The organism is Chryseobacterium salviniae (assembly GCF_035819015.1).
Lineage (GTDB): Bacteria > Bacteroidota > Bacteroidia > Flavobacteriales > Weeksellaceae > Chryseobacterium > Chryseobacterium salviniae.
Genome location: NZ_JAYLAA010000037.1, coordinates 57,672 through 268,584, shown reverse-complemented (window position 1 = coordinate 268,584; position 210,913 = coordinate 57,672). Strand labels below are relative to the sequence as shown.

Annotated in this window: 224 protein-coding genes, 2 tRNA genes and 1 riboswitch (1 of these 227 running past the window's edge); of the genes, 113 read left to right on the top strand and 113 right to left on the bottom strand. The window is 36.4% G+C overall.

What is annotated here, in order from left to right:
* Positions 1-991 precede the first annotated feature (991 nt).
* On the top strand, positions 992-2,320 hold the full coding sequence (locus SOP96_RS10060; RefSeq protein ID WP_326320849.1) for a hydroxymethylglutaryl-CoA synthase family protein: 1,329 nt from the start codon (positions 992-994) through the stop codon (positions 2,318-2,320).
* A 139-nt stretch (positions 2,321-2,459) separates the two neighbouring features.
* Here the strand turns inward: SOP96_RS10060 and SOP96_RS10055 are convergent, their stop codons facing one another.
* The gene (locus tag SOP96_RS10055; RefSeq protein WP_326320848.1) at positions 2,460-3,659 is read right to left on the bottom strand and encodes a dicarboxylate/amino acid:cation symporter; all 1,200 of its coding nucleotides are present in this window, start codon (positions 3,657-3,659) and stop codon (positions 2,460-2,462) included.
* Between the two features lie 93 nt (positions 3,660-3,752).
* On the opposite strand from SOP96_RS10055, the gene SOP96_RS10050 reads away from it, so the two are divergent.
* The 3 genes from SOP96_RS10050 (at position 3,753) to SOP96_RS10040 (ending at position 5,622) form a co-directional block, all read left to right on the top strand.
* On the top strand, positions 3,753-4,670 hold the full coding sequence (locus SOP96_RS10050) for a J domain-containing protein (protein WP_326320847.1): 918 nt from the start codon (positions 3,753-3,755) through the stop codon (positions 4,668-4,670).
* Positions 4,671-4,673: 3 nt separating this feature from the next.
* The gene (locus SOP96_RS10045) at positions 4,674-4,982 is read left to right on the top strand and encodes a chaperone modulator CbpM (protein ID WP_326320846.1); all 309 of its coding nucleotides are present in this window, start codon (positions 4,674-4,676) and stop codon (positions 4,980-4,982) included.
* Between the two features lie 112 nt (positions 4,983-5,094).
* Positions 5,095-5,622 carry a hypothetical protein gene (locus SOP96_RS10040; protein ID WP_326320845.1) on the top strand — a complete coding sequence of 176 codons (528 nt, stop codon included), beginning with the start codon at positions 5,095-5,097 and terminating at the stop codon, positions 5,620-5,622.
* An 88-nt stretch (positions 5,623-5,710) separates the two neighbouring features.
* Here the strand turns inward: SOP96_RS10040 and SOP96_RS10035 are convergent, their stop codons facing one another.
* Positions 5,711-6,694: a PLP-dependent cysteine synthase family protein gene (locus SOP96_RS10035; protein WP_326320844.1), complete on the bottom strand. Its 984-nt coding sequence runs from the start codon at positions 6,692-6,694 to the stop codon at positions 5,711-5,713.
* Between the two features lie 118 nt (positions 6,695-6,812).
* Positions 6,813-8,042: an ABC transporter permease gene (locus tag SOP96_RS10030; protein ID WP_326320843.1), complete on the bottom strand. Its 1,230-nt coding sequence runs from the start codon at positions 8,040-8,042 to the stop codon at positions 6,813-6,815.
* 4 nt (positions 8,043-8,046) lie between these two features.
* Here SOP96_RS10030 and SOP96_RS10025 point away from each other — a divergent pair, with 4 nt between their 5' ends.
* Positions 8,047-9,258, top strand: a complete 1,212-nt coding sequence (locus SOP96_RS10025) for an exo-beta-N-acetylmuramidase NamZ family protein (RefSeq protein WP_326320842.1) — start codon at positions 8,047-8,049, stop codon at positions 9,256-9,258.
* Between the two features lie 64 nt (positions 9,259-9,322).
* Here the strand turns inward: SOP96_RS10025 and SOP96_RS10020 are convergent, their stop codons facing one another.
* The 3 genes from SOP96_RS10020 to SOP96_RS10010 are packed head-to-tail and all read right to left on the bottom strand — an operon-like array spanning position 9,323 to position 11,346.
* Complete coding sequence (locus tag SOP96_RS10020) at positions 9,323-9,529, bottom strand: hypothetical protein (protein WP_326320841.1); 207 nt, start codon at positions 9,527-9,529, stop codon at positions 9,323-9,325.
* Between the two features lie 6 nt (positions 9,530-9,535).
* Entirely contained in the window at positions 9,536-10,159 is a 624-nt protein-coding gene (locus tag SOP96_RS10015; protein WP_326320840.1) for a DUF3575 domain-containing protein, read from the bottom strand.
* 5 nt (positions 10,160-10,164) lie between these two features.
* The gene (locus SOP96_RS10010; RefSeq protein ID WP_326320839.1) at positions 10,165-11,346 is read right to left on the bottom strand and encodes a thioredoxin family protein; all 1,182 of its coding nucleotides are present in this window, start codon (positions 11,344-11,346) and stop codon (positions 10,165-10,167) included.
* A 512-nt stretch (positions 11,347-11,858) separates the two neighbouring features.
* Here SOP96_RS10010 and SOP96_RS10005 point away from each other — a divergent pair.
* The 6 genes from SOP96_RS10005 to SOP96_RS09980 are packed head-to-tail and all read left to right on the top strand — an operon-like array spanning position 11,859 to position 18,486.
* On the top strand, positions 11,859-12,473 hold the full coding sequence (locus SOP96_RS10005; protein WP_326320838.1) for a hypothetical protein: 615 nt from the start codon (positions 11,859-11,861) through the stop codon (positions 12,471-12,473).
* Positions 12,474-12,475: 2 nt separating this feature from the next.
* A complete protein-coding gene (locus SOP96_RS10000) occupies positions 12,476-13,084 on the top strand; it encodes an outer membrane beta-barrel protein (protein WP_326320837.1) in 609 nt (202 codons plus the stop codon).
* 5 nt (positions 13,085-13,089) lie between these two features.
* A complete protein-coding gene (locus SOP96_RS09995) occupies positions 13,090-13,491 on the top strand; it encodes a hypothetical protein (protein WP_326320836.1) in 402 nt (133 codons plus the stop codon).
* A 9-nt stretch (positions 13,492-13,500) separates the two neighbouring features.
* Positions 13,501-13,905, top strand: a complete 405-nt coding sequence (locus SOP96_RS09990; protein ID WP_326320835.1) for a T9SS type A sorting domain-containing protein — start codon at positions 13,501-13,503, stop codon at positions 13,903-13,905.
* A 10-nt stretch (positions 13,906-13,915) separates the two neighbouring features.
* On the top strand, positions 13,916-17,920 hold the full coding sequence (locus SOP96_RS09985; protein ID WP_326320834.1) for a hypothetical protein: 4,005 nt from the start codon (positions 13,916-13,918) through the stop codon (positions 17,918-17,920).
* Positions 17,921-17,973: 53 nt separating this feature from the next.
* A complete protein-coding gene (locus SOP96_RS09980) occupies positions 17,974-18,486 on the top strand; it encodes a DinB family protein (protein WP_326320833.1) in 513 nt (170 codons plus the stop codon).
* 136 nt (positions 18,487-18,622) lie between these two features.
* On the opposite strand, the gene SOP96_RS09975 is transcribed toward SOP96_RS09980, so the two are convergent.
* The 11 genes from SOP96_RS09975 to SOP96_RS09925 all read right to left on the bottom strand — a co-directional run bounded on the left by SOP96_RS09975 (position 18,623) and on the right by SOP96_RS09925 (position 29,691).
* A complete protein-coding gene (locus SOP96_RS09975) occupies positions 18,623-19,483 on the bottom strand; it encodes an SDR family oxidoreductase (protein WP_326320832.1) in 861 nt (286 codons plus the stop codon).
* Positions 19,484-19,905: 422 nt separating this feature from the next.
* Positions 19,906-20,229, bottom strand: coding sequence for a hypothetical protein (locus tag SOP96_RS09970; protein WP_326320831.1), 324 nt, complete (start codon positions 20,227-20,229; stop codon positions 19,906-19,908).
* 21 nt (positions 20,230-20,250) lie between these two features.
* Complete coding sequence (herA, locus tag SOP96_RS09965; RefSeq protein ID WP_326320830.1) at positions 20,251-22,029, bottom strand: anti-phage-associated helicase HerA; 1,779 nt, start codon at positions 22,027-22,029, stop codon at positions 20,251-20,253.
* A complete protein-coding gene (locus tag SOP96_RS09960) occupies positions 22,029-23,246 on the bottom strand; it encodes a DUF4297 family anti-phage-associated protein (protein ID WP_326320829.1) in 1,218 nt (405 codons plus the stop codon). The genes herA and SOP96_RS09960 overlap by 1 nt, the downstream gene beginning before the upstream one ends.
* Before the next feature lie 105 nt (positions 23,247-23,351).
* On the bottom strand, positions 23,352-23,732 hold the full coding sequence (locus SOP96_RS09955; protein WP_326320828.1) for a hypothetical protein: 381 nt from the start codon (positions 23,730-23,732) through the stop codon (positions 23,352-23,354).
* Positions 23,733-23,758: 26 nt separating this feature from the next.
* On the bottom strand, positions 23,759-24,820 hold the full coding sequence (locus tag SOP96_RS09950) for a hypothetical protein (protein ID WP_326320827.1): 1,062 nt from the start codon (positions 24,818-24,820) through the stop codon (positions 23,759-23,761).
* Positions 24,817-25,350 (bottom strand): hypothetical protein, encoded by a 534-nt coding sequence (locus tag SOP96_RS09945; RefSeq protein WP_326320826.1) that lies wholly within the window; start codon positions 25,348-25,350, stop codon positions 24,817-24,819. Before SOP96_RS09945 ends, SOP96_RS09950 begins: the two co-directional genes overlap by 4 nt.
* The gene (locus SOP96_RS09940; RefSeq protein ID WP_326320825.1) at positions 25,351-26,562 is read right to left on the bottom strand and encodes an RHS repeat-associated core domain-containing protein; all 1,212 of its coding nucleotides are present in this window, start codon (positions 26,560-26,562) and stop codon (positions 25,351-25,353) included.
* 39 nt (positions 26,563-26,601) lie between these two features.
* A complete protein-coding gene (locus SOP96_RS09935) occupies positions 26,602-28,071 on the bottom strand; it encodes a hypothetical protein (RefSeq protein ID WP_326320824.1) in 1,470 nt (489 codons plus the stop codon).
* Positions 28,072-28,239: 168 nt separating this feature from the next.
* Complete coding sequence (locus SOP96_RS09930; RefSeq protein ID WP_326320823.1) at positions 28,240-29,121, bottom strand: hypothetical protein; 882 nt, start codon at positions 29,119-29,121, stop codon at positions 28,240-28,242.
* A 66-nt stretch (positions 29,122-29,187) separates the two neighbouring features.
* Positions 29,188-29,691, bottom strand: coding sequence for a hypothetical protein (locus SOP96_RS09925; protein ID WP_326320822.1), 504 nt, complete (start codon positions 29,689-29,691; stop codon positions 29,188-29,190).
* A gap of 120 nt (positions 29,692-29,811) precedes the next feature.
* On the opposite strand from SOP96_RS09925, the gene SOP96_RS09920 reads away from it, so the two are divergent.
* Complete coding sequence (locus SOP96_RS09920; protein WP_326320821.1) at positions 29,812-30,075, top strand: helix-turn-helix domain-containing protein; 264 nt, start codon at positions 29,812-29,814, stop codon at positions 30,073-30,075.
* A 141-nt stretch (positions 30,076-30,216) separates the two neighbouring features.
* Here SOP96_RS09920 and SOP96_RS09915 read toward each other — a convergent pair whose 3' ends face one another.
* The 9 genes from SOP96_RS09915 to SOP96_RS09875 all read right to left on the bottom strand — a co-directional run bounded on the left by SOP96_RS09915 (position 30,217) and on the right by SOP96_RS09875 (position 42,368).
* Complete coding sequence (locus SOP96_RS09915; protein ID WP_326320820.1) at positions 30,217-30,834, bottom strand: hypothetical protein; 618 nt, start codon at positions 30,832-30,834, stop codon at positions 30,217-30,219.
* A gap of 918 nt (positions 30,835-31,752) precedes the next feature.
* On the bottom strand, positions 31,753-32,049 hold the full coding sequence (locus tag SOP96_RS09910) for a hypothetical protein (protein ID WP_326320819.1): 297 nt from the start codon (positions 32,047-32,049) through the stop codon (positions 31,753-31,755).
* A 107-nt stretch (positions 32,050-32,156) separates the two neighbouring features.
* Positions 32,157-33,404: a site-specific integrase gene (locus SOP96_RS09905; RefSeq protein ID WP_326320818.1), complete on the bottom strand. Its 1,248-nt coding sequence runs from the start codon at positions 33,402-33,404 to the stop codon at positions 32,157-32,159.
* A 142-nt stretch (positions 33,405-33,546) separates the two neighbouring features.
* Complete coding sequence (locus SOP96_RS09900; protein ID WP_326320817.1) at positions 33,547-34,557, bottom strand: hypothetical protein; 1,011 nt, start codon at positions 34,555-34,557, stop codon at positions 33,547-33,549.
* Between the two features lie 31 nt (positions 34,558-34,588).
* Positions 34,589-35,866, bottom strand: coding sequence for a DNA polymerase (locus tag SOP96_RS09895; RefSeq protein WP_326320816.1), 1,278 nt, complete (start codon positions 35,864-35,866; stop codon positions 34,589-34,591).
* 1 nt (position 35,867) lies between these two features.
* The gene (locus SOP96_RS09890) at positions 35,868-36,368 is read right to left on the bottom strand and encodes a ribonuclease H-like domain-containing protein (RefSeq protein ID WP_326320815.1); all 501 of its coding nucleotides are present in this window, start codon (positions 36,366-36,368) and stop codon (positions 35,868-35,870) included.
* Between the two features lie 18 nt (positions 36,369-36,386).
* Entirely contained in the window at positions 36,387-37,955 is a 1,569-nt protein-coding gene (locus tag SOP96_RS09885) for a primase-helicase family protein (protein WP_326320814.1), read from the bottom strand.
* A 406-nt stretch (positions 37,956-38,361) separates the two neighbouring features.
* Entirely contained in the window at positions 38,362-39,309 is a 948-nt protein-coding gene (locus SOP96_RS09880; RefSeq protein WP_326320813.1) for a hypothetical protein, read from the bottom strand.
* Positions 39,310-39,398: 89 nt separating this feature from the next.
* Complete coding sequence (locus tag SOP96_RS09875; protein WP_326320812.1) at positions 39,399-42,368, bottom strand: TOTE conflict system archaeo-eukaryotic primase domain-containing protein; 2,970 nt, start codon at positions 42,366-42,368, stop codon at positions 39,399-39,401.
* A 532-nt stretch (positions 42,369-42,900) separates the two neighbouring features.
* Between SOP96_RS09875 and SOP96_RS09870 the strand changes: the two genes are divergently transcribed.
* From SOP96_RS09870 to SOP96_RS09860, 3 genes are all read left to right on the top strand, one after another.
* Positions 42,901-44,196: a phage integrase SAM-like domain-containing protein gene (locus tag SOP96_RS09870; protein WP_326320811.1), complete on the top strand. Its 1,296-nt coding sequence runs from the start codon at positions 42,901-42,903 to the stop codon at positions 44,194-44,196.
* 751 nt (positions 44,197-44,947) lie between these two features.
* A complete protein-coding gene (locus SOP96_RS09865) occupies positions 44,948-45,247 on the top strand; it encodes a helix-turn-helix domain-containing protein (protein ID WP_326320810.1) in 300 nt (99 codons plus the stop codon).
* A gap of 162 nt (positions 45,248-45,409) precedes the next feature.
* Positions 45,410-46,306, top strand: coding sequence for a hypothetical protein (locus SOP96_RS09860; RefSeq protein ID WP_326320809.1), 897 nt, complete (start codon positions 45,410-45,412; stop codon positions 46,304-46,306).
* 168 nt (positions 46,307-46,474) lie between these two features.
* Here the strand turns inward: SOP96_RS09860 and SOP96_RS09855 are convergent, their stop codons facing one another.
* The 5 genes from SOP96_RS09855 to SOP96_RS09835 form a co-directional block, all read right to left on the bottom strand.
* Positions 46,475-47,041 carry a hypothetical protein gene (locus tag SOP96_RS09855; protein ID WP_326320808.1) on the bottom strand — a complete coding sequence of 189 codons (567 nt, stop codon included), beginning with the start codon at positions 47,039-47,041 and terminating at the stop codon, positions 46,475-46,477.
* A 5-nt stretch (positions 47,042-47,046) separates the two neighbouring features.
* Complete coding sequence (locus tag SOP96_RS09850; RefSeq protein WP_326320807.1) at positions 47,047-47,730, bottom strand: hypothetical protein; 684 nt, start codon at positions 47,728-47,730, stop codon at positions 47,047-47,049.
* Between the two features lie 11 nt (positions 47,731-47,741).
* A complete protein-coding gene (locus tag SOP96_RS09845) occupies positions 47,742-51,476 on the bottom strand; it encodes a DUF6443 domain-containing protein (RefSeq protein ID WP_326320806.1) in 3,735 nt (1,244 codons plus the stop codon).
* A gap of 335 nt (positions 51,477-51,811) precedes the next feature.
* A complete protein-coding gene (locus tag SOP96_RS09840) occupies positions 51,812-52,261 on the bottom strand; it encodes a hypothetical protein (RefSeq protein WP_326320805.1) in 450 nt (149 codons plus the stop codon).
* 366 nt (positions 52,262-52,627) lie between these two features.
* Complete coding sequence (locus SOP96_RS09835) at positions 52,628-53,071, bottom strand: hypothetical protein (protein WP_326320804.1); 444 nt, start codon at positions 53,069-53,071, stop codon at positions 52,628-52,630.
* Between the two features lie 957 nt (positions 53,072-54,028).
* Here SOP96_RS09835 and SOP96_RS09830 point away from each other — a divergent pair.
* Positions 54,029-54,559: an antirestriction protein ArdA gene (locus SOP96_RS09830; RefSeq protein WP_326320803.1), complete on the top strand. Its 531-nt coding sequence runs from the start codon at positions 54,029-54,031 to the stop codon at positions 54,557-54,559.
* Positions 54,560-54,734: 175 nt separating this feature from the next.
* On the opposite strand, the gene SOP96_RS09825 is transcribed toward SOP96_RS09830, so the two are convergent.
* From SOP96_RS09825 to SOP96_RS09810, 4 genes are all read right to left on the bottom strand, one after another.
* A tRNA-Phe gene (locus tag SOP96_RS09825) sits at positions 54,735-54,807 on the bottom strand.
* Between the two features lie 112 nt (positions 54,808-54,919).
* Positions 54,920-54,992, bottom strand: a tRNA-Phe gene (locus SOP96_RS09820).
* 97 nt (positions 54,993-55,089) lie between these two features.
* On the bottom strand, positions 55,090-56,931 hold the full coding sequence (locus tag SOP96_RS09815; RefSeq protein WP_326320802.1) for a lysophospholipid acyltransferase family protein: 1,842 nt from the start codon (positions 56,929-56,931) through the stop codon (positions 55,090-55,092).
* 22 nt (positions 56,932-56,953) lie between these two features.
* Positions 56,954-58,192 carry an aspartate kinase gene (locus SOP96_RS09810; protein WP_326320801.1) on the bottom strand — a complete coding sequence of 413 codons (1,239 nt, stop codon included), beginning with the start codon at positions 58,190-58,192 and terminating at the stop codon, positions 56,954-56,956.
* Between the two features lie 314 nt (positions 58,193-58,506).
* Between SOP96_RS09810 and fbp the strand changes: the two genes are divergently transcribed.
* Together fbp and SOP96_RS09800 are read left to right on the top strand one after the other, a co-directional pair.
* Entirely contained in the window at positions 58,507-59,523 is a 1,017-nt protein-coding gene (gene fbp / locus SOP96_RS09805) for a class 1 fructose-bisphosphatase (protein WP_066441236.1), read from the top strand.
* Positions 59,523-60,527 (top strand): o-succinylbenzoate synthase, encoded by a 1,005-nt coding sequence (locus tag SOP96_RS09800; protein WP_326320800.1) that lies wholly within the window; start codon positions 59,523-59,525, stop codon positions 60,525-60,527. The genes fbp and SOP96_RS09800 overlap by 1 nt, the downstream gene beginning before the upstream one ends.
* A 55-nt stretch (positions 60,528-60,582) precedes the next feature.
* Here SOP96_RS09800 and SOP96_RS09795 read toward each other — a convergent pair whose 3' ends face one another.
* Entirely contained in the window at positions 60,583-60,753 is a 171-nt protein-coding gene (locus SOP96_RS09795; RefSeq protein WP_326320799.1) for a hypothetical protein, read from the bottom strand.
* Between the two features lie 298 nt (positions 60,754-61,051).
* Between SOP96_RS09795 and SOP96_RS09790 the strand changes: the two genes are divergently transcribed.
* From SOP96_RS09790 to SOP96_RS09780, 3 genes are all read left to right on the top strand, one after another.
* Complete coding sequence (locus SOP96_RS09790) at positions 61,052-62,725, top strand: glutamine--tRNA ligase/YqeY domain fusion protein (RefSeq protein WP_326320798.1); 1,674 nt, start codon at positions 61,052-61,054, stop codon at positions 62,723-62,725.
* A gap of 152 nt (positions 62,726-62,877) precedes the next feature.
* Positions 62,878-64,104 carry an MFS transporter gene (locus SOP96_RS09785; protein WP_326320797.1) on the top strand — a complete coding sequence of 409 codons (1,227 nt, stop codon included), beginning with the start codon at positions 62,878-62,880 and terminating at the stop codon, positions 64,102-64,104.
* 1,068 nt (positions 64,105-65,172) lie between these two features.
* A complete protein-coding gene (locus SOP96_RS09780; RefSeq protein WP_326320796.1) occupies positions 65,173-67,203 on the top strand; it encodes a TonB-dependent receptor in 2,031 nt (676 codons plus the stop codon).
* Positions 67,204-67,263: 60 nt separating this feature from the next.
* Here the strand turns inward: SOP96_RS09780 and SOP96_RS09775 are convergent, their stop codons facing one another.
* Positions 67,264-68,226 (bottom strand): YpdA family putative bacillithiol disulfide reductase, encoded by a 963-nt coding sequence (locus tag SOP96_RS09775; protein ID WP_326320795.1) that lies wholly within the window; start codon positions 68,224-68,226, stop codon positions 67,264-67,266.
* A gap of 150 nt (positions 68,227-68,376) precedes the next feature.
* Between SOP96_RS09775 and SOP96_RS09770 the strand changes: the two genes are divergently transcribed.
* A complete protein-coding gene (locus SOP96_RS09770) occupies positions 68,377-69,021 on the top strand; it encodes a hypothetical protein (RefSeq protein ID WP_326320794.1) in 645 nt (214 codons plus the stop codon).
* Between the two features lie 183 nt (positions 69,022-69,204).
* Here SOP96_RS09770 and SOP96_RS09765 read toward each other — a convergent pair whose 3' ends face one another.
* The 7 genes from SOP96_RS09765 to SOP96_RS09735 form a co-directional block, all read right to left on the bottom strand.
* On the bottom strand, positions 69,205-70,515 hold the full coding sequence (locus SOP96_RS09765) for a glycosyltransferase family protein (protein ID WP_326320793.1): 1,311 nt from the start codon (positions 70,513-70,515) through the stop codon (positions 69,205-69,207).
* Positions 70,516-70,571: 56 nt separating this feature from the next.
* Positions 70,572-70,877: a GIY-YIG nuclease family protein gene (locus SOP96_RS09760; protein ID WP_326320792.1), complete on the bottom strand. Its 306-nt coding sequence runs from the start codon at positions 70,875-70,877 to the stop codon at positions 70,572-70,574.
* Between the two features lie 67 nt (positions 70,878-70,944).
* Positions 70,945-73,485, bottom strand: a complete 2,541-nt coding sequence (locus SOP96_RS09755) for a YfhO family protein (protein WP_326320791.1) — start codon at positions 73,483-73,485, stop codon at positions 70,945-70,947.
* A gap of 10 nt (positions 73,486-73,495) precedes the next feature.
* Entirely contained in the window at positions 73,496-73,735 is a 240-nt protein-coding gene (locus SOP96_RS09750) for a hypothetical protein (protein ID WP_326320790.1), read from the bottom strand.
* 86 nt (positions 73,736-73,821) lie between these two features.
* Complete coding sequence (locus SOP96_RS09745) at positions 73,822-74,874, bottom strand: DUF6263 family protein (RefSeq protein ID WP_326320789.1); 1,053 nt, start codon at positions 74,872-74,874, stop codon at positions 73,822-73,824.
* A gap of 35 nt (positions 74,875-74,909) precedes the next feature.
* Entirely contained in the window at positions 74,910-75,668 is a 759-nt protein-coding gene (gene rlmB, locus SOP96_RS09740; protein WP_326320788.1) for a 23S rRNA (guanosine(2251)-2'-O)-methyltransferase RlmB, read from the bottom strand.
* 94 nt (positions 75,669-75,762) lie between these two features.
* Positions 75,763-76,236 carry a DinB family protein gene (locus tag SOP96_RS09735; RefSeq protein WP_326320787.1) on the bottom strand — a complete coding sequence of 158 codons (474 nt, stop codon included), beginning with the start codon at positions 76,234-76,236 and terminating at the stop codon, positions 75,763-75,765.
* A 251-nt stretch (positions 76,237-76,487) separates the two neighbouring features.
* Between SOP96_RS09735 and SOP96_RS09730 the strand changes: the two genes are divergently transcribed.
* The 10 genes from SOP96_RS09730 to SOP96_RS09685 all read left to right on the top strand — a co-directional run bounded on the left by SOP96_RS09730 (position 76,488) and on the right by SOP96_RS09685 (position 85,294).
* Positions 76,488-77,492 carry an AAA family ATPase gene (locus SOP96_RS09730; protein ID WP_326320786.1) on the top strand — a complete coding sequence of 335 codons (1,005 nt, stop codon included), beginning with the start codon at positions 76,488-76,490 and terminating at the stop codon, positions 77,490-77,492.
* Positions 77,492-77,950 (top strand): GNAT family N-acetyltransferase, encoded by a 459-nt coding sequence (locus SOP96_RS09725; protein ID WP_326320785.1) that lies wholly within the window; start codon positions 77,492-77,494, stop codon positions 77,948-77,950. Before SOP96_RS09730 ends, SOP96_RS09725 begins: the two co-directional genes overlap by 1 nt.
* A gap of 103 nt (positions 77,951-78,053) precedes the next feature.
* The gene (locus tag SOP96_RS09720; RefSeq protein WP_326320784.1) at positions 78,054-78,917 is read left to right on the top strand and encodes a DUF58 domain-containing protein; all 864 of its coding nucleotides are present in this window, start codon (positions 78,054-78,056) and stop codon (positions 78,915-78,917) included.
* A gap of 67 nt (positions 78,918-78,984) precedes the next feature.
* Positions 78,985-79,881, top strand: coding sequence for a BatD family protein (locus SOP96_RS09715; protein ID WP_326320783.1), 897 nt, complete (start codon positions 78,985-78,987; stop codon positions 79,879-79,881).
* Positions 79,874-80,866, top strand: a complete 993-nt coding sequence (locus SOP96_RS09710) for a VWA domain-containing protein (RefSeq protein WP_326320782.1) — start codon at positions 79,874-79,876, stop codon at positions 80,864-80,866. The genes SOP96_RS09715 and SOP96_RS09710 overlap by 8 nt, the downstream gene beginning before the upstream one ends.
* Positions 80,866-81,873, top strand: coding sequence for a vWA domain-containing protein (locus SOP96_RS09705; RefSeq protein ID WP_326320781.1), 1,008 nt, complete (start codon positions 80,866-80,868; stop codon positions 81,871-81,873). The genes SOP96_RS09710 and SOP96_RS09705 overlap by 1 nt, the downstream gene beginning before the upstream one ends.
* A 92-nt stretch (positions 81,874-81,965) precedes the next feature.
* On the top strand, positions 81,966-82,706 hold the full coding sequence (locus tag SOP96_RS09700; protein WP_411911986.1) for a tetratricopeptide repeat protein: 741 nt from the start codon (positions 81,966-81,968) through the stop codon (positions 82,704-82,706).
* Positions 82,706-84,448 carry a BatD family protein gene (locus SOP96_RS09695; RefSeq protein ID WP_326320780.1) on the top strand — a complete coding sequence of 581 codons (1,743 nt, stop codon included), beginning with the start codon at positions 82,706-82,708 and terminating at the stop codon, positions 84,446-84,448. The genes SOP96_RS09700 and SOP96_RS09695 overlap by 1 nt, the downstream gene beginning before the upstream one ends.
* A 43-nt stretch (positions 84,449-84,491) precedes the next feature.
* Positions 84,492-85,094: a MarC family protein gene (locus SOP96_RS09690; protein ID WP_066441188.1), complete on the top strand. Its 603-nt coding sequence runs from the start codon at positions 84,492-84,494 to the stop codon at positions 85,092-85,094.
* Positions 85,095-85,099: 5 nt separating this feature from the next.
* Positions 85,100-85,294, top strand: coding sequence for a hypothetical protein (locus SOP96_RS09685; RefSeq protein WP_169229582.1), 195 nt, complete (start codon positions 85,100-85,102; stop codon positions 85,292-85,294).
* Between the two features lie 74 nt (positions 85,295-85,368).
* Here SOP96_RS09685 and SOP96_RS09680 read toward each other — a convergent pair whose 3' ends face one another.
* From SOP96_RS09680 to SOP96_RS09640, 9 genes are all read right to left on the bottom strand, one after another.
* Positions 85,369-86,340, bottom strand: a complete 972-nt coding sequence (locus SOP96_RS09680) for a chorismate-binding protein (RefSeq protein WP_326320779.1) — start codon at positions 86,338-86,340, stop codon at positions 85,369-85,371.
* A 20-nt stretch (positions 86,341-86,360) separates the two neighbouring features.
* Positions 86,361-87,257 carry a hypothetical protein gene (locus SOP96_RS09675; RefSeq protein ID WP_326320778.1) on the bottom strand — a complete coding sequence of 299 codons (897 nt, stop codon included), beginning with the start codon at positions 87,255-87,257 and terminating at the stop codon, positions 86,361-86,363.
* An 11-nt stretch (positions 87,258-87,268) separates the two neighbouring features.
* Positions 87,269-88,384, bottom strand: a complete 1,116-nt coding sequence (locus SOP96_RS09670) for an RNA polymerase sigma factor (protein WP_326320777.1) — start codon at positions 88,382-88,384, stop codon at positions 87,269-87,271.
* Positions 88,385-88,388: 4 nt separating this feature from the next.
* Positions 88,389-89,447 carry a hypothetical protein gene (locus tag SOP96_RS09665; RefSeq protein WP_326320776.1) on the bottom strand — a complete coding sequence of 353 codons (1,059 nt, stop codon included), beginning with the start codon at positions 89,445-89,447 and terminating at the stop codon, positions 88,389-88,391.
* Between the two features lie 99 nt (positions 89,448-89,546).
* A complete protein-coding gene (locus SOP96_RS09660; protein ID WP_326320854.1) occupies positions 89,547-89,975 on the bottom strand; it encodes a PaaI family thioesterase in 429 nt (142 codons plus the stop codon).
* Positions 89,976-90,089: 114 nt separating this feature from the next.
* Entirely contained in the window at positions 90,090-90,692 is a 603-nt protein-coding gene (locus SOP96_RS09655; protein ID WP_326320775.1) for a 1-acyl-sn-glycerol-3-phosphate acyltransferase, read from the bottom strand.
* 314 nt (positions 90,693-91,006) lie between these two features.
* A complete protein-coding gene (locus SOP96_RS09650) occupies positions 91,007-92,728 on the bottom strand; it encodes a PspC domain-containing protein (RefSeq protein WP_326320774.1) in 1,722 nt (573 codons plus the stop codon).
* An 11-nt stretch (positions 92,729-92,739) separates the two neighbouring features.
* Positions 92,740-93,069, bottom strand: coding sequence for a PadR family transcriptional regulator (locus SOP96_RS09645; RefSeq protein WP_029295092.1), 330 nt, complete (start codon positions 93,067-93,069; stop codon positions 92,740-92,742).
* A gap of 791 nt (positions 93,070-93,860) precedes the next feature.
* Complete coding sequence (locus SOP96_RS09640) at positions 93,861-94,556, bottom strand: S24 family peptidase (protein ID WP_326320773.1); 696 nt, start codon at positions 94,554-94,556, stop codon at positions 93,861-93,863.
* A gap of 104 nt (positions 94,557-94,660) precedes the next feature.
* On the opposite strand from SOP96_RS09640, the gene SOP96_RS09635 reads away from it, so the two are divergent.
* From SOP96_RS09635 to SOP96_RS09570, 14 genes are all read left to right on the top strand, one after another.
* The gene (locus SOP96_RS09635) at positions 94,661-94,855 is read left to right on the top strand and encodes a hypothetical protein (RefSeq protein WP_326320772.1); all 195 of its coding nucleotides are present in this window, start codon (positions 94,661-94,663) and stop codon (positions 94,853-94,855) included.
* A gap of 126 nt (positions 94,856-94,981) precedes the next feature.
* Positions 94,982-95,206, top strand: coding sequence for a hypothetical protein (locus SOP96_RS09630; protein WP_326320771.1), 225 nt, complete (start codon positions 94,982-94,984; stop codon positions 95,204-95,206).
* Positions 95,207-95,453: 247 nt separating this feature from the next.
* A complete protein-coding gene (locus SOP96_RS09625; protein ID WP_326320770.1) occupies positions 95,454-97,505 on the top strand; it encodes a hypothetical protein in 2,052 nt (683 codons plus the stop codon).
* Positions 97,495-98,442 (top strand): AAA family ATPase, encoded by a 948-nt coding sequence (locus SOP96_RS09620; protein WP_326320769.1) that lies wholly within the window; start codon positions 97,495-97,497, stop codon positions 98,440-98,442. The genes SOP96_RS09625 and SOP96_RS09620 overlap by 11 nt, the downstream gene beginning before the upstream one ends.
* Positions 98,439-99,056, top strand: a complete 618-nt coding sequence (locus SOP96_RS09615) for an ATP-binding protein (protein WP_326320768.1) — start codon at positions 98,439-98,441, stop codon at positions 99,054-99,056. The genes SOP96_RS09620 and SOP96_RS09615 overlap by 4 nt, the downstream gene beginning before the upstream one ends.
* A gap of 10 nt (positions 99,057-99,066) precedes the next feature.
* Positions 99,067-99,378 (top strand): hypothetical protein, encoded by a 312-nt coding sequence (locus SOP96_RS09610; RefSeq protein WP_326320767.1) that lies wholly within the window; start codon positions 99,067-99,069, stop codon positions 99,376-99,378.
* A 121-nt stretch (positions 99,379-99,499) separates the two neighbouring features.
* Entirely contained in the window at positions 99,500-99,739 is a 240-nt protein-coding gene (locus SOP96_RS09605; protein ID WP_326320766.1) for a hypothetical protein, read from the top strand.
* Between the two features lie 2 nt (positions 99,740-99,741).
* A complete protein-coding gene (locus SOP96_RS09600) occupies positions 99,742-100,404 on the top strand; it encodes a DUF3164 family protein (RefSeq protein ID WP_326320765.1) in 663 nt (220 codons plus the stop codon).
* A gap of 6 nt (positions 100,405-100,410) precedes the next feature.
* Complete coding sequence (locus SOP96_RS09595) at positions 100,411-101,055, top strand: hypothetical protein (RefSeq protein WP_326320764.1); 645 nt, start codon at positions 100,411-100,413, stop codon at positions 101,053-101,055.
* A 12-nt stretch (positions 101,056-101,067) separates the two neighbouring features.
* Positions 101,068-101,763, top strand: coding sequence for a DNA methyltransferase (locus SOP96_RS09590; protein ID WP_326320763.1), 696 nt, complete (start codon positions 101,068-101,070; stop codon positions 101,761-101,763).
* Entirely contained in the window at positions 101,764-102,225 is a 462-nt protein-coding gene (locus tag SOP96_RS09585) for a hypothetical protein (RefSeq protein WP_326320762.1), read from the top strand. It begins immediately after the preceding gene.
* 1 nt (position 102,226) lies between these two features.
* Complete coding sequence (locus tag SOP96_RS09580) at positions 102,227-103,225, top strand: nucleoid-associated protein (RefSeq protein ID WP_411911985.1); 999 nt, start codon at positions 102,227-102,229, stop codon at positions 103,223-103,225.
* Positions 103,226-103,318: 93 nt separating this feature from the next.
* Positions 103,319-103,795 (top strand): hypothetical protein, encoded by a 477-nt coding sequence (locus SOP96_RS09575; RefSeq protein ID WP_326320761.1) that lies wholly within the window; start codon positions 103,319-103,321, stop codon positions 103,793-103,795.
* A 2-nt stretch (positions 103,796-103,797) separates the two neighbouring features.
* On the top strand, positions 103,798-104,022 hold the full coding sequence (locus tag SOP96_RS09570; protein ID WP_326320760.1) for a hypothetical protein: 225 nt from the start codon (positions 103,798-103,800) through the stop codon (positions 104,020-104,022).
* Here SOP96_RS09570 and SOP96_RS09565 read toward each other — a convergent pair.
* The gene (locus SOP96_RS09565) at positions 104,019-104,399 is read right to left on the bottom strand and encodes a hypothetical protein (protein WP_326320759.1); all 381 of its coding nucleotides are present in this window, start codon (positions 104,397-104,399) and stop codon (positions 104,019-104,021) included. The genes SOP96_RS09570 and SOP96_RS09565 overlap by 4 nt on opposite strands.
* 34 nt (positions 104,400-104,433) lie before the next feature.
* On the opposite strand from SOP96_RS09565, the gene SOP96_RS09560 reads away from it, so the two are divergent.
* From SOP96_RS09560 to SOP96_RS09535, 6 genes are all read left to right on the top strand, one after another.
* Positions 104,434-104,784, top strand: a complete 351-nt coding sequence (locus SOP96_RS09560; RefSeq protein WP_326320758.1) for a conserved phage C-terminal domain-containing protein — start codon at positions 104,434-104,436, stop codon at positions 104,782-104,784.
* The gene (locus SOP96_RS09555; RefSeq protein ID WP_326320757.1) at positions 104,702-105,475 is read left to right on the top strand and encodes a hypothetical protein; all 774 of its coding nucleotides are present in this window, start codon (positions 104,702-104,704) and stop codon (positions 105,473-105,475) included. Before SOP96_RS09560 ends, SOP96_RS09555 begins: the two co-directional genes overlap by 83 nt.
* Positions 105,469-105,738 (top strand): hypothetical protein, encoded by a 270-nt coding sequence (locus SOP96_RS09550; protein ID WP_326320756.1) that lies wholly within the window; start codon positions 105,469-105,471, stop codon positions 105,736-105,738. Before SOP96_RS09555 ends, SOP96_RS09550 begins: the two co-directional genes overlap by 7 nt.
* Positions 105,739-106,404: 666 nt before the next feature.
* Positions 106,405-106,812, top strand: a complete 408-nt coding sequence (locus tag SOP96_RS09545) for a hypothetical protein (RefSeq protein WP_326320755.1) — start codon at positions 106,405-106,407, stop codon at positions 106,810-106,812.
* The gene (locus SOP96_RS09540) at positions 106,748-107,287 is read left to right on the top strand and encodes a hypothetical protein (protein WP_326320754.1); all 540 of its coding nucleotides are present in this window, start codon (positions 106,748-106,750) and stop codon (positions 107,285-107,287) included. The genes SOP96_RS09545 and SOP96_RS09540 overlap by 65 nt, the downstream gene beginning before the upstream one ends.
* A 23-nt stretch (positions 107,288-107,310) precedes the next feature.
* A complete protein-coding gene (locus tag SOP96_RS09535; RefSeq protein WP_326320753.1) occupies positions 107,311-107,502 on the top strand; it encodes a hypothetical protein in 192 nt (63 codons plus the stop codon).
* A gap of 34 nt (positions 107,503-107,536) precedes the next feature.
* On the opposite strand, the gene SOP96_RS09530 is transcribed toward SOP96_RS09535, so the two are convergent.
* The 9 genes from SOP96_RS09530 to SOP96_RS09490 all read right to left on the bottom strand — a co-directional run bounded on the left by SOP96_RS09530 (position 107,537) and on the right by SOP96_RS09490 (position 114,147).
* The gene (locus tag SOP96_RS09530; RefSeq protein WP_326320752.1) at positions 107,537-107,746 is read right to left on the bottom strand and encodes a hypothetical protein; all 210 of its coding nucleotides are present in this window, start codon (positions 107,744-107,746) and stop codon (positions 107,537-107,539) included.
* Complete coding sequence (locus tag SOP96_RS09525) at positions 107,743-109,068, bottom strand: phage head morphogenesis protein (RefSeq protein WP_326320751.1); 1,326 nt, start codon at positions 109,066-109,068, stop codon at positions 107,743-107,745. The genes SOP96_RS09530 and SOP96_RS09525 overlap by 4 nt, the downstream gene beginning before the upstream one ends.
* 74 nt (positions 109,069-109,142) lie before the next feature.
* A complete protein-coding gene (locus SOP96_RS09520) occupies positions 109,143-110,387 on the bottom strand; it encodes a phage portal protein family protein (RefSeq protein WP_326320750.1) in 1,245 nt (414 codons plus the stop codon).
* Between the two features lie 3 nt (positions 110,388-110,390).
* Positions 110,391-110,885, bottom strand: a complete 495-nt coding sequence (locus SOP96_RS09515; RefSeq protein ID WP_326320749.1) for a phage virion morphogenesis protein — start codon at positions 110,883-110,885, stop codon at positions 110,391-110,393.
* Entirely contained in the window at positions 110,875-111,303 is a 429-nt protein-coding gene (locus SOP96_RS09510; RefSeq protein ID WP_326320748.1) for a phage protein Gp36 family protein, read from the bottom strand. The genes SOP96_RS09515 and SOP96_RS09510 overlap by 11 nt, the downstream gene beginning before the upstream one ends.
* Positions 111,304-111,346: 43 nt before the next feature.
* A complete protein-coding gene (locus tag SOP96_RS09505) occupies positions 111,347-111,817 on the bottom strand; it encodes a hypothetical protein (RefSeq protein ID WP_326320747.1) in 471 nt (156 codons plus the stop codon).
* Positions 111,814-113,403, bottom strand: a complete 1,590-nt coding sequence (locus SOP96_RS09500; protein ID WP_326320746.1) for a hypothetical protein — start codon at positions 113,401-113,403, stop codon at positions 111,814-111,816. The genes SOP96_RS09505 and SOP96_RS09500 overlap by 4 nt, the downstream gene beginning before the upstream one ends.
* Positions 113,396-113,863 carry a terminase gpP N-terminus-related DNA-binding protein gene (locus SOP96_RS09495; protein ID WP_326320745.1) on the bottom strand — a complete coding sequence of 156 codons (468 nt, stop codon included), beginning with the start codon at positions 113,861-113,863 and terminating at the stop codon, positions 113,396-113,398. Before SOP96_RS09495 ends, SOP96_RS09500 begins: the two co-directional genes overlap by 8 nt.
* A complete protein-coding gene (locus tag SOP96_RS09490; RefSeq protein WP_326320744.1) occupies positions 113,863-114,147 on the bottom strand; it encodes an oxidase in 285 nt (94 codons plus the stop codon). The genes SOP96_RS09495 and SOP96_RS09490 overlap by 1 nt, the downstream gene beginning before the upstream one ends.
* A gap of 167 nt (positions 114,148-114,314) precedes the next feature.
* Here SOP96_RS09490 and SOP96_RS09485 point away from each other — a divergent pair, with 167 nt between their 5' ends.
* From SOP96_RS09485 to SOP96_RS09385, 21 genes are all read left to right on the top strand, one after another.
* Positions 114,315-115,307, top strand: a complete 993-nt coding sequence (locus SOP96_RS09485) for a hypothetical protein (RefSeq protein ID WP_326320743.1) — start codon at positions 114,315-114,317, stop codon at positions 115,305-115,307.
* A 30-nt stretch (positions 115,308-115,337) separates the two neighbouring features.
* A complete protein-coding gene (locus SOP96_RS09480; protein WP_326320742.1) occupies positions 115,338-116,360 on the top strand; it encodes a hypothetical protein in 1,023 nt (340 codons plus the stop codon).
* 17 nt (positions 116,361-116,377) lie between these two features.
* Entirely contained in the window at positions 116,378-116,737 is a 360-nt protein-coding gene (locus tag SOP96_RS09475; RefSeq protein ID WP_326320741.1) for a hypothetical protein, read from the top strand.
* Positions 116,724-117,134 (top strand): N-acetylmuramoyl-L-alanine amidase, encoded by a 411-nt coding sequence (locus tag SOP96_RS09470; protein WP_326320740.1) that lies wholly within the window; start codon positions 116,724-116,726, stop codon positions 117,132-117,134. Before SOP96_RS09475 ends, SOP96_RS09470 begins: the two co-directional genes overlap by 14 nt.
* Positions 117,121-117,606, top strand: coding sequence for a hypothetical protein (locus SOP96_RS09465; protein ID WP_326320739.1), 486 nt, complete (start codon positions 117,121-117,123; stop codon positions 117,604-117,606). Before SOP96_RS09470 ends, SOP96_RS09465 begins: the two co-directional genes overlap by 14 nt.
* A gap of 9 nt (positions 117,607-117,615) precedes the next feature.
* A complete protein-coding gene (locus SOP96_RS09460; RefSeq protein WP_326320738.1) occupies positions 117,616-118,785 on the top strand; it encodes a DUF2586 family protein in 1,170 nt (389 codons plus the stop codon).
* 3 nt (positions 118,786-118,788) lie between these two features.
* On the top strand, positions 118,789-119,205 hold the full coding sequence (locus SOP96_RS09455) for a hypothetical protein (protein WP_326320737.1): 417 nt from the start codon (positions 118,789-118,791) through the stop codon (positions 119,203-119,205).
* A gap of 84 nt (positions 119,206-119,289) precedes the next feature.
* Positions 119,290-119,850 (top strand): hypothetical protein, encoded by a 561-nt coding sequence (locus tag SOP96_RS09450; RefSeq protein ID WP_326320736.1) that lies wholly within the window; start codon positions 119,290-119,292, stop codon positions 119,848-119,850.
* A gap of 200 nt (positions 119,851-120,050) precedes the next feature.
* Positions 120,051-121,979 (top strand): hypothetical protein, encoded by a 1,929-nt coding sequence (locus SOP96_RS09445; protein WP_326320735.1) that lies wholly within the window; start codon positions 120,051-120,053, stop codon positions 121,977-121,979.
* Positions 121,979-122,572, top strand: a complete 594-nt coding sequence (locus tag SOP96_RS09440; RefSeq protein ID WP_326320734.1) for a DUF6046 domain-containing protein — start codon at positions 121,979-121,981, stop codon at positions 122,570-122,572. The genes SOP96_RS09445 and SOP96_RS09440 overlap by 1 nt, the downstream gene beginning before the upstream one ends.
* Positions 122,572-123,540: a late control protein gene (locus tag SOP96_RS09435; protein WP_326320733.1), complete on the top strand. Its 969-nt coding sequence runs from the start codon at positions 122,572-122,574 to the stop codon at positions 123,538-123,540. Before SOP96_RS09440 ends, SOP96_RS09435 begins: the two co-directional genes overlap by 1 nt.
* Positions 123,537-124,034 (top strand): hypothetical protein, encoded by a 498-nt coding sequence (locus SOP96_RS09430; RefSeq protein WP_326320732.1) that lies wholly within the window; start codon positions 123,537-123,539, stop codon positions 124,032-124,034. The genes SOP96_RS09435 and SOP96_RS09430 overlap by 4 nt, the downstream gene beginning before the upstream one ends.
* The gene (locus tag SOP96_RS09425; RefSeq protein ID WP_326320731.1) at positions 124,035-124,232 is read left to right on the top strand and encodes a hypothetical protein; all 198 of its coding nucleotides are present in this window, start codon (positions 124,035-124,037) and stop codon (positions 124,230-124,232) included. It begins immediately after the preceding gene.
* A complete protein-coding gene (locus tag SOP96_RS09420) occupies positions 124,229-124,528 on the top strand; it encodes a cell wall anchor protein (RefSeq protein ID WP_326320730.1) in 300 nt (99 codons plus the stop codon). The genes SOP96_RS09425 and SOP96_RS09420 overlap by 4 nt, the downstream gene beginning before the upstream one ends.
* Complete coding sequence (locus SOP96_RS09415) at positions 124,528-124,818, top strand: hypothetical protein (protein ID WP_326320729.1); 291 nt, start codon at positions 124,528-124,530, stop codon at positions 124,816-124,818. The genes SOP96_RS09420 and SOP96_RS09415 overlap by 1 nt, the downstream gene beginning before the upstream one ends.
* A gap of 1 nt (position 124,819) precedes the next feature.
* Positions 124,820-125,683, top strand: a complete 864-nt coding sequence (locus SOP96_RS09410) for a nucleotidyltransferase (protein WP_326320728.1) — start codon at positions 124,820-124,822, stop codon at positions 125,681-125,683.
* Positions 125,683-126,168, top strand: coding sequence for a hypothetical protein (locus SOP96_RS09405; RefSeq protein ID WP_326320727.1), 486 nt, complete (start codon positions 125,683-125,685; stop codon positions 126,166-126,168). The genes SOP96_RS09410 and SOP96_RS09405 overlap by 1 nt, the downstream gene beginning before the upstream one ends.
* Positions 126,169-126,185: 17 nt before the next feature.
* Positions 126,186-126,995 carry a hypothetical protein gene (locus SOP96_RS09400; protein WP_326320726.1) on the top strand — a complete coding sequence of 270 codons (810 nt, stop codon included), beginning with the start codon at positions 126,186-126,188 and terminating at the stop codon, positions 126,993-126,995.
* A 2-nt stretch (positions 126,996-126,997) separates the two neighbouring features.
* On the top strand, positions 126,998-129,013 hold the full coding sequence (locus SOP96_RS09395; RefSeq protein WP_326320725.1) for a hypothetical protein: 2,016 nt from the start codon (positions 126,998-127,000) through the stop codon (positions 129,011-129,013).
* Position 129,014: 1 nt separating this feature from the next.
* Complete coding sequence (locus SOP96_RS09390; protein ID WP_326320724.1) at positions 129,015-129,512, top strand: hypothetical protein; 498 nt, start codon at positions 129,015-129,017, stop codon at positions 129,510-129,512.
* Positions 129,509-129,865 (top strand): hypothetical protein, encoded by a 357-nt coding sequence (locus tag SOP96_RS09385; protein ID WP_326320723.1) that lies wholly within the window; start codon positions 129,509-129,511, stop codon positions 129,863-129,865. Before SOP96_RS09390 ends, SOP96_RS09385 begins: the two co-directional genes overlap by 4 nt.
* Positions 129,866-129,927: 62 nt before the next feature.
* On the opposite strand, the gene SOP96_RS09380 is transcribed toward SOP96_RS09385, so the two are convergent.
* Complete coding sequence (locus SOP96_RS09380) at positions 129,928-131,244, bottom strand: cytochrome P450 (protein WP_326320722.1); 1,317 nt, start codon at positions 131,242-131,244, stop codon at positions 129,928-129,930.
* A gap of 151 nt (positions 131,245-131,395) precedes the next feature.
* Here SOP96_RS09380 and SOP96_RS09375 point away from each other — a divergent pair, with 151 nt between their 5' ends.
* On the top strand, positions 131,396-131,986 hold the full coding sequence (locus SOP96_RS09375; RefSeq protein WP_326320721.1) for an HD domain-containing protein: 591 nt from the start codon (positions 131,396-131,398) through the stop codon (positions 131,984-131,986).
* 89 nt (positions 131,987-132,075) lie between these two features.
* Here the strand turns inward: SOP96_RS09375 and SOP96_RS09370 are convergent, their stop codons facing one another.
* From SOP96_RS09370 to SOP96_RS09355, 4 genes are all read right to left on the bottom strand, one after another.
* Positions 132,076-132,459, bottom strand: a complete 384-nt coding sequence (locus SOP96_RS09370; protein ID WP_029295099.1) for an acyl-CoA thioesterase — start codon at positions 132,457-132,459, stop codon at positions 132,076-132,078.
* A 106-nt stretch (positions 132,460-132,565) separates the two neighbouring features.
* Positions 132,566-132,741, bottom strand: a riboswitch (cobalamin riboswitch).
* Between the two features lie 41 nt (positions 132,742-132,782).
* A complete protein-coding gene (locus SOP96_RS09365) occupies positions 132,783-133,580 on the bottom strand; it encodes a hypothetical protein (RefSeq protein WP_326320720.1) in 798 nt (265 codons plus the stop codon).
* A gap of 97 nt (positions 133,581-133,677) precedes the next feature.
* Positions 133,678-134,019, bottom strand: a complete 342-nt coding sequence (locus SOP96_RS09360) for a YcxB family protein (protein WP_326320719.1) — start codon at positions 134,017-134,019, stop codon at positions 133,678-133,680.
* Between the two features lie 156 nt (positions 134,020-134,175).
* Positions 134,176-136,323 carry an endonuclease MutS2 gene (locus tag SOP96_RS09355; RefSeq protein WP_326320718.1) on the bottom strand — a complete coding sequence of 716 codons (2,148 nt, stop codon included), beginning with the start codon at positions 136,321-136,323 and terminating at the stop codon, positions 134,176-134,178.
* 110 nt (positions 136,324-136,433) lie between these two features.
* Between SOP96_RS09355 and SOP96_RS09350 the strand changes: the two genes are divergently transcribed.
* The 3 genes from SOP96_RS09350 to SOP96_RS09340 all read left to right on the top strand — a co-directional run bounded on the left by SOP96_RS09350 (position 136,434) and on the right by SOP96_RS09340 (position 138,180).
* A complete protein-coding gene (locus SOP96_RS09350; protein ID WP_326320717.1) occupies positions 136,434-136,937 on the top strand; it encodes a GNAT family N-acetyltransferase in 504 nt (167 codons plus the stop codon).
* Positions 136,938-137,004: 67 nt separating this feature from the next.
* On the top strand, positions 137,005-137,529 hold the full coding sequence (locus SOP96_RS09345) for a hypothetical protein (protein ID WP_326320716.1): 525 nt from the start codon (positions 137,005-137,007) through the stop codon (positions 137,527-137,529).
* A 9-nt stretch (positions 137,530-137,538) separates the two neighbouring features.
* Complete coding sequence (locus SOP96_RS09340) at positions 137,539-138,180, top strand: uracil-DNA glycosylase (protein ID WP_326320715.1); 642 nt, start codon at positions 137,539-137,541, stop codon at positions 138,178-138,180.
* Here the strand turns inward: SOP96_RS09340 and SOP96_RS09335 are convergent.
* The 3 genes from SOP96_RS09335 to SOP96_RS09325 form a co-directional block, all read right to left on the bottom strand.
* Positions 138,167-138,661, bottom strand: coding sequence for a hypothetical protein (locus tag SOP96_RS09335; RefSeq protein ID WP_326320714.1), 495 nt, complete (start codon positions 138,659-138,661; stop codon positions 138,167-138,169). The genes SOP96_RS09340 and SOP96_RS09335 overlap by 14 nt on opposite strands.
* Before the next feature lie 10 nt (positions 138,662-138,671).
* Positions 138,672-139,163: a DUF456 domain-containing protein gene (locus SOP96_RS09330; protein WP_326320713.1), complete on the bottom strand. Its 492-nt coding sequence runs from the start codon at positions 139,161-139,163 to the stop codon at positions 138,672-138,674.
* Between the two features lie 76 nt (positions 139,164-139,239).
* Positions 139,240-140,421 (bottom strand): hypothetical protein, encoded by a 1,182-nt coding sequence (locus tag SOP96_RS09325; protein ID WP_326320712.1) that lies wholly within the window; start codon positions 140,419-140,421, stop codon positions 139,240-139,242.
* Positions 140,422-140,679: 258 nt separating this feature from the next.
* On the opposite strand from SOP96_RS09325, the gene SOP96_RS09320 reads away from it, so the two are divergent.
* The 17 genes from SOP96_RS09320 to SOP96_RS09240 all read left to right on the top strand — a co-directional run bounded on the left by SOP96_RS09320 (position 140,680) and on the right by SOP96_RS09240 (position 155,940).
* Positions 140,680-141,939 carry a mechanosensitive ion channel family protein gene (locus SOP96_RS09320; protein ID WP_326320711.1) on the top strand — a complete coding sequence of 420 codons (1,260 nt, stop codon included), beginning with the start codon at positions 140,680-140,682 and terminating at the stop codon, positions 141,937-141,939.
* A gap of 196 nt (positions 141,940-142,135) precedes the next feature.
* Positions 142,136-142,855, top strand: coding sequence for a pyridoxine 5'-phosphate synthase (locus tag SOP96_RS09315; protein ID WP_326320710.1), 720 nt, complete (start codon positions 142,136-142,138; stop codon positions 142,853-142,855).
* A 13-nt stretch (positions 142,856-142,868) separates the two neighbouring features.
* Entirely contained in the window at positions 142,869-143,648 is a 780-nt protein-coding gene (locus SOP96_RS09310) for an alpha/beta fold hydrolase (RefSeq protein ID WP_326320709.1), read from the top strand.
* Positions 143,649-143,764: 116 nt separating this feature from the next.
* Positions 143,765-144,004 (top strand): microviridin/marinostatin family tricyclic proteinase inhibitor, encoded by a 240-nt coding sequence (locus tag SOP96_RS09305; protein WP_326320708.1) that lies wholly within the window; start codon positions 143,765-143,767, stop codon positions 144,002-144,004.
* 38 nt (positions 144,005-144,042) lie between these two features.
* A complete protein-coding gene (locus SOP96_RS09300) occupies positions 144,043-144,279 on the top strand; it encodes a microviridin/marinostatin family tricyclic proteinase inhibitor (protein ID WP_326320707.1) in 237 nt (78 codons plus the stop codon).
* 38 nt (positions 144,280-144,317) lie between these two features.
* Complete coding sequence (locus SOP96_RS09295) at positions 144,318-144,539, top strand: microviridin/marinostatin family tricyclic proteinase inhibitor (protein WP_326320706.1); 222 nt, start codon at positions 144,318-144,320, stop codon at positions 144,537-144,539.
* Between the two features lie 32 nt (positions 144,540-144,571).
* The gene (locus SOP96_RS09290) at positions 144,572-144,796 is read left to right on the top strand and encodes a microviridin/marinostatin family tricyclic proteinase inhibitor (protein ID WP_326320705.1); all 225 of its coding nucleotides are present in this window, start codon (positions 144,572-144,574) and stop codon (positions 144,794-144,796) included.
* Positions 144,797-144,883: 87 nt separating this feature from the next.
* Positions 144,884-145,840, top strand: a complete 957-nt coding sequence (locus tag SOP96_RS09285) for an MvdC/MvdD family ATP grasp protein (protein ID WP_326320704.1) — start codon at positions 144,884-144,886, stop codon at positions 145,838-145,840.
* Complete coding sequence (locus SOP96_RS09280) at positions 145,833-146,837, top strand: MvdD family ATP-grasp ribosomal peptide maturase (RefSeq protein ID WP_326320703.1); 1,005 nt, start codon at positions 145,833-145,835, stop codon at positions 146,835-146,837. The genes SOP96_RS09285 and SOP96_RS09280 overlap by 8 nt, the downstream gene beginning before the upstream one ends.
* A 206-nt stretch (positions 146,838-147,043) precedes the next feature.
* Positions 147,044-148,057 (top strand): NAD-dependent epimerase/dehydratase family protein, encoded by a 1,014-nt coding sequence (locus tag SOP96_RS09275; protein ID WP_326320702.1) that lies wholly within the window; start codon positions 147,044-147,046, stop codon positions 148,055-148,057.
* A complete protein-coding gene (locus tag SOP96_RS09270) occupies positions 148,054-149,823 on the top strand; it encodes an AMP-dependent synthetase/ligase (RefSeq protein WP_326320701.1) in 1,770 nt (589 codons plus the stop codon). Before SOP96_RS09275 ends, SOP96_RS09270 begins: the two co-directional genes overlap by 4 nt.
* 38 nt (positions 149,824-149,861) lie before the next feature.
* Positions 149,862-150,917: a diphosphomevalonate decarboxylase gene (locus SOP96_RS09265; RefSeq protein WP_326320700.1), complete on the top strand. Its 1,056-nt coding sequence runs from the start codon at positions 149,862-149,864 to the stop codon at positions 150,915-150,917.
* A gap of 202 nt (positions 150,918-151,119) precedes the next feature.
* Positions 151,120-151,677, top strand: a complete 558-nt coding sequence (gene gldD / locus SOP96_RS09260; protein WP_326320699.1) for a gliding motility lipoprotein GldD — start codon at positions 151,120-151,122, stop codon at positions 151,675-151,677.
* A gap of 27 nt (positions 151,678-151,704) precedes the next feature.
* Complete coding sequence (locus SOP96_RS09255) at positions 151,705-152,628, top strand: PfkB family carbohydrate kinase (protein WP_326320698.1); 924 nt, start codon at positions 151,705-151,707, stop codon at positions 152,626-152,628.
* 88 nt (positions 152,629-152,716) lie between these two features.
* Positions 152,717-154,087 (top strand): peptidylprolyl isomerase, encoded by a 1,371-nt coding sequence (locus SOP96_RS09250; RefSeq protein WP_326320697.1) that lies wholly within the window; start codon positions 152,717-152,719, stop codon positions 154,085-154,087.
* Between the two features lie 79 nt (positions 154,088-154,166).
* Entirely contained in the window at positions 154,167-155,156 is a 990-nt protein-coding gene (locus tag SOP96_RS09245) for an NAD(P)H-dependent flavin oxidoreductase (protein WP_326320696.1), read from the top strand.
* A gap of 10 nt (positions 155,157-155,166) precedes the next feature.
* A complete protein-coding gene (locus tag SOP96_RS09240; RefSeq protein WP_326320695.1) occupies positions 155,167-155,940 on the top strand; it encodes an alpha/beta fold hydrolase in 774 nt (257 codons plus the stop codon).
* Between the two features lie 126 nt (positions 155,941-156,066).
* Here SOP96_RS09240 and SOP96_RS09235 read toward each other — a convergent pair whose 3' ends face one another.
* Together SOP96_RS09235 and SOP96_RS09230 are read right to left on the bottom strand one after the other, a co-directional pair.
* The gene (locus SOP96_RS09235; RefSeq protein ID WP_326320694.1) at positions 156,067-156,693 is read right to left on the bottom strand and encodes an HD domain-containing protein; all 627 of its coding nucleotides are present in this window, start codon (positions 156,691-156,693) and stop codon (positions 156,067-156,069) included.
* 30 nt (positions 156,694-156,723) lie between these two features.
* A complete protein-coding gene (locus SOP96_RS09230) occupies positions 156,724-157,023 on the bottom strand; it encodes a rhodanese-like domain-containing protein (RefSeq protein WP_326320693.1) in 300 nt (99 codons plus the stop codon).
* Positions 157,024-157,141: 118 nt separating this feature from the next.
* Between SOP96_RS09230 and queG the strand changes: the two genes are divergently transcribed.
* From queG to SOP96_RS09205, 5 genes are all read left to right on the top strand, one after another.
* Positions 157,142-158,092 (top strand): tRNA epoxyqueuosine(34) reductase QueG, encoded by a 951-nt coding sequence (gene queG, locus SOP96_RS09225; RefSeq protein WP_326320692.1) that lies wholly within the window; start codon positions 157,142-157,144, stop codon positions 158,090-158,092.
* 337 nt (positions 158,093-158,429) lie between these two features.
* On the top strand, positions 158,430-159,110 hold the full coding sequence (locus SOP96_RS09220) for a TIGR02117 family protein (protein ID WP_326320852.1): 681 nt from the start codon (positions 158,430-158,432) through the stop codon (positions 159,108-159,110).
* Positions 159,065-159,763, top strand: a complete 699-nt coding sequence (locus SOP96_RS09215) for a murein L,D-transpeptidase catalytic domain-containing protein (protein WP_326320691.1) — start codon at positions 159,065-159,067, stop codon at positions 159,761-159,763. Before SOP96_RS09220 ends, SOP96_RS09215 begins: the two co-directional genes overlap by 46 nt.
* Positions 159,764-159,917: 154 nt before the next feature.
* A complete protein-coding gene (locus SOP96_RS09210) occupies positions 159,918-160,376 on the top strand; it encodes an SRPBCC family protein (RefSeq protein WP_326320690.1) in 459 nt (152 codons plus the stop codon).
* 9 nt (positions 160,377-160,385) lie between these two features.
* Complete coding sequence (locus SOP96_RS09205; RefSeq protein ID WP_326320689.1) at positions 160,386-161,687, top strand: cryptochrome/photolyase family protein; 1,302 nt, start codon at positions 160,386-160,388, stop codon at positions 161,685-161,687.
* A gap of 25 nt (positions 161,688-161,712) precedes the next feature.
* Here the strand turns inward: SOP96_RS09205 and SOP96_RS09200 are convergent, their stop codons facing one another.
* The 4 genes from SOP96_RS09200 to SOP96_RS09185 form a co-directional block, all read right to left on the bottom strand.
* Positions 161,713-162,174 (bottom strand): hypothetical protein, encoded by a 462-nt coding sequence (locus tag SOP96_RS09200; protein WP_326320688.1) that lies wholly within the window; start codon positions 162,172-162,174, stop codon positions 161,713-161,715.
* 335 nt (positions 162,175-162,509) lie between these two features.
* On the bottom strand, positions 162,510-162,704 hold the full coding sequence (locus tag SOP96_RS09195; protein ID WP_326320687.1) for a cold-shock protein: 195 nt from the start codon (positions 162,702-162,704) through the stop codon (positions 162,510-162,512).
* A gap of 246 nt (positions 162,705-162,950) precedes the next feature.
* Entirely contained in the window at positions 162,951-164,012 is a 1,062-nt protein-coding gene (locus tag SOP96_RS09190; protein ID WP_326320686.1) for a 3-oxoacyl-ACP synthase III family protein, read from the bottom strand.
* 430 nt (positions 164,013-164,442) lie between these two features.
* Positions 164,443-164,742, bottom strand: coding sequence for a helix-turn-helix transcriptional regulator (locus SOP96_RS09185; protein WP_326320685.1), 300 nt, complete (start codon positions 164,740-164,742; stop codon positions 164,443-164,445).
* A 156-nt stretch (positions 164,743-164,898) separates the two neighbouring features.
* Between SOP96_RS09185 and SOP96_RS09180 the strand changes: the two genes are divergently transcribed.
* The 8 genes from SOP96_RS09180 to SOP96_RS09145 all read left to right on the top strand — a co-directional run bounded on the left by SOP96_RS09180 (position 164,899) and on the right by SOP96_RS09145 (position 170,076).
* Positions 164,899-165,132, top strand: coding sequence for a hypothetical protein (locus SOP96_RS09180; protein ID WP_326320684.1), 234 nt, complete (start codon positions 164,899-164,901; stop codon positions 165,130-165,132).
* A 67-nt stretch (positions 165,133-165,199) separates the two neighbouring features.
* Positions 165,200-165,406, top strand: coding sequence for a hypothetical protein (locus SOP96_RS09175; protein ID WP_326320683.1), 207 nt, complete (start codon positions 165,200-165,202; stop codon positions 165,404-165,406).
* A 153-nt stretch (positions 165,407-165,559) separates the two neighbouring features.
* Entirely contained in the window at positions 165,560-165,961 is a 402-nt protein-coding gene (locus tag SOP96_RS09170; protein WP_326320682.1) for a hypothetical protein, read from the top strand.
* A gap of 61 nt (positions 165,962-166,022) precedes the next feature.
* A complete protein-coding gene (locus tag SOP96_RS09165) occupies positions 166,023-166,460 on the top strand; it encodes a thioredoxin family protein (RefSeq protein WP_326320681.1) in 438 nt (145 codons plus the stop codon).
* Between the two features lie 12 nt (positions 166,461-166,472).
* The gene (locus SOP96_RS09160) at positions 166,473-167,399 is read left to right on the top strand and encodes an FAD:protein FMN transferase (RefSeq protein WP_326320680.1); all 927 of its coding nucleotides are present in this window, start codon (positions 166,473-166,475) and stop codon (positions 167,397-167,399) included.
* Positions 167,396-167,794 carry a DUF4266 domain-containing protein gene (locus SOP96_RS20050; protein WP_459349244.1) on the top strand — a complete coding sequence of 133 codons (399 nt, stop codon included), beginning with the start codon at positions 167,396-167,398 and terminating at the stop codon, positions 167,792-167,794. Before SOP96_RS09160 ends, SOP96_RS20050 begins: the two co-directional genes overlap by 4 nt.
* A gap of 36 nt (positions 167,795-167,830) precedes the next feature.
* Positions 167,831-169,000: a DUF3570 domain-containing protein gene (locus tag SOP96_RS09150; RefSeq protein ID WP_326320679.1), complete on the top strand. Its 1,170-nt coding sequence runs from the start codon at positions 167,831-167,833 to the stop codon at positions 168,998-169,000.
* Between the two features lie 326 nt (positions 169,001-169,326).
* Complete coding sequence (locus tag SOP96_RS09145; RefSeq protein ID WP_326320678.1) at positions 169,327-170,076, top strand: ThiF family adenylyltransferase; 750 nt, start codon at positions 169,327-169,329, stop codon at positions 170,074-170,076.
* Between the two features lie 55 nt (positions 170,077-170,131).
* Here SOP96_RS09145 and SOP96_RS09140 read toward each other — a convergent pair whose 3' ends face one another.
* The 9 genes from SOP96_RS09140 to SOP96_RS09100 form a co-directional block, all read right to left on the bottom strand.
* Positions 170,132-171,226 carry a DUF7005 family protein gene (locus SOP96_RS09140; protein ID WP_326320677.1) on the bottom strand — a complete coding sequence of 365 codons (1,095 nt, stop codon included), beginning with the start codon at positions 171,224-171,226 and terminating at the stop codon, positions 170,132-170,134.
* A gap of 1 nt (position 171,227) precedes the next feature.
* The gene (locus SOP96_RS09135) at positions 171,228-174,140 is read right to left on the bottom strand and encodes an NHLP bacteriocin export ABC transporter permease/ATPase subunit (RefSeq protein ID WP_326320676.1); all 2,913 of its coding nucleotides are present in this window, start codon (positions 174,138-174,140) and stop codon (positions 171,228-171,230) included.
* 10 nt (positions 174,141-174,150) lie between these two features.
* The gene (locus tag SOP96_RS09130) at positions 174,151-176,337 is read right to left on the bottom strand and encodes an NHLP family bacteriocin export ABC transporter peptidase/permease/ATPase subunit (protein ID WP_326320675.1); all 2,187 of its coding nucleotides are present in this window, start codon (positions 176,335-176,337) and stop codon (positions 174,151-174,153) included.
* 13 nt (positions 176,338-176,350) lie between these two features.
* Positions 176,351-177,619 carry an NHLP bacteriocin system secretion protein gene (locus SOP96_RS09125; RefSeq protein ID WP_326320674.1) on the bottom strand — a complete coding sequence of 423 codons (1,269 nt, stop codon included), beginning with the start codon at positions 177,617-177,619 and terminating at the stop codon, positions 176,351-176,353.
* A gap of 22 nt (positions 177,620-177,641) precedes the next feature.
* Positions 177,642-179,213: a TolC family protein gene (locus SOP96_RS09120; RefSeq protein ID WP_326320673.1), complete on the bottom strand. Its 1,572-nt coding sequence runs from the start codon at positions 179,211-179,213 to the stop codon at positions 177,642-177,644.
* A 12-nt stretch (positions 179,214-179,225) separates the two neighbouring features.
* The gene (locus tag SOP96_RS09115; protein ID WP_326320672.1) at positions 179,226-179,747 is read right to left on the bottom strand and encodes a cyclic nucleotide-binding domain-containing protein; all 522 of its coding nucleotides are present in this window, start codon (positions 179,745-179,747) and stop codon (positions 179,226-179,228) included.
* Positions 179,748-179,861: 114 nt separating this feature from the next.
* Positions 179,862-180,152, bottom strand: a complete 291-nt coding sequence (locus SOP96_RS09110; protein ID WP_326320671.1) for an NHLP leader peptide family RiPP precursor — start codon at positions 180,150-180,152, stop codon at positions 179,862-179,864.
* A 47-nt stretch (positions 180,153-180,199) separates the two neighbouring features.
* On the bottom strand, positions 180,200-180,838 hold the full coding sequence (locus SOP96_RS09105) for a helix-turn-helix transcriptional regulator (protein WP_326320670.1): 639 nt from the start codon (positions 180,836-180,838) through the stop codon (positions 180,200-180,202).
* A 59-nt stretch (positions 180,839-180,897) separates the two neighbouring features.
* Positions 180,898-181,539: a hypothetical protein gene (locus SOP96_RS09100; protein WP_326320669.1), complete on the bottom strand. Its 642-nt coding sequence runs from the start codon at positions 181,537-181,539 to the stop codon at positions 180,898-180,900.
* Positions 181,540-181,770: 231 nt separating this feature from the next.
* Here SOP96_RS09100 and SOP96_RS09095 point away from each other — a divergent pair, with 231 nt between their 5' ends.
* On the top strand, positions 181,771-182,532 hold the full coding sequence (locus SOP96_RS09095; protein WP_326320668.1) for a response regulator transcription factor: 762 nt from the start codon (positions 181,771-181,773) through the stop codon (positions 182,530-182,532).
* 5 nt (positions 182,533-182,537) lie between these two features.
* Here SOP96_RS09095 and SOP96_RS09090 read toward each other — a convergent pair whose 3' ends face one another.
* The 18 genes from SOP96_RS09090 to SOP96_RS09005 form a co-directional block, all read right to left on the bottom strand.
* Positions 182,538-183,278 carry a DUF3667 domain-containing protein gene (locus SOP96_RS09090; protein WP_326320667.1) on the bottom strand — a complete coding sequence of 247 codons (741 nt, stop codon included), beginning with the start codon at positions 183,276-183,278 and terminating at the stop codon, positions 182,538-182,540.
* 120 nt (positions 183,279-183,398) lie between these two features.
* On the bottom strand, positions 183,399-184,568 hold the full coding sequence (locus tag SOP96_RS09085; RefSeq protein ID WP_326320666.1) for a glycosyltransferase family protein: 1,170 nt from the start codon (positions 184,566-184,568) through the stop codon (positions 183,399-183,401).
* A gap of 49 nt (positions 184,569-184,617) precedes the next feature.
* Positions 184,618-186,168, bottom strand: a complete 1,551-nt coding sequence (locus tag SOP96_RS09080) for a type 2 lanthipeptide synthetase LanM (RefSeq protein WP_326320665.1) — start codon at positions 186,166-186,168, stop codon at positions 184,618-184,620.
* 81 nt (positions 186,169-186,249) lie between these two features.
* Positions 186,250-186,444, bottom strand: a complete 195-nt coding sequence (locus SOP96_RS09075) for a hypothetical protein (protein WP_326320664.1) — start codon at positions 186,442-186,444, stop codon at positions 186,250-186,252.
* Positions 186,445-186,544: 100 nt separating this feature from the next.
* Positions 186,545-186,889: a hypothetical protein gene (locus tag SOP96_RS09070; protein WP_326320663.1), complete on the bottom strand. Its 345-nt coding sequence runs from the start codon at positions 186,887-186,889 to the stop codon at positions 186,545-186,547.
* A 30-nt stretch (positions 186,890-186,919) separates the two neighbouring features.
* Complete coding sequence (locus SOP96_RS09065; protein ID WP_326320662.1) at positions 186,920-187,249, bottom strand: class IIb bacteriocin, lactobin A/cerein 7B family; 330 nt, start codon at positions 187,247-187,249, stop codon at positions 186,920-186,922.
* 30 nt (positions 187,250-187,279) lie between these two features.
* Positions 187,280-187,642, bottom strand: a complete 363-nt coding sequence (locus SOP96_RS09060; protein WP_326320661.1) for an NHLP leader peptide family RiPP precursor — start codon at positions 187,640-187,642, stop codon at positions 187,280-187,282.
* 26 nt (positions 187,643-187,668) lie between these two features.
* Positions 187,669-188,016, bottom strand: a complete 348-nt coding sequence (locus SOP96_RS09055) for an NHLP leader peptide family RiPP precursor (RefSeq protein WP_326320660.1) — start codon at positions 188,014-188,016, stop codon at positions 187,669-187,671.
* Positions 188,017-188,047: 31 nt separating this feature from the next.
* Entirely contained in the window at positions 188,048-188,380 is a 333-nt protein-coding gene (locus SOP96_RS09050) for an NHLP leader peptide family RiPP precursor (RefSeq protein WP_326320659.1), read from the bottom strand.
* A 26-nt stretch (positions 188,381-188,406) separates the two neighbouring features.
* Positions 188,407-188,739 carry an NHLP leader peptide family RiPP precursor gene (locus SOP96_RS09045; RefSeq protein ID WP_326320658.1) on the bottom strand — a complete coding sequence of 111 codons (333 nt, stop codon included), beginning with the start codon at positions 188,737-188,739 and terminating at the stop codon, positions 188,407-188,409.
* A 93-nt stretch (positions 188,740-188,832) separates the two neighbouring features.
* Positions 188,833-190,830 (bottom strand): adenylate/guanylate cyclase domain-containing protein, encoded by a 1,998-nt coding sequence (locus tag SOP96_RS09040; protein ID WP_326320657.1) that lies wholly within the window; start codon positions 190,828-190,830, stop codon positions 188,833-188,835.
* 91 nt (positions 190,831-190,921) lie between these two features.
* Positions 190,922-191,260, bottom strand: a complete 339-nt coding sequence (locus SOP96_RS09035) for an NHLP leader peptide family RiPP precursor (RefSeq protein WP_326320656.1) — start codon at positions 191,258-191,260, stop codon at positions 190,922-190,924.
* A 278-nt stretch (positions 191,261-191,538) separates the two neighbouring features.
* On the bottom strand, positions 191,539-192,570 hold the full coding sequence (gene arsB / locus SOP96_RS09030; protein ID WP_326320655.1) for an ACR3 family arsenite efflux transporter: 1,032 nt from the start codon (positions 192,568-192,570) through the stop codon (positions 191,539-191,541).
* A 9-nt stretch (positions 192,571-192,579) separates the two neighbouring features.
* Complete coding sequence (locus SOP96_RS09025) at positions 192,580-193,071, bottom strand: GNAT family N-acetyltransferase (RefSeq protein WP_326320654.1); 492 nt, start codon at positions 193,069-193,071, stop codon at positions 192,580-192,582.
* Position 193,072: 1 nt separating this feature from the next.
* The gene (locus tag SOP96_RS09020) at positions 193,073-193,684 is read right to left on the bottom strand and encodes an arsenate-mycothiol transferase ArsC (protein ID WP_326320653.1); all 612 of its coding nucleotides are present in this window, start codon (positions 193,682-193,684) and stop codon (positions 193,073-193,075) included.
* A 27-nt stretch (positions 193,685-193,711) separates the two neighbouring features.
* Complete coding sequence (locus SOP96_RS09015) at positions 193,712-194,185, bottom strand: DUF6428 family protein (RefSeq protein WP_326320652.1); 474 nt, start codon at positions 194,183-194,185, stop codon at positions 193,712-193,714.
* A gap of 55 nt (positions 194,186-194,240) precedes the next feature.
* A complete protein-coding gene (locus tag SOP96_RS09010) occupies positions 194,241-194,567 on the bottom strand; it encodes an ArsR/SmtB family transcription factor (protein ID WP_326320651.1) in 327 nt (108 codons plus the stop codon).
* A 126-nt stretch (positions 194,568-194,693) separates the two neighbouring features.
* Positions 194,694-195,647, bottom strand: coding sequence for a beta-1,6-N-acetylglucosaminyltransferase (locus SOP96_RS09005; RefSeq protein WP_326320650.1), 954 nt, complete (start codon positions 195,645-195,647; stop codon positions 194,694-194,696).
* Between the two features lie 441 nt (positions 195,648-196,088).
* Here SOP96_RS09005 and SOP96_RS09000 point away from each other — a divergent pair, with 441 nt between their 5' ends.
* The 3 genes from SOP96_RS09000 to SOP96_RS08990 all read left to right on the top strand — a co-directional run bounded on the left by SOP96_RS09000 (position 196,089) and on the right by SOP96_RS08990 (position 197,738).
* Positions 196,089-196,883 (top strand): DEAD/DEAH box helicase, encoded by a 795-nt coding sequence (locus SOP96_RS09000; RefSeq protein WP_459349243.1) that lies wholly within the window; start codon positions 196,089-196,091, stop codon positions 196,881-196,883.
* Between the two features lie 62 nt (positions 196,884-196,945).
* Positions 196,946-197,140, top strand: a complete 195-nt coding sequence (locus tag SOP96_RS08995; RefSeq protein WP_326320649.1) for a cold-shock protein — start codon at positions 196,946-196,948, stop codon at positions 197,138-197,140.
* A gap of 139 nt (positions 197,141-197,279) precedes the next feature.
* Positions 197,280-197,738, top strand: coding sequence for a MaoC family dehydratase (locus SOP96_RS08990; RefSeq protein WP_326320648.1), 459 nt, complete (start codon positions 197,280-197,282; stop codon positions 197,736-197,738).
* 228 nt (positions 197,739-197,966) lie between these two features.
* Here SOP96_RS08990 and SOP96_RS08985 read toward each other — a convergent pair whose 3' ends face one another.
* Positions 197,967-198,272 (bottom strand): hypothetical protein, encoded by a 306-nt coding sequence (locus tag SOP96_RS08985; protein WP_326320647.1) that lies wholly within the window; start codon positions 198,270-198,272, stop codon positions 197,967-197,969.
* Between the two features lie 458 nt (positions 198,273-198,730).
* Between SOP96_RS08985 and SOP96_RS08980 the strand changes: the two genes are divergently transcribed.
* A complete protein-coding gene (locus SOP96_RS08980) occupies positions 198,731-199,291 on the top strand; it encodes a GNAT family N-acetyltransferase (protein ID WP_326320646.1) in 561 nt (186 codons plus the stop codon).
* A 40-nt stretch (positions 199,292-199,331) separates the two neighbouring features.
* Here the strand turns inward: SOP96_RS08980 and SOP96_RS08975 are convergent, their stop codons facing one another.
* From SOP96_RS08975 to SOP96_RS08945, 7 genes are all read right to left on the bottom strand, one after another.
* Positions 199,332-201,047 carry a hypothetical protein gene (locus SOP96_RS08975; RefSeq protein WP_326320645.1) on the bottom strand — a complete coding sequence of 572 codons (1,716 nt, stop codon included), beginning with the start codon at positions 201,045-201,047 and terminating at the stop codon, positions 199,332-199,334.
* 7 nt (positions 201,048-201,054) lie between these two features.
* The gene (locus SOP96_RS08970) at positions 201,055-201,531 is read right to left on the bottom strand and encodes a DUF5675 family protein (RefSeq protein WP_326320644.1); all 477 of its coding nucleotides are present in this window, start codon (positions 201,529-201,531) and stop codon (positions 201,055-201,057) included.
* 222 nt (positions 201,532-201,753) lie between these two features.
* Positions 201,754-203,781 carry an LVIVD repeat-containing protein gene (locus SOP96_RS08965; RefSeq protein ID WP_326320643.1) on the bottom strand — a complete coding sequence of 676 codons (2,028 nt, stop codon included), beginning with the start codon at positions 203,779-203,781 and terminating at the stop codon, positions 201,754-201,756.
* Between the two features lie 49 nt (positions 203,782-203,830).
* Positions 203,831-205,138 (bottom strand): glycosyltransferase family 2 protein, encoded by a 1,308-nt coding sequence (locus tag SOP96_RS08960; protein ID WP_326320642.1) that lies wholly within the window; start codon positions 205,136-205,138, stop codon positions 203,831-203,833.
* 8 nt (positions 205,139-205,146) lie between these two features.
* The gene (locus tag SOP96_RS08955) at positions 205,147-206,100 is read right to left on the bottom strand and encodes a TackOD1 domain-containing metal-binding protein (protein ID WP_326320641.1); all 954 of its coding nucleotides are present in this window, start codon (positions 206,098-206,100) and stop codon (positions 205,147-205,149) included.
* 3 nt (positions 206,101-206,103) lie between these two features.
* On the bottom strand, positions 206,104-207,144 hold the full coding sequence (locus SOP96_RS08950) for an HlyD family secretion protein (protein WP_326320640.1): 1,041 nt from the start codon (positions 207,142-207,144) through the stop codon (positions 206,104-206,106).
* Positions 207,145-207,147: 3 nt separating this feature from the next.
* Positions 207,148-209,136, bottom strand: a complete 1,989-nt coding sequence (locus tag SOP96_RS08945; protein ID WP_326320639.1) for a TolC family protein — start codon at positions 209,134-209,136, stop codon at positions 207,148-207,150.
* 443 nt (positions 209,137-209,579) lie between these two features.
* On the opposite strand from SOP96_RS08945, the gene SOP96_RS08940 reads away from it, so the two are divergent.
* Positions 209,580-210,251: a hypothetical protein gene (locus tag SOP96_RS08940; RefSeq protein ID WP_326320638.1), complete on the top strand. Its 672-nt coding sequence runs from the start codon at positions 209,580-209,582 to the stop codon at positions 210,249-210,251.
* A 54-nt stretch (positions 210,252-210,305) separates the two neighbouring features.
* On the opposite strand, the gene SOP96_RS08935 is transcribed toward SOP96_RS08940, so the two are convergent.
* Positions 210,306-210,913 carry the end of a hypothetical protein gene (locus tag SOP96_RS08935; protein ID WP_326320637.1) on the bottom strand. 772 nt of this gene lie beyond the right edge of the window, so the window shows 608 of its 1,380 coding nt (coding positions 773-1,380); the start codon falls outside the window, past its right edge — the gene reads right to left on this strand; its stop codon occupies positions 210,306-210,308.

Sequence of the window (210,913 nt, the reverse complement as noted above, 5' to 3'; positions counted from 1 at the left end):
GAAGTGCTTTTTGTTTGATGTTTCGGAAGATCGTACATTAAATGCATAAGCCAGAAATAATAATTGAGGCAAAGCGGTAAAACTGAGATTATGCATATCCTAAACCTAACAGGTTTTGAAAACCTGTTAGGTTTTTTGAATTTCAAAAAAGATGATTTGTTGTACAGCAATTTTACGGAAGTCTTTAAATTCCGGATCTACATTTAATGAATAAATTCTAGCCCGGATAGAAACGGCATCCTTTTTTCGGCGCGGCAGCGAAGCTGCCGCGCCGAAAACTGAAAAAATGAGCTCAAACAATTGCTGCAATCCGGGCTAAATAGGACTTTCTATTTAAATTCAGGGAATAACTGCACTTTGTTGTCCTTCTCAGATTTCAGCATACCAAACAGCAGCAAATAAAATATTTGCAGATCTGTGGGAGAAGAAAAAAACAGTTCAGAGGCTTCCGGCATGACTATCTTTACGAACTTTTTAGCATAAAAATCTGCGTAATCTGCGAAATCCGCGGGATATTTAAAACCACAGCTTTCTTAACTTCTTCATGTTAATAAATAAAAGAATCATATAAAACTACCTTTCATCCAAGCTAAATGGGACTTTCTCTATTTAAATTCATGAAATAACTCCACTTTGTCGTCCTTCTCAGATTTTAACATAAAACAAGCAGCGGAAAAAAATTGCTAATCAGTAGAAGAAGAAAAATCAATTAAATTAAATGCTTCTCGCATGAAAATCTTTACGAAATCTTTTTAGCATAAGATCTGCGTAATCTGCGAAATCCGCGGGATATTTTAAATAATAATTAGTTTAATTTCTTCATGCTAACAATTAAAAGAACCATATAAAACTACCGTACAGGCTGTATACAAATTTGTATCACGTTAATATTTCAATGAACTATTTTTCATAAACAATTTCTGAAAATTTCGCAAAAATCATAGATGATTAAACGTTTACATTTTTTAAATTCGTATAAAAATTAAAGAATATGACTTTTGGAATCGAGGCGGCAAGTTACCATGTACCTTCATTATATTTGGAAATTAAAGATTTAGCAGAAAAAAGAGGAATTGAACCTGCAAAACTGGAAAAAGGACTGGGTTTACACAAAATGGGGTTTCCCGATGTGCATGAAGACGCCGCAACATTGGCAGCAGAAGCGTTGTTGAAATTAATTAAAGATTACCACATTCATCCGAAAGACATTGCAAGAATTTACCTCGGAACAGAAAGTGCGCTTGATGCGGCAAAACCAACGGCAACCTACGCAATGCAGATGGTAGAAAAAGTGTTGGAAGAAGAGTTTGGAGAAAGATGTTTCAGAAACTGTGATGTGGTGGATCTTACTTTCGCCTGTATCGGGGCAGTAGATGCCCTTCATAACTCTCTTGATTTTGTAAGAGTAAATCCGGATAAAAAAGCCATTGTTATCGCAAGCGATTATGCAAAATATGAGCTGGCTTCTCCCGGAGAATATACACAGGGTGGTGGAGCAGTGGCCGTTTTAGTTTCTTCAAAGCCGGATCTCATTGAAATTGAAAATAATTGGGGAGTTGCTACAGAATCGGTTTTTGATTTCTTCAAACCGAGACGCCATTTTAAAAAAGAAAACCTCACCAACGCTCCCGGAAATTTCCCTGAAAAAATTGAAATTTTTACAGATGAACCGGTGTTCGACGGACAATATTCCAATCAATGTTACCAGGACAGAATCAGGGAAGCCTACAACCATTATAAAGAAATTACAGGGAAAAATAAACCTTATGAACACTGGAAATATTTAATTTTCCATCTTCCGTACGCATTTCACGGAAAAAGAGTTTTTACGGAAATTTACAGCCTCGAAAACGGATTATCCTACGAAACGCCTGAAGAGCAAAAGGCAGTTGCCAAATCAGATGAATATATTCAGTTTATTAATGACAAAATTGAAAAATCCCAACACGCATCTTCTGAAATAGGAAATATGTACACCGCTTCAATCTTTATGGCACTACTTTCTGCGTTACAGACTTCTTTTAATGAAAATGAAGAACTGGCAGGAGAAAAGATTGGATTTTTAGGATATGGAAGCGGCTCAAAATCAAAAGTTTTTGCAGGGAAAGTTTCAGAAAACTGGAAAAAAATCGTTTCAAAATGGAATATTTTTGAAGAACTAAAAAAAAGAACAGCCATCGACTTTGAAACCTATGAAAAGCTTCACAAAAAACAATTGGAAAATTCTGTTAATCAAAACTACAAAGGTTTCGGACTGAAATATATAGAACTGGAAAACCCTGTTTTAAATGGAGCAAGGTATTATCATTACCTGAAATAAAAAATGGAAAACTCACATTGGAGGTTATGGGAATAATAAAAATGTTATACTTAAAATCTACTGTAGATTTGGCAGATGTTTGGGCTTTATAATTATAGTAAAAGGGCGAAATATTCGTACGATTTGTGTTTCAGGAAAATCAGACTTTCACAAACCGGTTCACAAACATCGAAGCTACCAATTGCCCGACTGCATTCAGCACAGTTGCCAGAGGATCTACCAAAGTTCCGATTATCATCACGGCTGGAATTGCTTCCTGCGGTAATTTGTACACCGAAATCATCAGCATTTCCCCGATATACCCGCCGTTGGGAATGCCTCCAGCTACGATACTCACGAAAACCGTAATGCCTAAAGCTAAAAGAAGATTCATCGGATCAAAAAAATCTCTCCCGATAATCAGAAAAGCCACATAAATCTTAATGATTGACGACATGGAAGATCCGTTTTTATGAAGCGTCGTTCCGATAGGGATCACAATATTGAAAATCTGACTTGGGATTCCGATCTTTGCTGCTGCCTGTAAATTCGCAGGCATGGTCGCAAAGCTGCTGCAGGTGCTCAGTGCTGTTACAGACGGATAGATTCCGTTTTTCCAGAAATTTTTAACACCATTGATTCCTCCTGCCATAAAAGCATATATTGAAAAGAACAGCAGGAAATAAATGACTCCCGCAATATAATAAAGTCCGAGAGGCTTGGCATAAAACCCAAAAAGCTGAGGCCCCAATGTGGCTACCTGAAATGCAAAATAGGCGCCTAAACCAATGGGAGCTGCCTTCATAATCAACAACAAAAGCTCTTTCATGACTTCATATCCGGAAGCAATAAACATCCTGAAAGATTGTCCTTTTTCTCCTGCTTTTCTTGCTGAAAAACCTGTCATAAAAGCGAAAATAAGTAGGGCAAGCATATTCTGCCGTGAAAAAAGCTGTGTAAATTCACCCACCGTAAAAAAGCTCACAATCCTGTTTCCCCAGCTTTCTTCAGAAGCTACTTCTTCCACAAGTTCTTTACTCCCTGAAACTCCCGAAACCGGAAATAAATAGACGGCGAAGATGGTAAAAACAGCTGCTGTTAAAATAAAAAAAAGAAAGGTAAACGCCATAGTCACCATAATCTTTCCAAACTTTGACGCTTGTTCCAGCGAAGCAATGGAATTGGAAACAGCGAAAAAGACAAGCGGAACAACACTTACAAAAAGTAAATTCAGGAAAATATCTCCTAATGGTTTTATATAATTTACAATTTGGGGAGCAATAATTCCGATAATGCTTCCGGCAACAATTCCAAGAAGCAAAAGCAGGATTCCCGAGTAGTTTTTCAACACTTCTTTCATAGAGCGCTTTTTAATCAAAGATAGCTTTATTTTTAACACTTTATTGTATAAATTTCGTTTCTAAAATCCTTAAATTTGAGTAAAATCGTTTCTATGGCTTATATAGACTACTATAAAATTTTAGGCGTAGATAAAAACGCAAGTCAGGAAGATATCAAAAAAGCATATCGAAAGCTGGCAAGAAAACTGCACCCCGACCTAAATCCCAATGATAAGGAAGCGGAACGGAAATTCAAAGAGATCAATGAGGCCAATGAAGTGCTCAGCAGTCCTGAAAACCGCGCTAAGTACGATAAATATGGCGAAAACTGGAAACACGGCGAGGAATACGAAAAGGCACAACAGCAACAGCAAAGACAGTATCAAAGCTACGGCAATGATAACGGCGGCGGATTTTCCGGAGCAGATTTCGGGGAAGGAGAAGATTTTTCGGATTTTTTCCAGAGTATGTTCGGCGGTGGAGGAGGTTTCGGGAGAAGTTCGAGAGGGAGCGCGTCCGGAAAGTTTAAAGGACAGGATATTCATGCCGAGCTGAATCTAAGCTTAAAGGATGCTGCAACTACACATCAGCAGACTTTTGATATTAACGGGAAAAAGGTGAGAATCACTATTCCGGCTGGTGTTTACGACGGACAGCAGATTAAATTGAAAGGACACGGAAACCCAGGCTATAACGGCGGCCCGAACGGAGATTTGTATATTACCTTCAATATTCCGACCGATCCTGATTTTGAAAGAATAGGGGATGATTTAAAAACCAGAGTTTCCATCGATTTGTACACGGCTGTTTTAGGAGGAGATGTTAAAGTCAATACTCTGGCCGGAAGCGTCAATCTTAAAGTAAAGCCTGAAACCCAAAACGGAATGACCGTAAGGCTGAAAGGAAAAGGATTTCCTGTCTACAAAAAAGAAGGACAATTCGGAGACCTTTTTGTGACCTATGATGTGAAACTGCCTACCAATCTTACCGATAAGCAGAAGCAGCTTTTTGAACAACTAAAAAATTCTTAAGTCATGAATGAAAGAATATCACGGGAAGAACTCGTAAAAATATACAATATTGAAATCACTTTTTTTGATGAACTGGTAGATTCCGGGTTACTGAATATTCAGAAAGAGAATGAAATCCACTATCTGATGTATGAAGACCTGCCGTCTTTTGAAAGATTTGCCAACTGGCATTATGATCTGGAAATCAACCTTCCCGGGCTTGAAGTAATCCACGATATGCTCAGAAAAATGGAAGACCTGAAACAGATAAACCGTGAGCTGATGAATAAGCTTTCTGCCATCAGCAATAAATACGAAGAAGGGAGTTTTTGAGTGAGAGTGTTTTAGAGTATGAGGGTTTAGAGTTTTAGAGGGAGCGTTTGATGTCGATCTTTAAAATGATATTGATCAATGAAAAACTTATCTTTGCTGCAGAATTAATAATATGACTGAAGAGAAAGTAATTATCCTGAAGCCGAAAAGAAAGGATTTTGAAGAAATATATTTCAACGGGAACCAGGGAAGCCTGTTTTTTTCGCCTACTACAAGAGGAAAAACCGTAACCACAATTGTGATCGGTCTTATTTTGGTTATTTTATTTGTTTTCAAAGATGATTTCAGTAAGGAAAAATCCGGGATTTTGTATTTTGTAAGCTTCTTATTCCTGCTTTGCGCAGTTTTTTTATCGGTAAGTATTAATAAAGTTTCAAGATGGAAAAAGCAGGTAGCCCATTATTTAAATAAAATGGAAAACTGCAACATCTACGAGATCAGAATGGATGAAAATTTTTTCACCGTAAATATCGACGGCGATAAAGAGACCAGCGAATGGAAAGATTTTGAGTTTTTCGACAGCAACAATGATTTCATCAGCATCGAAGGGAAATACAGCTATATGTTCCCCAGAAAGTCAATGAACGAGAAAGATTACAGCTACTTAAAACAGATTTTAAAGAAGAATATTAAGGAATAAAAATTTGATCAGCAAATTTTACAAATCCAGATAAAATAAAAACTCAGAACAATTGCTCTGAGTTTTTTTTATGATTGATGGTGACTGATTACTCCAGCCAGCCCATTTCTTTCATCCATTCGTCGTTGTAGATTTTTCCTACATATCGTGAACCGTGGTCGTGAAGAAGCACTACAATTACATCATCTTTCGTGAACTGATCTTTCATCTGTATCAATGAAGCAATGGCACTTCCGGCGGAATATCCGCAGAAAATCCCTTCCTCTTTGGCTAATTTTCTTGCGTAAATGGCACCGTCTTTATCCGTTACTTTTTCAAAATGATCAATAACCGCCATATCATAGTTTTCAGGAAGAATGTCTTCACCAATTCCTTCGGTAATATAGCTGTAGGCATTTTCTAATTTGATTTGTCCTGTCTCATGGATTTCCTTTAAAATGGAACCGTAAGTATCTACACCGATAACTTTGATATTAGGATTTTTCTCTTTGAAGAATGTTCCGCAGCCGGTAATTGTGCCTCCAGTTCCTGCTCCCACTACGAAGTGCGTAAGCTTTCCTTCTGTCTGTTCCCAGATTTCAGGAGCGGTAGATTCGTAATGCGCTGCTCTGTTGGATAAATTATCGTATTGATTAACGTACCATCCGTTTTCCGTTTCCTTAGCAAGTCGCTTAGAAACAGAATAGTAAGAACGCGGATCCGTAGGTTTTACGTCGGTAGGGCAAACAATTACTTCAGCACCTACGGCACGCAGAATATCGCATTTTTCTTTAGATTGTTTTGAATTAGTTACAAAAATACATTTGTATCCTTTGATAATTGCTGCAAGAGCCAGCCCCATCCCTGTATTCCCGGAAGTTCCTTCAATGATAGTACCTCCCGGCTTCAGCCTTCCGTCTTTTTCTGCGTCTTCAATCATTTTCAGGGCCATTCTGTCTTTCACGGAATTTCCCGGATTGAACGTTTCCACCTTTGCCAAAACCAGTGCCTGAAAATCTTCACCCAAAACCTTATTTAGTTTTACAAGTGGTGTATTTCCTATAGTTTCGAGGATGTTGTTTGCGTATTTCATAAATGTTTTTTAAAGCATGGCAAAGATACAGCTTTAAATTTTATTCGCTGGATGATAGCGTCAATTACATGAATAAGTAAATTCATTCTCACCTTTTACTTTCACTTTTTACCAACTTTTAGTTATACTTTATCGCCTTCACAGGAGAAATTTTACTGATGAGATAGCTTGGAATAATTAACGCAAGACCGGAAATAATAAGGATTCCCACAGAGATAGAGATAATCATAAGCGGATTAAGATCTACAGGAACCGTGCTTACGTAATAGTTTTCAGGATTTAGTTTGATAATGCCGAAAATTTTCTGGATTAAAATCAGTCCCAATCCGATTACATTTCCATATAAAAGTCCGGGAACCATAATGATTAAAGTATAGTTGATAAATGTAGCCCTGATCTGGGAATTGCTGGCGCCAAGTGTTTTAAGAAGGCCGATGGAATTGGTTCTTTCGATAATCAGGATTAAAAGAACCATGATTATGTTGATAACCACAACAATCAGCATGATGATGATAATCAAAGCAATGTTGGTATCGAAAATACTGATCCAGTCGGTAATCTGCGGAAATTTCTCAGTTGCTTTTTCTGCGTAATTTTTATATCCGATCAGTTTTTCAATTTCAGGAAAATCAGCATCAGCATCATTTACATTTTTAAAGAAAATATCAATTCCGCCTGCTTCGTCAGGTTTCATATCCTGAATTTTACGAACATGGTTAATATCTCCGATAACGAACTGATCGTCAATCATTTTAATATCCGTTCTATAGATTCCCAGGACTTCAAATTTTCTATAGATAGGCTGTTGGTCGGCTTTTGAAAATACGGTAACGATGCTGTCCTTTACCTTCAGATGAAGGTCTTTTGCTGTTTTTTCAGAGATTACTACGCCATTGTTGTAGCCTTTTTCAGTGACCTGCGGAGTGGTTCCGGAGATCAGGAATTTCTTAAATCTCAGGCTGTCGAAATCCTTTCCGATTCCTTTGAAAATAATACCTGCAAAATTATGTTCATTCCGCATAATTCCTGTAATCATGGCGTATTTCTGAACACTTGCCACATCAGGGATTTCCTTTATTTTTTTTATATCAAGTCCCTGATTATCGAGTACGGATGTATTGTAGGAAGAGTTTGATCTTGTGGATCTTACGGTAATGTGGCCGCTGAAATCTGCCAGTCTTTCTTTAATAGCTTTTTTAGAACCGAATCCTGTGGATACGGTGATTAAAGAAACAATGATTCCCAATGCTACCGAAAGCCTTCCAATGAAGATGATAACCCGTGAGAGGTTATTTTTGTTATCTTTGGAGAACGCTATTTTTCTAGAGAAATATAAAGGAAATTTCAAGCTTATGAATTTAGATCTCAAAATTAAAAATTTACTTCTTATTTGCCTAATTTTTTTAGGAGTATTCCATCAATATCATTCTCAATCCAAACCTTTGGAAGGTTTTAAAACAGGAGCCGATCAGCCGGAGGTGTATTTGCCTTTGCTAAAGGGTAAAACAATAGGTGTGGTAACCAATCAGACCGGATTGATGAGCGACAGAACGCACGTTGTCGATTTTTTGGTGAAAAACGGAATTAAAATTAAATCTATTTTCGCTCCGGAACATGGCTTCAGAGGAGACGCAGATGCCGGTGAAAAGGTAAAAAACGGAGTTGATGTAAAAACAGGAATTCCTATCATTTCTCTTTATGGAAACAATAAAAAGCCGAAACCTGACCAATTAAAAGGGATCGATATTGTAGTTTTTGATATACAGGATGTTGGAGTGCGGTTCTATACTTATATTTCTACACTAACCTATCTGATGGAAGCCGGCGCAGAAAATAATGTTGAGGTAATGGTGCTTGATCGCCCGAATCCGCATGACGGATATATTGACGGCCCTGTCCTGAATAAAAAATGGACAAGTTTTGTGGGAATGCATGAAGTGCCCGTCGTTTATGGTCTCACGATCGGGGAGTACGGAAAAATGGTTAACGGGGAAAAATGGCTGGAAAAAGGAGCTCAGGCTAAATATACTTTAATTCCGATGAAAGATTATCATAAAAAATTAAGGTATCCGATGCTGGAGAAGCCTTCGCCTAATTTACCCAACGAAAAATCAGTCAACCTCTATCCAAGCCTTTGCTTTTTTGAAGGAACGCAGGTTTCCGTAGGACGGGGAACTGATCTTCCTTTCCAGATTTACGGATCTCCATGGACGAAAAGTCTGCCTTACCAATTTACACCGAAACCCAATTTTGGCGCCAAAGATCCTTTCCTGAACGGAAAACTTTGTTATGGTGAAAACCTTTCGGATTATCCGCAGGATTTAAGGGAACTCAACATAGAATGGGTTATCAAAACCTATCAAAACTATAAAAATCGGGAACTGGGCTTTTTCCTGAAGCCTTCATCCGGCAAAAATTTCTGGTTTGATACCTTAGCAGGAAATGATACGCTGAGAAAACAAATTATTGCCGGAAAATCCATCCATGAGATTAAAGCATCCTGGAAGCCAGGCCTGGAAAAGTTTGAGAAAATCAGAAAAAAATACGTAATCTACGAAGATTGATAGGGTAATGGGAAATCGTAATTTCAGCTTGAATTAAAAAAAATTCATAGTGGACCACTCACATTTAATCAAAATTCTGAGGTGGGGTTTTGTCGTCTTTGCCTTTATTCATAATCAATAAACCAAGAGACAAACCGATTACTCCCGCAGCACCGATCATTAAAGCTCTTTCCAGTTTATCTGCCTGATCATTGCCGAGGTAATTCATCAGAAAGAGAATGATGAAGGTGATTGCACAAAGAATGAGATGGTTTCTTCCGAATAGTTTCATTGGAATTTATTTTAGCTTATAAGAAATCATGACACCTCCTCTGTAAGGAAGTATTTCACCGCTTCTGTTGAATTTGTTATCTTTTCTGTCGTAGCGTTCCCCGGTGGTTCTGTCGTACCCTTTATAAAAATCCTGTGAAGTTCCAATAGTTCCATACAGATCAATATTCCATCTGTCGGAAACTTTGAACTGATATCCCAGCGTAACACCGAAAATTATCGAATAACCTTTCTGGTAAAGATTGGAACTTGTGAAGACTTCGCCATAATCATTATAATACGGTTCATCCGGCCAGTAATTCCATTTCTGTAAGGTAAAAGCTGATGTAGCAATATTGGCTCCCACATAAAAATGCCTGAACGCTTCATTAAAATAATATCTTCCTTCGGCTGATATCGAATAATACTGTAGCTCGTGACCGTCAAAAGATTTCCAGGGAGAGATGAGAACGTCGCCCTGTACGGTAAATTTTTTGCTGAGCTGATGTTCGAGGGCAAGGTTAACAATTCCGATAGGGATAAAAAGGGCATTGCCTTTTATATAAACACTTGTTTTATTGTTGTTTTCCTGCTCCTGGGCGTTTAAATTTATGATTCCAAAAAGAACAAGGAATGCTGCAAATAGTCTCATCTTCATTATTTCTTATTGATTTGTTGTAACAATGCATTTGCTAATGCAGAATCTTTCTGTGCCTGGGTAGCCATATTTCTTGATATTTCTGCGTAGGCTTTAGCCTGTTCTTTGTTTCCTGTTGATAAATACAGTTTCGCTAAAATGTAGGTGTTTTCGGAAGTTTCGCCGCGCATAACAGATTTTTCAGCCCATTCTACAGCTTTTTTCAGAGAGGCAGGATTGGTGATGTGTTCGGAAAATATCCATGCTGCTTTTAATAATTCATTAGGTTCAAAAGCTTCTGAATTTCTGTAATAAGCAAGTGCTGCTTTTTCATATTCCGGGAAATTTGCGTTTTGTTCGTAATAGCTTAATTTAACCTGGTTAAGCTTTACTTCCGCATCATGCTTTCCTACAAGAGGCTCAGCGGTTTTCATGAAATAATCTTCATTAATTCTTTTATTTTGCTTGTCGATAGACTGCTCAACAACTTTTCCCAATTTAATCTGATTATCGAATTCACGATAAGTTTCTTCAGGTAAAAATTTAATGATTTCTGATTTTCTTTCGGTGAATACGTTATAGTTTTTGTCCTCAGAAGATTTGAGGAAGTAGAGTAAAAGACCTACATCATCTTTTGTAAATTCGGATGTTTTTTCTTTGTTTTCAAAATATCTTTCTGAAGCTTTTTTAGCAAAATCAAAATCTGAAGAGGAATTGAGCTTCATAATATTGATCAGGAATTCAGGGTCTTTTTCCCCTTTTTCAAAACGTTCTTTTAAAGAGCTTTTTTTGTTGTTGGGTGAACTTATGCCCTGTGCCATGGTGAGAAACATACTTTCTTCCATGTATCCGTAATTTTGGGAAACAAGCTCTCCGTCGCCATTCAGGAAAAGATAAGTGGGATAAGAGCGTACACCGTATTTTGCAGCAATTTCTCTCCCTTCTCCTTTTTCCATATCAAATCTGGCATTCACAAAATTAGCATTAAAATAATCTCCAACTGATTTTTTGGTAAAAATATTTTTTTCCATCATCTTGCACGGACCGCACCAGGAAGTGTAGGCATCTATAAATACGATCTTGTTTTCTTTCTTTGCCTTTGAAATAAGATCTTTAAACGGCAGCTCCTGAAACTGAATGGCCTCCTGGGCAAATGCCATAATCACTGAAAATAAAAATAAAACGGAAACAATCTTCTTCATTTTTCAATAAAAATTTGAAAAGCGAATATACTTATTTTATGCTTACAATCATTTAGAAAACAAAAGTTATCAACAGTGTAGTTCTTGTTAAAAAGTGAAATGACATTTATTTTTCGTGCATTTTGTAAGATTTATCAGTAAGAATTTTTAAAGATAATATGGAAATTAATGTTATTCTTGATAATTGATAATGCAATATGTGTTAATTATCAGGAATTATCATTACTGTGTGAATATTAATTTAATTTAAATTTTTATTAATAATATGTAATGAAAAATTAACTTTTGTTGATTAATATTTAATAAAATGATTATAAATTTGCATATACTTAAAAAAACAAAAATGATGTTATCCTTATAGTTCTATATTCTAGATAGAAAAATTCTTCGTTGCAATTTCATTTTATAAATATACACATATGCGAAATTTAATTTTAGTTGCCTGTTTAGGGATTGGGACAAATTTTTTATTTTCTCAGCAAACTTTAGAGAAAAAAAATATTTATTTCCCGATGGATGAAAGACTTGTAGAAAGAAAAATGATTACTGATCCTATTGAAGATACTCTTCTGATGGACCGGTTTAGTAAGCTTCCTTTCTATAAAGTATCTTTTACAGAAAAGGATCTTCCTTATGCCAGTAAAGAGCATTATTATTTTCCAACAGATGAAATTTCTTTATCTGTTCCTGGTTTGGTTGATTATCAGACGGCTTATATTCCTGATATTTATTCAAATACAGAGAAAGTAAGCTACAATCGTACTACAAATTTGCTCGAGCTCACTATGCGTAATAAACATAATCTTGTTATTGGGGATTATGTAATGCTTGAGAACAAAGACGGCGTTAAGTTGGAATCCATGGTTGAAGCAATTCCCAATGAGTTTACCTTTTCTGTAAAAAATAACCTTCCTAAATCCTATTCTTATTTTGTAAGAGGTAAAAAAGTTCCGGATCTAAAGCACCTTGACAGGGATGAACTGATTATTCTAAATATGAGGGTCAGCCAGCTTTTAGAGCTCAACATGAAAGAATGGGCTAAAAGAACAGAATTGCTGGAAGAAAAAGTAGAATCTCTGGAAAAAGAGCTGCGAAGAATCACAAATACTTTAAATAAATTAAGATGATCATGAACCGTCTATTAACAACCTTATTATTACTATTGACTTCAATTTCCTTTTTCGGACAGGATTATAAACATGAAGTTGGTGTAAATGCTTACTATGAAAGGGTTAACCACACGTATTTAAAGTTTTCCGGATTACAAAAGCAGAATTTGTTATATAAAGGGGCTTTTTCTGTTCAGATAAGCTATAATTATCATATAGATCCTTTATTAAGCCTAAGGACGGGAGTGAGCTATAGTGAGAGAGGTTTCACCACCGAAAATACAGATTATTCTTCCAAATACATTCAAATACCTTTGCATTTAGGATTTGATGTGTATAAAAACAGATATATACAGTTAACTCCTTATGCGGGAGGCTATGCTGGTATCCCTTTAGAATCAAGTAAAACAATAAAGGATAATTTCTTCTCCATACCTGTTGACAGTAAAAAAGTAGATTTTGGAGTGGAAGCCGGAATCAATATCGGATTTAAGCTGAATGATGTTTATTCTGTAAGCCTGATCCCAAGAATGCAGATTGGGCTGTCCAATGTTTATCAGGAGTTTCATTATGAGAAAAGAGGAAATATAGCTTATTCAATTGGCTTAGGAATAATCAGAAAAATATAAAATCTATGAATATATTAAGAAGAATAAAGGTATTGGCATTAATCATTACCCTTGGTGTACTGATGAATTGCAACAGGGATGAAGATTCGGTGTTGCTGAAATTTTTAGGGGAATATACTGTTAATGACTCCTGTGGGTCTTCCACAACAGTTTATACCATGAAAATTAGTGAAAAAAATGAAAATCAGAACGAAGTTTATCTTGAAAACTTCGGGGGGTATGGTTCAACAATAAAGGCAACTGTGAGCAGCAATAATCCGGATAAATTAATTATTGATGATTATGCAGATAATTTATATGTTGTAGGAGAAGGTACCATTAATAATGAAAGAAACCAGATTGTCTTCACTTATGATACAAGTAATAACGGGACATCTATTAGCTGCAGTTCGGTTGCCAAAAAATAATACATTGCGATGAGAAAAAAATTATATTCGTTCGGTATTGTGCTGTTTTCCGGTATAATTCCCTTAAGCTTTGCACAATCACAAAGCGTCTACACAATCCAGGAAATGAGCGAAGAATCAGAAAATCTGGATATCAACACTTACAGGCTTTATCCTGAAAAAAAATCCGGCGACGAGCTTGCAGTGGTATTGTATCCCAATCCTGTAGATGATTTGCTGAACGTGAGAATATCTCGGTCTAAAGGAGACAAAATATCCTATAACCTTGTAGATATATCCGGAAAGTTAGTTGCGTCAAAAATCGAAGACACTTCCAATTTTAGCATCAATATGGTTAATCTTATTTCCGGAGTATATCTTCTTGTTATACAGGATGAAACATCTAAAAAAACATTTAAAGTAATAAAGAAATAAAAAAAAATAAATGATGAAATTATACAAATATGCTGTAGTATTACTATTCATTAGTGCAGCTCATAAAGTAAAAGCCCAGGAAAGGCCTTACAATAGCATGATCTTCAGATCTCAAATCTTCGATAATAGCCATCAGCCTGTTAAAAATGAAAAACTAAATATAGAAGTCGAGCTCTTTACCAAGGACAAAGTTTGGTATTCGGAAAAGCAGCAGATTAATACCAATAACGAAGGATATATTTTTATACCAGTAGGTAAAGGATCCTCAATAACCGGAAATTTCAGCGAAATTCCTTTCAGCAATCAGGAAATCAGTTTAAGGATAAAATATAAAGTATTAAACAGCAACGGTACCCCTACAGGAGAATATGTGCAGCTTCAGTCAACAGACTTGTATGCTGTTCCTTATGCTTTTCATGCACTTACGGCAGAATCTCTCACTGATAAAACAAATCCCGGGCAGGTATCAGGGAACAATGAACCGGATAACTCATCCTCAAATCAGGCATCCAAAGGAAACACCTGGTCTGTATATGGAAATAAATACATTGGTATGAGAGGAGGCTTTCTGGGTACGGTAGATAACTCGCCGTTAAACTTTAAAACCAATAACCAGACGAGAATCAATATTACACCGGATGGGAAAATCAACTTTTTAGGAGACATTAATCTGGGGAATACAAATACACTTACGGTTACCAACCTTACAACACAAAATATTACCGCCAACAATGCGTCGGTTACCAATTTAACTGCGCAAACGGGAGTGATAGAATCAACGGCACAATCAACAAATCCTGATACGGGAGCACTTATTGTAAAAGGAGGTGCAGGAATCAAGAAGAACCTTAATGTCGGCGAAAATCTTACCGTATATAACAGTACAAACCTGATGGGTACTGTTAAGGCTAATAGTACTGCCCAGTTTATGGAAAAAGCAGATTTTGAGAAACAGGTGAAAATAAATGATGCCTCAGAATCAAATATACTTAATGAAGGTTCCTTAGTAACTGCGGGTGGTGCTTCCGTTGCAAAAAATCTTAATGTTGGAGGAAATGTGAAATTGTCTGGAAACACTATAGTTAATCAGAATCTTGAAATAGGGCAAAACACTAAAATAAACGGTATTGAAAATGCGACTAACAAAGACCACGGAGCTTTAATCATTGAATCCGGAGGGCTTGGTGTTGAAAAGGATATTGTTGCTGGCGGAAACATTAAATCCAATACCAATATAATAGCAGATAATAACCTTACCGTAGCAAATACTGCCAATCTTAATACCCTTAACGTTGCAGGAAACAGTACAACCAATGGAATTACAAAAATAACAAACAACAGTTTTTCCACTACTCCCACAGAAGGTGCTTTAGTCGTGCAGGGAGGTGTAGGAATTGGCGAAAATCTTAATGTAGCCCAGAATGCCAAAATAACAGGAACACTTACAGCTACCAATTTGGCCGTTAATAACGCATTGCAAATTTCAGGAACAGCAGATGCAGTAGACCAAAATTCAGGAGCACTTATTGTAACCGACGGAGGTTTAGGAGTAGAAAAAAGCATCTATTCCGGAAAAAATATTACTGCAATTGAAAATATTACTGCCAACAAAAACCTTGCTTCATTACACAATACCAACGTAGGGCAAAATCTTTCTGTAGGAGCAAATACCACAACAAACACCTTAAATGTAAATGCCGCTTCCACTCTTGGAGGAATTACCACCATCACCAACGGAACAACTTCAACAAGCCCAGCCACAGGGGCATTAGTTGTAGCAGGAGGTCTGGGAGTAAATGAAAGCATTAATGCCGGACAAAACATTAATGCCGGCGGTAATCTTAATGTAGCACAAAATGCAAATATTAACGGAGCACTTACAGCGAGTAATCTCACCCTTACAAATGCTCTGCAAATCAATGGAACTGCAGATGCAGTAGACCAGAACTCAGGAGCGCTTATCGTAACAGATGGCGGATTGGGAGTTGAAAAAAGCATCTATTCCGGGAAAAATATTACTGCGGTTCAAGATATTACAGCCAATAAAAATCTTACTTCCTTACAGAATACCAACGTCGGGCAAAATCTTTCTGTAGGAGCAAATACCACAACAAACACTTTAAATGTAAATGCAGCTTCTACGCTTGGTGGGATTACCACTATTACCAACGGAACACTTTCAACAAGCCCTTCAACCGGAGCACTGGTTGTCGGTGGAGGTTTAGGAGTCAATGAAAACATTAATGTAGGGCAGAACCTGAATGTTACAAAAGACACCAATCTCAACGGGAACTTATACACCAGCAAGCTAAGCACATTTAATGACAATGCTACATTTAACAAGCAGGTGGAAATTAAAAGCACGGTGGATGAAGATAATAATAAGGCATTGGAAATAGACGGAGGCGCTATCGTAGGAAAAAGGCTCCACGTTAAATCTACCTTAAACCAGCCTTATGGAGATTTCACCAATGCTGCTTTGAAAGTCGACGGTGGAGCAATCATTAATGGAAATTTATCTGTATTAGGGAAAGTTTTTGCCCAAAATGCAACAGTGAATACGCTTACCCCATTATCGGTAGATACATATACATATTACAGCAACCCTTATCAACAGCCACTTTTAAATAATACCGGGTATGGGCCTGATAACCTCATTGATTCCTATGCCCTTAAAGTAAACGCCGTAGACCAGGGAATCGCTATTAAAGTAAACAAACATGCAGAAAGTAATTACGGAGCAGCACAAGGAGCAGAAAATTCCGTAGATGCTACTACAGGAAATAACTTTATTTCATTCTGGAACAGAGATGGAAAAATGGTTGGAAGAATAGAAGGGGAAAATCTTTCAGAACTCGTTAATAAGAATGATGAATATTTAAGAACAGCTGAAAAGAAGAGATTAGAAACGGAAAAAGCAGTGCTTTTGGGAGTTTTTAGAGGAATTGAAAATACTCTTCAGCTAATAGAAACAGAAAAATCTTCATTAACCGCGGCCACGTCTGCTGCGCTTACTGGTGGTGCGGCCATTGCACAAGCTGAAAAAGCACAAAAAGAAGCGAGCGCACAGGCTCAGATTCTTGCTAAAGTCGGTGCTTACGTTACCGATATAGCAATTTCAGCACAGAAAATCCAGGTGTATGATGATCAGTTAACGTTTATGAGAAACACAGTAGGTGTTAAATACTCTTCCAGTGCCGGAGATTATGCAGAATATCTGGAGCTGATGGATTATAACGATAGTAAAAAACTGATTCCTGCACAGGTAGTAGGAGTTAAAGGAGGAAAAATTTCTCTTAGAACAGATGATTGTGACAAGATTATGATCATTTCTATGAATCCTGCCGTGGTAGGAAAGCAACCGTCGAAAGAAAACGAATTTAAATTTAAGCCGATAGCTTTTATGGGGCAGGTGCCGGTATTTATCCTCAACAGAGCCAAAATCGGCGACTATGTAATCCCATCAGGAAACAATGACGGATATGCAATTGCAAAATCACCGGACGATATGACCATTGACGACTACAAAAAAATTATAGGTATTGCATGGGAAGAAACAAATGCTTCCAAAACCATCAATGTGGCAGTAGGGATCAATACCAATGACGTAGTAGATCTGATAAAAAAACAAGGCGAAAAAATAAATGTTTTAGAGGAAAAGATCAGTCGTATAGAAAAATACCTGACTCAAAATTCCGGAAATACGTTCAGCATCCAGGAATCTGATCAAAAAGCTGATAACCCGGAAAAGCTTTTATACTCTAAAATCGCACAAGACCTGCAAACAAACCCGGATTTTCAGAAATTAACTTCAAAAATTGCAGAAAATCTTAAAGCTAAAAAAATCAGCACACTGAAAAATCAGGATCTTTATATTGAGAATGAAATCAATAATTATTTTGCAGGAATGTTCTTTGATAAAAAGTTTAATGATGATTTAAATGAAAATGAGAAGGAGCTTATGAAAATCTATTTCAGAGGTATTAAAGAAAACATTAAAAGCATTTTGCAATAAACTGAAATATTTTTCCTAAATAATTGTAGTTTTAGATTTTAAATTAAACTATTATGATGAAACAAGCTCTTTTGGGTGAATTCCTGCACGAAGCAGAAAACACCCGTAACTTACTGAAAGCAATTCCGGATAATGCGCTGCCGTACAGGCCGCAGCCTCATCTCTGGTCTGTTGCAGAACTCGCATCTCACATAGCCGAAGTTTATAATTGGTATGAGGTAACCTTTAATCAGGATGCTTTAGATATGTCAGAATATAAATATGACAAAGGAGATATTTCCAAGGCAGAAAACATTTTGGCTAAATTTGAAGAAAATGTACAGAATGCTAAATCAGCGATAGAAAAATCAGACGAAAACGCATACATGAATGAGTGGAAAATGACAATGGGAGGTTCAGAACCTATTTTTCCGCCAATGCCAAAGGTACAGGTAATTAGAGGTTTTCTCTATAACCATCTTTATCATCACCGTGGTGAGCTTGTATCACATCTAAGGGCAACAGGAAATAAAGTTCCTTCTTTGTATGGGCCAAATTATGAAGAATCTCAAATGACTACTCCATAATAACAAATTTTAATTAATAAATGAAGCCGTTTCATAATTTTGAAACGGCTTTTTTAATGATGTATGGTTAATAGGTAAAAATATTAGTAATTTCTTTGCTATATAGTTACTGTTGTAAACTTTATGACCTGTTAATTTACTTTAAAACATCCTGCATCCCAAATGCAGTTACAAAATTATCATATTGAATTTTCACCTGTTTGTTAGCTGTTTCTATATATTCCCCGGTCATTCTGTCTACAACTGTTCTGAGTGGCCGTTCTCCTTTTGGGGTTTTAATTAAATGTACTATTGCATCAGGAACCATTTGGGGATCAGGCTTCATGGATTCGAACATTTTTCCCATGCCTTCACCTATTTGATCAGGGATTTTTGCCAGATCACTGTATTCTGGGATAATAGATGTATCAGATCCGTAAGTAGACTTACCGAAAATCTCTGTTGGAAAAGCACCCGGTTGAATAATCGCCACATCAACACCAAACGGCCGTACTTCATAATGTAATCCTTCCGAAAGGCCCTCAATGGCAAATTTAGCACTGTTATAAACGGTCATAAACGGTGCTGAAAAGCGGCCCAGCCCGCTGGAAATATTTATAATCAGTCCCTCACCTTGTTTTCTCATTTGCGGAAGACTTGATTTAATTACCCTCCATGGTCCCTTTACATGCACATTGAGCATTTTTTCAAAATCATCTTCAGTATATGCCTCGGCCAATCCGCCACCAAAATATCCGGCATTATTAACTACTACGTCCAATTGGCCCTCCTTTGATATAATTTCTGAAATGGCATTTTTTACAGCGGCTCCATCAGTAACATCAAGATCAACAATATTGATGTTTTCTATAGCCGATAATTCCTGTGCCCGTTCAGCATTTCTCGTTTTGGCATCTCGAATTGTAGCATAAACGGTATAACCCTCAGCCGCACATCTTTTTGCTGTTAAATAGCCAAAACCACTGTTTGTTCCGGTAATAAATACTATTTTTTTCATATAAGTGTTTTAAATTAATTTTTGAAGTTAAATTGAATATTACAATTTTAAGCAATAAATTTAATTTTTTAATATTAAGGATGAATTAACAATTATTTAAATTTATGTAAACTGTAAACAATGGGGATGAAGAAACGATAATTAAAACGGTTCCGATTAATCCGGAACTTTGGAATTGTTCAAACTTATTTCAGCGTAAGAATAAGGAAAAAAAATCAAAAAAGTCACCTCTGGTGAGATGACTTTTTATGTGGTTTCTCCAGAAACAACCTCCGTGTATCTATGTGGAGTTAGATGGAGTAGTGTATATTATGTATCAGTGACTTATAAATTTTTTGTAATTGTATGGAGTAGGATAGAGGTAGATGGGATTTAGCATCGTTTGAATAAAAAGGATTATTCATACTTTTTAATAGGACGTCTTAAAAACTATTTTTTCTTTTCAGTCCATCAAAAGCTTTTGCATCATTGGTTCTTAAATATTCTTTTATTCTATTAATATGAGGTTCAGTTGCTAAATTAAACTTCCGCTGTAGCATTGGTCCATAATGCATTTTTAATTGAATATACTCTCTTATTTCTTCTTTCATTTCAGATTTTGTACGTTTTGGTTTTGTTTTAGAGCTATTCAATTTAGAATTAGGATTGTAAAACACAGGATTTTGATTCAGTTTTTCTAAAATCAATTCTTGATTTTCTAAAACCTTATCAATTTTTTCAGACAGTTGATTAAGATTATCATCCATAATATATCAGATTATATTCAATTATTTGTACCACTCTTCCTTTATTTTGTCAATATCTATATCCTTCCATTTTTCTTTCCACAATTCCCAATAAGGTATATCATTAGAAGATGGTTCATTCATACATCTATCAATTTGTACTATTGAAGGTAAAATAACAGATTCCCCGATTAATAATGCTTCTCCCTGTTTTAAGGACGGCATTTTCTCTATCAATGTTCCTAAGGTATCCGGTAATAATTTCTTAACATATCCTTGATCTACGGGATTTGTTAAGCGCATAGCAATGAAGTTATTACATTGTGAAAATATAGTTTCCGATATTTCGGACGGTCTTTGACTTGCTAAAAGTAAAGTTACGCCATATTTTCTTCCTTCTTTTGCGATACGTTCAATAGATTTCTTCGAAGATCTATATTTTACTAAATCGCTATTAGGTACATACTTGTGAGCTTCCTCATAAACTAATAAAATGGGAGTATCATTATTTACCTTTTCATTTGGATCTTCAATATTTCTCAATCGCTTATAAATATAACCATATTCAAAAATAATTCTTGAGATTAAAGATACTGTGATGCTTAAAACTTCAAATGGAACGCCACTTAAATCAATTACTGTTACATTTGAATTGTTTTTATCACTATAGCCCAATAAATTTTTTATTGTATCTTCAAAGGAAATATTCTTTGAATTTTCACCGAATAGAAATGATAACCTATCCTGATTAATCTTTTCCTGAAACCTTACAAAAAATTTATCCAATGTTCCTTCTGCATAATCTCCTTTTGTAATATTTTGATTTTTAGTTGGATGAAATTGATATTCCTCCTCAAAGTATTTATTGATACGTTCTTCTTCATTCAATAAAATTCCTGTATCCGCTGTTGTGCTACTGTCAGTACATGTATACGATTCATCAATAATCATATATCGATTAGAATTTTTGGAGTTTTTAGTTTCACTTTTTAAGTTATATAGCCCATTTTTAATTTCGGTTATATCAAAAAATAAAGGCGAGTCATAAAAAATCTTTGATTTTGAAGGATTGTGTTTTATTTTATTTTGAGTAACTAATTTTCTAAATATAGCAGACTGATTATAATTATCACGTTCTCCTGTGTCTAATAAAATTTCTTCAAGTTCTTCGCTATTTAATAACCAGTATGGTAATAGCAAATTAGAAATATCAATAAAATTAGCATTAGGAAATGCAGATTTATATTCAGAATGAATGTCAAAAACTATAATATGAGAGTTATTTAGATTAAATGATTCATCTTTTGTATTTATAGCTGTTTGGATAATTGTTGACAGTGTATGGGATTTTCCCGAACCTGTTGAACCAATAATGGCAATATGTTTATTGAAAAACTTATTTCCATTTACTGGAATCCGAACAGTTGGATTAGATGATAAAGAACAAAATGTAAATTGTTCTCTTTCTTCAACTGATTCAATATAGATCTTTTTTATTTCCTCCTCTGTAGCAGGTTTTACCTCTTTTGGAGGTATTGTTAAATCATCTCCTCCTCTTGTAAATTTCTCATTTTTAATAATTCCTAATGGACTTGCTTCTATTATATGTGTTCTTTCTGCTTCTCCGTTTTTGTCAGAAACATCTATTGAGAAGTTTTCGATGATTGCCATTAAAATAGCATTGTCATTCCCATAAATTTTAAGATATGATCCAACCTTTAAAGATTCATCAGCAATCTTAAAATCTTCAAGTTTATCAACTTTTATTTTGACTTTATTAGGAAATACTGCAATAACTTCTGCATTAATTTTATCTGACATTATATTATACTTTTTAAATCGTTAATTGTTTCTACCTGTATTTTTATATGTTTTACTGAATCATTATTATAATCAAAGTAGGGGTTATTTAGATAAAATTGATAAATTTCTTTAGTTTTATTAGTTAATTCATTGATGATCAGTTCAATATAGCTAGTTTTGTTTATGATTTTTAATTTAATTTGATTATGATATGTGGCTTTTTCAATGATGCTTTTTTGATTAAAGGAAGAACCCGCAAAATTAAACCCATCAATAGATTTCAAATTCTCATTATATAACTCATTTTTAATACATAATAACTCTTCTTCTAAAATACCATTAATATACAAATATGGGCTAAAAGTATTGGGATCATTTTTTGATCTCACATTACCCCATTTTTTTGAAATTAAAAAGATTATATCTTTAAGCTCACTTCTATTATAATTATTTGGATCAACTTCTAATAAAAAAAATCTTTCAAAAGGAGATGGATTATACTGTACAAAATATTTATTTTTTAGCTCTGAAAGAAAATGTTTTTTCCCTTTGATTTGAATAAACCATTTATTAAAAAATACATTCTTAGAATTAATTTTTGCAACAAATTCCTTTTTAGAAATCTTACGTTTTAAAACACTATCCTCCTTTGCCAATGTACTAATAACTTTTAAAGCGTTGTTATAATAAAAATGCTCAGCTTCAAAATCATCACATTGAATTTGATTTTTTAATATTTTATAAATCTCTTTTGACTGTTGTTCATGAGATTTAGCATTAATATTAATTTCAAGTAGACTTAAAAAGTCTTGTAAATGAACATCATTTAATTGTAAGTCCTCATAATGTTTATACTCAACGTTTTCCTTTTTATATGTGAGTAAATTTGATTTCAAAAAGTCTAAAGTAATCGGCTGAATAAGTTTTTCATGTCCTTGCTGAAAATGACCAAAATACAAATATTTTATTCGATTTTGTGTGCCATTTAAAACACTGTTGAAATGGGTTAACATCAACCGTATAGGTTTTGCTATTACTGAATGATTATACTCTGTTTTTGAGTGGTATTTACATTGTATTGCAATTTCTTCGTTTGCCTCTGTAATATCAATATCCTCAATACCCTCAATCGTTATGACACTATTGTCATTGCTCAATTGTAAGAGTTCTAATATTGTTAAATCAAATTGATACAGGTAACCTCTTATTGTATCTATTGCAGTTCTATTTGCCATTTTTAGGATCTATTGAAAATTAATGTATTATTTTCGATTTAGTTTGTATCCAAAAATCTTATCAATAGAGCATAATTTTCTGGAAGCAATATTTTAATCGAAAGACTAAATTTTTCTTCTTAATTTTGACATTTTCTTTAATTTTTGAAAATAATCATTCCACATCTTTTCTTCTTGACTTTTTGAATCATATCCACTCGAAGGATTTGTACCATCATCATATAGGAAGACTTTCTCAATTTTACCAGAAGAATCTCTTCTAACTCCTTTTTCTCCATCAAAAGAAAGCTCCAAGAGTAATTTCTCTGTAATACTATTATACTTTGTATAAATAGGTTTATCGTGGTAGCTTTTCCCAACATGTTCTTTAAGACTTACATCATTGAAGCCAAGAGGCATATATTCTCTGTTGAAAGCCATCCATTCATCATTATCGTTTTTTGCAATTCCATAAGGTAAGTTTATTCTGAAAAAATTTGTCAGCATAATAGTATTTTTTTATTTGATAATTGTTATTTCTGTAATCTCGTATCTTCATATTTAGATCGTTCAGTTTTCAAAGATACCAACCAATCTAAATACATTTCTTCAGGCATACTACGATAGCCTATTTTGTGAATATGGCTATACTCTTTATTCATCAGATCAAACAGTTCTTTAGCTTTTGGATTGCTTAAAGTTGCTTGAATATCTTTTGTATTCTGCTCTTTCATAAGTTTTTGAAACTGTTTTGTATGGGTTTCAGCCTGTAATAATAAAGCATTAGCTAAATAAGGGTGTATTTGTACTGCTCTTTCAGCACATTTCAATGGAAAACTACCGTCATTATCGGGAAAACTTCTGTTGTAAGCATTTGCTAAATCTACTAATAGCAATGCAAGACTTTCTTTGTTGTTTAAGGCTTTCATAAACACACCATTTTTGATGGCATCCAAATGAATAAACCCCGAAGCTGACAACCACGCATCAATCGGAAAGATACCGCTTGTAAGCTCTGTATTGAACCAACCAATAGATTTAATATTATGCTTGATATACACGTGATTCGGTGCTAACGCCAGATTTGCATCTGCTCCAATTTCTTCAGCCAAAATCTTGTACAGATACGGCATCGAATTACAATTGCCTTTCTGAGTATCTAATAACTTCGATACAAACAGGTTAGACAGCTCTTTATGTCCGAATACATCTTCAAAATCATAAATAAAAGGTTTGTATTTTACAGTGTCATTTTTTATAATTACAGGGGTTGTCTGGCACATTACCGTATAAACAGCAGCATATTTGCTTACTTTCGCCTGATCTCTTTCGATATAATTGAGTTTTCTATTGTTGACAAGCTGATTACAGAAATTAGCCAAAAATCTGATTTTACGATTTAATTCCTCTATATCTAATTTTCCCTGATAATAAGCATTCTCTACACTGAAAACAGCCGTTTTGAAACTGTATGGTTCTTTATCATTGAGCATATTATCTATGGTTTGATAGGAATCTGTATAAAAGTGGTTTTCCTGTGCATTTGTAAAAACAGAGAAAATTAGTGTCGTTATTAGTAAAAATATCTTTTTCATTTTTTTGTAGGTGGTGGAGCAGGTTCCAGCATTGGAGGATTAGCAAAAAGATTATTATAATAAAAAGAGTCATGTGAGGTTTTAAAAAAATTATTGCCTTGAATTTGAAAAATTTCAAAGCATCTTTTTTCAGAAATTACTCCACCACTATATTTATTATTAAAATTTTTATATTTTTTCAAAAGAGTATCTCTTTCTATACTGTTATGTTTGATTTTATTTTCAAAATATTCTTTATTATAAAATACGACAAGATTGTTTTTATACTCGGTGCAATGAAATAGAGAATCAGTACTGTAATCATATACTGAAGCTACTTGTATAAAATCTTTATTGTCATATTTCTGATACCTTACCTGCAACATTCTATCCTTTCCTCCTCTGCAATAAGCTGAATCTAATACATAATCTATTGAATGTATTAATTCTTTTTCAAAATCATTTAATCGATTTGGTGGAGTTTGTTCTTTATTTTTACTGCAAGAAATCAGAAATAAATTAACAATTATAATTAATAAGAATCTTTTCATTTATTTTCTTTTTAGATTTTTTAAAAATTGAACATTAAAAGGATATGTCTGTTTTGTATTTGCTCCTGTTCTTGAAATTTCTATCATTCTATTGTTGTCATTCACTGTAAAAAACCTGGGATCTCCTAATCCTTTACTTTGATTACTTCTAAAAATCCCATACATTGTTGATTTATCGGCACTCCATTGATTTCCAATATTTTTATAATCTAACCCGATTTTCCCATCGTGATTATGGAGTGACCAAACTAAATTATCTTGAGAAAACTTATTAGAAAATATTTTTGATCCATCAATACTATGCATAGTAGCAATCTGAAAATTATCTTTTCCATTAACGTTGTAATTTGCTAGAGAAAATTCAATCCCACTATCGGTATTGTTATCTAAGAAATTATAAAGGTTATAAGCTGTATCCAAATTATTTGTAAACCCTTCGGAGAAAAATGGATTCATAGCCTTTCCGAAATAATCCATTAATTTACCATCATTGGTTTGACTTAATTGTCCTATTATAGAGACATCATTAGCATTTTTTTTATCAACTGTTATAGAAGTACTCTGAGATGTTACTTTGCCAGAATCATTTGTGGAAAAAAGTCTATCAAATTTATCATTAGTCTTTTTTATTAGCTCTACTTGTCCATTTTTCAACAATTTATAATCATCCTTTACACTCTCAGCGGCTAATCCCGTAGGATCAATATTATTAATTGGATTGTTTACAGCATAATTATAAGGCGACCAATCAGGAAATTCCTCACTAAGTGGATCGGGAGACATCCAACGCCCATGAGTGTCACCAATGGGTTGTGCATCGGGATCAGACAAATCAACTTCTCTTACTTCGATAATATTATCTCTTTTTGTATTAAACCTTACCGAACCGATTACTACAATACTGTCTGTGTCGTGAAACTCTAAATATTTACCCTTACTTAATGTTGCAATCTTCGGGTAAACTCCATATTTAGCAAAAGGATTTCCGATAGCAATATTCTTTCTCCTCCTTTCAGCTTCCTGTGGTGTCAAAGAATCCTTTGTTTTTAATACTTCATCCATATAAGGACGGTTACGCTCTTCTTTCGTAAGTTTAACAGGATTTATCCATTTCTTTTCAACTTTGAGTTTTTGTTTCGTTTGGGTTTTCTTGACCTGTGCCTGTGTAAAGCCTGTTATTATTGCAAAAGCAATCAATAAGATTCTTTTCATAGTCATTTGTTTTTATGATTGTTAAAATTATTCATTTTTTTATAGTTTATTAGGGTCAATTGGAATATATCTCGGTTTTTGTTCCTGCTTTTTCTTTTCCTGTGCTTTTTTGACAGCTTCTTGTTCCTGTCTTTCCTTTTGTTTTTGAAGTTGATTCAAGCGCATTCTCTCCGCTAATGCTTCGCTTTCCTGTTTGTTCTTTTCGGTTTTCAGATTTGCCAACCATGATTCATACGCAGATGCAGGCATTTCAGCATATCCTAAATTATCAATCTTATTAAACTGTTCATTGATTTGATTTAACTGTTCAACAGCCTTTGGAAAATAACCGATTCTTTGTAAATCTCTTTTGTCTTCGGGATTAATACCTAATTGTTTCGTCACATTGGCAAATCTTACCTGACTTATATTTGCTTTTTCCATGTTTGGTGCTATTCCGTTAGGATAAAGCTCTAATGCTTTATCAATAACTTTGTTTACAAATTCATCATACCCAAACTTGCTTACATATCCTCTCGCCAAATCAAAATAAGCCATTCCCAACAGTTCTTTTTTTGTAAGGTTCTCCAAATAAATTTTATTTTGTAGGGCTTCTGATTTGATATATCCTGATTCTAAAAATGCATTATCAGTAGGAAACATCCCATTGGTAAGTTCCATATTTCTCAATTTTCCCTCATCATCTACAAAACGGATATAAGAGTGATTAGGGGCTAATGATAAATAGGCTTCTGTATTCATAGCTTCTGCCAACATCAGATAATATAAAGGCATTGAATGACATTGTCCTGTGCCTGTTTTAAGGAGTTTTGAAACAAACATTTTGGAATAGTCTTTTTGCCCCATATAGTCCTTAAAATCATATTCAAAGGCTTTGTGATTTGTACCATTCAATTTCATATCCTTAGAAAAATACTCAAAGATCATCAGGTTTTTGGAAACATGGCTTTCTGTGTCCTGTTTGCGTTCTTTCATTTTCTGTAAGAGTTGCTTTGCCGTCTTCTGGATTCCAGCTTTGAATTTGGTTATATTCTGCTTATTATCATAAAAAGCATTTTCTACTGTAAAATTGACATCCGCTAATGAGTATTTTTCGGAATCCATTCCAGATAATTTGCTAAAAGCATCATAATACGATTGTGTTCCTGCTTTTCCTGATAATGTAGGTAGGTCATACGACATATTTCTGCCGTCTTCTACCCATTTGTGGAATTGCATTTCCTGAACCTCTGCCATATCTTGCTCTATACCTCGCATCACAGCATCATTCTGTGACCTCGCTTGTGATTCATAAATATTGTGCTGTTGGGCTGTATTCGAGTTTTTTTTATAGGAACTCGGTAAAGATGGCTCATAGTTTCTTTGGGAACTTCTGCCATTTGTTGGGCTTCCAAAATTATTATTGGAATAATTGCCCAAACTACTTGCCTGTGGAGTAGGAAAGTTCGGAATTTGACCAAAACTTATTATACTTGTAAGTAATAAGGGAAAAATATATATTTTTCTCATCTTGAACATAATATTTTGTGTGTTTTGTGTTTCCTGCAATTTACAATTTTTCTATGAATGGTGAAAATAACAATCTGTATAAGTTTTTTACAAATGTATTTCAGTATAGCGTCAAAACTTGACGTGTTATATTAACATGATGAAATTATTTATTTCTTGCCTTCAAAATCATTCACCATTAATATTCTCTTTCTCCCAATCTAATATTAGTTTAGGATAATTTTGATTTTCCCCAAACTTATAGATTTCATCTTCAACTCTGTACCCAACATATAAAATATCATTTTTTAAATCAACTACAATCATAAAGTTAGTCATATCGCAATTATGCTGTTCGCAACCAGAAGCTTCAAATACATTATTTTCAACTCCTATTCCTCCTTCAACTGCCCATGTTTGATTCATATATTGATATCTTTCTTTCCCAATAAGTTGGATTAATCTATTTTTGAGAATTGTGTAATTTAAAAGTTTTATACTACTTGGATATCTCCCTTTATACCTCGATAAAAAGCTTAAAGATGTATTTTTAGATGTTTTCTGTGAAATTGAAGAATTTCCCTTTTCTATTCTATCTTTTATCTTCATTAAAGAAAAGGAAATCATCCCTTTATTTAAATTTGGTATTGTTTTAAAAATTGTAACCTGAAATCCCTTTTCCTTTGATACGGAAGTAAATACGCCTAAGTAGTCATCTGTCTTTGCTTCATCTATTTTGTAGCTTGAATCTTTACCAATATCCTCAACAATAAATTTTCCTCCTATTACACTATCATTCCATCCGATATATTCTAACTTATTGGCTTTGAATATCAAATTAACAACAAAGGTATATGTGGAATTCTTCTTTATATATGTAATCCCTCCAGATTTCAAATCTTTAGATTTTAAAATATAGCCCTCACCTTTTATAACTTCTTCTATCTTATTTTGAGGTGATTTAAATAACAGTTCTATGTTTCTAAAGTTGGTAAATTCCTGACCAAACAGGAAAAAGCTTATCTGCATCATAATTACCACTGTAATTTTCTCAACAATTTTTGTTTTCATAATTTTTATTTGGAGTTAATTTTATAAATTATTTCTATGTATTTCATACGGAAATCCGTAAGGTTATTACAAAGTATTCCATTGCTTTGTAACATCTATGGTATCGGTAAAAGTATTGTTGGTATGGTTGATGATGTCCTTTGTATCAAAATCAAATATTGTTACTACTTTTTTGACTTTATATTCTTTGTAATGTGCAGGGATAAAGTCGGAATCTAAACCTCCGTGGTCGTCTATTTTTCGAGTTTCATTAGGCTTCCACACTTTTTCAATATCTCCGAAACCTGTCATAAGTCCACTATCATAATCTCTTTCAGTAATAATACTTCCGTTCTCCAATTCAAGCTGGACTTCTAAAGTTGTGTAGACATCATCGTAAATGTTTACAGAGTTATTTTGAGCTTCACCTGTAAAGTTGTATTTATAGGAATTACCGACTTTTTCAAAGCCACTTTTGGTGATTTTTGTGATCGTAAATACTTTGTTTTGTTCGGATTGTGAATTCTTTCCTGTGGAATTACAGGAAAGAAGGTTTAATGAAATTAATAAAATAGAAAGTTGTGTCTTCATTGTTTTCATAGATGAGTCATATTTTAATTTGCTACAAATATCTGTAAAAAATACAAACACTCGTATATATACGAGTGAATATTTTTATAGCAATTATTCTCTTTGTTCCAAATGTTTAGAATGGAAGAGAATTCGCTTTTAGAACCTATTGAACAATATGTTATTGATATTGTTAGGAAAATGAGATTGGAAAAAAAGATTTCTCAGAAAGAACTGGCTTATTCTTTGGATTTATCCATAGGATTCATTGGAGATGTGGAAAGCTATAAATCAAGAGCAAAATATAACCTCTCACACATTAACAGGCTTGCAGAAATATTTGAATGCTCACCTAAAGATTTTCTTCCTGAACAATATTTAGAAAATAAAGCCGAACAAAAGTAATCTAGCTATATTCTCCACTCAAAAATCGATTTTTATTTCAATTTGGGTATTCGATACCAAAATTGATTTTAAAATGATGTACTTCGTTAAAAACTATGTTTATACAAAGGAAAACTTTAAAACACCAGTTTTCACTCAATTTTACTTTTTATCAAAACGACAGGTGATGATCTTTCGTTGATGAGTGTAATATCCTGTAACAATTTCATATTTTTTAAACAGTCCTTTTTCGTTGAGGGATTTCGTCGAATTGGTGACGCTTTCAACACTTACATTCAAGCGGTTTGCGGTATATTCCCTTGATGCAAAGTATTCTTTTACTCCTTTACTGATTGAGTTGTATTCTCCCCAAAGGAGTTTTTCTCCCGTTTTCAACACTTTATTAGTGTAGATTTCAAAAGGAAGTTTTATATTTCTTTGATCTTTATTTTCCTGAATTTCTTCGGATTCTTCCGCAGTTTTATAGTAGTCGGTCAGAAAATATTTTCTTCCTTCTTTCATTAAATATCCCTTTTCCACAAAGTTTTTCCTGCAATCTCCGATAATATTGGGGTGTAATTTGAACAATTTCCCAACATCTTTATTTGTGAGTTGATTGAATCCGAGCTTACTTCTCAGGGAAAAATCCAGTCCCAATAATAATTTTTCGTTGAGTGATAACTCCGAACTTGATAAGATTTCAAAAGGAATCTCTATGGTTAATTTATTCGAAATCCCTTCTATTAGAGGATTTGTTAAATCGTTGTTATCTTTTTTCATTGTATTGCTCTCTAATTTTACTACTACTACTACTACTACTACTTTTTTGGACTGCTCTTTAGCTTACTTCCTTATGTTTCCTGCTTTTACGTGCTACTACTGACTACCAAAGTAGGCGACTACTTTTAATGTCCTCTGTGTAGTTTTGTACCACCGTATTTTTCTGTTGAAATCAGGAGGTGTCCTCTACTACTTTTTGATAAAATGACTCCACGACTATAATTTTTCAGGGAGTAATAGTACTTTTTTATCACCAAATGTGCATTTCAATTCACCTAATTTTGCATTTCAATCTAACCATTTTTGCACTTCAATCTCACCAAAAATGCACTTCAATATTACCAATTTTGCACTTATATTTAAAGACATAATTAAAGATTTCAATTAAAAACCTTAATTAAAGAGATAATCAGAAGCGGTAAACCGCTTCGCTTTCAAAAATAAATTATATTTATTGAATCGTTTGAGTAACTTAAACTTCCCTTTGAATCCAAAATAGTAATTCTTCTCTATTCCTTTGAATTAATGAGAAATTAAAGTAAATAACTATTGCGAAAGATTTTGAACTATGTTCTCCACTTTAAAATTTTCAATTGGGATTCTGTATCAGTTTTTGTAATTGAATCTGTTAAACACCTTTGAAAATATGTAGTACAAAGAAATTATTCACTTTTTATCTACTTACATTTTATTCATCTGCAAAAATTACAACTAATCTATGTTGTATAATCTAAAAATATGCGTGGACTTCACCGTGTTAAATAATCAAATGTTTGCAAACCTATATTTAACAGGAGGTTATGTCATATTTCTTTTTTAAGTTTATCTGTTCTTAAGTTCTGGATCCACAGATGAACCCACGTTTCTTTGAGTGCCTTCCTCTCTAATAAAAAGACACTGAAAGAAACTTTAATTTTATTATTTCACAGGGATGTAAGATTTCAAAATGCCAATTAATTCATCATAAGCACTCAAAATTAACCTTTTTGCTTCTTCATCTCTTAACTCTCCGCTTTGTCCATCATACGGTTCTCTAAGTGATTTTATCATTGTTTTAAGCTGATCGAATCGGTGCCAGTTATCAGTGTCCTTTATAACTATTAATTGCTCTAAAATATTCAAAATTTTACTTTGTAAATATCTATTTGGTAAATTGTTTTTAGTAGCTTCGAGTTGTGAAATAAAACTTTCAATTTGGGTGATTTTTAGATTCATAATGATACCGTTAATATTTTAAACAAGAAATATACTAATATTTGGGAAAATTAGAAAATAAAAAAAACCTGCCTTTTTAGCAGGTTCATAATTTTTAGTTTTCAAATCTATGCAGATTTACTAAAGTACTCTTTAAAAAGTTCCGCATTTTCATCCTGAGTTATTTTGATGTAACTGTTGAACGCTTTTTCGGTTCTGTGTCCTGTGATATTCATAATTACCCTTGATGGCACCCCTCGTTTGAACATATTGGTAGCAAATGAACGCCTTGCTGTGTGAGTACATATCAATTCATATTTATACATTACTTCCTCGATACGGTCTTTACCTTTATTTCGGATTTTCAGGATTTTATCGTTGAATCCTAATATTTTTCCTAATTTCTTCAAATATTTATTCATTGTCTGGTTGCATAAAGATTCAGGGAGGTTGTTCGGATTGTCTTTATATTTATCCATAATCACTCTGACAGCAGGTAGGATAGGGATGTTTACCCATTCTCCTGTTTTGATTGTTTTGATCCTAAGGACATCCCCGACAATATGCTCAGGCTTCACCTGACTGAAATCACTGAAACGTAACCCTGTATAACACCCAAATACAAATAAATCTCTCGTTCTTTCCATTGTTTTATTACCGCTCAAATCCAAGGCGATCAGCTTTTCTATTTCCTCCTCGGTCAGATAAATATTATCAACGTCCTCTTTCAAAACGATGAAATTTTTGTGATTATGTCCGTCATAACTGTTAAATCCATTTTCCATAGCATCGTTCATAATAGCTTTGATATTTTTGATATTTTTACCGAAACCGCTATTGGTCAATCCTTCAATAGAAGTATAAAATTCAAGGAAATCATCGTAAAAATCCATAGTAATGCTATGCCAACCCAGCTGAATACGAGCGTATTTTTCATACTCTCTCAACTTATTCATCGTAGTTCGATATGTTTTTGCTGTACTATGCTCAATTTTATTTTTCCTGTCCTCGAGATATTTCTCAAAATACTCAAAAAATGTATATTCTCTTTTCTTCTCAACCCCCTCTTTCTGTTCATTATAGAGAAGTTTTACACGAGCAGTTTCGGGATTTTCACCATTAATCATCAGTTCATTAATAATGTCTTCAACTTTCTGTCTGAACTTATTAAGAAAGATATTAAAACGGTCTGATCCTGAGTAGCTTCTCTTTACCTGCTGTCCTTTATCATCCCAATAGCGGTCTTCGAGGTTTCTCGAAGTATAAAAATAGGTTACCTGCTTTTGGTGGCTGTACCGTAGCATGAGCATAGAAAGATTGCTTTTTATCTTTCTCTGATGCTGTGATTTACTGAGTACAAATTTGATTGTTGCCATAATTCTGTAATTGTTAGATTGTTAATTATAAATTTGAAATTCTTACCACATAGTTTTGTTGTGGTAACATTAGCCCTAAACCCCTATGTGCGACAACGGTTAGGGCTAAAGTTTTCCTTTTTAGCTTTTCAAAAATTCTAATCTAAAAGAATCCAGGATCATAAGTTTCCTCAAGTTCTTTTATCGATTTTCTTCGCTTGCTTTTCTGAGATGGTGATAACTCCATAACATCAATTAAACTAAGAACTTCTTTTAAAACAGAGGTTTCGTAAGCTCTGCTCTCTTGTTGCTCTTTGTTTTTAAGAACAGTGTATAGAATGTGAACCACATCTGGTTTTTTCGGGAAAAACTCGAAATCGGTCTTTTCAATCAAATTATTTCTGAATTGTTTTAGTAACCTGTCGAGCTTGGTGATCGTAAGATCCTGAAATGTACTCTCTATGTCCATCATCAGATCTCTAAAATAAAATTCTCTTCCGAAATATTTCTTCGGATTGCTGAACTTGATTTCGTGTTTTATAACATCCTCCTGAGGAAAACACCCCTTAATCAATGTGCCTTTCACTTTGGCGTTTGCAACAGCATCATAGACTTTGTAATGCAATCCTAATTTCGGATTTCCGAACATTTTCATATTACCTTTATTATACTCCAAATCCCAATCTTTCAACCCCATTAAATTTTTCAGATAAGTTTTTGTATCAACGGTCATTTTTTCGAATGCACCATATTCAAAATCAAGGACTTTGGAATTTTCAATATCTATTTTTAATAACTCCTTTATTTGATCCGCAAATTCAGCAATTCTGTCTTCGTGGAATCTAACATGGTTGTGTCCATACAGGAAATACGGCATGCTGGATTTTAAAATGACACTTCCGTCTTTTTTGAAATACAACGCAATATTTTTCAGATGCTCATCATCTTTGCTATCAATGGTGTACTGATTTTTCAATACAGGATGCTCTCTTAGATTTTCCATCTTGATACCCGTGGCATCTTCTTTTGAAATTCTTAATGCGATAAAATCCACTTGGTTATTGTAGAAATTAATTGATTTTGATTGTCTCATTTCTGTTACATTTTTGTGGTTATTGATTGTTTTGTTTTCGGCTGTATCGGCTGTACTGCCGATGAATTCTACTTTTGACATGATATTTTATTTAATTGTTAATAATTCTTATTTAGTGGGCTTCCGCCCAATTAGCACCTTTGCCAAGTTCTACTATAAGAGGTATAGAAAGTCTTACCACGTTTTCCATCTCATGTTTTATCAATTTTTCCATGATTTCCACTTCATTTTCAGGAACTTCAAAAAGCAGTTCATCATGGATTTGAAGGATTATTTTGGACTGTAATCCCTTCTCTGTAATAGCTTTATCACAATTCACCATTGCCATTTTGATAATATCGGCTGCACTTCCCTGTACAGGAGAATTCATCGCCAGACGTTTTCCTTTTTCACGAATCTTAAGATCATTGGAAGAGAGTTCAGGGATGGGTCTGGTTCTCCCAAATAATGTTCTGGAATAGCCGTGATCATCGGCATAATTTATTAAACCCTCCAAGCAGGATTTTACACCACTGAACTTGGCAAAATATTCCGACATCATTTTTTCGGCATCTTCCTTAGAATGATGTTTCTTTGTAATTGTTGTAAGGGATTCTGTCAATCCTACTGCTGACATTCCATAGATCAATCCGAAATTGATGGTTTTCGCAATCTTTCTCTGCTCTTCCGTTACTTCCGAAACCTTGCAATTGAACACTTTAGAAGCCGTCAATATGTGAATATCTATACCTTTATTGTATGCATCAAGTAAAAAACTGTCTTGGCTCATTTCCGTCATCATCCTAAGTTCAATTTGTGAGTAGTCTGCACCAATTATTACACAGTCTTTTTCAGCAATAAAAACCTCGCGCAGTTCCGAAGCAAAGACCTTATTTTTATTGGTTTCATTTTCTTTATCTTTTAACTTTACATTGGGAATATTCTGTAAATTCGGATCACTACAGCTAAATCGTCCTGTCGCTGTTCCTATCTGATTTAAGTTACAATGAAGTCTTTTGGTCTTTGGGTGAACTTCTTTCAGCTGGTTACAGAAGCTTAACAAGGTGTTAATTTTCCTATAATCCAAGATGAGTGGTACAATTTCGTGATCGTCTTTAAGTTTCTCTAAGTGTGACTTATCAACAGAAATCAATCCTGATTTACCTTTGGAAGTAACTTTCGGTTGAATTTCCAACGTCTCAAAAAGCAGAGTACTCAGCTGTTCATTGCTGTTAAGATTGATTTCTGTTCCTGCAACCTCCATTATTTTTTCGGAGGTCGTCTGTAGTCGGTTCAATAGTTGATGGTCTACACGTTCTAATTTCTTCGTGTCTATTTTAACACCATTGGATTCGATTTTAACGAGAACACGTATCAAATCGTGTTCTAACTGATTAATTGTTATTTTCATTTTAGTTATGATTTAGTTGTTGAGTTAAATAATAATACAATTGCAGGGTCAGATCCACATCTTCACAAGCATATTTGGTAAGTTCATCTTTCGGAACTTCGGTGATAACTCTACCGTTTAACATTTCTTCAAAGGAAATTTGGTGGTATTGCAGATGCAGTTCTGAAATTTCCTTTAGTCCGTGCGTTTTACGGTTGGGGTTCAAGAGATAATCTAAAATCATTGTGTCAATAATTTCACCTTTAATTTCAATTCCGTACTGATGAAAGAATTTTAAATCAAACTTCGCATTATGAAAGACTTTTGTAATGGTCTCATCTTCAAGTATTGGTAAAATTGGCTGTAAAAATTCTTTAACCTGAGCTTTGTTCTTATAAAAAGGGAGAACGATGTTAAATCCTTTTCCTTTTTCAACAGATACAGCAACACTCACTATATTGTCTTTAAACGGGTCTAATCCCGTAGTCTCCAAGTCTATGACGAGGATCTTTTTTTTATTCATTTTGTTACGTTTTAGTTGTTAATTTTTAGGGGTATTCTCGGTACTGAAAAATTTCTGTAACTGATTGACTAACCGTGTCATTTTATTAGCGGTATCAACCGTTTTGTAATCAGTTTTGATGTCATTGATTGTCAGAAGGCTCTGCTTTTCCTTTGTTTCTTCGGTAATGATTTCAATAAATACTTTGGTATTACTTGGAGTTTCTACATAGCTTATACCTTTATATTCCAGATACTTTTTAAGCCTTATGGTAAATCCCCTCAAACTCAGTTGATACCTCCCTGACCCTGTCGATTCTTTTCTGAACTCTGCGAACAGTTCTTTTTTGTGAAGTTTGGTTTTAGTAAGCAACACCTGATCTAAGAATTCCACCAGTTCCAAGCCTACCTCGCTGATCAATTTTCTTAACTCTAAGTTGATAGAAGGAGCTTTTACTAATCCTTTCTCAAGGTAGAGTTGAACGCAGTACAACATGTAGTGGTCAAACCCTAACCATTGCTCCTCGTTCCAATCATCAAAGAAGTGATGTCCGAAATCATCATAAACCGTTAAATCTTTACCATAGTGGGGTGAGAGTTCAATTTCATGTTTCCTTCTTTCGGTACTGTTTCCTGAGGGAGATTTTACATAGTAGTTGCTTGTGATGATCATTTTCGGACCATACGCAAATGCGATGAAAATATCATGTTTGTACTTCCTGCTTATTGTAAAACCATCTGTTATCCTGCCAAAGAATCCCTCGAAGTTCTGATTGTCTTTAATATCATTGATTGCTACAATACTGGTGAAAGGTGTTACCCTTTGGAATGCAAAACCAGAACTGCTGGAAAAATCTTTCCCCGAAATATTACACAAATAGCGCATATAGCTTAACCCCCTAACTAACAATGATTTTCCTGTTCCTCCCTCTATCAGTCCGATTTCATTAACAACGCTATCAAGCAGTATCACCGCCTTTGCCAATGCAGGGTTCTGAAACGTATGGAGCATATAACCAATCATCGCTTCAAAAGCAATCATTCTTTCATGGATATTTCCTGCTACATTATGTACAAACTGACGAAAAGGAATGAACGAAGTCAGCAAATGATCTCTGATAATGAAATTTCGTTGGATAATCTGTTCTTCCATAACGTGACTATCCAAATCTGAATAGCTTAAAGGAGCGATCACATCTTTAGTTACCTTGACAACGGTGTTTTTAAAGAAGAAATAGCTTATTTCCTGTGTATCCCGAAGAGGGTTAAGCTCTTCGTATTTCATAAATGATAATGCTGCATCTTCTGAAATTTGCCTCGCTTTGTTGATCCATGCGTTTTTGATTTCATATTTGGTTACTCCGTGTTCAAGCTCTGATTTCTGATCGAAGTTTTCATCAAGGTACTCCAAGGCTGTCTGTATAATGTCCGATTTGCTGACAGTTTTTACAATATTATCCTGTATTCTGACAAGATGCTCAACTCCAAATATTTTAGTTCTTCTGAATCCTAAATCTTCGGTATATCCTATATAACCGTAAGTATCAAACCTTACTTTACCTTTATCAGTAACTTCAAATGGAATTTCTATTTTTTTACTGTTCTCCATTTTATTTATTTGCTTTTTTGATTTGACTTCAAAAATTGTTCAACTTCCGACAGTTTGTACCTCGGTGATCTGCCGAAGTATTGAGTCGGAAAGTCTCGAAATTTTTTTCTAAGATTATATAAATGCGAGGTGGAAATGTGGAGCAATTCGCACAGTTCATCGGCTTTCAAAAATCTTTCCTCGTTTGGCTGTACACTTCCAAACAAGCTGGAATGCTCCGTTAGCTGAGATAGTACTCTGTCAGCTATTCGGCTTTCCAACTCGGAAACGAATTTTGAAAAATGATAAGTGAGTGCGTCTTTATCCTTCATTACTTTCGCATTTATAGGAGCAAAAGTAGCGGGATTGTCAACCTAAAGGAAGAATGCGTAATTTCTTGGAGGATGTATGAAAATTTTACGCATTTTCAGAGATTTTTGATTTTTTGTGTAAGACAGCTTTCAACGGTTTTTGTGGAATCTTTTTCTATTGATTCACTGACAGATTCCCTAATATAAGGAAACGCATTATAAAGTGCTATCATAAAGTGATAACGAAGAATTTTAGGCGGGGCGATCTTTTTTGGATTGAGATAGGAATAGTAGCCAGTTCTTTTGGGAGTAGTATCGACTTTTTTATTGTATTTTGTTATATACGACTCATAAGTACGATGTTGTAATATTTTATCTTTATATGTCTTATATAAGATATTCACACAAGATTCAAGATCGGATTTACGCCCCACATTCAAGTGTAAGAATTGTAGCTCGTAAATGTTTGCAGGGAATTCAAATGCATTATAAAACAGCTTATCAATCAGCTCATAATCCAATATACCTTTCAGAATATTATGCATATCATTTCTAAAGGACAACCGTACTGTTTTATCTATATATAAGGGTATTCTGCTGTGGACTTTAAAATCATTAATATTTTCTCCTTTCTTTAATTTCAAAGTTATCTTTTGCTTCAGAGGTTGGCTGGTAGCTAAATGTGTTATAAAATCTGATTCTTTAGTTTTTGTTACAGCAGCATTCAAATAGTAAATTTCTTTAAATCTGGTGGTTTCAGTATTTACCTTTTTAAGCAGTTTTTCCGCATTGGTAAGAATCATAGATAAATAATCTTTCACTTCATCAAAACCATAAGAGTACACTATATTTTCCGCCCATTTATGTATAAAATTCCCTTCTTTGTAATCAAAATATTTGGAAGCATATACAAAAAGAAAATATTGTTCCTCAGAGGTGAATTTTTTCATGCAATCCTCAAAATACTCTGGATTAAGATTTTCCTCTTCCAAAAGCTGATCTAAAAACGTGAAAATCTTAACAGCAGATTTAATTGGTATTTGAGTTATATCGTGTTTAGACATATTAGGAGGACTTTTGGAAGAACTAAGATAAAAATATTTGGTGGAATTGGAGGGAATATTGGAGATCGTGAAACAATACTTTCGTTATTTTATATGGTTAACTCATCTAAATTATTTTTCCACATTACAAAGCCTTTTTTATCCTCAGAATAGTTATGAATTATTCTGCTGAAATGTTCAGGATTAGTTTCTAAAAATACCTGTCTGCCATGTTCTTTTATAATATTTAACTGAGAGTCAATTTTATCTACTGTTTTCACTAATGCTTCTTTGCTTTTTACTACGTGCCAGATATAAGAAGCTTCTTCAGTGTCTAATGTTTCTAATACTATATGATAGTAGTGCTTTCCTGCAATTAAAAATACAAAAGAAAAAGGGCTTAGTACAAAACGTATCTTCATCACACTACTTTCATGTTTATCTGCCAAATATTGTATTTGAAGCGAATGTTTATAATTTTTACTGTTCAAAATATTTTGTAAAATACTTTCAGCATTAGGATAAATACTCTGATTGTTTTGGAGTTCGTCAGCGGTCAATACATTTTTTCCTTTAAATAAAGGCTTTTCAATTAGACTTTTATTTAGAAATTGAAATTTCACCCCTTCAATAAGTTCTTTGTTAATCCTTTCTATATCCTCAGAAGTTGCAAGTTGTGAAACCAGTTTACCGTTCTCAAATTCGGCAAACAATTCAATTGAAATTGTTTTGGATTTTAGAGTTTTGATAAAATATGGTTTTAAAACCTCAAATTCGGGTAAAATTTCCAAATTCTCAATATTAAATTCAATATCTGCATTTATTTCTTCGACAAAATAATTAAAAGTAGTACTTCCATAATGAAAATCTAAACTTTCAACGGATATTTTTATTTTCTTCTCTATACTGATAACTGAATTTGAAGAGATAATTTCTTCTTTTGGCTCATCAAATAAGGTGGTTTGTTTATTTATTTTTCTATAGTAAGCATTGCGTTTCAAAAACAACTTATTGAGATACTCAATTTTTATATCTCGATAATCATAAATAATAGGATTAATTTCTGAACGCTGTACTCTTCCAATATACTGTATAGCTTTTCCCTTAAATGAGAAAGGATATACCAAAAATAAACAATTTATATTTTTTAAGTCAGTTCCTTCTCCAAAATATTGCCCAGTAGTAATTAATACCTGAAAAGCACCGTCCTTTAAAATATTCCACTTATATTGTCTATTATTTTCTGTATCATCACCGCTCAATGTTACTGTTTCATATAATGGCTTCAAGAAGAGATATAATGTATCAATATGTTCCTTTCTTTCGGTAATAATCACAACCTTTTTTCCTTGATTAAGCTCTGTTTTCACATCGTTTAAAATCAGTTTATTCCTCGAGGAATCGTGAATTAAAATTCTCGACAAAGTTTCAAAATTATCTGTTTTTGAATTAAAGGGAACATCGAAATTAGTATTTCTGATAATAATTTGTGCGTGTTTATAATCTTCAATTTCAATAGGTAGAACATTTGCAATAACATCTCCAAGATAAGCGAAAATTAATTTATCGTCATTATACTTTCGAAAAGGAGTTGCTGTTAATCCATACAAACAAAATGAATTAAAACTTCCAATCGTTTTTCTGAAAGTTTCCGCTGGAATATGATGGCATTCATCAACGATAATCATTCCAAAATAATTCTGAAGAGCCTCTATTTGTTTAGGAATACTTTGAATGGTTGCAACAGTAATTTGTTTTCCTATTTTAGTTTTTCCTTGCCCAATAATTCCAATCTCTTGTTTAGGAATTCCTAAAAATGCTTCTATTCTTTCTAACCACTGTTCTAATAATTGTTTACGATGGACAATTATTAATGTAGGCTGTTGTTTTTCGGCGATAATTTTTAATGCGATAACCGTTTTCCCTGAAGCGGGTGGCGCAACAATAACTCCAAAATCTTTTTTAGATGTATCCGAAATCACTTTTTGTTGATGATTTCGTAGTTGAGTTGTGAAAACGAAATTGATACGCTGCTTTTGTACTCGTTTATCAATAAATTCAAAATCAATCTTAGATTCTCTGCAAAAGCGGATGAATTTGCCAATAAAACCTTTTGGAATTATAATTTCATTTTCAGTTTCTTCAATCAAATTAAAGTACCGTTCTGTTCCAAAAGTATTTTTCCCTGATTTCTTTTTAATGAAAAATTCAGAGTTAGCAAAATTTAGCTCTTCTTTAATAAAATTAATCAAAGGAGTGGTCAAACCTGTTCTATTGATCCTTAGTTTACTATCTAAAGTTATAATTAAGCTATCCCCAACTGATTTTAAAATATGAGAATCCGATAAAGTAGAAAATTCTTTATAAAGTTCATCAAGTCTTTCGATAGAATTTCTTTTGATACTTTTTAAAAATAGCCATTGATTGGAAATTGGCTCAAAGGTTTCAGAATCAATAAAACAACTATTTCCTTTGTCAAATGCTTCTTTATATAATGGTAGCGCTATGAGATTTCCTAAGCCTTTACCCGATAAAAAATCCTGATTAGGAAAGAGGCGATCAAAGCTGGAATTTCTATCGAATATGGAAAAAGATCCTATTTTCTCAAGTATAGAAATAAAGATCTTCCTACTTCTTATTGCAGGATATGGCTTTTCAAAGAAGATCCAAACATGTCCTCCATTTCCTGAACGAGATCGTTCCAGATAAGTGTAAATATTCTTCTCTTTACAAACTTTTATAAAATCAGTTGCTTCCTGTTTCCAATCCTTTTTATCAAAATCAGCTACTAAAAACCAAGAAGTATTATCTTTTAATAGAGGATAAGTACCAATCTGCTGAATCCCATCCAAATGTTTCTGAATCTCCATATCGGAAATAGATAAATAAGACTTATTGGAATAGCTTTGAAAAGTTCCACCATTCATTTTATGAGTACGGTAATGATAAGGATCATAAGTGTAAGCGGGCATATAACCATTTTTACTTCCTTTTTCCCATCGTATAGCAAATACGTCATCACGTCCTCTAAAAAGAGAACGAAAAAGGTGAATCGATGGAGAATGATTATCATTTTTCATTTTTAACTTTCAATCATTGTTATGTTTTTCGATGGTTAAAAATATAATAAGACTTTTGGAAAGACTAAGATAAAAATATTTGGCGGAATAGGATGGGATATTGGAGATTGACGAAAATGGAAATTTTCTCAATCTCTTTAGGCAAAGGGAGTACAGATACAAAATAGTAAAATAACTTCTCTGATTTTATAATCACAAGATCATTTTAATTTTTATTTTCAGAAGTAAGTAGATTCAAACAAAGTCAATACAGGAGGGAGTTTCCGAGAAAGTTTGAGCATATAATTGAGCAGTCGTGATTTTTAAAATAAAAAAGCCCCTAAAATAGGGGCTTTACAACTGTTTGTTGTGGTTTCTCCAGAACCACAATTTTTAATTTATAATTATTTATATTGATTTAATTTTTAATGTAACGTATTGGTTTATATATTGATTAATTCAATTTTATTTCATTGAATAAATATAGGTTAAGTTTTTTTGGATACAATTCCCGATACAATTGTATAAATTGCAACTTAAAATTAATAAAAATATGGCATCAGTTAATTTTTTCCTTAGAGGAAAAATAGTAGATAAAGAAAGTACAATTTGGGTACGGCTTAGAGATAAAGATATTGATATAAGTGTTCCTGTACCATATCTAACGTGCAAACCGAAAGAATGGAAAGACGGAAAGTGTAGGGTATCTTCAAAAAAGATGTTTGAGAGTGACACAGAAACGATAAATGTTAGGTTGTCAAAATTGGAAAGTGAGATAATTTCTAGGTATGCAGTGGATAATCCCGAACATGAATCAAAAATTTGGTTGAAAGAGGTTATTTCACCGTCTCAGAAGTCAAACGCAGAAAATATCTATTCTGATAATGTTGTTTCTTTTATTGAGAAGTATATAGAAATGAAAAGAAACCAAATTTCGGAAGCAACATTAAAAATAGCCAATAGTACCAAAGAATTGATAGCCCGATACGTGTTGTACAAAAAGGAATCTAATAAATTATATAAAGGTTTGTTTTTCAAAGATATAGATAATCATTTTAGAACAGACTTTGAGAATTATTGTTTGCAAGATATATATCAGGTATCTACTACTTACAAAAATTTGAAATTCTTAAAAATGATGTGTGCTATTGCGGAATCACATGATATTGAAACACATAGAAACGTAAAGACATGGAGGTTTGAAATGGATAAGGTTTTGAGAAATACCCCTAAATCAGTTTACTTAACATTTGAAGAGCTTGACAAAATTGCACAAACCGAAATGCCTAACGACTATTTGGATAATGCAAGGGATTGGCTTTTGATTTCCTGCTATACGGGGCAACGAGTAAGTGATTACATGAGATTTACTTCCTCTATGATTATGGAAGACAGTGAGGGGCAGAAGTATTTGGAGTTCACACAGATAAAAACGGGTGCAAAAATGCAGATTCCATTACTAAATAAAGTTCAGGAGGTTTTAGATAAAAGGGGAGGCGAATTTCCACGTAAAATTTCAGATGTGAAATTTAATCTTTATATCAAAGATGTTTGTAGAATTGCAGGTCTTGATGAAATGATATACAATGGTAAAATGATGGTTATTGAAAGGGAGGGAAAAAAGAGTATTACTCGAAAGGTTTTTGGTGAATATCCAAAATATGAATTGGTAACCTCTCACATCGGGAGAAAGAGCTTTGCTTCAAATTTTTATGAAATAATACATACTACTTATTTGCTAAATGTTACAGGACATACTACTGAAAAGCAATTATTGGCTTACATTAACAAAACAGATGTAGAGAAAGCTAAATCAACTGCAAAAATCTTCACTAGTTTAGGATATTAAAAGTTAAAATTTGTTAAATTTTGTTTGGTTAATAAAAATAAGTATAAATTTGCACTTGAATTATTAGTTTGAGGTGTAATAACCAATTATTATAATTCAGAGTAACAGTTCTTTAAGATTATTTCAAGTATGTGATTATTAGAAATATTAATTATCAAAAACAAGTCCTACCATTGGAACGACCACGCCAACGCTTTAAAATCGTAAACAGTGGGGGGAAGGCAGAAACATTTTGTTTCATGTTGGATAATTGTGTTTTCTAACGTCAAAAAGTCGGTAAATTGAGGATTAGGCTTTCCTTGCAGAAAAAAGCACCGCAACGAATCTTTTTCAATGCGGATAATTCCGACCGAAGTAAATCATACTAACAAAAAGTCTCTCATTGGTGCGACCATACCGAGCATGATGCTAAATATTGGGGGGAGCGGGAATTTATTCAGGGGGATAATTATGTCTAATCAGGAAATAATCAACATTTTTTATTTAAAAATCTGAAAGGCTTCGGCTTGGGGGATGCACCCGTATAAAACGTATTCAGTAGGAAACTGAAAATATCTATTTTCAAATTCATGAGAATAAATATATCTGAATAATTATTATTATAACTAACTAACATATAGACTCAACCTTAACGGTTGGGTCTTTTTTTATGTCTAAACATCAATGAGGCTGTCCAAAAAGGGCAGTCTTTTTTTTATGACTGTATGTCAGGTAATTGAATGATAAATTAAAAACAAAAAAAATATACATTATGAACAATAACAACAATAACAGTAATGACAATCCATTACTAGTCCAAATGACAAAAGATGAACTAATCCGAGATGTTGAACAAGTAGTTCGTAAAGTGGTCAATCAAATTCAGATTGAGCAACAAGCATTAAAGAATGAAAAACTGACTTATACCCGTGATGAAACGGCTGAAATCTTAAATGTAAGCCTAACAACGCTTCATAACTGGAACAAAAAAGAAATTTTAAAACCATGTGCTAAAATTGGCAGAAACGTTTATTATTCTAAAAACGATATTCAAGCCCGTTTAAACGCTTAAATTTATTGTTTTGCAGTATGAATAATACGAATCCCTTGTCGTACTGTAAAAACCTCCTAAACACTCCTTAAAACAATCTTTTTAAACAATTCAGACAAAACCTTAGTATAAATATATAAGGGGGGCTATTGGTATGTCTGTACTTAAACAAACAACAAAATTATGATAGATTTTATTAAAGCATACACAAATACAAAAGAATCTTTAGAAAACAGAATTAAAAACGATTTTCCTGACAGTGAAACTAGGTGCAATTATGATTATTTCAATGAAGACCCTAAATATCCATGTTGGAGGCGTTTTGAAAATATTGAAGTTAGAATTACTGATAAATCAGCTTTTGTTAGAAACTCTATACACACATACTTTAATCTTAAAAATGGTTTTGCTGATGGCAACTATACAGATTTTTATTACCCCGATATTTTGACCTCTTTTGAGCAGCTTCAAGCCGACCTGGACGAAGATATTTCGGATTATAAAGTAACTAATTTGGAGTTTGGTTTAAATATACAGACCTCTTTAAGCCCTAAATCAATGCTCAATAACAACTTTTTGATGTATAACTTTGATGAGTTTAACCAACACGACACTTTTAAGGGGAAAGGGGCTTATAAGCAGTATAACCGTAATGAGTATTATGTAAAAATCTATGATAAAGGTTTGCAGTATGGTTTGGATTATAACCTGTTGCGGGTGGAAATTAAGATTATAGACAGCAAATTACTGAAAAAAAGGTTTGGAATCCGTACAGTTCGAGATATTTATGAAAAAATCAGGTTGGAATTATTGTTTAAATTTCTATTAGAACGTTTTGACGAGATTAACATTATTGATTGTCTTACTACTCAGGAAATTCGCGGGGAAGAAAAAACATTTTTGGAACTTGGCAAAAGTCCCCATTATTGGCGGGAAATAAAAAACAGTAAATCATCTACTTACTATTATGGTCTAAGGCAAAGGTACAATAAGCTACTAGAGACGTACCAACTTGATACCATAAAATTAGAGTTACGGGATTTGCTCGTAGCTAAATTTCAAACTTTGATAGGGGGATAGGGTTGAGAATTGATTGAGGGTGAAAAAGGACAAAATCGGACTATATATTAAGAGTAATTTGTACTATGCTGTATCACCATAAAATTAAAATGATTGGCTTTACCATGTTATATTATTATGGTAGAACCAATCATTTTTTTATGAATTGTCAGATTAAATTATGACTAATTATTTTACATTCTGTTTGTTAATTATCTTTTCTGCAAAATCTTCTTCAAAAAGTTTGTCAAATCTATTAAGAGATAATTTTTTATCGTCAATGAACAGTTGTATTAATCCTTTGATTAAAATATCCGATTCGTTTGTTTCAGCCATGAGCTTTTTAGGATTATTAAGTTTAAGAATATTGAATAAAGATAGTCTAAATGCAAATTTAACATGTTTATCGTCAAATTTAGGATATTCTTCTAATAATGTTCTGAGGGTTTTTACTCCTGCTTCTTTTACGCCTAATGCTCTGACAATACCCTCTTTGTTTTTAATATGATAAGGTTTTTTCAAATGTTCAGTTAGAATGTCAACTGCCTCAGGATATGGTTCTCGTGTATTAACTAAATCCCAAAGTTCGTTTACTTTTAAGCCGTTGAGTTCAATCTCTTTTAATAATTCTGTGGTTTCTAAATGAAGTTCTTTTGAATACTGTTCTCGTACATATTCTTTTTCTTCAATTTCTTCCTTTGTTAATGGTGATTTATTTAATAATTCAACAAATCTCTTTTCCCAATAAGTATTCATAGAATCTATAAAATAATTTCAGAATATTGAAGTTTTGATATTTTTTTGTCAGATTTATTTATTTCAATCTGTTCAAGGAACTTGTCCCGATGTTTTATTTCCTGTTGTAAGCCATTCAGCCAATCACTGAAGTTTATACCAAATGCCTTAAAGTGGTCTAAATCCCAATTATTATTCTTTATTTGATTGAAAATGACATTTGCTTGAGAGGAATCAACATATAACGCAATCATCATTTTATATTTTTGAAGACATGCTTGTAAATATGAATTTGGTGCGGCACTAAGAGGTGGTTTTTTAGAATATTCGTCAATGGAAGTAATAAATTCATGCAATGTAACATCATCTATGAAAGATAATGGAGACTGCTTTTTTACACTATTAACAACCTCGTTGAAAAATAAATCACTTTTTTCATAAGGTATAGTATATTGCAAATTCTTTGAATTATAATATTGCTGTAAAATAATAGGTCCATTTAAGCAATCCTTTATATTTTCCTCCCAAAGCGGATATACAACAAAATATGGTCTATAATCATCTTCACGAGGCATTTTAATTAGCTCTAATCCTATTATTGTAGAACCTAAAATTTTATATAACTTATCTTTGGCGTATAATGATAATTCTGGAAATGCATTTTGCCAATCCTGTGTTACTTTTTTCTTTATAGCTGTATCTATTGCCATTATTTATATTTTTATGGTCTAATTATTTGTATAGAATATCCTTTAAAACTATTAGAGTACTTTGTAAACTGACTATTACTCATTGTTGCTTTTCCAAATTTAAAATCATAAATTGTTTGTGTTCCATGATTTACAACATCTAAGAACCCTCTATTTCCCGCACCTAATTGTTGATTATTATTAAAATAAAAATTTGTTTCTAATCCTCTGTCACCAAACATTTTTTGATACCTATTGATAAGGTTATTGCTGTAGGTATGTTTTGCCGTTCCAGCGAACCTGTCACTTCCTCCAATGGCTCTTTCTGCTTTTTGGGCAGCTTTTGTTACAAGTTCCAAGTCAGTTAATGCAGCTTTTCCTGCCTGTTCCGTTGCTTCTGCTACTTGCCCGATTCTACCGCTACCCGCAAACATCAATCCGTCTGCCATATCCATTTTAGCCTCACGGAATGCAAATCCCATTGTTCTAAAAGTCCTGTCCCAATAGCTTTCACCAACATAGTAATTCGGGTTTGACTGCCACGCTAAATAAGCCTCATTTCGGCTTCCATAATCTCCACCATGCAGATTGTTCCAATTGGTGAAATTATTCTCACTATATGCCACATCATTTGCATTATAGCCTAAATAAACTGCTCCTGACGCTCCACCGTTTATACTTGCGTTTTCAACTGTTGAACCGTCTTCGGCATAGCTTGTGTAACCTCCCTGCTGATAAGTAGCATCGCCCTCCTGCATTCCTTGTACGAAATTCCATTTTCCGTCTTTTAATCCCCATCCTAAGCCTTCCGTTCCTTGTGGGTCAACGTAACGTATCGGGTTATTGTAGCCATAAGCATAAGGCTGTAATGTCTTATCACTTAACGGGTCGTGCTGTCCGAAAATCAGTACATCATTCAGATAAAATCTTGCATTTAGGTCATAAAACCCTGTTTCCTGTAATTCCTGACCTAAGAATTTATAGTTTTTGAAGCTACTTTGTCCAAAGAATGAGTTCCCTGTTTTCAGGTGATTCATCCCGAACGGGTAATAATCGTTGCTGTCTACAATTTCAAGAACTCCTGCGCTGTTTCTTGCGAAACTTACCCTTACGTTACCCAAATGGTCTCTGTAACTGTAAATATATTGATTTTTGGTGTAATCATAAAACCCTTCAGATGTCGGGAAAAACTGTAAGTCGGGAGTTTTTAAATTAGCAATAATCCCACCTCCTCCAAATGGAGGGTCAATGGTTGGTTCAATAGGTTCTATCAGGGAAAAAGCCTGTGGTTCAAATGCCCGTTTTGACATCATTAACAGTTCCGAGCTTCCACCTCCGCCTCCTGTACTGTTAGAGGTTGATTTAAAGTACTGAAATCCGTCTAAATAATCTGTTATTTGGATTGTTGTATCAGTTCCTGCAAAACCAATTGAATTTTTAACATTCTCTTTTCTTAATTTTATTCCGTCAGCACGGTATTTTGTTTTAATCTGTGTAGTAATTTGGTCAAAACCAATATTTACTGCGCTAGGTAGATTCAAATGGTTATAGCTGATTCCTGTAATCTGCTTATCCATCATGTTTTTCATATTTCCGTTCGCATCATATTCAATCGGAAAACCTGTTGTGCCCTCATATCCTGTACTGTTACCGCTGTTGTCTTTGATTCTGATTGCCTGATTTCCAATGTAATCATAAGCAAGATTATCAATTACGGTAGCCGTATTGCTTCCGTATTCCATGACAGAGGTTCTGTAAAGGTTTATTACGTTTCCGTTCAAATCATACGTCAATGATTCTATGTTTTCCTTACTATACGGATTATTCGGATTTTGATAATATCCTGCTGTTAACCTGTTAAGCCTATCATACGCATAACCGTATCTCTTTGGTGTTAGAGAGGGGGTTGCACCTAAAGTTTCAACACTTCTCCAATCCACCTCTGCAATGTTCCCGTTATATCTCGGAAGTACATTTTTTCCTGCAAATTGTGTCGAGTCGGGGTTTTCAATTCCATCTCTGCTCGTGTACTTAATTTTGTATGAAAATAATTTACCGCCTAAATCAGGTGTAGCCATTTGATTTTTGTTAACATCGGTTAGCCATCCTCTGATGTTGTATGCATAATCAATACTTTGTAAGTTTCCTCCAATTTTTTTATTGGTAAGCTGTGATAGTTCATTGTAATTATTATCAGCCAACAATTCTTCGGGATTGCTGTCTACCTGATGATAATGTTGTTTCAGTCTATTTTGGTCGTCATAAACAAATCTTTCTTTGACTGTAACTCCCGCCTCGTCAGCTTTTCTTGCGTGGTATGTGTAAGTCCTCAATGGATTTCCCGTGAAATCAAGTTCTGTCTCCACATTGGTATATCCGCCTAAATAGTTGGTAGACTTGGTAGCAATTGACCTTCCCATACTGTCATAGTAGGTAAATGTTTTCGTCCAATTATCGTCTTCAATATTTTTTACATAAGTGGCTGTCGGTAAACTGTTGGTTGAAGCGTGATTGTTGGCATCCGTTGTTTGGGGTAATGTGTACTGACCTAAAATAGTTGTTGGAATTGGCGGGGCTTCATGCGGGTAGGTATCATAATAATTAATGGTTAAAACACTTTCCAATGCTGAATTTAAAAATGAATTGGTGTAATTAACAGTTATTCCGCTTTTAACAAAGCCTACTGAATCCTTTGTCTCTTTGACAACAATATTGCTGACCTGATTCTGTAAACTTTGTCTGTTTCCTGCTGTAATCAATCCTGTGTAAACAACGCGTCCAAACATTTCGTATTTTACAACAAGCCATTTATTTTGCGCTTTCAAATTAGCATCCTGAGAAGCCACTAATCGGTCTGCCTTGTCATATACCATATAATCCCATCCTTTGGTTGGGAATTTTCGTTCAACAAGATTGTCCCTGCCATCATAACGGTACTGATAGCATAAGTCATTCAAAATAGTATCAGGTATTTGAGTTCCCGAAGTTAAATTTTTCATGGCTTCGGAAGCCTTTGGAGGGATAAGAAATGCTAACTGATTGTATTCGTTATAGATATAGTAAGTATCTGCATTTTCAGTATCGCTCAATACTTTTCTTACTAAAATTACCTGCCCTCTACCATTTTTGAACTCAATGTTTTTGTTTCCGTCTTCGTCAGTGGTGGTTGTTTTATAAAGCTGTGCTTTTTTATAGCACCCATTCAGAGAATTAGTACTATTGGTAACTTTGAGAACGGATAATGTTCTGCCTTCAATATAATCGGTTGTGGTTTCATAACCTCTGACTTCATTATCGGAGTTGGCATCATAATCCATTTTTACAGGTTTGTTGCTCCAATCGTTACCTACCTGTGTGAGTTGCTGTAACCTATCCAATGGTGAGTTTTCCAACTGCTTTTCTGAATAAATTTTCTCTGCTCCATAGATTGACGAAGCATTTCCGAGCGGATTGGGTACAATATTTCCGTTGAGTGTGTTTGACTGCGGTACAGGCAAGAAATCTTTTACCTGCCTTCCAAATCCGTCGTATTCGATGTGTGTAACAACATCTTTTCCTGTCGGTGAAGCCTTTACGTCAACAACCTGTTTAGGTCTTCCCAATCCATCAAAATACTGTACTGTTACGGCTTTCTTAACGCAATCTGCATCAAGACATTTAGTAACCTGTACATAGTTCTCATTTGAGGTTGGGGTTTGTGCGTAGGTACACACAGTTACAAGCATTCCGAATAATGCGAGTAAATTTCGTGATAAATTTTTTCTCATAATTACTTGTGAATTTTTTACATATTAATTTTATTTGGGCGACAATTTAGAAAAAATCATTGATTTTCTATATAGGTATTTTCCCTATATTTTGAATTATTATCTTTCTTTTTACAAATCTATATCGGTGGGGCGACAAAACTTGACGTTTCTTTTTTTTTCAAATTTTCCCGATTAGAGTGTTTGGGTTTGTTTGAGAGTGATTAATTATAAGATATATTTATAGTATGTATTGGTACTATCTTGCAGATTCACTGTTACCCCCTCTGTTCATTGGTATTTGCAGAGATAAAAAGTAAGCCCCAACCCATATAGGGTCAAGGCTTTATCTAGGATTAATCTTTAACTAAACTCGTCCAATTTAGGACGGGAGCTTGTCTATATTGTATCTCCGTATTAGAAATCTTTCTGAACTCAAAAAAGTCTGTAACCCCTGTACTATTGTACTTGATGGTAACATTGTATTCTGTGTTTGTAGTCGTTTCATCAACATTACCTCCATTAGGTGATACTTTGATTTTTTCAGTCCAACTAGTCTGTGTTCCGCCCGAACTGATTGAGATAATGTCTGAATCAGTAAACTTCAATGTTAATTGGGAATCCATAGGTGTTCCGAAAGGTGCGTATTTCCATGTTCCCTGAATCCATGTTGGCGGATGAAAATATTGAGTTGTTGTTGGCTGTTGATTGGTTGGGATATTATCATCATCATTACTGTTGGAACAGTTTACGGTTACTAATGACAGCAGGGTTAGTGATAATGCTAAAAATAATTGTTTTTTCATAATGTTATGGTTTTATGTTAATATATCTTGTTCCGTCTCCTGCGAGATTCATAATCTCTAACCTGTTTTTGTTATAGGAGAAAAAGTTGAGTTTGTTTTGTCTATCTCGTATCATGCAACTGATAGATGGTGTGGTGATGTCGCAATAGCTATCAATCTTGAAGACATACGGTGTGGGGAACTCAGAATCTATTACACTGATTGTGTTTTTAGTTTTGTTCACAACAATCTTCGTTTTTCGTGTGGCGAGTTCTGTTACATTCATGTTCTTAGTAATCTGAACCATATTGTAACTGAATGTTTTTGTCTGCGCGGATAGCTGTAACGTCAGGCTTACTGTCAGACCTAGTAAAATCTTTTTCATAGTTATTCGGTGATTAAAAATGTGTTTCTTTTTTCGCTTGCTTCTGCGTAACTGCCAAATACAAACATTTCTTTCTTTTTGACCCTGCCATTACGAATTTTCGCATCGGGTGAACTGAGATAGTTTGTGATTATGAGGTCTTCCATCTGTGCTTTTTCATCCTCGCTCAAGTCTTTGGTTATATCTTGGATTCCTGAGACAAAGTTGGCAAGTCGAGTATCCATGCCATAATCTTCCTCAACAAGCAACCGAACAAATACATATTGTTTTTGGGCTTTGGCGTGTGCTTCAAGTTTTCTGTCAATCTCTTCAAACTGAATCTTTTCATTGGCTTTCATACGTGCCTGTATAGAATCTATGTAAGGGTCGGGTTCTCTAGTGGGTTTGGATTTTTCACATGACAGTAATGCTGTGAATAGCAGTGCGGGGAGCAGAATCTTTTTCATAGGCGGATGTTTTTTATTCACCCGCCCTCCTAAAGTGATGTTATTAAATGCAGAAAGCGTGGAGGACTAAACTCAATTTGCAATAGGAGGTTCTACCAAAACCGTACAACACAAACAAGAATAGCCCCCACGCCATAGGTGGAGGCATCAACTGTTTATTCTGTGTTGTAATTGAAATTTGGTAGATTTCCTATTACAGAATAAAAGCTAACGCTTTATATTTTTCGTTAAAATTCTAGCTACAAAAATATGAAATTTTATGAATCTTTCTGCTTTGTTTCAAAGACCTGTGAAAATTTTTTCAGCTTTAAAGTTTTTTATCTAGGTTTTAGGTGTGGTAAGCAATCTCTATGGCTTTGTCGGGGGTAAAAAATTATTGGTTGAAAATAGGTGCAATTTTGTCAATACTTTGTACAACTATTTACACCAAAATGATATAATTGCTTCCCTCCACGATGGTACAATAGATGAGTATCATAAAAGTATATTTATCTTTCTCAATTATGGGGTTACTGTCAGGCAACATTATATATACCGACCTATTTACCCCACCCGTCAAATTTTTACTGTAAAAAGTGCCCCCTATACCAAATCTCAAAATTTTTATACAGGCATCGGGACAATCCCTACCATAGCTTACCCACATGTGGGTCGAGAGCTTTTTTCGATACGTCCCCCTACCAACGATTTTAGGTTTTTGACGGCTGTTTTTTGTTTTGTTTCACTCGGAGTGATTAAAAAGTTTTTAACTAACCTCGGAAGTATTGATTTTTTGAGTAAAAAGTGCCTGAAATACTTGTGTTTATGGGCTTTTTGTTGTATATTTATACATCTTTACAAGCTACTTTTAGCCTTGTGTCTTTGTGTACAAGGTTCAATATAAAAAACAAAATGCCTAAAGTGCTACGAACACGATAGGCAACATCAATAAATTTTAACATTACTAAAATTATCGACATGACAAAGTTACAAAATTGTCTTCAAAATGCTTGCATATATGTAGGCAGTTACTACAAGTACAACAATTCAAGCCTGTACGGCAAATGGCTTAACCTCGGAGATTATTCCGATTATGACGAGTTACAGGAAGCTATGCACGAACTGCACAAAGACGAATCCGACCCTGAATTCATGCTACAGGATTATGAGGGTTGCGAACTGTTTGAAAAATTAGGATTGATAGGAGAAAGTTTTTTATCTCCCGAAATTTACAACATTGCAGAGCAAATAAATGAATCAGAATATGATTCCGAAGTATTTGAAGCGGTTTTGGATAACTTCATGGGCATTGACTTTCAAACTGCCTATGAGTACGTAAACAATTTCTATTACGGTGAGTTTGCAAACGATATTGAATTCGTGGAATATCTATATGAAGACGATATACCGTTTAATCTGCCTAGCTTTGTTTGCATTGATTGGGAGTCCACCGCAAGAAACATTATGTATGATTATTTTGAATCGAACGGACACTATTTTAAATCTTAGTATATTTGTGTTACCGTAAAACGGTTTTTGTATTCAGATAGATTCAACTAGATTAAAACAGATTAAAAAAAGCGTTTTTTGAAAGTTTGGATACAATTCTCGATACAAAACGAAAAAAGAGAATTTGTAATTGCTTGATTTCAAGTGTTTTACAAAATTCTCTTTGTTTAAAAAGTGGTTTCTCCAGGAATCGAACCAGGGACACATGGATTTTCAATCCATTGCTCTACCAACTGAGCTAAGAAACCATTTAATTTTTTACTTCTTTTTGAAGTGCAGCAAAACTAATAATAAATATCACATCCTGCAACTTATTTTAAAACTTAGAAAAGAAAACCACCTTTTGTGAAGGTGGTTTTGTGGTTTCTCCAGGAATCGAACCAGGGACACATGGATTTTCAATCCATTGCTCTACCAACTGAGCTAAGAAACCATTCTTTTACTTCGTTGTTTTAAAGTGATGCAAAAGTACTAAGTTTTACGATATGACGCAAGTATTAACATTACTTTTTTTAACAAAAGTCAAAAACCTATTGATTTTCAACCGAATTATTTTCCTGTTCTCTTCGAATTTGCTCGCTCATCTCTTCCAATACAGGTTTAATGGTATTTTCGGGCAGATCGCTGATTCTTATATACATTAATCCGTCGATTGCATCATTGAAGTTGGGATCTACATTGAAGGCAATCACCTTCGCATTTTGTTTAATATATTTCTTAATTAAAACAGGGAGTCTTAGTTCTGGTTCAAGGTCATCGATAATTTTGTCCAGCTTATTCAGGTCAGATTCCATCTCCTCGAAAAAAAGATGTTTATCCCTGTCACGAAGCTTTACTTTATATTCATTTCTGGGTGTAATATATTGAGCGACTGCCGAATCATAATAATTCGAGCGCATAAATTCAATCATCAAAGATTTTGAAAACTCGGAAAATTTATTGGAAATACTTACGCCGCCCATCAGGAATTTATGATCCGGATTTCTAAGGCATACATGCACAATTCCTCTCCAAAGAAGAAATAAGGGAAGCGGTTTCTGCTGATAATCCTGGCAGATATAAGCACGCCCCATCTCGATCACTTTTTTAAAGAAAGGGTGAATGTCCTGTTCAAATTCAAACAGCGAGCTGGTATAAAAGCCTTTGATCCCGGATTTTTTCATTACTTCTCTTCCTAATGCCATTCTGTATGCTCCTACCAGTCTTTCTTCAGCATTATCCCATAAAAAGAGATGATGATAATGCTTGTCATACTCATCCAAATCGAATGGGAGATTACTGCCTTCCCCAACAGCGCGAAAAGTAAGCTCTCTTTGACGCCCGATTTCCCGCATAACAGATGGGATTTCTTCGTATTTGGTGAAATAGATCTCATAATTTCCATTACTGAAAAGCATTTTATCGGTGCCTTTCAGTTTTCGCATATCTTTAAGAATGTCTTCTTTAGGCGTTTCATCGATGATATTCTGGACAATATTCTCTTCTTTCAGCAAAGGGAATTTCACCGAAAGGTTTTTAAGATTGATGCTTTGTGCCAGTGATTTTCGTTTTTCGTAGTAAGATTTCATCATATAAACCTTACGTTTCAGGAAATCGCCGAGCTCTTCAGTACTTTCCATATCGTCCATTGCTTTTACGGCGATAGGCCTTCCGATACGTATTCTGATTGGCTTTTCCCTGTCGTTCATCATTTCAGCCGGCAGCATAAGCGTTTGTAAACTCGGATGGATTTTCGCCATCTGATAAAAAAGCCTGCTGTTCTTCGCATGGAAGTACATAGGAACAACCGGTACTTTAGCCATTCTGATAAGCTTCAGTGCCGGTTTTTCCCATTCCTTATCTAAAATTTCTCCATACGGATTATTTTTATTGGAAACTTCTCCCGCAGGAAAAATACCTACGCAGCCTCCGTTTTGAAGATGCTTTAAAGTTTCACGCATTCCGGATGAGCTGCTGTACGCATCTTTCTTGTTTTCAAAAGGGTTCACCGAAATCACATACGGTTCCATGGGTTTTATTTTTTCCAGCAGAAAATTTCCCATCACTTTGAAATCGGGGCGCACTTCGGAAAGAACTTTGCACATCAAAATACCGTCTATCGCACCAAGCGGATGGTTGGAAACAAGAATGAACGGCCCCGTTTTCGGGATTTTTGCCAGATCTTCTTCAAATGCTATATAGCTTAAATTCCGCTCTCTCACAAATGAATCGAAAAAGTCTTTGCCTTCCTTGTCTTTTAGTTTATCATATAATTTGTTTACTTCATTTATTTTGGCAACGCTCATTACAGCAGATGCCACAGGATTCTTCAAAAATCCTATCTTATGTAAGCCGGAAGCCTTTATCAAATCGTTTTTCGATATTAAACTCATGTGTGTTTAGTCGCAATTAGTTTTATTGTGTTACCATTTGAAGGGTATTCTTCGAAATCTGCTCCAATAATACACTTTTTTCCTGGTAAAATTGATCAATATGATCCATCTTCGCATTCCTTACCGTAAATAAAGATACGTTTTTTATCACTTCTGTACGGAATACTTTCTGAAGTTCTTCATTCAGTTCATCAATATTGTTGAATTTATCTTCAAGGCACAAAGCCAGGGAAATCGCAGAATTCTGCATCAAAGATACTTTGATTTTATTTTTCGATAAATATCCGAAAATAAGGCTCATATGATCTTCCGCAATGAAGGAAAAGTCTCTCGTGGAGATTTTTAAAAGAGTCTGATTTTCTTTTAAAATGTAGGTTTCCTCACTCTGGTTTTTCTCGGAAGCACCTACTTTCGTTCCTTCTTTAGTTGGATCGATAAAAGATTTTACATAAAAAGGAATATTCTTTTGCTGAAGCGGCTGAAGCGTTTTCGGGTGAATAACGCTTGCTCCGTAATACGCCATTTCGATGGCCTCTTCGTATGAAATATTAGAAAGCAATGTTACATCCTTGAATTTTCGCGGATCTCCGGTCATCACACCCGGAACATCTTTCCAGATCGTCATGGCTTCTGCATTCAGGCAATAAGCGAAAATCGCTGCAGAATAATCCGAGCCCTCTCTTCCCAGTGTTACCGTGAAATTATTATTGTCAGAGCCGATAAAGCCTTGTGTAACGTAGCAGATTTCCTTATTAAGGTTTGAGATAAACTCTTCGGTTTTGGCCCAGTCAACCACCCCTTCGCGGTAAGAATTATCTGTTTTTACATAATCCCTCGCATCAAGCCACTGGTTGATAAACTGGATCTCATTTAAATATTCGCTTACAATTTTAGTAGAGATCATTTCCCCGCAGCTTACTACCTGATCATACACAAAATCGTAGTTCGGAGATTTGTTTCTTCTTAAAAAAGAATCAATATCATCAAAAAACAAATTGATTTCCGCAAAAACCGCATGGTTTTCAGGAAAAAGCCCTTCTGCAATTTCAATGTGTTTTCGTTTTATCTTTTCAATCTCTGTTTGATAGTTATCTTTCCTGAAATAAAGTTCAACCACTTTTTCCAGTTCATTTGTTGTTTTTCCCATTGCTGAAATCACCAGCAGACACTTTTCAAATCCCTGGCTTTTTAATACCAGAGAGACATTTTTTACACTTTCGGCATCTTTTACCGATGCTCCACCAAACTTGAAAATTTTCATTAAATTGTTAATAATAAAATTGTTAGATAAAATTTGCGGGAAATATTTTACGGGTCACAAAATTATAAATTTACAACGAGATATGAAATAGCCCTGAATCACTCCAGCCTTAAGATTTCATTAAAATTATTGATCTGGAGAAATTATCATCAGAACATATAATAATTGGGAAAAGTTTTTTATGATAAGGTTTGTGTTAAAAGCTGAAATTGACTTCTATTATATTGATATACAATGGGTAAGCTCTTTTGTTAATAATTCTTTTAAATTGCGATAAATTTTACGAAATTTGAGGAAAACGTAAAAAGGAAAATATGTCAGAAAGACCATTACAGACTTTAGGAGAATTTCTTATTGACAGGCAGGATGATTTTCAGTATTCCACCGGGGAGTTTTCCCGGCTTCTGAGTGCCATAAGGCTTGCTTCTAAGGTAGTAAACAGAGAAGTAAATAAAGCAGGGATTGTAGACATTGCAGGTGCTGCCGGAAACCAGAATATTCAGGGAGAAGAACAGCAAAAGCTGGATGTTATAGCCAACGAAATTTTTATTACCGCTCTGTCCCAAAGAGAAGTGGTCTGCGGAATTGCCTCAGAGGAAAATGATGATTTTATCGATATAAAATGCGGCGAAAACGGTCATTTAAGCAAATATGTCGTATTGATCGATCCTTTGGATGGCTCTTCAAACATTGATGTGAATGTTTCCGTAGGAACTATTTTTTCTATCTACAGAAGAGTTACCGAACCGGGAACTCCGGTTCAGCTGGAAGACTTTTTACAAAAAGGAATCAATCAGATTGCAGCTGGATATGTAATTTACGGATCATCAACAATGATTGTATACACCACAGGAAACGGAGTAAACGGATTTACGCTTGATCCTTCTTTAGGAACTTATTATCTCTCTCATCCGAATATGACCTTTCCGAGAACAGGAAAAATTTATTCCATCAACGAAGGAAATTATATCAAATTCCCACAAGGCGTAAAAAACTACCTTAAATATTGCCAGATGGAAGAAGGAGACAGGCCTTACACTTCCCGGTACATCGGTTCTTTGGTTGCTGATTTTCACAGGAATATGCTGAAAGGCGGCATCTATATTTACCCTTCTTATTCGCAGGCACCAAATGGAAAACTGAGATTGTTGTACGAATGTAATCCGATGGCATTCCTTGCAGAGCAGGCAGGAGGAAAAGCAACGGATGGGTTCAGACGGATTCTTGAAATAGAACCTACTGAATTACATCAGAGAATTCCTTTCTTCTGCGGAAGCATTGATATGGTGGAGAAAGCGGAAGAATTCATGAGAATCGACAGCGTTAAATAATGACAGCAGAATATTTCAGATATGTATTAGAATTCAAACGCCCGAGTGGAACATCTCGTGGCGTTTTGCTTGAAAAGGAAACTTTTATTCTCAAAATTTCAGAAAATGAAAATACAGGAATTGGAGAGTGTGCGGTTTTCAGAGGGTTAAGCTTCGATGACAGGCCGGATTATGAACAAAAGCTTCAGTGGCTTTGCCAAAATATTAAGCAGGACTATGAATGTTTAAAAGAAGAACTGAAAGAGTTTCCTTCGATATGGTTCGGTTATGAACAGGCTATTTTAAACCTGAAACATGGCGGTAATATTTATTTTCCCGGTGAATTTACCGAAGGTGGAAAACCAATTGTTATCAATGGCTTGATCTGGATGGGAGACATCGCTTTTATGGAGGAACAGATTCAGGATAAACTGGACCAGGGATTTCATTGTATCAAGTTAAAAATCGGGGTCAACTGGAATTCCGAATGCGAAATTCTTCAGAAATTAAGACAGAAGTTTTCAGAAAAAGTACTTGAACTTCGTGTTGATGCTAATGGAGGTTTTCAGAAAGATGAAGCTAAATCTGTACTGAAACAATTAAATGACCTGCATATCCATTCCATCGAACAGCCCATTAAAGCAGGAAACTGGAATGATATGGCAGAATTGTGCGCAGAAACTCCTACCCAGATTGCTTTAGATGAAGAATTGATAGGAATTATTGAGACAGATCAAAAAAAACTGCTGCTTGATACCATTAAACCTCAGTACATTATTTTAAAACCATCATTAATTGGCGGGTTTTCAGGCGCAGATCAATGGATTTCATTAGCTGAAGAACGTAATATAGGGTGGTGGATTACTTCAGCACTGGAAAGCAATATTGGGCTGAATGCCATTGCGCAGTACACCTTTACCAAAAAAAATCCGATGCCGCAGGGTCTGGGCACCGGATCATTATTTGTTAATAATTTCGAATCCAATCTTGGTCTGAAAGGAGAATTATTATATTTTAAAGAATAAGATTGGATGGAAGAATGCTTTAATAAGCAGACTTGGTCCTGAAATTCATTATTTTCTAGATAACATCTTCTACGAAAATTGCCTTTCTGATGTATTCTAAAAATGAAGAAAACGTTCTTTTAACCTTTTTCATAATAATATTATTTAGTTTGTGTGCGCTTATTTGGCTGCAATCTTTGTGCCATGATATGGTACCTCTCGCCGTGCTTGATATGATAGATTTCATATGATTTTTTAAATGATTGTTTAACAAGAGATTGGCGTTTTTTGTATTTTCTTTTTAACGGAAAATTAAATTACGGTTAATCTTGGACTTTAGAATGAATGTTTAAAACGGAAGTCCTCTGGAAGATAGAATCGGTATGAGCATAATGTATAATTTAGCTATGGTTTTAGTTGTCACAAATATAAGCTAAAATATTGAATAAGTACCTGTAAAACCGGTAAATTATAATTTCCGTAAAACCTTAAAATTTCCTAAATTTGCAAATTGTTGCGAATGCAGCATTATTAAAGCGAATTCAATGGAAGAAGAAAAAAAATCACTCAATTTTATTGAGCAAATTATCGAAGATGATTTGGCAAACGGACTGAAAAGAGATCAGATCCGTTTCCGTTTTCCGCCTGAACCCAACGGTTACCTGCATGTAGGGCATACCAAAGCGATCTGCATCAACTTTGGGCTGGGCGAAAAATACAATGCTCCCGTGAACCTTCGTTTCGACGATACGAATCCTGAAAAAGAAGAGCAGGAATACGTAGATTCTATTATGAAAGACGTTGAATGGCTAGGTTTCAAATGGGATAAAGTATTGTACGCCTCCGATTACTTCCAGCAGCTTTACGACTGGGCGGTTCAGATGATTAAAGAGGGCAAGGCTTACGTAGATGAGCAGCCTTCCGAAGTCATTACCGAACAGCGGAAAAACCCTACTGAACCAGGTATTGAATCTCCTTACAGAAACCGTCCGGTAGAAGAATCATTAGACCTATTCGAAAGAATGAAAAACGGAGAATTTGAAGAAGGCTCAATGTCTCTGCGTGCAAAGATAGATATGACCTCTCCCAATATGAACATGCGTGATCCTGTGATGTACAGAATTTTAAAAAGACCTCATCATAGAACAGGCACAGCATGGAAAATTTACCCAATGTACGACTGGGCACACGGAGAATCCGATTATATCGAGCAAATTTCACATTCCTTATGTTCTTTGGAATTTGAAAATCACAGGCCGTTATACGATTGGTACCTGGATCAGGTGTATGATGAAACGAAAGTAAGAAATAAGCAGAGAGAATTCGCAAGGATGAATGTCTCTTACATGATTACTTCCAAAAGAAAACTCCAAAGATTAATCGCTGAAAAAGTAGTGAATGGTTGGGATGATCCAAGAATGCCTACCATTTCAGGAATGAGAAGGAAAGGTTATACTGCAACAGCCATCAGGAATTTTATTGAAAAAGTAGGAGTTGCCAAAAGGGAAAACCTTATCGAAATTCAGTTGTTGGAATTCTGCGTTCGTGAAGATTTAAATAAAGTTGCAAAACGTGTCATGACGGTTGTTGATCCTGTAAAGCTGGTTATCGAAAACTATCCGGAAGGAAAAGAAGAATGGCTGGAAACGGAAAACAATCCGGAGCAGGAAGATGCGGGAACAAGAGAAATACCTTTCTCAAGAGAACTGTATATCGAACGTGAAGACTTCAAAGAAGAAGCCAATAATAAATTCTTCAGGCTGAAACTGGGTGGCGAAGTCCGCTTAAAATCTGCTTATATCATTAAAGGAGAAAGAGTAGAAAAAGATGAAAACGGGAATATCACAACCATTTACGCAACCTACGACGAAAAATCAAAGTCGGGCAGCGGAACGGAAGAAAGCTTAAGAAAAGTAAAAGGAACCATTCACTGGGTGTCTGCAAAACATGCTATTCCTGTGGAAGTAAGAAATTACGATAAACTTTTTACGGTAGAGCAGCCGGATGCAGAGAAAGATGTTGATTTCCTTGATTATATCAACCCGGAATCCGTAACTATTGTAAAAGGATTTGCAGAGCCTGGCCTGAAAGATGTAGAAGTGGGAGAGCCGCTTCAGTTTCAGAGAATTGGCTATTTTACAAAAGATCAGGATTCTACTGAAGACAATTTGGTATTTAATAGAACCGTGACTTTAAAAGACTCTTATAAGCCGGAGTAAAAATTTATTTATTCAATATAAATGAAAACAGGGCTTATTTTTTTTAAGTCCTGTTTTTTGTTTAAATAATTGATAAAAAAGTAGTAAAGAGTCCCGAAGGGACGACTTAAACCAAAATAGGATAGAATCCTATTAATTAAATAGGTAAAATCATGAAACTTATATATTTATATACCAACTCATTCAAAGGGCTTTCCAAAGAAAGCTGGATGCTGGCGCTGGTGATGCTCATCAATCGGGCCGGCTCAATGGTGCTTCCATTTTTGGGAGTGTATATGACCAATCATCTGCATTTCAGTTTAGAAAATACAGGAATTGTATTGAGTTTTTTCGGAATAGGTTCCGTAATCGGCTCTTGGTTGGGCGGATTTATTACCGATAAAATCGGCGAGTACAAAGTACAATCCTTCAGTCTGTTGCTGAGCGTACCCTTGTTCTGCCTGATTCCTGTTTTTAAGACGGAAGTTGGCGTGGCAGCTATTATTTTAATTCAGAGTATTGTAAGCGATGCTTTCCGTCCGGCCAATTCTGTAGCCATAACCAAATATGCTAAACCTGAAAACATTACCCGTGCATTTTCGTTAAACCGGATGGCTGTCAATTTAGGATTTTCCATTGGGCCTGCTTTGGGCGGAATCCTGTCGGCAATTTCTTACGAATTCCTGTTCTTTGCCAATGCCTTAACCGCTTTGTCGGCCGGGATTCTTTATATTGTTTTCTTTAAAAAACGAAACAAACTTGCCAGGCTGAAAGCCCAAAAAGTAAAAGAAGTAATAGAAATTAAAAGAGATAGCTCGCCATATCGGGACGGTAAATTTCTACTCTACTGTTTCTTTTGCATGCTTTTTTCCATCTGTTTTTTCCAGTTGTTCAGCACGCTGACTATCTTTTACAAAGATACCGCTCACCTTAGTCAGCAAAATATAGGGTATATCCTGGGTTACAGCGGATTCGTGGTGGTTTTGCTGGAAATGGGGCTCGTGCAGGTTGCAGAAAAATATTTCAGCCTTGCCGTGACGATGTTTCTCGGAACTTTTATCTGCGGAATTTCCTATGCAATGCTGGGATTTAACCACAGCATAATTACGCTCGTGATTTCCATGAGTCTTCTGTGTATCGGTGAAATCTGGGCACTGCCTTTTATAGCAACCATCACGGCGTTGCGGTCGGGGAAAAACAACAAAGGAGCTTATATGGGACTCAACGGAATATCGTTTTCCATTGCGTTTATTGTAACCCCTTATCTCGGAACTTTAATTGCCGAAAAGCTGGGCTTCACCACATTGTGGATCGGAACCGGAATCTTAGCAACAGCCATTGCCATTGCATTTTATTTCATCGTTCCGTGGATGATTGGCAACAGAAAACACACTGAATAATGTTTTGGGCGTGTCCCTCATGCCAAAGCTAAACCTCATAGGCTTTTAAAACCTATGAGGTTTCTCTCCTGGCAAATTCGGGCCGGGCTGCTTTGGGGTCCGCTTCGCTTCCGTACTCGCTCGTTCCTCGTTCGCACCGGCTCCTTCGTCGCCGCCCGCCGCATCCCTCACGCGAAGCACACTCCCATTCAAAACAAGCTGCCACAACTAACTGATGAGCATGTTTTAAAGTAAACTATTTGATTTCCCACAGATTGCGCAGATCACACAAATGATTATGTATATTTGAAATTGAAAAAATCTGCGCTATCCGTGCAATCAGTGGGAAATCATAAATGCTACAGCATCAACCAACAGATTTTGTCATTCCGTAAGTATTCAACAACGTTTAACATAAGCTATTAGGATAAAATCTGCGCTATCCGTGCAATCAGTGGGAAATCATAAATGCTACAGCATCAACCAACAGATTTTGTCATTCCGTAAGCATTCAACAACGTTTAACATAATCTATTAGGATAAAATCTGCGCTATCCGTGCAATCAGTGGGAAAATAATAAATCCTACAGCATCGATCCAGTTTTTTCAATTCCCTAAGCATTCAACAACGTTTAACATAATCTATTAGGATAAAATCTGCGCTATCCGTGCAATCAGTGGGAAATCATAAATGCTACAGCATCAATCCAGTTTTTTCAATTCCCTAAGCATTCAACAACGTTTAACATAAGCTATTAGGCTAAATCTGCGCTATCCGTGCAATCAGTGGGAAAATAATAAATCCTACAGCATCAATCCAGTTTTTTCAATTCCCTAAGCATTCAACAACGTTTAACATAAGCTATAGGCTAAATCTGTGTTAATCCGTGCAAATCTGCGGTAAATATATTTCATTATCAACAGCACGCAGCTTTCATGCAATAACATTTCAACAACATTTTAACATAAGCTTTTAGAATAAAATAATCAGCGTCGATCCGTGAAATCCACGGAATAAAAATTCACAAGGTCACCATAAAATTTTGAAAATATTAGAATAAAAGAACAATTTTTGCTTACAATTAAATAATGAAAAAAATCTACATTCTCCTACCCATAATCTCTACAGCTTTTCTGGCAGCGCAAAAAAAAGATTCTGCACAACTAATCTCAGAAGTACAGATTGATGCCTATAAAAAACCTGCTGCTTTTATTTCTTCCACAAAATCCGTATCGGTAGTTTCACAGAATCTCCTGAACCAGAATCCCCCGGAAAGAATGCTGGAATCCATCAACCAGATTGCCGGTGCAAGAATGGAAGAACGTTCCCCCGGAAGTTACCGGATTTCCCTGCGCGGAAGTACCCTTCGTTCCCCATTCGGAGTGCGGAACGTGAAAGTCTATCTTGATGATTTTATCTTTTCAGATGCCTCGGGAAATACCTATTTCAATGTAATTTCTCCCGAACTCATTAAAAGAATGGAAATTTACAAAGGTTCCGAAAGCGGTGATTATGGAGCGGTTACAGGCGGAACTGTGCTCCTGAAAACCTCAGATTCCGAAAAAACGTCAGCCAATATTTCCGTGGGAAGCTATGGAACATTTAATCAAAGCTTCGATTTTTCAAAACAACTGGGAAAACATTTTGTTGAAATCTTTCAGAATTATTACCAGACAGATTCCTATCGTGAACAATCCAAAGTCATACGGAAACAAATTTTCCTGAAAGACCATTTTCAATATTCTCAGAAAGGGCACTTGAAAGCGATGATTTTATACGCCGATCTCGATTATCAGACTCCGGGCGGATTAACTTTAGAGCAAATGCAGGTTAACAGAAAGCAGGCCAGGCCGGGAACCAAAACGCTTCCCGGGGCAGAAGAGCAGAATGCAGGAATTCGCAATAAAATGATATTGGCCGGGCTTTCAAATGAGTATCATTTCAGTCCGGATTTTTCACATTTCATCCTGATTCAGGGATCATATGTAGACTTTGAAAATCCATTCATCACCAACTTCGAAAATCGGTTTGAGAAAAATTTTGCCATGAGAACACATCTTAATTTTGAAAAAAACTGGGAACGTATATCTTTGGAATATCGTCTTGGTTTTGAAGGCGGAATCAATGACATTTTTATTAAAAATTTTGATAACAACAGAGGAACGGAAGGAAGTCCTCAGAATTTCGATAAGATCAAAACCACTTCCGGATTTTATTTCCTTTCTCAAAAGCTCAATATTGCAGACAAGCTTTTCACCGATATTTCTTTAAGCCTGAATTCAAATGCATACGAATGGGAAAGACTTTTTCCACGCAATGAAAACGGAAATTTCCGTTTCAAAAATCAATGGCTGCCCAACTTCGGATTCAGTTATATTTTAGGGAAAGGCTTTTCGGTACGTGCAAAAGTGGGAAAAGGGAATTCAGCACCCACCAATGAAGAAATCCGCGCTTCCGATCAGCAGTTTAATAACGAACTCCGTCCCGAATATGGATGGAATAAAGAAGCAGGAATATGCAAGCAATTCGGAAATTCACTGTTCGTCGAAGGAAGTTATTTCGATTTCAGAATTAAAGATGCTATCGTGAGAAGGCAAAACGATGCGGGACAGGAATTTTTTGTCAACTCAGGGGCAACGGTTCAGAAAGGAGTGGAAGTGTTGCTGGAGTCTAATAGTTTTAACCTTAAAAATAATATTTTCAGTGAGCTTAAATTCAGGTTTTCGGGAAGCTTTTATCGTTTTATTTTTGAAAATTACCGACAGAATGACAGCGATTTTTCAGGAAATGATCTTACCGGCGTTCCGCGTACAACGGTAAACAGTTTGGTTAATTTTATTTTATTCAAAAAGCTGTCAGTTGATTACTCCCATTTTTATACTTCAAAAATACCGCTGAACGACGCCAATTCAGTCTGGTCGGAACCAAGCCTTGTAGGAAACATCCAGTTCAGATTTCCTTTCGAACTTGACAAAACAAAAGTGAATCTTTTTCTGCAGATCCAAAATCTATACAATGAAGAGTATGTTTCCGGTTTTGACATCAATGCTTTCGGAAACCGGTATTACAATCCTGCCGCTAAAAGGAATTTTGTTTTCGGGGTGAAGGCTGATTTTTAGCTATTCAAATAGTTTTATGCCGAAAAATCTGTAATCTGCGGAAGGCTTTTTTTATTTAAGCTACTTTGAAAGAATATGTTGAATAATCATTTCCGCATGAATTCTTGAGTTTTCAATAAACCATAGATGCGTGTCTTTTCCTCCGCAGACAACGCCGGCGAGATACAGGTTTTTCACATTGGTTTCCATGGTTTCGCTGTTGTATAAAGGATTAAGACATTCTCCCTGCAGTTCTATTCCTGAATTTTTCAAAAAATCAAAATCAGGAAGATAACCCGTCATAGCCAGAACAAAATCATTTTCAATTTCATGCATCGTTCCTTTTCTATCTTTAAAAATGACCGTTTTTTCTTTGATTTTGAGAAGTTCTGCGTTAAAATAAGCATTGATACTGCCTTCCGAAATTCTATTTTCAATATCCGGTTTTACCCAATATTTCACACTTTTTGAAATTTCAGAATGACGAATAATCATCGTCACCTCAGCCCCTTTTCGATATGTTTCCAATGCTGCGTCCACTGCCGAATTGCTTGATCCCACCACAACAATTTTCTGCTTTGCGTAAGGATAAGGTTCCGTATAATAGTGTCTTACTTTAGGCAGGTTTTCTCCGGAAATATTCATCATATTCGGAATATCGTAGAATCCTGTTGAGATAATGATGTTTTTTGAGGTATATTTTCCTTTAGAAGTTTCGATAATGAAAATTTCTTTTTCTTTGAAAACTCTTTCAACCTTTTCATACAGATTGATGTTGATATTGCTTTGTCTCGCAATTCCCTGGTAATATTCCAACGCTTCCTGTCTTCCGGGTTTCGGAGCGGTTGAAATAAAAGGGATTCCGCCGATCTCCAGCTTTTCCGCAGTAGAAAAAAATCGCATGTATAAAGGATAATTGTATAATGAATTGACAATGGTCCCTTTTTCAATGATAATATAGCTGAGATTGTTTTTTCGTGCTTCAAGGGCGCAGGTAAGCCCGATCGGGCCGCCTCCGATGATGAGAATATCTAACGTTTCCATCTTGCAAAATTACGAAAAACCAGTCAGTAAAAGACTTTTAATAATCTACAAAAAGGAATAGTTCTGATAATTAATTGATCTCAAAGAAAACTTTTATTTTAAATAATTGTGGTATCTTTTTTGGTAAATTTAGCAAATACCTTTACAATCATGAAAAAAATACTCTATTCGGTTATTATCCTCATTGCTATATCCTGTAAGAAAAACCCGGAAAAATTTATCAATGACAATGCAGATTCTGCAGATAAAATTGCTGATACTGCGCATGAAACAAGTGTAACTGATATATCTCTAAATAAAGAGGAATCACTTAAAAAGCTGAACGAAGGGATTATCCAGGCATTAAAAGATAGAAATTACAAAAAATTTGCAGCATACATCCATCCTCAGAAAGGGATATGTTTTTCAATGTATGCGTTTGTGGATCCTGAACAGGACAAAAAATTCTCCAAAGCTGATTTTGAAAAGTATCTTCCTGCCAAAACAATTTTTACCTGGGGAACGCTTGACGGCAGCGGGGATCTCTATAAAGCCACAATTAATGATTACTTAAAAAAATGGGTTTATTCAAAAGACTTTGCAGCCGGGCAGGTTTCATTTAATGAATTTCAGGGCAGCGGAAATTCACTCAATAATTTAAAAAAGATTTATCCCAATGCGGATTTTACGGAAAATTTCCTCAAAGGATCGGAAGAGTATGCCGGAATGGACTGGAAATGTCTCCGTCTCGTTTTTGAAAAATTTCAGGGAAAATATTACTTGGTGGCAGTCATCAATGATCAGTGGACAATTTAAAAGTTATATGTAAAAGCACTTCGAGAGTCTCAGTGTGACACCGCTGATACCAAACGCTTCTTATTTACTTTAATAATATCGCTGAGATTAATAATATTGTCAGGCTGTGCTTGTCAAAGCCTTATTATTTATTATCTAAATGAGTATAACTTTAGCCTCAATCTCAACCTTAACTATTTAACTTTATTCCAAAATCTCAGCCAGTTTCGCAGTAAGATTCTTTCTGGAAAACTGTTCAATGCTTGTTGTGTTTTCAGAAAGATTTCCATTTTTCCAATGCTGAAATTTCTCTAAAATGAAACTCTTGATTGTATCAAAATCACTATAGCTGAAATGTCTTCCTGCCTGTGTTTCATTTAAAATCAGTGAAACATCCGCATCATTGGGCCCAAAAGAAATAATCTGTTTTCCGGTTGCGAGATATTCGAAAATTTTCCCCGGGATAATCCCTTTTGAAGATTCATTTGGAAAATTGGTAATCAATAGAATATCAGATGTATACATTTCTTCAATGGCTTTTTCGTGCGACAAATAGCCAAGGTTAAGAATATGATTTTTTAACGCTGAATTTTCTATGTTAGCTAATATTTTATCATCAATTCTTCCCGCAAATTTTAATACAAAATTTTCAGCAAAGTCCGGATGCTGTTGTAGCAGCTCATCGAGCGCTTTCCAGAGATTTTCCGGATTTCTCAGCTGTTCTAGTACACCGATATAACTCAATGTGAAAGTTGAAGTGTTTGATGGTCGGAGTGTTTTAAAGTCTGAGCTTATAATTGTTTGTGAATCGGTTTCATCAAATCCATTCGTGATACAAAAAGAATTGGCCCCGTTCTTCCTGAAATTATCTGCGTCGGTATAGCTCGTGGCCAGTGTAATATCGGCATTTCTGAAAACTTCGCTTTCCAATTGGCGATGCTTTTTGTCGGAATTTTTAGTTAATTTTAAATGTTTATAATAGGAAATTTCCGTCCACGGATCCCTGAAATCGGCAATCCATTTCAGGTGCGGAAGTTTTTTTTTGAGATTTAAACCAATCAGGTGTAAAGAATGCGGCGGCCCCGAGGTTACAACCACCTCAATATTGTTTTCTTTTAAATAATTCTCTAAAAATTTAATAGAAGGTTTCACCCAGAAAACCCTTGCATCGGGTATAAAAAAATTTCCCCTCACCCAGATCGAAAGTTTAGATTTCCAGTTCTGGTTTTTGCCAACGTCAAATTGTCCCGCTTTGAACTTTTTATTGCTTTTGTTAAGTTTTTCGGCCAGCTGGTACGGTTCCCAGATTTTTGTTTTTACAATTTCCAGATCTTTCGGAACATCTTTTATCAAACTTTCATCCAGCAATGGATAGCTCGGATTTTCCGGAGTGTAAATAACCGGTTTCCATCCGAATTCGGGCAGATATTTCGCAAACTTCAGCCATCTCTGAACACCCGGTCCTCCCGCCGGCGGCCAGTAATAGGTGATGATGAGTATTTTTTTCTGTTCCATTAACTATGATTTCTCTCTGTCATTCTGAATGAAGTGAAACGCAATGAAGAATCTCATTATATCTCGTCATTAAGAAATTTCCAGGTTGAATTAAATTCATTAATCAGATTATTTTTTTTGCTTCTGATCCAGCCTTTAATTTGCTTTTCTCTTGCAATGGCAATATCAATATCACTGAAGTGTTCAAAATATACTAAAAAGAAACATTTGTATCTGAATGTAAAACTTTTATCTATCGCTTCCGGATTCTGATGCCAGTATAATCTTTTCTTCAAATCATTAGTAACTCCCGTATATAATACAGTCTTATGTTTATTGGTTAAGATATAAACATAATAATTATGAGTTCCTAAAGTTTTCATCGCTGTGTTTCATTGGTTTCTTTGAGATTCTTCACTCCGCTTTGCTTCGTTCAGAATGACAATTGCCTTATTCTTCCTTTGGTAAAGCTTGTCTTCCCCCTTTTTTGCGGTAAAGAAAATAAATTCCGGCTCCGCTCAAAAGAATAAACAATCCGAAGCAGATTAATGAAATCCATTTTCCTTTTTCAATGACTTCAGGCTCAAAGACCATTCTGATATCGTGGTTTCCTGCTGGAACATGAACGGCACGGAGAAGGTAATCTGCTTTGATGTACGGAACTTCTTTTCCATCAATAAAGAATTTCCAGCCGTGAGGATAATAAATTTCCGAAAATACGGCAAGCTGCGGTGTTTTCGACTGAGATTTAAATTCCAATTCGTTCGGTTGGTATTTCGTTAAATTGATGTAAGCCGTTGAATCGGGCTGAATGGTTTTTCCCTCAAAATATTTTTTATCAGATGAAGCAATAACCGCTGTTTTCTTGCTGTCAATTACTCCGATGGATTTAATTTCCTGATTGGGCGATTCCACGAATTTAAGTTCGCTTACAAACCATGCATTTCCGTTGGCTTTCGGGTTTGGAATTGCCTGTGGCTGCTCCGGGCCTCCTAATACCAAATATTTTGCATTGAGAAGATTCAGGATATTCGGAACTTTTACCGAATCCATGATCTGGAAATATTCGTTGATCACATCATCATATCTCCTCAGCTTTACCGCGTGATAACCACCGATGGAAGATTTAAAGTAAGAGGTATTGGTTTCGCTGAAGGTTCCTAAGATATTATTGAAAATCCGGTAATGTGTCTTGTCTTTTTCAGCAATGGTTTCCAATGTTTTGTTGACATTTACATTGGCTAAGATCGGTTCAAGATTTGGGTTTCCCTGAACTTTTTCCGCCATAAGATCTGAACTTTCTGTCTGGAAAGGATTTTCAGCGAAGATTTTATCCACATAATTATCGTCATTCAGATAACGCTTGTTTACAGTCCATAAATCAAATAAACTTACGACACCAATAATTAGTAAAGCAATATTCTGATTCAGTTTCTGCTTTAAGACAAGAAATAAAGCAGCGGCAGCAATCGCAACATATATAAAGGCTTTAATGGCATCAATTCTGAATAATTTAAATCTTTCTTCCACCAGATAATCCAAAAGGAAAGGAGGAAGGTATGTTTTTTCGTTTTCGGTATGGAATCCTAATAAAGACTTTCCGAAGATCAATAGAATTAATACAAAACCCAGCGTTCCGCCTCCTACATACAGAAGAATTTTCTGTTTGTATTCTGTTGTTAATTCTTTATCCGTAAAAAATCTGTACAATCCGATAATGGCGATTAAAGGGAATAAAAGTTCTACAACCACCAAAATAGAAGACGGAGCCCTGAATTTATTATAAAAAGGTACAAAATCAATAAAAAAGTCGGAGAGTGCCATGAAATTGCTTCCCCACGCTAAAAATATGGTAAGAATGGACGCTCCCAAAATCCAGTACCGGTATTTTTTCCAGGCGAAGAAAAATCCTAAGAGTGCTAAAAAGCAGACAATAGCTCCCTGATAAGCAGGTCCTGAAGTTCCCGGCTGGTCTCCCCAATACGTTAAATTTCCGAAACCTTTGGAAATCCTGTCCATCTCAGCCTGAGAGCCTACATTTTCCTGAACAAGTTCCTGTACTCTGGTCATCATTTCCTTTCCTTCCGGCTCCTGGCTTCCGCCGCCCATTAGTCTCGGGATGAAAAGATTCAGGGTTTCAAGCTTTCCGTAGCTCCACATCAGCATACTTTCTTTATCCATCCCCGAATTTCCTTCAGTGTGGCTTTCATTGGTTAAGATTTGCTTTCCACGAACCGTTTCTTTAACATATTCTGAATTGGCCATGATCCGCTGGGAGTTCATTCCGACACCGATGATGCATGAAGCGGCGATAATTCCTGATGAAATTAAAAAATGTTTCATCGGTATTTTTTTCTGAATAGCTCGAATTAATTCAGATAAGAATAAAAAACCTAATGCCAGGAAGAGATAATACGTCATCTGCGGGTGATTGGCCGCAATTTGAAGTCCCATGAAAAGGGTAGTGACAATGAATCCCCAAATGTACTGTTTTCTGATGTAGACCAGTAAAATCCCGGCAAGAAGCGGCGCAAAATATTCAATAGTGTTGATTTTACCGTTGTGTCCTGCGGCAATGGCAATATAAAAATAAGTGGACAGTCCGAAGAATGTAGCTCCTAAAAGGGCATATTTCCAGTTTCTTACCGCAACCATTCCGAGGAGGAAAAAGCCGGCGAAAAGCATAAAAATATAATTAACCGGCCTCGGGAAAAAGTTGAGGGCAGAATCTATATTTTTGATGATGTCTCCCGTAAATCGGCTTCCCATCTGGTAGGTAGGCATTCCTCCGAACATAGAGTCGCTCCAGTAGGTTTCTTTTCCGGTATCGGCCCTGTAATCAATGAGTTCCTTTGCACCTCCGCGATATTGCACGATGTCATGCTGAAAGAGCTGTTTTCCCGTAAAAACAGGAGTGGAATATAAAAATGCTAAAACTATAAATGCAATAATAGAAATCGCAATATAAATTAAGTTTTTATTTTTCGCCATGTGTTGGTTATTATCTTTTGTTTTCGGAATTCCTTTTATCAGTACTGTCTTTTACTTCTTCGTAATCTACGGTTTCAGCATCCCAGTTGATATTGTTTTTATTTGAGTTTCGTATATCCTGCTTCTTATTATTCTGATTATTATTGTTGAATCTGTAACTGTAAAAAGTTTTGAAGAAAATTCTTTTCAGAATATTCCAGACAAAGAAAATAATAATGGCAGCCAATACCAGCTCAAAAATATATTTCATAATAATTTAAATGTTTTTGGTTCAGGGTTTAAAGTTTTATGTTCAGATTTGAAAAATTTAAACCTAAAACCTTGAATTTGAAACTCTTATTTTGCAGATGGATTTACCATCACAGAAGAATTGGAAACACTTTTCATAGACTGAGATTCTTTTCCGTTGGAGATGGTTTCGATCTGTGTTGTCTTCACAGAAATATTCTGATTGCTGATCCATCCTGTATTCTGGTCAAATTTTATGGTTCCGTTTTGGCTAAGTTCACTGCTTAAGCTGTGGGTGATATCTCCCTGATTTTGCTTCTCCACTTTTTTAGGGATTCCTCCGGTTACAGCAATTTCAGCGATACCGTTGCCTACACTTTTTAAAACATAGTTTGAAGTTACTTTTATTTTACCTTGTGCATCGGCATTTTCACTGTTGGTCCATTTTTCTCCTACTTTTACTCCTTTTTTCGGGATGATGGTGAGGTTTTTATTGAACTGATCTTTTAGCACCTTTTCATTGAATGTTTCCTTAAGGCTTGCAATAATGCTTTCCTTTTGGTTTTTATCTTTTACAATGGTTCCTACAGCGTTACCTACTTTCTTGTAAACCGCATCAAAACCTGTGATGGAAATCACGTTTCCTTTCGTATCCATTTTCATGTTCAGCTTGTTTCCGGTAAGCGCTCTGTTGATATTCCAGATCATTTTCAGGTCATCTTCTTTCGGAATCGGCAATTTGGTATCAACGACGATAGTTTTTCCCTGCGAAGTCTGAGAATTTCTTTTTGAAATAAGATTTAGTGTAATGTCATATACATTTCCTTTGATATCGTTTACCGTAAAAGACATTTCATCTGTTGCTTCGCTGGTTCCGTTCAGCGTTTTTCCGGTAGGGTCGGTCATGGTTTTTGTATCTCTCTGGTATGTTGTCAAAGGATACGTTTTTCCTTTTTCAAGTTTAAATGTCTGCTTGTAAATACCTGCAGAATCTTTTATCGCAGGGTTTTCTTCCACTTTTGCCACAGAATCTGCAGGAACTTCCACGGTAATTGTTTTTCCTGTTTTAGGATCTATTTTAGTAATTTTTGCCGTTTCTTTTTTGTTGCACGAAACTAAAGCTATTGTTGAAATCAGCGCTATTGCTGCTATATTTTTCATTGAATTTTTTTTAATTTTTACTGCTTCTTAATGTATTATAATCCTGCTTTTGCAGTCATTTTCTGTCTTACCGCCTCGTAAAGGATTGCACCACAGGCCACAGAAACGTTCAGTGACTGGGTTTTCCCTTCTATCGGTAATTTTATTTTTTCATCCGAATGATGGAGGACTTCTTTTGAAATTCCTGTTTCCTCATTACCCATTACCACGGCACAGGGTTCTGTGAAATTAACGTCATAAATTAGTTTTTCAGCTTTTTCACTTGCTGCAAAAACAGAAATACCGCTTTGCTGAAGAAAATCTACAACGTGCGCCAGATTCGGAGCCTTACAGATTTTTACATTATAAAGTGCGCCTGCTGAAGTTTTTATCGCATCGGAATTAATCGGAGCTGCTCCTTTTTCAGGAATGATAACAGCGTCGATGCCTACGCATTCTGCTGTTCTACAAATGGCCCCAAAGTTTCGGACATCGGTTAACCGGTCTAAAATCAATAAAAAAGGTGTTTTTCCTTCTTCAAATAATTGAGGAACAATATCTTCAACCTTATGAAACGGAACATCTGAAATAAAGGCAACCACACCCTGGTGGTTTTTTCTGGTAAAACGGTTCAACTTTTCAACCGGAACATAATTGGGACGGATTTTATTTTTGGCTAAAATGGCTTTAAGCTCAGCATAAATAGGACCCTGCAATGCATTCTGCACAAAGATCTTGTCAATCGTTTTTCCCGCTTCTATCGCTTCAATTACGGGACGCAGCCCGAAAATAAAATCGTCTTTTTTATCTGTCATTTTGATATTTTAAATTGTGAAATGTTAATTGTCAATCTGCTTCTCAGTTGGTGTTGCAAAAATTCACTGTTCACTGCAAAGCAATTCACTTTAACTATCTTCCTTTTTCTCCTAAAATTGCTCTTTTCTGTGCCATGGCATACCCATAATGCAGGCTTTCGTGCATGTTGTTGAAAATAATGGCATCCTGAATGCTTTTAAGATCCATTCCGAAACTTGTGGTGTACGGCGTGTAATCCGAAAAGAAATCGCTATCGTAATCCCGCATTAAGATTTTTGAAGTTTCCGTTAGTAAAAATTCAAGATCTTCCACTTCAGACTTCTGAACATTCAGGTTGGGTAAAGTACCTTTTTTGTAGGTTTCGATCCAGTATTTATCAATTCTGAAAGGATTGCCGCTGAGATAATAATGCAAAAGCTGCTGGGTCGCAACCGTGTGCGCAATATTCCAGTAGATATTATTGTTAAAACCGTCAGGAATCAGCAAAAGATCTTCATGTGAAGTATTTTGTAAAATATCCAGAAGGTTCTTCCGTACCTGTCTGTGGGACTGAAAATGATAATTCACTTTGCAAAATTTTTAATCACCAAAAATAGTTTAATAAACTGGAAATGACAATTTTTGAACAGGTGATTCAATTAAAATTTATATATTTTTATGAAATTCAGCTTCATTATTAATGCAAACTAATCTTTAATTTATTTTCAATCTCGCAGTAATGCCGGAATATTTAACAAACTTTAACTCAAAAATAGCATTGTTTGGGTTGATTTATGCAAGTATTTATTAGAAATTTACCAATTATTTTAAATTAGACTATGTCAGATACATATCAAGCAGAAGATATTCGTCAGCTCACCGAGCAGGTGAAGGAGGCAAACTTCTATTTTTCACGTCTCCGCGAGGAAATCAATAAAGTAATCATCGGTCAGGAATATATGATAGACCGCCTTTTGGTAGGGCTTTTGGGTAATGGGCATGTTCTTTTGGAAGGAGTTCCGGGATTAGCAAAAACGCTTGCGATAAAAACGCTTGCCGAAGCTGTTGATGGTGAGTTTTCAAGAATTCAGTTTACACCCGATCTGTTGCCTGCTGATGTGGTAGGAACCATGATTTACAATGTTAAAGAAAATGATTTTTCTATAAAAAGAGGCCCCGTCTTTGCCAATTTTGTACTGGCAGATGAGATTAACCGTGCACCCGCAAAAGTGCAATCGGCATTGTTGGAAGTAATGCAGGAAAAGCAGGTAACCATCGGGGATGAAACCATGAAGCTGCCGAAACCGTTTCTGGTATTGGCAACCCAAAACCCGATTGATCAGGAAGGAACTTATCTGTTACCGGAAGCGCAAAGCGACCGTTTTATGCTGAAATGCACGATCGACTATCCTAAATTTGAAGATGAAAGAATGGTTATGAGAATGGTGTCAACTTCACATCAACCCACTGTTAAAGCTGTCATTTCTCTTGAACATATTGTTGCGGCAAAAGAATTAATCAATAAGATTTATCTTGACGAGAAAATAGAAAAATATATTCTGGATATGGTCTTTGCAACGCGTTACCCTGAAAATTACGGCCTTTCCGAGTTGAAAAATTATATCAGTTTCGGAGCTTCTCCAAGAGCTTCCATTAATTTAGCCATTGCTTCCAGAGCGTATGCTTTCCTTAGAGGAAGAGCGTTTGTTATTCCTGAAGATGTTAAATCTTTGGCAAAAGATGTCTTGAGACACAGGATCGGTCTTACCTTCGAAGCAGAAGCGGAGGAAATTTCATCAGAAGAGATCGTCAACAGAATTTTAGCGAAAATCCAGGCTCCGTAATGGATGAAGTAATCATCAGAAAAGCAGTTCAGGAAGATTGTGGTTCCATGCTCGAACTCATTAAAGAGCTTGCGGCTTATGAAAAGGCTTTACATGAAGTAACTTTAACATTAGATCAGTTTATTAAAGACGGATTCGGAGAATCTCCTGTCTGGAAAGCTTTTATTGCTGAATATCATCATGAAATTATCGGAATTTCGCTGTTTTATGACAGGTATTCTACATGGAAAGGAAGAAGACTTTATCTGGAGGATCTTGTGGTAACTGAGAAATTCAGGGGTAAACAGGTCGGGAAAAAATTATTTGAAACAACAATGGGATATGGAAAATCTGAACAGTACAGTGGAATGGTTTTCCAGGTATTAAGCTGGAATGAGCTGGCGATTAATTTCTATAAAAAATACAGCCCGAAATTTGATGATGAATGGTTGAATGTTTCCATTGAATTCAAGGTCTAATGTTTTAGGTTTAAAGTTTATTGATGCCATTAAGCCTATTTAAAATTTAACAAATGGAACATTTTAAACCAAAAACATTTAACCAAAAAACTTAAACAATTATATGCAGATAAAAGATATTGTAAAAAAAGTCAAGCAAATAGAAATCCGTACCCGAAAGAAGACGGAAGCTACGCTGATGGGGCAATATCACAGTGCTTTTAAAGGACAGGGAATGACTTTCTCGGAAGTGCGCCCTTATCAGTTCGGAGACGAAATCCGCAGGATCGACTGGAATAAGACCGCCCGTTTCCGGGAACCGTTTGTGAAAGTAATGGAAGAGGAGCGGGAACTTACCATGATGCTTTTAGTAGATATTTCCGCATCAATGGATTATGGAACCAAAAATCAGCTGAAACGAGAATATGTAGCAGAAATTGCGGCAAGCCTCGGTTTTTCCGCAGCGGGGAATAATGATAAAGTTGGTTTGATTTTGTTTGCCGATAAAGTATACCGGGTAATTCCGCCGCAAAAAGGCAGAAAGCATATTCTTTCGATTATCAGTATGATAATCACGGCAGATTATGTTCCGGCAACAGCAAAAATCGATAAGGCACTGGAATATATGATGGGTATTTTTAAAAGAAAATCCCTGGTTTTTATGTTTTCCGATTTTGAAGATGAATACGATTCTAAAATGTTGAAAGCCGCCGCAAAAAAACACCAATTGTTGGGAATGAGGATTTTTGATCAAAAAGATAATGAAATTCCGGATGTGGGATATACGTTGTTGTATGATGCTGAAACGGGAAGGCAGGTTTGGGCAAATACTTCGAGCGCCAGATGGAGATATAATTTTGCGGAGGCCCAGAAGCAGAAACTAAGAGCACTGGAAGATGATTTTGCCAACAGCTCAGCCAGTTTTTTAAACATCGATACGGGTTCGGATTATTCTAAGCTGCTGTATCATTATTTTCAGAAAAAATAAAAACAGAAGTCGAAATCAGTGATTTAAACCATGAATTTTGAGCTTTAAACTTTGAATTAATTTAAAATTGAAAAAATTAGTATTTATATTTTGCTTTTTATTCTGTGCAAATGCTTTTTCACAGATTCTTTCTTCGAGCGTTGAAAAGAAAACCATTGCACTCGGAGAAGTGAATCATATCATTGTGACCATCAATAACCTTAACAATGAGAAAATTTCTGCAGCTCTGGAAAATGAACTGCTGCCATTTCATTTTGAGGAAGTGAAAGACAGCATTTCGCAGACAAAAGATATCTATTACAGAAGAATAGAATTTGCCGTTTTTGAAGAAGGAAAATTCACAATCCCTGAACTAGAATTCAAGGTTGGTGGAAGGATACTGAAAACAATTCCTTATGAAATTGATGTCATCAACACTGCTCAGAAAGATGATCAGATTAATGATATCATGAAAAATAAGGAAGTACAACTTGAAGTTACCGATTACTGGGAACTCTATAAGTTTTATATTCTGGCTGCTATTGCAGTTATTGCCCTTATTATCGCAATAGTGATATTTGTGAAATATGGCAGAAAACCTAAAGATTCGCCGGTTGTAGCGACGAATCAGACCCTTAAAGAACTTGATGCTCTCAAAAAGAAAAAATATGTAGAAACCGGAAATTATCGTTCTTTTTATGTAGAATTGATCGATATTTCAAGGAAATTTATTGCAAAACAATACCGGTTGCCGGCAGATGTTTTATTAACCGACGATCTTATAGATCTCATGAAGAAAAATAATACCATTTCTCAGGAAAACGAAAGGGTAGTGGAAGAGGTATTCGTAAGAGGAGACCTGGTGAAGTTTGCCAAAACTTTTCCTGATCAAAAAACAATGGAAAAAGACCTTGCCGATATCAGAGAATTTGTAAAGCGTTCGTCAAAAGATTTGGAATTTGAAAATTTGAGAAAAGATGTTTGATTTTGAGTTTTACAGTCCTTGGTTTTTGCTGCTTTTCCTGTTGTTTATTCCGCTTTTTATCAGAGATGTAAGCAGTCAGCAAAAGAAAGGAATTAAAGTTCCGACCGTTAACAATATGGGAGAAAGCGGCGGAATACGTTTTGTCATGTTTTTGCTGAAAATTTCAAAATATATCATCCTTTCCGCATTAATCATAGCAATGGCGAGGCCGCGAACTTTTACCATTTCTCAGGATCGCGACGATACAAAAGGAATAGACATCATGCTTTCCGTGGATGTTTCCCTGAGTATGCTCACCAAAGACCTGACTCCGGATCGTTTGACAGCTTTAAAAGATATCGCCGTTAAATTTGTCCAGAAACGGCCAAATGATAGAATTGGTCTTGTAAACTATTCAGGAGAGGCATTTACAAAAGTTCCGGTTACATCAGACCATCAGGTAGTGATTGATGAATTGCAGAACCTTAACCTCCAGGAACTGGAGCCAGGAACAGCCATTGGAGAAGGGCTTTCCGTAGCGGTAAATCACCTGAAAAACAGTAAAGCGAAAAGCAAAATTATTATTCTGATGACCGACGGCGTGAATACTATTGAAAATGCAATGCCTCCCGCTATTGCTGCCGAATTGGCAAAAAATAATAATATAAAAGTCTATACCATCGGAATCGGAACCAACGGATATGCGCTGATGCCGACGCAGATTGATATTTTCGGGGACCTTGTTTTTACCGAAACCGAAGTGAAAATTGATGAGCCTGTTTTAAAAGAAATTGCTCAAATGACGGGTGGAAAATATTTCAGGGCAACATCAAATTCAAGCCTTGAAGAAGTGTATGATGAAATTAACCGGCTGGAAAAGTCTGATGTGAAAGTGGCAAAATTATTCAATTATCAGGAGTATTTTAAAATTTTCCTCTGGATTGCTCTTGGAATGTTGTTCCTCGATGCCTTGTTGAGATGGGTATTATATAAAATTTTAAGTTAATGGATTGGTATTTAGGAAATTATTGGAATGTTTTGCTGCTGTTGCTTTTGCCGCTGTTGGCTGTTTTTCTGATCCGTTATTTAAAATGGAAAAAGAAAAAAAGAGCGCTTTTTGCAGACAGCCAGTTTCATCAGCATCTTTTTGAAAAACGTTCGGGATTTACAAAGTTTTTTCCCGCTTTATATCTTTTAGGAACACTTTTTCTTATTTTTTCTATCATTGATCTTCTAAGCGGTTCTGAAGAAATCAAAACCAATCAGAAACTGAATAATGTGATCTTTATGCTGGACGTTTCCAATTCTATGAATGCGGAAGATATTGATCCGAGCCGTTTGACAGAAGCCAAAAATCTTATTATTCAGACCATGCAGCGAATGAAAAATGATAAGGTAGGAATTGTCATATTTGCAGGCCAGGCAACTTCCATTATGCCGCTGACAACCGATTATACCTCTGCTGAAACCTATGTTGGTGCGATTGAAACCAATTCAATGCAGATTCAGGGGACTGATTTTCTAAACGGAATGAAAGCCGCCGTGCAAAAATTTAAAAATGTAAATAAAGATGCCAGGAAAATAGTTTTACTAAGCGATGGCGAAGATAACGAAGGAAATGATGATGCCGCTATAAGACTGGCTAAAAAAGAAGGAATCATGATTACATCCGTAGGAATTGGTTCAAACGAAGGAGCACCGGTTCCCGAGTATGCTTTTGGACAACTTATGGGATATAAGGCAGATATGTCCGGACAAACAGTAATTTCCAAAAGACAAACCGAAGCTTTGAAAAAAATGGCGAAATCTACAGGCGGAACGTATGTTGACGGAAATAACATTAATGAAGCTCCCGATCAGATAATCGAAGCTTTGAAGAAGAAAACCGGATCTTCCAGTACAATGGTTAAATCGCAGAATGCCAATCATTATTACCAGTATTTTCTTGCAGTTTCCTTATTTTTCTTTTTTTTGATCTATATGTTCAATCCTAAAAGAGATTTCAATGTTTGATATTAAAAATGATGATGGTTCAAAAGCCTACTTTAACCCAATTTTAACAAATAAATCGCTGTTTATTAACATATAAAGGAATAATTTTGCATATGATGAATACTAAAATTATTTTTTTGTCGTTTGTAATTGCTTTCCTTAGCTCAGGATTACTTTTTGGGCAGAAGAATTACCGAACTTTGGTGTATGAAGGCAATGAAAAATTTAACGGTAAAGATTATGATGGGGCTTCTGCAAAATATATGGAAGCCATAAAAACCAATGATAAAGATTTTACAGCGCACTATAATTTAGGCAATGCACTCTACAAGAGTAAAAAATATGAAGAAGCAAAAGCAGAATTTGAAAAAGCCCAGAGACTTTCTCAGACTATTCCAGATAAGGCTGCAGCCCTTCACAACTTAGGAAATGCTTATATGCAGATGAAACAGCCGGAAAAAGCGGCAGAATTTTACAAACAATCTCTGAAACAGAATCCTTACAGCGAGCCTACAAGAAAGAATTACGAGATAGCCAAGCTGAAGGAAAAAGAAAACCAACAGAAAAAACAACAACAAAATAACTCCGGCAAAGGAGGCGGTGGTGAAAACCAACAAAAAAATGATGATCAAAAAGGTTCCAAAGATCAGAAAGATCAGGGACAAGGGCAGCAGAATCAGGGGAAAGGACAGGGCAATAATCCTAATCAAAAACCTGATAATGAAGGAAAAATCCCAAAACAACTTGAAAATCAGATACTCAATAAAGTAAGCGATAAAGAGAAAGAAACCGCCAGAAGAATTTTAAACAAAAATTCTTATTCGATGCCTGAAAGCAACGAGAAAGATTGGTGATGCAGAGCAGACTTACCTACATAATATTCCTTTTAATATCCGTAATCTCTTACGGACAGGTAAATCTTAGCGTAACTTCTGATAAAAGCATTTACACCGCAAGAGATATCATTAATCTTACCATCGTCCTTGAAATTGAAGGCACCGATTATAACAGCCAGCAAACCAAATTGAGGCTTCCCGATTTCTCAAAATTCAATCTTATTGGCACAGGTTCCATAACCAATGGCTTTATGGACCCTGAGACCAATACCGTAATCTCACAATCGGTTACACGGTTGGCTTTAGAGCCGAAACAAAAAGGAAAAGTAAAAATAGGTTCTTTCCTGATTACCATCAACAACAAAATTTATAAAACCGAGCCTTTCGATATTTTCATTAAAGATGTTGATAAAAAAGCTTCTGTTGCAGCCAATTATTCAAAAGATGTCTACCTGAATATGGAAGTAGAAGATAGAGAGGTATACCAGGATGAGCCAACCATTGCTGTGCTTAAGGTATATTCCAGGAATATGGATAACCTCCGAAAGGTTAAAAATATCCGCCTTCCAAAAGATAATGAGCTGGATGTGTATCCGGTAAGTTTTGCAAAGTCTGAAATTGATCCTTCCGATTTTGGAAACATGTCTTCTCAGGTATTAGCCATTTTTTTAATTTTCCCTAATGAATCAGGTTATGTTGAAGTTCCGGGAGCTACTGCGTCAGTGAGCACTTTCGCCGGGAAAAATAAAATTGTTTCCAACAAAGTTAAAATCAATGTTAAAAAACTTCCGGAGGATTCACCGGAATCTTTCAAAAATGCGGTAGGAAACTTTAAGGTGAGCATTTCCAACATTTCAAAAGAAAAAGCAGAGGTAAAGAAGCCGATTAATGTTATTGTAAAAGTAAGCGGCGAAGGAAACCTTAAAAGTATGGAGCTTCCTAAAATTGCAGAATCGCCGGATTACGAAATATTTGCTCCTAAAATTACTTCCAACGTAAAAACGGAAACAACGGGAATGACAGGTGAAATCCTTGCGAATTATCTTGTAATCCCCAAAAAAGCAGGAGAAATTTCTATTAAGACCGAAAATTTTTCGTTTTTTGATCCTTCCAAAAAAGAATATATAGACCTTGGGCAGGAAGTACTCCATATTAATGCGTTCTCTCACGATCAGGTTATGGAGTCCCGCACCACTGTTGAAAAGGTAAACGAATACACCAACACCTTTCTGGAGACGGTAAATACACCTGTTCTTAAAACCACATCTTTCAAAGTGAAGGAAAAAAACAGATTGCACTGGAATGTTCTTTTTATAAATACCGCTATCTTAATTGCTCTGTTTATAGCTTACCTCGTATTTAAAAACTGGCAGAAAAAGCGTCGTTTACAAAAAATAAGCGAACCTGTGAAACCGTTGGGTTCAGTAGCTGAAACAGAAAAAGAAATCAGGGAACAGCTAAAGACAGATGTGAATGATTATTTCAGTTATTTGGAAAATCTCAAAGATAAAGAAGATTATCAGAAGTTTTTTCAAACCTATGAAGAACTGGATTCTGAAGTGAGAAACCAATACTTCCAGAGTTCTGTGGAAGATTTTGCCGGTTTCCTGGAAAATTATAAAGGAGCTGCAGTTGCCGAAGAATACAGAAGCCTTACCCAGAAAATACAAATTGAAAAATATGCTCCTGTGAAATCTTATGAGGGAATGGAAATGCTTTTAAATTCAATTGTAAAATTGTATTCCCAAATTAGCAAATAATTAATTAATTTTCATATTTTTGCGAAATTAATAATTTAAAGGCATGGAGATATTCAATGATTTTTCTATTAAAGAAATCGTTACCTGTTTTATGGTTCTTTTTGCTGTGATTGATATTATAGGATCAATTCCTATCATCGTAAGTCTTCAGCAGAGATTTGGTAAAATTGAAGCCGAAAGAGCAACCATTACCGCAGGCCTGATTATGCTTGTTTTCCTTTTCGTAGGAAATAAAATCCTGAAATTTATCGGGGTTGATGTAAATTCATTTGCTATAGCCGGAGCTTTCGTGATATTTATTATTGCCCTGGAAATGATTTTGGGAATTGAAATCAACAAAACTTCCGAGGCGAGGTCTGCCTCCATTGTTCCTATTGCTTTTCCTTTGGTGGCAGGAGCCGGGACATTAACCACTACTTTATCCCTTAAGGCTGAATTTCACGATATTAATATTATTTTTGGAATTATTCTCAACACAATTTTCGTATATTTGGTGCTGAAATCTGCAAACTGGCTTGAACGGAAAATAGGAGATGCTACACTGGCAATCCTGCAAAAAGTTTTCGGAATCATTCTGTTGGCAATTTCAATTAAATTATTCACAGCAAATTTTGCCGAATTGGTAAAAACATATATTAATTTTTAAGAATCATGCAGAAGTTTTATAAAGTATTTTTAGTAGTATTTGTAGTGTTCATCGCCATTAACCTGTATGCGCTGGACTGGCAGACCGATTTACTGTCAGAAGATAACCTGAAGTTTGTATTTTCAGCAGCTTCAGCCTTCATTGGAATTATTTTGCTTTTCGTAATGAATACATGGAGTAAAATAGGCGTTAAAAAATAAGAATTATTTTAATCTATATAAACCTCTTTCTTTGTAGGAAGAGGTTTTTTATTGACTAAAATTTGGTTAAAATTTTATGAGCCGATAGAAAGATTTTTTAAAATAGCCTCTGATTTAAGTTCTGTCTCGCGCCATTCTTTTTCAGGGCTGCTTTGCGCTGTGATTCCGCCGCCTACGAAAATATGTACGGAATCCTGATAAAGCTTACAGCAACGAAGATTCACGAAGTAAAAGATGTTTTCTTCCGTTTCAATTTTGATGTAACCAGCATACAATTCGCGGGGGAATTTTTCAAGCTCGCGGATTTTTTCCGCACAAAAATCTTTGGGAATACCACATACTGCAGGAGTCGGGTGCAATTGTTGGATAATACCGTCAAGGTCTTCACACCTGATTTTGGTTTTGAAATCGGTACGAAGATGCTTGATATTTCCTGAAATATGATTATACGTAGCAGATTCTTCAATATCATCTGAATAATTTTTCAGAATATTTCTGATGTATTCCGTAACGGGTTTCTGCTCTTCAATTTCCTTTTCCGACCAGCTTTCAGAAACGGGAAGCGTCCCCGCGAGGCTCATGGTTTCGAAATCGTGTGTTTGTTTATTGAATTTACCCAAAACTTCGGAAAAAGCGCCCATCCATGATTTTTCTTCACTGATGAAAATATATCGGAAAGCATTGGGATAAGAATCACAAAGATTTTTGAAACTTTTTTTAAGATTAATATCCTGAAAATCAGCAACTATTTTTCTTCTGGAATAGACCAGTTTGGGCAGATAATTTTCATTGATCACTTCAATCACCTGGTTCAGGTTTTCGAGATATTCATCCTTTGTTTCGGCAAGATAATGATCCCTGTCTTTTGGTAATGATGTTTTTAAAAGTTCATCTTCATCTAAATCTTCTGGATTTGCAATGATGATTTTCCCGTGATGTTTTACGGTTTCGGAACCTTCAAAAGGATGAAAAACAATATGATGTTCATTGGGATTGTTATCAGTAGTGTAGAGATTTTCGTCGAATGGAAGTTTGAAATACATCATTTTATAGTACTTTTCGAAAATCAGCGTCCGGAAATAGCATAAGAAATCCCAAAGTTGATTTTTCTTTCTGCAAAGGTATTATTCGTCTTAAAAATGTCAAAATCAAATGTGCTGTTTTTTAAAGAAACATTTTTCATGTGATACTGCTGATATTCCACCGTTAGCATAAATTTTCTGAAAAGCCTGTATTGCGCTCCAAAAGAAAACCCGAAGTTGGTCTGGTTGGTTTTAAAATCATCCAGTTGGTTGAGCACATTATTTTCCGGAACTAAAAACTGCATTTTGTAGGTATTACGGTTTACTAAAACTCCTGCAAAAGGACGGATGTTTTTCCATTCATATAAAAATTTCAGCTGGACTGCATATTCAAAGTGCTTATTGTTGAATTTCTGAAAGAGCAGTGGTTGCTGATCTTCAGAAAAATAGAATCCGTTCAAAATAGTGTCATCTTTATTGGCGTCAAGGTCAAATGTTGAGTTCCAGTAATAAATACCAGCAGACAGCATCAAAAATGTTTGTGGAGAAAATATATTTTTCGCAAGCCATATATTCACATATTCTCCAAACTGCGCTTTTTGGGCAGAAACGGCTTTTGTCCAGCCAGTGTTTTTTAAACCCAGCCCTCCTTCGATTCCAGATTCAAATACGCTTGATCTCTGTTTCCTGATTCTGTTTTTTGCGCGCTGCTTTTCCAGTTCTTCTTTGTAGATATTTCGTACGAAAAACTTCTCTTCTACTTTCGGTTCTGCGAAGATTAAATGATTAGGCTTATAAGGTATGGGCTTCAGAAGGTAGATGGTATCATAAACGACAACATTTTCGTAAACATATACAGTATCTACTTTTTTCCGTCTTTGGGCATGCGCAAAACTGATGAATAGTATAAGAAAAAGAAAAAAAATCTTTCTGCAAATCATGGTATGACTGTTTACTTTTCTATAAATATAGTATCCCTTTTAATAATTTTTTTAACGATAATCACCTTTTGAGAAGTTTCATTCAAAGAATCTTTGTTGATTATGTTCTTATTGCCTTTTTGGATTTCCATAACTTTCTGTTGTTCGGGCTGTTTTTCTGAAGAAGATGCGTTTTGGTCATTCTTCACCGTATTTTCGGATGTATTTTGAACTGATGAGGTTACAGGTACTTTATTCACAGGTGGGTCGGATGCATTATGTATGGAACTTAAAGCCTTCTTTTCATTGCTGTTCACAAATCCGGACGATGAAGAATCTGTGAAATTTTTAACGGATACGTTTCTTTTCTGATATAGTAAAAATACAGAAGTTATCATGATGATAAGAAAAGTAATCCCAATCACCATTTTGTTTTTTAAAGATTTGTTTGAAGACAGGATCATGATGCTGCCGGTTTTTATATCCAAAGGAATCTGCAGTTTTTTGGAAGGAGAGATCCTGAAGTCTGCAAATGTACTCTGGAAAGTCTGTGCCCAAAGCAATCCTCCGAGACCGAAAATAACAAGAACCTGCGCTATTTTGTTTTTCGGCGTATTTTGATTCACACAATTATTCAGCAAATAATTCTGAACTGATTTTTTTGCTCTGAGAAGATGGGATTTTGAAGTATTGACGGTAATTCCTAACAAGCCGGAAATTTCTGCATGTGAATGATTTTCAATAAAGTATAAATTAAAAACAGATTTATGATGAGGTGGTAGACTGTCGATAGACGACAGCAGTTCTTCATGGGTGAAATCGTAAATGAAGATATTTTTATCTTCTAAAATAAGATGATCCATTTCTGATGAGGTATCTGGAATTTCGGAGGGTTCTGTAGAGATAAAGGCATCTTTGCTGTGCTTACGGATATGCTGAAGAGCGTTGTTGACGACAATTTTTTTGAGCCAGGCAAATAGAGCCTTCTCGTCATTCAGCTGATCGTTTTTCTGAATAGCCGTAATGAAACTGTCTTGTACAATATCTTCTGCAGTATAAATATCCGGTATATATCTGCGGCAAATCCCCAAAAGTTTTGGGGATAAACCTGAATAAATTTTGTTCCAGTCCGGCTTTATTTTAGACATAGTTTTAGTTTGCTACAACATAAATTGAATTGAATGTTGATGTATAATTTACAGTTCCGTTTAATGTTCCGTTAATACTCTGCGTTTCCACGCCATTGATAAATACTTTGCCAAAATACGTATTATTTGCCGTGCTGTATTTTATCATATATACATTATTGTCCAGTACAAATAAATCCTGAATAAACGGAAGTGATGAGAAACCGGTACTGACAATGCTGTTGTTTTTAAAGTAATTATTTCCCTGATTATAATACGTTGTATACAAATCGTTGGAGCTTTCATAAGAAGCAATTTTTCCGTAGAACGGTAGCGTTAAGGCGTAATTTCCGATGAATGTTTCTGTATTTGCCGTAATGTTTTTTGAGTAATATTTTGCATTTTTCTGGAATAGAATATGCAATCCGGTATTATTTTTAGCAAAATTGAATACATAATTGGGCTGTCCAAGCGAATTGAATGTGGTGTTTTTAAAATATCCTCTGTCCACATTCTGATTATTGTCCGCAATAAGCGCTGATACGTAAACATCAGAACCATTAATGAAAAGTCCTTCGGCAGATGGAATAAACTGGCTTTGATAAAGCATTGTTTTAACTCCGTTTTTCCAGTAGCAGAGCTCATATCTCTGGTTAGGATTGGCAGGAGAGAGGTTTTCAACATAACCTGCAAAATAAAGATCACCATTGTTTACTGCAAATGCCGTAATATCATTTTGCGCACCGGAAGAAATTCCCAGATATTGTTTGATTTCGGTTTTGGTGCCATTTTTCCAGAAATAATGAACCGATTTAAATGAGGTAGGCGTTACACCCATGCTTGCGGTAACATAAACGTTGTTGTTTTCTTCCTTGATTTCAAGAGGCATAAGGTTTTCTCCACCGGTAAGATCTGTTTTTATATTGTTTTTCCAGTAGCAGGCTTTGCTGTTTTCTCTTCCTGCAATGTAGACATCATAAGACTGTGCAACTGTTTTTTCGGTTTCTTCGTTAATACTGTCGTTACTGCAAGAGCTCATAACGGATAAAACAGATACAAAAAAAGGTAAAAGTAGTTTTTTCATAGAAAATTGTTTTTAAGTTTGTACCTATAAGATGCAGAATTCCAAAAAGGTTGCAGTTAAAAAACAAAAAAGCTCAAATATTTTTTGAGCTTCTGAAATTTATCTGTTGATAATTGTATTTGTCATGGTGGTGTGGCTGATAAGCTGGCCTTTTTCGTCTCTTATTTCAATTTCGGAAACATGCATTGATTTTCCTTTCCGGATGAATCTTGCGACAGCGGTTACCATTCCGTCTTTTTTGCTTCGCAGATGATTGGTATTGATATTGGTTCCCACTCCAAAATATTTTTCACCATCGATAAAAATATTAGACAGGCTTGAACCCATGGTTTCTGCCAGAACACAGCTTGCACCGCCGTGCATAATGCCGAATGGCTGATGAATTCTGGGTAAAACAGGCATTGTTGCCGTTAAGGTTTCATTTTCAACATCGATATCGGTAAATTGAATATCTAAAGTTTTGGCAAACGTTTCGCCACCCCAATCATTGATGAATTGTAATAAATCTTCCTTTTTTTTATCTTTAATATACATGTCTGCTATAAATAATGATGATGAATGATGATTGATTTATATTGTTGTGAATTGTAAATCTGAATAATCCGTGAATAATTATCAATAATTTTGTTAACTTCTAACTTTTTACATCTCACTTCTCACCTCCAAATCATTTCCCATAATATTAGGATTCCAGTTTGCGGGAACTTTGGGAATAATATCGTTTTTAATATAATAATCCTGAATTTCCTTCATGATTTCTGCAAACGGTTCCGATGCTATTCTTTCGTATGGGATGGTATAGCCGAGATAAATAATCTTACGTTTGAAGTCTCCTGCAGCGAGAACGATCGGCACTTTTGCTGCTAATGCCATGTGATAGAACCCTTTTCTCCATTTTGGGACCCAGCTTCTCGTTCCTTCAGGGGTAATAACGAGACTGAAGTCATCCTTCGCAAACTGTTTAGCCACAAAATTAACCAGGTCATTTTTTTGGCTTCTGTCGATCCCAATACCGCCGAGACCTTTAACAAGGCCCCCGTACCAGGCTTTGGTATGAGCATCTTTGATGATTATTTTCAATGGCTTTTCAAGCGACCAGTAAGCAAGGTTTCCCAGGATGTACTCCATATTGTGGGTATGGGGTGCCACCACAAGAATACATCGGTTAAGGCTTTTTGCGTCGCCCTGCAGAACGACTTTCCAGCCCATTAATTTTAATAGTATTTTGCCAAAAAGCTTTCTCATATCTCAATTATAAACAAAAAAGTATAACCAAAGTGGTTATACTTTACAAATATATTGAAATATTATCGCTCTTAAAACAAACCGCTGATTAAATCTACGATTTTCATTACAATTTCTAGTGCCAGTTGTATCATGATTAGTTAATATTTTTTGAGTGTTTTTTGGTTATTATCTTTATCTACACAAATGTAAAGTTTTTTATTTACATAGAGAACTAAATTTTAATTTTTTTTAATTATTGTGAGAGAAGAAGAGTGTGAATTTCAAACGGTTGGGTAATCCATTCACACCTTCTGCCACTCTCTGCAGTTTAGTTATTTAGTTTGTATGGAAATTTCATTTTTACCTTCGTCTACTTTGAAATCGATGTTGGCTCCTTTCATTTTTTTGATGCTGTGCTTCATAGAATCGATCACTTTATCGGCTTGGTTGCTTGGAACTTTCTTTCCGTTTACAATAATGCTGTCTTCATCATCAGAGCTGTACTCAATGGTTGAACCGTTTACCGTGATTTTATTATTTTCGATTTTAATTTTTCCGTCTTCATCTCTTTCCTGATCATTGTCATTAATTCCGTCTGCATTAAGATCGCCGTCGAAATTGATTCCGTCTTTTTTGGCAGGAAGTACCACTGTTTTCAGAGGAAGTACCAGTTCATAGTCGATGCTGTAATTTCTGAATCGGTGCTCGTAAGGATACTTGATGTAGTTCGGAAGAATAATTTTGTTGTCCACAACTTCCACAGGAACATTTACATTGAGAGGAAGATTGTACCCTTTAGCTTCTTTTTTGATGATTAAATATGGCGTTTTAATATCTGCCTTTCTCGTTACATCAACATGAATCCAGTCTTTTTCGTACACTGAAACTTTGTCGGAATAAATATCATCATCGTAGCCTTTATAATTCTGAGGAATGGTAACCTGCTTGTAATCTACATAGATCGTATCAGATTGGGTGTTGATGGAAACCTCTTCCGTATCTTCTTTATGGCCTTTCAGGAACATTTCTTTTTGTGCCATGCTGAACCCGAAATAAGTACCTAAGGAGATCAGTGCAAGAAATAATGCTCCGATTACCCATCCTGTGTTTCTCAGCTTTGTTTTAGGAGAAATGAGTTTAATACTTAATAGGCCGAATAACATGGCAGGCAATAAACTTCCGATGGTAATCATCGCCATGATAACGTATTTCATATTATCATTATCGAAATAGAAGTTCATTTCGCTTACGGGAGGGAAATCGCTGTCGGCTCCCATCAATCCGAATACTACAAATACTCCGATTAAGCATGATAAAGACATGAATGCAAAGATTCCACCTAATATATACCGTACCACATTCCATAATCCGCTTCCCGCGTTGTTAATGTAAGGTTTATTTTCGATATAGATTTCTCCGACCCTCTGAGTAGACTCGTTGGCAAACTGTACCAACTTGTTAGACTCATTCTTAAGATTGTCGAAGTTCATAGGCTTTCCCTTCATTTTCAGGAAATCAGCAGCTGTTTCTGCTTTTGGCAATACCGCCCAAAGGATGATGTATAATAAAACAACCAATGTGGATGATATGGCTGCCGTGAAAATTCCAAGGACGAAAATTCCCAGCCAGATGGCTCTCATGGCAGTTATATCCATTCCAACATAGTGGGCAAGACCTGCGCAAACGCCTGCGATTTTTTGTCTTTCAGGATCACGGAACAACTGTTTTTTATCAGAATATCCGGTTCCGGCATTTCCTGTTTTTTTGGTATTTTTTTCAGAATAATACGCTTCTTCCTGTTCTTCTATGGTTTCAGGGCTTCCGATTTGGGCGATTACTCTTTCCACATCAGAGTCGTTAATTACTTCACGTTTACCCATCGAATCTTTAAAGATTTCAACCATCCTGATTTCTATATCGTGCATTACCTCGTCTGCTTCAGAAGCATCCAGAGAGCTTCTCAGTGCGTTCAGGTAATCGCTGAGCTTTATATATGCGTGTTCTTCAATCGTAAAAGAAAAACCTGCGAGTCCTATTGAGAGTGTTTTGTTCATAGCTTTGTTTTTTAATTTTTTTGAGTAATTTGGTTTACTGAATCTGTTAATTCGTTCCAGGTATTCTGAAGTTCATCTAAGAACAGTTTACCTTTTTCAGTGATCTGGTAATATTTCCTTGGAGGCCCTCCTGTAGATTCTTCCCATCGGTACGAAAGAAACTCGCCGTTTTTTAATCTTGTTAAAAGAGGGTAGAGTGTTCCTTCCACTACATCCAGTTTTCCTTTTTTCAGCTCATCGATTAAGTCGGAAACATACATTTCGCGATGATTGATGAGACTTAAAATACAGAATTCCAGAATTCCTTTTCGCATTTGCGCTTTGGTATTTTCAGTATTCATCTTTAATAAGTTTGTTAATTAGTTATATCAATTTCGAAATTCGGAACCTAGCTAGATGAACCTATTTCGATTTTACATTACAAAGATATGTAAATAAAATGGTATTATGCAATACAAAGTAGTAAAAAAGTTTTGTAAAATTATGTAAACGTCTGAAAATGAGGTTAATTATTTTTATGTGGAATTCTGGGGGAATATAAATTATCTGGAAATCAATCCTGATTTTTGATAATTCTACCATGTAAACTGACAGCTCTCAGCGTAACAAGAGCTTTCTTTTTATGGGCATTAAAACAAAAGGTCAAAAAAAATGCCGAAAAAAAAGACTGAAAAACCCCTATTTATCGTTATTTGCAGAAAAAAACGCCAAAAATCAGAAAATAACAAAAGGTCAATTATCTACATTTTACTACCTATTTACTACCGCTTATCTCTCTATTAAATACCTCATGTAAGCAATCAAATACCATAAAATCATAAAAATGCCCGAAAACTACCATAAACAAATGTTTTCAGGCGTTTTTTTATCTTTTTGAAAGACTGTTTAAACAGTGTTTTTAAGATAATAAAAGAAAACTTTTTTGCAGAGCGTAAAATGTAAAAAAAACATTTGCGGTTAGGTTTGGGGTTAGGTTTGGGGTTAGGTTATCTATGTAAAATAAATGCGATTGATATGCAGAATAATGTATAAAAAGCTAATAAATTGACTAAAATATGTAAATTCAATACCCTATTTTGCAACTATAATAAAGTTTAATTTATTGATTGTAAATGACTTATAACTATCGCTACTAATAAAGGGTGTTGAATCTTATGCTTGCCTTGACCAATGCCAGTGCTTTTATGCTATCCAAAGGAAATTCTACGCTTTGGTGGTGTTGATTATGTGAAATGAATTCTGCATACCCTTCTCTACTTGATTTTTTAAGAAACTTGCAGAAAAAATACTCATCACCGTTATGCACAATATATATAAGATACATTTCGCCCCAGATGATATTGTATTTATCATGAATGGTTTTAAAGGCGACAATATCGCCACTTTTTAGCAATGGATACATAGAATCTCCTCTAATATATAAAGCTCCGTCACATTTTGGAAGATTAGGTATGGTAATATGTTCTATCGGTATGCTTTGCGGGTTATTATTAAAAACTTCAAACACGCCAGCTGTTGCTTCTATATCATATAAAGGAACTGTATTACCGTAATGCGTTTTTGGCTCATCAATTTTAGATTTTTGAAAAGATTCCTGCTTATATTCTTTACTGCTTTTTAACATTTCCCCTTTTCCGGTTAAAAGCCACTCAGGATTAATATCTAAACAATTGTCTAATATTTTAATTAGAACACCTTCTCCTAAATCGGCATTTCTTTTAATTTGGGTACCTATATAGCCATTAGAAAGCTCGATTTTTTTTTCAAATGTGCTATTATTAAGACCCTTAAAATCAATGTATTGCTTTACTCTTTGGATAGCCTTCATAATTATTTTAGAAAAAAGTTTAAATTTTATTTGTTTATTTTAGACAATTGTTTATATATTTGTTAAAACAATGCAACAAAGGTATAATAAAAAATAATAATGTTATGACAATTGAACAGCTAAAAGAAAAAATTGACTATGGAGATTACAATCTTCTCCAAAAAATTTTAAATGTGAAAACCGTTGCAGCTGCAAGAATGAGATTTCTTAGAGGCGATGATGAGGCAATAGATGCAATGAGAAAAATTCAAGAGAATAAAGAGAAATTCATCGAGGAAAATAAAAAACAAGTAAAATGAAAAAGCTTATACATAAAATTTTAAAGCTGAGACGTTCTGTCTCTTTCACCTACGCAGGCAAAACTTTTACAGAAACCTGGATTCTGTTTGGTTTATTCAAATTTTCAATTTCTAAAACTTTATAAGATGGAAAAGGCTATCATTAATCTTCATATTAATAATTTAATCGGGCAACTTTTTGTTGTAAATATTCCTTCTGATCAAAATAAGAATTCAGATCAATCCCTACAACATTTAACTGAAGCGGTGACTGAGGCTGTGGTATCTGCCGTATCAACATCGATAATCTTGAACGATAACGTAAAAGAAACTCCTGAAACAGATTATCCCGAAAATATTGTTCAAAATTAACGCCATCAATAGTTGAATTTGAGAACTCATTTGCTACACTAAAGAGTGTTTTTTCAAAGAAATCATTTTCAAAACAATCAAATTCAAAATTTTCAATCATCCAGAGATTGAATTTAGTTAAATCCATAACCTATATTTTTTGTTAGCACACCAAATATAGTAAAAATCCCGCCACGGCTTTGCGTGGTTTCGACACCACGGCGGGAGCTATTAGAAATTATTAAATAACCGTTAAACATCGTTTAAAATGTATCAATTTCATCATAATACTTTAACGATCCCTGCAAAAGCCTTATATGAAGATTTGGGTATAATATCTGAGTCCAATTACAAGTATTTGTGCAGCAACGGTAAAATCAATAAAGTTGTTACAGCTCGTGGTCTTGGAAATAAGGCTTTAGTAGAATTTGACAGCATTCCGGAAAGATTCAGGGTTCAGATTGTTAAGAAACTCGGATATCCGCCAAAGAGAAACATTCAGAACCTTCTTCTGAACTATTACAAAGATGATTATGAAGCGGTTGATTTCTTCGCTTATTATCTTCTTGACGATTACAGAACGCTTTCTACAGAGAAACAGGACGAATACGTGAAAAATGCCCAGATGTTACAAGCTGTTGAGCAGTACGTGAAAGAAACCGTTTCGTTTGTAAGATCCCGTAACGGAAAAAGAGGTTTAACCGAAATTTGGAAGGATGCAGCAACCGCTGTTGCGGAAGTAAGAGAACAAATCGGTCACAGCCTGCCAAAATCATCAAGACGTTTAAAGGAAAAACTGGAAGAGTTCAAAAAAGATGGTTACGCATCATTGATCTCGGAAAATTTCGGCAATAAAAAAGCGGTAAAAGTAAAAGACAGTACCCAGGAAGCTTTGTTGAGAACTTTACTGAGAGATCATAGGACTTTTGATAATGAACAGATCGCAGTTGTTTATAATGCAGTTGCCAAGATCCAGCAATTCCCGGAGCTTAGCGCTTCAACTATCGGGAACTACCGCAAAAAATGGAATTTACTGGTACTTGCCGGAACAAAAGGCGAAAAAGGCTTTGATAATGCCGTTGCAATGCATGTAAAAAGAAAAGCTCCGTCTGCACCTATGCTTTACTGGACTGTTGACGGATGGGATGCAGAACTCTTGTATCAGAAGTCATCAACCAATCTCAAAGGAAATACTGTTACCACTTACCATAATCGCCTTACAATGGTGGTGGTGCTTGATCCTTCGGTAAAATATCCGGTAGGCTACGCAATAGGAACGCAGGAAAATGCACAATTAATAAAAGCTGCCTTAAGAAATGCCGTGCAGCATACCGAAGAATTGTTCGGAACAAAGCATAAAGTTTTGCAGATACAATCCGACAATTACGCTAAAAAGGAAATGACACCATTTTATGAGTTCGTTTCAGACAAATTTACTCCGGCACAAGTAGGGAATGCAAAATCAAAGGTAATTGAGCCATGGTTTAAGTATTTCAATAAAAGCTACTGCCAGTTTGCGCCCAATTGGAGCGGACAGGGTGTAAAATCCAAAGCACAACCGAATGATGAATATCTGAATAAGATTCGCCATTCTTTCCCCGATCAGGAAGGCTGCATGATGCAACTCATCAGAATGATTGAAATGGAGCGTGAGAAATTGAAGGATGATTACCTACAGGCTTACAGCGAAATGCCCGTTGATGCAAAAAAAATAGTATCAAAAAATGAGTATTTGCTTCATTTCGGTGAGACCACAGGATTTACCAATAAATTAAGCCACAACGGTCTTCATGTTGCCATTAACGGCAGAAAAATGGAGTATGACAGCTTTGATGTGAATTTCCGAATGAATGCGCATTTAGATTGGACGATAAAATTTGATTCCTCAAACCTTGATGAAGTTTTAGCATATAATGAGGAGAAAAACATCAGTTTCATTCTCACCAAAAAGCATGAAAATGCTATGGCACTTTACGACAGACAGGAAAACGATGCTCAGGAACTTCAAAAAATCAGGAATTTTAATAAAGACCTTAAAAATATAGTGCTGGAAACCCAGGCAGAAGATACAAAAATCATCAGCCAGATGTTTATCCAAAATCCGGAGCTTGATAATACACTCGCCAAAATGGTAATCGTAGACAGCAAAGGACAGCACAAAGACCAGCGGAATGCAAAACGGCTGGAAAATGCTCAGAAGCTTATGGAAAAGCAGAACAAAGATGAAGAGCGAATACAGCAGTACAACTGGGAAAAAGAACAGGACGATTACTACGCTAATAAAATTAACCTTGATAAATATTTAACCGATGACGAATAATATAAAAGAAAAAATTCTTGCCGAATTAGAATTGTGGATGGAAGAGCATGGCTATTCTGCCAACGAGTTCGCCGAAAAATCCGGTGTTCCTTCCAGTTATTTGTCTTACATGAGACGAAAGCAGTACTACATCATGGTAGAAAAAAACGAGGTGCCTATTGATGATAAATATTTCAGGCTCATTGCTGAAGCTATCGGGTATAATTACAACAACGAGCTGAAATGGACGGTAAGGCAAACGCCGCAGCTTATGCAGATGCTTTCAATTTTGGAGGATGCTAAAAAATTCGGTTACACAAATATTATCATTGGCGGAACCGGGATCGGGAAAACATTCTGCTCAGATATTTTCGTAAAGCAATCCCCGAAGGAAGTTTTTAAAATCACGGTAGGATCAATGGACACCATCGGTGATCTGATTGACAAACTATGTGAAGCCATGAGACTGAATATTTCAGGTTCCAAGACAAAAAAAATCAATGGAATTATCAAAGAGCTTCAGCGAATGAAAATCAACGGAAGGCAGCCCGCAGTAATTTGGGATGAAGCAGAATATATGAAGCAGGCAACACTGTGCAATGTAAAAGAAATGCATGACCACCTTTTGGGTAAATGCGCCCTGATTCTTATTGGCACCGATCAGCTGAAAACAAAGATTGAAAAGCTGAAAAGTAAAAATTCTCCGGGAATGCCACAGTTTTACCGAAGAGTAAAGTACGGGATAAGAGAATTGAAACCTATTGACACGAGATTTAAAGAGTTTTTAACAGGTATTGAAGATAAAAAGCTGGTGCAGTTTTTACAAAGAGAATGCGAAAATTACGGTGAGCTTCGGGATGCCTTACTTCCTGCAATGCGTGAGGCTGAAAGACTAAACGAACCTTTAACAGAGAATCTTGTAAGAAAAGTCCTTAACCTTCCAAAAACGACAGCATGAGTAAAGCCATATCGTCTACCGACCTGCTCTCAAAAAAATATGATTTGATACAATGGGAAGGCGAATGGTATGACAATTTTGAAGAGCCGGAAGCATCAGGTACATGGTTCATCAGCGGTCAATCGGGAATGGGAAAAACTTCTTTCATGCTTGAACTTGCAAAACAGCTTTCAAATTTTGGTCGGGTTTTATTCAATTCACTGGAAGAAGGTACCTCCAGAACCATGCAGAAAGCATGGAAACGCCATCAGGTTGCAGAAAAAGGAAGAAAAATACAATTGATACAGGAGAAACCGGATGAATTGATTGCAAGGTTGGACAAACGAGAAAGCCCAAAATTCATAATCATAGATAGCTTCCAATACACAGGATTAAATTTTGACCAGTATTTAGCTATTAAAAAGAAATTTCCCAATAAGCTGTTTATCTATAATTCTCAAATGGACGGAAGCAAACCGATGGGAAAAGTTGCTACAAAAATACTCTATGATGCAGATTTAAAGATTTGGGTGGAAGGTTTTAAGGCATTTTCAAAAGGTCGTTACCTCGGAGAATACGCCGCTGAAGGCTTAACGATATGGGAAGAAGGCGCACAAAGATACTGGAACAAATAAACATGAAATCATGAACAAAAATATACTTATAAAAATCCTTCAGCTTGACAGCCTTGTAAATGTTCTCACCTGGTATGAGAGAGTACTCATCCATCAGATTTTAAATGATAAGGAGACATCTGCAACGCAAAAGATAATTGACCTCTACAGCTGGATTGTTGAAGAAAACTGGGAAAGCCCCAAAAGGGAATATCAGCATGACAGGGTTTTACACTTTTATGATCCTGATGCTGAAATGTGGGTTCCCGATGAATATTATTTGAAAATCAATAAAACATACGCACCATGGATAAACCAACTGAAAGCCAACTACAGGAAATGATTGCCGACCTTAAAGAGCAATTGGAGTACACCAGTGACGACACCATCGCAGATGAACTCATCCAAGAAATTAAATACAGAGAAAAACAATTGAGAGATTTAACAATAATAAATAACACATTATGACAGAAGAAAAACCCACTGAACAAACAACAGAAGAAAAAGTAATTGAAATTCTTCAAAACGTAAAAAACCTGATTTTAGATTTTAAAACGCTGCAGCAGAAAAGTATTAGTGAAATCAACAGCAACTACAGCAAATTACAAAGACTGCCTCTTGACGAAATTCAACACTTATATGAGAGCAGCCCGGAAGTAAAAGCTTTACTGGTAGAAATAGACAAAATCGAAAAAGAACTTTAAAAATGACAGCAATAGACATCACCGCATTATCTCCGGAAGAAAAAGAGAAACTGGCAAAGCAGCTCCGGGAAGATACCAAAGCCGCCAAAGCAAAAAGAGAATCAGACCTGAAAAGCTTTAAAGAACTTTCTGCTGAATTTGTTAATCGGCACATTGATCCGCTGGTACATCACCACGAAATTACCGGAATGCTCATTGAAAAACTTTGGAACGATTACAAACCCTTACAGGAACTGAAAAAACAGATTTACGGCATTAAAACCGATACTCAGGACAGCCATACTTCAACATTAGAGGACGGTTCTGCAAGCATCACCATCGGTTACAACGTAACTATCGGCTTTGACGGCACAGAAAGCGCAGGTGTGGAAAAGATAAAAGATTTCCTGAAATCACTTTCCACCGATGAGGAAAATGTAAAGAAATTATCGGCAGCCGTAAACACATTTTTAAAGCCGAATGCAAAAACAGGAATGCTTAACCCGGCAAAAATCATTGAACTTTCAAAGCTTCGTTCTGAGTTCAACGATGAGCGTTTCGATGAAGGTTTAGACATCATTATGAAAGCCCAGCAACGTCGCCAAAACTCAATGTACGTAAGTGGCTGGAAATTCATCGAGGTAAACGAAATGAAGAAAAGACTGGATTTTAGATTTACGATATAAAACATTATGAAAGCATTAATTGCATGTGAATACTCTGGAATAGTAAGGGAAGCTTTCAAGAATAAAGGTTGGGATGCTACTTCTTGTGATTTGCTTCCTACAGAGATTCCAGGAAAACATTATCAAGGAGATGTGTTCGACATTATTAATGATAGTTTCGATTTAATGATTGCATTTCCTCCTTGTACTTTTTTAGCCGTTTCCGCAAACAGACACGTTCCTAATAATCCGGAAAGATGGCAAAAACAAGTTGATGCTTTGAAGTTTGTGTATGAGTTAATGCATGCAAAGATCAATCATATTGCAATTGAGAATCCCGTTGGTGTAATTTCAAGTTTTATAAGAAAGCCTGATCAGATTATACACCCGTACTATTTCGGAGACAATATTCCAAAGAAAACATGCCTTTGGCTTAAAGATCTACCCTTATTAAAATATTCTTTAGAAGATAACTTATTTGAAATCAGAACATCTGTTGAACCTGAATTTATAGAGTATAACAGTTCAAAAACAAAATCAGGAAAAAGCAAATATTCTGTTTTTGGGAAATTAGGAAAAGGAAGAGGTAAAGAGAGGTCAAAATTCCATCAAGGAATTGCCAATGCAATGGCTGAACAATGGACACAATATATTTTAAACAAAAAGATATGAAATGTAAATGTTATGAGAATAACAGATCTGCTTAATATTACGCATGAGGATAATATGTTATTGATGTCTCGTTATCCCGACAAATATTTTGATTTAGCAATAGTAGATCCACCGTATGGAATTAACGCTCCAAATATGAAGATGGGAGAAAACAAGGGTTATCTATCAACAGCTTCAAAATTAAAAGGTAGATTAAATTCAGGAGGCGGAAAGTTAAAAAATAGAATATTGAATAAGTCAGAAATAGATTGGGATGATGAGGTGCCAAACGAAGATTATTTTAAGGAGCTATTCAGAGTTTCAAAAAATCAAATTATTTGGGGTGGTAATTATTTTCCGCTACCACCCACAAGAGGTATAATATTTTGGGACAAACTTCAACCATGGGAAAATTTTTCTCAATTCGAGCTTGCTTGGAGTTCTTTTGATAAACCTGCTGCAAAAGTTACAATAAGTACAACAGGTGGAGCAAATAAAGAAAAGAAAATTCATCCCACACAAAAACCTGTTGAACTTTACAAATGGCTTTTAAATAAATATGCTCAGTCTGGAGATAAAATTTTAGATACTCATCTTGGTAGCGCTTCTATTGCAATTGCTTGCCACGATTACAATTTTGAACTAACAGCTTGTGAGAAAAAGGAAAGTTATTTCAAAGATTCAATTCAACGGATTAATGCTCATACCCAACAATTAAAATTATTTTAAATGACAGCTAAACAACAGTTAAAAGACCTTTTTGCCGACCGTGATCCCGTTCAGGTCGCAATAGAAATCAACGGTTTTACAGGTTTCAGAACCACCGTGATAGAAGAAATGACAGAGCAGGAAGCGATAAAGCTGCTTTCCATTCACGCACCGAAACCGAAAACGGTGGAAGAGCAAAACAACGAGCTTCGCAATGATCTTATCCGAAATGGCTGGATTTCCAAAATCCTGAAAATTGCGGAAGAAACCAAAATTAAGGAGCCGGGAAGTTTCCACAAATTCAATGATTGGATGTATAAATCATCAGTCTTTAAAAAGCATTTAAACGCCCATACAATTGAGGAACTTCAGAAAGTGCATCAACAGCTCCACGCTGTAAAAACTAACAACGCACGAAGCGCAAAAAAGCCTTTAACGAAAGCATGGTGGGATAAAGGAGTAAATAACATAAAACTTAATTAATATGAAAATAGCATTACACATCATCGGAAATAAAATACTTGGCGAAGGTGCCGGATTCTCTGATGAAGAATTAACAATTAGCGAAGAAACTCAGGAACTTTTGCATAACTATTTTTTAGGTTCTTTTAAATCTGAAGAAACGTATCAGTTTTACAGCGATTCTTATTTAGAAAATAATATTGCTTATAAGGTAGTTTCGGAAATGTTTCGAGAACAATCCTTATTCATTGATAACTCAAGGAACTTAGGAAGATTACTTTATGATGCTGCCGAAAATCCGAGGATTCAAGGTGGCGAATTATTCGTCGTTTATTTCGAGGCAGAAGATGAAAGCGAAGTCGATAAAATCGGAATTTTTAAAACCGAAAAAAGAGAACCTTTTTTAAAAATATTACCTGCTAATAATGAACCTATTGAAGTAGACAAGGGCGTGAGTTTAGCCAAAATCGACAAAGCGGCTTTGATTTTTAATAAGGATAAAGAAACAGGATATGTCTTGCAAGTTGTGGATAACAACAAAAACGGAGATATGTACTATTGGTTTGAAGACTTTTTAAAAGTGAGACAACGTGAAGATGATTATTTCCATACATCTGAATCTTTAACAATTTTCAAAGATTATGTAAAAAAACAGCTTCCTGTTGAATTTGAAGTATCGAAAGCAGATCAGGCGGATTTTTTAAATAAATCAATCAATTTCTTTAAGGAAAAAGAGGAATTTAAACTCGAAGAATTTACGCATGAAGTTTTTGAAGACAAAGCCGTAATTGAAAGTTTTAACAACTTTAAAACCGATTACGAACAGGATATGCAGGTAAATGTAGCTGAGGAATTTCCGATTAATACATCAGCCGTAAAAAAGTCTCAGAAGCATTTTAAAAGCATTATTAAACTTGATAAAAACTTTCATCTGTACATTCATGGAGATAGAAAAATGCTTGAGAGCGGAACGGACGAAAAAGGAAATTTCTACAAAGTTTATTTTGAAAAGGAATCTTAATGCTCAAAAAAAGAAAAACACCGCTTTCCGCTCTATTTCCGGAGCGGGAAGCTTTGAGAAACAAACCGCTTGTCAAACCAAAAACTCAAAACAATGATCCTGTCATTCAAAACAAAAATAAACGGTAAGCCGACTTATTTTCCTGAAAAAATATGGTCAGGTTTGGGAGATGTTTGTAATAAATATAATTACTGTATTGATGAATTTCATACTGGATTAATGAATGTCGGATTTGATGATCAAAGAGATCATAAGCCAAAACTCCACACCATCCGAAAAGACGATAAAAACCGATGGAAGCCGGGTATGATGATTGATTTTTTTATCAATGCACGGCAGAAAGATATGTTTCGCTTTGCTCCGAGGATTCCGGTTGTTTCAATTCAGTATATTGGAATATTGCATTATCGTGATAATTCAGAAGTTAACATTGATGGCAGATATTTATTTCCAAGTGAGGTGGAAAAATTGGCTAAAAATGATGGTTTTGAAAGTGTTGATGACTTCTTTCAATATTTTAATGAAGACTACAACGGAATAATCATCCACTGGACAAATTTAAAGTATTAAACATGACAACAATATCCATCATCCCGATATCGGGAATCGCAATTGATAAAGTGGTAATGATTGAAAACCACTCTTATCAATATAAAGGTCAGAAAACGGTAAGAAGGCAGGGCATCAAAAAAACAGTTTACTTTTTTAAAGGGGTAAGTACATCCGTTGATAAAGAGTTTTATGTTACAAAAGCTCCTACTTTCAGATTGGAGCATAATGTTTTAAAAATGAATTAATCTTTATAGTATGTCCTAACTGTATAATAAAGAACTATTATGGCATTTATAGCAACAGCGATTATTTTTGTTACATTCCAAAATTTGACTAATCTCTTTTTACAAATGCTTTTTTTATATGGCTTATTATGGTTTTCTAAAAGGGCAAAAATACCGTCAATAGAAATATAATAAACTTTTCGACTGGACATTTTCAACTCTTGTACTTTGAAATAAGCGAAATTGTCTCTACAGAGTTTTTCAAGAGCCGGTTTCAAGTAACGGTCAAATTCCTCATAAGAAAAATAGCTGGGACAGTCTTTTGTAAAACTGTATCCTGCATCACCCTGATCTTTTAAAAAAATCAAAACTTTATCAAGAAAGTCAATTGTAATCATAATAGTCTAATATAGTAATAATTAATCAAAATATATGGAAGAAACCGAAATATTAAGCTTCCTCAACGAAGTTACAGGCTCGAAGTTCCGGGAGATCAAAAGTAACCTTTCAAAAATTACGGCTCTCCTAAAACAGAACTTCACCAAAGAGCAGATTATAGAAGTGATCCAACTGAAAGTTATTCAGTGGAAAAATAACCCTAAAATGTCAATGTATCTAAGACCATCAACTTTGTTTTTAGAAAGCAATTTTGAAAATTACATCAACGAAGTTGAAAGAATAAAGCAAAACCCGAAACTATATGCCGAATACTTCAAAACAATTAACAACATCAAGACCAGCGCAGCAGACGACGTTGATGATCTTAAAGCAATGTTCGGGTAATGCAGCATTTAATGAGATTTCAAAGCTGGAGCAGTCGCTCACCGTAAAAGACAGCATCAAATACGGTGAGCTGATTGTCTCACAAGGCTCAAAAGTAGAAGTAATACGAGAGATCATCAAAATAGTAGAATTTTATCTGGAAGTTACCGGGAAAAAGCTTGAAGTCTATCAAACCCGCACGTTGGCAGGTGATCTTTACGATAAATTTAAAACCGATACCGTAGAAGATTTGATATTGATGTTTAAGATGATCCGCACCGGAGATTTGGGAAAACCACCATACACTGACAATTTTCACGAAAAAATAATGTCATACGTGCCGTTGTTTCTTGATTTCAAAAGTAGGGAAAGGGAAAGGCTGATCGAACTGAAAAAACGCAAAATTAAAGCTCAGGAAAGACCACCCGAACCGCAAACCATGTCAGAAGAGGCATATCAAAAGTTTACGGAACTTCAAAGCAGGCTTTCAAATCCTGTCAACAAAAACAAACAGATTTTCAGTATAAAAAGCGTTTTGGCATCTGTTGATAATTACATTGAGAACCTCCCGGAGACCTGCAAAAAACTCTCCGCAAAAGATTTGAATTACGAAATCATCCGCACGCAGTACAACAACAAAACTGCATACAATATTTTACTTGAAGAGCAGCAGCGCCGGAAAGATGAAAAGAAAAAAAATAAAAGATGCTAAAAATAACAGAAAACGAAAAAACAATACAAATGAAAATTGAAATGACAATTCCACAGTCGCAGATTTTTGAATTTCTGCAAAAAAAAGGATATGAGGTTAAAAGCTGGCTTTGGCAGTTTACCGATGAAACTTTTCCGGGTGGAGTTACTGCCCATGAAGTCTGGACATTTACTGCTACAAAAATAGGTGAATTTCAATGTGAAGATACTATCTATACAAAAGTGCTTGATAAGGAGGTGAAGCGACTATTAAATCTTAAGTAAATATACACATGCTGTTATGTATAATGTTAACTATTTTTTTACACATTTTAACATATATTATATTGCAACGTATCAAAAAAGTACTAAATTTGTTTCGTTGTAGAAACACAGCGAAAAACAAAAACCACCTCAAAGAGGTGGAAATTGTAAGATTACCAGAACATATCAATTAACTCTTTTAAAATTTTTGCTAATTGAACAACTGGTCTCAATATCTTAACAATTTTTTTTAAAAACTCTGTCATAGTTTTTAAATTTAGATTGTTAAACATTAAAAAGCCTTAGATGATAGTTCTGCTAAATGTATCGTCTTTGGCTTTTATTTTATCAAAGATACAAAATGAATTTCCGACTTGCGATAGCAAAACACTAAATGGTTGATATTTAACCTCGGAAGTTTTCCACAATTATTTTAAACACCCTTCAATACTGGCTTATATTCAAATTTCCTTATAAAATAACAATTATTTACGCATATTAGTTAAACGATAAGTAAAAATTATTTCACAATATTCTGATAATCATATAAATGTAAATTAAACGATGTATTGTTAAAAAATAACAAAAATATTGAGAATTACTAATATCCGTAATACTTTGACAATAATTGTTAGTAATTTTTTATATCGTTTTAAGTGTTAGTAATTCAAAATATTTTACGAAAGATTGAATCTGTTATACGGAATTTTTTTTTTTGCATCTGGTTTTTTTGTACATTTGATTGTGAATTATAAGTATTATATTCAAGAACTTGAAAGACATCAAAATACAACTGATAGATGGATGCATATTCAGCTTGGCAATATTATTATTGCCGTAGGAAAACAAACGAAAATTGAAACCTTAAAAAATGAATTAAGAGTAATTTATAGAAGTTTTAAAAAGCTTAATAATCCGTACAGTTTGAGAGATGGTTCAGTCACAGACAAAAAATCTCTTGAGGCTATTCAGGAGATTATTATAAAAATGATAGATTTACTTAACGATTATTACGGAAATTTTAAAATGTATGAAAAAAAAAATAACCTGTTTAGTTTTATTCTTTTCTTTTTTTGCTTTTGGACAGAAAGTTGAAAAAGATTCTATAACCGAAAAAGGAAGATTTGTTTTATTTAGAGCTGGTGATAATAAAATTACTTTAAATTCTTTAAAACCAATCAATGAGTTTAAAGAAATTGAGGGCATATTAACAACGGATAGTGAACCGTATTTAGGAATAAAGTTTTATCCTTATAATGTCAATTCAGAAGTAGTCTTACAAGATTTAAAAAATCACCCGGATTTTGATAAAGAGTTTCCCAATTCGACTATTTCATTTGAAGGGATTTATAATATTACCTCACATAAAACATTTGTTGATTCTAAAAAAAGAAATGTTTATAATAAAACAAAAATCCTTGCAATAAACGGCGGATTATTATACCTCTTTTTTAACACAGTATTGGATAACGGTAATGTTGAAGATGCAAACAAAAAGATTTCAGAGTTTTTAAAGTACTTTTCTATTCACGAAAATTATTTTGCCGTAAACACCAACTTGCAAAATTAAAAACGTCTTTTTACATTTGCTGTATGACCAGAAAAGAGCGCATACAGCTGCGAAACGATAAAGTACGAAAGTATTTTGCGGAATTAGAAAAAAAGCATCCACAATGGAAGCTTTCGGCTCTTTTGGAAGATACGGCGCATCAGTTTCCTCCTATTTCTCCGGCTACAGTATCGGCAATTTTAAAGTATTCAGGAAGCTATGCAGATGATATTTAAAAAGCGTTTAAAGAATTTTTAAACGCTTTTTAAATTATTTCATTTTTATCATGTCGAATGTGATATCATCCCATTGTATATTCTCTAAACCAGAATCATCAATGTAAATCTTCATTCCTTTTTCTTCAGCATCACCAATTAACTTTTCAAACACCTTTTTGCTTTCAATAAACCTTGTTGCAATGGTAAAAAGCACTTGATAATATTCACTGTCATCAATATATTTTTCGATTAATTCTATCATGGTAAAAGTTTATCTATTAAACTGATCATATCATTGTGCAAATCTTTATCAACTTTCTCAATAAAAGAGTTTCCACAATACTTGCTTTCAAAACAATGTGCTAAAAACTCACGTTCTGCGGCTGTTTTACGAGCAAAATAAGCCTTACTGTGTCCTGATCCGAATTTAGAATTTAAAGACATTAAAACATCGTCTGCCGCTAATACCTGTTGATGAAAATCTAAATCACCATTATCTAAACTTTTCTTTGCGAAGAATTTGGTTCTTTGATTAAACTGTCTATAAAAATCATTCTTTCGTTCTGAGTATTTTTTGCGGTATTTATCCATAATTTCTTTTACTAATGGATTATTATGCAAATCATTCTGAACGTCAATTGCGTGACCTATCTCATGGTAAAAAATAGCTCTTCTTTTCCAGTCACCTTCTTTTATATTATGATCATTGATGTTTAGCTTTTTCCAGAAATTATCATAAGCAGAACCTTTCCTGTTATCATTTGTTATTACAAAATTATTTTCTTTCAGATTAGACAAAAATTCTCTATCCACAACAACTCCAAACTTTTTTTCCATTGATTCAAGACCGTCCGGAATTATTGTTTTTTTTGTAAATTTCTCCAAATTTTCTAAAACTTCCTTCTTTTCTTTTTTGCTTAAATTTTCCTCATAGGCTGAACCTGAGAAAACTTTTCCAGTTTTTCCTGGATTATTTTCAAATTCTAATTTAGTCTGAAATCCTCCCGGAATATCTGTAGGTTCTTCATCGGTCTGCTCTATTCCACAACGGCAGCCCCAATCTAATGGCGGTGTGTGCGTATTCCAAAACGGATCATTAAAAGGTCGGATAACGCCGTCTAAAACTTTATGCTCAGGGCGTACTCTCGCATCGTTTACGGTAACTAATTTAAGATTCGGGTATAAATCTGTATTCTGCTCAAATTCTTTCCATTTTTGCGCCATGTTAGCGTTGGCAACCGTTTGGTTATATTCCGCCTCCAGCCATCTTCCGTTATAATCTCCGGAAAGCTTAAAAGCTTCTTTTTTAAATTCAGACCAAGGTACGAAGCGATCACCTTCCGTCATCAGGTTTTCCAAATCCTTACGGAAGGAAGTTTCTTTGAACGCCGAAAATTGTGCAATATTTTTCTTTAGTGAATTGGCAAGCTCTTTATCATAAAATTCAATATTCGGGCTATATCCAACATCTACGCCTTTAGATAGTTTGTCATTGTAATATTCCCATAGCTTTTGACGATTGACAAAAGAAACATTCTTTTCATTGAACATTTCTTCGATGTAATCTTCAATCAGCCTGCTCAAGCTAAAATCGGCCGTCAGCTTTACTGCTTCATGGCCTCCACAGCATTTGCTGCGGTAATTGAGCTGGAGCAGGCTTAGCCTTTTTTTGGCTCTTCCGTAGTTTTCTCGCTTCCTGCATCCATCTTTTGCGAAGGCATGGCTTCAATTTCCGAACCGTACACTTCCTCAATATAAGACTGCTTCAGCACATAACCGCCCTGTAAAAGAACCTGATCTATCTTGATTTGTTCTTTGGTGTCTTTCGTCTGGGCTATTGCTATTTTGTACCCTTCCGGAATTTTATACCCAAAAAAGCGCATCGCCGGAACTACCTTATCATTCAGTATGGAAAGCATCTTTTTTTCATCGGCGTAAATAAGTTCGCTCAGTGTATTTTCATGCACGTTTCCCTGCGCTTTGGAAGCTCCGTTTTCGGTGGTCATGGTTTGATGCAGAATGAGCATTGACAGTTCCGCACGCAAAGCCTGCAATTTCTGATAAAAAACCTGAAAGGCATCACCTTTGGAATTTTCTTTGATCTCAACTTCGGTACCCAATGGGAAAACTCCATAAGCTGCGGAACCCATTTCTTCCAGCCATCCTGCGACTTCATTTTTCACGGTTTCGCTTTGGCTGGCAACTTTGGCAATTCTAATCGGAACGCCGAAAAGTTCTTCAAATTCGTCCCAGCTTCCCCACGAATGGCGTTTCAAAATAGTATAAGGTGCCGCCTTTTCCAGAAGTCCGACTGCATCGTACATTTGTACTTCGATTAAAAAAGGCTCAAAATCTTTGTAAGCAATGCCTTTATCACTCGTTACATCGGGAACAAACAAACCTTTTTCAGGTATGATATGCGCTCTGTCGAGTAATTCAACCGACTGGATCTCGTTTTTCAGAAGATCCTTAAACCACACAACGCCTGTACCGAAATAAACGGTTTCGTGAGCGTACTGAATAAGATTTTCAAACCATGATTTATCTTTAATAAAAGCCGTGCAGGTATCATCTTTTTTACCTTCAGCATTGACGAAGATATAATCTTTATTGGTGGTTCTGAAAGTTCGGTTTTGGGTTATTCCGGTAAGCTGTCCGTCCAGCATAATATCCTGATATACTTCCTGCAAAAGATAATTTTGCGGAAATTCTAAAGAATATCGTATTTGCCTTGCTCGTTGCCAGTCGTTGATCTCTTTACGCCAAAGTCTGCGGTGCTGCTTCACAACATCCAGCATTAGCTTGGTTACTTTATTAACGTCCCTGCTGTCTTTGGCAGAAAGTTTTACCGGCTTATATAGTAGATTTCCCGAAAGGTCTGTTGTATTTTGAGTGAATTTCATATTCTATGGTCTGAAGAGTTGATCTAATGTTCTTTTAATTTTATCCTGAATTTTGCGGTCTAAATAGGCAGATTTTCCCATAAACTGGCGTTTCGGGATATTACCGTCCCCTTCGTTGTGATAGCCTGCATAATCTTTGTAGGTGTAGAAAACAACAGCCAGCTTTTCCCGCCTTGTATGGAAAGAATTTCGCAGTTTGTTTCCGCCTGTATTATGTCCTGTTAAAATGGCTCTTCCGATCTCTTTTTGCCCGAATCGGGTAAGTTCTCCAACGCTTCCCCGGCGGTTGGTTCTGTACCGCATTTTATCACGTCCGTTGCTGTCGGTAGTTTTTCTTTCCTGCCACTTTTTAAGGCTTCCATCTGTAAAACCCTGATCCCGGAAGTTTTTGTTGATGAAATTTTTCCCTTCCACTTCAATGATCCGCAAAGCCTGATCAGGAATCTTTACGGCAGCGGCTAACATCAGGTTTCTAAGGTCATCTAAATTACCAGCCATTGGTATAGTTTTTTCGTCTGCCTAATTTCATAAAAGGCACTTCTGTATCTGGAATGCCGTCACCATTAGTATCTACCTTTTTAGGAGGTAAATCTGCCTTTCTTTTTCCTGTGGAAACCTCTTCCAGCCACTTCATGGCTTCGTCATAATCTGAGCCATCCAAAACGCCCTGCTTCCGTCTCTTTTGGATTTTGTAAAAAACCAAATCCTTTAGATAGTTGAGTACCGTTCTCGAACGTTCTGCGCCTTCCGCTTCAAAAATAGCGGTGATGTCGTAGTATGAACCGAGATTGGTTTTCATTAAATCAATCATATCGGCGATGATTTCATTAATTGCATCGTCTTCCGTGCCTTTTAAAATATTGATAAAAGATTCCGGAGCTTCTGTATTGAGTTCTTGTATGCTGAGAAATGGCATAATTATAATTTTTATGATGTCTCCGACATTGATGTCGGAGACATCAGTTTATTGTTAATGTTTTAGATTGATATTTCGGAGCTAATTTTCTGTAGATCATTGTGCTGAAGCTTTGGCGGTACGAAAAAATTCCCTGCATAGTTTGCTGCTGAATTTCGTCATCGGTTTGCTGCAACGGTGTAAACTGGTCGCCTTTCAGGAATTGAAGTTTTTCGGCAATGGCATCCAGCAGATCAATTTCATTCATTCCGTGGTCGGTGTCTTCGGTTCCGTTGTGCTGGTTCATCCAGCCATCACGGCAATACAAAACCACATCTACGGAAGTCATACCTTCCTGGTTTTGTTCCGTCATTGTTTCGTAAGAAATCCTGTTGATCTTGATGAGTGCAGAAACAAACAGATCAGGAAATTTATCGCTTTGCATTTGCTGGCGTTCCAAGTCTACGAGTTCCAGTTCCGGAATCGTCATTAAGGTTTCTTTTATTTTGATAAAAAGTTCTTTTCTTGGTGTCATACTCTACGTGTTTTTTTTCGTCCGAATGTCGGTTTTTGGCTTCCCTCTTCTTTGGAAAAACCGAAATAGGTTTGTGATAGTGTGATTGCTCTTTCCAAAGTGTCAGGTGCATCATCATTGGAAGTAGTGCCTTTTTCAAATGCTAAAACTTGTTTCATAAATAGGTCGTAATGCGTTTTTGAACGATTTTTTAAACTTTCATCCCAGAAAAGTATTTTCCGGAAAAGAGCGTTTGTAATTCCTGCGGCTATGCGATTATGCTTATCTCCTTCCTGATGCAAACCGATAGGAATATTTGGGCATTTATTGTCTTCCGCAGCCTGCAAAATTACAGGAGTATAAACTGCCTGCTGTGCAGCCGTTGCATCAAAGAAACCCATCATGCTATAACCTTTTTTCAGGTATTTTTTAAACCAATTTGCCCGCTCTTCCATTGCGGTATTAATTTCGCATCTTTGGCAAAAAACCTCTAAAACGTAAAGATTTATCCCTTTGATACCTAATAAAACCCCCGCTTTATAATCGCCATTAGCCGTATAAGATAAATCCCAGTGATCTAAGATTCCGTCCCAAACCTCATGCTCAGCGATTTTGGTATGAATTAAAGTTTCTGCCTTGAAAAGTTTCCCCTCTTCAATAGGATTATTAAAATCTTCACGCTGGGAGGTATAATGGTCATCATCTTCGATAATATCTATGACTTCCTGACGAGTGTAACGCTCCTTCCAAGATGGCTCCCAATCGGTTCGCTTCCGGCAGTCTTCCGCAGTAATGTTTTGCGTTGCCAAATTCACCCGGCTAATATCCAAATGCTTACTGTCTTTAAATTTTTCTTTTAGAAAATCCAGCAAACCGTCTTTTACGATGTAGTTATTTGGAATAATCAATCTGCCACGTTCTTTATGAAAAGCTTTTTTTAAATCTCCGGTGATTTTCTCACCATATTTACGCACCATTTCCGGGCGTTTTGCTCTGTCTCTGTCTTCGCAGTCGTCTACACTGGCAAAATCGGGGCGGTACTGCCCAAAACGCAAACCTCTGAAAGGTTGGTTTAATCCTAAAGCTTTGAAGAATCGTCCGTCTTTGGTCTGAAATTCGCCATCTGCCCAATTTCCGTAACTAAGCTGCTGACCAAAGTCTTTAATAATGCGCTCATTACTTTCAAAGTGCATTTGCAAATCACTCAACAATATTTTAGACAATCCTTCATTAGCTCCGATTAACAAAGCGAAGAAAAGCTCGTTGTTTTCTTTAAGATGCAGGATGTTTCCTACATTGGTGTGAATAGACTTTGCAGCTCCACGATACCACTCCCTGAACTGACGGATTTTATTGTCTTTGAAAACCTTTTGATAACTGTCATGATGAAATTTCGCAGACGGTGCATCTGCTAAAGGAAGCCCGGAATTTACACCAAAATAATAATCGAAGAATTCAATGTAATTCTCCGGTTTTAATAATCGTTTAATTCTGTCTTGCTGTTGATCGGTACTTTCGTTTTCTAATGACTTGGAAGTTGCCTCCTGAATCATTTTTGAAAGCATAAAATACCGCTCCTTTGCTTCCTTAAGTTCGGTTTTAGTCATTTTGTAAAAGTTCAGTTACGTAACTGTCAAAGTGTGGTCGTATTTCCTTGAGTATTTCCAAAAGAACTTCCCGTTTTTTTCCGATGCTTTTTCCTGCTTTTTCGAGCATATAAGAAGAAAATCCGTCAATACTTTCCATCGTGTAAACGGCAATTTTTTTACTGTCGGTAATCCTGTCGAATGCCGCCACCACTTTTGAAACATCATCAGCTTTATACGGTAGAGGTTTTCCGTTTTCAATAGCCAGAGCCATTTTCAGCGTGAGTTTTCTGATATTGGAAGGTTTTAAGGAAGCAAGATCTTTTTCTTCATCCCATTTGCCTTCTTCACGCCATTTTCCCAATGTTTTTACTCCAATTCCAATAATTTCGGAAATGTTTGCGATCGTAAATCCCTTTACAAAAAGTTCTTTACCCTGAGATTTTTTATAATCTGCTTCCGCAGCGGTTAGTCTTGCCATTATTCAATATATTTTGCATCCACCTGGATGGTTTGGTCTTCGGTAAAAGAAATATTACGCACCTTCATTCCGTCATACTGAAGGTTTTTTTTTGCTTCAATCAAAAATTCCATCGGCTCTTCGGTGTTGAGAATCTTTTCTACGCCAACACCTATTTCGGGATTGGCTTTATATTCTGCTTTGCTTGACATCAGAATATGTTTTACGTGCTGATTTTCGCTGTCACCGATGACAAAATCACCGTTTTTGATTACAACATTATCATTAAACAAAAGGTCTTTCATTGTAAGATTTATATCGCAAATTTCTTTTATATAAAGCATTGTAAAAATTTGTGTTTCAGAGAACAAAGAAAAATTTACAACCAGTATAGATTTTTGCGCAATGTATAAACGCTCATTTTTTTCGGGTGTTGGAATGTTTCAATTTTGTCTCAGCGATTACGAACAAAATGGAATATAAATTCATAGTCAACACAGAAAATGTAAACTCTTACGGATATAGAATTATCACGGAAGGCATAGATACTACGCAATACGAAATAAATCCTGTTGTATTGTTTATGCACAATCGTTACGGTGGTCATGCGCCAACAGGTGATGAAGTTATCGGGCGTGCAAGACTGGCAAAAGAAGGAGATAAACTTTTGGCATATATCACATTTGATACAGAAAATGAATTTGCCGCTAAAATTGAAAAGAAAGTAAAAGGTGACTTTATCAGAATGTGTTCTATGTACGCAGATATTGTAGAAGCGAGTTCTGATCCTGCTTTGGTACTTCCCGGACAAAAGTATGAAACCATTACTAAATGTAAACTTGTAGAAATATCTATTGTGGATATCGGCGGGAATGATGATGCGATAAGATTGTCAGCATCCGGAGCAAACCCGAAAATCAAATTACTTAATCAAAAATCAGAAAATAAAATGTCAGAATTAAAAACCATCGCTTTGGCTTTGGGCAAACCTGCCGATGCGAGCGAATCAGAATTATTGAATACAGTTACAGAGCTGAAATTGGCTAAAGACACTGCCGAAAACCAAACCCAACAATGGAAGGACAAATACATTGCCCTGCAAAAATCGGAAGCTACAAAATTAGTAGATAAAGCCGTTTCTCTTGGTCTTATCCCGGAAGATTTAAAGGATGTTCAGATCAACGCTTTTGAAACTGATTTTGACGGACAAAGTGTAAAACTAAATAAGCTTATCACCGACAAAGAAGCCGAAAACATTACAAACGGTGTGCAAACGCAAATCGGCAATGCGGTGCAGCTTTCTAAAAATGGAAAACAAACTCCTTCCAATGGGGAAGAATCCTTCGATTACCTGCAAAAGCATAATGCTGTAGAGTTGGCAAGAATCAGAACTGAAGAGCCGCAAAAATATGCTCAATTGGTAAAAGGATATGCGGAAGGCGTTCGCTACACTCCTGCAAAATAATAATCATTCAATAAAAAATTAAAAAATCTTATGAAAAAGAGACTTTCTTTAGCGGCATTAGCCATTAACTTCATCATGGCATTCGCTATCTCATTTGTACTTTCCAATTTCTTTGAGATAAATCCTTTTGCAATCGCTCTGGGAATTGTAGCCATCCACACCGCAGTTACATATTTTAAACCAATTTCAAAAAGTGTTTTGCAGGAAGGTTTACAAACAGAAGTATGGATTGCAGATATTATAGAACAGCCGTTGCCAGATACTTCGTTTATCATGCAGTCACAGAATTTATCGGCTTATGTCAATAACAATACTTTACATCTTGCTGAAGCCGGGGTTGATCCTGATGTACATTTAAACTATTTTACAGCCAATACGGACGAACTTCCTATTCAATCTATTGATGATATTCCTCACGAAGTTGTGCTGCAAATCTGGAGTACCTCGCAAACCAGACACAACAATTTGCTGGAAGCGGAATTAAGCTATGATAAAAGGGCATCTGTTCTCAACCGCCACAGAAATGCTTTGGCGAAAAACATGGCCCAAAGAACGGCTTTTGCCTGGGCTGCTTCAACGAATGACGAATTTAATAAGATTCTAAATCTTGGTGCAAACGATTCTGTAATTGATGGTTTGTTTGACGTTCAGGCATTTATGAGAGACCATGATTTGGATATGGCAAATATGAACGTTTTATTAACTGCTGATCACGCTGCGAGAATCAGAAAGGAAGATAAAAAACTTTACAAGGAAATTTCTTCTGAAAAAGGTGCAACAATTGCCGATTTCAAAGTGTTTTTCTATTCTAAAACACCGTATTACACCGCAGCAGGCGTGAAAAAGCCGTGGGGATCAACCATTGAAGCTACCGACAAAAAGGCATCCATCATCTGGAGTTCCGAAGAGGTTTTCAGATGTACGGGAAGTGTTGAAATTTATCCAACATTGAAGCATTCTGGCTGGCAGGCAGATTTGTTCTCTATGGGACAAAGAGCATTAAACGGTAAAATCAGAAGCAACTCACCGAAATACTTCGGAGCTATCCTTTAATCTTAAATCACAATAAAATGTCAGAGATAAAACAAAAAGCATTAGATTTTTTCAAATCCAATGCAGAAATCAAAGAGGTTTTTGCGACTTCGGACGGATTTCTCTTTACCAAAAAAGGTGATGCTACAGATCACGCAAAAGTATTGGATGCAGACAATCCGAAAGTTGAAAGATTCGGAAACACATTAACAGATTTTGTAGAAGAGACTTTTGAAAAAGCTAAACTATCCATTGCGGAATTAAAAGCTATCAAAACAAAAGCTGTTGCAGAATACACCGAGCTGTTTGGTTTTGCTCCTGAACAAAAGCTTTCCGCAAAAGATATTCAGAAACTGATTGATGCAAAAAAAGCAGAATCATCTAATGAGAACAATTAAATATATAGCCGTGCATTGCACCGCTACAGCACAGACCGCTACAGTGTCATCAATTCAGAATTACTGGAAAAATCAACTTAAGTGGAAAATGCCCGGCTATCATTTTATCATCAAACCGGATGGCGAAGTTGTGAAACTCTTATCAGTGGATAAAGTTTCAAACGGCGTGAAAGGCTTTAATTCTGAAACCATCAATATCGCTTACATCGGAGGGATTGATAAAAACGGAAAGCCACTGGATAACAGAACAGGAGCGCAAAAGGCTTCACTTTTAAATCTTCTGGAACTCTTTAAAACAAGACATCCGAATGCGATTATACAGGGGCATAGAGATTTCCCAAAAGTCGCAAAAGCCTGTCCGTCATTCGATGCAAAAAAGGAATATGAAAACTTATAAGATACTTTTTTTAGCTGCATTGTGTTTGTTTTTAACAGCTTGCCGGACTTCCCGGCAGGTCGTTAAAAATACCGAAAGCAAAGAGCTTACGAACACTGAGATTAAAACTACTTACAGGGATACGGTGTTTTACACCCAAAAAGCGGAAACATCGTTAAAAATTCCGATTTCTGAACAGCTCTTTAAAAACTCTTTAAACAGTTTTAAACCGCAGGTTTTTACTCAGAAAAACGGAAATGCAAAAGCAACAGTAAAGATTCTGAAAGATACCATCCTGGTTACGGCGCAATGCGACAGTTTGGCTTTGGAAGCTAAAATCAGGCGTGAATACTTTAGCCGTATTCAAGAGCGCCAGGACTTGGATAACAAGTACATAGAGCAGACTACCAAATTAAACTGGCAATTGATGATTTCTTTAATTGTTATCGCCTTTATCGCCGGATTTGTAACAAGATCATTAATTAAAATTTAAATCTAAAAAATGGGATTACCAAATATATCATTTATCATCGCTACCTCCGGACTTGGCTTACTAACTGCCGATATCCAGAAAGTTCCGGGACTGGTTATCACCGGAAATACCGTAGCAGATAAGATCACCATCGGAGAAAGCAAGCAGATCTTTTCTTTACAGGATGCCGAAAACAACGGCATCACTGTAGCAGACAATCCTTTCGCCTATAAGCATGTAAAAGCTTTTTACGATTATGCAGGCACGAATGCCGAATTGTGGATCATGCTTGCCAGCGATGCGACCACCATGTCGGCAATGGCAGATAAAACCGGAAATATTGCAAAAAAACTCATCAACGATGCGGGTGGTAGAATCAGGGTTCTGGGATTAATCAAAGAATCTGAAGGCACGGAAACTACAGCCAACGGTTTGGATGCTGATGTTGATCTGGCAGCGGTAAAATTACAGGCGTTAGCGGATGAGTTTACCGGGAAATATTTTCCTTTCCGTGGGATCATTTCTGGGAATAACTTTACGGGAACTGTTGCCGATCTGAAAGACTATACCACAACCACACACAACAGAGTTTCTATTTTGCTGGCAAATACTGACGGAGAAAAAGAAGCCTCTATCGGTTTGGCTCTGGGAAGATTGGCAAGCATTCCGGTTCAAAGGAAACTGCATAAAGTGAGAGACGGAGCTGTTGAAAACTTTAACGCTTATTTTACGAATGGCGAAAAAGTGGAAAGCTTAACATCAAGCTGGGACACTATCGCAGATAAAAACTACATTTTCCTGAGAAATTTTGTAGGGAAAGCAGGATTTTATTTTACAAGCGATCCCACTTTGACAGGTGACAGTGATGATTTCAACACCCTTTCAAACGGTTTTGTGATGGATAAAGCCATCATCATTGCTTACAATGTACTCGTTGAAAATTTGGGAGACGAAATTCCGGTAACGGATTCGGGTACCATTCACCCGGCAATTATCAAATCTTGGCAAACAGCGGTAGAAAGTAATATCAACGGTAATATGACCAATTTGGGAGAATTGTCTAACTGCCGATGTTATATAGACGAAACGCATGACGTTCTCAATACAGGAACAATGGAAGTAGAGATACAGCTTTTACCTGTTGGTTACGCTGAATTTATTACGGTAAAAATAGGTTTCACCACATCAATACAATCTTAAAACATGGCAACATTTTCATCAAAACAATACAGCTGGTGCGACCTTTCCATCGCTTTTGGCGGTAGGATCATTGAAGGGATCACCTCTCTGGAATACACCGAAAAAAAGGAAAAAGATTATCTGTACGGTCGTGGCTGCAAACCGCATTCTATCGTAAGCGGAAACCGAAGCTTTGAAGGAAAAGTAACGGTTTGGCAAAGTGAACTTGAAGCAATGACCAGAGACAGTACAAACAAAGATATTCTATCACTTGAATTTGACATCGTAGTCACTTATCAACCCAATGACGGCGGACAAATCGTGACGGATATTCTCAAAAATGTTCAGTTTCAGGAAGTAAAAAAGGCACTTAACCAAGGGGATAAAAATATGCTCGTAGAGCTTCCCATTTTATTTACAGACGTAAAAAGACAGCAGTAAACACGTTTTTTCATAGTACTTAAATTTTAATGTTATTAAATCCCGCTCTTCGGGGTGGGATTTTTTTAAAAATCAAACAAAACAATGGCAAAAGAAAATAAAAATATAGATCAGTTAATTGCAGAATGGAAAGAAAAACACGGCGGTGTGTATGCGCTTCCGGTTGAAGATAAAATCTGCTATCTGAGAGAACCCAATATCGAAGATTATAAGCGTGCATTTATCGCCATGCAAAATGATGGTGACACCGCTTTCGGCGAAACCATGATCAACAGCCTTTGGCTGGATGGTGATATTGAAATAAAAACTGATAACGATTATTTTACTCCGGCAAAAAAGGAAATCACCAAAATGTTGAATTATGATGAAGCGGAAATCACCTCTTTGGAAAACAGACACCATGAAATAAAAATCGGTGATGCTAAAACCACGATCCGGGTAATCACAAAAGACGATTTGAAAACTGCTGAAAAGAGAAATCCAAGCGGCAAACCATTCGTTACCCAGGCAGCGTTGTATGAGCTGGTAAAAGTTTCTGCGGATGAAGCTTTTAATGATCCGAAAAATGCATCCATCAGATTTCCATTGTACCAAGCAATTGAGAAAGTTCAAAACAAAAAAATTGCACAGCTAAAAAAGCTTTAAACGATGCAATCATTGATACCAGTGATGCATCGGCATTTGAATTTGCAGAACATTTAAATATTCGTCTTTTTGATGGTTACCTGAAGTATTATCTGCATATACAAAACCCGGAAAACCTTTCGGATGAAGACTGGGCAGAAAACATTCAAACTTTACACTTTATAAGAACTCAGGAGAAAGAAGCCTCTGAAACTAAATAAATGAACGCTTACGAATTTATCATCAATCTGCGTGACCAGGCAACGAGCAATTTAAGAAGAATAGCTCAGAGCATTGGCGTTGCCAGTGATCGTTCAAAAGAGTTCACAAGAGACTTAAAAAAGAATGAAACAGCTTCAAATTCTTTGGGTTCAGCTTTGGGAGGACTTCGCAGTAAATTAATCGGTCTTTTTGCAGGAATTTCGCTGATGGCGTTTACCAATCAGGTCATAACAGCAAGGGCGGAATATGAGAAATTTTCTGCCGTCCTCGAAAATACCTTCCAAAGTAAAACAGTCGGTGACGGTGCGCTCGCAATGCTCACCGAATTTGCTACAAAAACACCTTATCAGCTCAACGAGTTAACTGGCGGTTTTATCAAACTTGTAAATAGAGGAATCAATCCGACTTATGAAGAGATGACCAAAATCGGTGATTTGGCATCGTCACAGGGGAAATCTTTCGATCAACTCGTAGAAGCTATTCTCGACGGTCAGACCGGAGAATTTGAAAGATTAAAAGAATTCGGTATTAAAGCATCAAAATCTGGAGACAAAGTAACGCTTTCATTTAAAGGAATTACTAAAGAAGTTGCGAATAACGAACAGGCTTTAAAAGATGCGATTATCTCTTATGGCGGAATGAAAGGCGTTGCAGGTTCAATGGAATCCGTCAGCAAAACATTAGGCGGACGGTTATCAAACCTTTCAGATCAATGGTGGAATTTCTTGGTCGCCGTTGGTGGTTATGGTGGTGGTGTTATCGGCGATACGCTTCAGATGATGAGTGACGGACTTGCCTTCGTGCAGCAATATCTCCCGGAGATTGCACACTGGTTTGATCTTTTGGGAACTTACATCAGTGCTGTAACGGATCAGTTTCAAAACTTACTGGCTGAGTTATTTGGAATTAATGATGCTACAACAGCAATACAGATTTTTGCCGATACTTCTATTTGGGCTTTAGTAATAGTAAGCCTGCTAAGCGATACGATAGCATGGTTTTTAAAAATGTTATCGCAAAATATTGAAATAGTTTATGGAGTTATTGCAGCAATTGCAGCCTATAATGTAATTCTGCAAATAATGGCTTTAAGATTGGCTTTTGTCACTTGGTGGACTGGTACATCTACGGCGGCTATTATTCTCAATACATTGGTAACTGAAGGCTGGGCAGCAGCTTGGTTGGCGGTTAATATTGCCATGTCAGCAAATCCGATAGGATTAGTGATTCTTGCGATAGCTGCATTAGTCGGAATCATTGTTTTTGCGTGGAATAAGTTCGGTTGGTTCAGAGGTGCAGTTCTGGGAACATGGGAAGTGTTGAAAGGTTTTGGCACAATGATAAAAAATTATGTTATCAACCGATTTACAGAACTTTTAAAAGGTATTACCGGAATAGGTCAGGCTTTGGTTGCTTTCTTTAAAGGAGACTGGAAAACAGCCTGGGAGATTGGAAAAAAATCCGCAGGGCAATTGATGGGAGCAGATTCCGCGGCAAAAGCTTTGCAAGACGGTAAGGCTGCTTTTGGGAATTTTAATAAAGGATGGGAAGAAGGAAATAAAAACCAACCGAAAAAAAGCTCCGGAGGATTATTTTCAGACCGATCTAATGAGATAAAAAATTCTTTCAAAGGAATTGAACGTCCTAAACAGGGTGATCCTAAAGATTACTTAAATGGCATTGGCAAAAACAAAGGTATTACCGCTCCAGGAGCTGACAAAAATAAAGATGAAAAGAAGAAAGATAAGGACGGCATTGTTTCGGGAGGTAGCAAACAAACGCATATCACCATCAATATTGGTAAACTCAACGAAAAAATTGAGGTACACACCACTAATTTAAAAGAAGGCGGTGCAGAAATCGAAGCTAAAATACAGGAGCTTTTATTAAGAGCCGTAAACTCTGTCAACCAAATGCAAACAGGATAATGGAATTTACTTTCAAAGAATTAGTAGCCAAAGCACATTTGGATTATGTGGGGCCTGCATTTCCAAGCTGGTGGGGAAAGAACAAAACAAAATTTGTTTTACCATCACTAAAAAATGTTGCCAGAGATTTGCTTTTGGGTGGTCGTTACTTTCAGCAGATTTCTTTTTCCTACAAAGGAGAAACCTTTGATCTGCCAAACGAACCTCTCATTTCAATGAGTTTGCAAAAAACCATTGTGGAAACAGCTACAGTAGGCACAGAGAGAATAGGCACCGTAAAAGAGTATATCTGTACAGAAGATTATCAGATTACCATCCGTGGTGTGTGTGTAAATGATGATCCGGACGAAAGGGATGTTTTCCCGTCTGATCAGGTAGAAATGATACAAAGCATGTTTTTGATCAATGACCGACTGGAAGTCGTTACGAATCCGTTTTTAGAACTTTTTGAAATCCGAAGTGTGGTTCTGAAGTCTATAAACTGGGAAGAGATGGCGGGTGAGCAGGGTTTACAGAAATATACGATTACTGCGGTAAGTGATAACGATTTTTTTGCTGATATGACGGAAAAAAACAGATTAATACAAAGCTGATGTTTATTTTAAAATCTGAAATTAAAATTGGTGATTATACCTTCCGCTCTATTACGAATGTAGAAATTACAAAAAGTGTAGAGGATTTGGTAGATACCGCCGTCATCACAATGCCTGCGAAATTTAAAGTTAAGCAAAACGGTGAAGAAAAATATACTGAAGATGCGGTGAAAGTTGGTGATAAAGTAGTGATAAAGCTCGCTTATGAAGGCAAATATGAAGGCGTTGAGTTTACAGGCTTTGTGAACAGCATCGGTAGCAAAATTCCTTTGGAGATCAAATGTGAAGATTCGATGTGGCTTTTGCGCAGAAAAAACATCAATAAAGCTTTTAATAAAAAAACGGAGCTGAAAACCATCTTGCAGGAAGTTGTTTCCGGAACAGAGCTTAAATTGTCGGATAAGATCCCTGGGTTTGAGATTGACAAATTTATCATTCAAAATGCCAACGGAACACAGGTTTTGCAAAAGCTGAAAGAAGAATATGGATTGAGTATTTATCTCGATGATGAAGGTAAACTGTATGCTGGATTACAGCAGCTGAATAATGTACTTCAAAATGTTATCTATGACCTGAACTATAATATTGTAGAAAACAATCTGGAATATAAGTCTGCTGAGCAAAAACGAATAAAAGTAAAATACAGCTGCCGGGACAAAAAAAATAAACAGATCAAAGTGGAGATTGGCGATGATGATGGCGAAGTGCGTTCTATGGAGATTAAAGATGTGTTTAACGAAAAGGAACTGCGAAAAATGGCGGAAGCAGCTTTGAAGTCTGCAAAGTATGACGGTTTTGAAGGTTCTGTAAAATCGTTTCTTATTCCTTATGCGACCCGTGGAATGGCAGCAGTAATTCAGGATAAAAAGCATAAAAACCGAGAGGGGAAATATTTCATAAAAAAAGTAGTGACCACTTTCGGAACAGACGGAGCCCGAAGAGATGTAACGATAAGCAATAAACTATGAGTATTGATAAAAAACTACAGGAAGGACTTAAAATGCTTGGAAATCGTGGGGTTTCTACATTTCCGGCTCAGGTAGTTTCTGTTGATAAAACCGAAGGTACCTGCGTAGTAAATGACGGAAATCTGGAGTTTACTGATGTAGCACTTTCGGCAACGGTAGAAGATAACGGAAAACGTTTTTTTCTCTTCCCGAAAGTTGACAGTTATGTTTTGGTTTCACCCATCAATGAAAGCATTACGAGACTATATGTAGAGTTTTTCAGTGAGATAGAAGATTTTGATTTACAAATTGAAAATACACGTCTGCAAATTGATAATGACGGGTTCTTGTTGAAAAAACAAAATGAAACCCTTGCAAAACTGATGAGCGACTTGCTGAAGGAGATACAAAATATGAAGTTTACCACAAACACCGGAAGTACAATTTCGTTAGTGAATAAGCCGCAATTTTTGGCGATTGAAAATAGATTTAAAGACTTTTTAAAAACTGATTAAATGGCAACTTCTGAAACTCGTTTGAAAAATAAGATCATTGCAGTAATGGATGAATGTGGAATCGAAGAGAACGATCCACAGTCGTCAAAGGAAAAATTTGCTGAAAAACTTGCACAAGCAGTGATTTTCGAGATAAAAAACATGACCATCACAGCAACTGCACCAAATGGAGCCGTAACGATAATTAACATATCATGATAGAAATATTAAAAGAGCCTTTAACGCTATTGATAACAACCTTAATTACAGGCTTTGGCGGATGGTTTTTCGGACGAAAAAAATTGAAAGCTGAAACTGAAGCTTCACAAATTGAGAATGCCGAAAAACTGCTTGATTTTTACAAAAATCTTGCAGACGATTTAGGCAAAAGACTGGAAAATGCAATCCGGGAGTTTAACGATGCAAAGAAAATCATCACAGAACTGGAGGAAAAAGTGGAGAATCTAACCAACGAACTGAAAAAATACAAACAATTAAACGGTAAGGTAAACTAATGACAATAACAGTTCTGCATAACCAGTCATTATTGGATATCGCCATCCAGCACACCGGAAGCGTTTTTAATGCTTTCAGTCTTGCAGCTGCCAACGACTTGGCGATTTCAGATTCACTGCTTCCAGGAAGTAAGATTTTTATTCCTGAAACGATAGAAATCACCACTGATATTGCAAATTACTACAGTTCAAAGGCGTTACAGCCCGCAACGGCTTACCAGGAGAATGAGTTTACAGAACGTCTTGGCATTGGCTGGTTTAAAGTTGGGCAAACATTCAAAATTTATTAAAATGAACAAAACATTTGAAGAAATATTCGCTGAAATGCTTGCAGAAAAAGCCAGCAAGGCAGAATTATCAGAATTAAACAGTACGTCAAAAGTAAGCATCTGGAGATTGCTGCTTCAAGTGGTTTCATTTGTTATCTATAATTTCCAGTTAGCGGCAAACCTGCATTTACAAGAAATAAGAGACTTGATTGCTTCACAAAAAGTTTTCAATTTAAGACGTTACAGAAACGAAGCTTTGCGCTTTCAATATGGTTTTGATCTGCAACCGGAAACCGATAAGTTTAAATCGACTTATGAAGATAACGGCGTTGACGTGATTGCGACTGATGAGCAGATTGAAGCTTCAAAAATTGTAAAATATGCAGCCTGTAACCGGGTTATCGAAAATAGCCGATCAAAAATAGTGATGAAAATAGCTCCTGCCGATTTGGACGGAGTTTTCACCACAGATCAAATGGAAGCCTTTTCAAAATACATAGAGGAAATTGCACCTGCCGGAGATCATGTAACGATTATCAATTACCTTCCGGATATCCTCAATTTCTCCTTTAAAATAAAATATGATCCGATGGTTTTGAAAGCAGATGGCATGAATATTTTAACGGCAAAATATCCAGTACAGCAGGCAATAGAAAACTTTCTCAAAAACCTGCCGTTTAACGGTGAATTGAGTGTGCAAAAGCTGGAAACAGCAATACTTGATGTTGACGGGGTTATAGATTTGCAGACTTTGCAAATTCAATCAAAATGGATTGATCCGGCACAGAACGGTTACGGAATATACCAGCCCATTAATATGGCGGTGATTCCGGTTTCCGGACGTTTTAAAATAGAAGATTTTACAGGCTTACAATACATCGTATAATGGACAATGTTTTTAATATTAATTTTAAAAAGCTCGCCATTGAATGGATGCCGACTTTCTTCCGAAATTCTTTTTGGATCGCTTTCGTTTGCGTTTTGATTATACCGCTTGAAACGCTTTATATCGAATTTTTGAAATCCAGAAAGCAAAACTTAATCCGAATCAACACAACCTGCCAAAAGTTTTCGATGCAAAAAAGGCTTAATGATCTCTTTGATCCGTTAGAACGAAGAATTGAAATTGTAAAGGCGGTATTGTTTGAAGGAACATTTTTATACACCGAAGCTGAGGACGATCAATGGCGATCAAAAACGCAATGGCTTTACATTGACAGTTTTCCTATTTATCTCTATACAGAAGCCGAACTGATTTCGGAATTTGATTTCATCGTTAAGGTTCCGGCAGGATTGAATGAATTACAACTACGTGCAGAAATAGAATATTATATGCTGCAATCTAAAAACTACAGATTAGAAATTATATGAGACTGAATTTCAAATTTATGCAAACCGATGGGGTACCATTAACTGCCGATCTTATGGATCAGCTACAAAATGCGTACGCAATTTTTAACGTCATTGGAGATGTTGCCGGTCATTTGACAATTTTATCAGGGTGTGAAATCAACGGAACTCTTGTAAATCCGGGAATAGTTGTAATCAACGGCGATGTTCTTTTCTTTGAAGGCGGCACAATATATCAAACTGTTTTCATTCACCAGGAAGATATTTACAAAACTTTCAAAAATCAAGTCTCAAAGATTCTCATTGAAAAAAAGACCGTAAAGTTCGGAGATTCAACCACAGTCTATAACTGGGCAGATTTCGTCAGAATTGATACTTTAAAACAGATAAAAGAAGCATTGGCATTAAAGGCAAACCAGTCTGATCTTGATGCAGCTTTGGCAGATATTGCCATTTTAAAAATGAAAACAGCTCCTATTGTCAACGGCGGTGTAATTCTGCCATTCAGAAAACCTGCAAGCGAAATTCCTGCCGGATGGAAAGAATGCACCGATACTACAGGAAAAATGCTCATTCACTGTGATCCAAATGATGTGGATTTCTCAACCCTTGGCGCAACAGTGGGTAATAAAACCGTTACACTCGTGAAGAATAACCTTCCGAATCTAAACACCTCTTTCGGAGTGATCCAACCTTATGACGGTACTCCTTCAGGCGGTGGTTTTGATGGCGGCGGAAATCAGTGGAGAAATAAAACAATAACCATTAATCCGGGCGGAAATTCAGAGCCTGTAAATGTAGTAAACCCGGCTAAAATAGTAAACTTCATAGAACCAAACTTCCAATAGATATGGCAGATTTAACAACGATATTCAGCTGGTTTGAAACCGGAGACATCCCGACACAGGAACAATTTCGGGAAACATTTTCTTCATTCAGGCACAAAGATGCTTTATTGAACATCGCAGAAGTTTCCGGACTTGAAAATGCTTTAAATAATAAACTCGGGGCTTCACATAGTACCGATGTAAACGCTCATAACACAGTGCTTGCAAAATTGGATGCATCCAATTTAAACTATGATAATATACAGGCATGGCGCAATGCTTTGGATGTAGAAAGTATTCCCAATAATGTTGGTTTGGTGGATGATGGTCTTTCAACAGAAGTTTTTAATAAAGATCAAATCCGGGATATGGTGATGATGATTGCAGATTATGTACAAGGTGGAAAGATAAGAGCTGATAAAATCGAAGCATTGGGACTTACGGAACTCATTATAGCTACGCAAACGTCTTTAGCATCTTTCATGGCAAATAATGCGAATTATCAGTACGAAAAAAACGACATCATTGCCATTGCGGACATCTCTGGAAATTATTCTTTGTATATCTATAAAGGAGGTAGCAAAACCACTGCGGAAAATTATATCCCTACCGGATTAACAAACATTACTATTGCGATGGTTCAGGGGTTGCAGGCGGCTTTAGATGCAAAGATAGATAAACCGACAGCAGCCGGGAACTATGTGGCTCGGTTTGCTTCGGGTTCTGTAACATGGCGGGCAATTAATCCGGCATCAAATTACCTTACCTTTTGGAACGGAGCCGATTTTACAGGTTCAAGTTTATTTTTTGATGGCACAAGATACGGTATAGGTACAACAACACCATCGGAAATGCTGCACCTGACAGGTCGTGCAAGAGTGCAGGCTGTGGTATTAAATGATAATCCGGAAACATTACCCCAGCAGTTAACTTATAATGCGAAGAGGTTTTTTGGCAGCGACGATACTGGGATAAAAAGACCTTTGATGTTTTCTGACAATGCAGATTTTTTGGCTTTAGCAAACAGTTTGACTGAAGCTCAAAAAACGACGTGGAAAACAGTCATGAATGGTGGAGGTTCTACAGGAACAATGAGTGTTGCAATTATTACGCCGCCTGTTGTTGATAAGCAAGATAAAAATTATTGGTTGACACTAAAGGGAGCAAACCTGAGTTTATCTCCTGCTAATTTCTCTGTACAAATTGTAGATAGCACCGGAACAAACGTTGTGGCGACAATACCCAATTCACAAGTGCAATTATATACCAACGGAATTGATTTAACATTCTACTACAATTTTAAAGACTTACCCATAGGGCAATATAGGATAAGATTAAATAATGGAGTTGCTACAATGACTACAGGAGCAGCGGTAGTAATAAATGTAGTTTCTACTTTATCAACACAAGACCTATCATCTACAACTTGGAACATAAAAACATTCAACGATTTTGTTTCGCCGTTAAATACTGCCAGCGGCAGTTCTTTTGGATTAAGTGTAGATGCTAATGTAAAAGCATTAGCATCAGATAGTACCTTTATTGTATCTGCTCTGTCAAGCAGTGTTATACCTGCCAATACTAATTTTTATCTCGAATGTAGTATTACAATTGCAACAGCACAAGGTGGCTCTGATACAACAGGAGGGAATGTTTATTTTGGAATAACAGGAGTGGCTTCCAATAACATCCTATCGCTTTTACCATTTTTATTTTATAGAGGAAGAAATTACGGATCTTGGCAATCAAATAATGGCTATAGATATCCATTCACTGATTTTTATGTTAATTCTACATATGCAACTGTTTACAGTTCTAATGCTGGGTTTGGAATGCAAACACAACAGTTAACTAATAAGATTATCATTCAAAGGATTCAAAATGCTTATACCATTTTATTTATAAATACCACTGCTAATGTGGTTACAACATTGAATGCTACAGGTTCAACAGATGCTTTGAGATTAGTAGCTCAGCTTCAAAACCACGCTTACGACAGCAAAATTTCAGGAAACATAGAAACACTTTATTTATTTTAAAATGAAAACAGAAATCAAAATCAGCCCTGAGAATCAAGCGATTTTAGACCTGATAAAAAGTACTGGCAAAACTTGGTATGAAATATCATTACCCGATCATCCAATTTACCCGCAATTTGCAAGAAAACTGGTTGTTACAGGTTTTAATACTCCTGACATGGAAGGTGAGGAAGAGCGAATCTACGTTAATGTAAGACAATATTTAATACTTAAAGAAGGCAACAAAATTCATAAACGCCTGATAATGCCAAATTGGGAAATTCATCAGGGCAATGTCGAAGAGATTATGGGCGCAGATGGTCACCTTATTACGCAAACTGTGATTGAGAAAGATGATGAGGATAATGTGATAAGTGAAAAGATAGAGACTATTAAGACTTCTTCAATACAATATGTAAGATTTTTGATTAAGTCTAAATCGGTGCATTTAGTCGATATCTTTGGCAAATTCATGAGCCTTTACGCTCAATTGTTTGAAGAAAAAATCAATGACATATGAAGAGATATTTAATTGATGTATTGCTTTTTTTTATTGCGTACATCTTAGTACTACCGCTTACCTTTATCAATTACTTTGTGGTATTATCAACAGCAAAAGATCATGCGAAAGGCTATTTCCGGAGTTCAGCAGTAAATATTGATAAGTTTGGAAACCGGGAGTTTCGTACGCTATGGAACAAAACGCTGCGTAAAAACAATGGTTACAAATTTGGTAATCCTGAAGAAACTATATCATCAGCATTAGGTAAAAATGAACGTGACGGTACATTGAGCAGTATTGGTAAGGTTTTAACCTGGATTTTGAATTTAATTGATAAAAAACACGGACTGAAGTCTATTGTAGAATTTTAGTGAATTTTAAACCCCATTTAACTCTTGTTTAAATGGGGTTTAAAATTATATTTTTTTGACATTCAGTTTTGTTTTTTGGGACAGTTAGTTTTGGCGATTATATTTTGTAGTTCATTCTGGGAAGAAATGAAGCTATAGTTATTATAGAATTTACGAACAATAAGGGCCATTTCCATCATGGCAAAATGTTCGCCGATGCAAAGGCGGGGCCCGGCTCCGAAAGGGTAGTAGGCAAAATTCTTTGCATTTTCACTGTCAAAACGTTCCGGTATAAAAGCGTTGGGGTCTTTCCAGTATTTTGGATTTCTGTGAAGTCCTGCAATATAAAGGATAATTAAAGTACCTTTCTTCCAAGAATATTCTTTAAAGCTATCATCCTCCAAAGCCTGCCTGTCAATAGCCCAGGCCGGGGAATGCAGCCGCATTGCTTCTTTAATGACATTGATTGTGAAAGATTTTTTCATTAAGCTTTCGGGATTAAAAACATGTTCGCCTTCTGCTGCAATCTCTTCTTTTAATTTTTTTTCTGCATCCGTATTCTTACTGATTTCAAAAAAAATAAAGGTTAACGCATTGGCTGTCGTTTCATGACCGGCTATAAATAGGATAAGCATTTCGTCAACAAGCTGCTCATCAGACATCGGAAGCTGTGTGTCTTCATATTTGGCATGGATGAGCATATCCAGAAGGTCATTTTTTTCCTGCTCGGAGTTTCTTCTTTTTTCCAGAACAGTCTGAATTATATTTTTTGCCTGTTTGCTTTTTCTTATATTTTTATCTGATATACCAAGAATATTTAAAGCCTGGGTATAAAAAGGTATTCTTACTTCTTTCGCAAAAATCTCCTGAATTTCGGTAATTATCTTCCCAAGCTCCTTTACTTTTTCTTCATCAATATCTGAACTGAAGAGGGTTTTAGCCACTATATTGAAAGCCAGTGTATGGAAAAATTCATATAAATCAATTTCCGTTTCATCATTAAAAGACCGGAATGCTTTATCAATTTCATCTTCCATAATAGAAACCAGATTGGTGATTTTTACTTTGCTAAAACCGGGCTGGATCAATCTACGCTGCTTTAGCCAGTCTTTCCCGTTGTTGGTGAGTAAGCCGTTACCGAGATATTTCCCTAAAGTGACCGATTGTATTTCAGATTTGAAGTAGTTTTTGTGGTTTTGTTTTAAAATATATTCTATGAATTCTTTATCCCGGGAAAAAATAAAATGTTTATTTGTGAAGGCAGTTCTTAAATGATAGCTGTCTCCCATCATGGCATGATTTCCATTGATAACACCCAAAGGATCTTTTACTCCGTTAATGAGGGAGTAGAGCTTCCTTTTTCCTGTTATTTCCGGTGGATAATTGTATTGCAATGCCATAGAAAGATATTTATATAAAAATAATACTAATGTTCTAATTAAGAAAACTTTACTTTTAAAGTTTTAATTTTGCAGAACTGAAATGAGTCATTTTTAATATACATATTTGGGGCTAATTTCAATTCAATACAAATATAATATACGTAGAATAATGAAAATCCAGAAGGAGATCGATTTTATCCTGGCAGTAGATGCCCTTAAAAATGTCCAAAGAAGAAATTATAATGCCGACGATTCCAGAAGAGAGAATACAGCGGAACATTCCTGGCAGATTATCATTCTTGCACAGATTCTGTTTCCATATGCTAAAAACCGGGCAGATATTGATTTGTTAAGAGTAGTCAGAATGCTTTCCATTCACGATCTGGTAGAAATTGAAGCCGGCGATACCTTCCTGTTTGATGAAAAGGCGATGATCGGGAAATTTGAAAGGGAAAAAGTTTCTGCACAAAAGATATTCGGAATTTTGGATGAGCCTTTACGATCCGAATTTTTTAATCTTTGGCTGGAATTCGAGGGAGAACAGACCCCGGACGCTATTTTTGCCTGTGCGATCGACCGGATTATGCCTTTTATTCTGAATTCACATACTTCCGGAAAGAGCTGGACGGAAGCAGGCGTTACGGAAAAGCAGATCAGAAATATGCTGGAGAATGCGATCAGCCGGGCTTCTGATGAATTAGGGGAGGCTTTTCAATTACTATTAATTAAAAATCTGGAAACTGAAAAGGTGTTGAAATAAAAAAGGTTTCGGCGGGCAAAGCCCGCCGAAACCGCTTAAAGAACAGTGAAAATATTGAGTTCCGGCGACCGAAGGTCGCCGGAATCTCTTTATAAAATCTGAATCGGTTTTTTAAACTCATCAATCGCAACAAAAGTAAAATCTCCTACGATGGCTCTTTCCCTTTCGTAAGAATACATCTGCTCGGTGTAGATTTCCACATTCACTTTCATGCTTGTATTTCCAACATGTACAACCTTTCCAATCAATTCCACAATTGTCCCGGCAGGGATGGACCGTTTAAAATCAATCTTGTCGCTGCTTACCGTTACCACGCGCTTTCTGGCAAATCGTGTGGCAGCGATAAAGGCAACTTCATCCATCAGCTGCATGGCGGTTCCTCCGAAAAGAGTATCGTAATGATTAGTCGTATTCGGGAAAACGGCTTTGAAAATTCTGGTTTCCGAGGCTTCAATTCTTTCTTCTGTAGTCATATTTCATTATTAAATTAAAGCGAAATGAAAATTTAGGAACAACAGAAAAAGCAGAGCGTAAAATCTCCGGACACTGTAGATCAATAAACTTCAAATCGCGAAAGTTTTTATCATAAGAAAAAAGGCAGGTCTCCTGACTTGTAACATCTTTATTCCCTTCCCGCAGTTGCAGTGGATTATTAATAAAGACTTCAGTTACTTACAGTTGCGCGACAGTTCGTGATTTTCACACGATTCCCTTTTAATCTGCAGTTAAGCAAAACCAATTTTCTGAAAGCCAAAAAGCTGGACTTCCGGCAGCAAAAATAATGAATATTAGCGAATTATTCCGGGTTTTTATAGATGATCTGGCTTTGTACTTTCCCTTCTTTAATAGTCCAGATAGTGGTATACCTGTTTTCTCCGGAACCATTGGTCATGTACAGGAAAATGTGGTCATTATCGATGGCTGTTACACCTACGTTACTGAAATCCATCGTGGGCTGAAACATGTTTTTAATGGCATCTCTTACAAAAACGGAACCCCTTCCCGGCTGCTGTACGCGTACCGATTTTATTTCCGTCATTCCTTCCGGTATCTCTTTACCGACCCCCCAGGATTTTACTTTATCGATTTTTATGATATTTCCGTCAGCATCTTTTACCTGTTTTTTTAAATGCGCATAGGAAGGATATACATCTATTATAACTTTTGTTCTCTGGTTTCCCGGAATTTTAGGATTGGTATCATCGGTAAAAATAAGCGATCTTCCGTTTTTAGATTTTGAAGGAGTGAATGGCGGAAGTTTATCAATGAATACCACACGGTTTTTATTTACCATTCCTTCTTTGGTAATACTGTCGTAGCGCACAAAAGGTTTATCGGTATCATCTTTTTCAGGATATTTGATCCAGATCCATTCTGTTTCGCCAGGTGCGGGTTTTACGTAAATAAAAACGTCGCCGGTTTTCATCCTTATTTTATCAATAATTTTACGGTAGTCGTCCTTATGAACGCGTACCATGGCGTATCCTTCTTCAGCCTTTACCACGCCGAAAGGAACTTTATCCTGGCCTTTCACAAAAAACACAGAAAGAAAACTAAGAATGAATATATATAATGTTTTATGTACGGACATCATGAATTTTTTTGATTGTCAAATATATAAATTAAATATTTTCCGGTAAATAATAATGCTGTTTCAATTCTTTTAAATGTTTAATTTTTAGCAAACATGCTTAATGATTCCTTAGTTTTGCTTTTACATTATTCTTTCTGATAATATCTCTAAGTTCTGAAAGCTGTTCCTTTGTAAAATACTTTTTAGGAACCATATTCATGGTCTGTGCGTTATGGTAAATCAGGAACCATTCTTTATTTTCGTTAACCTTATAAACCGAATTCCATGTAAAATCTTCGCTGAAAGTTTCACCTTCCATGCAGATTTTCTCATCCGTAAAAATGTAGGAAATATTTTCCTGAATTTTTTTATTGGAATAAAAGATATTTTTTACACTAAAATAAGTGCGGATCATGATAAACAAAAAGAAAACGAGCAGCCAGACCGATGCTGATTCCATAAATTCCCGATTATCATTATCTGCATTATAATAATTTATTCCAAAAAAAATCAATGCAATTATTGGAAATACAATGATTCGTATTAATGAATTTTTTAAGTTAAAAATCAAAAAATCCTTAAAAGTAATCAGCGTTTTTACAGTCATCATTTAACATTAAATTCTTTCCAGCTCATCCGCATCAATCATTGTTTTGAACGTTCCGTAATTTACCACCACCTTTTTCTTGGAAATTTTTTCAATCGTTCCCACACTTGTGCTTCCGGCAATACGAACTCTTTGTCCTACTTTCATCCATAAGGAACGGTCTGTTTGCCGTTTTTCCTCCAGTTTATCATTGGTTTCGGCGATTTTTTCAATCACTTCTTCCTTCTTAAGCTGTTGCGTAATCTTTCGTTTCACGACCTGTAGCCGTTTACTTTCATCCTTATCAGCACCTAACTTACGGAATTTTTCCTGCTCCAGGAGTTTCACAAAATCTTTCACCACATCTTTTCTCGATTTTCCTTTCGTATAGCTGTCGATAAAGGTTTCAATCTTATTCCCGAACTGCAGCTTACGGTGTTCTTCTTCATACAGCTTCTGGAAATTATACAGTTTTTGCTGAAGCTGGTCATTCAGCTTTTGAAGGTTATCGCGTTTGTCTTCAACAGATTCCTTTCTTTCCGCAAGATCAGATTTTAGTTTTTCAACCTCATACTTTTCCTGCTGAAGTTTTACAATCGTTTTGTCAAGATTTACAATATCATGCTCCACCTTTTTCTTGGCAGAATGAATAATGAACCTCGGAATTTTATTTTTCTCGGCAACTTCAAAAGTAAACGAGCTTCCGGCCTGTCCCACTTCCAGTTTGTACATTGGCTCCAGCGTTTCTTCATTGAAGAGCATCGCTGCATTTTGGGCATTCGGAAGCTGTTCCACAACCAATTTGATGTTGGTATAATGTGTGGTGATAATCGCAAAACTTTTCTTATCATAGAAAAATTCAAGGAAACTCTCCGCTAAGGCACCGCCCAATTCAGGATCGGAGCCGGTACCAAACTCGTCAATCAGCAAAAGCGTATTGGCGTCCGCTTCACGAATAATCCCGGACATTTTCCTCAATCTCGAAGAATAAGTCGAAAGATGGTTTTCAATCGATTGATTATCACCAATATCCGTCATTATTTTTTCAAAGAAAAACATCTCGGATTTCGGATGAACGGGAACCAGAATTCCGCTCTGTATCATCAGCTGAAGCAGTCCTACAGTCTTCAGTGTGATGGATTTTCCTCCCGCATTTGGCCCGGAAATACAAATAATTCTGTTATGCTCTGTAAAAGTAAGGCTCTGTGGAAAAATCGTTTTGTTTTCGGCTTTATTTCTTAAAAACAACAAAGGGTGAAAAGCATCTCTTAATCTCAACGTTTTATGGCGGTTGATTTTAGGCAAAACACCGTTGATAAGTTCGGCAAATTTTGCTTTGGCTCTCGTTAAATCAAGGTCAAAGATGTATTTCTGATACCTCCAAAGTTGTGGCTGATATTCAGCTAATTCTGCAGTAAGCAGTCGTAAAATCTTATCAATTTCCTTTTTCTCTTCCTCTTCATTTTCTTTTAGCTTAAAATAATGCTTCACTACAGAATCCGGCTGGATATAAGTGATGGAACCGGTTTTTGATAATCCCAGCACTCTTCCCGGAACTCTTTTCTTGAATCCTGATTTTACGGCCAACACCCTCTGGTCGTCAATAATTGTTTCACGGATGTCGTCAAGAAATTCGCTCTGTCCGTAATTGAATAAAGCGCGGTTAAAGTTTTCCTGGATTGCTTTTTTAGCATGCTGAATTTCCGTTCTCAATCCTTTTAAAATAGGCGAGGCTTCACTTTTCACCTCTCCGAAACGGTTAAAAACTTTATCAACCTTATCAATAATTTCTTTTCTGAATTCCAAAACAGAAGCATCTTCCATTAAAGTAGGGAAGGTTTCCGGCATGGTTGGGAAAAACTTCTGCAGTTTCCCGATCTGTTCCGTGAGGGTTTTTATTTTGATGAAAGCGCTGTTTTCGAGTCGATAATTTTCAATCAGCATTAATTTAAGTTCGCTTTCGATATCTTCGTACTCGTCAAAAGGAATGGCATTGGAACTTTCAAAACTGGATAAATATTCTGAAGTTTTTTTCAGGGAAAGTTCGGCCTCGTCAATTTCCATCGGGCGAAGCTGGAGAATTTTTTCTCTTGTCTTGGGAGAGTATGCAAAAGGAGAGATCTCCGCGAGCAATTGCGGAAACTCTAATTCATTTAAATCTTCTTTATTTATAAACACAGTGCAAATTTAGTGAGAAAATGTGAATTTACTTTGAAAATGAGTTAATTTGAAGATGAGTTAATTTGAAGATTTGTAAATATCTAGTAATCGTTTATTATATTTGAATTATGAAACTGGAAACCGAAAGACTGCAATTAAAGCAAATCAACGAGAATCATGCTGAAGATATTCTGAAAATCCGAAGCAATGAAATAATCAACCGTTTTGTGAAAAGGAATTCTCCCAAAAACAATTACGATGCGCTGCAGTTTATTCTGATGATTAAAGAAAGAACTCAAAATAATCAGACATTTTATTGGGGAATTTCTTTAAAAGATCAGCCGAACCTTATTGGTACGATCTGTCTCTGGAATTTTTCTGAAGACCGGACAATAGCGGAAATCGGGTATGAACTCTTACCCGATTATCACAGGAAAGGGATTATGTCGGAAGCTTTGTCTGCGGTAGTACATGTTGCTTTTACCGATTTGCATTTGCAGGAAATTGTTGCGATGACACACAATCTCAACAAAAGTTCAAAAGTATTACTATTAAAGCATGGTTTTATGCTGGAAGATGGAAGAAAGGATGAAGGTTTTCCGGAAAATCTGGTTTTTAGTTTGAGGAGGTAATTAAACTTCTGAATTAATTTGATGTTGACAATTATTAATTTATATTTGAGTTATTATCAGATTAATCATGAAAAAATTCTTAATAGGTATTGTTATTGTAGCGATTGTGCTTTGGGGAGTTCTCCAGATTTTCAATTATTACAATGCAAATAATATTATGAGCAATCAGACGGTTTTTAAAATTTATATGAATGTTCCTGAAACGGATATGGATGAATATTTCGGACTTGAAAAAGGAACTTATGATCCGGAAAATCATTTGATCGTCTGTAAATATCCTGTTCAGGCAGCGCCTTTTAAGCAGCATGAACAGGTAGTGGATTTTGAAATTGATCAGATCGACTGTAACGAAAAATATATAAAAGGAGAGTATATAAAATATGATGAAACAGAACTTAATGACAATGGAAATGCCACGCTTTTAATCATCAATAAAAATATATCAATACCTTTAGAGATGATAGATAATAAAGTGGGAGGAGAAAACAGCAGTATCGTTGCTTCAAGGGAAGTATATCTTGATTATCAGATGGGTATTATTAATCATATCGTCTTATCGAAAGACAAAACGTACGATTATTGTAATCAATAAAATAAAAAAATGACCTGGACAGAAGTTTTAGCCCCGATAAAAAATACCGAATACTTTACCAATCTTTGGGAAAAAGTAAAACAGGAGTACAAAACCACAAAAGTGTTTCCTCCGAAAAGCCAGATTTTCAGGGCGCTTGAAATAACTCCGTTTGATGAGGTTGAGGTGGTGATTATCGGGCAGGATCCTTATCATAATGATTATCAGGCAAATGGTCTTTGCTTTTCCGTTTCGGAGCAGGTTACTGCGCCGCCTTCCCTGAAAAATATTTTCATCGAGCTTAAAAATGATATCGGCGTGGAAAGAACTTCCAAAGAGCTGGATGACTGGGGAAAACAGGGAGTTCTGTTGCTGAATGCTACGTTAACGGTTCGTGCTCATGCTCCGAACTCTCATAAGGATCTCGGCTGGGAAAAGTTTACGGATTTTATTATCAAAGAAATTTCAGATAAAAAACAAAATGTAGTCTTTGTATTGTGGGGCGCTTTCGCTCAAAAAAAAGCCGAACTTATCGATCCGGCAAAACATTTTATCTTAAAGTCTGCACATCCGTCTCCGTTTTCTGTTCACAGGGGATTTTTCGGAAGTAAACCTTTTTCAAAAATTAATGAATATCTCATCTCAAAAAATAAAAAGCCTATTTCGTGGTAGTAGACAATTCTGATTTCCTTATGGTAATCCCGATTTTATACTTTCCTTTAAGACCTTTTGTTCCTTCTACGGAACCGGGATAAGGCTGTACTTCGGCTAACGTGATTGTATATCCATTGAAATCTGCGGATTGATGATAATTTCGTTCCTTATTCTCTGTGCTTGCAAGAGATAAGGTCATAGGTCTTGTCGCGGTTCCCATTACTTCTAATTGAGCTACGGCAACACCGGCCCAGATGCAGTTGATGTCTTTCGGGCAGCGGCTGTCCTCAGAAATACCTTTGAATGTTACATTCATCTGGTATTCATCCAAAAACCTGTTTTCGCCCTCATTGAAGTAAATCACAGATCCGTCGGTGCTGTTCTCTGTAATATTTCCTGAATTTTCCACATCGTCTTTTAGCGGAACTTGGGCTCCTTTTTGCGTTTTGCAGTTAATTAATAACAGTCCTGCACTTAATATAATGGCTTTGTACAACATTTTTTTGTTTTTAAATAATGGAAAGCATATCCAATACTACCACCAAAAACATTGCCACACCCACCACAAAACTGAATCCGGTGCCGTAAATAAACCCGATGAAAGCCCCTTTTGTAGATTTTAAAGCTTTATTGATATCTTTACTGTCGTGAAGCAATTCTCCGATAAAAACACCTGCAAACATTCCCACTAAAAATCCCAAAGGAATAGGCAAAAAGATTCCCACAATGGTTCCAATTACCGAACCAATGCTTCCCCAGCGTGTTCCACCATATTTCTGATTGGTTTTTGCCGGAATTACATAATTGAGTACCACTGAAGCAATGGTGAGAATGATAAATGCCCAGATATAAATCATGCTGAGATCAGAATCAGTCCCGAATTTATAGATCAGTAGCCCGCAGATGCTCAGCAGCAGGCCGGGTAAAACCGGCAGAAAAGTTCCTAAAATTCCTAAAAACAAAAGGATAAGGCATAGAATATCAATTAACGCTGTGTCCATTTTTTTAATTTAATGAAAAGATATAAAAAAAAGTGGCTTCAAAAAAGCCACTTCCATGTTTAAAGTGAAGTTTTTATTACAGGTTTAAAATTACATATTGTAAAATAACGCCGGCATTACCAATATTTCCAGAAGCATGGTTGTGAAAAGTGGTGTAATAAATATAGCCGCTGTTGGAAGCTCCTGAGCAAGGCCCCACTGTTGCGCCTAATGCCACAAGGAAAGGAACGGCCGCCTGAGGAACAGACAGGCTGATCTGGATGTTTCCGGGAAGGGTGACGCAAACTGTAACGAAAGTTGTGTTAGCCGAATTTCCTATTGGCGTAACCGGAATACCAGTTGCTGCAAAATGGTTGGTTCTGATCATCAACGCATCGTTGGATGAAGTTTCTTTAACCAGCACTTCCCAGTACGCAGGATCATAGTTAATTATTTTTTGCCATGCGCCTAAATCATAATCAATATTCAGCGTATTGAATCCTAAAGCAGAAGTCAGCCCGGCATTATTTACCGTTGCCGCTACATTGCCTGAGCTTCCGGTATTTTTAGAACATAATTTTGAATCAGGAACAAATCCTCCCGGTAATGCGCAATTGTTGGTGTTGTTGGTTCCACCCACTAAATAAGCGACATCCCAGTCTGAAGCGTAGATACTTCCTCCGTTCGCAACAAAAATAGCTAAGTTGGCATCAATCGCAGTATAGAGTGCAGGGTTTGTAGTGCTGCTTCTGGATCCGCAGTTGAGGAAGATAATATCGTATTGTGAAATTGTTGTTATATTGGCAAGATCATTATTCGTGATTTCAGTTGCGGTATATCCTAAAATCTGGATGATATCTTCTATTTTATCGTACGTTCCTTTCACATACGCAATTTTTGCCACCTGATTGAGCTTGGTCTGGCTTGCATCAAGAGCAACTGTTTCGTTGTCTTTTACCACTGCAGAAATTTCTGTTCGGAAATTGGTTCCGTTACCGGTCTGAATGTAAATGGTGCGATCTCCGGCCGGAGCATCAAGAATGAAATTTCCTTCTGAATCTGAAGTTGTGTAATAGATTTTATACTTATCGTCAAAGGTAAAAACAGAAGCGCCCCCTACAGGTTTTGCTCCGTTTTGTGACATCACTTTACCGGTAAGCTTTCCGGTTTTTACAGCTGTATCCGTATTTTCAGTTATCACCGGGGCATCATCGCCTCCGGAACAGTTGGCTAAAAGTGTGAATACACATAATAAAATAAATAAGTAGTGTTTTCTCATATGTATAAGTTTTGTTTAGTTTATATCAAATTTAAAAAATTATTAAATATAAAATCATAAAATTGTATTTTTTTTCTATTAAAATATGATAATTGTATTTATTGTTGTGGAAATTTCATTTATTAATGCGTGTTTGAAAGAAATTTAGTAATTTAAAATTTTAAAGAATTCTATAAAAAAACCAGCTGGTACTAATTTTGGGATAGAAATTGCTGAAAGATATTCTGTATAAAAACACTTATTCCTAAATTTGCTGTAATGAATGACCAATTAGAAGAAACAAAGGATCTCATACAGGCATTAAGTGAGCCTCTTTACCGGTATATCAGCCGCATTGCGCCATCCGGGCTGGAATTCGTATTTCATATTTTTATAAAGATTCTTTTACTGGTTGCGATCTTTCTGGTAATTGATTTTGTTTTTAAAATTGTTATCAACAGTGTGTTCAGGATTTTCAGGAATAAAGAAAAATATCCGGCCATAAATTCAATTTACGAATCTAAAATTACCAATTCCATTGCGCATCTGATTGCACTTTTAATCATCGGAAGTATTCATGAATCTATATTTGCTGGTGCTTTAGTCAAAACCACTATATTTATTGTCAGATGTGTCAACTTAGGACTCGTAATGATCTTTGCCGGAATGTTGTACAGAGGATTAACGGCTTTCAGAAACTATTTTGTAATTAAACAGGATTTTTACAAAATCATGGCCCTGAATGCCATTTCAGAAACGGTGAAAATTTTGGGAATCTTTTTGTTTTCGGTAGTTGGGATCTGCGTTATTTTCGGCATTAAAGGAACAACAATTGTCGGAAGCTTAGGGGCAATTACGGCTGTTCTCGTTCTTGTCTTCCGGGATACAATCCTGGGATTTGTAACCGGTCTTCACGTAGCAACTTCTAAGAACCTTAAAGTAGGAGACTGGGTGAGCATTCCTAAATATAACGTTGAAGGAAATATTGCCGAAATAAACTTATTAACAACAAAGATCAATAATTTCGACAGAACATTTTCTACCATTCCCACATACGATTTGTTGACTACGGAGATCAAGAATTTGCAGGTAATTTCCGAAACGAACGGAAGAAGAATTAAAAAATCTATCTTCTTTAATATTAATTCATTTAAGTTTCTTAAGAATGAAGATATTGAACGCCTTAAAAGTATTAACCTGATTTCCGATTATCTTAATCAGCGATCTTTAGAGCTTAAAAAAGAAAAAGAAAATATGGCGCATAAAGAAGAAATCATCAACGGCAGGCAGCTCACCAATATCGGTGTTTTCAGGTATTATGCCCAGAAATATATAGAAAAAATTCCGGAGCTTGATAAAGAAGGACCCGTTATGGTGCGTCAGCTGAACAGTACGCCACAAGGTCTTCCTCTTGAAATTTATGCATTTACCAACGATACGGAGTGGGTGCGCTTTGAGGAAATTCAGTCCGATATTTTTGATCATCTGTTGGTTGCTTCAAAAGAATTTGATCTTGAAGTAATGCAGTTAAAAGTTTAAAATATTATTGGTTTATCATTCTTAAAAGCAGTAACCAGCGTTTTTTATACTAAAAACAAGCTATTCATTTCTAAAATTTGGATTTTATCAATAGCTTTGTACCTGCATAGTTAATAACCGGATCTGGTGGTGTTGATTTATCCGAATTATTTTGATAAATTATATCAGTCAGAGCCAATTCAAACTTACCCGTAAAATGACGAAACTTAGTGTAAACATCAATAAAATTGCAACCATAAGAAATGCCAGAGGAGGTGAAACACCCAGTGTAACGGAAGCTGCAATAAAAATTCAGGAATATGGCGGACAGGGAATTACCATTCACCCAAGGCCCGATGAAAGGCATATTACCAGAAAAGATGTTTATGACCTTAAACCGCTCGTAACAACAGAATTCAATATAGAAGGAAATCCGCACAGGCCATTTATCGATATGGTCTTGGAAATAAAGCCGGAGCAGGTAACCTTGGTTCCTGATGCCGATGATGCCATCACTTCAAACGCAGGCTGGGATACCAGAAAACATCTTGATTTTCTTACAGATATCATTGCAGAGTTTAAGAAGGCGGGAATCCGAACCTCAATTTTTTTAGATCCGAAACCGGAGTTGGTGGAATATGCCGCAAAAACAGGGACAGATAGAATTGAGCTGTACACGGAAGCGTATGCGAAAGACTACACCATTAATAAAGAACTGGCCATAAAACCTTATTACGATACGGCAGTGGTTGCTGCAGATTTTGGGCTTGGCCTGAATGCGGGCCATGATTTAAGCCTTGATAATCTTAAATATTTTGCAGACAATGTCCCTAATCTTCTGGAAGTTTCCATAGGGCACGCTTTGATTTCCGAAGCATTGTACATGGGATTGGAAAATACGGTTCAGGCGTACCTGAAGAGATTGGCAAAATGGTAGAATAACAAAAAGTATGGAAATTTTAAATTCAAAAATATTCGGTGAAAACCTTTCCGGGACGCCGCTTTTAGTATTTCACGGTTTATTCGGAATGCTTGATAACTGGGGTACTTTCGGAAAAGATATGGGAGAATTCCTTCCGGTGCATCTTATTGATCTTCGCAATCACGGAAGAAGCTTTCATTCGGAACATATGTCTCATGATGATCTGGCAGAAGATATTCTGAAATATATGGAACATTATAATATTGCTAAAGCCCATATTCTGGGACATTCCCTTGGTGGAAAAGCGGTGATGCAGTTTGCGATAAAGTTTCCCGAAAGAGTAGAAAGCCTTATTGTGGTTGATATTTCGCCGAAAGCCTATCCACCACATCACCAGGGAATCATTAAAGCTTTGGAAACAGTAAATTTTAATACCGTTTCTTCGAGAAATGAAGTAGAAGCAGTGCTCCAACAATATATTCCTGAAAAATCTACCATTCAGTTCCTTACAAAGAATTTGTATTGGGATGATCAAAAAAGGCTGAACTGGAGATTTAACCTTAAAACCTTGTCTGAAAAGTATAATGAATTTGTATCGAACGCCATAAAATTCGGGGTTTTTGAAGGTGCAACTTTATTTATTGCCGGAGACAAATCAAATTATATCCTTCCTCAGGATCATTTTGCGATAAAACAGCAGTTCCCGAAAGCAGATTTTATTACCATAAAAAATGCCGGACATTGGGTTCAGGCAGAAAATCCTGTTGATTTTATTAATGTTGTTAAAGATTTTTTGAATATTAATTAACATAATTTCGTAATTAGTAGTTATTTGTTAAAATTTTCTTAAAAAATATTTTATTCTTCTTAGAGTGATATTTTTTTAATACTTTAGAGCAATCTAAATCATTAAATATTAATATCATGGAAGGTAAAAAAAACAAAAAACCATTCTTTGCTTCTTTCTTAGAAAAGCAAATCCAGGATCCTGAAACAATTAAGGGAGGTTCCGGAACTGCCACTTCTGTATTGGCAGATAACTCAACTGGTGCTCTTACAGACAGTGTAACCTCTGTTCAGTTGGATACTATTACAAAACCGGGAAGTGATGTAGTTTCCATGAAATATCCTTCAGACAGTGATGAAGATGGAACATTACTTTAGAATTAACAACCTAAAATAAAAACTCTAAATTAATTATCATGAAAAATAAGAATTCAAAAAAGAAACCGTTCTTTGCTTCATTTTTAGAAAAGCAAATTCAGGACCCGGAAACAGTAAAAGGAGGTACTGTTACTTCTGCACTACTTGATAATACAACAGGTGTATTAACAGACAGCGGTACTTCAACAACTATGGATAGCATTACTAAACCCGGTGGCGATCATGTTACCATGAAATATCCTTCAGACAGTGATGAAGGCGGAAACCTACTTTAAAACTAACAACCGAAAATTAAAACTCTAAATTAATTATTATGAAAAACAAGAACTCAAAAAAGAAACCTTTTTTTGCATCATTCCTGGAAAAACAACTTCAGGATCCTGATAAAATAAAAGGAGGAGGTGAAATTACCGACATAAGATTAGACAATGTCGAAACATCAAAAACCGGGGATATTGTAACCAAGCCTATCTATGATTTGGCTCAGACCATGAAATATCCGTCAGATGGCGATGAAGATGCCACTTTAATTTAAAACAATCCGGAAAAAACTCTAAATTAATTATTATGAAAAATAAAAATTTAAAAAAGAAGCCTTTTTTCGCATCATTTCTTGAAAAGCAACTTCAGGATCCTGAAAAAATAAAAGGCGGTGGCGATATTACCATTGCCACGCAGGACGGCCCTATTACAACATCAAAAACTGCAGATACCGTAACAAAGCCAATCTATGATATGGCTCATACCATGAAATATCCATCAGACGGTGACGATGATGCTCCTACTGTGTAAATGGAATTGTTGATACAAAATACATTAACAAAATCATATCAAAGGAAACTTACAATCTAAGTTTCCTTTTTTAATAAAAATCGGCAAATGATTCTTTGCATTACACATTCCGGGGATTTTTACAATATCGATCTCTTTTTTGAATACCTTATCTCGAAAAATATTCCGTATTTCAGGCTGAATTCTGATAAACTTAGCCATGCTCAGAAAATAAGCATCAGCCAGAACTTTTTTGAGCTCACCGACGAATCCGGAAATTCATTGAAATCGGAAGATATTACAGCTGTATGGCACAGAAAATCATGGAGAATCGACATTCCCGAAGAACTGGATGAAGAATACATGAAGATTTTCCTTAAAGAATATGCTACCCTGCGTTATAATCTTTTTACAGCACTGGAACATCTTCCCTGGATTAATCCTTTCGAAGCTGAAAACAAAATAGACGGTAATAAAATACTCCAGCTCAGCATTGCTGAAAAAAACGGACTCGTTGTACCTGAAACCCTTTTTTCAAATGATGCCGAAAAAATCACTGCATTCTTTCATACGTATTGCAACGGAAAAATGGTTGCCAAGCTGCACGGGGTTATTTCAAAATCCATGGGCGGAGAAAATTTTCTCTCCACCAATATTATTGATGAAGATTCACTTGAAAACATCGCTGATATCGAATATTGCCCGATGATTTTCCAGCCTTACGTTGAAAAAGAGTATGAACTGAGAATTGTTTACCTCGACGGAGAATTTTTTACAGGAAAAATCAACAACAGCGAAAATGCCGACTGGAGGATTACAAAAGGAAACTACCTCTGGTCAGAATATGATCTTCCTGAAAGTATAAAAGAAGGGCTCACTGCTATGATGAAAGAAATGGGATTATACATGGGAGCCATAGACATGATCCGTGGAAAAGATGGAAAATATTATTTCCTTGAAGTCAATCCGCAGGGAGAATGGGGAATGCTGCAGAAAGATCTGGATTTCCCGATTGCACAGAGAATTGCCGATAACCTTATAAAAAGAATGAAAACCAATGAATAAAATTTTAATAATTACCCACACCGGAGACAATTTTTCCATCGAAAAAGTAACCGAATATATCAATAAGAACGAATGCGAAGTAATCCGCTTTAATGTAGATGAATATCCTTTAACCAATAAATTAAGTACCACATTTCAGGATGGAAAATGGACAACCATTCTTGAAACTCCTGAAAAAAGACATCGGCTTGATGACATTTCAGCAGTTTGGTACAGACGTGCTTACAACATCGGACAAGGATTAAGAGAAGAAATCGACGAAAAATTCTACGGAGCCGCAATGGGCGAAATCAGAAACACCCTGTTCGGATTCTTAGAATCGGTTGATGTGTACTCTTTAGGAAAACCAAGTATTTACAGAAGGCTCGACAGCAAAGAAGAACAACTTAAAATTGCAGATAAAATAGGGTTAAAAATCCCGGAAACCTGTGTTACCAATAACCCCGAAGAAGCAAAACAATTCATCATAAAACATCAGAATGTAGTAGCCAAAATGCAGACCGGCTTTGCCATTTATGAAGATGGAGTAGAAAGTGTGGTTTTCACCAACGTTGTCAATGAAGATAAGCTGGAAGAGCTTGATACGCTTTTATATTGCCCGATGCAGTTTCAGAAAAAAATCGAAAAGAAAAAAGAGCTTCGCGTAACGGTAGTAGGAAGAGAAATTTTCGCTTTTGAAATCGATTCCCAGCAGTCGGATGCTGCAAAAGTCGACTGGAGGAAAGACGGTGTCAATCTCATCGATAAATGGATTCCTACGGAGCTTCCTTCCGATATCGAAGCAAAACTGCTGGAGCTTCTTGATGTGTATCATGTGGATTATGGAGCCATTGATATTATCGCTTCTCCCGAAGACGAATATTACTTTATCGAAATCAATGCCGCAGGAGAATTTTTCTGGCTCGATAACCTCACAGAAGGAAACCTGATTTCAAAAAGCATTGCCGATATTTTGTGTGATAAAGCGCCGAGAAGGAGCAATGAAGTTCTGGCATAACAAACTGCATGATTTTTTAATATTTGATAAAGAACGGGTTCTGCCCGTTTTTTTTTGATTCATGATTTCAGATAATCTTTTTTTATACAGCGTTTCAACTAATTATAATTTATCATGAATTAAAAATTGAATTCTCCTTTAAAAATCGCAAATTTGCAAATACAGAGGAAAATCTCATAAATTAGTCAACCAAGTAAAAATAACGGATGGTTTTTGTAACGGGCGCTACCGGAATTCTAGGCCGGGTAATCGTTTTGGAACTTCTTAAAAAAGGGAAAAACGTTCGGGCTGCGAAAAGAGCGGCAAGCAATTTAGACGATGTGAAGCATTCCTATTCATTTTATACGGAAAATCCCGACGGTTTTTTCAATAAAATAGAATGGGTAAACGTCGATTTTGATGATATTCAGTCGATCCAGGATGCACTGAATGGCGTTGATGAAGTCTATCACTGTGCAGCTAAAGTTGGTTTCAACCCGGATGATGAGAAGGAAATGTACCATACCAATGTAAAAGGAACCCAAAACCTTTTGTACGCCTGTGAAGGTTCGGAAGTAAAGAAATTTCTCTTTGTAAGCTCCATTGCTGTCCTTGATCTTGATAATGAAAACGGCGACCTCGACGAAGATTCGGATTTTAATCCCAAAGAAGATCATTCTGCTTATGCGATTTCAAAGCATCTTGCCGAAATGGAAGCCTGGAGAGCTTCTGCCGAAGGATTAAATGTGGTCATCGTAAACCCCGGAATGATCATCGGAAGCGGAAACTGGGGAAACAGCAGTGGCGATATATTTCCTACACTTGAAAAAAACAGCTTTACTTTTTCGGGCGGAACCAGCTATGCAGACGTAAGAGATGTCGCTGAAATATCAGTTCAGCTCATGGAACGAAATATTTTCGGAGAACGGTTTATCATTATTTCTGAAAATAAAAAATATGCAGAGCTGGCAAAACACGTTAGAAAAGAATTAGGACTGAAGGAAGCAAAAGTCCTTTCAAAATTCCAGCTTAATATGGGAGTTCTGGCGAATACACTTTTCGGATGGCTCATCCCAAAGCTTAAAATGGTAACAAAATCAAATGTGGAAGCGATTTCCCGAATGAAAACCATATCCAATAAAAAAGTAAAGGAAAGGTTGAATTATACATTTATTCCTCTGGAAGAAACCATAGACTTCCACCTCAAAAATTATATTAACGATAAAAAGGCTAAACAATGAATCTTGCGGAGGCAATCATTCAAAAAAATATAGAAAAACATCCTTTAAAATCCGCCATCGGGTTTAAAAAAAAGAAAGAAGGATGGAAAGAGCTGAGCTGGAAGAAATTCTCGGAAATTATTTTTAAAACAGCCAATGCCCTGAAAGAAGCGGGAATAAAAGAGAATGATAAAGTTTCCCTCTATTCGGATAATTCTTCGGAATGGATGATCTTTGATCTTGCGGCAATGTCTTTAGGTGCAGTCACTGTTCCGATCTATTCAACCAATAATTCAGAGCAGGCAGAATACATCATTAAAGATTCCGGGGCTAAAATCATTTTGGTAGGAGACCAGGCACAATATGATGCCTGCCTTGAAATTTTACAGAAGAATGAATGCAGCCTCGAAACCATCATTGTTTCTAAAAAAGCAGTATGGATCAAAAAAGAATTCAGCAGCTTCTATCTGGAAGATTTCATTGCAAAATCAGCCGCAGAAGCAGAATTCTGTCCAAAGGAAAATGACGATGTAGCAACCCTTATCTATACTTCCGGAACCACCGGTACACCGAAAGGCGTAATGCTTACCCACGGGAATTTCATCAAAGCTTTTGATGCCCATTTTGAATTTTTTAGGTTTAAAAATTTCGAAGAAGAGCTTTCTCTCGCGTTTTTACCTTTAAGCCATGTTTTCGAACGCAGCTGGAGTTTGCTTTGTCTGTATGGAGGCGCAAGAGTATATTTTCTTGAAGATCCTAAAAATATTGCGAATACGCTGGAAGAGGTGAGACCTACGATGATGTGTGCTGTTCCGAGGTTTTTCCAGAAAATCTACGCAGGCGTGCTGGAAAAAGCAGAAGAAGGTTCATCATTAAAGAAAAAAATCTTCGATTGGGCCGTAAAAACAGGATGGGAAACCGCAGAATTAAGAAGGAACGAAGAACCGATTCCTTTCGGTTTGCAACTAAAACAAACCCTTGCTGAGACGCTGGTCTTTAGTAAAATTAAAAACAAAATGGGAGGAAGGCTCTGGTTTCTGCCTTGTGGCGGAGCTTCCTTATCTCCGGAAGTAACCCGTTTTTTTGAATCGGTAGGAATTCACGTTACGGTAGGATACGGACTGACGGAAACTACGGCAACGCTTACCCTTTTTCCTTTCACCCATTTTGAACACGGAACCAGTGGAAAACCGCTTCCGGGCGTAGAAATCCGTATCGGAGATCAGGATGAAATCCAAGCCAGGGGAAACGGAATCATGAAAGGCTATTACAACAATCCGGAAGAAACCCGGAAAGTATTCACGGAAGACGGCTGGTTTAAAACCGGTGATGCGGGAAAGATTGATGAAAAAGGGAATCTAATCATTACCGACCGTCTGAAAGACCTTATGAAAACGTCAAACGGAAAATATATTGCCCCACAGCAGATTGAGAATCTTCTCACCAATAATAATTTTATCCAGCAGATTGTCATGATCGCAGAAGGAAGGCAGTTTGCTTCAGCACTCATTGTTCCTAATTTTGAGTTTCTGAAAGAGTATCTTGCCAAAAATAATATTCCGTTTACGAGCTGGGAAGAAATGGTGAAAAACAAAAATGTAAACGATTTTTACAAGGATAAAATTAAAGAACTTCAGGAACATTTATCCGACTTTGAAAAAGTGAAGAAATTCACTTTGATGCCGGCAGAATTTGAAATCAGCACCGGAGAAATTACCCCAACTCTGAAAGTGAAGAGAAATGTGGTTCTTAAAAAATATGCAGAAATTATTGATCAGATGTACTAAAAGAGATAGATAATCAAGCTGATTGAAAAAACAGAATTATGACAACACAGGAATTTTTAGGAAAAAAAGAATTTACGATACAGAATCAGACGGTTTCAGAAAGCTGCCCTTCCAATATTGCACTCATTAAATATTGGGGAAAATACGATAATCAGATACCTGCAAATCCGAGTATCAGCTACACATTGAATCATTGTAAAACCAATACGACTGTAGAATTTCTGGCAAATGAGCCGTTTTCCGTTCAGACATTTTTAGCAGGCAATGAAGAAACACAATTTGCCGCTAAGATTGAGAAATATTTCAGCAATATAGAACAATATCTTCCGTGGATTTTGAAGGGTAAATATGTGATCAGAACTGAAAACACGTTTCCGCACAGCTCAGGAATAGCAAGTTCGGCTTCCGGTTTCGGTGCCATTGCCAAATGCCTGATGCAACTGGATGGAATTTTTTCAGGAAAAACTTTGGAAGAAGAATCATTGAGAAAAGCGTCTTTTTTGGCAAGACTGGGAAGCGGAAGTGCTTGCAGAAGTTTGTATAACGGACTGGTTGTATGGGGAGAATGTCAGGTAAAAGAAAGCTCGGATCTATTTGCAGTTCAATATCCTGACGAAGAAATCCATGAAATTTTTAAAGATTTTAACGACTGGGTTTTGCTGATTCATGAAGGTCAGAAAAGTGTTTCTTCAACGGTAGGGCATGGTTTAATGAATACCAATCCTTACGCCGACAGAAGATTTCAGGAAGCAAGGGAAAATTTTGGTCCGATGAAAGAAATCCTGGCCAATGGAGACATTCAGCAGTTTATAAAGCTCGTGGAACATGAAGCATTAACGCTCCATGCGATGATGATGATGAGCGATCCGGCGTTTATCCTCATGAAAACAGGAACGCTGGAAGTCATCAACAAAATATGGGAGTTCAGAAAAGAAAACGGGCTGCCTCTATTTTTCACCCTTGATGCAGGAGCCAATGTTCACCTTTTATTTCCCAATAACGGTTCCGAAGAAACAATAAAATCATTCATCGAAGCAGAGTTGTTGCAGCATACCCAGAACAATGGAGTGGTAAAAGATTTCATGAAATTTTAAGATGAATTTAAATATAACAGAGCGGACTTTCTAAAGTTAGTTTTTGTTTGTGATCTGTTATAAATTTTATGATTAAATATTTAAAATTGAACTTTTAAACAACTGTAAAGTATTCAAAAAATCAATTGTAAAATTACTCTTACAGATTGAAATGCTGAAATTTGTCTCCTGAAATCTGAAATCTAATTTGTACTTTTGCAAAATGTTTAAAAACGCCTTATTTATTTTTATTGCACTGGTATTGGTGTCCTGTTCCCAAGATCCTGTTCCGAAACCTTACGGTGAGCTTCGCCTGGAATATCCTGCACCAAAATATCAGAAGTTTGAAAACAACTGCGCCTATACTTTTGAATATTCCGATTTTGCAACAATTACCAATGCCAAAAGGCCTTGCTGGTACTATCTGAATTACCCGAAAATGAAAGCTAAAATTTTCGTGACGTATTATCCGATTAAAAATGATTTTGCCGCACACATCCAGGAAGCCGAAAAAATGGTGTATGAACATACGATAAAAGCAAGTGCCATTGATACCAAGTCATTCGAATATCCCAATAAAAAAGTGTACGGGAATTTCTATGAGCTTAAAGGGCAAAGTGCTTCAAACCTTCAGTTTTACGTTACAGACAGTACAAAGCATTTTGTAACGGCCTATCTATATTTCAACACAAGACCAAAGCCGGATTCTCTGGCACCTGCAGTAGACTATATCAAAAAAGATATGAAGCACCTGCTGGACACATTTGAATGGAAAAATTAATACTCTTAAATATACTTTGAAAAAAATATGAAACTTTTAGTTGTAGGAAGTGTTGCATTCGATGCAATTGAAACACCATTTGGTAAAACAGATAAAATTTTGGGAGGTGCAGCAACATATATCGGGATCACTTCATCTATTCTTGGAGTACAATCAGGAATTGTTTCCGTTGTAGGAGGAGATTTTTCTCAGGAACACCTTGATATGTTTACAGACAGGAATATCAACATCGAAGGGATTGAGATCGTAAAGGAAGGCAAAACATTCTTCTGGTCCGGAAAATACCACAATGATCTTAATACAAGAGATACACTGGCAACAGAAGTGAATGTTTTGGAAAATTTTGATCCTAAAATCCCTGATTCTATGCAGGATGCGGAAATTTTATTATTAGGAAACCTTCATCCCGGCGTGCAGCTTTCCGTGTTGGAAAAAATGCACAACCGTCCGAAACTGGTTATCCTTGATACCATGAATTTCTGGATGAATACCGCATGGGATATTTTAATGGAAATGATTGCCAAAACGGATGTTATCACCATTAACGACGAAGAGGCGAGACAGCTTTCAGGAGAATATTCTTTGGTTAAAGCAGCCAAAAAAATCCATGCAATGGGACCTAAATATGTCATCATCAAAAAAGGAGAACATGGTGCTTTGCTTTTCCACGACAATAAAGTGTTTGCTATACCGGCGCTGCCTTTGGAAGAAGTTTTTGATCCTACCGGAGCGGGAGATACTTTCGCAGGAGGTTTTGCAGCCTATCTCGCTAAAAAAGAGAAAACTGATTTTGAGACCATGAAATCTGCACTGATCGTAGGTTCTGCAATGGCATCTTTCACCGTTGAAAAATTCGGAACCGAAAGAATTGAAGAGGTAAACGAAGCCGATATGTTCAAAAGATTAAGACAGTTTAAGGAATTGACAACTTTTGATATAGAACTACAATAAATACGTCTTTTTTAAGAAATATTTATAATAAAAAATGTAGTGTAATTCATTAAGAATTCTAAATTTGCAACTTGTTTAAAATAGTAAAATGATAAATAAACGTAAGATCACTTTTCTTTTTGGAATTTTCATCATCCTGTTTGGTGTTAATTCGCTGAATGCTCAGCTGAAACAAGGAGATTTAGTGGATGGTATTGCTGCTGTAATCGGAGATGAAATTGTGTTGGAGTCGGATGTAAATGAGCAGATGAACTATGCAAAGCAGCAGGGAACAAACAATATTGATAAGTGTGAGTTTCTGGAAAATCTTCTCAACAATAAGCTTCTTGTGTATGAAGCAAGAAAAGATACCCTGATCGAAAACCGTTCTGCAGCAATTAAAGAGCAGGCCAATGCAAAATACCAGCAGTTGCTCTCACAGTTTCCGGATGAAAAGACAATGCTTACTGCATACAAATTCAGAAACGGGTACGAAATGAAAAATGCGATCGAGAAAATCGATACCGATCAATATTATGCACAGGCAAAATACCAGCGAATCACAGAAAAAGCAGACGTTACTCCCAATGAAGTAACGGATTTCTACAATATGTATAAGACCCAGCTTCCGGAAGTGAAAGATGAAGTTTCTTTATCTCAGATAATGATGTATCCTAAACTTACCGAAGCTCACAAGGAAGATCTTATCAACAGGCTGAAAAAAATTAAAAAAGATATTGAAGGAGGAGAAACTTTTGAAAGCCAGGCAAGAATTTATTCTGAAGACCCGGGATCTGCTTCAAACGGCGGACTGATGAAAAATATTTCCAAAGGCCAGATGGTAAAACCTTTTGAAGCAGCTGCGCTGAACCTTCAGGAAGGGGAAATCTCAGATCCGGTAGAATCCGAATTCGGATATCACATCATACAGCTGGTGAGAAAATCAGGAAAGATCTATGATGCAAGACATATTCTTTTAATGGCAACGCCAACGGATGAAGAAGTTAAAACCGCAAAAGCAAAATTAGACAGCATCAGAGGATTGATTACAGGTGGTAAAATCACTTTTAAAGACGCCGCTTTCAAGTTTTCGGACGATAAAAGAACTAAATTCAATGCCGGGATAATTCCGGGTGCGGATGGCTCCAGTAAAATAGAAAGGGAATCGGTTCCGGGAACAATCAGTTATGAACTGGCCGGGCTTAACAAAGGAGATATTACCAATGCATTTGATGATAAGGACGAAAGAGACAGAAAAGTAGTGAAGATCATCAAAATTGAAGATGTAATTCCTTCGCACCAGATAACCCTGGAAACAGATTATGATAGGATTAAACAAATGGCCCTCAACAAGAGAAGAAACGAAATGGTCGAAAAGTTTGTTAACTCAAAGCTCCCGACAACATTTATCTCCATAGACGGACGTTACGACGACTGCGCTTTCAAAGGAAACTGGAATAAAGACGCCGTTAAAAAATAATACATCACCTTCAGAATTTTCTGGAGGTTTTTTTATGCCGAAACCCAAGATACATCATGGTTTTTATTATTTTTACAGCATGAGCAATTTCATAGATTTTAATTCCGCAAAAAAACTTCACGATATGCAGCAGGATCAAAACAGAATTACACAACTTTTTAATATTCAGTATCCGATCATTCAGGCTGGAATGATCTGGCATTCCGGATGGAGACTCGCTTCGGCGGTATCCAATTGTGGCGGACTGGGCCTTATCGGTGCAGGAAGCATGTATCCTGATATATTGCGTGAAAATATCAGAAAATGTAAGCAGGCAACAGATAAACCTTTTGGGGTGAACGTTCCGATGCTTTATCCGAATCTTAATGAAGTGATTCAGATTATTCTGGAAGAAGGCGTAAAGATTATTTTCACATCAGCCGGAAATCCTAAAACATACACCGAAACTTTACAGAAAGAAGGCTTAAAAGTAGCTCACGTAGTTTCCTCCACAAAATTTGCCATTAAATGTGAAGAAGCAGGCGTTGATGCGGTAGTTTCTGAAGGCTTTGAAGCCGGAGGTCATAACGGAAGGGATGAAACCACTACATTTTGCCTTATTCCCAACGTAAGAAAACATATTTCAAAACCTTTAATCGCAGCCGGAGGTATCGCTTTGGGTTCACAAATGAAAGCCGCAATGATCCTCGGAGCAGACGGAGTACAGATTGGGTCCCGCTTTGCCGCAACTACGGAAGCCAGCGCTCACGAAAACTGGAAGAAAAAAATAACCGAGCTTCAGGAAGGAGATACACATCTTACCCTGAAAGAGCTTGCTCCTGTGAGAATGGTTAAAAATAAGTTCTTCAACGAGTTGGAGGATATCTATAATACCGGACGAAATAAAGATTTGCTGATTGCTTCTCTGGGACGCGCAAGGGCCAAAAAAGGAATGTTTGAAGGCGATATGGAAGAAGGCGAACTGGAAATCGGACAGGTTTCTGCGTTGATTAATGAAGTGCTTCCTGTAGAAAAGGTATTTAGCAATTTATTGGAAGAATTCAGAAATACAGGTAATCCGGTTTTGTAATATAACATGAATGGAGGGAAGCATTATTGATGTAAAAGGTAAGAAGCTTTATACAGAATACAATAATTTATATAAAAATAAACCAACCCTTATCTTTTTACATGATTCGTTGGGATCTGTACAGCTTTGGAGGGATTTCCCGTCGAAACTGGGAGCCGAAACGGGATGCAATATTTTGGTGTATGACCGTTTAGGATATGGAAAATCTTTTCCAATGCCAACTCATGAACGCGACAACAATTATATGGAAACCGAAGCAGATATACTGAATGATTTGCTAGATGCATTAAATATAGAAGAAGCCATTCTTTTCGGACATAGTGACGGTGGAACTATTGCTCTTATAACAGCCGCAAAATACCCGAAAAAGGTAAAAGCCGTTATTTGCGAAGCAGGGCATATCTTTGTAGAACAAATAACGGTAAATGGTGTTGCTGAGGCTTTACGTGCTTACAGAACAACCAATCTCTCAGAGAGGCTTCAGAAATATCACGGATGTAAAGTTGAAACGATGGTGAAAGCATGGACGGAAATCTGGCTGAGCAACCGGTTCAGGAACTGGAATATAGAATACTTGCTTAAAAATATCTATGCTCCTTTATTGTTTATTCAAGGAGAAAATGATGAGTACGGAACATTGGAACAGGTGGAAAAAACACTTTCCGGAGTAAGCGGACCTGCTGAAAAATTCATTATCCCGAACGTTGGGCATACACCACACAAGGAAGTTCCGGAAATAGTTCTTAAAAAATCGGTGGAATTTATAGTTTCAATAAGCCGCTAAAGTATAATGTAGAAGCATTACATTCCCCGGGCGGGTTAGACCAATGGAAACCATTGAAATTTAATTACAATAGTATCAATGGGAGCGGGCTTTAGCCCGCTTAATTTTAAAAATGCAATTATGGCTTTAGCCGAAATTTAAATAATCAATTTCAGACATAATATTCTTTTTGGCCTGTTGCTCGTATTTGTTTTGAAAATACTCTGTTTTAAAAATACTTTCCAATTCCAGAAAATACTCCAGAACCTTTTTCCTTCCCGGATTATAGAGAAAATCGGGATAAATAGCGTATTCCTTTCTTACTTTTTGTGTATAATCTTTATATTTTTCCGGCTCTTGGCCAAGAATTAAAAGATCTGCATCTACCAGATAATTGGTATCATTGTCACCGGATTCCTGATGAAACTTTGTAGCCATGATTTGATCCGAAACTCTTTCAATAAATTCAAAACCTAAACCCAATTGTCGCAGATGCTTTTCTGAAAACTGCGCACTCTTTTCCTCATTAGATTTTGATGAAGCATCATAGATCACATCATGATAAAAAACAGAAAATGAGATGATTTGAAAATTTTTAATTTCATCTTTCACTTTGTCCAGTTCGGAAAACATATTTTTCAGATGCTCGAAATTGTGGTAATACCTCCCTTTTTCTACGTATTTTTTCTCAATTTCCAACCATAAACGTTCAATAAGGAGCTGATCATTTATGATTGTAGAACAGAGTGTTGAAAATCTTTCTTTAAGTTGCATGGTAAACATCTTTAAATAAAAAAAGGAACTTTAAAAAGTTCCCTGATTTGCTTCAATGGCCTGCTTTAGCTCTGCCCAGCCTCCGCCGTTATAGCCTTCTTTCAGGCCTTGTGCATTAAGATATTCTAAAGCCTTTCCGCTTCTGTTTCCGCTTCTGCAGAAAAGAATCACCGGCTTTTCTATAGACAGGATTTCTTCCTGTCGGTCTTCTACTTCTCCCAGAGGAATATTTTTTGCACCTTCGATATTTCCGTCCATTTCAAGCTCCATAGGCTCACGAACGTCGATTAATGCATAATTTCCTGTTTTTAAAATTTCTGATAAAGACATATACTAATATTTAAGAGTTATTTGTTGAAAATGAATTATTGAAAACAGTTATGCAGCAATTCAATCTTCAAATATCAAACAAATTTATAAAATAATCTTAGTTTTGCAAGGTTAAATCATGAATTCAAACGCTGAAAAATACACACAATTGATAAAAGCCAGGGCAAAAAGTTTTGGCTTTCAGAGTTGTGGTATTTCAAAAGCCGATTTTTTAGAAGAAGAGGCAAGACCTCTGGAAGAATGGCTGAAGAATAATTTTCATGGCGAAATGAAATACATGGAAAATCATTTTGATAAAAGGTTGGATCCAAGATTATTGGTAGAAGGCTCAAAATCGGTAATTTCTCTTTCTTACAACTATTTTCCCGAAGAGAAAATTCCGACACTGGACAATTTTAAAATCTCAAAATATGCATATGCCGAAGATTATCATGAAGTCATCAAAGATATTCTCAGAGAAATGCTTTCCGGGCTGCAAGAGGAAATCGGGGAATTTGCTTTTCGGGTATTTGTAGATTCAGCGCCGGTTCTGGAAAGAAGCTGGGCCAGAAAGTCAGGAATAGGCTGGGTGGGTAAAAATGCCAACCTGATCACGAAACAGAACGGTTCGTTTTATTTTCTTGCAGAAATTATTTGCGATCTGGAATTAATTCCAGACCATCCCACCACAGACCATTGCGGAACCTGCAGGAAATGTATTGATGCCTGCCCCACAAATGCCATCGTTTCCGATAAGCTGATCGACGGAAGCAAGTGTATTTCCTACGCTACGATTGAATTGAAAAACGAAATTCCCGATTATTTTAAAGATAAAATGGGTGACTGGATGTTTGGGTGTGATGTATGTCAGGATGTTTGCCCGTGGAACCGCTTTTCAGTACCGACACAACAAAAGAAGTTTGCACCCAATGATGCCTTGAAAAACTTTAAAAAAAGTGAGTGGAAAGAACTTACACAGGAGCTTTTTTCGGAGATTTTCAGGAAATCTCCTGTTAAAAGAACAAAATTTGCCGGACTAAAGCGAAATATAGAATTTTTAGAAAACAATAATAAGCTTCGTGATTTTTAGAGACAATGTCATGTCTGGAGTTTTTAAGGTTCCAAAGTAAAACGGTTAAACGGCCATTCCTTAAATTCAGCATTTAAAGAGGCAAGATTTACAGAATAATAAGTGTCTTAAAAAAAAATTGACTTTCGGAGATTATTTATCCCAGCGAAAATCAACGTTTTTTTTGTATTCTTTTTGGAGCTACTTTTACTCTTATTTTAAATCTTTTGTTGGATTTTGCGTTTTTCTGCATATTTGTGAAGATTTTGTACTTAAATTTAGATAAAAATTTATTTACATCCAATACTTTTGTGAAAATTATTATTAAATTTTATTAACTATATTTATAAGTATGACCCTGAAAAAAATGTTGTTCATTATTTTTAAAACTTTAGGAATTGTTGTCGGAATTGTAGTGCTCTATGCTGCGCTTGGATATTTCCTTCCATTTATCGAAGTTTCGGCGAAGGATGACGGAGAAAAAAAAGAAATTCCTGTTTATATTTACACCAACGGTGTACACACTGATATCGTAATGCCTGTAAAAAACGAGCTTCACGACTGGAGTTCGGAAATTCCTTTCAGCAATACAAAATCAAAAAGGTCAGATTATCAGTATATAGGTATTGGCTGGGGCGACAAAGGTTTTTATCTCGACACGCCTACCTGGGCCGATCTTAAATTTTCAACTGCTTTTAAAGCTGCTTTCTGGCTCAGCGAATCTGCCATGCACTGTACCTATTATCGCGAAATGAAAGAAGGAGACGATTGTAAAAAAATCATGATCAGTAAAAATCAATACAGGCAGCTCGTGAAATTCGTTGATGATAAATTTGATAAAGATTCAAAGGGAAACAATATTCTTATTCCAACCAATGCAGTTTACGCTGATAACGATGCCTTCTATGATGCCAAAGGAAGATACAGCTTTCTCGATACCTGCAATACCTGGGCAAATAATGCCCTGAAAGCGGCCGGACAAAAAGCTGCATTATGGACACCAACCGATTACGGAATATTCCTGCATTATCAAAAATGAGAAAAATCTTTTATCTGGGAATTATATTTTTGTATGCTATCCTTTCCTGTCAGAAAGAATCCCAACAGGATACTTTAGGAACATCATTAGCTCAGAAGATTACTTTTAAAGATAAACCAAAAGCCGATCTTAAAAAGATGAGGCTGAAAGCCCGTGAAGCCTTACGTTTTTGCGAAAATAAGAACCTGAATGCCGATTTCTGCATTTTAATCGATATGAGCATTCATTCTGGGTTGAAAAGGTTTTTCGTCTGGGATTTTAAAAAAGATTCAGTCGCTTCCGCATATCTTGTTGGGCACGGTTGCGGAAATAATCGATGGAGCGGTGATGAATCAAAAGATAAGCCGCAATTCAGTAATGAAGACGGCAGCCATCTTTCTTCGTTGGGTAAATACAAGCTTGAAGGACGAGGATACAGCAACTGGGGAATTAATGTGAAATATCTCATGCACGGCCTTGAAAATACCAATAATAATGCGTTGAAAAGAGTTATTGTATTTCATTCCTGGGAAATGATGAGCGATGAAGAAACCTTTCCTAAGGGCTCTCCGGAAGGTTGGGGATGTCCAACAATTTCAAATAACGCTATGAAAGAAATCGACCCGATTTTGCAGCGGTCAAAAACTCCTGTCCTGATGTGGATTTATGATTAAATTTTTTACACTCCTTAATAGTAAATATTTTTCATAACGTCAAAATAAAAGTTATCATTAAATATATTAAATTTGTATTATTGGTAATTTATTTTACTTTTTTATTGTGCTTTTTAATGTTGTGGTATTTTAATTGTATTTGATTGAGAAAAAGATGAAACATACGTTATTCCGCGAACAGCAGCTGCATTGCGATATTGAAACCGCCTGGCAATTTTTTTCCGCTCCCGGAAATCTTTCTAAAATTACTCCGAAGGACATGAACTTCATTGTCCGTACAAAATTTGAAAACGATGAAATCTATGAAGGAATGATTATTGATTATTTCGTTTCCCCACTTTTAGGAATTAAAATGAAATGGAAAACAGAGATTACCCAGGTAGATTTCAGGAAAAGCTTTACCGATTTTCAGAAAGAAGGGCCATACAAACTCTGGAATCATCATCATGAATTTATCGAAAACGAACAGGGGGTTTTAATGAAAGATACAGTTGACTATGAACTCCCGTACGGTTTTATAGGAGAGATTGCACACAAGCTTTTTGTAGAAAATAAGCTTAAACATATTTTCGATTACCGTTTCAAAGTCCTGGAAAAGCATTTCAACCAATAATCTTATTTTATGCCTAAAAAAAAGAATAAAATAAACCTCTTCTGGTTCCGCAGGGATCTCAGGCTGCAGGACAACCGTGGTCTTTTTCATGCTTTGCAGCAGGATCAGAAAGTGCTTCCCGTTTTTATATTCGACAAAGAAATTCTGGATAAACTGGAAAACAAGTCTGATAAAAGGGTAGATTATTTCCACCAGGCTCTGAAAGAAATGCATGAAGAGCTTAAAAAACACAAAAGCGGAATTACAGTTTTCCATGAAAAACCTTTGGATGCTTTCAAAAAACTAACTAAAGAATATGAGATTGATACCGTTTTCTGCAATACAGATTACGAGCCGCAGGCCATAAAACGGGATCATGACATTGAAGATTTCCTCAAAGAGCACCATATCAATTTTAAAAGTTTTAAAGATCAGGTCATATTTGAGAAAGAGGAGGTAATGAAAAATGACGGTACGCCATATACGGTTTATACACCCTATTCAAAAAAGTGGAAAGAGCTTCTAAAGAAAAATAAGATTGAAAGTTTTAAAACCGATTTTTCTCAGTTTCTGTCGTACGAGCCTTCTCAATTTCCGGAGCTGAAAGATATCGGGTTTAAAAAAACAGATCTGGAAATGGTACATCCTGCGTTAAAAAAATCCATTATCCACGATTACGATAAATACAGGGATTTTCCCGGAATGGATCATACAACCCATTTAGGTGTAGCCCTTCGTTTCGGAACGATCTCCGTGCGAAAATGTGTTCAGTTTGCTTCAGAACATAATGAAACGTGGCTTAATGAGCTGATCTGGAGAGAATTCTTCATGCAGATTCTTTATCACTTCCCGAAAGTCGTTAATCATTCTTTCAAAGAAAAATATGAAAAGATAGAGTGGAGAAACAATGAAAAAGAATTTGATCTCTGGTGCAGGGGAAAAACAGGATATCCCATTGTTGATGCAGGAATGCGCCAGCTGAACGAAACCGGATTCATGCACAACAGGGTGAGAATGGTGGTGGCAAGTTTTCTTACGAAACATCTTTTGATCGACTGGCGATGGGGAGAAGCTTATTTTGCTGAAAAGCTACTGGACTATGAACTCTCGTCCAACAACGGAAACTGGCAATGGGCAGCAGGCTGTGGCTGCGATGCAGCTCCTTATTTCAGGGTTTTCAACCCTTCAGAACAAACTAAGAAATTTGACAAAGATCAGAAATACATTAAAAATTGGCTTACCGAAGAGGAAATTAATGCAGAAGAGATTGTAGAACATGCCTCAGCAAGAAAAAGGGCACTGGAAGTCTACGCAAAAGCGGTGAAGAACTAATTAATTTTTACGATTTAAACAATTTTCATGAACGTAGGCCAAGCTTTTTTAAAGCATTTGAATTAAGAAATATTTCATCAAAAGAGGTAAGTGATTCAACATCTTTGAAATTCTGAAACGTCTTATCATTTTTGTTGAACGAAAGCTCAATGGAAGGATTATATATTGCAGTAATCCGTACTACCGAATAGCCGTTGTAGGCAATGGTAAAGCCTTCAAACAGGCATTTTTGCTCTGCCTTCCGGTACATTTTATATTCCTCAAAAACAGGGCTTTCTGTTTTGCTTCCTTTTTTGTTGTGCTCGAGAGATTTCCAGGAAGAATAATTTTTCGGCTCTTTCAGGATATTTCCTTTCGCGTCTACCGGTACAAACATACCGAGCGTTAAAGGCTTTTTCAGAAAATTGGCATAACTATTCATCAGCTTTAAGGTTTGCAGATCTGCATATCCTTCATGGGAATAATATTCTATAACGAAATCCGTCATAGGAATTAGTTTGTGAGAGGAGCTTACTGGCTTGTGTACTGGTTCTTGAGACAAAACTAAAATATTATGGTTGAGGAAACGAAGATAAATAAATTGCTAAAAACAGGAAAACTATTTTTATCAATCATTATTAATGGAGCATAAAAACAAAAACTCCCGCTGAAATGCGGGAGGATGACATATATAAAATAATATTAAATCAATTTGATACTGTCTTTTCAGGTATTGTATTCAGAATGAAAATCAGGGCAAACACAGATATGATTTAGATTCGGTTATCTTTTGGAACCCACCGGAAGTGCCTTTTTTTCATTTTTAATACCCTGAAACCGGCATTACGCCAGCTTTACGTTCACAGCGTTTAAGCCTTTCTGGCCCTGCTGAACTTCAAAAGTTACTCTGTCATTTTCCTGAATAGATCTTGAAACTAATCCGGAAGAATGTACAAAAACGTCTTTGCTGCCGTCTGCAGGAGTGATAAATCCGAAGCCTTTTGCTTCATTGAAAAATTTTACGGTGCCTTCTTGCATTGTAAATGGTATTAAAAATTATTGGTAAGCCAAAAGCCTTGTGCTTTGGCTTGATTGATATGTTTTAAAAATGGCGGCTGAAAAAGTAAACTGAAAGAAAATATATGTAAACTTTACAGAATGCAAAAGCAGAAACCTGTTTTATACTGCAAAGATACAAGAAAATGTCTCCGTTAAATATATTTTAAATAGTTGATTATCAAAAATATATTTGTATATTACACACCTTCGCCAAATTGGTCTTAGTTAAAATTTATAAACCAGCGCATTGATATTCATTCCCGCGCCAACGGATGCAAAAAGAATAATATCATCTTTTTGTATCGCATGAGACTCCAGCTCATCTTTAAGAATCATGGTAAGAAGGGAAGGTATCGTTGCCACGCTGCTGTTTCCTAATTTGCTGATTACCATTGGCATAATTCCCGCCGGAACATTCATGCCGTACAGCTGGTAAAATCTTTCCACAATCGCTTCATCCATCTTTTCATTAGCCTGATGAATGATGATTTTGCTCAGCTCATTAATGGAATAACCACTGTCATCCAAACACTTTTTTATGGCTGTCGGAACGTTGGACAGGGCAAATTCGTAGATTTTCCTGCCGTCCATTTTGATGTATTTCGTATCGGGGCAGCTTTCGTTATTATATGATTTCCCGAAATACAGGAAATCTTTTTCGTTTAATGTATGAGAAGCTGAAAGGTGGGATTTAATTCCCGAATCATCAGCATCGTTGGCTTCCAGAATTACAGCTCCGGCTCCGTCTGCATAGATCATGCTGTCCCTGTCATGAATATCGACAACCCGCGAAAGCGTTTCAGCACCTATTACCAGGCATCTTTTAGCCATACCGGATTTAATGAAAGCATGAGCCTGGATGACCCCTTCAATCCATCCGGGGCACCCAAAAAGGACATCGTATGCCACACAGAAGTTATTTTTGATCCGTAAAGAATGTTTTACCCTGGAAGCAAGGCTGGGAACGGTATCAGACTGAATGGTTCCGAAGCGCACATCGCCGAAATTATGGGCAAAAATAATATAATCGAGCGTTTCAGGATCGATCCCTGAATTTTCTATTGAAGACTGCGCTGCAATAAGTCCAAGGTCGGAAGCAACCTGCGTGCTTGAAGCGTATCTTCTTTCTTCAATGCCTGTTATTTTCTGTAATTTTTTTGTAATAGATTCATTACTGTCTTTCAGTAAGTCTCCTTCTTCATTGAGGAATACATGTTCGCCGAAAAATAAATTGCTGATGGTTTCTGAGGGGATGTAGTTCCCTACACCTATGATTTTGCTTGTCATACCAAAAAAAAGATTCTAATCCTTACTATATAAATAGCCGAACAATCGCTCAGCCAGTGATTATAAACTTCATGATCATACAGGAAGCTTACATCCTAACAGCGATATTACTCGCTTCAATAACGGAAATCCTGATTACAAATCTTCTGATATATTTGTTGAATCGTGATCATTAATATTATAGAAATACAAATAATGCAAAAATATGTTTCAAATATTGTATTCTCTTATATCACGATAAAGGTAGTTTATTAAAAATAAATATTGCTATAAATGTATTGAATTTGCTAAAATTTAACATTCATAGAATAAGAGTTTATAAGAAATAGTAAGGTTACACCGGCCATTTGAAGGCAGAACGATCTTATAACTAATGTATTGGAACTTTACATATCAATGTTCATCAAAGGGTTTTCATATTTAAGACTTTCTACAATTCTCTCTCCAGGATTTCTACAATTCTGTCGATCACGTCCTGTTTTTTCGATTTCTTATTATAAGGAGGTTTAGGTTCAGAAACAATACTCTCCCGATTTTTATTAAAAAGCGCGTAAAGATCCAAATCAGGATGTTTTTCTACGTACCAGACAAGAAAATTAAGAGGCATTGCATTTTTGCCCGAAAAGTATAACTGAATAGATTGAGGGGTAACACCGTATGCGTCTGCAATTTCCTTCATTGTTTCGCCTTTGCTCTTGCTGTACTCGCGGATCTTTTCGTAAATTTTCATATTGAGTTTTTTCTTTTTAATCTAAACAATAAAATATTGTTAAAATTGTAACAATTTGTTGTTTTTAAATTTATAATTGTATATTTGCTTATCAATTGTCTTATCCCGACAGACACAAAATTACGAAAAAAGGTTTAACAAAAATTATTCGTTTCTATGAACACATTGATGAATCTCTCTCATCACGATAAAATCAGCGAAAAGCTTGAGTTTATTGAGCAATGGCTGCCGGCACGCTACACCACTTCAGTCAATATCATTCTTAAAAAACAAACCAAAGACCCGGTTTACATACGAAAAGTAAAAAATAAAAAGATCAGCGATCCCGAAGTTACCGATGCGCTCTATAAACTATCCCTCATTAATAAATTTCAGACAGAGAAAAATTAACAGCAATTGTTGCTATTTTAAAAAAATAATATATATTTATCCGAACACATATAAAACTACAATAACTATGGAAAAAAATGAAACCGTAATCACGGAATGCTTCGAGTGTGGAACACGATATGAAAATCATTTCAATGCATCGCCCTGCTGCAAATCAATTATCGTAAAAGTAGATGAACACGGAAACCGAACCTCTATTACTTTTCTCAGCACATTCTCAATACCATCACATTCAGAAGAAGAACAAGAAGAAGAAATCCTGGAAAAGGCTTAATAAACTCCAAAAATCCCGCAGTTCATTGCAATCTGCGGGAATTAATAAATGTATAGATCACATTGTATATAGCCGCATGCATACAAACTTAAAAAAAATATTAAAATGTTAATTTAAAGTCATTCTAAACGAAACATTTTATAAATTTGAATGGTGAAAAAGTTGATTTCCATACTGTTCCTCTCATTATATTTGGTTTCTACAACCGAAGCATATCAGCTTTTAAAAATCCCTAATTTAATAGAACATTACTGCGAACACAAAAAGCTCAACCCGGAAATGCCCCTCATTGCTTTTCTGAAAACCCATTATAACCATCCTGTTAAAGACGGAGACGACGGTAAAGATCAGAAACTTCCCTTTATTATCCATTCCGCACCTTTAAGTTTGGTATTTACTGTGATGAACCCGGGATTCAGCTTTGAACCCAGAAATTCTTATATACAGCAGCCCGAATCAAATAAAATTCCGTCAAAAGACGAAGACTTCCGTTTCAAAGGATTTGCAGGCTCCGTCTGGGAACCACCGAAACTTTTCCGGAATAATCTTATTTAAAATTGATTTAATATAAATCAAACTACATCGTTAATTTTTAAATCATTATAAAATATACATAATGAAAACATTATTAGCAACCATTTTAATGGTTGTGTTCTCCGTTGGTTTCCACGCACAGAACAGATTGGAAACCGCCAAAAAAACAGCAGCAGAAAACAAAGAACTGATCTTGCTCAACTTTTCGGGATCAGACTGGTGTGTCCCTTGCATCAAACTTCATAAAAATATCATTGAAACAGAAGATTTCAAGAAATTGCAGGCAGACCATGTTATTCTTTACCTCAATGCAGACTTTCCCAGAAACAAAAAGAACCAGCTTTCTGCCGAACTGAAAAAAGAAAACGCAGCACTTGCCGATCAGTATAACCCGAAAGGGCTTTTTCCATATACGCTCCTTCTGAATGCGGACGGAAAAGTTCTGAAAACATGGGAAGGTCTTCCGTCTGAAAATGCGCTTGCTTTCAGTAACGAAATCCGCTCGGTGAAAGAAAATTAAAAATAAATTAGTATGTTAAGAGAATTCAAAAGACCTCAGAAACTGATGGGGAATGCTTTTGAAATAACTGTTGTGGGAAATGATGAAAGAAAATCGCAGGAGCATATTGATGCAGCCATTGATGAAATCCGCAGGATTGAAAAGCTTCTTACTACTTTCAATGACGAAAGCCAGACCAGTTTTATCAACAAAAATGCAGGAATACAGCCTGTACAAGTAGACCTGGAAATCTTTGACCTGATTGAAAGAAGCATAAGAATTAGTGCTGTTACGAACGGATATTTTGACATTACCTATGGAGGTATTGATAAAAGTTTCTGGAATTTTGACCGTGAAATGACAAAACTTCCCGATCCGGAACTCATTAAAGACCATCTGAAACTCGTTAATTACCGGAATATTATTCTTGATCGGGTTAGTAGGACAGTTTTTCTCAAAGAAAAAGGAATGCGTATTGGTTTCGGGGGAATCGGTAAAGGGTATGCTGCAGAAATGGCGAAGAGACTTCTGCAAAAAAGAGGCGTGTCTTCCGGGATTGTCAATGCTTCAGGAGATCTTACCGCGTGGGGAAATCAGGCGGACGGAAAACCCTGGACAATAGGAATTGCTGATCCCGACAATGCTGGACAGCCATTCTCTTACATGAATATTACCGATATGGCGATTGCAACATCCGGGAATTACGAAAAATTTGTCATTATCAACGGAAAAAGATATTCCCATACCATCAACCCGAAAACCGGGATGCCTGTTTCAGGTGTCAAAAGTGTAACTATTTTTTGTACCAACGCCGAAATTGCAGACGCTATGGCAACTCCCGTAAGTATTATGGGAATTGATGCCGCTCTCAATATGGTCAACCAGATCAATCATCTGGAATGCATTATCATTGACGATCAGGACAAATTGTATTCATCTCAAAACATTAATTTAAAATGAAAAACCTTATAAAAATTAGCCAAAAGCTTGTCGAATATTTATTTGGGCAGCTAAGAACTTCGTTCGTAAATTTCGAAAAAACATTCGTTTTTGCTTCATTTATGTCTTCCACTCCCGCTTGTCACTCTGAGCTTGTCGAAGAGTCCTTTCAAGCCGGGCTGCGAAGATTCAGCGCTTTAAACTACAGAATGATTGCTATTCTTTCAATATTCACAATTCCGTTTTTGAACTCCTGCACCACCGTCAAAGAGTACGAAAAAAATAAACTCAACGATGCCGAAATGGTACTCGGAAACAGACCGATTGAAAAAACAGAACTCAGCTTTCAATCATACAGAGAAGGCTCTTCCGGAGCCAATGCCGGAAAAGTAGGCGGTGGTTGCGGATGTAATTAAAAGAAGAGCAATTGTATAATTTAAAGATGATTTAAAATGAAAAAAATAATTATAAGTGTTATTGCTCTTTTCGGAATTTTCAATGCAAAAGCACAGGAAAACAGAAATAATGAACAGCCAAAAAAGCTGACGTTTGAGGAAGCTAATTTAGTGTCAAGTTACTATAAGCAGGACGGAAATAATTCTGCAGTTACCGGCGGAACCGGAACTGAAAAATTAACCGATATCTCAAACGCCATTGATGTGACAATGGTAAAATACGACAAAAAAGACAGGAAAAATAAATTCGGTTTCAGTGTAGGTATAGATCATTATACTTCCGCATCTTCCGATATGATTGACCTTAAGGCCAACTCCTCCGCATCCCGATCTGACAACAGGATTTATCCTGCATTAACCTGGAGTCGCGAAAATGAAGCTAAAGGAACGACTTTAATTGCGGGTGTTGCCACATCTTTCGAGTATGATTATCAGTCTTACGGAGCCAACATCGGCTTTTCGCAGAAAACAGCAAACAGAATGGGAGAGTTTACGGCAAAATTTCAGGCTTATCTTGACCAGGTAAAACTTATTGCACCCATTGAATTAAGAACCAATGAAGGCTACGGTACAAGCGGTAGAAATACTTTTGATTTATCTCTTGCTTATTCACAAATTATCAATCAGAATTTTCAGATCGAGATTTTAGGGGATGCCGTTCAGCAGACAGGATATTTAAGCCTGCCTTTCCATAGAGTATATTTTAATGATAATTCCGTACACCAGGAAACTTTACCGGATAAAAGATTTAAAATTCCATTAGGATTAAGAGCCAATTATTTTTTAGGAGATAAAATAATTTTGAGGGCTTATTACCGATATTATACCGACGACTGGGGACTGAAATCCAATACCTTCAGTCTGGAAACTCCGGTAAAAATTTCACCTTTTGTTTCGGTGAGTCCGTTCTACAGATATTATTCCCAGACTGCAACAAAATATTTTGCACCGTATCAGCAGCATACCGCTTTCGACGATTTTTATACCAGCAATTACGATTTGTCAAAATTCGACAGCCACTTTTACGGGGCCGGAATCCGAATCAGTCCTAAGAATGGATTATTTGGAGTGGAACGCCTGAATATGCTGGAAATAAGATATGGACATTATACAAAATCTGTAGGGATGAAATCTGATATTATTTCCTTAAATTTAAGGTTCAGATAGAGATGGCTTGTCTATAATATAGGATTTCAATTATTTTGATGATTCAGGAGCCATTTCTACAAAAGCATTTAGCTCAAAATTCATATCGCTGCTATAAGATATATTTTATCAGCTGTTGTAGCAATGGGAGTTACAGCATTTAAAGGACACATTTTTTAGGGTAAAGATTTTACTGAATTTTAAAAAATAACTTTCATGAGTCCGGCACATTGCCGGACTTTTTCATTTTTAAGTTAAATCTTATTTTTCCTTAAGCTGTAAATCTACACTTTCGGGTAGTGAAATTTCAGTTCCTGTTCTCTACATTTGTCTAAATCCTGATCGTCATGGAAGAAAGATACACCCGAAACAGATTATATATCACTGAAGAAGAGCAGCGGTATATAAAAGATTTCCCGATTTTATTAGGGGGAGCCGGAATTGGAAGTATCATTGCAGAGTGTCTCCTGAGATTCGGATTTGAAAACCTTACCATCATCGACGGCGATGTTGTTGAATTGTCTAACCTAAACCGCCAGAATTATACCGAAAAAGATATTTCCGTACCGAAGGTGAATGCTCTGAAGGAAAGATTATTGTCTATCAACAGCAATGCAGCCATTAAAGTTCATCATTGTTTCCTGACACCGGAAAATGTTGGGGAATTTATTCAGGAACACAGGATTGCAGTGAATGCACTGGATTTTACTTCCGACGTTCCTCTTGTTTTTGACGAAACCTGCCAGAAACACGGTATTCCCGTATTGCATCCTTATAATCTGGGGTGGGGTACTCTGGTCTTTGTGATTTCAGAACCACCGGGATTACGCTACTTGTTTAAGCAAGATGAAAAGTTCAATGAGCTGAATGTGGTAGAATATGCAACCGGATATTTAGCTTTCTGGGGAAATCGCAAGGAATGGATTGACGATATTATCAAAAAATACAAAGAAGAGCACGGAAATTTTCCTCCGCCTCAGCTTGCTGTTGCTTCCTGGCTGGCCGGAGCCGTGAGTACACATATTGCTTTTGAAATTGCAACCGGAAAGAATGTAAAAACTTTCCCGGAATTTTATCTCACGACCATACAGAATTAAAATTAATAACCATTACAACTAATAACCATTTTATATAGCTTCGGCGCGTTGAGAATCAGCGCGCCGAAATTTTATCATATTTATCAAGTAACAACTGCACTCCGTTGGCTGAGGAAATCTGAAGCAGATCTGTTGTGCAAAGTGCTTCAATCCTCCATCTTTTATCATGGTCGGTTTCCATTTTATTAAGCTGATTACTGAAATCGGCAATATTTTCAATGGCATTTTTGATGATTTTTGTTACCTGTGCAAATTCGGAATCAGAAAGATCCATTCCGGAAAGATAATTTTCAAGCCTTGCTCCAGGCCTGTATTTTGGATATTCTTCCAGTCCCATAAAAGTGAGCATCCATTCTTTCTGATAAGTTCCTGCTGTGGCAACAATTCCGATATAATCTGCAATCAGCTCATCATGAAGATTATTGGAAGCGGAGCCAAACTTTTTTAATGTGTATAAATGAACGCATTCATGTTCGAGCCGGATTTTTAACGAGATCTTTTCCCATTCTTCACTACTCATTTGTAGTTTTTCTGCGCTTACGTTACTGTAAGGCTTCATACTTAGCAGAATAATTCTGTCTTTATATAAATGCGTGTTGGGGACAATATTGTTAGAGAATTCCTCATTCCATGAAGCAGATGAATTACTTTCTGTCCATTCCTGTTTTAAATTATTGATCTTCTTCCAGTTGTTTATTCCGCTGATAAGGCTTGCTCCCATCGATTTTGGAATTGGTGCCGGATTATTTTTATGAATCAAACATTGAATAAGCGTTTCAAAATCAGCTTCGTCAGGAACTATCAATACAGGAATATCGTAAGCAATATTTTGATGGAGCTTCAGCGTAATTTCAGATTCTTTATTAAGCTGCAAAGCTTTATCCGAAAGTATAGATGAACCTTTCAGGACAGCATCCCGGTAAATCTGCTTTTTTTCAATTCCATCTTCAATAGGAAAATTCAGCTGAGGATAAAATTCACGAAGTACCTGAAACGGAATATCACCCGTAGATTCATCAACATATTTTTCCCAGAATATTTCATCCGAAGGAATTTGAATTCCCACTTTTCCAGCGGTAAATTTATTTGAAAGATAATTTTCCAGCTGTTTTGATAAAAGATTTTCCCTGAAAATTGCTTTAGTTTCCATGTTATGCGATCTGACGTTTAGCCAACTCTGCGAACAGCCCGTTTTTGTCCATCAATTCATCATAATTTCCGGATTCAACGATGCTTCCTTTATCCAGTACAAAAATCCGGTCGGCATTTTTAATCGTGCTTAATCGGTGTGCGATCACAATACGGGTTGCCTGTAATTTATCAAGACTTTCGGACACGATATTCTGGGTTTTGTTGTCCAGGGCACTGGTTGCCTCATCCATGAAAAGAAGCCGTGGTTTATGAACAATGGCTCTGGCAATCATCAATCTTTGTCTTTGCCCGCCGGAAAAGGTTCCGGCTCCTTCGCTTACCATGGTGTGCATTTCCATCGGCATGTGCTTGATGTCTTCTTCCATTCCGGCCATGCGTGCTGCTTCCCAGGCATCTTCCAGTGTGAGTTCAGAATTTCCGATGATATTCTGGAAAATGCTTCCTGACATTAATGCTCCGTTTTGGAGAACCACGCCTATCTGTCTTCTCACGAGTTCTTTGTTCATAGACTCGAAGCCTTCACCATCGTAGTAAATAGAACCTGCTTCCGGATGTTCAAAACCAAGCAGCAGTCTCATAATGGTTGATTTTCCTGAACCCGATGAACCTACAAACGCCACCATTTCTCCGGGTTTTATTTTAAAGGAAATATTGTTCAGTACCAAAGGCTGGTCTTCATGATACCTGAAGGAAACAGAATTCATTTCAATTTCACCGCTTAGTTCTCCGGGATCCGTACTTTGCTCTGCAGATTCCGGTTCTGCTTCCAGGATGGGTTTTACCCTTTCGTATAAAGGAATAACATTCATGGAAGTGATAAAAGCCATACTGATTTTTAAGCTGTCATTTAAAAACTTATTAAAAGCGGTGATAAAAGCCATGAATGCGCCTACCGTAAGCATGCTTGCTTTATTATCGGCATGCAGCACGGTGTAATAAATAAATGAGAAAAAGAAAATGCTGGTAAAAAGGGGATAGGAGGCATTAAAAGTTTCCACAAAATTCTGATAGCTCCCGGAGCTGAAGCCTAATTTTTTTAGCTTTGAAAATTTTTCGGCCCATAGTGTGAAGATTCTTTTTTCTCCCCCCGTCATTCTGATCTTGGTAATTCCTGATAAAAATTCAAACAGAAAACCCTGAATTTCTCCCTGCTGCTGAGAAATCTGACGGTCGTGTTTTAGTTTCAGCAAACCCATTCCCACAGTAAATAACGCGGCAATTACTCCCAATGCAACGCCAATCCAAGCCAGTTTGGAATCGTAATAAAACAGAAGAATCAGATTCACAAAAGAAAATGCGCCGCTCAGTGCTGCTGTTATTAGAGTATTTGAAACGATCTGCCTGATGGAATTAATGCTTAAAACCCTGTTGGTAAGGTCTCCCGCAGTATAATTTTTATAAAAAGTTACGGGAAGCCGAAGGATATAATCCATTACCCCAACCTGTAAGTTGATGCTCGATTTTGATTCTACCCTTAACTGCAAAACGCCCTGTATTAGCTGTAATCCGGCCGTTACAAAGCCTATGATCAGCAATATACCGAAAATTTCAAAATGTAAAGACCGGTCTGCGGTTGGAATGACATCATCAAACATTACCCCCGATAAAATAGGAACAAGCAAACCTATTAAACTTCCTGCCAAAGCCGCAAGAATAAGAAATTTGGTGTCTCTTTTAGCGCCCTGCATGGCAAATCCCAAAACTTTTTTGATTGATGTCATTTTTACATCGAAACCTGAAAAAAACATATAAGCAATAGGTTCTAGGGTTTCTGCCACTTCATTGTTTACCGTTGTTTCTGTATTGGTCTGCAGGTTTTTCAAAATATATTGAGAAGAACTTTTCTGAATTAATGCTACCGGGACATTGCCGTCTTTTGTGAAAGCCAGCAGGTTTCCGTTTTCTTCCTTCCACCAGATCCCCCGTAAGATTACTTTTCTTACCCTAATTTTAGAGCTTTTTGCAATGGCAATCAGCTGATTGGTTACACTGTTCTGATAGCTTTCGATATGTTTCGGCTCTTCAAGGTTAAAACCGTTATGCTCACCAATCAATTTACAGGTTAAAAAAAGAATATTTTTTGATTTGGTCTGGTGAACAGCTTCTTCTTTTGCTCCCGATTTCGTTTGTCCGGTAACAATTGATTTTATCTTTTCCAGCGTATTGCTGAGGTCGTTATTTTCGTTTTCAACTTTACTTTTAAAATATTCCTGTTCTTCATTTTTCTGCTCATTAATGATTTTAATAAGCCTGCTGAAAAAATATTTTTGAATATGATCAACAGAAATTAAGAAATTAATATCATTTTCGAGAACTTCACGGGTGCTTAATACTTTTACCAGCGTTTTTTGTGATAAAGATTTAACCCACATCTTGCTGCATACGGGAACCGGAAAATCTGTGTACTGACCGGCTTCTAAAGTCATGTTGCCGGAGAATATATCCATCTTTCCCTCCGATAGCTGAATCCAGTTAATTCCGGAGGAAGGATAGGCAATGGAATTTTCCGTGATATTTATGATGTTAAATTGATCCAAAGCCGTGTAAACTCTCGGATTGTTAGATGAATCGAGGGCGGCAGATGTTTTTAAAATCCAGTTATTGATCATTTTTTTTAGAAAAAAGTGATCAATTTCCAGCAAGTTGCTTTTATCAATAGAAACAAGCGTTGCATCATTGGAAAAAACAATAAGTCGTATATTTTCGGAATTTTCTTTCGTAATTAAACTGAACAGCAATTCTCCTTTTTTGGCCGTATACAGAAATTTTAAGGCAGATAAATAGGTTCCGTCTTCTGCAATTTCAGTATAGAAAACATTGACCTCGCCTGACAAAATCATCCAGACTTTTTCTGAACTGTCCAAAGAAAAAGGTGCTTCAACACCGATGCGTATTTTTTCGTTCGTTGCCATTTTTCTGAATTTATTTTGTTTCAATTAATTGGGAATACACGCCGTTCATGCTCATTAATTCCTGATGCGTTCCGCGTTCTACTATTTTTCCGAATTCCATTACGATGATCTCGTCACAATCCATGATGGTGCTTAATCTGTGTGCTACAATAAGGCAGGTGCATCCTCTTTTTTTGATGTTGTCCATTACTGTTTTTTCGGTAGCGGGATCCAGTGCGCTGGTCGCTTCATCCATCACGAGAATAGAAGGATTGCTTACCAAAGCCCTTGCAATTTCAAGACGTTGACGCTGTCCGCCGCTGAAATTGGCACCGCCTTCCATCACCTTGCTGTCGTACGCATCGGTTCTTGCAGCTATCACATCATGAATAGCCGCATCTCTTGCCGACTGAACGATATTTTTTTCAGGAATTAAAGTATCCCAGAATGCGATGTTTTCATTAATGGTTCCATTAAAAACCAATACATCCTGGTCAATTACAGATAAGGATTCGGTAATAATATTTCTTGGAATTTCTTTTCTGGATTTTCCGTCCAGCAGCACATTTCCTTCCCAGGGATCATACAGTCCGGAGGCAATTTTGGCAACGGTTGACTTTCCGCTTCCGGAACCTCCCACCAATGCAACACGGCTTCCCGGTTTTAATTTTAAACTGAATTTTTCGACCAGTGGAGGAACAGTAGGATTATATCCGAATGTTACATTGTCCATTTCAAAATATCCCACTAATTTATTTTTTGGCGCGGATTCCATTTTTACCGCATTTTCTTCTCTGAACTGATTGTCGACTTCATAATTCATAACATCATCAATACGTCCCATATCACTTTCGGTTTCATGGAGCATCGCACCAACTGAAACTAGTTGGTTAATAGGATTAATAAAGTTGCTCATGAGATAGGTGAAAGCGACTAAAGCTCCTAAAGTCATTTGTCCGTCCATAATTCTCAATGCACCGATTCCTAAAATAGCACTCGTCGTTAAAGAGGTCAATAGTGGCGGGATGGTATTCAGTCTTGTGGAAAGCCAGCCTAATTCCTGCTGTGCATTGGTTACTTTAGCAAGATACCCGATCCAGTTGGTGAAGAAATCATTTTCGCGGCCTGAAGCTTTCAGGGTTTCAATCATGCTGATTCCTGAAGTGGTGGTTCCCAGCAGCTTTCCGGTTTCATTGGTCAGCTGGCGGTTTCCGTCTTTTCTCGCTCTGGAAACATATTGAAGAATAACGATGTTAATGACTGCCATGGTAATCCCGACAAGGGTAAGAATGACATCATATGAAAACATCAGCAATGCATAAAATATAACGACAATGACGTTCAGTGCGGCATTGGCAAGATCTCCGCTCAGAAGTTTGGCGACTTTATCGTTCAGCGAAACCCTGTTCCCGATTTCACCGCTGTATCGTTGGGTAAAAAAAGCAATCGGTAAATGGAAAACGTGCCAGAGAAATTTACTCGATGTAGCGAGGGCAAGCTTCGTTTCCAATTTTAATAAAAAATACTGCTGAATATAGACCAGAAGAGAGTTTACAATTAATATTCCGGCCATAATTAAAAGCAGCGGCATCACAAACCCTGAGAAATTATTCACTAAATATTTATCAATAAAAACTTTCAGAAAGGAAGGAATCACAAGTCCCGGAATGACCAGAAACAGACTCGCCAGGATGATAAAGAAAATGCTTTGCTTGGAATATTTAATCCTTGAAGCTAAAGAAGCCATTAATCCGCGCTTTTCATTTCCTTTTTCAAATTTTTCGGTGGTTTCAAATGTCAGGACAACGCCTGTATACGAATCATCAAATTCCTGATGGGTTACGGTATATCTTCCCTGGGCAGGATCACTGAGGTATACTTTATTTTTAGTAAAACCTTCCAACACCAGAAAGTGATTGAAATTCCAGAAAATAATAGCCGGTGTTTTAATCTGCATCAGCTTTTCAAGTGATTTGGCGTAGCCTTTTGCATCAAGCCCGTATTCTTTGGCAGCTTTGATGATATTGGTTGCTTTCAGCCCGTCTCTGGAAACACCGCATGCAATCCTCAGTTTTTCGAGAGGCACGAATTTTCCGAAATGCCCCAAAATAATACTTAAAGCTGCGGCGCCGCATTCTACGCTTTCCATCTGCAGCACAGTGGGAACTTTGGTAGGACGGGCCTGCTTTTCAATGGTTACTGTTGTATTATTTTTCATGGATGTTTTAGTTTTAATAAAGGTCAAAGAACTTTTTGAATGCAGGAACGACGATGGTTGCAGGCCTTTCTTCCTGAATGGTTACTTTACCCATGCAGGAGGTGCCTTCTTTGATGGTAACGTCCGGGCCTTTTGCGGAAGTCCATTTGAAGCCGCTGTAGGAGGCCGGATCTTTTTCGAAATCTACATGCACTTCGAATAATGGCCCCGAAGCCAGAAGTCCTTTTGCCAGCTGATCATTTTTAACGGAAGTCAGCATTCCTTTTTCTGTAATCGGGAAATCTGAAACGTAGGTCACCTTAGATTTGATAAATCCGTATTCCTGCGGCTGAACGGTAGAAGGGGCAACCAAAGCTTCCATTCCTTTTTTTATTTTTTTACCGTCTTTGGAAGGAATGTAAAGAACACCTTTCAGCCCGGCAAGTTTTGTAATAGCGCTTCCTTCATTTTTTACCTTAAATAAAGGGGAGCCAAGACCTACGACAACCCCTCTGTCTGTAAGAACTTCTACGACTTCACCTTCGTACGGACTCCGGATATTTTTCTGGGTATCGTATTTTTCTGTTAAAAACTGCAAGGTTCTCTCTGCTTCGGCAATTCTCTGATTTTGCAAGGTTACTTTCTGCTGAAGATCATAGCCCAGTGTATGCTTCTGGCTGGAAGTTTCCACCATCTGACCTTTCAGCCTTTCAATGGTGTTTTTTGAGGCTTCAATTTGCTGTTTGGTATTGGCAACCTGTGATTTTACAATTAAGCCTTTTGATAATAAACCGTTTTCAGACTCAAGCTGATTATTTAAGAAGGCGAGTTTCTTTTTCTCGGATTCTATTTCGCCCTGAATACTTACTCTGGTCTGGTTGATATATTCTCCCTGCAGGTGGTTTCCCTGGTTTCCGTAAGAAAGCAGTTTTCCCATTTCAAATTTTCTGTCGGCAAGCACAGCTTTGGCATCTTCAATCTGCTGGGAAAGTTCCGGCTGCTGGATGGTTGCTATGATGTCGCCTTTTCTCACTTTATCTCCAATGGCCACCTTCAGTTCTACGAGCTGGCCCTGAGCGGTGGAAACTACTTCATGGACATCGCCTCCCAATACGACACCTACTACGTCAAGCTTGGTTTTAACCCTGCCGAAAACTGACCATGTAATTCCTACACCCAATGCCAAAGCGATGGTGAGAAGGGCGATCCAGGCTTTTGGACCCGTTACTTTGATAAGCTGATCCAGCTTTTCCGGAGTGGAGAGCTTTTCTAATGCTGATTTTCTAAAAAAACTTGCTGACATCGTGAATATATTTAAAAGGTTATTAGTTGTTAGGTATGGTATAATATGATCGGGGATCTACGGTGAAGCCATTTTCTCCCTGCGAAATAAGCGTTCCCGTATCGTGGCGTAATGTGACAATCTGTGTGGCAAAAATCTGCTGTGCCTGCAGGTAATCCAGTTCGGATGAGGTAAGGCGTTCCTGGAATAGGATCACATTCAGAAGTGTTGTTAATCCGGTCTGGAACTTTTCCTGTTCGTTTCTGAAAGCTTCCTTATAAAACATCAGCGCTTCTTCCGCTTTTTTTAAAATGATGACGCTGCTGTTCAGATTATTGATATCGGTATTGATATTCAATAAAATATTTCTTTTAAGGTTTTCATTATTAACAGCCTGATCTTTTGAGGCTACTACTGCTTTGGCATAATTTCCTTTGGCTAAATTGTTATTCAGCGGGAAGTTGAACGTTAATCTTGCCCCGCCGCCGAAATTTCTTCCCTGATAATTGGAGAATGCATTAAAGGTATTGCCCAGTCCGTTTCCTACACTCGCGCTTCCGTAGAAGATAAAACCGGAAAGATCAAGCTGAGGCCTGAGATTGTTATGGGCAATATCGATTTCCATTTTAATGGCTTCAGCAACTCTTTCCACGGCTTTTATGTCTGCTCTCTTTTCAAGGGCAGTATTGATTAAGGCTTCTTTGTCAATAGAATTTCCGAATCCCGATTCTGCAACCGAAGGGAAATCATTTACCGGAACATCCAGCATAACACTTTCTGCTTCCGAAAGGCCGATTACTCTTCCAAGATTGAGTTTTGCATTATAAAGATTTTGTTCTGCAGCGATGGTTAATCTTTCCTGGTTGGCAAGGTCTGCATTTACCTGGGCAAGATCACCTGCAGGCTTTTTATCTGCTTTTACCAGTTCTTTCGTCATTTCCAGTACATTGCGAACTCTGGCTTCGTTTTGCTTGTAAATGTCAACACTTTTATAGGCTGTGTAGTAACTCCAGTACGCATTGGCGATCTGAAGAATTTCATAAGAGTTTGAATATTCAAAATTGTGCTTTGAGTTTTCAATATACAGCGCAGAAATTTTCTCATAAAGCGTATTCACATTTCCTCTTCCGCGGAGAAGCGGCTGGCTGAGTGTAAAGCTCATGTAGCTGGAATGGTTTCCAATATTAGGCCCTACATACTGGCTGAAATCGTTAAAAGGGTAGTTGTTCCTGTTGTATGAATATTGCAACCCGAATTCTGCAGTCTGCCCGGTCCGGAACTTTTTGGATAGAGAACTGGTAAGATCTACATTGTCGGTTAATATTCTGTTCAGGTATTGGTTTCTGGGATCGTTTTCAAAAAGATTATAACGGCTTTTTTTGTAGGTGATATCTGATCCGAGGTTAAAATCAAACATGCTTTTTTGTACAAGAAAATTGGCTTCTGCATCTTTAACGGACAGAAAGCTTCTCTGGATAGAAGGATTCTTTTCAAAAGCCATTCCTGATAATACAAAGAGGTCGCACGTGATTTTAGTCTGGGCGATGACCATATCAAAGCAAAATACAGAAACAATACCGGCACATTTTACAAGTACCCTTTTACAATTTTTCATCCTTACTAATTTTTAAACTTCAGAAAATCTGTTGAGTATCTGCCCGAATCTTGATCCGGCCTGCGCCACGCCATCCAGCACATTGATGTCAATCAGGTCTTCTTCTTCAGGCTTTCCATAACCCATCTGCTCGGTGGTTTTCCGCAGCCTGTTGGAAAGGAACAGAGCCAGCGCATAGTAGAAATTTGCCCTGAAGTCTGAATTGCTGGAAAGTCTTGAATCCATTACGTTTCTGGAGATTACGTAAGCAACGGTTGGCTGCGTGGCAATTACCGAAACGGAAGGAGATCTGGATTCCAGGAAAGACATTTCGCCAACAATTTCACCGGCTCCCAATGTTGCAATGGTTTCGTTATCCGTACCATCAGTACAAACAACCAGCTGCCCGGAAAGCACTATATATAAGTTGTCGATAGGCTGCCCTCGCTGGATAAGCTTACTGCCGGTTTTCAATTCAATTTTACTTCCATTTTTAATCATCCATTCTACATCGATGTCGTTTAATTGTCCTAAGAAAAAAAGTACACGTTTCATTATCTTTAAGTTTAAATGGTTATGCCAAATTATTTAATTATCAGTCTACGGATTTGCCATTTTTTGCGCGATAACGGACATGGCATTTTCCGCTTTTTTTAGAGTTCTGTTGTGTTATTTTAGATCATTAGTGTTGTTGCCGCCAACTATCTTATCCAGGTCTTTTTCATTTATTTCAAAGTCTGGATGAGGCTTTACCGGGATATTGATGTACAGATAGTCCGGGTCAGACTGATCGGTTACCTTGATTTTCTTGCCATTAGGAAGGTTTCTGCCAAAGAATGCTTCTAATGTCTTTTCAGGATCGGAGAGGAGTGATTCTTTAAATTCTTCATTGTTCCATGCTTCTTCTATGATCTTAAAAAGCACTTCCTGTCCTTTCCTTTGTTCGTTTGTTAGTTTCATATGAGTTGGATGTTTTTGTAATGCTGTCTCCGCACTACCTGCATTCTTTATTTTAAAGAATGAATAAGCTCTTTCGGCGACATATTGTACTGGGCTACAAATAGTTTTGAGAAATAATGAACGTCATTGTAACCGACTGCGTATGCTACCTGTGAAATTGAGTTCTGGATATAATTATCGATCAATTCTTTAGCTTTGTGCAGGCGAAGAATCCTGATATATTTGTTGGGTGAGAGATACAGCAGGCTGTTTATTTTGCGGTGAAGCTGTCTTTCACTTACGGCCATTTTATAAGCAAGATCATAGATGTTGATATCATTCTGGTTGATGGATCTGTAAATTTCTTTTTCAAGATTTACCAGCCAGTTCTGATCAGGCTTTGTAATTTTGGAAGGATTAATTTTTTTTGCACACATGCACTGCACATTTTCATTAGATTCATAAATTCCGAAAATATCGGGAAGCTCATGAAAAGTGAGGCTTACAGATTTCGATTTGATCTCTGTTAAAATTTCCTCGATCAGGTTATTGATTTGTTTGCTGCTGTTGAAAATAATTTCATGCCCCGGTTTTTCATTTTGTCTGCTGGCGGTAATGATGGTTTCCAGAGGATTTTTAATGTTGTGAACAATCTGGCTCAATACATCCGGCGAGTTCCAGTCAATAGTGTTAGTCATCGTATTCATAGCTCAGTTTTATATATGTTTGATTTGGTTAATGGTGTTTAATGATAGAATATCTTTTTTCAGGCAGTAATGTTTTGTGTAATAGAAGTAGGTTTTCTACGATGTATTAATTTTTTGTTTTGCTGGTAAAATTCTTTTAGTCCTTCATAATCCAAAGCAATAGGAATGGTTTCTGATCCGAGATAATTAATGGATTTTCCTAAAACTTTAGCCTTTATTCCCAGAAGCTTCATTGCTCTGAGAAGTTTGCTGTCGCATTCTGCAAAAGCCAGCCCTCTTTTTTTCTTACACAATGGAGCAATAGCGTAGACCATGAGTTTTTTAAATAAAAGCCGGTCTCCAATGTTTTTTCTGGTTGCAAACCTTCCGATATGCCAGATGGGCGTGCGGCGTTTTCTGCTGCTGAGTTGCAGAGGATCAATCTGGAATAACTTCTGAATAGGCAATTCCTGATTATAATCCCACTTTACAATTCTTATCACCCCTTCTATTTCTCCTGAAGAATCTTTTGAAACAAAAAATTCTGAATTGAAGAATAGATTAAGGTCTTCATAATACATTTTTGTGATCATGTCCTGGATATGTTCCGTTTCGTCTTCTTCATGGTCGGTATGATGGCTCATGTTTTCATTAACTACGAAATTTGCCAGGTCGGACAGCTGATCCATTTCGAGCTTTTCAAAATAGTTTTGTGATTTCATGGTGATTGGTTTATAACAAATCTATTTCATCAAAAAATGAAAACACCTACACTAAATGGTAGTATCTAAAGCTGCCATAAAAAACTATCTTTTAGTGTAGTTTTTCCTGATTGAGTGATAAAAGGTGTATGCAAAATAGTAAGTATGTATTTAATAATAAAACAGATATAATTTTTATAAAAAATGTATAATGTATAATTCTTTTCACTATTTTTGGAAAAAACTAAGGATATGAGTGCGAATGACATCAACTCTTTTTTTGACTCAAGAAACACAGTTGAGACTACATCAGATTTAGGTGACGAGACACTAAGTTATCTTGAACCCATTAAGTCTTTTGCCCGTGCTACCTACACCAGTATCTATGTAATTGACTATGAAAAACAGGGTTTTGAATTTGTTTCCGATAATGCCCTTTTCCTTTGCGGAAATACTCCGGAAGAGGTATTGCAGATGGGATATGCTTTTTATTTTAAACATGTACCGGAAAGCGACCTGCAGATGCTGCTGAAAATCAACAATGCAGGTTTTGATTTTTATGAAAAAATTCCTGTTTCCGAAAGGAAAGAATACAGCATTTCCTACGATTTTCATATAAAAAACCAAGAAGGCAGGGTGATTCTCATTAACCATAAACTTACTCCCATGTTTTTAACCAGGCAGGGTAAAATCTGGAAAGCCATCTGCATTGTTTCACTGTCTTCCGGTAAAGAAGCGGGAAACATAAAGATTTATAAAAAAGGAGAGAACAAAGTTTATCATTATGATCTAAAAACAGATGTCTGGAAAGTGACCGAACAGGTTTCCCTTTCAAAAAGAGAAAAAGAAATCCTCCAGCTTTCCACGAGAGGGCTCACTATTAATGAAATTGCCGATGCCATTTTCGTGTCGCCGGATACGGTAAAATTTCACCGCAGAAAACTTTTCGATAAGCTGGAAGTTACCAATATTTCAGAAGCAATTATTTTCGCAACCAATAATATGCTGATCTAGTAATTTCAATGTTTTAAAAATATATCCAGCTTTGTAGCTAAGGCGTTAACAGCTCCGTTAAAGAGCATAATGTACACCGTAATCAGTACTGTTCTCATGATTAATGAAATCTTTCCGTACTGGAATGCAGAAAAATATTCATAATAAAACCAGAAAATATAGATAATGGTGAGAACAGGAGTGATCGCCTTAAGATAGTAGAGTACTTCCACATTGGTATAAAATACCGTAATCATCGGGAAAATAAGCCCGATAATCAGCATGCCGATGGTAAGGTAAGTATTCAGGACAAGATTCTCTGTATAATTCTGTTTTGATTTTTTGAAGATGAAATAGCTTCCTAATCCATAAAAAGGTATTCCCGATAAAATGATGAGCTTATAATACTCCCTTAATAATTTTGAATATTCGCTTAATTGCTCCTGATTATAAATTTCGCTGGATTTTACTTTGGTGGCTCCTGTAATAACAAGGGTAATGGTAAGCACAAAAATAATGGCAGTGAAGGCATTGAAATGTTTCACCCTTTTTCCCTGTACATATTGCCTGATGCTGTGGCCGGGCCTGGTAAAAAGCTCTTTAACGGTATACAAAAATCCTTTATCCAGATGAAATACACCGTGCACAAGGTCATGCGCAAGGAAATGCTGCAAAGAAAAACGGTGCGTGGAAGTTTTTTGTCCGCATTGGGAACAATAATTATTTTCTGTTTCGCTGTTGCAGTTCAGGCATTTGTTGTGATTCATGGGATATTAATTTTTATGGCGTTGCTGTAAACGTTTATGGTTCCTGCAAAACTATTAAAAATTTTCATTCAGATATTTAACCAATGATTAATTAAATTATTTGTAGAGACGATGCAGAAATTATGTTAAAGCATATGCAATCACTTTTTCCATGTTGAAATCCGTAATGGTTTCATTGATTTCGTTCCGGAGATCATCCATCATTTTATAATCGATCAGGGTTTTATTTTCAAACTGTTCTATCTTTTTTAGGAAAATATTCCAGTATTCCGGATTGTCGTCCGGATGAGGGATATGTGCAGAAACACCAAGTTCCTGCAATCTCAGCGCAACATCTTCACGGTCATAGCATTGTGTGCCGAGAGTAAGAGAAGGGATTCTGTTCATGATCGGATAATGATACATTCCGGAACCGCACTGGTGAATGACAAGGTCTGAAATCCCGCAGATATGATGCAATGGAAGGATTTTATTATACAGTATTTCCCGGCTGTATTTTTCATTAATTCCACAGTAACAGGTGGTAATAACAGCATAATTTCGTTGTACAAAAAATTCAATGAAATTTTCAATAGGTGTTTTGTCGATGGTTCCGGTCGTTATAAAAACAACAGGCTTTCCTTTATTATTGCATAAAAATTCTTCCAGCCTTACCGACAGGTTTTTTGAAGGTTTGTCCATCACAACCAGGGGGCCGGAATAAAAATAGGAGTTGCGGTTTTCTATATTTTCCGGTAATCGTTCGATGGTTGGAATACCGGGAATAATCTTAGCTTTCGGATGGGCATATTGTGTTAAAAACGGAGCATTAAAATCTTCATTTGATGTGAATAAAACCGAAGGATTTTCAGAAGAATTTCCTGTATTTCCTTTTTCTAAAGAATGAACATGCTTCTCATTTCTGTGGGATTTATCAATAGACCTGAAAATTCCCGTCCGCTGAATTGAAATTCTCGGGATTTTATTTTTTTCGGCAATTAATGGAGACAGCATGGAGGTATCTTCAATAATCAGTGATGGCTGTACGATCTCGTAGGCTCTTTTTTCCATATCTATTATATCTTCTTTAATTTCCTGCGGCGAGCCGGGCTTCAGCAAATTTTCTTTTAAGGTGTAATTTACAGGCACAAAATCTATCCCTTGCATAGTGAGAAGCTTCTGCGAATTGTCGTTAACCAGGAAATGATTTTTGATCCCTGAATTATCTCTCAGGTATTTTTGCTGCAAAACGTAGAGCGGAAGGAGATGCGAAAGGCCTCCGGCAATATAAGGGATGGTAAGAATATTCATCTGTGATGGTTGGTTTAAAGTTAAAAATTTCACGAAAAGATAGCATGAATCAGGCATTCATGTCCAGCCATTTCAAAATGTAGCCGGTTTGCTCGTCTTTGTGCTTTTCGGATAAAATATGTATTCTCTGCCTGATATTTTCAACACAATTATATTTAAATATCTCAACGATTTCACCTTCCTGCAAATGTGAATCGGAACTGTTAAGATTAAAAAAAGGAATATCTCCTTTCAGCATCTGAGCCATTTCGCTGTCCAGAATAAACTGTAAATTTTTAAAGCCTTCCTTTTGGTAAGCTTTTGACATCAGCTCATATAATTTAGAATGATAGGCTTCAAAGCTCGCCATAAAAGCGGCTCCTCTCATATATTTCAGAATTCTGAAGTATACAAATGTAGGTCGCCAGATGTATCGTGTTTTTTGGCTGCTGAAATAATTAACGGGAGAACCGGGAGAGAGCAATTCTTCTTTTGCATTCATAAACAGATCATAAGCGGCAGAAAAGCCCTTTAAGAAAGATGCTTTATAGTGGGTTACGAAAATATTTTTCCCATTGTAAACAGGAATATTCTGCTTTATCAGTTTTCTGAAAACAAAACGGGTTTCTCTTTTAGAATCTATGGTATTGGGATGTATTATCTTCATTTCCATATCCATTGTTTCCACATTTCCTGCAACGCCGTATCCTGCGCATTGAAGGGTTGCTCCCGTGTCCTGATTAACGATCAGCATGCTTTCAAGTACTGAAAATTCCGGAATTTTGTGCGCTTCATCCCAGGTGCGTATGGAGGGCTGATTTTTCAATACCGGCTGAATAATGGTTTCATGGTCTATTATAACAGGATCTTTTCCGGCAGCAATCAGATTTTCAGAATGATAGTCTTTGCTTCCCAAAAGAAAGGTCACAGCTAAAAGAATTCCTGCCTTGTAATAATATTCTTTTAATTCCTCATCAGAATCTACAGGAACATAAGGTACAAATTCCAGCCAGCCGTACTTTTTAAGGTTGATGCATTTTAAGGTTTTCAGTTTTACATCAAGCTTTGCATTAACCCAGTCAATAAACAGGTTGTAGGAAACAGAAGTGTCCAGGCTTCTTGGTTTGTAGATCAGTTTAAAACCGCCGGACAAGGTAATCAGTGCTGTGCTTTCTCCACCGTGCCCGTCGCCGAGGCTGGTGTCGATATCAATGATTGCCGCATCATTTGCGATGGAAAAGGTTTCTGAAATAAGATCAATATCTTTATGGAAATTTGAAAATATATTTGCAACATGAAGAGCGTAATTTTCAGCCATTACCGTCAGCATTTTATCTAAAACAGGATATTTTACCGGTAATGATAAAAGTGCCGATCTTGTGTAATCGGGATAAAAATTTTCACCGCTGTTTTTAAAATGATTCAGTTCTTCCTGTAATGTTATTTCTGCAGCAGAACTCATTTCCTGAAGAAGATTTTGGTGCAGCTTGTCTTTCACTGTAACGGAGATCGTCCTGTTTTCAAGCGTCTTTACGAAATTTTCTGTATAATGAAGGAGAATGTCTGCAAACGGTATGCTTTCATGCTCATTTTCTACTGAATGTACAATTTGATTTTTCATGGGATCTGTATTTTGGGCAGGTTATGACCATGTCAATAACAATTTATTGACAAAGCAGATGGATGACAGTCTGTTATTAGTTTATTTTTCTACATGTCCGGAGCTTTGCTTTTTGCTTCTGGCCAGTGCAAAAATAACCGCTGCAAAAGTTATGATATAAATACCATCCAGCCACGGATCTTTAAATGTTGCAGTTCTGAAATCAAAATGCTTGTAAATAACAACGCCTAAAATGATAGCAATAATTACGAGTGCAGGTCTTAAAGTATTTTTCATGATTCAATATTTATAGTTGTAAATATACAGGGATAAAACCATCAAACAACCACTCAAAAGGGTGGTTGTTTGATTATTCAGATTGTATATATCTGTTATGCTATAAGTGAGAAACCGCCCAGCAAACAGCAATGGCAACTCCAAATCCTACAACAGCAGGGCTTACACCACCGGCAACCAGCTCCAGTTGTTCTTCGGTAAGTTCCAGTTCATCCAGATTCATTTTAGCAGGAATGTTAAAATAAATCACAGAATCATTGGTCTGATCTTCCACAACGATTTTTTTGTTATCTCTTAGCGTTAGTTCTTTTCCTGTAACCTGCTCAATGGCACCTACCGGGTTTTTTATCAGTTGGTCTTTAAAAGCTGCGCTATCCCATGCTTTCTGTATAAGAGTCTGCATTAATTCTGCACCTCTCTGCTGATCTTGTATTGTAATTTTCATTGTTTTAATTTTTGTTGTGATTTAAAAATTTTATTGATGTGTTGCTGCCCAAACTGCAACTCCTGCTGCGAAACCAAAGTAGAAAGAAGGAGAAATTCCGCCGGCTACCATTTCCAGCTGCTCTTCGGTAAGCTCAAGATTATTAAGCTCAACTTTTCTCGGAATATTAAAGTAAACTGTAGAAGCATCGCTTTGATCTACTACTACCAGCTTCTGGCCTTCTGCCAAACTGATTTTATTACCTGTTAATCTTTCCATAGCTTCCACCGGGTTAGCGATTAATTCATTTTTGAATTGTGCATCTTCCCATGCTCTTTCAATTACTTGAGCGTTCAGTTTTTGTTCTTGTGTTAATTCCATGATTGTAATATTTTGTTGTTAGTATATAATTTAGAATGTTGTTAAAATTGGCATTGTAGGGACAAATGGCCCTGTTGTTCCGCCAGGGAAAGGAAACGTTGTGTCTCTTGGAGGCCAGATTGCAGCTCCTCCGGAAACAGCTTCCAGCTGCTCTTCGCTTAGTTCCGCATCGGCGGTATTTTTCGGAGCGGTCGGGATGTTGATGTAAACCGAAGATTCATCAGTCTGGTCTCTTACTACCAGAGTTTTTCCTTCCGGTAAATTCAGTTTTTTACCTGTGAATTTTTCAATAGCTGCAACGGGATCATTGACAAGCTCTTTTTTGAACTCTGCATCTTCCCATGCTTTCTGTACGATTTCAGCGTACGCTTTTTGTTCTTGAGTGAATTCCATTTTGTTATATTTAAAGTTAGTTTTAGTTACATCTCGCTAAAAATAGGAGGGAAAGGGTTGTAGGGGCCGGGGAACGGAAACTCCGGTATGCATCCTCCTATGGCAATACCTCCGGAAACGGCTTCCAGCTGCTCTTCATTCAGTTCTGCATCTACAGAATTTTTAGCTGGTGCAGGAATATTGATGTGGATAACCGATTCATCAGTCTGGTCTCTTACCACCAGTGTTTTTCCTTCCGGCAGGTTCATTTTTTTACCTGTAAATTTTTCAATAGCTGCAACGGGATTATTGATAAGTTCTTTTTTGAACGCTGCATCTTCCCATGCTTTCTGTACGATTTCAGCGTACGTTTTTTGTTCGTGAGTAAATTCCATACGTATTAATTTTTTGTATTTGTTTGATTTTTTATTTTGGTGAAAAAAGGCTGAATGAGCATAAAAAATCTACCACCTCTTTCACACCCGGAATTGCAGCTCCTCCTGCAACCATATCCAGCTGGTTTTCATTAAGTTCAACATCTTCATGATCAGGCTTTGCCGGAATGTTGATGTATACGGACGAACCGTCTGTCTGATCCCGGACTATAATTTTTTTACCTTCAGGAAGATTCAGTTTTTTTCCTGTGAGTTTTTCAATAGCTTCAATGGGGTTGTTTACCAATTCATTTTTGAACTCTGCGTCTTCCCATGCTTTCTGTACAATTTCAGCGTACATTTTTTGTTCTTGAGTGATTTCCATACTATTTGTTCCTTGTGTTGTGGTTATTATAATTTTATAAAATCTTGCAGCTTTGGGAATAAGGCGTCTACAATGCTTCCCATTACGTTTTGCCCTCCCCCTGCAATCGCTTCAAGCTGATCTTCGGAAAGTTCCATATTTTCCAGATCCGGCTCAGAAGGGATGTTTACGAAAATCTTAGAATGGTCAGACTGGTCTGCTACGATCAGCTCTTTTCCTTCCGGTAAGATGATCTTTGCGCCGGTGAGGTTTTCAATAGCCGCTACCGGATTCTCAATTAATTCTTTTCTGAAAGTCTGGTCTTCCCAGGCTTTAGAGATTACTAATTGTAATACTTGTTGTGCAGTTTTTACTTCCATTATTTCGTTGTTCTGATATTGTAAAGCTACACCGTTTAAGAATGATAAATTTGCCAAAATCGCCGACAGGAATGTCAATTTATTTTTTGGATTTTAATTTCCAATAAAAGCCACAGCAGCGTAGGATGCCGATGTTTCCTGGTTTCTTTCCACAAAATACATCTTGATTTCCCCTTTTCCCTTTACCTGGATATTTCCTCTGTAGTGAAAAGAAAAGTCTTTTTCATCCTTAATCTGTTCATATAAATATTCGCTGATGTTTACTTTTCCGGTCATGCCGTTGCTCTCCATCCGGCTTGCTGTATTTACGGTGTCGCCCCAAACGTCGTACTGGAATTTTTTTACACCTACAATTCCCGCAACAATAGGCCCGACGTGGATTCCCAGACGCATTTCGAATACCGGTTTTCCAGATGTATTTTCCTGCTTTCTTTTCAGCATAAATTCCTGCATTTCAATACCTGCGGAGACAATGTTCCGTAAAGAATCTTTATAAGGCTGGGGAATTCCGCCTGCTGCCATGTAAGAATCGCCAATGGTTTTTATTTTTTCGATTTTGTATTTCTCAGAAATACTGTCAAACGCCTTAAAACAGATATTGATCTCCTCAACCAGCTCCTGAGGCGAGAGTTTCTCTGAAGTTTCCGTAAACGATTTAAAATCGGTAAAAAGAATGGAAACCATACTGAAATTTCTGGCATCAACATAGCCTTTTTCTTTAAGCTCGTCGGCAATTTCCTGCGGAAGAATGTTCAATAATAATCTTTCTGAATTATCTTTTTCAATACGGATGGCTTCTCTGGATTTTTTCATGAAAGCCAGCCGGTTCCAAAGGCCGGCTGCAATAATCAGGATAAAAAACAGCGTGAGCATGATATAGTTTTTCTGCCTTTCCTTTTTTTCCACTTCTTCTTTATGCATGGTCTGGATGAGATGTTCTTTTTTAACGAAAGAAATGCTGTCCAGCAATTGCTTCTGCTGAAATTCCATTCCTAAAATTTTATTGGAAGTCTGTTCAGACTGGAGACTGTCTTTGTACGCCTGGTTCTTTTCATAATAATTTAATGCTTTGTTGCTGTTGCCTAATATTTTGTAGGCTTTGTACAGACAATCACAGGCATCTTTTTTTACACTTACGGCACCCAGCTTTTCAGCCATAGAAAGAGCGGTTTCACATTTTATCCTTGCCTCTTGAGCTTTCCCTTTTTGCAGAAAAATATTTCCGATGGCGATCTGCGAGACACTTGTATATTGAAGGTTGTTTATTTTTACAGCGGTTTCCAGAGACTGGTTGTAGTACTTTCCTGCCTGCTCCGTATCATTCTGCATTCTGAAAAGTTCTCCCAGATTAAACAAAACCTCCGTTATTTTTTGTTTGTCATTTAAAGATTTGGCGATTTGTAAAGATTTAATAAAATTATCATGTGCGTTTTTAAAATCATGCTGCTTCATATATACTTCCCCAATTCCGTTCAGATTTTGAGATAAAGCTTTATTATCATTCAGGTTTTGATAAATCGCATTTGCCTTTTTGTAATATTTCATGGCATTAGCAAAATCTTTGATGTTGAGATAAATTCCGCCCATGTTCTGGGTGGTGGCTGCTATAATTTTTTTATCTCCGAGTTTTTCCTGAATTCCGACGGCTTTTTTATAATATTCCAATGCTTTCAGATGATTTCCCAGATAGTAATGAATAGCCCCGATATTATTCATCGCAGAAGAAACCCCTTTGATATTGTTGATTTTCTGATACATTTCAGCACACTGGTTGAAGTAATTCATGGCTTCCAGGTATTTTCCCTGGTAATAATACATGGTTCCGATTTTATTTAAGGCATCTCCGGTTGCTTTAATATTTTTTTCTTTTTTGTAAATATCGAGGCTGTTTTCGAAGGAAAGCAACGCTTCGGAATACTTTCCGGCATTCTGAAGCTCTTCACCTTTTTTATAGAAATTCTCTCCGGTTTGTGTGGTTTTCGGAGCCGGATTTTTAACCGGATCAGCACTTACCTGACCGAAAAATCCCAGTTTCTGTGTTCCCAGTACCAGGAAAAAGAGTATCGTTGAAAGTATCTGAAACCTTTTCATAATTCTTTGTACTTTAAATTGTAAGCAAAAACGTATACATCCAGAGGCTGAATATATACGTTGAATGTTCTTTAGTAAATGGAATTTTAACTTAATTCCCACCAAATAAACCGCCATTCGAATTACTGATAATAAGAATTACCGGCGGCGGATCAGCCTGTCCTGCACCTCCGGCTACGATATCCAGCTGATCTTCGTTCAGCTCCATGTCATCCATATCGGGTTCTGCCGGAATATTGATAAATATTGTTGCCGGGTTAGACTGGTCTACCACGGCAATGTTTTTACCCTCTGGAATATTCATAGAACGTCCTAAAAAACTTTCAATCGTTTGTTTAGGATGGGCAATGAGATTTTGCTTAAATACCGGATCCTTCCACGCCTTCTGTACGATGGATTGCAGGGCTTCCTGTTCATTCTTAGTGCTCATTTTGATAGTTTTTTGGAATGTTTACTAATGTAAAAGTACTCCGACCAGAGCTGACATAACCGCCAAATAATCTGTTTATCTGGCACAATCATTAGAATTTGAGATTAAAGATTTGAGATTTGAAATTTGAAATTAAAAATTTAGAGCGGTATTTTAGAGTAAATAAAAACCTTAACAAATTAATGTTAAGGTTAATGGCTGCATTTTATATAATTGGATATATAAAAATGTGACCTTTTGAAGTATATAGTATTTACTTTAAAATGTTTCAGTCAATACTAACTGTAATACCTTTTTTTCAGCCATAAGCTTACTTTTACAAGCATGATAAGAACCGGAACTTCCACCAATGGGCCTATCACACCTACAAATGCCTGCCGGGAACTGATCCCGAAAACTGCGATGGAGACGGCAATGGCCAGCTCAAAATTGTTTCCTGTAGCCGTAAAGGCAATGGAAGCGTTTTTGTCATAAGGAACCTTGTATGCTTTGTTGATAAAGAAACTTACAAAAAACATCAGCACAAAGTACACGATAAGAGGAACTGCCACTTTTACCACGTCTAAAGGCAGCTTTACAATGGCATCGCCTTTCAGGCTGAACATCAGTACAATTGTAAAGAGCAATGCATATAAGGTAAGGGGAGAGATGGCAGGAATAAATTTTCTGTTGTACCATTCGTTTCCTTTTAATCTGATTAAGAAATAACGGCTTAAAAATCCGGCAAGGAAAGGAAATCCCAGGTAAATCATAACACTTTGGGTGACATCAGCCATAGAGACGGTTACATTAAAATGAGCAAGCCCCAGTTTTTCGGGTAAAATGTTGATGAAAAGCCACACCATAAAACTATAGCTTACTACCTGAAAAATACTGTTCAGTGCTACCAGAAGCGCTCCGTATTCCCGGTTGCCTTTTGCCAGGTCGTTCCATACAACAACCATGGCAATGCATCTTGCGAGGCCGATAAGAATCAGCCCGATCATGTAATCCGGCTCGTTTCTTAGAAAAAGAAGGGCCAGTATAAACATTAAAATGGGTCCAATCACCCAGTTTAGTAGTAAAGAAATTCCGATGGTTTTTTTATCCTGGAAAATTGTAGGAAGTAATGTATAATCAACTTTTGCCAACGGCGGATACATCATGATAATCAGTCCTGTTGCCAACGGGATATTGGTGGTTCCGGCAGACAGCGCATCGGTAATTTTGGCAATTCCGGGAAAGAAATATCCCAAAGCTATTCCGAGAAACATGGCCAGAAATATCCATAGTGTAAGGAAGCTGTCGGGAAATTTTAATTTTGTTTGCATTCCATTTTTTTAATCCGTTCCTACCACTTTGCTCCTTCTTTCCATGATCACGCTATCTTTCCAGACATCCTGCAGTTTGCCAATCTTTTCGCGGTAGCCTACAATCCTGAATCCGAACCGTTGATGCAGTGCTATCGTTGCTTTATTTTCGGGAAACATTCCCGACTGCAAAGTCCAGATTCCATTGGCTTCACTTTCTTTGATAAGATGTTCCATTAGTATTTTTCCGACACCTTTTCCTCTGTGATTTTCGGATACGTAAATGCTTACTTCAGCAACACCTTCATATACGCAACGGCTGCTTACTTTAGATACAGCGGCCCATCCCAATGCTTCATTGTTTTCAAAAGCTATGAGCCTGCTGTGGTACAGTTTATTTTCATTCCAGCTTTCCCAGGATGGAACGGCGGTTTCGAATGTTGCCATACCCGTGTTCATACCTTGCCTGTATATTTCAGCAATATCCGGATAATGATCTTTAGTAATTGATATAATTTCCATTTTATTTTTTTATCTGTGAAAAAACATACAACATTTCAGCGCCGATTTCCAGGCTTCTTTCATGATAAATTCTTGTCTGTTCCGGTGTACCATCAGAAATTTTAGGATCTTCAAAAGTTATCGGGATGCGTTTTTCTGCCCCCGCAATAAAAGGACACCCGCCATCTGCCTGAGAACAGGTCATTACTGCTGCAAATTCCCTTGCAGGATTAAAAGGATGGTCATATTTTTTAGAAAAACCGATAACGGGATGGCTGTTTTCGTCATATTTTACAGCATACACAGGATTTTCGGAATCAGAAATTTTTGTAATGGAAAAGCCTTGTCCCGATAAGGTTTCCACAGCCTTAGGAAATAATGCCGTTTCCTCAGTTCCACCCGAATAACAAGCAACATCAGGAACATCAAAATAAGCAGCGGCTGTCTGTGTCCATATTTGTGCTAAATGGCTTCTCCTTGAATTATGGGTACAGATAAAATTAATTCGGATTTCTTTTTTTTCATCCGCCTTTTTCTGAATAAAGTCAATTAAAGGGGCAAGTGTATTTTTTCTCTCCGGGCTTATTTCCTGATTTTTCATCAGCAGCACAGTTTTTAATAATGTAGGGTACATTGTTCAAAGTGTATTATGTGGTTAAATTTAGCAGCATCCTGAATTTGGACTGCAACACGAAGATGAACCAGAAGAAAGTTCAGATAAATTGATTTTTTGCTTTTCTGCAGGAATTCCGCAGGCTTCCTGTGCTAAACAGGCTGTGGCTGTATTTTTAAGGATGAAATTGTTCCCGTTAAATTCAAGATGGTATTTCCCGATTGTATTATTCTGGTATTCTACTTCAATTTCGCCATCTTCAAGGCCAAGCTTTTCTTCAGAGAGCCTGATGATATTGAGAAGTTTTGTTGGTTTCAGCCTGTGTTCGAAATCATTGGCATTCCATAATTGGAAATTGACTGTTTTTTCCTTTCGGATCGTCCCTCCGCAGTCAATAAAATGCTTGGTAACGGCTCCAACTTCTGTTATATGGAAATGTTCGGGAACATATGATCCGTCTTCCAGCTGAAATTCAACATTTTCTAATAACGGTAAGATGTCTTTAATTTCTGATAATTTCATATAGTTTATTTATTGATTAAATGCAATATTACGATAAATGATGGTAAAAAAACGCTTAGCAGCATTTCTGGTTGGAGACCGTGACGATAATTTTTGAAAAGTAATCTTTCAGTATGGCAAATGTATTTTCATCAATGCAGTAGCAGATCGCTGTTCCCTCAATGTTTCCTTTGATGAGCCCGGCATTTTTCAATTCTTTTAAATGCTGTGAAACGGTAGCCTGTGCCAAAGGTAATTTGTTGACGATGTCTCCGCAGATGCAGGTGTCAACTTTCAGCAAATATTCGATTATGGCAATTCTTGCAGGATGCCCCAATGCTTTGGCAATGACTGCTATTTTATTTTGTTCGTCTGTAAAATGATCTGTTTTGGTTACTCCCATGAAATAATATTATATCGCAATATTACGATTAATAAATTGATAATCCAAATTGAATGAGGTTATTTTTAAATGTTTGATTTCAATGATGCCGGAAAACAAGGTATTATTGTTATTTGCATCTGAATATTAAGACCAGTTGTTGTCGCGGTCTTCCCGTTTCAGCTCTCTCTGTACCTCATCAATTTCCTTTAAGGGAATAAGAAAACTGTCATTAATGTATTGAAGAATACTTTCGTTGGTGGTATTATTCACTTTTCTGATAAAAAGCTGATTGCTTTTTTTAAGCGATTCAATGAGTTCTTTATGATATTCGTCTTTATTAAAAAAGTTTTTCTCAATGGTTGCTCTTTTATCATCATTTACAATAATATCCTTGAAAACCGTATTCATGAGAACCGTCTGAAAGAAAGATTCTGCCGGTAGAAGAGTATGGAGGTAATAGTCTTCAAAGTCCATCACCCGTTTGTTATTAATAAGAAAAGTACAGGTTTCTCTGGTAAACATGAACCATTTTCCGCCGATGTAAGGAATTACGCCATCCATAAACTCTCTTTTATATATTAACGAAGAAATTTTATATGATAATTCCGTAAAGTGATTTTGTATCCTTTGGAGTGTATCAGGTCTGTAATATTTCTGGTCGTAGTAAAAAATATAATTTCTGCCATTATTGGACGTAAGAAACCTGCGGATGATATTTTGAGATTTCAGCGGATAATCTTCTCCGCTCAGATTGATGAAATAATCCCATTCCCTGCTTACATTCAGCAGGTATTCCATTGCATTGAGTTCTGCCTGGATCATGCTGAAACCTCCGGGAACGATATGGATACTTTCCAGGATATAGACATTCGGATACTGCATCAGGTACACCTGGATTTCTTCCGTAACTTGCGGTTTGGCCTTTCTGTCGATATGGATAAGGTAAAACTGATCCCGGGTATAGATTTTTTCGAACATAGCCCGGAAAACATCCGGCTTGTGATGTAGCATAATAAAATAGGCAATCCTAACCTGTCTTGGAGAATGCTGATCCTGTGTTTCGGGTTGTGTTTGCGGGAGGTTCATGTGGGTTTGCATCGGTACGGAATTTAAATCATCCGCACTTTGCAAACAATTTGTTTTGAGGTGTAAGCTACGAATAAAATTTTGATAATCAATTAATTATATTTGATATTTTATGCTTTGTTTTACCGTATATTTGCCATGTATTCATAAGACAGGTTCCTGCCTTTGCTAAAACTGGCATCGTTTAAATCATATTTAGATCTTTCAGTCTTGCTTTTACAGCTGCCCGATTATTAATCCGATTTCGAATTAACAACCGGAACTTCAATTCCGAAAATGATAAGAAATGGCACGTTATTGCAGGCCGCCCGATATTTTGAAGAATAGGGAAAGCCAAGCAAAAAAACTGATAAATAGAAGGTGCTGAGCTTTATTTATTTATCCTTACAAAATTACCTATTCAGATTCCGAAAGCGGATCTGCCCACAATATGCCGGGAATTCCCGAACAATCATGATCAGTTTTAAAAATTTACATTTAATCAACCCCATCGTTCGTGCCGTAACAGAAGCCGGATATTCCAAGCCTACGGAGATACAGTATTCTGCAATTCCCCATATCCTGGCCGGGAAAGACATCATCGGATGTGCACAGGCTGGTACCGGAAAAACTGCCGCATTTGCGATGCCTATTCTTCAGCTGTTGAAAAAACATACTCCGGACCACAACGAAATAAGAACGTTAATTCTTACTCCCACCAGGGAACTGACGATACAGATTGAAGAAAACTTTGGAATTTACAGCAAATATCTTCCTCTTTCCCAGCTCTCTATTTATGGAGGTGTTTCCGCAGGAAGCCAGCTTGCTGCTTTAAGGAAGAGGGTAGATGTTCTTGTGGCAACACCGGGGAGGCTTCTTGACCTGGCGGCACAAAGGCATATTGATCTTTCCAAAATAGAAATCCTGGTGCTGGACGAGGCAGACCGAATGCTTGATATGGGTTTCATGAATGATGTGAAGAAAATCCTGAAGATGCTTCCACAGAAAAGACAAACCCTGTTTTTTTCTGCGACAATGCCTGTAAGTATCCGCAATTTTGCAGAAACGATGCTCCATAATCCTGTTGAGGTAACGGTAAATCCTGTTTCGTCGACGAAGAGCGTGCACCCGAATGTTCAGGAAACTTATGCTCACCGGATCGGAAGGGCAGGAGCCGAGGGAACAGCTATTTCTTTCTGCCATTCAGAAGAGCAGGCAGATTTAAAAAGCATCCATGAACTGATGGGCTTTACTATGCCGGCCGGGTAATTTCAAAAATGAATCTGTAAAGTGTACAGACAACATATTATATTAAATTAATACTCATTACAATGCAAACAGGTACCGTAAAATTTTTCAATGAAGCAAAAGGCTTCGGGTTTATTTCTCCTTCAGAGGGGGGAAACGATATATTTGTACATTCTTCGGGATTAAATACAAGATCCATCCGTGAAAACGATCAGGTTGTATTTGATGTACAGAAGGGCGACAGAGGTTTAAATGCTGTCAACGTGAAACTCGCATAATATAATTAAGTATATTAAATTTATTTCGTTATACCATCAGCCTCTCGCTTTATGCAGGAGGCTTTTTAACCGTTCAGGCATTATACGAGCGGAAATAATGTTTTTTAGCTCATGTATTTAACAATTAAATAAAAAAACAATGGTTATTATCAACAATTATGAAGAATACAAATTGCTGGAGGATAAAATGGTCGGCAGTTCTTCCTGGCATACTATTGATCAGGATCAGATTAACCGGTTTGCAGATGCCACGCTGGATCATCAATGGATTCATGTAGATCGTGAAAAAGCGGAAAGTGAAGGGCCCTATCAATCTACAATTGCGCATGGCTACCTTACGCTTTCTTTAATCCCCTACCTTTGGAAGCAGATCGCAGAGGTGCGTAATGTGAATCTCGAAATCAATTACGGAATAGAGAATTTCAGATTCGGGATTCCCGTAAAAGTTGATTCTGAAGTTTCTCTTCAGGCTACGGTAAGATCTGTCAATAACCTTAAAGGAATGGTTAAAGTGATTGTAGGGGCAAAACTTATTATTAAAAATGAGCTTAAACCTGCTTATACCGGCGACGTCGTTTTTCTTTATCAATTCAAATAAAGTTCATTAAATTTTTACAGGAATTACCGTAAAAATTATTATGCTAAAAAAGTGTTTGCGGACATGGAAAACCACCGTTCGGCTTTTAACATAGCTTTTACATTTAGTTTGAAATGAATTGATCCAAGATTGAATTGATAGGAATGAACCAACCATCACCGGATATTAAGGCCAACGGGTCTCCTTTTATTTTTTTATCTGAATTTCATGGAATTATATATGAGCTTATTAAGAATAAACGCTTGTAATAACACCGCTTCCGATGGTTCCCGACTGATCTTCAAACTCGAAATCCATTCCTTCATAAAGCTGATCAATTGCTATATCATCGCTTATCAATGTAATTTCGGCATTGATTATATCTCCGGGAAATACGAGTTCTGTTTCCGGAAAGGCCTGGCTTGCAATATACAATTTGCTCTCAAATGCAAATTTCAATGAAGCCCGGAAACCCGATGAAACCGGGGTGACGATGCCGCCATCTTCTGTTGTATTGTACGTCATTAATGCTTTGAAATGGGGGCGTTTTTTCATAGGTAAATTTTTAAAACGAATCAGCCGAAATGTAATAAAAATGCTGGTGCATCTTTTTTTGCTGTAAATGTAAGGCCTTCTTTATTTCTTTCTGAAAGATAATGAAATATTTGAATCCGCTTGCAAAAGACATTAAAGATCAATACAGATTGGCAGGAGCATGTCAGTTTTTCTGATATAATTTCAGGATATTTCGTCTTGTAATTTGTAAGCGGGCAGTAGGTTTATTACGTTCTCAAAATAAACTTCTGCATGGGGAGATGAGACTCTTGTCCAGAATCAATTTTAAATAATTGTAATCTCCATTTTTGTTAATAAATGTTAACAGATAAAAATGGGATTGCTCTCTTTTTTTAAATAATTTTGCGGCGTAAAAAGTGAAATATTCTACTGTTTACTGATGTAAATAATTGAAAGAACGATTACTATATAACGTGTATAAATTTTTAAAAAAAGCAATGATACGTGCAAAAAAGGAAGATATACCTAAACTGATATCAATATTAACTGAGTCTTTTGAAGACAACAAATCTGCAAATTTTGCTGTAAAAAACAAAAAATCGCTTCCTGGGCTTTTTAAATATTCAGTTGCTAAAGGTTTTCTCTGTGGTGATGTCTGGATGAATGATGATAAAACAGCTTGCGCTATTTTGCTCGATCCGAAAAAAAAATCAGGTTTGCAATCTTTCTGGCTTAATCTTACTCTCATCTTTGGTGTTGTGGGATTATCAAGGATCAAGAAGGTTCGCAGGAAAGAAAATATTACTCAGCAAACCCTTCCTCAGGATATAGATTATATTCATTTGTGGTTTCTGGGTGTTGAACCGAAGATGCAGGGCAACGGAAAAGGAACTTTGTTTTTGCAGGAGCTTATAGAATATTATCGATCTTCCAAACAAGCCATGTGTCTTGAAACTTCTACTCTGGTGAATATCCCTTTTTATGAGAAACAGGGCTTTTCGAGATATGCTACAAAATATTTCGGGTTTGAGTTCTTTTTTTATATCAAGCAGCTTTAACATACAGAGGAGTCCTAAAATAAACTCCTCTGTATGTAAATTATTGATCAATATCCGGCAGGGCCCCGAGAGTAAATTCCACATGTTTTTCCTGATAAACATTAGGGTATCCCATAGTAGGTACAATTAACGTTAAATAGATCCTTTCATACGGCTCATAATTTTTTAAAGCATCCGAAAAGGACTGGATATCATATACCGGATGGGAGCCCACCGATTTAATGAGTGTTCCTGGCAAAATATTGTTGCGATGTAAAGCGCCACCTTGTGTAATAGGTCCTGCAAATATGCATCTGATATTCTGTAACGGAGCATTATATCCGTTGAACATATACAGCTGGCCTTCCCACGGAATTGGATCAATCATACCCATTGAAGGCTTGTATTTCGGTACTTCTTTGGCCATGACGGGCTGGGTCACTGCATGCTGAACAGATATTGTTTTCACACTGCTGTAGTCTTTAACCAATTTTGTCATTTCTGTGCTGTTCAGGACTCTTTGTATGGATGTTTTGCCGACCCCCTTGTTATTTCCCCAGCGTACTCCGTTGGCAACAAAGCCTACATAATCTTTTTTGCCCAATGCCGCTACTGCCGCTTCAATATCAGGTGTAAGGTTAGGATCGTTTTTAGTTAAAGCTTCTGCATACTGGAGATGAAAATTCTGCAATTTTTCATTGCCTTCGGCCTTAGCTTTTTCAGCTGCAGCAAGATGGTTTTTTATAGCTTCCTCTTCAGATATATCAGGAAAAAATACTTTTTCAAACGAATTTATCATATCTTCATCTGCATCATACATTTCTATTCTCGTACCGTTAATAGTTTCTTTATCATATTGGGAGTTCACCTGCTCATTAAAAGATGATTTCATAGATTTTTTGCTGCTCCCGAATCCAAGAAATGCCCACCCGCTTGATCTTTGACTGACACTGCTTTTATAAGCTTCGCTAAGGACATGATTTACTACGGCACTGGCATCAATATGCGCATTTATGTAGCTTACTTTAGAATTTTTAAACTTATAGCTTACCGATATATCTCCGTTCCCCTCTGACAATACATTCTTCGTGTATTCCGTCGGGTTTTCTATCTTTATATTCCGGAAAGTGCCATTCACAATATATGTACCGGGAATACTCTGATTATATATGATCTGACCTCCTGCTTCCACAGTAAATTCCACCTCATTGGGAGAAACAATCTGGCTCTGAAAGCTAGTGTTAAAATCATTAATGAGTTGCTGCTGCGGTGCAATTACTGTGGCTTCGTATTGGTTAGCTAACGATATAAAATGATTGCTGAGCGATGGATTGGAATTTAGCAGAGGGTTCAGCAACGGCTGTCCATTCATATTTTTAACGACAGGAGGGTAATATGCCGGCACGGTGGTACTCTTTATTGCTGCGCCAATGGATGCTTTCTGGCTTTCATTGGGAAGTGCCAGTTCCTGGGTGATTGGGATTACCAACGTCCGAATGTCGTCGGAATTTTTATAAGTCTCTCTTCCTTTACTGTCTATATATTTAATATTATTTACATCAAACTTAAGAATAGGCAAAATATACACTCTCCCCATACTGCCTTTAGGAACACTCTCATAAAAACCGTGAACTGTATAAGGTATGTATTTCCCATTTCCGTCTAAAGCAATATAATTGATTACCGAAAACCTGTTTGTATTGGGAGGTATCGGTTGAGAATACAAATCTGCTGTACCGGCAATCAGTATCAAAAAGATGGTGAAAAGATTTTTCATGATTATTTTATTTAAAGGTTACAGTAATATTTTTATTTGGTGTGCTTACGGGGGCAGAAGTTCCATAAAATGCTTCTTTCAGTTTAGCATAGGCTGAAGCACTTTGCTGAACACTGCATTCATTAGTATCGGCCTTCATTCCTACCAATACACATCCTTTGATTTGTTTTGTGTAGTTTCCCATATGAATTTGTACTCCATCCCGGTCAGGTACATTTTCAAGCTGGATTCTCCACCCGTCACTCTTGTCATAACGTAAGATGCCTTTATACGAACCTGCAGGAATACAGCTGATGTTTTTTGCATTATTTTCCCAGGGCAATTCCAGCGTGTAGCAGACTGCTTTTTTGTTAATGCTTAAATATCCCATGGTACACTTATCAGATGACATTTTTCTCTCTATTGTTATTTCATAATCGTTTTGAGCGCCAACAGACATGAAAAAAGATAAAGCTAAACAGAAGGTAAAGAAGTTTGTTTTCATGATATTTATTTAAAATGGTTACAGGCTGAATTTTTTAAACACTTTAAGAATTTCCGGTTATTTATTTTATGGTAAAGCTATTTGTTTATTCAATGAAAATCTATGGCACTTTTGTGTGATTTTATTGAGGTAGGCATAAAAAAAACCAAAGCGATATTGCTTTGGTTTTAATTTAACCCTAAATCTTCAGCAGGTTTCAGGATATTTATTATAAAGTGAAAATTAATTTATTTTCAATATGTTAAGCCCGGATTGTCCTGTAGCAACAAATGCCAGATTATTATTGATGTAAATATAATTGGCAGAACCGTTAAGCTTGTAATAACCAACAACTTTAAAGTTCGTTTTGTTCAAAACAATTACTCCGTCTGTACCGTTTGCCAGGTAAAGGTAGCAGTTGCTCACGGCAACGGCATTGGTAAGTCCGTTCTGGCTGAATACATTCTGGTTATTTACCTTAAAGTTTCTCGGTACAAAAGTGCTTATTAATTGCCCGTCGTTCAATCTGATTTTAGCAACACCTTTGTCACTTAAAGCAAGATATACGTACTCCTCATCAAGAACAATTACATTTTTACCATCAGTTACAGACTGAGCAAGACCTGCATAATTGTAAACTTTGGCATTGGAACCGTCATTATTGGCAATTCTCAGAGAAGCACCATTCGCCTGAGTGGCTAAAAATACCTGGTATGTATTGTTGTGGGCAACATATTTAGCTCTTTCTCCAGCAAAATTAAACTGTTCAGCCACAGCAAATCCGTTATTAGGGTCAAGCTTGAAGAAACCTCCGCCGGTTGTCCCTGTAGATGCATACAGATAATTGTTGTAGAAATAAGAATTTTTTGCAGTAGAGCTCGGAAGCTTATAATTCACGAATGAAGAAAGATCCTGAGTATTGAAAACATTATTGTAAAGCGGAGCCGTAACCAGTTTAGAACCGTTTTTATCACCACCTACAGCGTATAGTTTATTATTCGCAACATCCACATTATTAAATTCGATATTGTTGAATAATGCTTCGCTTACTAAAGAAGGAGCGCTGTAATCTGTTACATTGATAATTCTGATGGCTCCCTGCGTATTGCTTCCGGAAAGCGCATCATTGGTATGATAAGATACATAAGCAAAACCGTTGTTTACCGTAACACCTGTTGCGCTAAGCGTAGTATTGTTGATGGAAGGGCTTACCACATTCGCCACTAAGGTAAATTGAAGCTGGCTGTCTGAACAAGGAGCGATACCTTTTTGAGGCGTACATTCTCCCGCCGCAATATATGTGTTTGAATTTAAGGTAACCTGATTGTTGATCTTATTATTGTTTTGAAGAACAGAATACGAAGTGTTCGCAAAGTTCATATCAATAAGTCCTGTGAATGCAGGAGAAGCATTAAGGTTTCCGAAAGACATGTTGGAGAAATCCATTCTTGCAAAGCTGCTTCCGGTATTGCTTACCTTACCGTCCACAGAAACGCTTCCTCCTTTTACTTCCGTAAAAGACTGCGGCTTAAGGTTTAGTACTCCTGAGCCGTTTACGTGAAATCCTTTTTCAAAAGTTAAATAACCTTCATTATTAAGGCTTGCGTTCAGGTAGTTGCTCTGCGCATTAAAGACCATTCTGCAGTAATTGTTTACTGTAGAGCTTCCGTTAAGGCTTTCAGAATTGTTGAAGTTTAAATTATTATAGTTGTTGATGATTCCGTCAACAGAACCTGTAGTGTAGGTTACAAATCCGTAGTTGTTCAATATACCTCCGGAATTCAGGTGGAAATTTACAGAACTTGAAATTTTACCGTTATTTCCTACTTCTACTTTACCTCCGTTCGGTACGTTGATCCAGTTGGATCCGCCCAGCTCACCCAAAACGATGATTTTTCCTGCAGAGTTGAAATTGAATCCTCCCGTAAAGGTTGTACCTTCCGGAATGTAATACGTTTCTCCGTTGTTGATGTTATACCAGTTGCTTCCTACAGCTGCGATAGCTCCTGAAAGATTAGGGGTATAGGATACGGTTTTTTGGGCTACAGAAAATTTCTGTCCGTTTTGGTCGAATCTTGTGAAATTTACGATAGAATTTTTTAATTCAACACTTTTGGCAAGATCGCCACCTCCGTATCGAAGGGTAATGTCTCCATTGGTGATAGAATTGGAACTTTCGTTGTTTTCAGGAAGCAGATTGTCTTCTGAAGAACATCCGGTTGCAGCAACAAGAAGGGAAAATCCTATCACTACGCTTAGTTTTTTTGTCATTGTAAGGGGAAGTTGTTTGTTTTATAAGGTTGTTTTAATAAAGTAAATTTTATGCGCCGAATTCACGGGCTTTTTTTGAAGTTTTCTGGGGGTTCCACGGGTCTTTGTAAGAATCGTAGAAGAAGAGTTCGTCGAAATAGGCAATAGTTCTTACGATGCGCATGAAGTATCCCATATACAAAGGATAAAGCGGAACGTAAATGATCTTTGATAAATATTTCTTTTTATTTTTCACTATTACCAAGCAAACGATAAACTGCATAAAATAGAGCAGCAAATATACTAAATATTTGAGAGGCAGCCAAAAAATTAAAAACTCAGGATTTTCAATTATTATTCTTAGCATATAAATCATCCAGGTGATGTCCAGAACCAGTCCGAAAAAAACATTTTCAAAAAATGCAAAAAAATTGGACCATCTGAAATTCTTATTGGGAAGCCATATATCATAGTGTTTTCTCAGCCTGAACCGAACCAGTGAACGCGACCAGCGAAGCCTCTGCCTGGCAAGCTTATTCCATGCTACGGGAACATGGGTATTGCATATGGCGGTCTGTTCAAAATGAATGTTGTAACCGATCTTCCTGATCTTTACCGTGATATCGCCATCCAAACCAGGGCCAACATCCCAGCCGCCGACTCTCTTCAGTACCTTTCTTGGGAAAACACCAAATGCTCCTGAAATAATCTTATAAATCCCGAGACTGGAAAGAACAATCCTTGAAATACTGATCGACTGCTGATATTCCAGGTATTGCATTGTGGAAGTTAGGGAATCTTCGTCATTTCTCACCATGAGGTTTCCGCCGACACCGCCAACATTTTTATAAACATAAAAGGGGAGGAGGGCTTTTTCAATAGCATCGTGTTCAAGCGATGAGTCTGCATCAATATGCACAATAAATTTTCCTTTAGAATATTTTAATCCGAGATTAGCGGCCGATGCTTTTCCGCCACGGATTTCGGAGCGTAAAAACTTCGAGATAGAACCCTTTTGCTCGAAAGATCTTCCGATAATTTCAGTATCGTCTGTAGAGCCATCGTCAACAACAATAATTTCAATATTCTTATAGGTTTGCTTTTGCATGGAAACCACCATTTTATGAAGATGCCTTCCTTCATTATGTCCGGGAACAAGTACCGTAATCAATGGATTTTCCTCCATCAGTCTGGTGTGTGCCTTTTCCCATTTTTCTTTGCTTAAAAAACGATTTCTGAAGGTAACAAAAAGCACGATAATCTCCAGAATAAGAAACCTCGGAATATCGATGATGAAAACATACCAGCCCCAGTTCAGGATGGTAGACCAGTCCGTATACCTGATATTAGAAAAAATAATTTCCCAGAAATTCTCCACTGATAATCTTATTTAAGAATTTCGCTGATGGCTTTCTGGGTAAGCTCGTAATTGTAAATCTTTTCCAGGTTGAGTTCAGAGGGAGCCTGCTCTGTTTTACAATGGATGCAATGCACGCCAATTAAAGGTTTTTGAAATTCGTTTTTGCATTTGTCATTCAGGCAGTAAAATACTTTTCCCGGCTTATCATAATCTACACCGAGATTTTTGAGTTCCATGCTGCATTTCGGGCATACCATTCTTTCTCCCTGCCAGAATCTCTGTTCTGTTCCCACGTAAGCACATCTGAAATGATGAATCAGGATCCTTGCCTGAAGATTATGATGTTTGCATTTCGGGCATTCTTCCCTGTAATTCAGGAACCCGGAATAGCATTTGTTGCAGATATGCGAGGTATCTACATAGTTCCTGCGAAGAAAATCGTTTTTATAAGCGCCGTTCAGAAGAGCCCTGCCGTTTACATAAGCTTCGGTAGTGCCATCGTAATAGGCTTCAATTCTGGGATAAGAGTATCCGCTGAGAGATTCTGAGCTTTCATGAAACTCAATATCTTTATTTCTCGAATAATAATACATCAGCGTTTTTTTCAGCAGATCATCTTCAGAGGAAGAAAAAGAAATATTAAGATTTTTAATAAAGTTTAAAATAAATCTTATATACGGTATCTTGCTTTGTATATCCAGCTCTTTAATGTAGCCGTCACACAAATGTTTAATATTGTAATTTTTATTTTCTCTATAGGTTTTTTTTAGGTCTTTCTGAAGGAAAACAGGCTTTAGGAAAACCTTAGGATCCGGATGCCTTATTACGGAAACCAGGAATCTTCTTACATTCCACGCTTTATCATTGTTGATAATCCAGATATCGGAATTATCCGCATCGGGAATCTCATTTCTCTCAATATAATCATCCAGCAATTGTGCGCTGATCCCGTTTTCGAGATTCAGTATTTTTTCAGGCATAGATTATGTAAATTTTAGTTTTCTTACTTTCACCGGAATGTTACTGATCTTCACTTCTTCCCAGGATTTTCCGTCTATTGGTACAATATCAATCACAACACCGTATTTGTTTTCATTCAAGGTTTTGTTGATGAGGGTATTGTCTTTAATCTCTGAAATGGAGTAAATTTTCTTTACCTTTCCCGTAAGCGTTTTGTTGAATCCGTACGGTAATTTTATGGCTACACGGTCACCTTCTTTAAATTCATCCAGGTCACCGATATCAATATACGCCTGTACAAACTGTCTTTTATTAACAATCGAAGTGATGATGTCGGATTTGTAGGCAACCTGTCCGTCTGCAACCCGGAAGCGGTCTGTTTTCCCGTTTACCGGTGAGGTATAATAATTGTGAATGGTGGAAGTTCTGTTTTCTTCTTTTGCGAGATTGTTTTTGTGATTATTAATCTGGTACATTTTGGCAATCTCATCGCTCAATGCTTTAATATCAGCAGTTACCGAAACAAGCTCATACGTAAGATCGTCTATAGAGCGGTCTACATTGGCAAGTTCGTTGGGGGTAATCTGGTTGATATATACCAGTTTTTCTTTTCTCTTTTTCTCACTTTGCCAGAAAGCAATTCTTTTTTTCAGATCAGCTGCAAGGCTTGTCTTTTTTGAAATCTGTGCATTAATTGCTGCAATATTATTATCAAAAGCCGTGTTATCTACCAGGTTTTTCAGGGAATCCTGAATGCTGTTTTTACGCATATTGGTGTCGTAAAATTCATAGCTGAACAAAGTGTCTCCCTTTTTCACCGGAGAGCCTTCTTCTGCGGTATAGTTAAGGATTCGTATATCGCTGGTGAATTTCACATCAAATTGCTGCTGCTTGAGAAACCCGTCTGCATAATTAAATATCCATGATGAAATGAGCCATTTCAGCAAAGAAAAAACGATTAACAATAAAATTCCCAGGTAGATCCAGCGGTCCCATTTTCTTTTTTTTACAGGTTTTTCGTAGGAATCTTCTGTTATTTTATCTTCATTAAAATTGATTTCCATGAATTAGGGTTTAAAATTGTTCATTTGTGAAAGATCATAATATCCTATTTTTGCAACCCCTGCTGCCTGTACGTAGGCTTCCGCATCCAGAAGATCACTGAATACCTGGAAATCATTAATCCGGAAAACCCAAACATACAGATCGGGACCCAGAATATTTCTCATTGCTAAAGTTTTATTGAGTTTTTTGTCCAGCGTAAGCACGTCATAAGCCATGATATACGTCATAATATTGTTATCATGCAAAACAGTGGCTACCTCAACCGGAAGATGCATGGGTACGCTTACCCCCAGATCCATATTATTTTGTGCGCACCATGCCTTTGAGCTGCTGAAAAGATTGATAAGCCTTTGTGCGTAGAGATCTACATTGGCTTTATAATCATCAAAAGTATGTGGTTCAATATCAAGGTGTACGCCTGCAAATCCCATATTTTTAGCATCCTGCAAAGCTACCTCAAGATCAACAAATCCATTGTCTGTAGCAGCATAAGAATTTTCACCGATCAGACGGTACACCTGGATGTTGCTTTGCGCAGCCATCGCCATGAAGTCGGCAACTTTCACAAGATCTGTTACTTTGCCTACTGACAGGAAAATCCTTTTGATGTGCCAGTGATTCATCAGGTTAATGATATAGGCATTGGAATAATTGGTGAAAAAGCTGCTCCAGATATAAGTTTCATTCCCAACATTGTCATCATTGGCGAATTTCTGAAGGTTTTCTGCTATATTATCTGTTCCGGAAAGCATTTTATATTCAAGATACTTTTCGTACAGGTCTGCTTTTTTATCACAGATCTGTAGCTGATTATTTAATAGTTTTTCGGCGGTAGCAAGGTAGGGTGCCGGACTGAAAGTATTGCTTTTTTCGTTGGTGGAATTAACCTTTAATTCGGCTTCAAGGTACTGTACCTCACTTTCCAGAACTTCTGTTTCAGATTTTAAAAGATAATATTCTCTGTACATTGTGCTAAGCCTGTCCCGATATACCCACTGCATCTCCTGAAGGGAATTTTCTTTCAGCTTAATCTCATTTTCGCTTTCAGGATCATTCTTGCTTCTGCTTACAGGAAGGTTGATGGTTGCGCCAACGCTGGCAAAATTCCTATCTCCGGATAATGCAGAATAATAATTGTATCGCAATTTTAACCGGAGATCAGGCTGTTTATCTCTTCTGCGTTTCATGGCGAGGATTTCTTTCTCCATTTTCAGAGCGGTTTCCTTGTCCTTCAGCAAAGCGCTGAAATTTATACTTTCTACCGGCATCAGATCCGGTATTTCAGAATGTACAATTTCTTTGTTGAAATTTTGATTGTTGCCAGTTTTTAGAAGGTTTTCTAACGATTTTTTTTCTATGGAAATTTTATCCAGCCTGTATTTTGACTGTGCTGCTTCCGCGTCATTCTTTAATCCGCTTTTATTTTGTTTGGCGGTAAATTCGTTTTGAAGTTTCAGCAGTTTTTCGTAATCGGATAAAAGCTTTATTTTTCTTTCATCAAAAGCAGCTCTTATCTGGCCCAGGTTTTCTCTGTGGCTGATTTCTTTTTTATATTTCTGTTTTTCTAAAACGTCAATATTTCTCATTTTATCATTCAGGGCATTCTGCATTTTTTGGTTTTTGAGGCTTCCTTCTCCTAAGGCAAGCCAGTCCAGACCTGAAGATACCCTTGCACGGTAAAAAATATTGTCTTCACCCAATCCCGGACTGAAATTGTAACTCATGTCCGAAACCCAGTTGATATGGGGTTTGTTCTTAAATTCTGTGTTTTCAGGATCAATTGTAAGATCAGCTTTGTTTAAGGAAATATCTGATGATGATAAATCAGCATGATTGGTTCCAGAGGTTTTATTTTCTGCCAGAAGGTTTGTCATAATCACTTTGGCGGCTGCGTAAATCTCCTTGTATTCTGCTGCAAGAACGCTTAACGATTTTGAATTTATACTTAGAGTTGATTTGTTTTGGGCATTAAAGAAGATGAAAAAATTCACCAGTAGTAGAATTTGCAACAATTTTCGCATATAGAGAAATAAATTTTTTGCAAATTTAATTATTTTTATTCAATTTATTTTAATAAAGATGTTTCGTTAAATATTTTTTAATAATAGATGTTATAGATTAAATCTCTGATTAGTATTGTTGATATTTGATTTCTCGTTATTTTAAAGTATAAATTACAGTTTGATGTCATATAATACTATTAATTAATAATGAATTATTATTATCATAACAAAAATGTAAGTTCTGCTGAATTTTATTTTAATATCTGAAATTAATCTTTGAATATTTCAGTCATTCATAACAATTCAAAACAAAAAAATCAATAATGCGGGAAGAGGATTATTCAAAACCAATAAAAACCTTTATATTACCAGATGTAAATCAATAATGGTTTTTCTTTGCAAAGTAACCCGATAACCTAATTTAAAAGCCAATGCCAATATATCAGATACCGCCGGACGGAGGCATCGTTTACGCAGAAACCAATATGGGCCGTCTCTTCCCTGAGCCGTTAAATGCTGTTACTTCCGTGTTTTTTTTAGCAATAGCTATTTTCTGGACGATTAAAATGAGCGGAAATTTTAGAAAATATCCTTTTTTAACCTATTGTTTAATTTTATTGTACATCGGAGCCATCGGCGGAACAATTTATCATTCTTTCAGGCAATGGCCGGTATTTATCGTTATGGATTGGTTGCCCATCATGCTGCTGTGCATCTCTGCCGGATTTTATTTTCTGGCTAAAAGTACCCGATGGTATTATGCCGTTCTGATGGTTGTTGGGTATCTGTTCTTTATGTTTGCTTTAAGAAACTGGATTATAGTGAATAATACTTCTTTTTTTATCAATCTAAATTATGCAATGATGGCTGCATTGGTGCTTTTTTCGGTATTAAAATATTTGATGTATACCAGATGGAAAGCCAGAAAATGGGTTGGTTTTGCGCTATTGTCCTTTGTTTTTGCACTTACATTCCGTATAGCTGATAAGTGGGGCTGGTTGAGCTTTGGCACCCATTTTTTGTGGCATGGGTTTGGAGCTATTGCAACGTTCTGCATGTTCAATTATATTTATCTTACTCAAAATAAGCTTCTTAAAAAATAAACTGATCGTATATTGACCGGATTTCTGATAGATTTATGTTTTTTCTTGTTCAGATCAAAAGTACAATAAATTAATAATTGGTTTTCCCGTTAAATAACTGGAGAAAAGTATAATCAGGATGATGTTTACCAGCAGGCTTTTTTTTAACAGATTAATGGCTGAAACCTGTAATATGCTTACCATAATTAAATGTAGTGCGATCAGGAGACCTGTGCTGCTATCTGATTTCATTATATGCGGCAGACATGCCAATATGTATAGGAAAGAAATGATAACTGCCTGCGAAAGAAATATGTTCAATCTTTTGAATGGTGATATCAGGATGAAGTAACCAAGATCATAGACATATAGTTTTGAGACAAAATCTTTATTTAAATATATGATATACAGCATCAGAACCGGAAGTAGAAATTTTTGAACATTTGCCATAGGAGTAACAAAGAGAATGACCCATAGAAATAAGATGGCTAATATTCTCTTTGGTGTATATACTTTACTTAGCTGTACTATATCTTTTTTAATAAGAGAAAGAAAGTCAAGCTGTATGGGAACCAGATTTTTCAAGAAGTTTGCAGATATTTCCTTCGTGCTCTTAAACCCAGCCTGAACATTTGCCGGTATTTTCTCGAAAACAGCTGAAGGATCGGGCGTCTTCATCAGTG

What these genes read in the sequence shown, in the direction of transcription:
- queG (WP_326320692.1), top strand. Translation starts at nt 157,142, where the DNA reads ATGAATTCAAACGCTGAAAAATACACACAATTGATAAAAGCCAGGGCA.
- SOP96_RS09720 (WP_326320784.1), top strand. Translation starts at nt 78,054, where the DNA reads ATGCAGATAAAAGATATTGTAAAAAAAGTCAAGCAAATAGAAATCCGT.
- SOP96_RS09730 (WP_326320786.1), top strand. Translation starts at nt 76,488, where the DNA reads ATGTCAGATACATATCAAGCAGAAGATATTCGTCAGCTCACCGAGCAG.
- SOP96_RS09595 (WP_326320764.1), top strand. Translation starts at nt 100,411, where the DNA reads ATGAAAGCATTAATTGCATGTGAATACTCTGGAATAGTAAGGGAAGCT.
- SOP96_RS09345 (WP_326320716.1), top strand. Translation starts at nt 137,005, where the DNA reads ATGAAAAAATTCTTAATAGGTATTGTTATTGTAGCGATTGTGCTTTGG.
- SOP96_RS09360 (WP_326320719.1), bottom strand. Translation starts at nt 134,019, where the DNA reads ATGGAATCAGCATCGGTCTGGCTGCTCGTTTTCTTTTTGTTTATCATG.
- SOP96_RS09255 (WP_326320698.1), top strand. Translation starts at nt 151,705, where the DNA reads ATGAAACTTTTAGTTGTAGGAAGTGTTGCATTCGATGCAATTGAAACA.
- rlmB (WP_326320788.1), bottom strand. Translation starts at nt 75,668, where the DNA reads ATGACAGATAAAAAAGACGATTTTATTTTCGGGCTGCGTCCCGTAATT.
- SOP96_RS09725 (WP_326320785.1), top strand. Translation starts at nt 77,492, where the DNA reads ATGGATGAAGTAATCATCAGAAAAGCAGTTCAGGAAGATTGTGGTTCC.
- SOP96_RS09435 (WP_326320733.1), top strand. Translation starts at nt 122,572, where the DNA reads ATGTTTATTTTAAAATCTGAAATTAAAATTGGTGATTATACCTTCCGC.
- SOP96_RS09755 (WP_326320791.1), bottom strand. Translation starts at nt 73,485, where the DNA reads ATGGCGAAAAATAAAAACTTAATTTATATTGCGATTTCTATTATTGCA.
- SOP96_RS09325 (WP_326320712.1), bottom strand. Translation starts at nt 140,421, where the DNA reads ATGAGAAAACACTACTTATTTATTTTATTATGTGTATTCACACTTTTA.
- SOP96_RS08995 (WP_326320649.1), top strand. Translation starts at nt 196,946, where the DNA reads ATGCAAACAGGTACCGTAAAATTTTTCAATGAAGCAAAAGGCTTCGGG.
- SOP96_RS09775 (WP_326320795.1), bottom strand. Translation starts at nt 68,226, where the DNA reads ATGGAAACGTTAGATATTCTCATCATCGGAGGCGGCCCGATCGGGCTT.
- SOP96_RS09090 (WP_326320667.1), bottom strand. Translation starts at nt 183,278, where the DNA reads ATGAATCACAACAAATGCCTGAACTGCAACAGCGAAACAGAAAATAAT.
- SOP96_RS09045 (WP_326320658.1), bottom strand. Translation starts at nt 188,739, where the DNA reads ATGGAAGTAAAAACTGCACAACAAGTATTACAATTAGTAATCTCTAAA.
- SOP96_RS09020 (WP_326320653.1), bottom strand. Translation starts at nt 193,684, where the DNA reads ATGTACCCTACATTATTAAAAACTGTGCTGCTGATGAAAAATCAGGAA.
- SOP96_RS09985 (WP_326320834.1), top strand. Translation starts at nt 13,916, where the DNA reads ATGATGAAATTATACAAATATGCTGTAGTATTACTATTCATTAGTGCA.
- SOP96_RS09495 (WP_326320745.1), bottom strand. Translation starts at nt 113,863, where the DNA reads ATGGCAAGACTAACCGCTGCGGAAGCAGATTATAAAAAATCTCAGGGT.
- SOP96_RS09140 (WP_326320677.1), bottom strand. Translation starts at nt 171,226, where the DNA reads ATGGAAACTAAAGCAATTTTCAGGGAAAATCTTTTATCAAAACAGCTG.
- SOP96_RS09640 (WP_326320773.1), bottom strand. Translation starts at nt 94,556, where the DNA reads ATGAAGGCTATCCAAAGAGTAAAGCAATACATTGATTTTAAGGGTCTT.
- SOP96_RS09605 (WP_326320766.1), top strand. Translation starts at nt 99,500, where the DNA reads ATGACAGAAGAAAAACCCACTGAACAAACAACAGAAGAAAAAGTAATT.
- SOP96_RS09410 (WP_326320728.1), top strand. Translation starts at nt 124,820, where the DNA reads ATGAACAAAACATTTGAAGAAATATTCGCTGAAATGCTTGCAGAAAAA.
- SOP96_RS09785 (WP_326320797.1), top strand. Translation starts at nt 62,878, where the DNA reads ATGAAACTTATATATTTATATACCAACTCATTCAAAGGGCTTTCCAAA.
- SOP96_RS09590 (WP_326320763.1), top strand. Translation starts at nt 101,068, where the DNA reads ATGAGAATAACAGATCTGCTTAATATTACGCATGAGGATAATATGTTA.
- SOP96_RS09415 (WP_326320729.1), top strand. Translation starts at nt 124,528, where the DNA reads ATGACAATAACAGTTCTGCATAACCAGTCATTATTGGATATCGCCATC.
- SOP96_RS09165 (WP_326320681.1), top strand. Translation starts at nt 166,023, where the DNA reads ATGAAAACATTATTAGCAACCATTTTAATGGTTGTGTTCTCCGTTGGT.
- SOP96_RS09130 (WP_326320675.1), bottom strand. Translation starts at nt 176,337, where the DNA reads ATGAAAAATAATACAACAGTAACCATTGAAAAGCAGGCCCGTCCTACC.
- SOP96_RS09200 (WP_326320688.1), bottom strand. Translation starts at nt 162,174, where the DNA reads ATGACGGATTTCGTTATAGAATATTATTCCCATGAAGGATATGCAGAT.
- SOP96_RS09665 (WP_326320776.1), bottom strand. Translation starts at nt 89,447, where the DNA reads ATGAAAAAACTACTTTTACCTTTTTTTGTATCTGTTTTATCCGTTATG.
- SOP96_RS09455 (WP_326320737.1), top strand. Translation starts at nt 118,789, where the DNA reads ATGGCAACATTTTCATCAAAACAATACAGCTGGTGCGACCTTTCCATC.
- SOP96_RS09055 (WP_326320660.1), bottom strand. Translation starts at nt 188,016, where the DNA reads ATGGAATTTACTCACGAACAAAAAACGTACGCTGAAATCGTACAGAAA.
- SOP96_RS09300 (WP_326320707.1), top strand. Translation starts at nt 144,043, where the DNA reads ATGAAAAATAAGAATTCAAAAAAGAAACCGTTCTTTGCTTCATTTTTA.
- SOP96_RS09765 (WP_326320793.1), bottom strand. Translation starts at nt 70,515, where the DNA reads ATGGAACAGAAAAAAATACTCATCATCACCTATTACTGGCCGCCGGCG.
- fbp (WP_066441236.1), top strand. Translation starts at nt 58,507, where the DNA reads ATGTCAGAAAGACCATTACAGACTTTAGGAGAATTTCTTATTGACAGG.
- SOP96_RS09210 (WP_326320690.1), top strand. Translation starts at nt 159,918, where the DNA reads ATGAAACATACGTTATTCCGCGAACAGCAGCTGCATTGCGATATTGAA.
- SOP96_RS08990 (WP_326320648.1), top strand. Translation starts at nt 197,280, where the DNA reads ATGGTTATTATCAACAATTATGAAGAATACAAATTGCTGGAGGATAAA.
- SOP96_RS08975 (WP_326320645.1), bottom strand. Translation starts at nt 201,047, where the DNA reads ATGAAAAATCTTTTCACCATCTTTTTGATACTGATTGCCGGTACAGCA.
- SOP96_RS09955 (WP_326320828.1), bottom strand. Translation starts at nt 23,732, where the DNA reads ATGCTGACAAATTTTTTCAGAATAAACTTACCTTATGGAATTGCAAAA.
- SOP96_RS09860 (WP_326320809.1), top strand. Translation starts at nt 45,410, where the DNA reads ATGATAGATTTTATTAAAGCATACACAAATACAAAAGAATCTTTAGAA.
- SOP96_RS09050 (WP_326320659.1), bottom strand. Translation starts at nt 188,380, where the DNA reads ATGGAAATCACTCAAGAACAAAAAATGTACGCTGAAATTGTACAGAAA.
- SOP96_RS09320 (WP_326320711.1), top strand. Translation starts at nt 140,680, where the DNA reads ATGAATGACCAATTAGAAGAAACAAAGGATCTCATACAGGCATTAAGT.
- SOP96_RS09675 (WP_326320778.1), bottom strand. Translation starts at nt 87,257, where the DNA reads ATGATTTGCAGAAAGATTTTTTTTCTTTTTCTTATACTATTCATCAGT.
- SOP96_RS09195 (WP_326320687.1), bottom strand. Translation starts at nt 162,704, where the DNA reads ATGCAAGAAGGCACCGTAAAATTTTTCAATGAAGCAAAAGGCTTCGGA.
- gldD (WP_326320699.1), top strand. Translation starts at nt 151,120, where the DNA reads ATGTTTAAAAACGCCTTATTTATTTTTATTGCACTGGTATTGGTGTCC.
- SOP96_RS09540 (WP_326320754.1), top strand. Translation starts at nt 106,748, where the DNA reads ATGAAAAAAAAAATAACCTGTTTAGTTTTATTCTTTTCTTTTTTTGCT.
- SOP96_RS09175 (WP_326320683.1), top strand. Translation starts at nt 165,200, where the DNA reads ATGGAAAAAAATGAAACCGTAATCACGGAATGCTTCGAGTGTGGAACA.
- SOP96_RS09800 (WP_326320800.1), top strand. Translation starts at nt 59,523, where the DNA reads ATGACAGCAGAATATTTCAGATATGTATTAGAATTCAAACGCCCGAGT.
- SOP96_RS09310 (WP_326320709.1), top strand. Translation starts at nt 142,869, where the DNA reads ATGGAAATTTTAAATTCAAAAATATTCGGTGAAAACCTTTCCGGGACG.
- SOP96_RS09280 (WP_326320703.1), top strand. Translation starts at nt 145,833, where the DNA reads ATGAATAAAATTTTAATAATTACCCACACCGGAGACAATTTTTCCATC.
- SOP96_RS09040 (WP_326320657.1), bottom strand. Translation starts at nt 190,830, where the DNA reads ATGAAAAGGTTTCAGATACTTTCAACGATACTCTTTTTCCTGGTACTG.
- SOP96_RS09815 (WP_326320802.1), bottom strand. Translation starts at nt 56,931, where the DNA reads ATGAGTTTAATATCGAAAAACGATTTGATAAAGGCTTCCGGCTTACAT.
- SOP96_RS09285 (WP_326320704.1), top strand. Translation starts at nt 144,884, where the DNA reads ATGATTCTTTGCATTACACATTCCGGGGATTTTTACAATATCGATCTC.
- SOP96_RS09180 (WP_326320684.1), top strand. Translation starts at nt 164,899, where the DNA reads ATGAACACATTGATGAATCTCTCTCATCACGATAAAATCAGCGAAAAG.
- SOP96_RS10040 (WP_326320845.1), top strand. Translation starts at nt 5,095, where the DNA reads ATGACTGAAGAGAAAGTAATTATCCTGAAGCCGAAAAGAAAGGATTTT.
- SOP96_RS09405 (WP_326320727.1), top strand. Translation starts at nt 125,683, where the DNA reads ATGGACAATGTTTTTAATATTAATTTTAAAAAGCTCGCCATTGAATGG.
- SOP96_RS09950 (WP_326320827.1), bottom strand. Translation starts at nt 24,820, where the DNA reads ATGAAAAAGATATTTTTACTAATAACGACACTAATTTTCTCTGTTTTT.
- SOP96_RS09265 (WP_326320700.1), top strand. Translation starts at nt 149,862, where the DNA reads ATGACAACACAGGAATTTTTAGGAAAAAAAGAATTTACGATACAGAAT.
- SOP96_RS09700 (WP_411911986.1), top strand. Translation starts at nt 81,966, where the DNA reads ATGATGAATACTAAAATTATTTTTTTGTCGTTTGTAATTGCTTTCCTT.
- SOP96_RS09520 (WP_326320750.1), bottom strand. Translation starts at nt 110,387, where the DNA reads ATGAAATTCACTCAAAATACAACAGACCTTTCGGGAAATCTACTATAT.
- SOP96_RS09015 (WP_326320652.1), bottom strand. Translation starts at nt 194,185, where the DNA reads ATGAAATTATCAGAAATTAAAGACATCTTACCGTTATTAGAAAATGTT.
- SOP96_RS09575 (WP_326320761.1), top strand. Translation starts at nt 103,319, where the DNA reads ATGATCCTGTCATTCAAAACAAAAATAAACGGTAAGCCGACTTATTTT.
- SOP96_RS09245 (WP_326320696.1), top strand. Translation starts at nt 154,167, where the DNA reads ATGAGCAATTTCATAGATTTTAATTCCGCAAAAAAACTTCACGATATG.
- SOP96_RS09350 (WP_326320717.1), top strand. Translation starts at nt 136,434, where the DNA reads ATGAAACTGGAAACCGAAAGACTGCAATTAAAGCAAATCAACGAGAAT.
- SOP96_RS09485 (WP_326320743.1), top strand. Translation starts at nt 114,315, where the DNA reads ATGGAATATAAATTCATAGTCAACACAGAAAATGTAAACTCTTACGGA.
- SOP96_RS09185 (WP_326320685.1), bottom strand. Translation starts at nt 164,742, where the DNA reads ATGAAAATTTACGAAAAGATCCGCGAGTACAGCAAGAGCAAAGGCGAA.
- SOP96_RS09515 (WP_326320749.1), bottom strand. Translation starts at nt 110,885, where the DNA reads ATGGCTGGTAATTTAGATGACCTTAGAAACCTGATGTTAGCCGCTGCC.
- SOP96_RS09890 (WP_326320815.1), bottom strand. Translation starts at nt 36,368, where the DNA reads ATGAATAAAAAAAAGATCCTCGTCATAGACTTGGAGACTACGGGATTA.
- SOP96_RS09945 (WP_326320826.1), bottom strand. Translation starts at nt 25,350, where the DNA reads ATGAAAAGATTCTTATTAATTATAATTGTTAATTTATTTCTGATTTCT.
- SOP96_RS09650 (WP_326320774.1), bottom strand. Translation starts at nt 92,728, where the DNA reads ATGAACAAAACACTCTCAATAGGACTCGCAGGTTTTTCTTTTACGATT.
- SOP96_RS09205 (WP_326320689.1), top strand. Translation starts at nt 160,386, where the DNA reads ATGCCTAAAAAAAAGAATAAAATAAACCTCTTCTGGTTCCGCAGGGAT.
- SOP96_RS09920 (WP_326320821.1), top strand. Translation starts at nt 29,812, where the DNA reads ATGGAAGAGAATTCGCTTTTAGAACCTATTGAACAATATGTTATTGAT.
- SOP96_RS09510 (WP_326320748.1), bottom strand. Translation starts at nt 111,303, where the DNA reads ATGCCATTTCTCAGCATACAAGAACTCAATACAGAAGCTCCGGAATCT.
- SOP96_RS10015 (WP_326320840.1), bottom strand. Translation starts at nt 10,159, where the DNA reads ATGAGACTATTTGCAGCATTCCTTGTTCTTTTTGGAATCATAAATTTA.
- SOP96_RS10045 (WP_326320846.1), top strand. Translation starts at nt 4,674, where the DNA reads ATGAATGAAAGAATATCACGGGAAGAACTCGTAAAAATATACAATATT.
- SOP96_RS09905 (WP_326320818.1), bottom strand. Translation starts at nt 33,404, where the DNA reads ATGGCAACAATCAAATTTGTACTCAGTAAATCACAGCATCAGAGAAAG.
- SOP96_RS09080 (WP_326320665.1), bottom strand. Translation starts at nt 186,168, where the DNA reads ATGAAAAATCAAATTGTACATTCAGTAGAAAATGAGCATGAAAGCATA.
- SOP96_RS09990 (WP_326320835.1), top strand. Translation starts at nt 13,501, where the DNA reads ATGAGAAAAAAATTATATTCGTTCGGTATTGTGCTGTTTTCCGGTATA.
- SOP96_RS09105 (WP_326320670.1), bottom strand. Translation starts at nt 180,838, where the DNA reads ATGAATACGATGACTAACACTATTGACTGGAACTCGCCGGATGTATTG.
- SOP96_RS09365 (WP_326320720.1), bottom strand. Translation starts at nt 133,580, where the DNA reads ATGATGTCCGTACATAAAACATTATATATATTCATTCTTAGTTTTCTT.
- SOP96_RS09960 (WP_326320829.1), bottom strand. Translation starts at nt 23,246, where the DNA reads ATGGCAAATAGAACTGCAATAGATACAATAAGAGGTTACCTGTATCAA.
- SOP96_RS09695 (WP_326320780.1), top strand. Translation starts at nt 82,706, where the DNA reads ATGCAGAGCAGACTTACCTACATAATATTCCTTTTAATATCCGTAATC.
- SOP96_RS09475 (WP_326320741.1), top strand. Translation starts at nt 116,378, where the DNA reads ATGTCAGAGATAAAACAAAAAGCATTAGATTTTTTCAAATCCAATGCA.
- SOP96_RS09780 (WP_326320796.1), top strand. Translation starts at nt 65,173, where the DNA reads ATGAAAAAAATCTACATTCTCCTACCCATAATCTCTACAGCTTTTCTG.
- SOP96_RS09870 (WP_326320811.1), top strand. Translation starts at nt 42,901, where the DNA reads ATGGCATCAGTTAATTTTTTCCTTAGAGGAAAAATAGTAGATAAAGAA.
- SOP96_RS09095 (WP_326320668.1), top strand. Translation starts at nt 181,771, where the DNA reads ATGAGTGCGAATGACATCAACTCTTTTTTTGACTCAAGAAACACAGTT.
- SOP96_RS09005 (WP_326320650.1), bottom strand. Translation starts at nt 195,647, where the DNA reads ATGCAAACCCACATGAACCTCCCGCAAACACAACCCGAAACACAGGAT.
- SOP96_RS09620 (WP_326320769.1), top strand. Translation starts at nt 97,495, where the DNA reads ATGACGAATAATATAAAAGAAAAAATTCTTGCCGAATTAGAATTGTGG.
- SOP96_RS09555 (WP_326320757.1), top strand. Translation starts at nt 104,702, where the DNA reads ATGCCGAATACTTCAAAACAATTAACAACATCAAGACCAGCGCAGCAG.
- SOP96_RS09610 (WP_326320767.1), top strand. Translation starts at nt 99,067, where the DNA reads ATGAACAAAAATATACTTATAAAAATCCTTCAGCTTGACAGCCTTGTA.
- SOP96_RS09115 (WP_326320672.1), bottom strand. Translation starts at nt 179,747, where the DNA reads ATGAAACGTGTACTTTTTTTCTTAGGACAATTAAACGACATCGATGTA.
- SOP96_RS09830 (WP_326320803.1), top strand. Translation starts at nt 54,029, where the DNA reads ATGACAAAGTTACAAAATTGTCTTCAAAATGCTTGCATATATGTAGGC.
- SOP96_RS08955 (WP_326320641.1), bottom strand. Translation starts at nt 206,100, where the DNA reads ATGCCTGAAAAAATACTGAATCTCGAAAACGGGATCAGCGCACAATTG.
- herA (WP_326320830.1), bottom strand. Translation starts at nt 22,029, where the DNA reads ATGTCAGATAAAATTAATGCAGAAGTTATTGCAGTATTTCCTAATAAA.
- SOP96_RS09010 (WP_326320651.1), bottom strand. Translation starts at nt 194,567, where the DNA reads ATGGGAGTAACCAAAACAGATCATTTTACAGACGAACAAAATAAAATA.
- SOP96_RS08950 (WP_326320640.1), bottom strand. Translation starts at nt 207,144, where the DNA reads ATGGAAATCAATTTTAATGAAGATAAAATAACAGAAGATTCCTACGAA.
- SOP96_RS09940 (WP_326320825.1), bottom strand. Translation starts at nt 26,562, where the DNA reads ATGAAAAGAATCTTATTGATTGCTTTTGCAATAATAACAGGCTTTACA.
- SOP96_RS09490 (WP_326320744.1), bottom strand. Translation starts at nt 114,147, where the DNA reads ATGAAAGACCTTTTGTTTAATGATAATGTTGTAATCAAAAACGGTGAT.
- SOP96_RS09580 (WP_411911985.1), top strand. Translation starts at nt 102,227, where the DNA reads ATGAAAATAGCATTACACATCATCGGAAATAAAATACTTGGCGAAGGT.
- SOP96_RS09570 (WP_326320760.1), top strand. Translation starts at nt 103,798, where the DNA reads ATGACAACAATATCCATCATCCCGATATCGGGAATCGCAATTGATAAA.
- SOP96_RS09385 (WP_326320723.1), top strand. Translation starts at nt 129,509, where the DNA reads ATGAAGAGATATTTAATTGATGTATTGCTTTTTTTTATTGCGTACATC.
- SOP96_RS09925 (WP_326320822.1), bottom strand. Translation starts at nt 29,691, where the DNA reads ATGAAGACACAACTTTCTATTTTATTAATTTCATTAAACCTTCTTTCC.
- SOP96_RS09565 (WP_326320759.1), bottom strand. Translation starts at nt 104,399, where the DNA reads ATGATTACAATTGACTTTCTTGATAAAGTTTTGATTTTTTTAAAAGAT.
- SOP96_RS09400 (WP_326320726.1), top strand. Translation starts at nt 126,186, where the DNA reads ATGCAAACCGATGGGGTACCATTAACTGCCGATCTTATGGATCAGCTA.
- SOP96_RS09685 (WP_169229582.1), top strand. Translation starts at nt 85,100, where the DNA reads ATGCAGAAGTTTTATAAAGTATTTTTAGTAGTATTTGTAGTGTTCATC.
- SOP96_RS09895 (WP_326320816.1), bottom strand. Translation starts at nt 35,866, where the DNA reads ATGAAAATAACAATTAATCAGTTAGAACACGATTTGATACGTGTTCTC.
- SOP96_RS09900 (WP_326320817.1), bottom strand. Translation starts at nt 34,557, where the DNA reads ATGTCAAAAGTAGAATTCATCGGCAGTACAGCCGATACAGCCGAAAAC.
- SOP96_RS09315 (WP_326320710.1), top strand. Translation starts at nt 142,136, where the DNA reads ATGACGAAACTTAGTGTAAACATCAATAAAATTGCAACCATAAGAAAT.
- SOP96_RS09460 (WP_326320738.1), top strand. Translation starts at nt 117,616, where the DNA reads ATGGGATTACCAAATATATCATTTATCATCGCTACCTCCGGACTTGGC.
- SOP96_RS09215 (WP_326320691.1), top strand. Translation starts at nt 159,065, where the DNA reads ATGGACACCAACCGATTACGGAATATTCCTGCATTATCAAAAATGAGA.
- SOP96_RS09655 (WP_326320775.1), bottom strand. Translation starts at nt 90,692, where the DNA reads ATGAGAAAGCTTTTTGGCAAAATACTATTAAAATTAATGGGCTGGAAA.
- SOP96_RS09145 (WP_326320678.1), top strand. Translation starts at nt 169,327, where the DNA reads ATGGAAGAAAGATACACCCGAAACAGATTATATATCACTGAAGAAGAG.
- SOP96_RS09995 (WP_326320836.1), top strand. Translation starts at nt 13,090, where the DNA reads ATGAATATATTAAGAAGAATAAAGGTATTGGCATTAATCATTACCCTT.
- SOP96_RS09885 (WP_326320814.1), bottom strand. Translation starts at nt 37,955, where the DNA reads ATGGAGAACAGTAAAAAAATAGAAATTCCATTTGAAGTTACTGATAAA.
- SOP96_RS10050 (WP_326320847.1), top strand. Translation starts at nt 3,753, where the DNA reads ATGGCTTATATAGACTACTATAAAATTTTAGGCGTAGATAAAAACGCA.
- SOP96_RS09625 (WP_326320770.1), top strand. Translation starts at nt 95,454, where the DNA reads ATGTATCAATTTCATCATAATACTTTAACGATCCCTGCAAAAGCCTTA.
- SOP96_RS09135 (WP_326320676.1), bottom strand. Translation starts at nt 174,140, where the DNA reads ATGGCAACGAACGAAAAAATACGCATCGGTGTTGAAGCACCTTTTTCT.
- SOP96_RS10020 (WP_326320841.1), bottom strand. Translation starts at nt 9,529, where the DNA reads ATGAAACTATTCGGAAGAAACCATCTCATTCTTTGTGCAATCACCTTC.
- SOP96_RS09705 (WP_326320781.1), top strand. Translation starts at nt 80,866, where the DNA reads ATGGATTGGTATTTAGGAAATTATTGGAATGTTTTGCTGCTGTTGCTT.
- SOP96_RS09670 (WP_326320777.1), bottom strand. Translation starts at nt 88,384, where the DNA reads ATGTCTAAAATAAAGCCGGACTGGAACAAAATTTATTCAGGTTTATCC.
- SOP96_RS09980 (WP_326320833.1), top strand. Translation starts at nt 17,974, where the DNA reads ATGATGAAACAAGCTCTTTTGGGTGAATTCCTGCACGAAGCAGAAAAC.
- SOP96_RS09680 (WP_326320779.1), bottom strand. Translation starts at nt 86,340, where the DNA reads ATGATGTATTTCAAACTTCCATTCGACGAAAATCTCTACACTACTGAT.
- SOP96_RS09790 (WP_326320798.1), top strand. Translation starts at nt 61,052, where the DNA reads ATGGAAGAAGAAAAAAAATCACTCAATTTTATTGAGCAAATTATCGAA.
- SOP96_RS10025 (WP_326320842.1), top strand. Translation starts at nt 8,047, where the DNA reads ATGAATTTAGATCTCAAAATTAAAAATTTACTTCTTATTTGCCTAATT.
- SOP96_RS09250 (WP_326320697.1), top strand. Translation starts at nt 152,717, where the DNA reads ATGATAAATAAACGTAAGATCACTTTTCTTTTTGGAATTTTCATCATC.
- SOP96_RS09075 (WP_326320664.1), bottom strand. Translation starts at nt 186,444, where the DNA reads ATGAAAAATACTTTAAGACCTGCACTCGTAATTATTGCTATCATTTTA.
- SOP96_RS09845 (WP_326320806.1), bottom strand. Translation starts at nt 51,476, where the DNA reads ATGAGAAAAAATTTATCACGAAATTTACTCGCATTATTCGGAATGCTT.
- SOP96_RS08940 (WP_326320638.1), top strand. Translation starts at nt 209,580, where the DNA reads ATGCCAATATATCAGATACCGCCGGACGGAGGCATCGTTTACGCAGAA.
- SOP96_RS09635 (WP_326320772.1), top strand. Translation starts at nt 94,661, where the DNA reads ATGACAATTGAACAGCTAAAAGAAAAAATTGACTATGGAGATTACAAT.
- SOP96_RS09110 (WP_326320671.1), bottom strand. Translation starts at nt 180,152, where the DNA reads ATGAAACTAACAAACGAACAAAGGAAAGGACAGGAAGTGCTTTTTAAG.
- SOP96_RS09505 (WP_326320747.1), bottom strand. Translation starts at nt 111,817, where the DNA reads ATGACACCAAGAAAAGAACTTTTTATCAAAATAAAAGAAACCTTAATG.
- SOP96_RS09550 (WP_326320756.1), top strand. Translation starts at nt 105,469, where the DNA reads ATGCTAAAAATAACAGAAAACGAAAAAACAATACAAATGAAAATTGAA.
- SOP96_RS09450 (WP_326320736.1), top strand. Translation starts at nt 119,290, where the DNA reads ATGGCAAAAGAAAATAAAAATATAGATCAGTTAATTGCAGAATGGAAA.
- SOP96_RS09070 (WP_326320663.1), bottom strand. Translation starts at nt 186,889, where the DNA reads ATGAAAATTACAATACAAGATCAGCAGAGAGGTGCAGAATTAATGCAG.
- SOP96_RS09470 (WP_326320740.1), top strand. Translation starts at nt 116,724, where the DNA reads ATGAGAACAATTAAATATATAGCCGTGCATTGCACCGCTACAGCACAG.
- SOP96_RS09930 (WP_326320823.1), bottom strand. Translation starts at nt 29,121, where the DNA reads ATGAAAACAAAAATTGTTGAGAAAATTACAGTGGTAATTATGATGCAG.
- arsB (WP_326320655.1), bottom strand. Translation starts at nt 192,570, where the DNA reads ATGCAAACAAAATTAAAATTTCCCGACAGCTTCCTTACACTATGGATA.
- SOP96_RS08970 (WP_326320644.1), bottom strand. Translation starts at nt 201,531, where the DNA reads ATGAAAACAAACTTCTTTACCTTCTGTTTAGCTTTATCTTTTTTCATG.
- SOP96_RS09840 (WP_326320805.1), bottom strand. Translation starts at nt 52,261, where the DNA reads ATGAAAAAACAATTATTTTTAGCATTATCACTAACCCTGCTGTCATTA.
- SOP96_RS09440 (WP_326320734.1), top strand. Translation starts at nt 121,979, where the DNA reads ATGGAATTTACTTTCAAAGAATTAGTAGCCAAAGCACATTTGGATTAT.
- SOP96_RS09915 (WP_326320820.1), bottom strand. Translation starts at nt 30,834, where the DNA reads ATGAAAAAAGATAACAACGATTTAACAAATCCTCTAATAGAAGGGATT.
- SOP96_RS09270 (WP_326320701.1), top strand. Translation starts at nt 148,054, where the DNA reads ATGAATCTTGCGGAGGCAATCATTCAAAAAAATATAGAAAAACATCCT.
- SOP96_RS09465 (WP_326320739.1), top strand. Translation starts at nt 117,121, where the DNA reads ATGAAAACTTATAAGATACTTTTTTTAGCTGCATTGTGTTTGTTTTTA.
- SOP96_RS09000 (WP_459349243.1), top strand. Translation starts at nt 196,089, where the DNA reads ATGATCAGTTTTAAAAATTTACATTTAATCAACCCCATCGTTCGTGCC.
- SOP96_RS09100 (WP_326320669.1), bottom strand. Translation starts at nt 181,539, where the DNA reads ATGAAATCACAAAACTATTTTGAAAAGCTCGAAATGGATCAGCTGTCC.
- SOP96_RS09615 (WP_326320768.1), top strand. Translation starts at nt 98,439, where the DNA reads ATGAGTAAAGCCATATCGTCTACCGACCTGCTCTCAAAAAAATATGAT.
- SOP96_RS09430 (WP_326320732.1), top strand. Translation starts at nt 123,537, where the DNA reads ATGAGTATTGATAAAAAACTACAGGAAGGACTTAAAATGCTTGGAAAT.
- SOP96_RS09910 (WP_326320819.1), bottom strand. Translation starts at nt 32,049, where the DNA reads ATGAATCTAAAAATCACCCAAATTGAAAGTTTTATTTCACAACTCGAA.
- SOP96_RS09085 (WP_326320666.1), bottom strand. Translation starts at nt 184,568, where the DNA reads ATGAATATTCTTACCATCCCTTATATTGCCGGAGGCCTTTCGCATCTC.
- SOP96_RS09855 (WP_326320808.1), bottom strand. Translation starts at nt 47,041, where the DNA reads ATGAATACTTATTGGGAAAAGAGATTTGTTGAATTATTAAATAAATCA.
- SOP96_RS09125 (WP_326320674.1), bottom strand. Translation starts at nt 177,619, where the DNA reads ATGTCAGCAAGTTTTTTTAGAAAATCAGCATTAGAAAAGCTCTCCACT.
- SOP96_RS10005 (WP_326320838.1), top strand. Translation starts at nt 11,859, where the DNA reads ATGGATGAAAGACTTGTAGAAAGAAAAATGATTACTGATCCTATTGAA.
- SOP96_RS09330 (WP_326320713.1), bottom strand. Translation starts at nt 139,163, where the DNA reads ATGGACACAGCGTTAATTGATATTCTATGCCTTATCCTTTTGTTTTTA.
- SOP96_RS09295 (WP_326320706.1), top strand. Translation starts at nt 144,318, where the DNA reads ATGAAAAACAAGAACTCAAAAAAGAAACCTTTTTTTGCATCATTCCTG.
- SOP96_RS10010 (WP_326320839.1), bottom strand. Translation starts at nt 11,346, where the DNA reads ATGAAGAAGATTGTTTCCGTTTTATTTTTATTTTCAGTGATTATGGCA.
- SOP96_RS09875 (WP_326320812.1), bottom strand. Translation starts at nt 42,368, where the DNA reads ATGAAAAATGATAATCATTCTCCATCGATTCACCTTTTTCGTTCTCTT.
- SOP96_RS09865 (WP_326320810.1), top strand. Translation starts at nt 44,948, where the DNA reads ATGAACAATAACAACAATAACAGTAATGACAATCCATTACTAGTCCAA.
- SOP96_RS09535 (WP_326320753.1), top strand. Translation starts at nt 107,311, where the DNA reads ATGACCAGAAAAGAGCGCATACAGCTGCGAAACGATAAAGTACGAAAG.
- SOP96_RS09160 (WP_326320680.1), top strand. Translation starts at nt 166,473, where the DNA reads ATGTTAAGAGAATTCAAAAGACCTCAGAAACTGATGGGGAATGCTTTT.
- SOP96_RS08985 (WP_326320647.1), bottom strand. Translation starts at nt 198,272, where the DNA reads ATGAAAAAACGCCCCCATTTCAAAGCATTAATGACGTACAATACAACA.
- SOP96_RS08980 (WP_326320646.1), top strand. Translation starts at nt 198,731, where the DNA reads ATGATACGTGCAAAAAAGGAAGATATACCTAAACTGATATCAATATTA.
- SOP96_RS09340 (WP_326320715.1), top strand. Translation starts at nt 137,539, where the DNA reads ATGACCTGGACAGAAGTTTTAGCCCCGATAAAAAATACCGAATACTTT.
- SOP96_RS09235 (WP_326320694.1), bottom strand. Translation starts at nt 156,693, where the DNA reads ATGCAACTTAAAGAAAGATTTTCAACACTCTGTTCTACAATCATAAAT.
- SOP96_RS09795 (WP_326320799.1), bottom strand. Translation starts at nt 60,753, where the DNA reads ATGAAATCTATCATATCAAGCACGGCGAGAGGTACCATATCATGGCAC.
- SOP96_RS10060 (WP_326320849.1), top strand. Translation starts at nt 992, where the DNA reads ATGACTTTTGGAATCGAGGCGGCAAGTTACCATGTACCTTCATTATAT.
- SOP96_RS09395 (WP_326320725.1), top strand. Translation starts at nt 126,998, where the DNA reads ATGGCAGATTTAACAACGATATTCAGCTGGTTTGAAACCGGAGACATC.
- SOP96_RS10000 (WP_326320837.1), top strand. Translation starts at nt 12,476, where the DNA reads ATGAACCGTCTATTAACAACCTTATTATTACTATTGACTTCAATTTCC.
- SOP96_RS09600 (WP_326320765.1), top strand. Translation starts at nt 99,742, where the DNA reads ATGACAGCAATAGACATCACCGCATTATCTCCGGAAGAAAAAGAGAAA.
- SOP96_RS09560 (WP_326320758.1), top strand. Translation starts at nt 104,434, where the DNA reads ATGGAAGAAACCGAAATATTAAGCTTCCTCAACGAAGTTACAGGCTCG.
- SOP96_RS09375 (WP_326320721.1), top strand. Translation starts at nt 131,396, where the DNA reads ATGAAAATCCAGAAGGAGATCGATTTTATCCTGGCAGTAGATGCCCTT.
- SOP96_RS09335 (WP_326320714.1), bottom strand. Translation starts at nt 138,661, where the DNA reads ATGTTGTACAAAGCCATTATATTAAGTGCAGGACTGTTATTAATTAAC.
- SOP96_RS09975 (WP_326320832.1), bottom strand. Translation starts at nt 19,483, where the DNA reads ATGAAAAAAATAGTATTTATTACCGGAACAAACAGTGGTTTTGGCTAT.
- SOP96_RS10055 (WP_326320848.1), bottom strand. Translation starts at nt 3,659, where the DNA reads ATGAAAGAAGTGTTGAAAAACTACTCGGGAATCCTGCTTTTGCTTCTT.
- SOP96_RS09770 (WP_326320794.1), top strand. Translation starts at nt 68,377, where the DNA reads ATGAAAAAAATACTCTATTCGGTTATTATCCTCATTGCTATATCCTGT.
- SOP96_RS09035 (WP_326320656.1), bottom strand. Translation starts at nt 191,260, where the DNA reads ATGAGCACTAAGAATGAACAGGAAGCCCTGCAATCCATCGTACAGAAG.
- SOP96_RS09630 (WP_326320771.1), top strand. Translation starts at nt 94,982, where the DNA reads ATGGAAAAGGCTATCATTAATCTTCATATTAATAATTTAATCGGGCAA.
- SOP96_RS09370 (WP_029295099.1), bottom strand. Translation starts at nt 132,459, where the DNA reads ATGACTACAGAAGAAAGAATTGAAGCCTCGGAAACCAGAATTTTCAAA.
- SOP96_RS09710 (WP_326320782.1), top strand. Translation starts at nt 79,874, where the DNA reads ATGTTTGATTTTGAGTTTTACAGTCCTTGGTTTTTGCTGCTTTTCCTG.
- SOP96_RS09745 (WP_326320789.1), bottom strand. Translation starts at nt 74,874, where the DNA reads ATGAAAAATATAGCAGCAATAGCGCTGATTTCAACAATAGCTTTAGTT.
- SOP96_RS09190 (WP_326320686.1), bottom strand. Translation starts at nt 164,012, where the DNA reads ATGACAAGCAAAATCATAGGTGTAGGGAACTACATCCCCTCAGAAACC.
- SOP96_RS10035 (WP_326320844.1), bottom strand. Translation starts at nt 6,694, where the DNA reads ATGAAATACGCAAACAACATCCTCGAAACTATAGGAAATACACCACTT.
- SOP96_RS09425 (WP_326320731.1), top strand. Translation starts at nt 124,035, where the DNA reads ATGGCAACTTCTGAAACTCGTTTGAAAAATAAGATCATTGCAGTAATG.
- SOP96_RS09065 (WP_326320662.1), bottom strand. Translation starts at nt 187,249, where the DNA reads ATGGAATTAACACAAGAACAAAAACTGAACGCTCAAGTAATTGAAAGA.
- SOP96_RS09120 (WP_326320673.1), bottom strand. Translation starts at nt 179,213, where the DNA reads ATGAAAAATTGTAAAAGGGTACTTGTAAAATGTGCCGGTATTGTTTCT.
- SOP96_RS09850 (WP_326320807.1), bottom strand. Translation starts at nt 47,730, where the DNA reads ATGGCAATAGATACAGCTATAAAGAAAAAAGTAACACAGGATTGGCAA.
- SOP96_RS09305 (WP_326320708.1), top strand. Translation starts at nt 143,765, where the DNA reads ATGGAAGGTAAAAAAAACAAAAAACCATTCTTTGCTTCTTTCTTAGAA.
- SOP96_RS09480 (WP_326320742.1), top strand. Translation starts at nt 115,338, where the DNA reads ATGAAAAAGAGACTTTCTTTAGCGGCATTAGCCATTAACTTCATCATG.
- SOP96_RS09690 (WP_066441188.1), top strand. Translation starts at nt 84,492, where the DNA reads ATGGAGATATTCAATGATTTTTCTATTAAAGAAATCGTTACCTGTTTT.
- SOP96_RS20050 (WP_459349244.1), top strand. Translation starts at nt 167,396, where the DNA reads ATGAAAAACCTTATAAAAATTAGCCAAAAGCTTGTCGAATATTTATTT.
- SOP96_RS09810 (WP_326320801.1), bottom strand. Translation starts at nt 58,192, where the DNA reads ATGAAAATTTTCAAGTTTGGTGGAGCATCGGTAAAAGATGCCGAAAGT.
- SOP96_RS09750 (WP_326320790.1), bottom strand. Translation starts at nt 73,735, where the DNA reads ATGAAATATATTTTTGAGCTGGTATTGGCTGCCATTATTATTTTCTTT.
- SOP96_RS09150 (WP_326320679.1), top strand. Translation starts at nt 167,831, where the DNA reads ATGAAAAAAATAATTATAAGTGTTATTGCTCTTTTCGGAATTTTCAAT.
- SOP96_RS09230 (WP_326320693.1), bottom strand. Translation starts at nt 157,023, where the DNA reads ATGTCTTTATCAGAAATTTTAAAAACAGGAAATTATGCATTAATCGAC.
- SOP96_RS09585 (WP_326320762.1), top strand. Translation starts at nt 101,764, where the DNA reads ATGACAGCTAAACAACAGTTAAAAGACCTTTTTGCCGACCGTGATCCC.
- SOP96_RS09420 (WP_326320730.1), top strand. Translation starts at nt 124,229, where the DNA reads ATGATAGAAATATTAAAAGAGCCTTTAACGCTATTGATAACAACCTTA.
- SOP96_RS09970 (WP_326320831.1), bottom strand. Translation starts at nt 20,229, where the DNA reads ATGGATGATAATCTTAATCAACTGTCTGAAAAAATTGATAAGGTTTTA.
- SOP96_RS09275 (WP_326320702.1), top strand. Translation starts at nt 147,044, where the DNA reads ATGGTTTTTGTAACGGGCGCTACCGGAATTCTAGGCCGGGTAATCGTT.
- SOP96_RS09880 (WP_326320813.1), bottom strand. Translation starts at nt 39,309, where the DNA reads ATGTCTAAACACGATATAACTCAAATACCAATTAAATCTGCTGTTAAG.
- SOP96_RS09760 (WP_326320792.1), bottom strand. Translation starts at nt 70,877, where the DNA reads ATGAAAACTTTAGGAACTCATAATTATTATGTTTATATCTTAACCAAT.
- SOP96_RS09025 (WP_326320654.1), bottom strand. Translation starts at nt 193,071, where the DNA reads ATGGAAATTATATCAATTACTAAAGATCATTATCCGGATATTGCTGAA.
- SOP96_RS09645 (WP_029295092.1), bottom strand. Translation starts at nt 93,069, where the DNA reads ATGAATACTGAAAATACCAAAGCGCAAATGCGAAAAGGAATTCTGGAA.
- SOP96_RS09390 (WP_326320724.1), top strand. Translation starts at nt 129,015, where the DNA reads ATGAAAACAGAAATCAAAATCAGCCCTGAGAATCAAGCGATTTTAGAC.
- SOP96_RS09530 (WP_326320752.1), bottom strand. Translation starts at nt 107,746, where the DNA reads ATGATAGAATTAATCGAAAAATATATTGATGACAGTGAATATTATCAA.
- SOP96_RS09240 (WP_326320695.1), top strand. Translation starts at nt 155,167, where the DNA reads ATGGAGGGAAGCATTATTGATGTAAAAGGTAAGAAGCTTTATACAGAA.
- SOP96_RS08965 (WP_326320643.1), bottom strand. Translation starts at nt 203,781, where the DNA reads ATGACAAAAAAACTAAGCGTAGTGATAGGATTTTCCCTTCTTGTTGCT.
- SOP96_RS09500 (WP_326320746.1), bottom strand. Translation starts at nt 113,403, where the DNA reads ATGACTAAAACCGAACTTAAGGAAGCAAAGGAGCGGTATTTTATGCTT.
- SOP96_RS09060 (WP_326320661.1), bottom strand. Translation starts at nt 187,642, where the DNA reads ATGGAATTCACTCAAGAACAAAAAGCGTACGCTGAAATCGTACAGAAA.
- SOP96_RS09935 (WP_326320824.1), bottom strand. Translation starts at nt 28,071, where the DNA reads ATGAGAAAAATATATATTTTTCCCTTATTACTTACAAGTATAATAAGT.
- SOP96_RS09445 (WP_326320735.1), top strand. Translation starts at nt 120,051, where the DNA reads ATGAACGCTTACGAATTTATCATCAATCTGCGTGACCAGGCAACGAGC.
- SOP96_RS09290 (WP_326320705.1), top strand. Translation starts at nt 144,572, where the DNA reads ATGAAAAATAAAAATTTAAAAAAGAAGCCTTTTTTCGCATCATTTCTT.
- SOP96_RS09835 (WP_326320804.1), bottom strand. Translation starts at nt 53,071, where the DNA reads ATGAAAAAGATTCTGCTCCCCGCACTGCTATTCACAGCATTACTGTCA.
- SOP96_RS09380 (WP_326320722.1), bottom strand. Translation starts at nt 131,244, where the DNA reads ATGGCATTGCAATACAATTATCCACCGGAAATAACAGGAAAAAGGAAG.